We start from the raw sequence: 218,152 nt of genomic DNA on the forward strand, positions 1-218,152 counted from the left end.
AGCCAGGCAGATTCTCAAGACTTTCTGGCCTAACGAGTATATCCTGACTTCTTCAGAAATTTTATCCTTGCCCGGAGAGTTCGAACGTACTTCCACCGCTGTTATCCATGCCTATGTACAGCCCCTTATCCATCGGTATCTGGAAGGAATAGAAAAGGAGCTCGAAACCCACCTCTCCTCGCTTCCTCCCCAACAAAACTCCGACCAGACCCCGGCTCAACTCAAAACCGTCGAATCTCAGAGGTCTTTTCAAGGACAGATGGTTTTGATGAACTCCTATGGAGGGGTGATGTCTCTTTCAGAAGCCAGAAGGTTCCCGGCCAGTACCATCCTTTCAGGTCCGGCGGGAGGGGTCATCGCCGCCTGTCATTTGGCCCGACAAACCGGCTATCGGAATCTCCTGTCTTGCGACATGGGTGGAACGAGTTGTGATGTTTCGGTCATCGTGGAAGGAATTCCTACCTTAATTGATGGGAAAGACCTGGATTTCGGACTTCCCTTACGGCTTCCCATGTTGGATATCACAACGATCGGAGCGGGGGGTGGAAGTATTGCCTGGATAGATCAGAACGGCTATCTAAGAGTTGGACCCCAAAGCGCCGGAGCTAAACCGGGTCCGGCTTGCTACGGGCGTCGAGGAGTCAAACCGACAGTAACAGATGCCAATTTGATCCTGGGCAGAATGAATCCCCAATCCCCCATTTTAAAATCCGGCGGTGTCCTTCTTAATCTTCAGTTGGCAAAGGAGGCTGTGAAGAATCAGGTGGCAGCAAGTTTGGGGATGAGTGTGGAAGAAGCAGCTTTTGCTATTCTTGAAGTTGTCAATCAAAATATGGCAGGTCTTTTGAGAACCTTAACTATTTCCCGAGGCTATAGTCCCAGGGATTTTACCCTGGTTGCTTTTGGAGGTGCCGGACCCCTCCATGCGGCCTTTCTGGCCCAGGAAGTAGGAATTCCCAGGGTTATTATCCCCCCTTACTCGGGAGCCTTCTCGGCCTACGGATGTATGATGGCAGAAGATAAATACATCTTTGAGCAAGCCCTCCACGGTCCGCTTAATGCGAAAACCCTGGAGAAATTATCCTCCCTCTTCTTCACCCACCAGAATCTGGCCAGAGAAAAACTGAAACGTGAGGATATCTCTTCGGATCATGGGGATATCCTCTGTGAGGTCGAGATGGGTTACCAGGGTCAATCCCATGGAATTTGGATTTCTCATTGGGATCCCCACATGCAGGAGGAAGAATTACGGCGTCGCTTCGAAGAAATATACCGAAAATACGTTGGGGAATGGACTCCTGAATTTCCCATAGAAATTAAACGATTCCGAACCATCCTTACCTGTCCCCGCCTGGAAAAGAATGGAGAGATAAAGCCCTGGGGGAATGAAACCCTGGCAGAAACAATCCCTTACCTCTGTATTTCTTCACCCTCCAATTCTCCCACCCCAGGTACTCGCCCGGTTTACTTTCATGACCATTTTATCGATACCCCTGTCTATGAACGTTCTTGCTTACCATCTGGAACTATCCTTCAGGGTCCTGTTCTGATCGAACAGGAAGATTCTACCACTGTGGTTCCTCCTCAAGTAAGGGTAGAGATAGATTCCTATGGGAATCTCCTCCTCACCCTGGAGGGAAGTCGCGGGATACTGTAAAAATTGGTAAAAACAAAAAGGAAAAAAGAATTTGTTGACAGAACTATTCGGTTTGGATATCTTTAGGTATCTTTGTGACCAGGATTTGGCGAAACCGCTAAAAATTTGATGGAAGGTGGAAGGGTCGCTGCAAAGGGGGAAAAACTACCTGAAAGGATAAAGGACCGGGTTACCAGGTGGCTTAAGGGGTAGAGTTATGCCAGTTTCTCCATAGGATGTGAAGGGGGAAAGAAGCAACGGAAGAGGAGGGCATATGAGACAGGGCTCATCGGGAGCCAAGGAAATGGCACAGCGGCTCCTTACTTACGAAGCCGGGGGGCTTCAAGGCTCTGAAGATCTGGCAAAGGCTGCAGATCATGCCTGTCAGAAGTTATATCACCAGATGGTTAGACTCGTTGGCTTGGCAGGGTTTCAAGCACTTCTCATGCGTTCCTTAAACTTGGCAAAGACGGAATTTCCCTTCTTACGGCGAGTTGAAAGTGAACCCCAAGCAGGGGAATGTTTAAAAGGGATACTTGAAGCGGTACAGGACCGGGATCCTGTTCTGGTGGGTGAGGGCCTGGTGGCCGTGTTAGCTAATTTTATTGGATTATTGATCACGTTTATCGGTAAGGATCTGGCCCTACGCTTGATACGTAAGACATGGCCGGAAGTTACCCTGGATGATGTGAGTTCCGGCTTATAGGGGTGGTAAGGCATGACTGAAAGGCAAAAGGTGATTATACGTACGTTACCCACAGGGGTACCGGGACTTGACCAGGTATTAGGGGGAGGTCTTCCAGAGTACTCCTTCAATCTCATTGCCGGCGGGCCGGGAACGGGAAAAACGACTCTCGCTCATCAGATTATGTTTGCCAATACCTCTCCAGATCGACCCGCCCTTTACTTCACGGTACTGGGTGAGCCACCTATTAAAATGTTGCGTTATCAGCAACAGTTTAACTTCTTCGACTTAAATAAAGTAGATTCCAGTATCCACTTTATTAATTTAAGTCAGGAAGTATTGGATAAAGATCTGAGTAAGGTGCTGGAAAGTATCGTACGGGAGGTTGAAAAGATCGGTCCCAGTATTGTTGTGGTGGACTCCTTTCGTACAGTGGTCCAGGCCGTAAAGGGGGTCAGGACCGGTGAGACCGAATTACAAAACTTCATTCAGCGCCTGGCTTTATATCTTACTACTTGGCAAGCTACGACGTTTCTGGTAGGAGAGTATCCAGATGAAGAAATCCGCCAAAGTCCCGTATTCACCGTAGCCGACGGTATTCTTTGGCTCTTTCAAAGTGTAGAGTGTAACTCCACAATCCGTAAACTTCAGGTAATAAAAATGCGGGGGCAGGCCCCTTTGTTAGGCATGCATACCTTCCGCATTACCCAGAATGGCTTAAAAGTCTTTCCACGCATGGTGAAGCCGATTAAGGAAGAAAAAAGACCCATCCCATCGGAACGGATTTCCACAGGGGTACCGGGGTTGGATGAGATGATGAACGGAGGAATTCCACTAGGAGATTCTGTCATCCTGGCAGGACCTTCAGGTTCGGGTAAAACGGTGCTGGCCACTCAGTTTATCCATGAAGGACTCCGGCAAGGAGAGCCAGGCGTCGTTGTTCTCTTTGAAGAACGCCCTCAGAGGTATCTGGAACGGGCTAAAGCGTTTGGCTTTGACCTGGCCGAGATGATTCGTCAAGATCGCCTGAGAATTCTGTATTTGCGTCAAATAGACCTTTTACCGGATGAAGCCCTTCAAAAGATCCAAAAAGCGGTCGAGCAAATAGCCGCCAGGCGCGTCGTCATAAACTCCCTATCCGGCTTCGAGGTAGCCCTGGCACCTACTTTCCGTAAGGAGTTCCAGGAATCCTTATACCGGATGGTAGAGGCCCTCACCGAGGATGGGGTTACCGTGCTGATGACCCTTGAAAGGGATGGCATTTATAATGAGTTACGGCTCAATCCCTATGTAATCTCTTTTTTAACCGACGATATAATCTTACAGCGTTATATTGAAATGGACGGTCAACTTAAAAAGGTTATCACGGTTGTGAAGATGCGAAACAGTCCCCATAGTAAAGACCTTAGGGTCTATGAAATCACCTCCCAGGGCCTGGTAGTAGGCGAGATCCTCAAAGGGTACCAGGGGATTATTTCCGGTATCTCTCAACCCCAGGAAATCTTAAAGCAGTTTCCTTATCCGGGTCTGATAGATCAGGAAATGAGGGTATTACAGACGCTCCTGAAGCTAGGGGAAACCTCGGCTACTATGTTGGCTCAACGGACTGCCTTGGACCCTCCAGATCTGGCCCGCGCCCTGGATAGACTTCTAACGCTTCGATATGCTGTGAAGGTAGAAGAAGGAGATCGAATTCTCTATCGTCCCCTTGTGTAAAAAATAAGCTACGGCTTGGTAAGCAGCAAACAGATTATGGAGAAGAATAAACATACTGCCGAAAAGGGAAGCTATTTACCCAATGTGGAAAGTTCGACCTTGGAGGGATCTTTTAGCTTGACCGAAAAGATAGCTTCCTGCCGTCTTATACTGGAGGATTCCCCCCTGGCCATAATTATTGTTCAAGGGGAAACCCATAGGGTTAGTTATGTCAATTTAGCCTTCTGTCGTTTATCTGGTAAAAACAAGGAAGATTTAGTAGGACGTCCCCTGGCTGAAGCCTTCCCGGAATCTTTGTCCCGGGATTCCTTAACCCTTCTCGATCAGGTTTATCATACCGGCGAAGCGGCCTTTCTTATAAACCGAGCCCATATCCATCCCCAGCGAGGAACTATTTACTGGACTTACACCGTCTGGCCTATCCGAAATGCTCAAGGGGATCCTGAAGGACTTATCATACAGATCAATGATACAACCGAACAGGTTCTGGCCCATGAGCACGCGGAGCAGATTACTTCAGAGATTCGTGAGATTAACGAACGGCTACTGATAACCAGTGTGCGGGAACAAACTGCACGGACTGAACTGGAGTTGGCACAAAAACGCCTTACCTTTCTTACGGAAGCAAGTACTCAACTTGTGACCTCCCTGGATTATGAAAATAGCCTGGAGAAGTTGGCCCATCTGCCCGTTCCTTACCTCTGTGATTTTTGCCTTATCGATATAATCACAGAGGACCAGGTCCTTCACCGATCAGCCATAGCCCATGTAAATCCATCGAAACTCCCTTTGCTCCAGGAACTTCAGAAATCCTATGTTCCCCATCTAGGTAAAGAACATCCCATTGTAAATGTCCTGCGAACCGGCCGATCTGAAATTTATCCGGAGATAACCGATGAGCTCCTTGCAACGAAATATGCCTTAGACGCGAAACATCTGAGTATACTTCAAAAATTAGAGATCAAGTCCTCTATGCATATACCTTTAAGGGCTCGTGGGCGGACCCTGGGGGTTATAACCTTCGTATCAGCAGACTCTGGTCGTCATTACGATCTTACGGATTTGGCCTTGGCCGAGGATTTTACCCAAAGAGCTGCCATCATTATTGATAATGCCCGGTTGCTTCATGAAGTCCAAGAGGTTAATCGGCGTAAGGATGAATTTCTGGCTATGCTGGCCCATGAACTGCGTAATCCCCTGGCCCCTATCCTTAATTCCCTTGAGATCATACGTTTACGCCAGATCGACGATCCGATCCTCAAGCGATCCCTGGACATATTAGAGCGGCAAGCCCAATATATAGTCCGTCTTCTGGATGATTTATCGGATGTTTCACGAATCACGCAGGGTAAAATTCAGTTAAACAAAGAGCCTCTGGATCTGGCAACCATTGTAGTTGGTGCCGTAGAGACCAGCCGCCCTCTTATCGAAGCCCGCAAACATGAGCTGCTTATTTCTCTGCCCAAAGAGCCCTTAAAGCTAGAAGCCGATCCGGTTCGATTGAGGCAAATTTTGATCAATCTCTTGAACAACGCAGCCAAATACACCCCTCCGGGAGGTCGTATCTGGCTAATGGGTACCCGGGAGGAGAACGAAGTAGTAATCCGCATACGGGACACAGGAATGGGTATTCCCCCAGAGATGTTATCCCGCATCTTCGACCTATTTATTCAAGTCGATCAATCTCTAGATCGTACCCAAGGAGGCCTTGGAATCGGACTCACGCTGGTACGGAGTTTAGTCGAAATGCATGGCGGGAAAGTATCGGCCCATAGTCCGGGTCCGGGTCAGGGAAGCGAATTCGTGATACGCCTGCCGGCTCTACACCATCCTGAATCCCAAACTCAAAATCTAGAGCCTGTAAATTCCGAGTCGGAAACAATAAGATCGAAACGTATCCTCGTCGTCGACGACAATATGGATGCCTCAAAATCTTTAGGCGAACTATTGGAGCTATGGGGATATGAAGTTCAGATTGTACACGATGGCTTGATGGCCCTCCAGGTAGGATTGGCCTATCAACCGGAAATCGTAATATTAGATATCGGTCTTCCCGGAAAGGACGGTTATGAGGTGGCCCGACAACTCCGGCAGCAGATTAACTTACCTGATCTGGTATTGATTGCTTTAACCGGATACGGTCAGGAGGAAGATAAACGTCAATCCCGAGAAGCCGGATTTGATTACCATTTTACCAAACCCGTGGATTTAGCCGCCTTGCATAAGTTGCTTACCGGTCTGTCTAAGCCCAAATCCTAAAAAGACCCCCTTGGATCTATCGAGGAGGCAGGTGAGCTTTCTGAATCTAGCGGTTGCCGATACTTTGAAGGAAACAGCAGGAGCCCATAGCCGGTTAGGGGAATTAGGAACAGAAGGGTAAAGAAGCAATACATGGCGTTTCTTAGAATTTTTTAGCCATCCACCGGTCGTCCTCGGGGAATTTTAGCCCTTAACTTGGTACCCTTGGACCGGCTGGTATTCCTAAGGAGTAGACTTTAGGCTTTCTTAGCGGGATAGCTGCTTTTTCATTTCTTGGGAAAGGTATTTAAAAATTTCATAAAGCTGTTCTTGTAACAGCTCCATACGTTCGATCATTCCTAAGATAACTTCTACTCCCGGCAGATTAACCTCCAGGTCCCGGGTAAGCTGGATAATAGTGCTTAATCGGCGGAGATCTCTCTCCGAGAAAAGTATTTCGCCCTCTTCATTTCGTTGAGGGGAAATAAGCCCTTCAGATTCATAAAGGAGAAGCAAGTCAGGCTCAATCTGGCAGACCTCCACGACCCTGGCTAAAGTAACATAAGTCGGTTTAGCATCCATGATCCAAAGTTCTCCTTTTTACCTTACCAGGTTCAGTCTAGGATTGTAAGGATTTCGTCTCTCAAATTCCTTTAACAGATCCAGGGAGTAAGAATCTAAAGAAGGCGGAAGAACAATTTTAACCTTAATATATTGATCTCCCGCCCCTCCCCCTTTCAAGTGCGGAACCCCCTTGCCCCGAAGTCTGAAAACCTGACCACTTTGGGTTCCAGCCGGTATGGTTAAAAGGGTTTTCCCATCTAACGTGGGGACTTCGATTTTAGCCCCCAGGGCTGCTTCGGTTACCGTTATAGGCACTTCGCAGTAGAGATCATCTCCTTTTCTTTCAAAGAACGGATGGGGTCGAACCTGGGTAATAATGTATAAATCCCCGCTGGGTCCTCCATTTCGTCCTGAATTTCCTTTACCGGCCACGCGAACTCTGGACCCGGTATCTACGCCGGGAGGAATTTTAACATCGATACTTTCTTCCTTATGAACGGTTCCAACCCCTTTACATCGAGTACAGGCATAGGTGTTGACCTTTCCGCTTCCACCACATCGGGGGCAGGGTTGAAAAAAGTTCAGAGGCCCCTGGCCGATGCGTACACGCCCGCTTCCACCGCACTCCAGGCAAATTTCCATTCCTCTACCTCTCTGGATTCCTGTTCCATTGCACTCTTCACAGGGTGCTTCCCGAGAAAGGTGAATTCGGGTTGTGGTACCTCGTACAGCTTGCTCAAAACTCAGCTCCAGCGTGTATTCCAGATCTTCACCCGGTACCGGGGTTGGAGAGTAGGTTGTACTCCTACGTCCTCCGCCAAACAGATCCCCGAAAAGATCACTGAGATCGGAAAAATCCCTCACCCGAGAACCTCGGGTTCCCCCTATACCCAGGTCCTCAAAAATAGAAGAAAAATCCGGGGGTCGCCATTGGTATCCTCCGGTACCAAATCCTCTGGAAAAGGCTTCGAACCCTAATTGATCATACTGCTTCCGCTTTTCTGGATCACTGAGGACTTGATAGGCTTCTGAAATCTCTTTGAACTTCTCTTCAGCCTTTTTATCTCCAGGGTTCACATCTGGATGGTACTTGCGGGCTAATTTTCTATAGGCTTTCTTAATTTCTTCTTCTGAAGCTGTCTTTGATACACCTAATATTTTATAATAATCTTTCTCAGCCATAACTCATTATCCTCTCCTATGTATATAGAATAGGGCTTTTTTCAAAAATTGCATAGCCCCTGTACGGAAAACCGGGATTTTAAGATTAAAAAGGTAGACGGAGTTAAAACGGGGTATTCCTAAGGGGTGTAGAAATTCTTCAATTTAGATTCGCTCTTTTTTCTTAGGAGGCTCCAGGAGATTCAGGATGGTTTTTTCACATAAATTCGTTTGCCGATCCAACCGCTCAAGATGTTTTCGAATAGCCTCATCGGTATCTTCTAATTTTTTCGTCAGGTAAGTTATAAAAGTTCTGATCAGGGAAAGGTAATTTTGTAATTCGTATCGGATATGTTTGGTAACCTCTTCAGAAAGGAAGGATAGTCCTTCTAATTGAGTGGAAGGAGTCTGATTTAAAACTTTAAGTTCGTCTTTAAGCTTCTTTATTTCCCGTTGACAATCTTGATACTCCAAAGCTCTTTGAATCATTAAGAGTAATTGATTGATATCTCCTAAGGGTTTGAACAGCCAGCTATAGATACCTGCATGCCCCAGCTCTTGTAAGTTCCCGCTAAAAGTAAAATCCCCGGTTATCAAAATACCCAAGATATTTGGATCTAACTCTCGGGCTCTCTTTATAACCTCCAGTCCATTGACTCGGGGCATCTTCAAATCAACGACCAAAAGATCAAACTTCTGGCCATTTAACAATTGAAGCGCCTGTTCGCCACTCAACGCCGTTGCAACTTCATAACCCCCACTGATCAGGAATTCTTTTAAAAACTCCAGAATATCTGCTTCATCCTCTACAGCCAGAATCCGAGCTTTTCCCATAAAAACCCTCTCTCATCCTATAAACGCTTATTCTATAGACCCCCACTTTAAACCTTCCTTTTAAACAGGTCTTATAATAAAATATTAATTAATTTCGCTAAAAAATCAACAAAATTAACTTGAATTATACTTTTATTTCGTTTAGGTCGGATCAGAGATCTTTTTATGGTAAAAAATGTTACTTTATGACTTTAAACTTTGGTTCCTCAAGGTCAGCCTAAGACTTCAGGATTTTGATTTCTATTGGTTGACAGGGAGCTATTTTCTCCCTATCTTTATGTTGTAACAGAATCCCAAAGAACCTTCTCAACGGGGAGGAAGCTAAATGGTACAAACCATCTATGAAGGCAAGGCTAAGATCGTTAAGGATCAGGAAGGCCCCCAAGAAGTTTCTATCTTCTTCAAGGATGATGCAACGGCTTTTGATGGTTTAAAGAAGGATAAAATTCCTCAAAAGGGTTTTTACAATGCTCGAATAACCTGTCTCATCTTCCGGTATCTAGAAAAAAAAGGAATCAAAACCCATTTTATTCGGGAACTGGATGAACGAACCTTTCTGGCGAAAAAACTTCAGATGATCCCCATCGAAGTCATCGTTCGAAACCGGGCTACCGGAAGTTTAGTCAAACGAATCGGTCTGAAAGAAGGAGAGATTTTGAGCCCTCCGGTTGTGGAATTTTATTATAAAAATGACCCTCTACACGACCCTTTAATCAATGAGGATCATGCACGAGTTCTTAAACTGGCCAGTTCAGAAGAACTCTCCCAACTCCGTAAACAAGCTTTAGAGGTTAATAACCTGTTGGTTCCGGTATGTGACCAGGCTGACCTGATCCTGGTGGACTTCAAGCTGGAATTTGGTCGATATCGGGGTGAAATTCTCCTGGGGGATGAGATATCTCCGGATACCTGTAGATTTTGGGATAAGTATACCGGAAAAAAATTAGATAAGGATCGATTCCGGCAAGACTTAGGAGAAGTCATCGAGGCCTATGAAGAGGTTTATCACCGGCTTTCTAAAGTGATAAATCAGGAATCAGTCCTTCAGAGTCGGCCTTCAGAATAACTGATAACTTTTGAATTCTGACTCCGGCTTCTGGTTCCTGTTTTCCATGCTGACGGCTAAAATTTATATCACCCTTAAAAAAGGGGTTTTAGACCCTCAAGGAATAACCATTCAGGAGGCTTTACAGAACTTAGGTTATCAAAATGTTCGAGAGACCCGGGTTGGTAAACTTATCGAAATCCAATTAAATTCGGTTTCCAGGGAAGAGGCAGAGCAGCAAGTCCATAAAATGTGTCAGGAACTGCTGGCTAATCCGGTCATCGAGCAATATGAATTTACCTTATCATGAAATTCGGTGTCGTTGTTTTTCCGGGATCCAATTGTGATCAGGATACCTACCAGGCCCTCCAACAGGTTACAGGCCAGCAGGTGGAGTACATCTGGCACAAGGAGACAAAGCTGGGAAATTACGACGGGATTATTCTCCCCGGAGGATTCAGTTATGGAGATTATCTAAGGGCCGGGGCTATTGCACGGTTTTCCAAAATCATGCCCAGTATCATCAACTTTGCCCGAAGTGGAGGACTGGTCCTGGGAATTTGTAATGGATTTCAGATTCTCCTGGAAAGTGGCTTATTACCGGGAACGATGATGAAAAACCGCACATTGCAATTTATCTGTAAGGATGTCTATGTAAAAATCGAGCAGAACACCACGCCTTTCACCCTGGACTATGAGAAAAACCAGGTGATAACCCTTCCCATTGCCCATTCCGAAGGAAACTATTACACCGATCCAAAGACGTTAGAAGAATTGGAAATCAACGGTCAGATCATTTTTCGGTATGTTTCCCCCGAAGGGAAAGTTGAAGAGGAGTGGAATCCCAACGGTTCTCTCCATAATATTGCCGGAATTGCCAATAAAGAAGGAAATGTCGTAGGTCTTATGCCTCATCCCGAACGGAATGTAGACTCTTTGATTGGGGACGGTATGGGTGCCCGGGTTTTTTCTTCTATGGTTAACTGGCATCACCGTAAAGGTTAAGGGACTATGGTCAACGATATCCCTGCTTTTCTACTTATGAATGTTTTGCAGGTTTACCTGCCGAATATCAAAAGGAATCTGGAAGCTGAGGGGACCTGGGATGAATTTAAGGCAGGTTTAGGGGATTTTAGCGAGACTTTTTATGAAGGAATGACCGAAGAAGAGATTGAGCAGGCGTCCCGGAATATTCTAGCCATTTGCTCCCTATATTCTTATCTGCGGGATCTCTTGCTTCAAGCCAATAATATGAGATTGGAGGCCAGGCCCAGGACTGAAGAGGAGCTGGCCCGATTGGTAGCCAGATATAAAGCCCTTACCAGGGATCCCGAAACGCTTTTCGGAAAAAATTACCATGAACCTTAACGAGATAAAGGTGACCCCGGAAGTCATCCAGGCCCAGGGTCTTTCTCCAGAAGAATACGAAAAGATAAAAACTCTTTTGGGAAGGGAACCGAATATAACGGAGCTCGGGATTTTTTCGGTCATGTGGTCGGAACATTGTAGCTATAAATCCTCTCGTTTCTGGTTAAAGAGTCTTCCTACCCAGGGGAGTCGCGTGCTCATAGGTCCCGGGGAAAATGCCGGGGTTATCGATATTGGAGATGGACTGGCCGTTGTCATGAAAATCGAAAGCCATAACCACCCTTCTTTCGTGGAACCTTATCAAGGGGCCGCTACCGGGGTTGGGGGTATTTTACGGGATATTTTTACCATGGGAGCCCGACCCATTGCGGTTTTAAATTCCCTGCGGTTTGGGGATTTGAAAAATCCAAAGACCCGATACCTTCTGGGAGGAGTGGTAGCAGGAATTGCTGGCTATGGAAATCCGTTTGGCGTCCCAACGGTCGGGGGAGAGGTTTATTTTGAACCCTGCTATAACGGAAATCCTCTGGTCAACGTGATGGCCGTGGGTCTCCTGCGACAGGATCGTGTGCAAAGGGGTCGAGCTGAAGGTATTGGAAATCCGGTCATTATTGTAGGCTCCCCTACCGGTCGTGATGGGATCCACGGGGCCGCCTTTGCCTCCAGAGAGTTGAGCGAAAAGTCCATGGAAGACCGACCTTCCGTTCAAATCGGAGATCCTTTTACAGAAAAAAAATTGCTGGAAGCTTGTCTGGAACTTTATGAGAGCGGTTATCTGGTCGGAATCCAGGACATGGGTGCTGCCGGTTTGACATGCTCTACCTCGGAAATGGCTGCACGGGCCGGTACGGGAATGAAAATCTATCTGGATCAGGTCCCCTTACGGGAATCCGGAATGACCCCCTATGAAATCATGCTCTCCGAGTCCCAGGAGCGCATGTTGATGGTAGTTAAAAAAGGCTATGAAAATAAAGCCCGGGAGATTTTTGAAAAGTGGGACTTAAAATTTGCCGTTATTGGAGAGGTTACCGGAGCCGAAGCACCCCATCAACAGGCCTTACTCCAGATTTATCTGAAAGGGCAGGTGGTAGCAGAAATTCCGATAAGCAGCCTGACCGATGAAGCACCCCTTTACCGAAGGCCTTTCGTGAAGCCTGATTATTTGAAAGAAACCGCCAACCTGGATCTGGAGAAGATTCCTCTACCTGCAAACCCTGAAGAAGTCTTCCTGACTCTCCTGGGTTCCGACAATATTCGAAGTAAGCGCCCGATCTATCAACAATACGATCACACCATCCTTGCCAATACGATTCTACGCCCGGAAGAAGGAGATGCAGCCGTTCTTCGGATCCGAAAAGTTGAAACTACGAAGACGGCGGAAGGGATAGAAGAACGCGAGAACGGAAAACTGAAAAGGGAAAAGGCCATTGCTTTGACGACAGACGGTAATGGGCGGTATTGCTATCTAAATCCGAGGCGAGGTGCACAGATTGCCGTAGCAGAGGCTGCCCGTAATGTGGTCTGTGTAGGAGCCGAACCCATTGCCATCACCGACGGATTGAACTTTGGTAGCCCGGAGCAACCCGAAGTCATGTGGCAGTTTGTGGAAACCATCGAAGGCCTCAAAACGGCCTGTACGGCTTTAGGTATTCCTATTATAGGAGGAAATGTCAGTTTCTATAACGAAACAAACGGAAAGGCCATTTATCCTACTCCTATCATCGGAATGTTGGGACTGATTGAAGAGGTTGGTTATATTACCGGACAAAGTTTTAAAGATCCGGGGGACCTGATCGTCCTTCTCGGGGAAAATAAAGGTGAGATCGGTGGCAGTGAGTATTTAAAGATTATCCATCAACGTGTCCTGGGGGAAGGACCTTCTCTAGATCTACAAAGAGAAAAAGCGCTTCAACAAGCCTGTCTGAAGGCGATTCGCTCAGGTCTTATCAAGTCGGCTCACGATACCTCCCAGGGTGGATTGGCTATTTGCCTGGCAGAGTCCTGTTTGACCGGACGGGGTAAAGAAAAGAATCCTCATTTACCAGGTATCTCCATCGAGCTTACCGATCCCCTGAGATGGGACTTTTTGCTGTTTGGAGAAGACCAGGCCCGGATTGTTGTGAGTTTAAGCCCCTTGAATCTGGAAAAACTTCAAGAAATTGCTTATAGCTTTCAGGTCCCTATAACCGTATTGGGTAAGGTGACAGACAGTGGAATCTTTCAGATCAATGATTGGATTCGTTTACCTGTATCTAAACTCAGAGAAGTCTGGACCGGAAAGCGGGGATTAGCAGACAGTAAGTAGTGGGCGGCTTTTTTCCCCCCACCCAGAACTTACTGCCAGCAAAGCTAAGCATGTGTGGAATCTTTGGTATCTATGGATCACCTGAAACGACCGATGTTGCTCATTTAACCTATTACGGACTCTATGCATTACAACATCGAGGGCAGGAAAGCGCCGGAATCGTTGTTCATGGTAGCCGGAATGAAACTCACTTCCATAAAGGGATGGGTCTGGTTTCTAAAGTCTTCAATGAACGAGATCTGGAAGGATTGAAGGGGAAGGTGGCCATTGGGCATGTTCGCTATTCAACCTGTGGGGATAGCAATAAAAGAAATATTCAACCCATTATTGTACAGTTCTCAAGGGGAAGACTGGCTATTGCCCATAATGGAAATCTGGTCAATGCCCAGGAATTGTTTAAAAGGTTAGAAGAAGAAGGCTCTATTTTTCAAACCACAACGGATACGGAAATTTTTGCCCATCTTATTGCCAAATCAAGACAGGAAAGCTTTGAAGGGCGGGTTCAAGAGGCTTTAGCTCAGGTTAAAGGAGCCTATTCTCTGGTTTTATTGTATAATGGGGTGCTCTATGGGATTCGGGACCCAAATGGATTTCGGCCTCTCATTTTGGGTAATCTGGAAGGCTCTTATATTTTAGCTTCGGAGACCTGTGCCTTAGATTTATTAGGGGCTGAGTTTATCCGGGAAATCGAGCCCGGAGAAATGATTAAAATCAGCTCTAAAGGATTGGAATCCTCCAGGTTTTCGGCCAAAAAAGAAAGTGTTTGCATCTTTGAATTGGTTTATTTTGCAAGACCCGACAGCCATATCTTTAACCAAAGTGTTTATCAGGCCCGAATTCGAATGGGAGCCCAGTTGGCTAGAGAATCGAAAACGGAAGCCGATGTAGTTATTCCTGTGCCGGATTCAGGAGTTGCAGCAGCCATTGGTTTTGCCCGTGAATCTGGAATACCTTATGAAATGGGACTAACCCGGAATCATTATGTGGGGAGGACCTTTATTCAACCCTCTCCGGAGATTCGAGATTTAAGGTTAAAGATTAAATTGAACCCCATTGAAGAAGCTTTGCAAGGCAAACGGGTTATTGTAGTGGATGATTCTATCGTCCGGGGGACTACCTGCAAGCAGTTGATCAAATTAATCCGAAAAGCAGGGGCCAAAGAAGTTCATCTCAAAATCAGCTCCCCTCCCATCCGATATCCTTGTTTCTTCGGCATAGATACTCCAGATCGAAACCAGCTCATCGCGGCGACCCATTCTTTAGAGGAAATAAAAGATTTCCTGGGGGTAGATAGTCTTCAATATCTTTCCCTGCAGGGACTCCGGGCTGCTGTAAAAGGAAATAAGCATTCCTATTGCGATGCCTGTTTTACAGGACAATATCCTGTAGCCATTAGCAATGCGCAGTGGGCAATTAACGAGTAGGGAGTGCTTAGTTGCTCAAGGCGCATGGCCCCTGGTTCAGTGATTACTTACCGAACTGCCGGTGTGGACGTTGAAAAAGGGAATCGTTTTGTCCAGGAGATCAAAGAGTTGGTGCAATCTACCTTTAGCCCTGGCGTGCTAACGGAGTTAGGGGGATTTTCGGGATTATTTTCACTGGATCTCTCCGGAATTGGCGAACCTGTTTTGGTGGCGACGACGGACGGTGTCGGTACAAAACTTAAGATTGCCCAGATGGTTAACTATCATGAAACAATCGGCATAGACCTGGTAGCCATGTGTGCTAACGATTTGATTACCTGCGGAGCCAGGCCCCTCTTCTTTCTGGATTATTTTGCCACCGGTCGATTAGAGCTGGAACAGGGGAAAGCTATCATTGCCGGAATTGTAGAAGGCTGTCGACAGGCCCATATGGCTCTTATTGCTGGAGAGACCGCCGAAATGCCGGGGGTTTATGAGGCTGGAGAGTATGATCTGGCGGGTTTTGCGGTAGGGATAGTTGATCGAAGTAAAATCATAGACCCCAGCCGGATCCAACCGGGAGATAAGATCCTGGGAATTCCCGCCAGTGGTATTCACAGTAACGGCTACTCCTTGGTCCGAAAAGTACTCCTGGAAATGAACGCCATTGACCTGACCCAATACTCCACCGAACTTTCCAATACTTTTGCCTGCGAACTTCTCAAGCCCACCCGCATCTATGTGGACCTTGTTCAGGAACTCCTGGGAAGATATTCCATTAAAGGAATCAGCCATATCACCGGAGGGGGTTTTCCGGAGAAATTGGGTCGGATTCTTCCGAAAGGATGTCAGGCCCTCATCGATAGCCATTCCTGGTCTGTTCTTCCCATCTTCCGGTTGATTCAGACCCTGGGTCAAATTTCAACCGAAGAAATGTTTCGAACGTTTAACATGGGTATCGGAATGGCTCTCGTTACCGATGTCCAAACAGCAAATTCAATTGTCGAGCAATTTAAAGAAATCAGGCCAATCGGGAAGATCCTGGAGGGTGAAAAGAAGGTGGAGATTCTGTACTGATATCCCTTTGCCTTCCAGAGGGTAATTTGTCATGGTGAGGAGCCCTATGAGCCAAAACCCAGAGCGAAGCCGGGAACTCGCCATAACCGGCTATTCGTTTAATTGCAAACAAATGGGAATATAAAATGTTCTTTGTCCGTTGTTTGTTGCCCGCTGTTTTTGACTTTTAGTACAAACTCCGGGTAAGGGACAACGGACAATGGACAAAGGATGAAACGGGTCGCCGTTTTTGCTTCGGGACGTGGAACCAATTTGCAGGCCCTTATTGAGGCTACAAAAAAAGGGGAAATTCCTGCAAAAATCGTTTTGGTGATTACGGACCGGGAAGATGCCCAGGCCCTGAGACGAGCCGCGCAGAACTTTATTAAGGCCTTTTACCTGTCTCCAGAAGGTCTAACCCGTGAAGAGTATGATAGCCTTCTCTTAAGATTTCTACAGGATAACCAAATCGATCTTATTGCCCTGGCAGGATTTATGCGAATTCTATCTCCGGTGTTGATTCGAGCTTATCCCAATAAAATTCTCAACATCCATCCTTCTCTTTTACCGGCTTTTCCCGGACTTCATGCCCAAAGACAGGCCCTGGAATATGGCGTCAAGGTTACAGGCTGTACGGTTCACCTGGTCGATGAAGAGGTAGATCATGGTCCCATTGTCATTCAGCGAACTGTTCCTGTCTACGATACCGATACAGAAGAAACTCTGTCTGCCAGAATCTTAGAACAGGAGCATATCGCTTATCCAGAAGCCTTGAAACTTTTGGCCGAAGACCGGTTGATCGTTCAAGGTAGAAGGGTCTTTATTCGTGACGCGGGAACAACTTAAGACGCAGGAACGCTGGGACCAGGAGACGCGGGAACCTGGAGGACACGGGGAAATATCTCCATGTCCCCTTGTCTCCGTATCTCCGCGTTTACCGACATGAAAGTATTGGTTATCGGAGGGGGTGGGCGAGAACATGCGATTGTGTGGAAGCTTGCCCAAAGCCCTAAAGTTACCAAGTTATATGCAGCGCCTGGAAATGCAGGCATCTCTCATCTGGCAGAATGTCTTCCGATCAAGGCTGAAGACATCCCTCAACTGGTAGATTTCGCCAGGAAAGCCCGGATAGATTTAACCTTTTGTGGTCCGGAACAGCCTCTGGTGCTGGGTCTGGTGGATGAATTCAGGCGGGCCGGATTAACCGTTGTGGGACCGGATCGGGCAGGTGCCCGATTAGAGGCCAGCAAGGCTTATGCCAAGCAATTTATGACCCGCTTTGGGATACCTACTGCGCCCTATGAAATCTTTGATAATCCCCAAGCTGCAAAAGCCTATTTGCGACATAGGGCCTATCCTGTGGTTATCAAAGCAGATGGATTGGCAGCAGGTAAAGGCGTTGTTATCGCGCAAAATCTTGAGGAGGGGCTTCGGACGATCGATCAGATAATGATAGCCAAAATATTCGGGAGCGCAGGGGACAAGGTCGTTATTGAAGAATATCTTTCAGGTCAGGAACTCTCCTTCTTCTGCTTTACAGATGGAACCACCGTCTATCCACTGGCCTCCGCCCGGGATTACAAAAGAAGCCACGATGGTGATAAGGGACTCAATACCGGTGGAATGGGCTCTTATTCTCCGAACCGATTCCTTACCCCGGAGAGGGAAAATGAGATTATGGAACGCATAGCTCTTCCGGTTATTCGGGGACTCCAGACGAATTCGATTACGTATCAGGGTATCCTTTATATAGGTCTTATGCTGACCCCGCAAGGTCCTCGGGTTTTGGAGTTTAATGTTCGGTTTGGAGATCCGGAGACCCAGGTTATCTTACCAAGGCTCAAAACAGACCTGGTGGAGGTTCTTCTTGCCATTGCCGAACACCGACTCCATAAGGTTAAACTGGAGTGGAGGGAGGATTCAACAATCTGTGTGGTTTTAGCTTCAGGCGGCTATCCCCAGAGCTACGAGGTCGGTAAACCTATTTTTGGTCTGGAAGAATTAAAGGCTGAAGATGGCTGGATTTTCCACGCGGGTACAGCTTATAAAAGGAATCCGGACGATCCGACCGGTCCTCCCCGCTTAGTTACCAGCGGAGGTCGGGTCTTAGGAGTAACAGCCCGAGGAAAAACCCTTGAAGAGGCAAGGGCTAAGGTATACAAAACCGTCACGAGGATTCACTTCGACGGCATGCATTATCGCAAAGATATTGGGGAAGTATGGAGTCTTGAGTGAAAGGGTCCTACAGGCATCCCGAATCATTCATTACTCGGTACGTACGTTAAAGGTGGAAAAACCGCTGGTTGCCATTATCATGGGGAGTAAGTCCGATTGGGAAACGATGCGTGCAGCGGATGAAGTCCTGACCCAATTTGGAGTTCCCCACGAATGTCGCATTGTTTCTGCGCACCGAACGCCGACCTGGCTGGCAGAGTTTGCGACCAATGCTGAGTCACGGGGCATTGAAGTGATTATTGCAGGAGCCGGAGGGGCCGCCCATTTGCCCGGTATGACTGCGGCGCAAACCCTTATTCCTGTACTGGGAGTCCCCGTGGAAAGTCGAGCCTTAAAGGGTCTGGATTCGCTTCTTTCTATTGTCCAGATGCCTGCAGGTATTCCCGTGGGTACCCTGGCTATTGGTCAGGCAGGTGCCACCAACGCAGCCCTGCTGGCTATCGCCATCCTCTCCAACCACCGCCCCGAATTACGGGAGAAGCTCCGTCAATTTCGAGCCGAGCAAACCCGGCGGGTGATGAATGAAACATTGCCCTGACGTAACCCCTTTGGACTCTTTTTGTAACTTCTCCGTGTCCCCTGGGGTTAAAAAGTAAATCCCAAGGTTCACCGAGAAGATACAAAGTTCGCAAGGATTTTGGAGATGCATCTACCTATTCTTCCCGGTTCAGTGATCGGTGTACTGGGTAGCGGTCAGCTGGGACGTATGCTGGCGATTGCTGCGCGACGTATGGGTTATCGGATTCACACTTTTTCTCCTGAAAAGGATACCCCTACCGGTCAGATTGCTGACGTTGAGATGGTAGCCTCCTATGAGGATCTGGATGCAGTACGTACCTTTGCCCGTGGGGTAGATGTGGTAACCTTCGAATTTGAAAACGTTTCTGCAGCGGCGGCAGAAGCTGCTGCCGAATATGTACCTGTGCGACCCAGTGGATTTGTTTTACATACGACCCAGCATCGCTTACGCGAGAAAACGTTCTTAGCCAAAGCCGGATTTCCGGTTACACCCTTCCGATCGGTTCGTTCCCTGGAAGACTTGCTTATAGGCGTGCAGGATCTGGGTTTCCCCGCAGTCCTGAAAACAGCAGGTTTTGGTTATGATGGTAAAGGCCAATCCAAACTCACCTCACCGGATGAAGTCGAATCTGCCTTTCAGGCCCTGGGTGGACAGGAGGCTATTCTTGAAGCGTTTATAGATTTCAGGTGCGAGGTTTCTGTGGTTGCTGCCCGTGGGGTCGATGGAGCCTTTAGTCACTATGGGCTCATCCAAAACACTCACCGAAACCATATCCTGGATATTTCCGTTGCGCCGGCCCCCTTACCGCCTGAAATTGCCCGTGAAGCCGTGGAAATCGCCCGTCAAGTGCTTGAGCAACTGGATGTGATCGGCGTACTCTGTATCGAATTTTTCCTTACCCAGAACGATCAGCTTTTAATTAACGAGTTGGCCCCTCGTCCCCACAACTCAGGTCACTTTACCTTAGATGCCTGCATAACCAGCCAGTTTGAGCAGCAATTGCGTGCCGTTTGTGGTCTACCCCTTGGCTCAACCCGGCAGCTATGCCCTGCTGCAATGGCCAACTTATTGGGTGATCTCTGGCAAAATGGTGAACCTCATTGGGCTGCCGCCTGCGCCTTCCCCGAGGTAAAACTTCATCTGTATGGAAAACGCGTTCCTCGCCCAGGCCGTAAAATGGGGCATCTCACGGCCCTTGCTCCGAGTACCGAAGAAGCCTTGCAGCTTGTTCGTTCGGCACGGGCTGCCCTACACCTCCCGCCTTAACACCCTCAGGTGAGCTTCCACAGATTCGGCTAAAGCCTGAAGGTTATAACCTCCTTCCAGCACGGACACAATACGACTGTCACACTTTTCCTGGGCAATTTGCGAAACGATCTCGCTCAGAGAGCGAAATCCCTCTGTGGTCACCCGGGTATGGGAGAGAGGATCATCCCGGTGGGCATCAAATCCGGCAGAAATGAGGATAAGATCCGGAGCATAGGCCAGAGCCTGCTTCCTCAGAATAGAGTTAAAAACCGATATATATTCCTGATCTCCGGTTCCTGCCGGTACAGGGATGTTTAAGGTAAATCCCTTTCCTTTTCCGGCTCCCCTCTCTTCGCTTCCACCGGTTCCCGGATACCAGGGATATTGATGAATACTGAAGTAAAAGACGGTGGGATCTTCATAAAAGATATCTTGGGTTCCATTGCCATGGTGTACATCCCAATCTATAATTAAGATCTTTTCCAGGTTATAGGTATGTTGGGCATAACGGGCTGCAATGGCTACATTATTGAAAAGGCAAAAACCCATGGCTTTATTCGGCTCTGCATGATGACCCGGAGGGCGTACCGCACAAAAAGCTGTGTGTACCCGACCTTGAAGAACCTGGTCGACCGCCGTTAAAGCTCCCCCTACGGCTTGAAGGGCTACTTCATAAGACTCTGGAGATACCCGAGTATCGGGGTCCAGGTATGTGGCCCCCCCCTCAATATCTCTTTGAAGTTGATCCATATAACTCTCAGGATGAACCCATGTAATCTCCTGTCGGGTAGGTAAACGAATAGGGACCTGAATCAGTTCTTCCATTAAACCTGTTCGGTTTAGATGTTCTACAATAGCCGTAAGCCGCTCTTTTCTCTCAGGATGGGACTTTCCCGTATTATGTTTCAAATAGACATCGGAATAAATAAAAGCCGTTTTTTTCTCCATTTTAAGTATTCATCCACGGAAGGCTATGAAAAGGGTAGAAGTATGGGGGTGTGAGGGTGTGGGAGTATAGGAGAATATACTTCCATACTTCCATACTCCCACACCCCCACACCCTCACACCCCCATACTTCAATGACTTAACGGCCCTTCAGAGTTCTTGAGAGGTAATATTTTTTACCCTTATCATTAAGCAGTTTTTAGAGTTTTTGCGTAATAATCACAGTAGGCTTTTAGGTCACAAATTTCACACCTGGGTTTTTGGGCTTTACAAATTCGACGTCCGTGATCGATCAGCCAGTGATGGGCCATGACCCACTTTTCCTTAGGCAGATTCTTCATGAGATCTTCTTCGGTTTCCAGAGGATCACGACCTTTGGCCAAGCCCAGACGATTGGCTACCCGAAAGACGTGGGTATCCACCGGGATGGTGTCGGCTCCCATGGAGAAAGCCAAGACCACATTGGCACACTTTCGTCCAACACCCGGTAGTTGCATCAGGGTTTCTCGGTCTTGAGGTACTTTTCCCTGAAATTTTTCAACCAGTATTTGACAGGTAGCCAGGATATGCCGGGCTTTGGTTCGATAATAATTACAACTTCGAATTTCTTTTTCTAGTGCTTCCGGGGTTAATCGAAGGAAATCTTGGGGATTGGGATATTTTTTAAAAAGATTTTGTGTAATTCGATTAACCAAAGTATCCGTACATTGGGCAGAGAGAATACAGGCGATCAGAAGCTGAAACGGGGTTTCAAAGTTTAGTTTAGGGGTTGGAACCGCATGGAGCTTCTCTAAAATTTCTAAAATTTTGGTAACTTTCTCTTGGGTCAGGGGTCTGTGGTCTACTGTCCCTTGTCTACGGTCTTCTATTTTTACAACAGGCAACGGACAAAGACCTATTCCCAGGTGGACAATTCTTGAGTCATATCTTCTATAAGATAAAGTACGGTCGGTTTATAATTTAGAAAAGTCCAGATAAGGATAAAGAAGAAAATAAAACCTATTGCGAGTCCTCCCATCCACCCAGAGCTATCATAGAGGTAAAATAAAAGCCGGGTTAAAAGGTGCAGGCTCAAAAATAAAGTACCCAGATAGAGGAAGGTTCGAATCCGCCAAATCAGACCGAGTAAGATCCCTCCAATACAGAGGGTCATTAAAAAATCTATTCGCCAACTCTCTCCGATCAGGAGCGCTTCCAGGTAGGAGAGGGTCAAAATAAACAGGGTACCTGAAAATCGAATATAATGGAAAGTTTTAGGAGATAAGGAATTTTTATTTAACCGGGCGATTCCTATCATTGTTGCCACAATGGGTACGAGATATAGCTGAGGGCTATAGGTAAAAGTTAAGTTTGCCCATGCCAACAGGGTAAATAAACCCCAATTGCCCAGGAACAGGCTCAGGTAGGTAAGATAAGAGGTGGTTTGGAGGTAGCTCACCCAGAAGTAAAAACCGGCAATAGCCAACAGGGATAGGATTTTATAACCGCTTACCGATGAGAAGGGAAGCAGTACCAGAGACATGAGAGGTAGCCATAGAGCCGTATAATGGACTAAGCGGACCAGCATATGAACCTGGTATTTTTTAGTTAATTGTCCCAGTTCCATCAGGACAAAACTGGCTAAAACCAGCCATAAAGTAACGCGCCCCTTTGCAAAGTAGTCAGGTCTGGCCAGGCTCATGAAGAGGATGAGGTAGGCCAGACCTATTTCCGATAAGTAAAGAAATTTCTCCTGCCGTTCGGTTACGGCTAAACTCGCGTAAAGCAGGGTCAGTCCTGCCAGAGCTAAAAGATTTAAAACAAAGCTCAGGGGTTGGGGAGAGGGAACATATTTTAAAAATAGTGCCGACATGAAAGCCACAAAGATAGGAAGAACCTTCCAGGCCATGAAGAAATGAGGAATGGCAAAACTCTTCAAATAGGTTCGACCCGGAATTTCTCCCCGGGCTTCATAATATTTACCCCAGGCAGTCCAGATCCAGCAGAGAAAGACGGTTGAAAGGCTGAGATAACCGGTTATGAGGTAGGGATTTCCTTGGGGCGTCCATACATTCGTTAACCAGAAAATAAGATAAAGGACTCCGACATCCACCGCGAAATTAGCCCCATAAAGCCATTTATTGGCTCCAAAGATATGGGCATAGCGAGTATAAATGAGGGCAGTAATCCAGAGGGTAGCGATCGTTGCCGGAGATACCTGACCCAGGGTGAGAATCAGACTTACCAGGGTATAGGCAAAAATCAGGGGATAGAAAATATCGATGGTTGTTTGCCTGGCCTGAGGAGAAAGGGACAGGCTGATCTTTTCAAATATTCTTCTGTTCGAGGGTTGGGTTATTCCATAAATAACCTCTAACCAGGCCCAGGTGAGCAGAATTGAACTTAAAGAGAGATACTCAAAGTTGATTTCCTGGAGAGAAGCAGTCCCAAAGGAAAAATTTAAGGCAAAGGTAATCAGAAAGAGAAGGAATAGATAAACGGCTTCTCCCTGGAGATAAAACCCCAGTCCACAGAAAAGGGTGGCAAAAAGAAGGGTATAGGAATCTGAAAAGATATTGGTCAGATTCGAAAAGTACAGCACCAGGGAAGCAAGGAATAGTACAATGGCCAGGTTAAATAGCGGTTGATGATAGCCCTTTTCTGGGAGGGATAAAATCTGGCAAAGGGTTCTCTGGCTTACCTGGACGGTATGGGCTATCAGGAAAAGGACTAAAGCCAGGAGAATAAAGGCAGAATCCCAGGAACTAAAGGGAAGTGGAGCAATCCAGCTTAAATGGATACTACCAAAAAAGAGAATAAAGGCCGGATAAAGCCAGTACTTAGAGGGGTATAGAAGGATCAAGAAAAGATAAAAGGCTCCCAATTCCATCAGAACTCCCGGATTCTTCCAGGCCAGGATAAGAGATAACCCAGAGAGGAACAGGGCGCTATGGATCAATGAATGTGAGTATAAACGGGCCTCTTCTTGCCAGGCAGAGGACCTTTCTCCGGAAAGATCTAAATCCGCTTTTAACTGAAGACTTTTTTCATAAAAATAGGCCCCTATGAAATAGAGAAGGCTTAACAGGCCTCCCAGGAGACCGTAGGTTTCGGGTGTTGGATTATTGGAAAGGGAGACCCCATAAAAGATCCCTCCGGCAAAAATACCGGAAGCTAAATAAACCAGAAAGTTGTTGGGATAAATTTGAGTTGTCCAGAGATAGAAAATACCCAATAATAGAAGTGCCGCAACATGAAAAAAAGAAGGGATAGGGGTTGTTAAAATGAGTCCCAAAGTTACCAGGGAGGCTGCTAAAGGAACATCCAGGATAGGGATTAACAATTCTTTTGAAACCTGTTTGAATTCCAGCCATTTTATTACCATAATCTGGGTGAGGAAAAGCAGGGTAAGACTTAAGGGGAGGAGAAATTCTTTTTGCAAATAACTTATCCAAATTCCAAGGGAGAGGGTTAAGAGGATATTGGTGAGATAGATGAAGACCTTACGTTTATATAAATAACCACACAGGCCGTAGAGAACGCTATAGGTCAAAAAAATAATCAGAGACCAGATTATGGAGTAAGAAGGAGCCTGGGAGGGAAAGAAAAGGGTTTGAAGGGACAAGGGGGTTACCAAGGAAGCAGCACTTTCATAATAGAGAACCCCCAGGGTCGTCAAAAGAATAATCATGGATAGGGCGAACGCAAGGTGATAAAGAGGCCTGGAGAATTTACCGTTTTCTAAATGGGAATATTGGTGTGCCAGATAGGTTTCAATAACCGTCAATGGAATAAAAGCGAAACAGGTCATCGGTAGGGAAAAAGGAACCATCTGAAAGAGGGCAATGGCATACAAAGCGCTGAAACACAGGGTACTCAGGTAAACAAACAGGGAACTTTTGTAGACATAAGCCGATAAAATATATAAAAGGATCGCCAGGGTTAAAGTCACAATCATAACCCCCGGTTGGAGACCCTTTAAGGAGAGCAAAAGGGCCAGAAAGGTTAAGGCATAACCGGCCAAGGTTAAAGGATGCGTCCATAGGTAAGGAACTCCTTTAGACTTAAGAATGTTTACGCTGAGAGAATATCCTGTATAAACACCGGTTGCCCCCAGGAGCATCAAAAGAGGAGCATAGTAAGAAAGAGGAAAGTGTAAGGAAATAAAAAAAACACTAAAAACCCCGATAATAATCAAAAAAGTCACGGTCATCTGCTCTTGGGTTAGAGCAGTCCCTGAAGAAGTCGGAGGGATTTTCTCCGGAATCGGGGTTGGAGAAGGTTTCTCCAGAGAGCCGGAAGGGGTAAATCTTTTACCCCCAGAAGTATCAGAAATCAGGGGGGCTGCTTCCTGGGTCCTGAAGGAAGAGGTCGATGCAGATTTCCCATTTTTTTTCTCCGGAAGGGAGGAAGAAGTTAAATCCAGCGAAGATAAGGAGATTTCTTCCTCAGTTCCTTCATCCACTTCAAATTCAAAAGTTCTTTCAGTTTCCGGTAAGGGAGGGGAAACGGGGGTTTCCTGGATCATGTCCCCGGCAATCTCCTGGGTATCTTCTTCGACGATTCTTTTGGTCTTCTCGAAGGATTTTTTTATGACTTTTTCTGCAAATTCTCTCAAGATATCTTCCTTTGGAATAGGAGGAACCTCTTCAGAAGCCTGGAGAAGGATAAGAAGTTCTTGTTTTTTAGCCAGGTAGCGCTCTTTAAGGGGTAAAATAACGGACTCTTCCATAACACCTTCTTCCAACCAGGTGTCGCATTGGGAGAGAAAATAATCCACTTTGACCAACTCTTCGTAGAGCGAAGAATAGGAAGGAGCACTACAATTGGGACAGTAGAGATAAGGTTCTTGAATTCTTGAATTGCAATTTTTACATTCCATGGATATTTACCTCCTTAAAAGGAGCTCAACCATGGGTTAGATAAAACTTAGAGATTCTAACCTGAGTAACCATCTAATATCCGTTCCGTTTTGAGATCCTCCCAGGGCTATTTAAGATTGAGACAAACCATCTACCCTGCATGACCCATACCAAATGGAACCGGAGTCTAACTCTATACGTAGAGCGGGAAGGTATCTATTTACGTTAATTGATTCTAACTTTTATACCGGTTATCCTGAGGTTGTCAACATTATTTTTCCAGGGATGCCTGTAAATCTATATTAGTCTGGTTAAAAACTTCTTGACATTCTCCAGGGTATCCACTAGGGTATCTCATATTTTACTTTTGGGTCCAAGGGGATAAATTTATAAAGGATAGAGATTGACGTTTATTTCGAGGGGTAAATAACCTTGATTTTAAAGGAGACACTGTTTATAAATTTAATTTGAGGATTATACCTATGGCGGAAGAAACTCACAGTGAAGGAAAACCAAAAAAGACCAGAATCCGTTCAACGAAACGGGAAACACGGGAATCTGAACCCGGTAAAGGAAGACCGGTTCCTTCAGATAAAATATCCGAGCACCTTAGATTGGCCAGGAAGGGTATGGAGATCTTGTCTGGTATCTCCTATCGAGAGACCCGAGAGAAAGAGAAGTCAGATTTGCGTCCCCATGCTTCTGGACCGACTTCCATTCAAAAACCCGGAGAAGTGGAGAAAATAGAGGCTGATCTTCCTACCCGTGAGGGACGTACTAAGACCGATTCTCCTGGGTTACGTCCACCGGGCTCCAGAAAGGGTATGGTTCAAGCACCGGGAGAAATCGAAAGAGAAGTTGGTTTACCTTCCCTGCGGGAAGTTCGTATCAAGGAGCAAGTAACTCGCCCGGGTCAGGTACGTCCTTTACCTTCTTTACCTTTTGGGATTCGAAAACCCGGAGAAATTATCAGAGGGAAAGACCTCCCCTTAAAGCGGCCCATACGTGTGAAAGAGATTGAAAAGATACGACCTCTACCCACCGGGGAAGAATTAATCCGAAAACCAGGTGAGATCCCAAAATCCTCCTGGGCAACATCGTCGGCTATTTCTGAACCGACAGTCGAAAGGATCGAGCCGGGTTATATCTTAAAAAACTCGCAGGGTGAAAAAAAAGGTCAGATTAAATTTTTAGCCTGGACGGCTTTGTTTCTAGGAATTCTTAATTTGATCCTTGTGATGGGAATTTATGGTCTAAGAACCTTCGTACCTGAGCCTGCCTTCAACCGGTTGGAGGCCACCCAAACGGAATTGATTAAAGAGGTGGGAGATATGAAATATAAATCTTCTTTAAGGAATGTAGCCGACACTCTTTTTAAAGCCCGGGTTCTTATAGAAGTTAACAAGGATTATAAGGAAGCCGCTAAGGAGTTGGAAAAGGTCAAGATGGGATTAAATTCCCTGGAAGCAGATTTACCTGAGCAGAAAAGAAGAGAAGTTAAAGAACTCCAAAGACAGGTGGAAGCGGCCCTTATCGAAGTACAGAAGGGACCAACCCCCCTCCAGGAGAAATTAACCGATATTTCTACTCGACTCAATGCCCTTTAGATTAAAGTCCAAAGTCCGGAGTCTAAAGTTAGAGGAAGACCCCTTTTAAAAACCCAAGGTGTCTTTTAGCTAACTTTTGAACCTTTGGATTTTGGGTTTTATTTAGGTTCAATTTTTGAAAGTCACGGTCGTTACCCCTTATTACTTTCCTTCCCTTCGGGGAAATGCTATAGCCGTTCAGCGCCTGGTATCCGGTTTACAACAAAGGAACGTGGAAACCCAGGTGATATCCCTGGAACCTCAAAGGGAGGAAACTCTGATCTGTGGAGAGGTTCAAAGGTTTAAGCCGGATCTTATTCATGGGATCCATGCCTACCGTAGCGGGAAGATAGCGGTAACTCTCAGCCAAAAGTTATGAATTCCCCTGGTTATCTCTGTAAGAGGTACCGATATTAACCATCACCTTTTCGATCCAGATAAGCGGCCCGTTGTAGTAGAATCCTTTCTGGTGGCAACCCGAATTATTGTCTTTGCCCGGTTTATGAAAAATAGACTCTGTGAAGAGTTTCCGGAACTTAAGGACAAAATAGCTATTATTCCCCACACTGTTAAACTGGAGAGGCGAATTCATGATTTTTCCGATAAATTAAAGCTTACCGGGGAAGAGTTTATTTTTTTAGTTCCTGCCGGTATTCGACCGGTCAAAAATGTTACTTTTTGTTTAAGGCCTTTGGCCAGACTGCGGGAAAAATACCCTTGTCTCCGATTGGTTTATGCAGGACCTATTTTAGATGAAGAGTATGGAACTCAATTTTTGGAGGCCATTAAAGGCCTGGACTGGGTGATTTATTTGGGGGCAGTTCCCCATGAAAATATGTATAGTCTCTTGAATCTGGCAGACGTGGTCATTAATTCCTCGATCTCCGAGGGTATGCCCAATGCAATTCTGGAGGCTATGAGCCTTGGAAAAGCCGTCTTGGTTTCAAAGATCCCAGGGAACGAAGCCCTTGTTACAGACGGCCGGGAGGGTTTTACCTTTAGTTCAGAATCTGAATTTTATTCTAAAGCAGAAAGACTTATCCGGGAGGAGGATTTAAGAAAAAAATTGGGAGCCCGAGCGAAGAAAAAGGTCATTTTAAACTTCTCAAATCGTCGGGAAATTGAAGACCATCTTCAAGTTTATAAGCAGGCCATGGAAGCTTACTTCCCAAAAAACAGAAGATCTGAGACCTGTTGCAGCCGTCTCTAGAGGTCTAACCTTCTGATTTTTTGACAATAAATTTCAGAATATCCATAGGAGTAATAATCCCAACGACTTTCTGCTCCCTATCCGTTACCACCACCCGACGGATATTCTCCTCTACCATCAGCTTGATGACTTGATCAATGGAATCTTCTTCAACTACAGAGGAGACAATGGGAACCATAATATTTTCGACATAACCCGGGTACAAGGTTGGGGACTCCCGATATTCTTCCGGTAACAGGTGAGTCTCCAGGATATCTGTCTTAGACACCACCCCGATTAACTTCCCCGTTTCATCTACCACCGGGGTCCCGCTGATATTTTTCTCGATAAAGAGTCTGGAAAGTTCCTCCGTTGAGGTTTTTAAGTTGACGCAAACGACCGGTTTGGTCATTACATCTTTCGCTTTTATATCTTTGAGTTTCATGTCTTCAACCTCCCGATATTAAAAATTTTGATAGACAAAGTGAGAGAAACCTTTTAGAGTTTTCCCTAGAAATTAAGATTTTATATTACGTGATGACCGAATAATAATCAAGGAGATTTTTATGAAACCGGCTCATTTTCAAAGCATGAAATATCCCATGCCCGAGAAGAAGATCACCAATTTCCAAACCATTGTTATTCAATTCGAGAATGCTGCAGAACGCTTAAAATTAGAGCCTTATATGCGGAAGATTTTGAGAACACCTTTCCGGGAAATAGCGGTGCAACTTCCTGTTGTTATGGATGATGGCAGAATAGAGGTCTTTACCGGCTATAGGGTACAACACAATGGAGCCCGAGGACCTTATAAGGGAGGTCTTCGATATCATCCCGATGTCGATCTGGACGAGGTTAGAGGATTGGCCATTTTAATGACCTGGAAAACAGCCCTGATGAACCTCCCCTTCGGTGGCGGAAAAGGAGGCGTTCAGTGCGATCCCCATAAGATGTCTCCACGGGAACTGGAGCAACTAACCCGAAAATTTACGGCCAGAATTGGTTTAGTACTGGGTCCTTATCGGGATATTCTGGCCCCTGATTTAAATACCGATGAACAGGTTATGGCCTGGATATTCGATGAGTATAGCTCCCGGCATGGGTATACGCCTTCTATTGTTACAGGTAAGCCCATTTCCCTGGGTGGTTCAATCGGAAGAAAGGAAGCTACCGGAAGAGGAATCGTTTATATCATCCAGGAAGTCCTGAAGGATCTGGAAATAGATATCAAAACGACTACGGCAGTTATTCAAGGATTTGGTAATGTGGGATCCTATACCGCTCAGTTCCTGTATGAAGCGGGGGTAAAAATCCTGGCAGTTTCCGGCAGGGATGGGGGGATTTATAATCCGTCCGGGTTAAATATTCCCGATTTGATCAGGTATGTTCAAAATCACAGATCTGTAGCCACCTATCCTTATGGAGATCCGATTACCAATAAAGAACTTCTAAAATTGGAGTGTGATCTGCTCATTCCTGCGGCGGTAGGAGGGGTTATTACTAAAGAAGATAACGTTCTGGATCTTAAAGCTAAGATCGTGGTAGAAGCTGCCAATTGTCCCACCACACCCATCGCCGATAAAATTCTTCAAGAACGGGAGATTCCGGTTATTCCAGATATCCTGGCCAATGCCGGAGGAGTTGTGGTCTCGTATTTTGAATGGGTGCAAAATCTTCAGCAGTTCAGGTGGGATCTGGATCACATCAATCGGGAACTGCAGGCCCATCTTATTAAGGCTTATCGAGAAGTCCGTAGCCTGGCCGAGCAGGAAAAGGTAACTCTAAGAACGGCGGCCCATATGATCGCCATGGGTCGGGTTGCGGAAGCAGAGAGAATCAGAGGCCATTGAAATTCTTAAATTCTTTGAATACCGCCAAAAACATCGAGTTAAACAAAGTAACGATTCCATACGTATCTTTGAGGATCTTTATATCTCGCCGTACCCCGGCAATTAGACTCTAACCGGACAGGCTCTTAGCTATCTACAGGTACCCCTGCAGACGATACATCAGGAATCCTACCACTTCATGCAGGATAAGATCTATATTATGTAGACCACCTGCCGAAGGTATAAAACTGAAGGGAGTAACAATGGGACTGGCCATAAAATCTGTCGGATAAGCATCGGGATATATCCCTTGTTTATGAAAAACCCCCAAAGAGCGACGCATGTGATAGGAAGAAGTCACTAATAAAACGTTCTGATAGTTATACTCCCGAATGAGCCTGGCCGAGTTAACGGCATTTTCATAGGTGTTGCGGGATGTTCTGTCGGTAATAATCTGATCGGGAGATAATCCAAGCTCTATGGCGAACCCTTTCAGCATTTCGGCTTCACTGGTCCTTCGATCGAACAAACTTCCATTCCCTCCCGAGATGAGAAGCTTATCGCCTATCCCCTGTTTCATTAAAGAAATCCCGGTCAGGATCCGGTCGACCCCCTCCCCAAACTCGATGTGACCTCTCCCGCTCAACTCGAGATTGACCATTCCCGTAAGTACAACAATTACGTCATAGTGGGGTTTTAATCGGTCAGGAGAAGGGCGTGGCATTTCCAACCAGCTTAATACATGATTGGAGGTATAGGGGATACTCAAGACGTAGAGAACAATGAGTAGAGCTAACAACCAGCGCCGGGTATGTTTTCGATTATAGAATATAAAAATGGCCCCTAGAGATAAGAAGAGAAGCGGCAGGGTATAGACAAGAAACTGCAAAATTTTAGATAGGATGAAGAACATATATACCTTTCAGAGTGGATGGAAAATTGTTGGTGCCGGAGGGGGGGATCGAACCCCCATGGGCGTAAAGCCCGCGGGATTTTGAGTCCCGTGCGTCTACCAGTTCCACCACTCCGGCTTCAGATCTGGGGATGTACAATTTCCTAATTTAGGAATTCTTTTAGGCTTTGTCAAGGGAAAATCGGTGTTTAACCCTCTCTGATTGCCCTGCTCTTGGGGTAGATTCAAGAAATGGGATTTTGAGATCGCTGGATTTTTGAGGGTTTATCCTACAAACCCCTTGACATTCCCGGTTAGCTCCATTTATATTATAAGAGTCTGAAGAGCCCAAAAATCTTTCCGATTTCCCATAATGGGGGCGTAGCTCAGTTTGGGAGAGCACGAGGCTGGCAGTCTCGGGGTCAGGGGTTCGATCCCCCTCGCCTCCATATTCCTTACCTTCGATTTGGAATAGCCTGCCTAAAGACCGGTTTTAATAACTTCCATAAACTGCAAAACCCTTTCTTTTTCTACCGGATTTGAGAGGACCTCTCCTTTGTGGAAAAAAGTGCCCACAATGGCCCCATCCGCGTACTGTAAAAAGGGAAGGATATTTTCTGGTTTTGCCCCACTTCCCACCAGAACCGGAACATCCGGAACAGCTCTTTTGACTTTTATCAACTCCGATAAGCTGGGTTCTACACCGGTGACCACTCCGGAGACAATCAGGGCATCGGCCAGTTCCCGGTAAGCCGTTTCTTGTGCCAGGATTTCAATCGAAGGATCTCCCAGGGGAAAGGCATGTTTGACCAGGATATCTGCGAAAATCTTTACCGGAGCTCCCAGAAATTTTCGATAGGCTAAAATTCTCTCCGGCTGTCCAATAGCAATTCCATGGGAAGTGATCATAACCCCACTGTAGATATTGACACGAATAAACCGGGCGCCTACGGTATGGGCAATGGCTAGAGCCGCCCTGGCATCATTTCGTAACACATTAATTCCCAGGGGAATACGGATCCTACGGGAAATTTCGTGGGCGATAAGGGTCATCGCAGAAATAGTATGAGGTTCTACTGGAGAAAGTTTGAAAGGAAGGTCTCCAATGTTTTCCACTATAATACCATGGACCCCACCTTCTGCCAGTTCCATGGCATCTTTCACGGCTCGATCCAGGATCTCAGACAGGGGAAAATGACCTCGAACACTCCCTGGAAGGGGAAGGAGATGGACCATCCCGATAATCGGCTTGGGTACACCGAAAATTTCCGTTAACGTCATCTGAATAGATCTCCCTCTCTTGTTAAAGAATGACCCCGTGGAATGGTCGCCGACCCGGTGCACCGTAGGTTCACAGCAAAGGAATATTACCTCTCATAAACTTGAGGATTTACTACACACGCTAAATCTGGACGACCTCCTTGAAGAACCGTTACGACATTTTGGGCTGCCATTCTTCCAGAAGCCTGCGTGCTCTCAATGGAGTAACCTGCTATGTGGGACGTTAGCACAACATTCTCCAGCTCGCGTAAAGGGCTTTCTTTTAGAGGTTCTTGCTCGAAAACATCTAACCCGGCTCCGGCTATTTTCTTTTCCTGTAAGGCTTTTATCAAAGCTTTCTCATCGATCAATCCCCCACGGGCTGTATTGATGAGAAAAGCGGTTGGCTTCATCAGACTTAGGGCTTTCTCATCAATCAAATGGGAAGTTTCTGCCGATAGAGGGGCGTTAATGGAAACAAAATCTGATTCCCGGAGAAGTTCTTCCAGGGATACATATTGCACTCCATACTCCCGGGCAAAGGTTTCGTCTCGATAAATATCATAGGCTAAGATTTTCATTTCAAATCCGCGGGCCCGTTTGGCAACCCCTTTACCGATCCGACCTAATCCGATAATTCCCAAAGTCTTATTCCAGAGATCGGTACCCATAAATACTTGCCACTTTTTCTCTCGAACCGCTTTATCTGCAAGATGAATTTTTCTGGCGATGGTGAGCATGAGTCCGAAGGTGAAATCGGCCACACTATGGTTTAAAGCTCCAGGGGTTATGGTTACCACAATTCCTCGCTCGGTGGCAGCCTGAAGATCTACACTTTCAAATCCTACCCCGCGACGCGCTATGATTTTTAGCCGATCCACCGATTCCAGAACCTTTCTCGTTAACTTAATTCCTCCGGCAATGATGGCATCAACCCCTTGAAGCATTCGGATAGCCTCTTCTTCTGTAATGACCCGATCATCTTTCTCGCCGCCATACCCACTTTCTACGATCTCACATCCATGGGTTTTCAAATATTCGAGAGGGACAGGATCCTCATTGAAATAGCGTGGTGTAATGAGAACCTTATAAGCCATGAGTTTTTCTCCTTTCTGCAACAATTTTTTCGATTCCTTGAAGGAAAACTTCTATTTCCGCTTCCTGAGTAAAAAAAGCAATGGAGATCCGAACTCCATCTGGTTTCTTCACCAGCCGGCTCAAGATTTTCCATCGTGACCAGAGTAAGGTGAGAAGTTCTTCACCTGGAAGAATATCTAAACTAAAGGTAATAAGGCCTGTGGATAAAGTCGGATCTAAAGGACTATAAAGGCGGACTTCTGGAATTTGAAGCAGCCGATCTTTTGTATAGCTTACCAGGTGAGCCACCCGGGAAGCTATTTCTTGTAAATCCCAGGCGGATAAGAACTCGATTCCCTTCTCCAGGGCCATATACAAAGGTACAGCCCGGGTACCGTATTCATAACGTTCTGCTGAAGTTTTTAAGGTATAGGTGTAGGTTTCCCAGTCAAAAGTACTGCAGGAACCCCAGCCGATCTGGGAAATCTGGAGTTGAGATAAATAAGCAGGATGTATATAAAGCATTCCAACTCCCAGAGGTCCCAACAACCACTTATGCCCACAGGCTGCATAAAAATCACATCCTATCTCCTTAACATTTACAGGAAATTGACCCACAGCCTGGGCTCCATCCAGAAGAACAGGGATCCCTTTTTTATGGGCTATCCGGCAAATTTCCTCTACAGGTAAACGGAGCCCGGTGCTACAGGTTACATGGCTCAAAGCCAGAAGCCGGGTTCGCGAAGTCAGTAAATCCGCCAATTTAGAGAGGATTTGCGAATGGGAGTTGGTCAAGGTAAGAACTTTGACCTGAAGGCCCCGGGTCCTGGCCAGGTGTAACCAGGGTAGAAGCCCGCTCTCATGCTCCTGATCTGTTATGATAACCTCATCTCCAGGCTTCCAATCGAATCCACCGGCTACGAGATTAATTCCTTCGGAGACATTCCGGGTAAAAGCCACTTCCTGAGGGTCTGCTCCTATCAAGCGGGCTACCCTTTCACGAGCCTTTAGATATCCTTTCGTCAGTTCATCTTTTACAGCAGGATGAAAAGGGCCTTTGGAAAGTATAAATCGGTAAATTCGAGTTAATTCCTCAACCACCACCCGGGGCATAGGCCCAAAGGTTCCGGTATTCAAATATAGGGATTCTTGCAGAGCGGGAATTTCTTCTCGGACCTGATCGAATTTCATAGCCTGTAAATTCAAGTTTTAGATTTCTCTCTATTTGAAACTTATCTGGAGGGAGCTGCCGGACTACCCATACCCGGTGCCGGGGCAGGTCCCGTTGTAGTACCTGCTGGAGTTCCCGGTGCAGCCCCTGCCGTAGTCCCAGGTGCTGGAGTTCCCGGGGTGCCGCCTTGCGAAGTCCCTGGACCCTGAGCCGGCGTCGAACCGGTGGGGGTTGTTACAGAACGCCCCAGGTCATAGTAGCCTACCCCCAGGGTGGTACTTTCACCCGGAGCCTGGCTGGTTACCAGAGTACCGCTTATACGTCGGGCTTCTTCTTCCGTTGTGGTATACTGGGCCGAACGGGAAAGATCTACCTGGGAATAATCCAGAATCCTTGCAGAGCCATTCCGGAAAACCGCCACGATAACACATTCATTAACAATATAGCGTTGAATGGGAAGCACCCGACCGTTCGTCAAGGCCAAATACGTTGCCCAAACCGTCCGGCTCTGAAAACTCGGATTTGGAACAAATCCGGGCCGATTACAGGGAGAAGTGGCTGCCTGGGCAGATGACGTTTTTTCTTTACCTTTGGACCCGGGTCCGCCTGATTTTTCAGTTGCCGAAACGGTTTGTTTTCCTGTTCCAGCTTTTTTCCCAGATGGTTTTTTACCCGCTTCTTCTGAAGGCTGAGAGGACTGAGGTTTCTCAAGACCTGGACTACCCGGAGCCTGCATACCGGTTTCTTCTGCTGCAGGGATCGTTTGTACAGAAAATCCCTCGCATAAGCCGAGTATTAAAATAATAACTAAGAGTTTTTTAATCATGGAAGTCTCCTTTCTCTCCACGCTTTAAAAGAGTTATATCCCTTTCTACTTTAATTAACTCTATTCGAATTAAACGCTTTGTCAATTAATATTTAGAGAGAAAAAAGAAAAGCTTTGAATTTTTTATTGACAGATTTCTATGAAATGTGATTTCCTTAGTTAATCTCGGTATATGCTCTCTCGGAGAGGGAAGGAGGTGATAGTTACAACATTTAATGAGTTGGGTTTATCGTTTTAAGCTGAAGTGTATAACTTCGATTCCTTCGAGGAGGTGCAAGCATGTTAATTATAACCAGTAAAAAAACTTTAGATGACAATCTTCCCCCGGAACCCCCTATTCCGACCCAGGTCTTAACAAATCAGGAATATATTCCGCTTCCCAAGACCGAGAAGCAGCGGCAGGTAGATTATCTGCTCAATGAATATGCAGATAAATATGGAAAGAAGCGAGGGCTTTCCAGACGAGCCTTTTTCAAAACTGCCAGTGGATTTGCTGCGGCCCTCCTGGCCATGAACAAAGTCTACGGGATGAAATTCTTTGATGTCGAGGAAGTAGAAGCCGCCGATGAAGCCGCCGCCCTTGCCAAGAAGAAACCGGGTAATCAATTCATCTTTGATGTTCAGACCCACTATCTGGATGCTCCTACCCTGAAAGCTAACTACTCGAAGGCTTTGAGCGCCAAGATGATTGTGGATCTGCTGGATGGATTCCGTAAGTCTACCGTGAAGGGAAGCGGACTTATGGATTTGAACCGGTCTACCTACATCAAAGAAATCTTCCTGGATAGTGAGACGGCCATGTGCATCATGAGCGGCGTTCCTTATGTACCGGGCTCACCGGGGACCCTCCTTCCCATTGAGGAAATGGTTGGAACCCGAGATGAGGTCAATGCCAAAGCCGGTACTCGAAGGATGCTCAGCCATGGACTCCCGGTTCCGACCCGAGGAAAAGCCAACCTGGATGAAATGGAAAGACAGGTTAAAGAGTTCAAAATAGATGGATGGAAACTCTATCCAGGAGATGGGGGTGAAGGGACCGGCTATCGGGGTTGGTACATGGACGATGAGAAGATAGCTTATCCGGTTTGGGAAAAAGCTAAACAACAAGGAATCAAAAATATTTCCGTCCATAAGGGATTGGCAGCCCTCTGGTTCTCCGTACCCCATTGCAAGGTAGATGATGTCCATAAAGCCGCCGAAGATTTCCCGGATCTGAATTTTATCATCTATCATTCTGGATTCCCCTGGGTCTCCGATCTGGCTTACAATCAAGGGTTTAAACCCCATGTGACCAATGTTTATCCAGAACTGGGAAGCACCTTTGCATCGACGGTCGTGGGAGCTCCTATGACTGCCGCCCATGTTATGGGACAGCTCATCACCCATTACGGTCCTGACCGTATTATCTGGGGAACCGATAGTATCTGGTGGGGCAGTCCTCAATGGCAGATCGATGCCTTCAGGAAATTCCGTATTCCCGATGAACTGATCGCCGGATATGGATATAAACAGATTACCGATGAAGACAAGACTAAAATCCTGGGTCTGAATGCTGCCAGACTCTACGGGATCAATGTGGAAGAAACCATGAAAAAACTCTCTATGGATGGGATCTCCCGAATGAAAAAGATCATGAACGCTTAACCTCCCATCGAAAAAGCCCCCGACCTCTCCAGGTCCGGGGGCTTTTTTGTTTAAAAGGGATTTTTTCCTTTGCCAAATTAACAAACTTATGTTAAAGAGGTGAGGTCTTGTACCAGCCTATAGGCCGGTATGGGAATCTTTGGGCAGGTAATGAAGAACGTAGTTTAAAAGAATAAACTTATTTTACAAACTTCCCACTCAGTAATTCTACGTTCTAAAGGCAGTAACTTCTATTAAAAAAGGATAGAGTATGACGTATATTGTTAAATTAAATAAGAAATTCCAACTGACCCTTCCACCCGAAATTCGAGAAGCCCTCAAACTTCAACCCGATGATATCTTTATCCTTTGGTTGGAAGGTAAAACCTTGATACTCAAACGCAAAGATAGACCGACCTCCGTGGAGTGGATTCGGAAAAAGTCTGGATATGAGTTATCAGACCAAAACCCTCCAACGGAAGAAACAGAAGAAACCGATAACCTTGCTAATCTCAGGGAAACTCCTGAGGAGGTATGACGGAATACCTGTGAAAATGCGTATTACCCCTTTTATTTTTTAATGGTTACATCAAACATAACCAATCCTTTAACCTTGCTAATCTCAGGGAAACTCCTGAGGAGGTATGACAGAATACCTGTGAAAATGCGTATTACCCCTTTTATTTTTTAATGGTTACATCAAACATAACCAATCCTTCATCGGGTCGGGCTTTCCAATTGAGTCGATTGTTGACCCCATAGATATCCTCCTGTTCATAGAGAAAAACCCAGGCGGCATCTTCCACGATGAGTTCAGCAGCTTTATGATACAACTCTCGCCGTTTGTTTTCATCCATGGTTATCCGGGCTTCTTCAATAAGCTTATCAAATTCCGGATTGCTGTAGTTAGATAGGAGTTCTCCGGTGTGAAAGAGGGGAAAGTAGGTATTATCGGCATCGTAGGTACTATTTCCCCAGCCCAGTAGATAAACAGGACCCGGTTTATGGGTATACATCATGTTAACATAATTACCCCATTCATGGGTTTTTACCTGAGTACGAATCCCTACCTTTTGCCATTGCCCGGCGATGGCTTCTGCAATTTGCTTATCATTCAAGTAACGTCCGTCGGGAGAGTTTAAGATAAGGTCGAATCCGTTGGGGTACCCAGCCTCTGCCAGTAGTTTCTTAGCCTTATCGGGATCAAAGGGGTAGGGCTGGATGTCGGGGTTGTATCCAAAATGGTCTTTGGTCAAAGGAGTTGCTACCCGGAAACCATGTCCTTCCAGAACGTTTTTTATCAGGCTATTGACATCGACCGCATAGTTGAGAGCCTGCCGGACCCGTTTATCGGCTACAGGTCCTCCATGGAGGGTATCGATTCCCACAAAAATGACCCGAACGCTGGGGGCTGTGGAAATAAAAGCCTGTCCACTTCCTTCGATTTGAGGGACCAGGTTGGGAGGAACATTGGTGATAATATCCACATCTCCGGTTAGAAGGGCTGCTACCCGTGTGGTTGCTTCCGGTATAGGTCGAAAGATGACCGTTTTAACGGAAGGAGCTCCACGAAAGTAGGAAGGATTTGCTTCCATGACCAGTTGATCGTCTTTAGTCCATTTCACGAACCTGAAAGCTCCGGTTCCTACCGGATGGGTGGCAATATAGGTATCTCCTTTTTCTTTAACATATTTAGGCGGAACAATGGAACCATACAGGCATAGAAAAGCAGGAAGGGGGGCAAAGGGCTCTTTAGTTACAATATGAACGGTATACTCATCGATGATCTCCACATGGTCCAGGAACTTAAGACTGGACAGTTGCTTCATTTTGTTCTCCGGGTTGGCAATGCGCTCCAGGCTGAATTTGACGGCTTCAGCATTAAAATCCTCTCCGTTGTGAAATTTAATCCCCCGTCGAAGTTTGAATTCCCAGATTTTATCGTCGATCAGCCTGTAAGATTCTGCCAGTAATGGCTCAATCTTGAGATCCGGGGTTCTCCGAAGTAAGGTATCGAACATATTCAAAAGAACATTAAAGGCCGGAGTCTCCTGATGATTGTGGGGGTCCAAGGTAGAGGGATCTACGCCCTGGGCCACCACCACCTGACCTTGAGGTTCTGCAGAAGCCGGGGAGAAGTTTAAAGCCAGGATAAAAAGGATTCCCAACAGGAAAGGGGATTTTTTCATAGTTATGTTTTCCCCAAGGGACCACGAAGAACCCTCGACGGGGATAAGACTTCCTGGCCCTTCAGGGATAGATAAACGGTTTAGATTTCCAATCTTGGATCCAGCGTATCCCGGATCCAGTCTCCTAATAAATTAATTCCCAGTACGGTCAACATGATGGCCAGCCCTGGAAAAGTCGCCAGCCACCAGGCATTATAGAGATACTGACGCCCGTCGTTGAGCATTCCCCCCCAGGTCGGTGTAGGGGGTTGAACCCCTAACCCCAGGAAACTCAAAGCAGACTCCAGGATAATCATGCGGGCAACTTCTAAGGTAGCAATAACAATTCCCGGACTGATTACATTGGGAAGAATGTGACGAAAGAGGATTCTAAGGTTTTGGCCTCCCAAAGCATGGATTGCTTCAATGAATTCCAGCTCTCGAACCGACAATACTTCAGCTCGAATCACCCGGGCATAAACGACCCAGCCGGTAATTCCGAGGACGATGATAATATTTCTTAAACTGGGACCCAGGACTGCTACGACGGCAATAGACAGGAGGATAAAAGGAAAAGCCAATTGGATATCGGCCAGGCGCATAAAAATATCATCCAACCAACTCCCATAATAACCGGCGATCAAGCCGATGAGAATCCCGATGGTTCCTGAGATAAGAACTGCTGAAAGCCCTACAATGAGGGAAATTCGGGCGCCATAGATCAATCGACTGAGAATGTCCCGTCCTAAATGATCCGTACCGAGAAGATGCTCTCGACTTCCTTTAGGATCCCAGACAGGGGGTTTAAGGCGGTTATTGATATCTTGAGCGATAGGATCGTGGGGAGCCAGATAGGGGGCCAAAAGAGCTGAAGCTACCACGATGAAGAGGATAAAAAGTCCCGCCAGGGCGGCTTTACTTTTAAATAGACTTCGAGCAATCTTTCTGAATTCGATCCCTTTTTCCAATTGAGCCAGGCTTGATTCGCCGTGAGCTTTGTCTACTGCTTCGAGTGCCTCCATTTATAGTATGGGAGTGTGGGAGTATGAAAGTATGGAGGTATGGAGGTCTAGAGGTATGGGAGTATGGGAGAATCTACACCCATACTCCCACACTTCCACACTCCCATACACCCATACACTTCTTTACTCCCACTCAACTTACTCATATCGAACCCGCGGATCCAGGTAAGTATACAAAATATCCACCACAAAATTAATTAGAACAAAAATACAGGCCAGGGTAAAGACGGCTGCCTGAACGACGGGAAAATCTCGATTATAGATGGCTTGAACCGTCAACCGACCCACACCGGGCCAGGCAAAAATCGTCTCGGTGATGATGGCCCCGCCCAGTAAGGTTCCCATTTCAAGTCCAATAACGGTAACAATGGGTATAGCGGCATTTTTAAGGGCATGACGGAGAATCACCGACCAGGGCGGGACCCCCTTGGCCCGGGCCGTCCGGATGTATTCCTGTCCCAAAATTTCTAACATCTCAGATCGGGTTAGGCGGGCCGTACGGGCCATGGTAAACATACCCAAAGTCAAGGCAGGTAAAATGAGATGATCAATTCCTCCCATACCGAAAGAGGGAAGCAATCGTAATTTTACACCGAAAATGAGGATCAACATAATGCCCAACCAGAAAACCGGCATAGACTGCCCTAAAAGGGCTATGACCATACCCACATGATCCAGCAAAGAATTCCGTTTCACAGCAGAAAGAATCCCTATAGGGACTGCTATGGAAACCGAGATAAGCATGGCTGCCAAGGTAAGCTGAACGGTTGCAGGCATGCGATCCCATACCAGCTGAAGCGCAGGTTGATTGTGACGGAAGGAAAGCCCAAAATCGCCATGAAGGGCTCCTTTAAGGAAACGTCCATACTGCACAATTAAAGGATCATCAAATCCCATCTCGTGGCGGAATCTCGCTCTATCTTCAGCCGTAGCTTCCTGAGGTAGCAAAAGGGCCGTGGGATCACCGGTTAAATGCAGGATGGCAAAGGTTACAATGGAGACTCCAAGTAAAACTAAGAGGGTCTGAAAAAATCGTCGGATTAGATGCTTCTTCACCTGAGTTATGGGTTATGAAAAAGTGTCCTGCCGTTGTGAGGAAGTCCCTGGATGAAACCCAGCACTTATCCCCGGCTTGTTAAGGGAATAACTTCCATGATGAAACGACAGGGGGAGCCTGTAGGGAATTGGGAATATCCCTTTACGACCAGGACTTCTCACAATGGCAACCTTTCTTCACCGATTACCTTGATTTTATACATGTATTCTCCGGCATGCAAGAAAAATAACTGGAGTTTTTTTATTGACTTAGGGTTCTTCATTAAATAATATAAAAAAAAGAGCTTCACAGGTGAGGAAATTTTCCATGGAACTTAAGCAAATTAATCCCTATGTTTTTTACCTGCCGGGTCCCGCTAATATTGGCGTGGTTATTCATCGGAATAAAGCGGTTCTTATCGATACAGGGGTGGATGAAGGAGGGGCTCGAAAAGTTTTAAAAGACCTGGAAAGTAAACATATCCAGATCCATGCCATTATCAATACCCATGCCCACGCAGATCATTTCGGAGGTAATCACTATATTATCAGAAGAACCGGCGCCCTCGTCTATGCCCCGGATATTGAAGAAGCTTTTATCCGAAATCCTATTCTGGAACCCTTTTATCTGTACGGAGCGGCTCCCATCGATAGGTTAAAAAGCAAGTTCCTGATGGCCCAGGGAAGCAAAGTCGATTATATCGTCCAAAATAGGATGGAGATTATTGGACTGGAATTTCAGTTTATACCTATTCCAGGCCATTCCATTAATCAGATGGGAATAGGGGTTCAGGAGGTATTTTTCTGTGCCGACGCCATTTTTCCTCCTGAAATCATTGAGAAGTATAAAATTCTCTACTGCTATGATGTGAAGCAACAAAAAGAGACCCTGACCGGGATGAAAACCCTTTCCTTCAAGTACTATTTACCCATCCATGGGGAACTCAGTACCGATATTTCTGGCTCTATCGATTTGAATTTGAAGAGTATTGAAAGGTTAGAAAATCTGATCCTGGAAGTTCTGGATGTCCCTAAAGGAACAGAGGAGCTCATCAAGGCGGTAGCAGATCGTTACCATCTGGACTTAAATTTTGAGCAATATTTTCTAACAGGAAATACCCTGAAGAGTTACCTATCTTCCCTGAAAACAGAGGGAAAAGTGGATTGTAAAGTGGAAAGGAACATCTTGAAATGGTATAAAACGTAGCACTTATTAAACGCATTAAAGAAAAGATTTAACGAACTCCGGACCAGAATAGTCTGCTTTTTAATCTCCCTCCAGGGATAGGTATTAGAGAGCTATCTGATATTTTAAAAATTTATTTTCTAAACCGTTTGAGCAAATCTCTGGCACCTGTGGCCAGGATCCCCGCATCGTTTCCGATGGCGATCATTTGATATCCTTGTTGAATATAGGATTCTACTTCATCCAAACTGATGGCATAAAGACCGGCTGCAATGCCTGCTTTTTTACTGGCTTCCAGAACCCTATCAATGGCCTGAAGAACTTTGGGATGGGTGACTTGGGTGATGAGACCCATGGAAGCGGCGAGATCTTGGGGACCTATAAAGTAGCAATCGATTCCCTCCACTTTAAAGATTTCGTCTATATTATTTACGGCCTCTATATGTTCGATTTGGATAATGACCATAATCTCGTCGTTGGCGGTTTTCACGTAGTCGTTCATTTCGAGGTAATAGTGGGACGGTCGCATTGGACCGATTCCTCGGATGCCTTGAGGAGGATATTTACACGCCTTTACGGCCAGTTCGGCACTCCGTCGGTCGTTGATCATGGGGATTAAAACACCCTGAGCCCCCATATCCAGGACCCGTTTAATAAGGACCGGATCATTCCAGGCGACTCGAACAATGGGGGTAGCATCGGATCCGTTCATAGCCTGAAGGTGATGGAGACAGGTTCTCAGATCAAGAGAACCATGCTCGGCATCAATAACCAACCAGTCGAATCCCACATAAGCCATAATTTCGGCTATCTCCGGGCATCCCATGCCGATAAACGCGCCCAATGTAGCCTCTCCGGCTTGAAGTTTCTGCTTTGTTTTATTTTTCCTAGTTTTGGGGTTTTTGGCCGGGTTAGATTCCTTAGGGGGCAACTTAGATCTTGTCCTGTTTTTCATAAGATCCTATCCTTTCTTTCGTGGGGCGATCCCATACACGATTTTGATTTTTAAAATTTACTTGCTATTGCAGGTATTCTAAATTACAGTTTTACTGGCTAAGGTTATAGTCAATCAGGTATGTCTTTGCTGGGGTTTAGAATTTTAACAGGTTATCTCAGGAAAGGTATTTACCATCTGGTAAGTTGTCAACGGTTTTTTATAGGTTTTTAAAGTTTCTTCATCTTGAGAAATAGATCTTTTAAGATCCCCCTTGACAATTTTTAAGAATCTTCCCAGATTAACCCTTGATGCCAGAGTATATTCCTAAAAAACGAAGGATTTACTTATTAAATGGGCTTCCACCCGAAGTCGTGGCCGTAGCCTTTGCTAAAACCAGTCGATCCCCTGAATCTTTTGATGTGATCGCAAAAGAATTAACTGAAGAGAAATCCTCTCAATTCCATGAAAAATGGGTGGTAGGTTATGGTCATCAGAGCGTAGCCGAGCATGCAGTTCTCAGTATTGCCATTGAGAATGTGTCTCGATATGCGGTGGAAACCATCGAAAGTAATCGTCTGGCAGCTTATACGGAAAAATCTTCCCGCTATCAGATTTTTACTTTGAACGATTTTTATATTCCGGAGGAAATCGAGCACTCTCCGTATAAGGATTTATATACCGAAACCTGTATTTATTTACTGGAGACCTATCAGCGGATCCAGCGCAAGCTGGAAGAATATGTAAAAAGCCGAGGTCTTGTACCCAGGAAAGAGGGAGAAAGCGATCGGGGCTATGAGGCAAGGGTTCGTGCCTTTGCTTTGGATCGATCCAGATTTTTGATGCCCATCGCCGCCCTGGCCAATGTAGGGATGACCATCAACGCCAGGAGCCTGGAACATGCCATTACGAAAATGCTTTCCAGTCCTCTCAGTGAAGTGAGGAAAATCGGGGAGACTTTAAAAGAAGAATGCCGTAAGGTGGTTCCCACTTTGCTCAAGTATGTAAGTCCGAGTCCCTATCTTATGGAAACCCAGGCAGCCCTTGGTAAGTTGGTGGAAAGTTTAGATAAAGATGGGAAGAGGGAGGTAGGAGAGTGGGAAGGTAGGGAAGTTTTATTTTCGGCCTCCTCATCTCCCTACCCTTCCCGACCCTCCTACTCATCCGATTCTGTAACGCTTCTGGACTATGATCCCGAGGCCGAAGATAAACTGGTGATTGCTTTACTTTATAAGTTTTCCCATCTGTCCTATCAGGAGTTGCAGAGGGTGGTTAAAAAAATGACTGCAGCCGAAAAAGAGCGGGTGATTGATGAAGCTTTGCGACGGTTAAAGGATTTTGATACCCCTCTTCGAGAATTGGAGTATATTGGCTATACCTTTGACTGTCTCATGGATTATGGGGCATATTTCGATTTAAAACGGCATCGAATGTGTACGCAAACCCCCCAGGAGCCGACGATTGCCCATGGATTTGTTTTACCCCCCCTGGTCGAGGAGGCCGGATTAAAAGAGGATTTTCTGGAAAGTATCCGAAAGGCAGAGACCGCTTATGAACGGATTTCTTCATTGTTTCCCCAGGAAGCCAGGTATTTAATCCTGAATGCCCATAAACGGCGAATGCTCTGGCATATGAATCTAAGGGAGGTCTACCACGTGGTTCGGCTCCGCAGTAAACCTCAAGGTCATTTTACTTACCGAAAAGTGGCTCAGGAAATTTACAAATTGGTAAGCCACGTTCACCCGATCATAGCCCGATATTTGCAGGTTAATCTGGAGGATCTCAGTGTGCGCCCCCCTTAAAATATCCTAAAATATAGGGAAACAAAAATGCTTGACAAGTTAGAGAGTGTTTGCTAACGTTAGGTACGACAAGAATTTATAACTCTTTTTAAATAGCGATCTTAGAAGCAGAGGTTTATCATTAAATTTTCTTAAAAAGGAGGACTAATTGTGGCACTCTTTGGAAGGCCAAAATCAGAGCCTGAACCTGAGCATACAAATCCAGAAGTAACTGCTGTGAACCATAAAGAGAAGGAGTCCAGTAAAATTCCTAAACGACCTGCTTCACCGGCCCAAATGGGACCCTCACGAAAAGAAGGGATGACGGTGATCGGAAAAAGTATTACCATTAAAGGGGAGCTTTCCGGTGAGGAAGATATTAAGGTAGAAGGTAGGGTCGAGGGTCGTATCATTGTAAAACGAAATGTATTGGTCGGCCAAACCGGGGTGATTGAAGCTGATATCGAAGCTGAAAATATCAGCATCGCGGGAACGGTCATGGGAAATATTAAAGCCGGAAATAAGGTGGAAATTGTCTCTACCGGCAGGATGAACGGAGATATCAAGGCACCTCGGGTTATTGTAGCAGAAGGGGCTCACTTTAAGGGTAATGTGGACATGGATACAAGTTCCAGAACCCCGGGAACTATGGGAAATAGCAGTTTGAAAGTGAAGGATTCGGAGATTTTATCTCAAATTACACGAGATATTCCCTCGAGTTTTGAAGAAATCCCTGAGGATGAGCTGGTAGAATAGGGGTATGCATCCAAGTGCCTCTATGGTTCAGTTTTGTTTTTAGGTTGGGAGATAGCGATATGTACCCGGAGGATTTAAAATATACCAAGGAGCATGAGTGGGTTCGAGTCGTGGGAAACAAAGCCATTGTAGGTATCACAGAGTTCGCCCAGGATCAATTGGGCGATGTGGTTTTTATAGAATTACCGGAAGTTGGGGAGAAGGTTAAGCAGTTTGAGTCTTTTGGCACCATTGAATCGGTCAAAGCGGTTTCGGATCTTTATGCCCCTTTAAGTGGAGAAGTCGTAAAAGTCAATGATGCCCTGGAGGACGAACCAGAGCGGGTCAACAAGGATCCCTATGGTGAGGGCTGGATGCTTGAAATAGAAATCAAAAACCCTGCTGAGTTAAATAACCTCATTTCCGCCAAGGAATATGAGGCTTACATCAAAGACCAGGCTAAGTGATTGATAAAAGTAGCGGCACGGCGCGCCGTGCCCTTACAAGATAAGAGCTTTTTATTCCTTTGAATATAGAGGCTGCGCGATGTTGGAGGCTCATTTTAGATAGCGGAGATATAGATGGCTATCTCCATATGGCCATCGATGAGGCTATTTTGTGGTCTTGTCAGGAGGGTCAGGCCCCTCCTACTTTACGATTTTATACGTGGGATCACCCGACGCTTTCCGTTGGCTACTCTCAGAAGGTTTCTAAGGAATTCGATATTACAACATGTCAGAAGTTAAAATATCCTGTTGTCCGCCGAATTACAGGCGGAAGGGCTGTTTTACATGATCAAGAAGTTACCTACAGCGTTGTGATCTCCCAGGTAGATCCGCTTTTTTCAAGAGGCGTTCTACAAGCCTATCGTAACCTGGCAACCGGTCTACTTAGAGGATGTAGAATACTCGGTATAAATGCTCAAATGACTCCAAAACCCCGAGAGAAACCCCTTCAATCCCATAGATCACCCGTATGCTTTTCTTCTGCTTCCTGGTACGAAATCCTGGTAGAAGGAAAAAAGCTTATCGGAAGTGCCCAAAAACGATTCCAGAATGCCTTGCTACAGCAAGGATCCATCTTGATGGGATTTAATCCACAACGCTGGGTGGATATTTTACGTGTTAAATCTACAACCCTTCTCGAGCAGCTTGTTTGCCATACTACTTCGATAAAGGACCATATCCCGGAGGGTGTTTCTCGGGAAAGGGTTATCTCGGCCATGATAAGAGGTTTTGAACAGGTCCATGGGATAACTTTTCAGGAAACAGGCTTGACCGTATTAGAATGGGAACGGGCTCATTATCTTTATCGTACAAAATATTCTCAGGATACCTGGAATTATCGATTTTAATCCTATTATCATTTCATGGGAACACTGAAATGACTTCAGTGCGCCAATTTGGAGGAGAGGGAGTAAAGAATGTCGGCTAAAAGGTTTGGGTTTTTGGAAGCAGCCATGCAGAGGTTAACCAAAGGTAGAGGCAAGGCTGCTCCAGACAAGGAAACGGACAAATATGAAGCAGCTTTAAAGGAAAATCCTAATAATACCGAAGCATTGAATGCTTTGGGAGATATTTATGCCAAGCAGGGACTCAATGATAAAGCCAAGGAATATTATGTAAGGGCCGGCAGATTATTTGCCGAAGATGGATTTACTTTGAAAGCCATTGCCGTCTATAAAAAAGCTCAACGTACCAAGCCTGATTCGGCGGATACTTATATAGAACTGGCCAATTTGTATGTCCAAAAAGGACTCATCGGAGATGCTAAATTAAACTATATGACGGCCGGAGAGCTCCTGCGTCAGGCAGGCGCTATGAAAGAGTCCTTGGATGTATTTCGAAAAGCCGTTGATTTAGATCCTGAAAATATCACCCTCCATTTAAAGTTGGCAGAACAATACGAAAAGAGTCGCTTTGTCGAAGAAGCCAGCGGACTTTATTTGGATATCGCCCATAAGTATATCCATCAAGGAATGATCAGTGAAGGGGCCGAACTCTATAAAAAAGTCATCAGCATACAACCGGAAAATGTAGATCTCCAATTTGAACTGGTTTATCTGTACCTTAATCAGAATCTTTTGGAGGAAGGTATCGGCCTGTTGGAGAAAATCCAGGAACAATACAGCCACTCTATCCCAATCCTTGAAAAGATTGCAGAAGCTTACAGTCGGATAAGAAAACTGGATAAGGCAGCCCGTATTTACCAACGCCTCGTGGAACTGGATCCCTCGAATAAGGTGTATCGGAGTAGGCTGGGTTTGCCGACCCCATTCGATCAGTCCCCACAGGAAGAGATTACCGATCTGACCCAGATTGCAGACCTAGAACCTGGGTCTTTAAACTTTGGTGAAGAACCCCCCTTATTACAATTCGAACCTGTAGAACCGGCTTCCCAAACAAGGGGAACCCCAGATCAAACCCTTGAATGGAACCCTCCTACAGTAAAAAAAGAATCTGATGATCTCTCCGGAGTAGATCTTCCAGAAGGTGTCTCTTTAGTTTCTGCTGCCCCTGAACCCCCAACGTCAACCCCTCCTCCCGGGGAAACAAATTCTGGCTATTTTGACCTGGCAGCCCGATTGGACACTTCCCTTAAAATCAGCCAGGAATATGAAGTACAGATGACCCAGAATCCTTCCGACTCCAAGATTCAGATCAAGGTAGATGCTGTTAATCGGGTCGGAGGTGACAATGTGGGGGATATTATCAAAGAATTTAAAAAAAGTGTCCTGGACGAGGTGGGTGAGGAAGACTATGAGACCCACTATGAATTAGGTATTGCCTACAAAGAAATGAACCTGCTGGATGATGCCATCGAAGAATTCAAATTGGCTGCTTTATCTCCGGCTAAATATATGGAATGTTCCAGTATGATAGGTCTGTGTCTGGCCGAAAAGGGGGAATATGACCAGGCTATTGCCCATCTGAAAGAGGCTTTGGAAAAAAGTGGGTTCGATCCAGAGCAATATCTTAATATTCGCTATGAACTGGCCCGAATCTATGAAGAAGCAGGTCAACCGGATCAGGCCCTCAAGCTTTATAAGGAAATCTATCAGGTTAATCCCCAGTTTATGGATGTGGCCCAACGCCTGACCCAACTGGCTTCCTAAACCTTACAACTTTTGTAAATTAATCCCTGCCTTTTATATACGTTTATTAATTTTTCCCTTGACATTTTTCCCCGCCTGCTATATTTACAGGGTTTGTATGACCGGCAGAGAACATTATATTGCGGGGATTGCCACCAGTATTCTGGTCGGTATGGCTTCTTATATGTCCCACGGCAATAAATCCATCGCCTATCTTATTTCTGCAGCCGGAATTATTTCGACAACCTTTCTGGATCCAGATCTGGATATGGCGGAAAACGCCCTTATTAATCGAAAATATACCCCAAGTGTCGTAAAACGTTGGGGATTTTTCAAATTTATCTGGTTGCCCTACGGTTATGTGTTTCGACATCGGTCTGTATTTACCCATTTTCCGTTCCTTAGTGATCTCATCCGTCTCTTGTATTTATTTGTGGTCGTTTTTCTCCCCATTGACCTGACTTTATTTAATCTTTCCTTAACTTCCAAACTCAAAACCCTCCATCTCAAACCTAACGAGATCCTGGCCGTCTGGCTGGGTATGGGGAGTTCTACGGCCGTACATTACCTCACCGATCTAGTCACAACCGAGTTTTTCACAGATGAAAGACCCCCTAAACAACTCCCCCATTATCCTCGATATCCAGAAAAACCTATCCCTTATTACCGCCATCAGGATAAAGATCCTAAACATCCCTCGTAGGAAAAACCCGGTTTTGGTTTAATTTCAATAATTTCTTTATCTGGAGAGTCTTCATTTTCATTTTCCCCCTATTTATAGATTCGAAAGAATTAACTTGACACTTTATTAAAGATAAATATACTTAACCGCAGGTTTTTTACTTTTCTGGCTGGTCTCAAATCAGATTTTTCCTTCAGGTCTTCAGATGGTAAAAAATTTACCTTAAATAGATTTTATGCCAGATAGAGGGGAAAGATCTTAAGTGTTCCTGCAGGGAATTGAAAGGCTATCAAAACGATGTAGGCGGTAAAAGAAGATTTTGTTGTTTGTTATGAAAGATCAAAAAGTTTATAGGTTCCTAAAGCGTTGGGTGAGCTGTAGAGTTGGTGGGGTCATCGTTTTTTTTAATATTTTATCCTACCCGGCCTTTGCCGTTACTATACTTCCCATGAGTTTGGTCGAGATGATTGACCGGGCGGATAAGATTTTTGTGGGTATCTGCCTGTCTGTTCAACCAGATTCCATTATTCTGGAACAGACCCCCTTACCGGTTACTACCTATACCTTTGAAGTCATAGAACCCCTCAAGGGGACTTTGCCCAAGAAAATAACCTTCAGCCAAGTAGGAGTAAATGCCAGCTCAGACCTGGCGATTTCGCAATCCATTCCGGGGAAACCGGTTCGTATCCCTTTTCATATTCCTGGTATGCCGACATATCATCCGGGAGAAGAGGTTTTACTTTTCCTGAGTGGAGAGAGTAGAATCGGGTTAACTTCTCCGGTAGGCCTTCTCCAGGGTGCTTTTTTTGCCAGGAAGGATAAAATCTCCGGCAAAAAGTTCCTTGTAAACGGGATTCAAAACGCAGGGCTTATGCCGGGCCATGAGGGTCCCTGGCCCTTTGAGGACCTTTTAGCCCAGATTCGAGCCAACCTGAAAAAATAGAGGCCTGAAAGTCCCATGTCCGAAATCCAAAATTCCATCCCAACCAAATCCGGTGTATTGGTTTTAGTGATGGGTTTATGGGTTCTACCTATCCCCTTAGCCTATGCCGGCGGACCCATGATTTTTAACACTGCCGGTGTACCCTATAGGTGGAACACGCAGAATTCGATTCCCTACCGAACGGATTTAGGGAATTTGGGCTCTTTAAGTAATGCCACCGCAACAAATCTGGTTGATATGGTTTTTCAAAGGTGGGCGGCGGTCTCTACAGCTACTTTATCTTTTACTCGGGTCGGTAACATCTTTCATCCTTCTACCCAACAACCCACCGATGTTAACAGATCGAATTTCCCTATTTTTTTATCTTCAAACAGTCCCCTGGGGGAGAATATTGTGGTTTTTGATGCAGATGGAAAAATTTTTGACACGCTCTTTGGGGTTAACTCGGGTATATTAGGATTTGCAGGACCCACCTGGCTTGAAGGAGATAATATTGTTGAGGGACAGGTTTTTCTCAACGGGGCCTATCTGGACGGAAATTCATCCAACGGAGAAGTGTCTCAGGTGGAGTTTGAGGCGGTTATTTTCCATGAGTTAGGGCACTTCAACAATCTGGACCATGCCCAAATCAATGGATTCAAGTACAAGGCAGGCTTGGCGCCGGCCCCTTCGGTTGAGACTATGTTCCCTGTTCTTTTAACCGTTGAGCAGAGATTTCCTGCTAAAGATGATGAAGTCGCCTTATCGTCACTTTACCCGACCTCCTCCTTTACTTCAACCACAGGAACTATTACCGGGACCATTTTTAATCTGACTCCCGGGGGAAAGATGGCGTTTACCGGAGCGAACGTTATCGCCAGAAACGTTGCTGATCCCTGGAATGATGCAGTTTCCCAAGTTTCTGGAGCCACAAAAATTCCTGCCGGGGTTTATACCCTGAGCGGACTAACACCGGGAGCCAGCTATACTGTTGAAATTCAACCGATTGATCCATCTTTTACCCAGGGTTCCAGTGTAGGTCCTTTAGATCCTCCGGTTCCGTTACCGGGTCCTTCAGAATTTTATAATGGCTCCAACGAATCCAGCACCGACCCTCCGGATAATCCCAAGGATTATACAACCATACAGGTTTCAGCCGGAGTTGTTGTAAGTGGAGTGGATATTTTGATTAATACGGGAATCCCACAACCCGGTCTTACCCCTACGCCGGTTCCCACGGCGACTTCAAAACCACCCTCTGGAGCAACACCGACCCCAACGGTAACGCCAACTCCGGTGGGCACGTCGGAACCTCCTATACCGGAACCCACTCCAACCCCGGTCCCAACTCCCATAACTCCTCCTGCAAATCCAACCTCAACTCCCATAGCCTGGGGAAGTCCTGGGGATATTCCCTTACCGGGGGATTACGACGGAGATCATAAAGCAGATGTAGCCGTGTGGCAACCCATTACGGGCATTTGGTACCTTCTTATGAGTGGAAATAACAGTCCTTTTACTCAGTTCTGGGGTTTAAGAGGTGATAAGCCTGTACCGGGGGATTATGATGGAGATAAGCGGACAGATCTGGCAGTTTGGCGGCCTTCCACAGGAACCTGGTATATCCAGAACTTCCAGGGTGGGGTTCGGATGGAGGTGTTGGGAAGATCTTCCGATATTCCGGTTCCTGGAGATTACGATGGAGATGGAATAGACGATATAGTTCTTTTCAGACCTTCCTTGGGGGGATGGGGTATAAAACCTTCCGGTGGAGGGGGTCTCCTCCAGGTACAGTGGGGGTTACCTGGAGATATTCCGGTTCCGGCAGACTATGATGGGGATGGAAAGATCGATATTGCCGTCTGGCGGCCCAGTAATGGAACCTGGTATATTCTCCTCTCCAGAGGAGGTTCCGAAATCATTGCCTGGGGTCTAAAGGGAGATATACCGGTTCCGGCAGATTATGATGGGGATGGGATGACAGATCTAGGGGTCTGGCGACCCGGTGATGGAAGCTGGTACCTTCTCTTCTCAAAGGGGGGCTATCGTATAACCCCCTGGGGACAGAACCAGGATATTCCGGTTCCGGCAGACTATGATGGGGATGGAAAAGCAGACCTGGCTTATTGGCGGCCTTCCACGGGAAGCTGGTTTATTCTCCCATCTTCCACAGGAGGTCCTTAAGATAAGGGCTATTTCTGGATAGAAATACCACCTAACTAAACGGCAGGAGCAGCCCCTGAAAGGCCTCCTTTTCAAATAGAAAAGATTTTACTTCCTTTGAAGTTTCTCGGCCAGGGTGACCAAAATAAACGATATTACCAGTACCAGGGTACTAATAGCGTTTACCACGGGCGAAACCCCTAATTTGACCATGGAATAAATTTGAACCGGCAATGGGGTTGCGCCAACTCCCGCCGTAAAAAAAGAGATTACAAAGTCGTCGAAGGATAAAGTAAAGGCCAAAAGGGCCGCAGCCACAAGACCCGGCGAAAGTAAAGGAAGGGTAACCTTAAAAAAGGTCGTTACTTCATCGGCCCCTAAATCCATGGCGGCCTCTTCCAAAGTTCGATCTAAACCTTGAAGACGCGCTCGAACAACCACCATGACAAAGGAGATGTTGAATGCTACATGGGCGATGATGATGGAGGCCATCCCTAATTGAAATTTGATCAAAACAAAAAACAGGGTCAGGGAAATGCCCATAACAATATCCGGAATAATAATTGGGAGATAGAGCACACCCTCCAGAATTCTCTTTCCTTTAAAGGAATACCGGTACATCGCCCAGGCCGTAAGGGTTCCGATTACAAGGGAAATGGCCGTAGAAACCAGCGCCACAATAAGGCTCACCTTAAGAGCCTCTAGAATCTTTGTGTCCTCAAAGAGCTTGATATACCAGTCTAGCGTAAATCCTTTCCAGACCACATTGAACCTGGAGTTATTAAAAGAAAAAACTATGAGAATCAGAATGGGGGTATAGAGAAAAAGGTATCCCAACCCGGTAACCCAATCCAGCCAGGAGCTATTGGAATGTGGAGACGCGGGAGCCCGGAGACGCGGGAGCCCGGAGACGCGGGGACGCGGGGCGGTGGGGAGGTGGAGATACTGGGAAGGCGGATTATTCATATTCCTTTGTCACTCTTAAGTAGATAAACACGGAAATAAGGACCAGAATCATCAGAACCAGGGAGATTGCCGAGCCGAAAGGCCAATCCCGTGCGGGACCGAATTGATTCTGGATAAGACTTCCCATCATCATGGTTTTGGCTCCACCTAATAAGTCGGGGGTCACAAAGGCTGCTACAGAAGGTATAAAAACCAGAATAGACCCGGCGATAACTCCCGGAAGGGTCAACGGAAGGGTTACCTTTAAAAATCGCCAAAACGGAGTCGCCCCCAGGTCTTCCGCAGCTTCCAAAAGGGTTTTATCCAGTTTTTCAATAGAAGCATACAGCGGAAGGACCATAAAGGGGAGAAAGCCATAGACCATCCCCACTAAAACAGCTCCTTCAGTATAGAGCAATTTTAAAGGTTCCCGGACGATATGAAACTTCAGCAGCAACTGATTGATGAGACCAGTATCTCGAAGCAGTAGCATCCAGGCATAGGTCCGAATCAGGAAACTGGTCCAGAAAGGTAAAATGATGAGAACCAAAAGGGTATTTTTCCATTTCTTACCGGCAAAGGCGATTCGATAGGCGATAGGGTAACCGGTTACCAAACATATCCCAGTTGTCATCAGAGCCAGTTTGAAGGATCTGATCAGGATGGTCAGATAAAGGGGATCCAGAAACCTGCGATAATTCTCCAGGGTAAACTGGTATAGAATTCCTCCATAGGGACCTTTTTGGAGGAAACTGTAAAGAAAGATAATAAGCAGGGGAACCAGAAAAAAAACACCCAGCCAAAACAAGGAAGGACCCAGTAAGCTCAACAGGCTCAAGGAAGGATGATGGTTGAAAAAGACGAGGAGTTGGTGTCTGAATCTTTTCATTTCATTAAAATACAATATCTTGCGGTGTGGAGACCTGATATCCAGGACGCGGGATCAAAAGAGCCCTCTCTGTATCCCCGTATCCTCTACTTAGTCTTTCAAAATGATACTATCTTCCGGTTTCCACGAGATCCAGACCTTATCCCCTACTGTCCAGGGCCCGCTTTGACTTTCTCGATCTCCTTTTTGCAACAACACCGTAACTTTTTGAGTATAAGAAAGCGATACAATGAAATGGGTAGCATTTCCTGTATAAATCTTTCGTTCGATAAAACCGGGGAATTGGTTTTCACCATTTTTAGAAGACATTTCCGACCTCAGCCACATTCTTTCCGGTCGGACCGAAAAATGAACTTTCTCCCCGATTTTCAACTGATCCTCTTTGGGTAGCTTCACAATAAGTCCATCTTCTGTTTCCACTTCCAGTCTTTGCCCGGTATTACCAGTGATTTTCCCTTTGAAGAAATTTGATATTCCGATAAAATCGGCCACAAATCGGGTTTTAGGATATTCATAGATCTCTTCAGGAGATCCCAGTTGCTCAAGTCGTCCTTGATTCAGGACGGCGATCCGATCCGACATGGTTAGGGCTTCTTCTTGATCATGGGTCACATAAATAAAAGTAATTCCAACCTGGTGTTGAAGGTTTTTTAACTCTAGCTGCATTTCTTTTCTCAATTTGAGATCCAAGGCCCCTAGAGGTTCATCGAGGAGTAACACCTGTGGCTTAAGCACAATGGCACGTGCCAGTGCCACTCGCTGCTGTTGCCCACCACTTAATTGTTTCGGATACCTATGATCAAGACCTGTTAATTGCACCAGCTCCAAGGCTTCTGCCACCCGTTGACGGATTTCTGTACGGGGTAATTTTTTGCGTTCCAGACCGAAGGCGATATTCTCGGCTACGGTCAGATGAGGAAATAAAGCATAATTCTGAAATACGGTATTGACATTCCTTTCATACGGCCGCTTATGATTCACAATCTGGTTATTGATGAGGATCTCGCCTTCGGTAGGGATTTCAAAGCCGGCAATGAGGCGTAGGGTGGTGGTTTTACCGCATCCACTAGGTCCTAAAAGGGAAAAAAACTCACCTTTATGGACCTGTAAAGAGAGGTTATCCACAGCGGTTGTGCGGTCAAACCGCTTGGTGACATTCCTTAATTCGACATCTATAACCATCCTTTTTTATCTGGCTTGTTCCATTTAGGACCCATAAAACAGGTATCCTTTATAAAGTTGGAATTTACTGGGTAAACCCATGAAGGTAAGCCGAATTTTACACATATAATTGGTTTTAAAACTTTACAAGTCAAGGATAAATTTTACCAGGATATTATTTTACCCAATTCATAGATCTTCAAATATCATTTGACGCAACCGGAGCTTTTTACTAATTTAATTAGAGTACAGGACTTGTTTACTAACCAAAACCTTAACGGAAAGGAGGATCTGTTCTTGCAAGCATTCGATTATGCTTCCGCGCGGACAGTGGACGAAGCAGTTTCTTTACTTGCTCAACACGGAGAGAGGGCGCGTATTCTCGCGGGTGGAACCGACATTATCGTTCAGGTTCGAGAAGGGCGTCGTTCCGTAGATCTTTTGCTTGATATTAAGAAGATACCAGAGGTTAATCAATTATCCTATGATCCGATTAATGGTTTGCGCATTGGTGCGGCGGTTCCCTGCTATAAGATTTATGAGCAAGCAGAGATCGCCACGGCATATCCCGGGTTAATCGATGCCGTGTCGTTGATCGGGGGCATACAAATCCAGGGGAGGGCTACTTTAGGGGGAAATTTATGTAACGCCTCTCCGGCGGCGGATACAATTCCGGCACTTATTGTACTCCAGGCCACCTGTCTTATTGCAGGGCCCCAGGGAACCCGAGAGGTTCCCGTCGAACGGTTTTGTACCGGCCCCGGAAGGACGATCCTTCAAAGGGGTGAATTTCTCCTTTCCTTTCATCTTCCTCCTCCACAGAAGCATTCCGGTGCCCGCTATCTCCGTTTCATTCCAAGAAATGAAATGGATATCGCCGTGGTCGGTGTAGGGGCATCGGCGGTATTGAATGAGGCTCATACCCGATTTGTTTCAGCCCGCATAGCTTTGGGAGCCGTTGCCCCCACGCCACTTTTGGCAGTTGAGGCGGGGGAGATTCTGGCCGGGAAAGAGATTTCAGAAGAAAACATCCAGCGGGCTGCTGAAGCAGCTCAAGCCATAGCCCGTCCCATCAGTGATATGCGAGGAACCGCAGCGTATAGACGACATCTGGTCGGTGTATTAACTCGTCGTGCACTCCAGGGAGCTATTCAACGAGCAAAGAAGGAGGCGTGAAATAATTGTTCAGAAGTCAGAATCCCAGCTTAGAATTCAGGATGCCCTCTGACTTCTGAGTCGTTACGATATCGGGAATGTCTAAAAAAGTGCAAGTACAGGCGCGAATTAATGGGGAAGAAGTAGAATTTCTCTGTGAACCTCGTCAGAGCCTGTTAGAAGTACTCCGAGATGAACTGGGTCTTACGGGAAGCAAAGAAGGCTGTAATAACGGGAATTGTGGGGCCTGCAATGTCATCATGGATGGTGTGCTGGTGAATTCCTGCCTGGTCTTGGGAGTAGAAATCCAGGGAAAAGAAATCACCACCATCGAAGGGCTGGCCGGACCCGAGAAGTTGCACCCCCTACAGCAGAAATTTCTGGAATATGCGGCTCTACAATGTGGAATTTGTACGCCGGGCTTCATTGTTGCGTCCAAAGCGCTCCTGGATAAAAATCCACACCCTACCGAACAAGAAGTAAGGTATTGGTTAGCGGGGAATCTGTGTCGATGTACCGGTTACGATAAAATTGTCCGGGCCGTTTTAGCTGCCGCTGAAGTCGACCATGAAGGAAGAAGATGAGGGGTTCTAAGGATCGTAGGTTTCCTATGCATCAAGTTAAGGATGAGACCTGGGGCCTACATACCCTCTGACCTCCTTCCCAACATGGGAGTGGAGAATCGGTCGTCGCTAGACCCCTGGGTTCTCCCCTTCCCTTGAAGGAAAGGAGAGGGGGAGAGGGTTAGGTTTGAAAAAATACCCTTGAAAGAAGGGGGGTGTTCAGGCCGAAAATAAGGCTTTTCCCTTTCTTAGCTGGATGCGTGTACCGTATAGCTTACCCGTTTCCGGTTGAAGAAACTATGCAGGGGAACATGAAAGACCCTTTCGCATTTCATCGATAAAGTAAGTAAGAATGAAGAAGCCTGTAAGTCCATTTGCCTCGGGAAATGGTGTGAAATTTAGGTCTGCTGAAAATTTTTATTACGTTATACCAGTCAAACCCAGAAGGCAGTTCTAAAGTACATCCGAGTCTAGGAGGTATAAGAGCATCCATTTGGATTTATCTGGGTAACATAAGAGGGATGATTTTATGGGAAGGGAAAAAGTCACGGAAGCCATCAAAAGATGCAAAGTGTTTATCCTTATGCTCTCAAAAGTGTCGATTAAATCCCCGCATGTGATTAATGGAGTAGCCCAGGCCATAGAATTCGGTAAACCTATTCTACCGGTTTATTTAGAACCCGTCGAGATCCCAGAACCCTTACAGACTTATCTGATAGGTACACAGCCTATCAAACTTTATCAAGGAAATGAGAAGGAGAATTTTCAGGCCATGCTAGAGGCCCTGGCTCGGTTAGGAGTAAACATGGGAGATCTGGAAAAACCCGAAGAGGGGACGGCCTTGCTGGTGGGTTAACGTGGAAAACAGAGAAAAACCTTACCCTTAAAAGGAGTGACGGGAGCCGAAGGCCGGAGCGAAGCAAAGGGGACCAGATACCCTCTAGACTTGAAGGGATGGCTTCACAAAGCCCCCGGAGGTATCGGAGGGTTCAGAACGACAACCTGATGGATCAAGGTTAACTTTTAGGGACCAGATTGTATGATCGTAATTACCTGTAGGAAAACCCAAAACCTTTGGTAAGACTGAATCCTGGTAAAAGGTTATTCTGTTAAAGAGGAGGAAACAGGTCATGTCTAAATTAGAAAATCCTATCCAAGAGGAACTATCCAAGGAAAAACCGAAATATAAGGTTATAGGTACGCGTCCTATTCGTCACGATGGGACCGATAAGGTTACAGGAAGGGCCATTTATGGGGCCGATGTAAAAATATCCGGGTTATTGCATGGTAAAATTCTAAGGAGCCCGCACGCCCATGCTCGTATTCGATCCATTGATGTAAGTCGGGCCCTGGCATTACCCGGGGTTAAAGCCGTAGTAACAGCACAAGATCTGCCTCCGGTTGCCGATAAGATCGAGGAACTTGGAGAAGGAGCCGTTAATATAAAATATTTGCAGGAAAATATCCTGGCCCGGGAGAAAGTCCTCTATAAAGGTCATGCTGTGGCCGGAGTTGCAGCCATCAATCCGCATATTGCCGAAGAAGCTTTAGCTCTGATTGAGGTAGATTATGAGGTACTCCCTCCGGTGTTGGAGGTTCGGCAGGCTATGAAAGAAGATGCTCCCTTATTACATCCAGACCTGAAAACCAAGTCCCTGGGTGAGAAAACCGATAAAGTCAGCAATATTGCCCAGCATGTCCAATATAAGTTAGGAGATCCCGAGAAGGGATTCCAGGAAGCAGATCTTGTGATAGAAAGGGAGTTTACCACCTCTACCGTACACCAGGGATATATTGAGCCGCATAACGCCACAGCCCTGTGGAACGCCGATGGCAATCTGACCGTTTGGTGCAGTACCCAGGGGGCCTTCATGGCGCAAAAGCAACTTTCCGATGTTCTACAAATACCGGTTTCCAAGATCAAGGTAATTCCGGCGGAGATTGGCGGTGGATTTGGGGGCAAGATCCCGATTTATCTGGAACCCGTTGCCGCTCTACTTTCTCGAAAGACCGGTCGTCCGGTCAAGATAGTCATGAGTCGGACTGAAGTATTTGAAGGGACGGGCCCCACCCCGGCTTCCTATATTAAGGTCAAGATGGGAGTCAAGCGGAATGGACGCATTGTAGCCGCTCAGGCCTACCTGGCTTATGAAGCCGGAGCTTACCCTGGATCTCCTATAAATCCTGGCTGTATGTGTATTTTCGCTCCGTATAACATCCCCAACGTGTTGATCGATGGATACGATGTGGTTGTAAACAAGCCAAAAACCGCGGCTTATAGAGCTCCGGGGGCTACCAACGCTGCATTTGCCAGCGAGACGGTGATTGATGAGATTTGTGAGCAACTGGGGATGGATCCCCTGCAATTTCGTCTGTTAAATGGGGCGAAAGAGGGGGATCGTAAAGCCGACGGTTTACCTTATCCCCGAATCGGGTATCTGGAAACAGTGGAAGCTGCCATGAAGCACGAGCATTATCAAACTCCCCTGAAAGGACCGAACCGGGGAAGGGGCGTGGCTTCGGGTTATTGGTTTAATGTGGGTCTTCAGTCCAGTGCCATTATCAGTGTTAATGCCGATGGTACCGTAAGTCTGGTAGAAGGATCTACAGATATCGGAGGTACCCGTGCTTCTGTTGCCATGCAGGCCGCTGAGGTGTTGGGGATTGCAGCCGAAGATGTTCGCCCCGTGGTGGGAGATACAGATTCCGTAGGCTATACCGATGTAACCGGGGGAAGTCGGGTCACTTTTGCGACGGGATGGGCAGCCTATGAAGCTGCACAGGATGTTAAGCGACAGATGATAGAACGGGCCGCGAAAATTTGGGGGGTTTCCCCGGAAGAAGTCACCTTTGTTGAGGGGGTCTTTCAGTTGAGTAAAGATCCCGAGAAACGCATGACCTTTAAGGAACTGGCCGCCCAATTATCCAAAACCGGTGGACCGGTTGTAGGTCGAGCTACCGTGGCCCCTCGTGGGGTAGGAGGAGCCTTTGCCACCCACATCGTAGATGTTGAAGTAGATCCGGAAACCGGAAAAGTCCAGATTCTCCGTTATACGGCTGTCCAGGATGCCGGAAAGGCGATCCATCCCAGTTACGTGGAAGGGCAGATGCAGGGCGGTGTAGCCCAGGGAATTGGCTGGGCCCTTAATGAGGAGTACTTCTATACCCCGGATGGACGGATGGCCAATGCCAGTTTCCTCGATTATCGTATGCCAACCTGTTTGGATCTTCCCATGATTGATACAGTGATTGTGGAAGTTCCTAATCCTGGGCACCCCTTTGGGGTCCGAGGCGTCGGTGAAGTACCTATTGTTCCTCCGGCTGCCGCCATAGCTAACGCCATTTATCGGGCCGTGGGAGTCCGAATGCGGCATCTCCCCATGTCCCCTGGTCGGGTCCTGGAAGAAATCTTGAAGAAAAATCAGAAATCGTAGGAGTCAGAAGCCGGGGTCAGAAGTCTGAATATTCTGAACCCCGGTTTCTGACCTCTACGGTTAATCTGCCTTTCATAAGGTAATCTATCCTGGCGAGGAACCCTTGGACAGAACCTGTGAAGTATTCAGAGGCTCGCCAGGATAGATTACTCGTTTGATTACAAATTCGTAGAAAGAAATGGCTACAGTATGGATTCCCTCGCTCATGCGGTCGCTCACCCATGGAGTGGAAAAAGTGACCGTATCCGGCTCTACCTTGGGAGAAGTACTGGACAATCTGGATAAGGCTTATCCCGGTCTGAAAAATCGCCTTTGGGAAGAAGGCCGGATTACTCCTCATGTTACAGTGGTCATAGATGGAGAAATGGGTATTCAGGGATTGTGGTATCCCGTACAGGAACACAGTGAGATTCACTTTCTTCCGGTTATCAGTGGGGGGGTTGACCTGGATTAAGGATTCTTAAGTTTATTCGATGGCTTCGTCAACCTTCAAGCAAAGTCCCGGAAGTACTTCCGACGTAATCCTGTCTCCGGTTCCCTATAATCCCAACCGTTCCCATCCATTGAATGAGAGTTTCAAGATTTCTAGAGTCCTGGCCTCGGAAGATACCAGCCAACATTCTCGAACATCTATCCAGGCATAATCCTTGAGCTTTTTTTCAGCATCCGCTCGGATGTTAGAGGGTGGGAGGATTTTGTATCTCTGTTTTATTTCCGGCATTTCAAGATATTCTTCGTAGGTTATGTCTTTTGTTTTAAGAGACCTGAGAAATTCTTTACCTTCTTTAAACATTTTCTTCAAAGGCTAAAAAATAATGCCGCATCTGGGAAGTTTTACTTACATCCAGTTCCAGAGAGTCCTTTTGAAAAAACACCCCATACTCCCGCATGGCTTGTTCTCGGGTGATATAGCCCCCTTTGACGTCCCGTATGATCAACCGGATGGATCGAACAAAAGGACTTCCATAACCGCCGCCTCCTGGAGTTTCCAGATGGATTATATCTCCGGCTTGTAGGGGTATATCCTCTTCAGAGATAAGATAAATCACAGAAGGTGTGGCAAATTTGCTCAAAACGGGAGGGACTTTACCTTCAGAGGCTTCTAACCCGTATATATAGTGGGTTCCTCGAATCTGGAGGACGTACCGACTGCCGGACCCACTCCAACCATTGGCTGCCCCGAAGGGGCGACTGACTCCTCTACCTCCCAGAATGGAAAAGAAGGCCTGACCTCGCCGTAGGGTAAACGTGCAAACTACTCCAAAACCCCCTCGAAATCGCCCGGCTCCGGCAGAACCTTCCCGGATTTTATATTCTTGAAACAGAAAGGGATATCGGGTCTCCAGAACTTCCAGAGAGGGGAGACGGTGAAGGCCTACCAGGGGTGAGCCGTTGGTCAACCCGTCGGCCTGGTTACTGCCGCCATATCCGCCATGCAGGGATCCCGTGAATTTGTAGCTTCCGTGGACGGGGTCTTGACCATACAAAGAAAAACTGGTCCCAGTGGAGAAAGATCCGGCTATGGCCCGACCCGGAGCAGCTTGATGAAAAACTCCAAAAATGACATCTATAATTCGCTGGGATATTTCCAGGACCGAAGCAGATACCGGCTTTGGAAAAGGAGCATTGAGAAAGGTCTCCTTTGGAACGATAAACTGGAAAGGCTTAAAACTTCCGGCACTCAGCGGGATGTCCGGATAAATATGTTTTAGGGCGAGATAGCAAGAAGACAGAGTCGTAGGTAGCGTGCTGTTGAAAGGTCCATCGGATGGAGGGTCACTTTCGGAGAAATCCAGGCAGGCCCCTACGTCTGTTACCTGGAACTTCAAGGAGATTTTCAGAGGTTTACCGTCGGGTTGATCTCTATCCAGATAATCCGAGAATGTGTAAACCCCCTTGGGAATATCCTGGAGATATCGCCGCATCTCTAACTCGCTCCGGCGTTGGAGTTCCAGGATACTTTCCTGAACGGCCTTCAAACCATACCGATCTAAAAGTCGGGTTAAGCGTTGAGTTCCCATCTGAAGTGCCTGGATTTGAGCCTGGAGATCTCCCAAAAGGATTTTGGGAAATCGACTATTCCCCAGAAGAATTTTCAAAATATTGGAGTCGGGTTGATCTTCTGAACCAAATTTTACCAATGGGAATCGAACTCCTTCCTGATAAATATCCTGGACTCGGGGAGAGAACCCGGTGGGGCTTCGACTCCCCATATCCAGGTGCTGACCTATGTTGGCCAAAAAGGCAAAACGATGCCCTTGATAAAAATAAGGTTTGATCAGGGCGATGTGATTTAGGCTGAGGCTACCACTGTAGGGATCGTTGCAGAGGTAGATATCCCCTTCGGCTATGGAAGTTTCTTGCTCTAAAAGTTGCTGGATTGTGGTTTCAAGTGCTCCGGTATAAAGCGGATATCCCCGGCTCCCCTGAACCAGTAAATCCCCAGAACTTCCCGCATAGAGTCCAGAGGCACGATTTTGGCTTTCGGAAATAGCCGGAGAAAAAGCAAATCGCTCAAACCACGTGTCCATTTCCTCGGCAATTTGCTCTAAACCCCCTTTAATAATCACTAAAGTTAAAGGATTAAGGCCCATGTGTGAACGTATAAAAAGTAAATTGTAAAATATAAATTCCCTTCTTTACATTTTACAAAATATATATTATATATGATGAAAGGTGGGGTACCTTATCTCTGCATAACAAGATTTTCTGTAAGCCATTATTGCGAAGAACGAGAGCGACGAAGTAATCTTTCAGGTTCTGGAAAGATCTCCTGGATTGTTTCGCTCCTGTCGTTGCTCGCAATGATCTACAGAAGAAAATGTTATGCCGGGTTAAAAGGGCTACCTCCCTAGAATTAAAAAAAGCTAGCATACCTTTCAAAAAGGTAGTATATTAGTAAATTAGGCTACACTAGTTAGCAAGGAGGGTTAGGTCATTTCAGGTAATATTTATTCCTTTGCCGATTTATTTCAACCTAAAAATGGGTTGACGGCAAGGAATTAAATTCTATGAAAGGATTATCGTGGCTAATATATACATTAAAGTAAACGGGAGTTTCCCTAAAGCATTACAGGAATTTAAAAGACGATCCGGATTCATTCTCCGGGAATACAAAGAGAGTCAGTATTTTGTACCGGCTTCGGTAAAAAGACAGCTCAAGCGGAAACGGAAGCTGAAAAAAAGTAGAGAGTATTCTCGCTAAATTCCTTTTCCGCCCCCTCTATAGAGGGGGTTATTTTTTCTCTCCTGGGTAAATCTTTTCCTGTTTGAGTCCTCTGGGTTTCTTGTAAATTTCTTTCCTTATAGGTTCCCTGATAATTTGATTGACTTTATTTCTCGGGCGGGATATCCTGTTATTTTGTTAATAAACTTAAGGGTTTTAGTCGATTTTAACGAAATTTGTTTTAAACGGGGGAACATCATGCCGGCTTTAACAAAAGAACAGCTTAATGAGTTTTTAATGAAGGGAAACCTGATTGCAAAATTAGCGACCCTTAAAGAGGACGGTGCGCCGTACGTAAACCCTGTTTGGTATGAGTATGATGGGCAGTATATCTATATTATCGGGAGGGCTCGGGCTCAATTCGTCCATAATATTCGGAAAGATCCCCGGGTTGCAGTTTGTATAGATACCCCTACCCCGCCCCATACCCGTGTTCTCATAGAGGGAAAAGCGGAGATCATCGACAAGGACTGGGTCGAAATGGGATACCGGATGGCCCGACGTTACCGGGGGGAGGTGGAAGGTCCCAAGTATATTGAAAAAACCCTTAACAGACCTCGGGCCATGATTCGAATCACTCCTGAAAAAATCACCTCCTGGACCGGTCCAGAATGGCATCGGCGTTATTTTGATCCTGAATAAAAATGAGGAAGGAGGCCTTTTATGCGTTTTAATCTCTTTCCAACGTTTTACAGGCTGAGCGTTTTAACCCTGCTTGTGTTTCTTCTGTCCGGGTGTGTATCTACAAAGGGTAAACCCATTCCAAAGGATTCGGTCGTAAAAATCCAGAAAGGGATTACAACCAAAACGGATATTCTTGAACAATTTGGGGCTCCTGACGAGATTTTATATTCTCCCCGAGGGGAAGAAATATTTATCTACAGGTATTCAGAAAAGCTCGACTTGCATGCAGGTCAGGCGGTAGGAGTTATTCTCCGGAGGGATGTTCCCGGTTTAGGAACCCTGGTAGACCTGGGAACCCGTCGAGTTTCTGAAAAAGAGGATCGACTCATGGTTTTTTTAGATGATAAGGGCATTGTTCAAAATATCGGATTTACCCATGAGACGGGTAAAGGGAAATAATGAATTTAGGAGTTCCATAGTCCCGCAGGAATTCCTGTTCCGGCTTTAAAATCGGTCTTGACTCAGATACTTCACCGCTGCATAGGCTACGGTTTTAACTCCGGTAACCAGGGCTTCCTCGTCGAAATCAAAGTAGGGAGAATGAAGGGGATGGATATGTCCTTTTTCAGGGTTGTGAACTCCGATTTTGATAAAAGTTCCCGGAATGGTCTGACAAAAGGCCCCAAAGTCTTCTCCCGTCATATGCGGATGGGGAAGACGTAATACCTGATCATCTCCCAAGATTTCACGGGAAGCTTCTTCGACCAGTTGGGTCAGAGCCGGTTCGTTAAGGGTAGGGGCTACGCCAAGGAGATAGGTAAACTCATATGTGGCTCCCAGCGCCTCTGTTACGCCTTTCACAATCCTTTCGATTCTTTCTCTGACATAGGTCCGGGTTTCCGGTAAAAGGGTTCGAACGGTTCCCCGGAGTTCCACTTCATTGGCAATAATATTGTGTCGGGTACCTCCGTGAACAAGCCCAATGCTAACCACGACCGGATCCAGGGGATCGGTCATGCGACTGGCGATAAGTTGAATCATATTGATAATCTGGGAAGCAATGACAATGGGATCAATGGTCATATGGGGCAGGGCGGCATGACCTCCCTTACCGATAATCTTGAGAGAAAAGGAGTCTGAGGCAGCCATGGAAGGGCCGTAATTCAATCCAATCTGGCCTAATCGGATAGGGGCCGGCCACATATGGACTCCCAGGATGGCCGAAACTTTTGGGTTTGTCAAAACCCCGTCTTGAATCATCCCTGCAGCTCCTTTCCCACCGGCTTCCTCGGCAGGTTGAAAGATAAATTTAACGTTTCCAGGAATCTCATTCCGCAGGCTATGAAGAACCCGGGCAGCTCCCAGGATAATGGTAGAATGGCCATCATGTCCACAGGCGTGCATGACGCCCTTATGCTTAGAGGTATAGGAAGTTTGGTTCCTTTCTTCGACCGGAAGGGCATCCATATCTCCCCGAAGTCCAATGACTTTATCTTCTGAATTTCCTTTGAGTAAAGCCACTACCCCTGTTTTACCCACTCCTGTCTGAACTTCCAGTCCCATATCTCTTAAAGCCCGGGCAATTTTTTCCGATGTGCGGACTTCTTCAAAAGATAACTCCGGGTATTGATGCAAATCCCGACGAAACTCCGTCAAAAAACTTTTAATCTCCTCAGCCTTCTTGCTGATTTTTTCTTTCATGGGTCTATTTAACCACGAAGAACCCCAAACGCTTCCACAAGTATTGAACCACAGAAAACAGGAAGTAAAGCATTCTTGAGGTTTTCGTGACTTAGGGTTTGTTTGTTCTCTTAAACTTCTTCAGAGCCTCCACCATACGCTGCATTCCTGTTTCTATGTTTTCATAGGAATTGGCATAGGAAATTCGGATATAACCTTCTCCGTAAGTACCAAAGAAAGTTCCGGCAGTTAAGGCCACATGGGCCTCATATAAGAGGTATTTAGCCAGGTCTGCCGATGGAACGCCGTAGCTTTTAATCGAAGGAAACACGTAAAAAGCTCCCTGGGGGCGAACACAGGTTATTTCTGGAATCTGACTGAGATACTCCAGGACCATCAGCCGTCTCCGATCAAACTCCTTGACCATGGCATACATAGGTTCCTGGGGGCCTCGTAGTGCCTGGACGGCACCCTTCTGGGCGAAGGAGGTAGCACAGACGGTACAATATTGATGAACCCGGATCATGGCTCCGATCAATTCCTTGGGGGCAGCGACATAACCTAACCGCCAGCCGGTCATGGAATAAGCTTTAGAAAAACCGTTGATGGTGATGGTTCGTTCTTTCATACCGGGAAAACTCCCGATACTATAGTGCCTGGTTCCTTCATAGACCAGTTTCTCATAAATTTCATCGGATAATACCAGGAGGTCTTTTTGCCGGGCAAAATCGGCAAGCTGCTCCAACTCTTCTTTGCTCAAAACGACCCCTGTAGGATTGTGGGGACTGGTGATCAGCATGGCCTTGGTTCTGGGGGTTACAAGAGCCTCCATATCCTCTATCCGCGGTTTAAATCCATGCTCTTCGGTCAGGGGAATGGAAATCGGATTTGCTCCAACCAGCCTGATACAATGCTGATAACTGGTCCAGGCCGGATCTGGGATAAGAATCTCATCTCCAGGATCCAGGGTAGCCCATAAAGCCATGAGAATTCCCTCGATGGTCCCGACTGTAACGATTATCTCGGTATTCGGATCTACCTCCAGGCCGTTGTCTACCCGAAGTTTTTCCGCAATGGCCTCCCGTAATTCGGGAATTCCATAATTGGAGGTATAATGAACCCAGCCCTGATCCAGGGCATCCTTGGCGGCCTGCTTAATGTGAACCGGGGTATCAAAATCCGGTCTTCCTATTTCCATGTGAATAACCTGCTTCCCCTGCTTCTCTAATTTAGCTACTTCTTCGCCCACCGAACGGATAGCTTGAAAGGGAATATGATCCATCCGCCTGGCTATACGGGATCTTGTAATCATTTTGATCTATCTCCTTGAATAAGGTAGAAGTATGGGAGTATGGGGGTATGGGAGTAAATTTTCCCGCACTTCGACACTTCCACACTTCTTACTTCCGCACTTCCACACTCCCATACTCCCACACTTCCATACTTCTACACTTCCCCCTTTGAGTAAGTAAATATTTTTTCTCTGTTCCCTCAGTCAAAGAGTCCAAACGTTTAGAACGGGAATCCTGCCGAGAAGTAAACCTGCCGTCTTCCCTCATCTCCAATCCCGAAATCCAGATAAATCGGACCAATTATGGTATCCAGTGCAAAACCGAAACTTCCTCCGTAACGGAGCCTGAGATTATTCTCTAAATCGTCCAGGGAGTCCCAAACATTTCCGGTGTTAAAAACCAGAGTTGCATAAGCACCTCTTCCCAGCCCCAGAGGGAGATCGAGTAATTTATAACGGTAGCCAAGTCTCAGAATAGCGATTTGATCCCCCCGAAGTTCTTCCCGCTCATACCCCATAAAGGAATCAGGTCCGCCAAAAAGATAATCCTCATAGGTGGGAAGATCGGTACCGAAGGAGGTCCCTAATTGGACTCCTACCGAGAAATGGTTTTTAGGGAAAGGAGAAAAAAACTTGGAATAATTAAAAGAAAGCCGATGGAAATTCGGGTCACCACCCAAGGATTTATTTGCAAAGTCGTAGATAAGATGGAAGATACTTCCAGAATTCGGGAAAGGGAATTGATCCAGTGTATCTGCCTGGGAACTTAGAGAAATCATCGCTACATTCTCTCGGAATTCCGGAAGGTCTGGACCTCCTACATCTACGGTAAAGTCTTCTCGCTTCCATTGATATCGAGAAGTAATCTCTCCCAGGTTTTTGAAGATGTTTCCGGCTACAAATTCAAACCCTTTAGCCCGATCTGTAAATTGACCCAGACGCCTTTGATTTTCAAAAATAAGCTGAAAATCATCTTTATAAAAGATTCGAGGATTGATAAAAAATCCAGAGTTAAACAGCCCATATCGGAAATACGAACTCTGAAAATTGAAAATGCTCCCAAATTGGACTTCTGTAGATAATTTAGAACTAGTTCCACCAAATCGGTTAAAGCTTAGATCTGCAATTCCTACTCCCTTATATTTATCGTCGTAACGAAATCCGAATCGCAGCAGGTTCGGTTCTCTTTCATTGATCTTGAGTTCTAAAATTTTTCCCCCACTTTTTCCTTCCTCCACATTCACCTTAACCGATTCAAAAAAACCGAACCCAAAGATTCTCCTGATTTTCTCCTGTAATTCCGTAAGCGATAACGTCTCTCCTTTTTGGATCTCCAGGGTTTTCATTAATTGCAACTCTTTGATTTTGACATCGCCTTCGATTCTTACCTCTTCAATTTTGATTTCGCTTCTAGGTCCGGTTTTTATTCTGGTGGATTGGGTAGGTGGGGGCTGATTAGACTGGTACTTTTTTAAGGAGTCTGCCAGGTCCCGCAGCCGTTGGATTTCCTTTCTGGCGGCTTCTTCGCCTTTTTCAATTAACAGACGAGCTTTGGTGAAATCAGACGCAGAATAATCCTTCAGATCTGGGGTGATCACAATATCTGCAAGGGCTAATTGTTGTTCTGTCGAATGGGCTATTTGCAAAGAAATGGCTTGATCGATAATTGCAAAGAAAGATTGGAGATCTTCTTTTTTTCTCAGGGGTGTCGAGACATTCACGGCAATGACCTTATCTGCGCCCATATTTTTAACCACATCCACCGGAACGTTTTTGACAAGTCCGCCGTCTACCAGGAGTTTATCTCCCCATTCTACCGGGGTAAAAACCAGGGGAACCGCAATACTCGCCCGCATCGCTTCTGGCAGCGATAGCTGACTCCCGTCCAGAAGAACTTCAGCACCGGTGACAATATCGGTGGCAACGGCCCGGTAGGGGATTTTAAGGTCGTCGAAATTTGTAATACCCGCAGCGGGGATAGTCAAAAGGGCCAGGAGGTTAGAGAGCTTCTGTCCAGCAGATAAACCACTGGGGATCTGGAGCTTATATCCTTTAAATCCGATCTCCAGAAGGTATTTGGAGACCTCTTTTTTCTGCTCGAAAAAAAGGGTTTTTCGGGGCGGGTTATCACGGAAGGCATCTTGCCAATTCATGGTCACCGCCAGGCGGGCAAGTTCTTCCGGTGAGTATCCCAGGGCGTATAGACCTCCCATGACACTCCCCATACTGGTTCCTGCAATTCGATCTATGGGAATTCCTACTTCCTCTAATACTTTTAAAACCCCGATATGGGCAAAACCCCGGGCCCCTCCCCCACTTAGGGCAAGACCTATTTTAGGCCGAGGAGAACTTAACTCCCCGGGTCCCTTTTCATTCTTGAAAGGAGACCCGGTTTCCTTTTCCTGGGTTAAGGAAGGTTTGGGCGAGGAGTTATCTATCTGGCCTTTAGCCGAAAGGCAAAAGGTAAAGGGTAAAAGGTAAAAGGTAAAAATAGCAAAGCAGCGAAATAGACAATTATTCAAGTCTGAAATGGATTTTTGTAATCAAAAGGTAATATCAAACTGTTTAAACTCTCCGGTATATTTCTCATTTTGCACATTAATCCGCTCCACCACAGATCCCGGAGGGCCTTTTTGGCACCATTTTATAAATTGAGCAATAGCCTCTTCTTCCCCTTCAGCTACAGCTTCTACACGTCCATCTCGAAGGTTTCTAACCCAGCCGGTTAAACCTAAACTCCGGGCTTTGTGGAGGGCACTGGCCCGATAACCAACACCCTGAACGTATCCTTCAATATAAAGATGTACCCGAGCTTTGGACATAGTATAGATGTCTGAGAATAGGAGGAAATAAAGGTAGGAAAGCAGAGAGGTTCTCACGCTTTATTTTCATACTTCCATGCCTTCCTGCTCTTATTATATCCCGATGTACCTGGCATAAAGTCCTTTTGCGACGAGCGGGTCTTTGACCCCTTTGATAATGCTTCGGCCATCAGGAAATAGGGTCATTTCGAATCCGTTAACTTTAAATTTGAGGATGTAAGCATTATAGCTGACCTCACCCAGAGATTGAAGTTTTTGAGCCAGACTTTCAAACTGAATCTGTACAGGGGTTTTATGGCTAATTTGTACCGCATCACGACCGCAGAGAACCGTCATATAGGAACCTTCTTTTCCTTCCAGGAATTCAAAGTTACCTTGCTTACAGGTGGGACAGTTGGCGGCTTCCCTTGAATGAGAAATGTCGACCTTTGTAAAACTCCCCTCCCAGATATCAACCATGACGATTTCTTTCCGTAAGGCTTTCCAGTTTTGGGTTAGAATTTTTAACCCTTCCGTAACCTGAATCGAAGCAATGACATTTACAATCGGTGCAATAACTCCGGCTGTATCACACGTCGGGGTAGCTCCTGCCGGGGGAGCTGTTTCCAGCACACAACGCAGACAAGGAGTCTCATAGGGAATAATCGTCATGGAAAGACCATAACTACTTACACAAGCTCCATAAATCCAGGGAATTTTATGCTTTACACAGGCATCGTTGATCAGGTAGCGGGTTTCGAAGTTATCGGTCCCATCCATAACCAGGTCCGCACCTTCCAGGATACTTTCGATATTTGTGGGGTTAACGTCGGTTACCAGAGACTCGATTTGGATATGGGAGTTGATTTTCTCCAGTTTTCTTTGAGCAGCCACAGCTTTAGGAAGATTTTCTCGAACATCTTCTTCATCAAACAGAATTTGACGTTGGAGATTATTCTCTTCCACAAAATCCCGATCTACAATTTTTAGCCTTCCCACTCCGGCCCTGGCCAGGGAACTGGCTATAACCGTTCCTAAAGCACCGCAGCCGATGACGACCGCATAACTCTTCAGGAGCTTTCGCTGACCTTCTTCTCCGATTCCCGGGAAGAAGATCTGGCGAGAGTATCTTTCTAAATTTTTATCCATAAATTTGTTAACTTTATTTACAATTTCTTAGGTTCTTCCTTTTTGGCACGCTTTTTAAGCTTTCTTTTAATGAGATCTTGTTTAAGACGGCTGAGCCGATCTATAAACAAAATACCGTTCAAATGATCGATTTCATGTTGGATGACCCGGGCCAGGAAAGTATCGGTGGTAAAGCTAACCGGCTTTCCATTTTCATCTAAGGCTTCTACGGAGATTTTTTTAGCCCGGACGACTTCACCGGATATTTCGGGAATGCTTAAACATCCCTCCTCATCGGAAGTCGAACCCTCTGAGTGGGTTATAACCGGGTTAATGAGCTTCATCAACTTTGCCCCTTCATCCTTTGGGCTGGCATCCACCACAATAACCCGAAGCGAGACTCCGACTTGAGGAGCGGCTAAACCAACTCCCGGCGCCGCATACATGGTTTCAACCATATCATCCAACAGACGCCGAATAGAATCATCGATTTGTTCAACAGGTTTGGCTTTTTGTTTCAAAATAGGATCTGGATATTCTTTAATCTCTAAGATGGCCATTTTTATTGATTCAGATCTGATCAGGTAAAACGAAGTGTTATAGGGGTTTTATTTTAAAACGGAATAGCACTTCGCTTTACGTACCTGAACTTTCAAAACCAACTCCGGTTACGGTTACTTTACCGTATTTTCCTTTTTCTTCCTGAATTTGAAACTGAACCGGAAGAAATTTTTGGATGACCGCGACATTGGTAAAAAGATGTTGGGTTAGACGAGAAGTTGTAAATGCTGAGGTACCTTCTGCCAGAGCCATAAATAAAAGAACCTGATCGGCCAGGTGTTCATCTAGACATCCTTGCGTCTCATAATAATTTTTAAAAGCTTCATAAACTTCATCTACCATCTTCTCGGCAGGTTTTCCCAAAGCCCCCAGTGAAGAAAAACCTGCACACCCTCCCTCAAACTCGGCCAATAAAAAAACTGCACATCCTTTACCCAAACTGGGAACATGTTGCATTTCGATTTCAGGTTCTAAATCCAGGGTTTGAAACTTTTCTTGAAATCGCTTCTTTTGCCTTTCCAAGATGGAAGAGGGAAGATTGGATAAAATTAGAGATCCTCGAAGCCGTTTCAGGTTCCCTCTTGAGAGGCGTTGAAAACTTTTTAACTTTTTTACCGGCTTAATCTCCCCGGTAACCACCCCGCCGCCAATAGGGTACCAACCCCATCGGTTAATCTGGAAGGTGGCCTGACTACCCATCTGGGCCAGAGTCGGCAAAAATACTTCCTGAAAATAGTCAAAGGGAGGACTCCATTCGACGTGGGTTCCTCCTTTCAGAATTAGTTTAGCCCCTATAGGAGAAAAAAGCAAGGGTGGATAGATTGTCTGGAGGAGAAGCGTTATGGAACCTGCACTGGAAGTCTCCTCAGCCACATCAAAGGTATAGCTCCCCCCTTGAATCTCTCCTGGAATAAATTGGAGTCTCTGGGACTTTAACTCGGCTCCGGTTACAGAGGCCTTTGTAAAAGCTGCGGTAGCTTTTACTCCCGCTAGGTGTTGGGCTTTTAATCCCGGTGGCTTTCGATTGGCCCGGATATTTATGATCTCAAAGGGTTTTTTCAATAGGGCCGACAAAGCCAGGGAGGTTCGTAAGATCTGTCCACCCCCTTCACCCTGGGAACCATCGATCTGGATCATGGGTTAGGAAGTATGGGGAGAGGATATGGGAGCTTGCAAGGACTTTTCATACTTTCCTATTCTCCTATCCTTCCCCTACTTCTTAAACTTGATATTTCCGAAAGAGCTGGCCCCACTCGGTTTTCATAAAATGGTTAATTCGTCTTTTACCGATAGTCGGATACCAGAGAAAATCATGATAAATATTAGAGGCTATAGGGGCCCAAACCCAAAGAGGGGAGTGCAGGGCAATCTTTTTAAGGAACCGGAGTCCTCCCCTTCGAAGCATTTGATCCCCCCAGATAACCAGACTGCGACGGGTTTGAAAACCGAAATTAACCTGGGAGATATCTTCTCCTATCACCTGAATTTCCCGAGGATCTCCCACTCCTAAGCCTCGCTCATGGCACATTTGAATATAAGGGATGGACAAAGGATTAAATCCCATCATTTTTGCAGCCACTGCATCGATGGCCACCGAGTCACTACCAGCCAGGATATAATTTTTAATTTTTGGGATCATGGTTCGGGGCCCTGCACCATCTCCACAAACGGTTCCGTCCATAACGGTAAAAATTCCAGGATGGAGTTCCTGCTGCATGATCAGAAGATCTACCATGACTTCGTGGATGAACTCATGGGCGTAATGGCGGACTTCCTTCAAAAGCCCTCCAAACGCATTTTTGATAGATCCTGTAGTTATGGTATGCCCATGGGTTTTCAGGGTAGGTAGATGAAGAATACTTTTTCCAGGAAACATTTTGGGAATCAGAATACCCTCCGGAAAAATCTGGGGAAGCCTGAGGAGTTTACTTTTAAACGGGTAAATAACCCATTCTACTTCCGGCAAGGGAATAAACGGAAGTCCATATCGGCTTAAAATAGGCAACCATAGATTATTTTGCGCTCCCTGTCGAGGATTCGTAACTACCGTTTTGTTTTCTACCGGATGGAGTTTTTCTCGCTCATATCCGTCCTGTAAAAGGGTTTTAATGACCCCTTCAACTTGCCAGGGCTCCGAAGAGCAGGCCGGGAAGTATTTCGTCCAGGATAAATTCAATTTGATAAGAAGATCCTTATTTTTTGGTAAAGCTTTTTCATATTCGGCCAGTCGCATGAGCCGACCGTAATCCTCTAAAACGGTTTCAGGTCTGGTTTTAAGTACCACTACTTTACTCATAGTTCTGGATCAGGCGTCAGGAATCAGAAGCCGGGTTAAAAACATCCCTTATCTGGTTTATTTACCCCCTGGGTGATGATTTTTCAATTTCCCTCTGATTTCGGGCTTCTACTCTCTGCTTCCTGTTCATAAAATCTTTTTGATGGATCGAACGGCCTGGTGAATTCGTTTTTCATTTTCAACCAGGGCAAATCTTACATATTCATCTCCGTACTGGCCGAATCCAATCCCTGGAGAGACGGCCACTTTTGCTTCTTTGATCAGAAATTTTGCAAATTCCAGGGATCCTAAATGGATAAATTTAGGTGGAATTTTAGCCCAAACAAACATGGTCCCTTTGGGTTTTTCGATCGCCCAACCCGCCTTGTTCAATCCCTCTACCAGTACATCTCTGCGGTTTTTGTAAGTACGCACGATTTCTTCAACACAATCTTGAGGCCCGTTAAGGGCAATAATACTGGCAATTTGAATGGGTTGAAATACTCCATAATCCAGGTAGCTTTTAATACGTTTCAAAACTTGAATAATCTCCGAATTACCCACAGCAAAGCCAACCCGCCATCCCGCCATGCTATAGCTTTTAGAAAGAGAGAAAAATTCAACCCCTACCTCCTTCGCTCCCCGGACCTCCATCAGACTCGGAGCTCTATACCCGTCAAAGACAAGATCTGCATAGGCGAAATCATGGATCACAATAATATCATGGGCTTTGGCAAATTCTACTAACTCCTCAAAGAAAGGCCGCTCAACCGTGACGGTGGTCGGGTTATGGGGGAAACTCACGATAATAAGCTTCGGAAGGGGCCATGTCTGCTTGGTGGCCTCTAAAAGATTCTCCATAAAATCACTCCCCGAGGTCAAAGGGATACTCCTTAAATCTCCACCTGCAATGATAACGCTATAGGCGTGAATGGGATAGGTGGGCGTGGGGGCAAAAGCAACGTCTCCACGTCCCATCAAGGCAAGAACCAAATGGGAAAGTCCTTCCTTAACCCCAATGGTTGTAACGACCTCCGTATCGGGATCAAGTTCGACTTGATACCGTCGAGCATACCAGTCCGCAATGGCTTTTCTTAAATTGGGAATTCCGGCTGAAGCAGAATACCTATGATTTTTAGGATTGTAGGCTGCCTCACAAAGTTTGTCTACAATATGTTTAGGGGTCGGTAAATCGGGATTACCCATTCCCAGGTCTACAATATCCTCACCCTGCCGTCTGGCTTCCATTTTTAACTCATTTACAATGCTAAAAACATAGGGGGGTAATCGTTTAATACGAGCAAATTTTTCCATAAAGCCTCCTCTCAACGAACTGCTCATCGCTTACACGTAGGGTACATATATCATGATACTAAATAGCAGATCCCTTCTATTCTGTCAAGAAAGTCCTTCTCAGACAAGATCGAATGGATTTAGCAAACGAGTTTTTGAATGGTTAAACTTTTACGGATTTGAATTATCTATTTTATAAGGTTAATTCTGTGTAATTCCCTGTCCTCATCCCCCAACTCCCTCTCCCACGCTGGGGAAAGGGGGGCGAAGATATACGTACCAGAATAAGAAGGTTACCCAGCGGGGCAACCTAGGGGTAGCCCCTGGCTTACGCCAGGAGAAATGGGATAAAACCATCCTCTAAGCCCCGTTAGGGGCAACTTGTTTAACAGGACGCAATTAGGGAGCTTAAAAAATTCTGAATTTATGAATCCCCAACTTACATCGGGGGCTACCAACCGTTCGCCCCTAACAAGTCTTTTCAGCTTAACCCGGCATGTATAGGGGCTTGAGGTGAGGGCAAATGACCCTTTCAAATTTAAGTACCTAGTGTGCTCTGGTTAAGGGGTAAAAGGGATGTAGGTGCGGTTTCTATCCTCTGATTTTGAATGATATATTTTCAACCAGATTTGGTATCTTTGCAGGATCTCTTCGGATGAAGGGTTGTTACCTGTAAGTGATCAAACCATGAAGATAAAAACGTCTAAAACCTGGACGACGGAAGACTGGTAAAAGCTCACTCTGGTTGATGGATCAGTCCTATTCTTTGTGAATGCGGAATGATGGGGATAAAGACGGTCTTGGCATCAAGGTTGCTAAAAGGTTTGAACGCTTAAAACAGGGGCTTCTAGCTCTGAAATAACTAAGTAATCCAGTTTAATATAAATCAGTTCCGGTCCATTGTTTGCTTAGTTTTGACAAATAACTCTACGCCATTCATAAGCCCTTAGAAGGGTAAATAATAATAAAGAGATACCTACATTCCGCCCATGGGAAGGATAGAGTAAAAGTCTTTATTAAATAAACAATGCACGAAATTCTTATGAAGAATTGATATGACGGAAAATTAAAATATGTCCAGTGATAAAATTGCCCTGATCGATGAGCTCAAAAGATATGTAACCGGTTTAGAAGAGATAAACAAGGATTTGAAGTCTCTGGTGACCTCTATGATCCCCGGAGCTCTTCTGGTTGACAACCGGGAAACCATTAAAATCATGAACCCTTCGGCCAAAAAGATATTGGGATTACCGGTAGATACTGAATTTGTGGAGGGTTCTTTTTTAAAGAATACTCTAGGATTTAGTCCCATAGGATTACTTATAGAAAGTAAAAAGGAGATTGTCAAAAAGGAGATACAGATCTCTGAAAGAATCTATCAGACTGTTATATCTGCTGTTCGGGATGAATCTCAAGCTCTGTTGGGAGCTGCAGTTGTTATTTTAGATATAACCGAAGAGAAAAAGCTTCAGGAACGAGAAGCGGATTTCCTGGCTATGATTGTTCACGATCTTAAATCTCCGATGACGGTTATTAAAGGAGGTACCGAGGCCATTTTGGGTGAGGTAACAGGAAGTATTACCGAGGAACAAAAGGCAGTACTTTTCGATATCCAAGGTGCAAGCGAATGGGCCATTGAGTTGATCAACAATTTCCTTGAACTATCTCAATTGGAATTTCGACAGATGAAGTTAGAATTACGAGGGGTCAATATCTGTGAGCTTATTTTGAAAGCCCTCATGGAAATTCATCTTCTTGCCCAGAGAAAGAATCTTGTACTAACCCACCATCTAGAAGAAAATCTGCCTCCCGTTCTTGGAGAAGCGGAAAAGTTAGAACGGGTTCTTGTTAATCTTCTCAACAATGCGGTTAAGTTTACACCGGAACAGGGTCAGATTGAAGTAAGGGCCCGGTTAATTGAATGGCCCGCAGAACAGGAGGAACTTAAAAAAAGGAGAATGATCCAGGTAGACATCCGTGATACAGGTCCGGGGGTTGCTGTAGAAGACCGGGAGCTCATCTTTGAGAAATATCAACAGGCTAAAATAGGAAGATCCCCGGAGTATAAGGGAACTGGATTGGGTTTGGCCATTTGTAAAATGATCATAGAGGCCCATAACGGCAAAATTTGGGTCCATGGCGAGCCGGGAAGAGGAAGCACTTTTAGTTTTACAGTACCCGTGGCAGAACAGAACCCCTCTGATCCATAAAAATTTAATTCTTATCTCCTCACTTTACATTTGTTCACCTTACCGTTTATATTAATTATAAAGACCCATTCACCGTGAGAATTTTCCTGAAGGGAAAGGCCGATTCTAGGGGATTGATCTCTAACCGTCCTCTTCCTACACGGGAATGGTATAACAACAATAAACGATGAATTTCCTTAGCTCATTGTTCCTGGTTGAGGGTCCTATGCAAGTTTATCTGGATCATAATGCAACCACTCCCGTAGATCCTCAGGTTTTGGAGGCCATGCTTCCGTATTATCGAGGTAAGTATGGCAATGCTTCCACCCTTTATGCCTTGGGAAGAGAGGCCAGAGTTGCCGTAGATGATGCCCGGGAGCGGGTCGCGGAGTTAATCCATGCCCAGCCTGCTGAGATTTATTTTACCAGTGGTGGAACCGAATCGGATAATACCGCTTTAAAAGGTGTTGCTTTTGCCAATCGGGAACGAGGAAATCATATTATTACTTCCCAGATTGAGCATTCTGCAGTTTTGGATACCTGCCGTTATCTGGAGAAACAGGGGTTTGAGGTGACTTACCTACCCGTAGATCGATTTGGAAAAGTTCATCCCCAACAGGTGTTAGAGGCCCTCACGGACCGGACTATTCTGATTTCCATCATGCATGCCAACAACGAGATCGGAACCATCCAACCCATCGAGGAAATTGGGACCATAGCTTGGGAACGAGGGATTTATTTTCACACCGACACGGTTCAAACGTTTGGAAAACTACCCATCGATGTAAAACGGATGAAAATCGATTTGCTATCGATTTCGGCTCATAAGATTTATGGACCTAAAGGGATTGGGGCTTTGTATATTCGGAAAGGGGTGAATATAGATCCACTTTTGCATGGAGGTGAACAGGAACGCAAGCGGCGGGCAGGAACCGAAAATGTTCCGGCCATTGTAGGATTCGGGAAGGCGGTAGAGCTGGCAAAAAAACACATGGAGGCAGAGGCTCAGCATCTCACAAAGCTGAGGAATCAACTTTTTGAAGGACTTCAATCCCGAATTGATGGAATTACCCTCAATGGGCATCCTGTAGACCGTTTACCGGGTACCTTGAATATCTCGGTAAAGTACGTTAAAGGAGAGGCCCTTTTACTTCAACTGGATAAACAGGGAATTTATGTCTCTACGGGTTCTGCATGTGCCTCGGGATCTATAGAACCCTCCCATGTTTTGTTGGCCCTGGGTATGTCCGAACAAGAAGCCAGGAATTCTATCCGATTTAGCTTAGGACGAGAAAACACAGAAGAAGATATTGCCTATGTATTAAATGTCTTCCCGGAGGTCGTACGAAAACTTCGAGGAATCTCTGTACTGGCCTAGGGTAGTGTTAGGAGGAAGTTTGGATAAATGAAACCGCCACTCGGAAGCCGTTACCGGCATGCCGTACGTCTGGTTGGTAGCGGTCCCGGCATGCGGAACGGCAATACCAGGCGTAACTATTCCAGGAGCCTCCCCGTAATACCCGGTAGGCGTTATTTCCCTCTGATTCCCAAATCTGCTTATCTGACGGTGCGTTCTGATAGTTTTCATGCCAGGGGTCTGCACACCATTCCCAGACGTTACCATGCATATCATAGAGTCCGAAGGCGTTTGCTATCCCAAAACTTCCCACAGGGGTGGTCTCCTTACGGTATTCCCCGAGGGGTCCTTCTCCATAAGGCTCCTGACCGTTATAGTTGGCCAGATCCGTTGTAAGGGTATAACCCACATGGAACGGCGTCATGGTTCCGGCCCTACAGGTGTATTCCCACTCGGCTTCGCTGGGTAAGCGATAGGCTCGCCCCGTTTTAAGGGATAATCGGGCACAAAACTCCTGGCAATCATACCATGATACCTGTTCCACAGGTCGATCTGCACCCCGGAATCTGGACGGTTCAGGATCCAGGGACCGGTTAACGGGGGGTAGGGCGGCTATGGCTTGCCATTGTGCCTGGGTAACTGTAAACTTTCCTATAAAAAATGGCGTCACCCTCACCAGATGTTGGGGACCTTCTTCACCCAATCGCCCCGGCTCTTTATTCGGTGACCCCATCCAAAATGTTCCCTCCGGAATGGCAACCATTTCCAGGGTTATTCCATTCCCCAAATCCTCCAGGAAAAAGTACCCCTGACCCCTACGATAGCCTTTAGCCTTTCCCCTCGGGTCTACGGTCAGGGTATCAAACTCGAAGGGATAAAGTTGAGGAAAACCGGATTCAGAAGGAGGAGTAGATAAAAGTGTGGGAGTATGGGTGTGTGGGGATATGGGCGTGTGGGTGTGAAGGCGTAAGGAAGGTTTCTCTTCTCCTCCCCTACCCTTATACCTTCCTACTCCCATACCGGTTTTTCCACGTTTTTTAGTCTCAACCGGAGGTTCTACCCAGGTTCGAGGATCTCGACGGCTTTCTTCAAAGGATCTGCCGGCTTCGATACTTTTCAAAATATCCTGAAACTCGAAGTAAATCTCACCGGTGTCATAATTTAGTTTTAGTTCGATATTCTCCGGATCTTCGGCGGCTAACTCTCGGAGTAGTTTCAGGGCTTTTTGGGAGTTATAGCCCAGGGTGGTGACCAGATCGAAAGGTTTTATCCTTCCGCCATTTCGAAGGGCAATCCTTCGTACAGTATCTTGTAGGAGTTTTTTCATGAACTTAGCCTTCCGTAGGCAAACTCTCCTCAAGAGGCCAATCCCGATGAGCAAAGGTATCATAGCCAGTCCGATGTAGGCAATAATCCCCGACACCTGTAGGCCCCAATGGGCCCAGATACTTAAAAAAATAAAGGTGTTTAAAGAGCCCAGGATAAGGGCGGCAGTACCCACAGTAAAATCAAAATTAATGCCAAATCTTTCCGATATTTTTTCTGGATTCTTCATTCTATCTAATCGATATTTAGTCCTGTTTACTCGTACTTCCCCCACGTGTGCCCCGGATGGCCTCTATGAGAGCTCCCCCAATAGCTCCGACCACCGAGAGTTGAAACGCTCCACCCATAGCTCCCTGGATAGCTCCGATAATGGCCGAAAGGATGGACAGGAAAATTGCAAAAGGGAGGGTCCAGGTTATTCCATAGCGGGCTCCGGTCACTGCGCCACCGATGGCCCCGGTCATCGCCCCTCCTAGGAGGCCAACAATAGCCCCAAAGATAGCCAGGTGGAAGGCTCCGAGGAAAATAGCTTTACCGGTTGTTCCCAGAATCATCACCGTATTCAATACCTGGTTAATTACCTGGGAGCTTCTGGCTACTTCCTCCCTTCCCCCCGGGGACGGGGGGAATTCCCCCGCGAGCGGGGGAAGAGGGGGTTGAGCAGGTTGAGGATTCATTCCCAATGCCAGGGCCCACGATTCTACTGCCCAGTAAGCTGCATCCTTGGATAATGCAAGATTATCCTGGAGTCGCTTTGTGAGCCGGGTTAAAAGAATCTCAGCAGGTATATCCTCCTGCGATGTGAGGAGATCAGCTATAGCTCCTTCCCTGAGGGCACTGATCAGTACAAAAATCTCGCGTTTGTACTCTCCACAAGAGTCCCGGAGCAAAGCCTCGCAACGCGCCGGATCTTCACATATCGAGCGCCCGTACTGGATAAGGATTTCTCGTAATTTTTGACGAGGTAAGTTATCCATGGGTTTATTTAATTGATTTTGCACCGTCGGATAATCGGATGACTTCCCTGGACGATTTTTACTTCTAGGTGAGCATTATTAAATAACTCACACTCCTCCACGATTCCCTGTCCTTTGTTAAGGATCCAAAGTCCCCCTGACTTTCCATGATGAATCTTGCATTGTCGGATAACAGGGGCACTATTTTCCTGGATTCCTATTCCTACCCTGGCATTGCCGGAAATTTCACACAACTCCACCCTTCCCCGACTGTTCCCGGTAATCCAGATGCCTCCAGAGCCACCATCGTGGATTTTACATCGCCGGATAACCGGATCACTTCTCAGACCGATTCCTATTCCCACCCCGGCATTACCGAAAATATCACAGGATTCGATCATGCCCCAACTGTTTTTAATAATCCAGATACCATCTGATTTTCCATGGTAAACCTGGCACCGTCGGATAAGGGGGGAACTTCCTTGCTGAACCAGGATAGCCACCCCGGCATTACCAAATATCTTACAATCTTCGATGATTCCCTCTGCCTTTTCACCGATCAAGATACCCAAGAGCTTCCCGTTATAAATCTGGCATTTACGAATATCGGGATTACTTCCCCGCTTGATTTCGATCCCGGTCCTTGTATTACCGAATATCTTACAATCTTCCAGCGTTCCAGATCCGTTTTCAATAAAAGAGATACCTGTAGATTTTCCGTCCCGGATCTGACATCGTCGAATGAGAGGATGACTCCCACGGGCAATGATTATTCCTGTAGATCCATTACCGAAGATATCTGAATCCTCGATGATACCTGTACTCCTTTCATGGATATAAATCCCGACCTCTTCTCCGTGATGGATTTGGCATTGTCGGACGACGGGATTACCTCCTTGTGTGATGAGTATTCCTGCTTTGACGTTATTGAAAATTCGGCAGGACTCTACAATTCCCCGTCCATTTTCGGAGATGGCAATACCCACATGCCTCCCATGTCGGATTTGACACCGTCGGAGGGTCGGATTACTATCCTGCCGGATAGCCACTCCAACCTGGATATTACTGAAGATATCACAATCTTCCAGGGTCCCTTGACCCTTTTCGTAGATATGGACACCCCCTTGTTTACCATCATGGATTTGACATCGGCGTAAGATCGGATTGGCAGTAGGTCCATGGATGGCCACACAGAACAGCGAATCCGAAGTGATATCACAATCTTCTAACACTAACTGGCCCTGCGGGATATCCACTGCAGCGTATTTCTTATCCGGTAAGGTAGTACGACCTCGCAAGGTTAGACCCCGTACCAGGGCATAATCCGTTTCCATGCGAATACAATTTCCATCTGTGTTTTCAACAATAATCTCTGTAACCGGCCCATCGCCGATAACTTGTAAGGATTTATCGATTATAAGGCTTTCTTTATACAGGCCCGGTCGCACAAGGATACGAGCTCCGGGTTGTGCCCTTTTAAGGGCTTCACCTAAGGTCTTACTGTGTCCGAGACCTTGGGGGGAAACAATAAACGTCGGTACCGAAGGAATTTCAGCAGGCAAAAAAGAGGTGGAAGTTTTCTCTCTTTCTTTTACCTCTCGCTTTGTTCCCTCTTCTTTTTTAAGTACCCCCAGTGCCAAGGCCCAGGATTCTACTCCCCACCTTGCAGCCTCTTCGGGAAGATTAAGGTGTTTTTGCAATCGTCTGGTAAGCTCTTCCATCCGTGCTTCCAGTAACAATCCGTCCTGTAAGGTGAGTAGATCGATCGGCACCCGGGCCTGGAGAGCGCGGATCAAGATAAAAATCTCCCGTTTATGTTGATTCCCAAGGTCTCGTAGCAGGGTAATCCAGGATCGGGGATTATGGCATACAGAAGGACCGTATTGGGCAATAATTTCACGGAGTTTTTGACGGGGTGCGTCGTTCAAGCATGATGAAGGCCACCTCCGTCTCGCCTCCCAACCTCCCCTTCAACTTTTTTCCCTTTTAGAGATAAAAGGATTTGAGTAAATTACCTTTTCCCGTCGACGGGGGCTTTTAGGAATAGGTTTTTTCTCACCCAACCCCCTCACTTCCCTAGGCGCCAGGTTAGGGTGCCCGCACCGGTCCCTCCCCCCCTGCCCGCGGGGGAATCCCCCCGTTCACGGGGGGAGAGGGGAGAGAGGGAACTTCGCTTCAAAGTTCCTTCCCCTGCCGGACGGAGGAAGGTCAGGAAGGGAGCCCTCATAGGGGTATCTTTTTATTCCCCTAATCCCCTGACCCCCTTCCCGATGCGGGAAGGGAAGTCGGAGGGTCAGGTTCAAACAACCTGACCCTGAAGGGTCAACGGGGAGGGGACCGAGGGGTAAAGGGAGTGAGGCGAGTCGATCGGCCCTGGTATTATTCTTTATTCTTGCTCCAAATCAGCCACCGGCTGAACATTACACACTTCAACTCCCACCAAATCCAATGGTTACTTTTCCATTTTCCACAATAACAGGGACATCTCGCCGCCCCTTCGAGTACTCTAGCATGCGCTTCAAATCGTCTTTGCTTCTATAAACATTGATGTATTCAAATGGAATACCTCTCCTGGCATAATCCTGCCGGGCATCTGAAGTATAGGGTCACGTGTCTTTACCAAAGATTAAAACTTTTTCGGACATACCCCAGGGAGTCCAAAGTCCAGAGTTTAGAGTCCTATTAACCCAGGACTTTAAACTTCGGGCCTTGAACTTATTTTATTTCAAATCGTTGAACGGCTTCTTCATTGAGATCAATTCCAAGCCCGGGCTTCTGAGGTACTTCCAGGAAGCCCTGGACCGGTTGAAGGGGCTCGATTAAGAGATCATCAAAATTTACAATATCTGACTCTCTTAAGAAATATTCTACGGTTAAACTATTTGAAGTAGCCGCAACCAGATGAACGTGGATATCCCAAAAATAATGAGGAGCTACAGGAATATCCCAGCCACCGGCCATATGGGCTACCTTCATCCATTCTGTGATTCCTCCGACAACCGTTACATCCGGCTGTAAGATGTCGGCGGCTTTTCTCTCGATGAGATCCCGGAACCCCCATCGGGTTCCTTCAATCTCTCCGGTTGCTATAGGAGTTTCCAGGGCAGCTTTAATCTCGGCACTTGCCTGGATATTATCCGGCATTACCGGTTCTTCAATCCATTGAATGTTATACGCTTCAAATAGACGACCGGCTTTAATGGCCGTTTTAGCATCGGGATAGGCATTGTTGGCATCTAACATTAGAGAGATATCCTCGCCAATGGCTTCACGAACACGCCGAACCCGCTCTACCTCTTCCTTTAAGGATAGTCGTCCCACCTTTATCTTTACGGCCTTAAATCCCTTCTCCACATAACCGGCTATTTCATCGGCCAGGTCCAGGGGTGTTTTTCCCTCCCGATAATATCCTCCACTGGCATAGGCCGGAACTTTATCCCGATATCCTCCCAACAACTTATAAATCGGTTTCTGAACCGCTTTCCCCATGATATCCCAAAGGGCGATATCGATACAGCTAATTCCCCGGATTATGGCCCCCCGACGTCCTGGAAGAAGGGTATTATAAAACATCTTATGCCAGATGCGTTCCACATCAAAAGGATCTTCACCGATGACCAGATCCTTTAAAATCGACAAAACCCCTTCTTTTACCAGGCGTCCACCGAAGGAATAACCTATGCCGGTAATTCCTTCATCGGTGATAACCCTGACGATGGTATACTCCCGCGCTGTAATAACCTTCGTAGAAAAGGCAGTAGGTTGTCTCAACGGGATTCTAACAACCTGGCATTGAATGTCTCTAATTTTAATAGTTGTCCCTCCTATGGAGTTTGTCCAAGTATAATTTCGTAGAGAATGATCTTTAAAAAAATACTCCACCTTTTCCTTGACGAGATGAGGAAGCGGTGGTAGCCGTAAAAGTAAATATGCCGATCACTTTAGTAGAAATGAGGAATATTGTCAAGTATTTCCCTGGAGTTCTGGCTAATGATCATATTAATTTTACAGCCTGGAAAGGGGAAATTCATGGGTTGTTGGGCGAAAATGGTGCGGGCAAAACCACTTTGATGAATATCCTTTACGGCCTTTATCAACCTGATCAGGGAGAGATTTACTTTGAGGGAAAAAGGGTGGTTATCCAGGCCCCTCAGGATGCTATTCGGTTGGGGATTGGGATGGTTCATCAGCATTTTATGTTAATCCCACGTCTGACGGTCGCCGAGAATATTGTTTTGGGACTCAAGTCTCCCCGAGAACCTTTTTTAGCCATCCGAGAAGCAGAAGATCGTATTCAGCAGCTTTCTGAAGAATACGGCCTCAAAGTAAATCCCCGGGCACGGATTTGGGAACTCTCAGTAGGGGAAGAACAGAGGGTTGAAATCCTGAAAGCTTTATATCGAAACACTAAACTCCTTATCTTAGATGAACCCACCGCGGTCTTGACTCCTCAGGAAGTAGATCGATTATTTGAGGCTTTGAGTTATATCCGGAAAAAGGGATGTACCATCATTTTCATCAGCCATAAGCTCAAAGAGGTTAAAGAAATTACAGACCGGGTCACGGTTCTTCGTAATGGAAAAGTTGTTGCAACTTTTGCAACGACAGAAGTTACCGAGGGCCAATTAGCTAAACTGATGGTGGGTCGCGATATTCTGCTGCAGGTATTTAACCCTCCGGTAGAAAAGGGAAAGCGTGTCCTTGAAGTTCAGGATCTTTCTGTATACAATGATAAGGGCCTGGAGGCCGTAAAAAAAGTTTCTTTTTCTATTCATGAAGGGGAAATATTGGGTCTTGCCGGAGTTTCTGGAAATGGTCAGAACGAATTGGTTGAAGCCCTGGTCGGGTTACGAAAAGTCGAAAAAGGAAAGGTCTGGATCTATGAAAAGGATATAACCCATCTCTCACCCCGGAAAATCCTGGAACAAGGGGTAGGATATATTCCCGAAGATCGCTTAAAGGTGGGAATTGCAGTAAGTTTATCCGTGGCTGAGAATCTGATTCTCCGACAATACCGTCACCCGGAATTTTCCAGGGGAGGCTTTTTCCGTTCCGAAAAAATTAACTCCTATGCTAAAAGTTTGGTCGATCGGTTTAATATTAAAACACCTTCTCTGGATACTCCTGCCGGTAAGCTTTCCGGTGGAAATTTACAAAAACTCATTCTGGCCCGAGAGATTTCTCAAGAACCTCGCCTCCTCATTGCCGTTCAACCTACCCGCGGATTAGACGTGGGAGCTACCGAATATATCCAGACCCGACTTTTGGAACAAAAACAAAGGGGAACGGCCATTTTGCTGGTTTCAGAAGATTTAGAAGAAATATTTGCCTTAAGTGATCGGATCGCAGTGATATACGAAGGCCAGATTGCCGGTATTGTTCCAACCCGGGAAGCAGACCGGGAGCAAATTGGGTTGATGATGGCCGGAGGATAGCCGGTTATCTGTTGTTCTTTGTTCGCTATTGATACCCGATGGCAAAATTTCACGGGTGTTCCTCAGGTAGGGACAACCCCATAGGCAGTAAGCTAATGTTTTCTAAAATTTTGAATTCCTTTATTACGATACTGTTAGCTTTGTTGGTTGGGATGATTCCGCTTATCCTTACAGGAAACAATCCTGTGAAGGCTTACATAGCCCTTTTCCAGGGCGCTTTTGGGAGTCTGTATGGGTTGACCGAGACCCTGGTAAAGGCTATTCCCTTGATTCTGACCGGACTGGCCGTTTCTTTCCCACTTCGCGCAGGATTTTGGAATATCGGAGCAGAAGGTCAATTGTATTTGGGAGCTATGGCTGCTACGGGGGTTGCTTTAACCTTTGGGCACCTGGCCTCCTTTATTTTACTTCCTTTGGTTATCCTGTCCGGGTTTTTAGCCGGAGCTTTGTGGGGTTTAGTTCCAGCTTTTTTGAAAGTCCGATTACAGGTCAATGAGATCCTTCTGACCCTGATGATGAACTATGTTGCCGTTAACGGATCTAATTATTTGGTATATGGACCCTTAAAAGACCCGCAGGGAGCCAATTTTCCAATTACTGCTACCTTTTCAGAAGCCGCCTGGCTTCCTCGTCTTCCGGGTACCCGTTTGCATGCCGGAATTATCCTGGCTTTTACCATGGCCGGAGTCCTTTATCTTATCCTGGGTAAGACCCGTTTGGGCTATGAGATTAAAGTAGTAGGAGCCAATCCCCAGGTCGCTTTATATGGAGGTATTTCCTTGATGACCATTACTTTGATCGTGATGATGATAGGAGGCGGATTGGCAGGATTGGCAGGGGTCGGGGAGGTTGCAGGCCTTCAACATCGTCTCCGAAAAGATATCTCACCCGGATATGGCTATACCGCGATTCCTATTGCACTGCTTGGAAAAGGACATCCTATAGGAGTTACCATTGCTGCCCTCCTCTTTGGGGCTTTATTTGTGGGAGGTTCTCATATGCAACAAACAACCAAAGTACCTGTGGCCTTGATCTCTATTATTCAAGCTTTGGTCGTCTTGTTTGTGGTGGCAGGAGAGGCCTTAAGAAGTTCTTCCTTTGGAGTCCGTAACCCGTTACAAAAGATAACAAATCCATAACCCAAATTCCACAGACCTATGTCGGATATTTTAACAATAACTTTTCTCATTTCGGTCTTGACGGCAGCCGTGCGTGCGGGAACCCCTTTATTTTTTGCCGCCTTAGGGGAGATCCTCGCAGAGCGATCGGGGGTTTTAAATTTGGGCCTCGAAGGGTTGATGATCCTGGGGGCTTTATCTGGATTTATGGTAGGAAGTGCGACGGGAAATCCCTGGTTAGGATTGCTTGCTGCCATGCTAAGTGCCGGACTTCTCAGTCTCCTCCACGCTTTCCTGTGTATTCATCTTAGAGGCAATCAAGTCGTCAGTGGCATTATGCTGGTTCTTCTAGGAATGGGTCTATCCAGTTTTGTAGGAGAAAACCTGGTCGGTAAGACGACCCGGGGGTTTCAGCCCCTTCCTATTCCTATTCTGAGTCGACTACCTATTCTGGGTCCGGTTTTATTTCAACATAGTATTCTGGTTTATCTGGCCATCTTGCTGGCCTTTCTTTCCTGGTTTTTTCTGTTTAAAACCCGTTGGGGCCTGGAGGTCATTGCCGTAGGCGAAAGTCCCGAGGCTGCAGACACGGTAGGTGTTCCCGTACAGGCTATTCGATATGCCTGTGTCCTGATAGGAGGTATGTTGGCCGGAATTGGCGGTGCCTTTCTTTCCCTGGCCTATACCCGCATGTGGGTCGATCAGATGACTGCCGGTCGAGGCTGGATTGCCGTAGCTCTCGTAATCTTCTCGGCCTGGCTCCCTCAAAGGGCTTTGCTGGGAGCTTACTTTTTTGGTGGTATAGAAGGACTTCAACTCCGGCTTCAGGCGGCAGGAATAGGTATTTCTTATCATATCTTGCAGATGATGCCTTATCTGGCCACTATCTTTGTCCTTGTCTTCTCAGCCCGACAAGAATTCCGACAAAAGATAGGCGCCCCAGCAGCTTTAATGAAACCCTATGTGCGTGGAGAACGAGCCTAACCTTAAAATCAGTATCCATGAAGGACCCTAAGACTATAAAGAACCCTATAGAATAACTGTACCGTCCTTTAAAAACTGGTTGTATCTTATAAAATACAAGGGGATTTTGCTTTGTAATGGGAGGAGAGTTTAGAGGATATTCTTTTAGTCCTTTGGGACCTTTCGTAGGAAGATCGAGGAGAGAACTATGAATAAAAGATCCTGGTTTACAGGCGTTGTAATCGTTTTGCTTTTTTCCGTTCTTTCAACCTTTGGGCTCAAAGTACAGGCTCAAGACAAACTTAAAGTAGCATTTATTTATGTAAGCCCGGTCGGGGATTTTGGATGGAGTTACGCCCACGATCAGGGACGGAAGTATCTGGAGAAGACCTTGAACTATGTGGAGACTGCCTATACAGAGTCTGTAGCTCCACCCGATGTGGAACGGGTCATCCGGGATTATGCCCAGAAGGGCTACAAAGTTATCTTCACCACCAGCTTTGAGTTCATGGATCCCACATTGGAAGTTGCCAGGGACTTTCCGGATACTATTTTTGAGCACTGCTCCGGATACAAGACCGCGAAAAATGTAGGCACTTACTTCGGTCGTATCCACGAAGCTGCCTATTTAAGTGGGCTCGTTGCGGGGAAAATGACCAGGAAAAACAGATTGGGTTTTGTGGCTGCCCATCCTATTCCTGAAGTTATCCGTAATATTAATTCCTTCACAAAAGGAGTTCGTGAAGTCAATCCCCAGGCAACCGTTAAGGTGGTCTGGACTGGTTCGTGGTATGATCCTCCTAAAGAAAAGGAAGCAGCCCTGAGTCTTATTGAGGCCGGAGCCGATGTGATTGCTCAACATCAGGACTCTCCGGCGGCTTTAGAAGCTGCCAAAGAAAAACAAGTCTATTCGGTGGGTTATAACAACGATATGAGTCAATTCAATCCCGAGGGTTTTTTAACAGCGCCCGTCTGGAATTGGGGTCCTTTTTATGTAGAGGTTGTAAAATCTGTAAAGGAGGGGACCTGGAAAAGTGAGTCCTACTGGAAAGGTTTTGAAGCCGGTATCATCGATATTGCTCCTTATGGAAAGGCGGTCCCTCAAGAGATACGGGATTTTGTGGACAAAAGAAAACAGGAAATCAAGGAAGGGAAATTTAAGGTATGGCCGGATAAAAGCGATGAAGAACTTCTCAAAATGAATTACTTTATCGAGGGGGTAGAAGGACAAATTCCAAAATAAACCAGGCAAAAAGAATTAACCTTTCGGGGTTTTTTAAGGAGGTAAGTATGGAATCAGTACCCAGAAAAGTCGAAAAGCTCATTGAGCCGCAACCTGTCATTGAAGGAGCAGGTGTTAAGCTGAGGAGAAGTATTGCAATCCCAACCTTGGACCACCTGGATCCCTTTCTATTACTGGATCATTTTGCGTCCGGTAATCCCGATGATTACAAGGCCGGATTCCCCATGCATCCCCATCGGGGAATTGAAACCGTCACCTATGTGCTTTCGGGGGTTGTTCACCATCGAGATACCCTGGGTAATTCTGGAAGTATCAGTGCCGGGGATGTTCAGTGGATGACGGCGGGAGGTGGTATTATGCATGAGGAAATGCCCCAGGTACGTCCTGAAGGAATTGCAGGATTCCAGCTCTGGGTCAATCTCCCGGCAAAACTTAAAATGACCCGGCCTCGCTATCAAGATATCCGATCCCATGAAATTCCAGAATTCAAACGGAAAGACGGTACCATCATTCGGGTGATTGCAGGGGTTATAGATGATATTCAGGGTCCGGTGACCGGTATTGCAGTAGATCCCCTCTACCTGGATGTCTTTGTTCCTCCCCACACTTCTTTCACACAATCGATTAATCGGGGGCATACGACTTTTGCCTATGTTTTTGAAGGTAAGGCGAAATTTGAAGAAAACGGAGCGATGGTCTCTTATCCCCAATTAGTGGTTTGGAGCGATGGGGATAATGTCCGAGTTACCACGGATGAGAGTCCTGTTCGCTTTTTGCTGGTTTCCGGTAAGCCTTTGCATGAACCGATCGCGCGCTATGGTCCCTTTGTCATGAATACCCGGGAACAAATCGAGCAGGCACTCCTGGATCTCCGGCGGGGAACCTTTGTTTATTCAGAATCCAGGTAAAGGATTCCAAGAAATATCCTTTACAGGGATGGGCTTAGAAAAAGTAACAGTAAATAGGCCTCCCCTTCGATCCCTCCCTGTTCCAGGGAAGGTTGAAGGGGAAAGGTTCTTCCTTTGCAACAGTAAAGGAAGAACTCGGGAAAGGACCTGCTTCTCAGTACTCCTTAAAAACCTATCCTTGTAAAAATTCAGGGAGTCAGGTAAAAGCCTGTCCCAACAAGAGGAAGTACCTGACACTTATGGCCGGCAAGGAGGACAAAAAATCAAAGATCCCGGTGCTGGAACAAACCTCGGCCGGGGGAATTGCTTTCCGCTATGGCACTTCCGGACCCGAGATCGTGATCATCTCAGTAGGACCTCAGGAACGCTGGCAACTTCCCAAAGGTCTTGTTGATCCTGGCGAATCTCCAGAGATAACGGCTATGCGTGAGGTACGAGAGGAAACCGGAATTGAAACTGAGTTAATCTCTCCTATTGATACCATCGAATACTGGTATATGGGGAGCCAGGATAATCGGCCTGTACGATTCCATAAGTTCGTACACTTCTTCTTACTACGTTATAAAGCCGGTAATGTAAATGAACATGATCGAGAAGTAAACGAGGCGCGATGGGTTTCCCTGGAGGAGGCAAAAACCTTGCTGACTTTTAAGAGTGAGCGGGAAATCGTAGAGAAAGCTGAAGCCATGATCAAGGCGTTGAACCCAGATAGTAAAATTTCTTCTTGAAGTGAATCAAAACTAACTTTACAGGGTGTTATCATAGCTTTTGCCCTCACCCCCCGGCCCCCCTCTCCCCCTTCCTCACCCTTCCCATAGACGGGGAGGGAAGGGGTGGGGGGCGGAGAGGGGAGCGAGAAGATCTCCGGGTCAACTTCCCAAATACCCCCCTCTCCCGAAGCTTTGGGAGAAGGGAGTTTGGGGAGCTGGCCTGGAGATTGGCCGGTACCCCTCGCCCACGCTGTGGGAGCGGGGGAGGGGGTCAGGGGCATACCCGCCAGGTTAAGGTACCCCCGCCCCGTCCCTCCCCCGTTTCACAGGGGAAGGAACTTCACTTCAAAGTTCCTTCCCCTGTGAAACGGGGGAAAGTGAGTAGGTCAAACGTCTCGTTTGACATTAAGGAGACCCTCCTCAGGGATTTCACTCTTAACCTGGTGCCTATGGGGGTTAGGGGTGAGAGGAGAGAGCCCCGTGGAATTAGCTTTACAAGGTATTCTTATCTCAAAACTTTGGAGAACTTATTTATGAAGATGAATCCACCACAAAATCCAGGAGATCCACAGGGTAAAGAAGTTATAACCCTGGGAGGAGGCTGCTTTTGGTGTATTGAAGCAATCTTTGACGAACTGAAAGGAGTGGAAAAAGTGGAGTCGGGTTACTCAGGGGGCTGGGTGGTCAATCCGACCTATCGTCAGGTTTGTACAGGGACCACCGGTCATGCTGAGGTTGTACAGATTACCTTCGATCCTAAAATTATTTCCTTGAGAGAGCTTCTGGAGATTTTCTTTACCGTACACGACCCCACCACTCCCAATCGTCAAGGACCGGATATCGGTCCACAATACCGCTCGGTGATTTTCTATCATAATGAAGCCCAAAAGGCTATCGCTGAACAGGTTATTAAGGATCTTGAAGCTGCAAAGTTATGGAGTGCACCCATTGTAACGGAGATTTCACCTTTTAAGGCGTTTTACAAGGCAGAGGATTATCATCAAGAGTACTTTAAACTGAATAGTGAGCAACCTTACTGTCGCTATGTGATTGCACCAAAGGTTACGAAATTTCGGGAACATTACCGGGATAAGCTGAAAACAGCATAGTCCGGCATCCCATGAGACGGTTAAACAACCCCTGCCGGGACTCTAAATAAACTGCTTACTTTTGTTGATATAGGCTTCTTGCTTAAAACTAGATGAGGAGGTTTGCCTGTGTTTCAATTAAATACTGGAAAGACCTTGCCAGAGGAGCCTACCTGGAAATGGTCTGACGAGAAGATATTTGAAGTGGTCAATAAGGTTCGTGCCGGGCGGGATTTAACTCCTAAACGTTGGCCTCACAAAGCTCGCGTAGCTGTGGGGTTGTCCTTTGATGTAGATAATGAAACCCTCTCTCTGAGAGATGGGCAGATATCACCTGCCTTAATGGCTCAGGGTGAGTATGGTTCGAGGGCTGGTTTACCGAGGATACTTCGATTACTGGATCAATTCCAGATTCCGGCCACGTTCTTTACACCGGCCGTGACCGCAAAACTTCATCCCCGATCGATCCAGGATATTTTAAGCAGTGGACGGCATGAAATAGGGATCCATGGTTGGATCCACGAGCGTAACAGTCAACTGGATGAAGTAGAAGAGTACGAACTGATGCGACGTAGCCTGGAAACACTTACAGAAATAACAGGTAAAAAACCTGTGGGACTGCGCACCCCATCCTGGGATTTCAGTCTGTCAACTTTGAAATTTATCTGTGAATTCGAGTTGCTTTATGATAGTAGTCTCATGGCTGATGATCGTCCCTATGAAATACTTTTGGAAGGTAGGCCTACAGGCGTCGTCGAATTGCCCGTTGAGTGGATCCTGGATGATTATCCCTATTTTGGCATGGATAGAAACCTGGCTATTCGTCCCTATACCCCCCCTGAGGATGTTTTTAATATCTGGCGGACCGAATTTGATAAGGCCTATGAAGAAGGTACAATATTTATTCTCACAATGCATCCCCATATCATAGGTCATCGATCCCGCATCATTCTACTTGAGCGGTTGATCCGTTATATCTGGTCGCGTCAGCAAGTGTGGTTTGCTACCCATGAGGAAATTGCACAATTTGTACGACCAGCGAAGGAAATTGCCTAGAGGAAGAATGGAGGAGATATGAACGAATTTTCGCTAGAAAGTAAATATTTGCAAGAAGAGGGGAGAATCATTCTATCCGGAGTTCAGGCTCTGGTGCGTTTACCGTTGGATCAGCATCGTGCAGACAAAAGGGCTGGATTGCGCACGGCAACTCTGATCTCAGGTTATCGAGGTTCACCACTTGGGGGCTTAGATACCCTGCTTCAGCGGAATCGAAAGCTCTTAAACGAACACGATGTAGTCTTTATACCCGGGGTAAATGAGGATCTGGGTGCAACGGCCATATTTGGTAGCCAACTGGCGAACCTCTTGCCCAATCCCAGGTATGATGGGGTATTGGGTATGTGGTATGGTAAAGCCCCGGGGGTGGATCGTTCTGGAGATGCCTTCAAACATGCCAATTTTGCCGGAGTCGGTCGTTATGGAGGTGTGTTGGCCCTGGCCGGAGATGATCCCATTTGCAAATCCTCAACCCTTCCTTCTCACTCGGAAGTTGCTTTGTATGACGCACAGATGCCCATTCTGTATCCGGGTAATGTTCAAGAAATCATCGAAATGGGCCGGTATGGATTTGAACTCTCCCGTTACAGCGGGGCCTGGGTTGGTTTCAAAGTGGTTACAAATATAGCCGATGCGTTCAGCACTGCCGAAGTTTATCCCATTGAGAACATCGTCCGACCGGAGTTCATCTTCAATGGCCGACCCTGGCAACATACTCAAAATCCTGCCCTCCTGGCTCCCTACTCTTTGCAACTTGAGCGTGAAATTTACGAAGGGCGTCTCGAAGCCGCCAGGCTCTTTGCTGCCGCCAATAAACTTAACCGTATAACTATTTCCGGTGCCCGGGATTGGATCGGGATCGTATCTGCGGGGAAAGTTTATTACGATGTACGGGAAGCCCTCTACCAACTTGGATTGAATGATGAGCAATTACGCCGATATGGGATTAGATTACTCAAAATTGGGCTACTCTATCCCTTAGAACCGGAAATCATTAAAACCTTTGCCCGAGGTCTGGAAGAGATTTTTGTCATTGAAGAGAAACGTGCTTTTATCGAATTATTTATCCGGGATGTGTTATATAATCAATCAGAACGGCCCCTGGTTGTTGGTAAACGCGACGAGCAGGGTCGTTTTCTCGTACGGGGAGATAGTGAACTCGATGCAGATCAGATTACAGAACTGTTGGTCAGACAGTTGACAAAAAAAGTACCACCGGCGTTATTTGAGAAGCGGCTTGCAGCCTTGTCCCATCACTCCCTTGCCTTATCAGTTCAGGATCAGCCCTTGCTCCCGCGTACTCCCTATTTCTGTTCCGGTTGTCCCCATAATCGCTCCACCGTTATCCCCGAAGGCTCCATCGCGGGCGGAGGTATTGGCTGTCATAGTATGTCCTTGTTAATGGACCGTCGTACCTGGGGTATTACCCACATGGGAGGTGAAGGGGTCCAGTGGGTTGGTGCAGCCCCGTTTTCTAATACGCCTCATCTGTTTCAGCATCTAGGGGATGGTACACTATTCCATTCGGGCTATCTGGCAATTCGGCAAGCAGTAGCCGCCGGAACCAACATTACTTACAAAATTCTTTATAATTCGGCTGTTGCCATGACCGGAGGTCAGGCCGTGGATGGGGCAATGCCGGTACCCGAATTAACCCGGGCCCTGGAGGCTGAAGGAGTACGAAAGATTATCGTCTGTGCCTATGATCCAAATAAATATCCCCCAGATGCAAAATGGGCTTCGAATGTGGAGATATGGCATCGAGATCGTCTGGACGAAGCCCAGCGCGTGTTACGCAAGGAGAAAGGGGTAACTGCTTTGATTTATGATCAACCTTGTGCAGCAGAATTACGCCGTAAGCGTAAACGGGGATTGGTTGAAGATCCCCCCCTGCATGTCTTCATCAATGAAGCCGTCTGTGAAGGGTGCGGCGACTGTGGAGTGAAGTCAAACTGTCTCAGTGTACTCCCGGTGGAAACTGAATTGGGACGTAAAACCCAAATTCATCAATCGTCCTGTAATAAAGATTATACCTGTCTCCAGGGAGACTGTCCTGCCTTCCTCACCGTAATTCCTGAGCAAAATGATAAAGTGGAGAAACGGCTGGAGATTAACGTGGAGGACTGCGACCTACCAGAACCCCACCGTTTGTTACCCAAAGAAGCCAATATTTATATGACAGGTATCGGTGGTACAGGCGTCGTCACGGTCAATGAAATTTTAGCAACGGCAGCCTTCCTGGAAGGTAAATATGTCTATAGCCTTGATCAAACAGGACTGAGCCAGAAAGGCGGTCCGGTCCTTTCCCATCTGAAAATCCTGGACCAGCCCCGTGAGATTTCCAATAAGATTGGATGGGGTACAGCCGATGTTTATATTGTGTTTGATATCTTGGGAGGTGTGACCGATGAAAATTTACGCCATACCCATAAAGAGAAAACCATAGCTGTGGTATCCAGTAGCCAAATAGCAACTGGAGCCATGATAAGATCAACGGCTGTCCGTTTTCCTGAAGAAGACTCTTTAAGGCAACGTATCGAAACCCATACCCAGGCCCAAAAGAATGTATATCTCGATGCAGTGGCCTTGGCTGAAAATCTGTTCGGTAATCATCTGCTTGCCAACATGATTACCATTGGTGCGGCTTATCAGGCTGGATTACTTCCACTGACTGCCCAGGCCATTGAACGGGCCATTACGCTCAATGGAGTAGCGGTAGAAGCGAACCGGCAGGCTTTCCGAGTCGGGCGAATGGTTGTAATTAACCCCCATTGGAAACCTGTACAAACCTTAAACCGTATGGGTTCTCAACCCCTAAAATCAGAAATTACACCGGAAGCGCAGGCCCTCATTGATTCTGTCGAGGCACAGGGTGAATTACGTCGTCTACTCGAAATTCGCGTCCCCGAACTGATAGCCTACCAAAACCTGTCTTATGCTCGAGAATATGTGGAGTTTGTTAAACGGGTGAAAAAAGCCGAAGCCCGTATAACCCAGGATACCCGCTTGAGTGAAAGTGTGGCCCGATACCTGTTTAAATTGATGGCTTATAAGGATGAGTATGAAGTAGCCCGTTTGCAGATACGTCCCGAATTTCAATCGATGTTGGCCCGACAGTTTGGCAAAAATGCCAAAATCACCTATCACCTCCATCCCCCCTTCCTTCGGGCCCTGGGCCTTAAAAGGAAAATCGGTTTGGGTAAATGGTTTAATATCGGCTATTGGTTATTGACAAAGCTCAAAGGCCTACGGGGTACTCCCTTGGATATTTTCGGTTATACTCACCTACGCAAGGTAGAGCGAGAATTAATTACAGAGTACCGTGCCCTTATCGAACAGGAATTGATCGGGTTATCGATAGATACCTATGAAAGGGCTGTGACCCTGGCTAACCTGCCGGATATGATTCGTGGTTATGAGGAAATCAAACTGGCTAACGTAGCCAGATTCCGTGCAGAGGTGCAGAGGGTACGGAGTCAATATTCCAAACAGATACCGGTGTAAGGATTCACTCTCTTTCTGATACTTGCCAGAAACTGCCTTTTATCCGTTTCTACATTGGAACATCACCTAAACGGTAAGGGCAGCTCTTGTTGCTCTTACCGTTTATGCAGGATTTCAAGGTAGGAAATGACAGGGGATTTTACTTTAACCTTCCAGATAGTGGAATTTGTCTTTATCCATTGAAGCATTCAAAGTATTATCCCTTGAGAGCACCTCCCGTAAGTCCCTTGACCAGTTGTTTTTCGATCAACATAAACAAAATAACAATGGGGATCAAAGCCAGCAGAGAGGCGGCCATTAAATATTGCCACTGTACCGTCCATCGTCCAATGAAATTATAGAGGCCAATGGTTAGGGGTCTCTTCTCCAGGGAAGTAATAAATGTTAGGGCGAACATGAACTCATTCCAGGAAGCAATAAACGTGTAAATAACCGTGGTGACAACCCCGGGCATGGCAATAGGTAGCATAATTTTCGTAATGGTCTTCCAGCGGGTACATCCATCTATTAAGGCTGCTTCCTCCAGCTCTAGGGGAATCGTACTGAAATAGCCGTTGAGCATCCAGATGGAAAACGCCAGGGTAAATACGGCGTTGACCAGGATCAAAGAAAGACGTGTATCCAATAATCCCAAGCCGGCAATGACTTTAAACAGAGAGATAATGACAATAATGGGAGAAAACATCTGAACTACCAAAAACAGGTAAAGTAAAAATCGCCGCCCGAAGAAACGAAGACGGGATATTGCATACGCAGCTGGGACCGATAGGACGGTATTTAAAAGGGTTGAACCAGAAGCAATAAGAAAACTATTGAGGAAATAATGAAGCAGGGGATATTTATCCCAAATCTCTTTAAAATTTTGCAGCCGTATATGTCGGGGGATCCAATAGGGGGGGGAAGTGTAGACTTCATCGACACTCTTAAGGGCCGTCGAGACCATAACAAAAAAAGGGAAGAGCAAGATAAGTAAAATCCCAGTGACAAAAACATACAACAAAACTCTACGTAGCCCTTTACCCTTCATAGGGAAGATTTTCTAGTCCTCTTTAAAATAAAAATAGGCATAAATTAAGCTAACGGTTAGAAGAATTCCAAAAGTTATCACGGCCATAGCGGCTGCAGTACCGAATTTCAGGAATTCGAAGGCATGTTTATAAATATACGTGATAAGAATATCCGTAGAACCGGCAGGTCCTCCTTTGGTCAGGATATAGATAACGTTAAAATCGTTAAAAGTCCAGAGAACTGATAACAGGGTTGCAATCAACATGATCCGCTTGAGTAAGGGAAGGGTAATATAATAGAATTTTTGCCAGGGATTCACCCCATCAACCTCGGCGGATTCGTAAAGTTCTTGGGGAATGGCCTGGAGACCGGCCAAGTGAACCAGAACCATAAAAGGAATTCCGATCCAGATATCTACGTAGAGATTGGCAAAGAAAGCCGAACGTGGATAAGCCAGCCAGATGGGGGGATCCCCCCAGAGACCGGTAGCCCGCAGGGTATAGTTCAGAAGCCCGAAATCATTATTATAAATCCATTGCCAGAGCATGGCACTGATGGGAACAGAAGATGCCCAGGGTATGATAACCAAAGTCCGGGCCCATTTTCTCCCTTTAAAATCAATATTCAGTAATAGGGCAATTCCCAATCCTGCCAGAGTTTTAGCCGCTACTGCTAAAGCCGTCCAGATAACCGATCTAAGGGTTACCTGCCAGAATTCTGCCGTTCTAAACAGGGTCTCAAAATTGCCAGTTCCTATATACTCAACCAGATTACCCGAACGATTAGTTCTGAAAAAAGCCATGGCAAAGACATAAGCAATAGGGTAGAACATGAACGCGATCAGGAAAGCCGTAGCAGGAAACAGGAAAAAATAGGCAAGTTTAGACTCTGTCCTCCAGAAGGAGGTTTTTTTAAAAAAAGTTTTCTTTTTGAAAGGACGCCTTCTTCTAATACCTTATACCTTTTTTATTCAAATTTAACTTGTTCCCAGGCTTCTACCTTAGGTCTGTATCCGCTCAGCAGGTAGACTCCCTTTCAGGGGTAGTTTTTCCCGCCTAATTCCCTTCCCACGTTGGGAAGGGGGAACTCGAGGATAGCCCGGGTCCCCTCTCTCCCTTCACCCCATAGGCATCAAGCTAAGGATTAGACCTGGGGTCTAGTACCCCTAACCCTCCATACGGGTCAGGTTAAGCTGAAAAGCCCCGTTAGGGACGACCAGTTGGTAGCCCCCGACACAAGTCGGGGAATTCAGAAATTCAGAATTTTTTCTCCGTAGCAACATCTTGTTAAACAGGTTCCCCTCCTGGGGCTAACCTTCTTAGCTTGGTGCCTTATGGGGTTAAGGGGGTGTTCAGACAGAGAAAAGTGACACCTACTAACTTGTTACAGTTATCTTCTGTCCTCATGGGATTGACTTAAGGAATCAGTTCCGTAAATCGGCAATTACCACAGCAGGTAGAGCGCAGGAATAAGATATTACAAAAGGTTATCCAGTGCGTTATTATCTTTTCTTCTGGGCCCGAAGACTATCTATCTTTGCTGCAGCTTCATCAAGAGCTTCCTTGGGTTGCTTTTGGCCTAGAAAAGTTGCCTCAATGGCCTCCCAGATAATGTCATTGCATTCCGGCCACTCGGGTATAAGAGGCCAGCCCTTGGCAGTGGGAGTTGACTGGATCATGGTTTTATAAACCGGGGTCTGGAAATATTCATTGTTTGCCAGGGATTTTGTAACCGGAGGAAAGCCGACGAGTTTATCAAATTCCAATCGCCATTTATCCTGATAGAAAAATTCCAGGAATTTAGCCGCTGCCGCTTTATTTTTTGAAGACTTGAACATCACAATGGAATCGGTAACCAGGAGGGTACTCTGAGGTTTTCCTTTGAAATGAGGCATAGGAGCCACATCCCATTTAAAATCAACGTTCTTTTGCTTTAAAAGAGCCGCCGTAAAGCCTCCACTCAACATGATGCCTAATTTACCCGAAAGAAAGAGATTTTGGACTTCATCCCGTTTATAGGCATTGACGCCGGGCTGGGTAACTTTGTATTTATTGACCAGATCGTTCATGAAAGTCAATGCCCCAACTCCCGCTTCATTGTTTACAATACACTTTCCATAGGTTCCATCGGGATTTATTTCAAAGAAGTAGCCGCCATTCCCAAAAAGATAATAGGCGAATTCTGTCAGTTCTACATACTTCTGGCCTATCATGCCGATGGCATATAAATCGGGAGGGTGATGGATTTTCTGGGCAATCTCCAATATTTCTTCAAAGGTTTCTGGAGCCTTAGGGATTAGGTCTGAGCGGTAGTACATGATACGGGTACCGATGGCGACCGGAAGAGCATAAAGAACGTTACCAATTTTGGCTTCCATGGCCGCAGGCTCAATATTATTGATCAACTCCTTGCTGAGATGTTGCTCGATAGGCTCAACCACTCCCATGTCCATCAGCTCCAAAAGCCATCGCGTTCCAATAACCGAAAGATCCGGAGCTTGATTTCCGGCCACAAAGGTAATCAATCGATCATGAAATTCATTCCAGGGAGTCGAGATAATTTTGAGATCAATATCCGGGTTCGCTTCTTCAAAGGCTTTTTCCAAATTTTGAGCATACTCGGGAGTAAGTCCATCATATTCTGCCCACATGATGCTGACCGTTTCTTTCGCCTCTGTACCGGAGATAAAGAATAAAATTGCTGCGGATACCAGGGCCAGGATAAAATAAATCTCTTTCTTCATAGCCAACTACCTCCTTTAAGTTAAGCAGGATTGAATCCATGCGGGGGAATTTTGTTGTTACTTTCCGACTACGGTCATATTCGATTTAGCCTGATTTGTCAAGTTGGAATTAATCCCTACTCCAGAATACCCTTCGCCGAATCTTTATCTCCGTGGGTAATTTCATAAAACTCGTAGACCAGAATACCGGAATTGGTTACCTTTAATCCGACATAACCCCGGGTTACCATTTCCTGAAGGATTTTTTCGGCCTCTTCCAACGTCAGAGAAGTTCCGGCAGCAACCTCCGTAACGGTGAGTCTTCCTTTTTTACGCTGGGCTAGGCGAATAATTTCCCCTTCTTTCTCTTCTTTTAAAGCCCTTTCTTGAGCCTCTCGAGCCCGCTTCTGATTCTGATAATTACTCCTCAGCAGGGCAATCCCGACAATTATGGGAAGAACTCCAAAAAAAATCACGGCGATTAAATCACCCTTTGTTAGACCTTTTTCCTCAAGGTTAATAAAAAATCCAATAAGCATGAGTCCCCCCATAACAAAGCAGAGAACACTGGCAATCATTTTTATCATCATAACTTGCTCTCCCTTGACAGGTTAACTCTTCTTTTTATTGTCGACTCTCGTGAAAAATCGATCCAAATCTACCAGGTAGCGCTCGTGTTCCCCTTCGGCTATTTTTTCTTTTTCATCAAAGGCTTCCACGTGGAAAACCAGTCTCCGTCCATCGACTTCTTTTAACTCAGCTTCTGCACGAACTTTCATTCCCAGGGGGGTTGGGGCTAAATGTTTGATATTTACAATGGTCCCTACAGTTCCAGACCCTGGGGGAAGATGAGGTTCAATGGCTTTACCGCAAGCATACTCCAGAAGCCCCACTAATGCAGGAGTTCCATAAAGGTGAAAACCCTTATTTCCGAAATAATCCGCACTATCTGTTTCTCCAACCACTTTCTCAACAGAACCCTTCAAACCTTTTTCAATGGCCATAGACTCTCCTTTTCTGTAAGATGAAATTTTAACGTTTTTTTTACCCATTTATTTTTATGCTAATAAAATTTCATGTGGCGTCAAGTAAAATTGAGGGTGTCTGTATCCGTTTGGCAGATCAAAGAACGGGAGGTGTTTGGCCTTACGTATTAGATGGCTACAGATACAAATTGGTGGCCTGGCATTGACACAGCTTGCCCGGGAGGTTATAATCCCAGAAGGAGGTTTGCAAATTGCGTGATTCGACTTCAGGAGGTTACAAAGATTTATAATCGTGGCTCTCAACAGGTGGTGGCCCTTCAGCAGGTAACGCTCGAAATGGGTAAGGGGGAGTTTGTAGCTTTCATGGGTCCAAGCGGATGTGGGAAAAGTACCCTTCTGAATCTGGTAGGTGGGTTGGATGTACCCACGTCGGGTGAAGTTTTCATTGATAATCTATCTCTGGGAAAACTGTCCGATCGTCAGTTGTCTCTCCTACGCCGGGAAAAGATCGGGATTGTTTTTCAGTTTTTTAACCTGCTTCCCACCTTAAATGTCCAGGAAAACACCGAACTCCCCCTTTTGCTCCAGGGAGTTTCTCCAAAAGAAGCCAGTCGGAGGGCAGAAGTTCTGCTTAGCCGGGTCGGTTTATCCCATCGTATGACCCATGCCATCCATGAACTCTCCGGGGGTGAAATGCAGCGGGTAGCCATTGCCAGGGCTTTAATTCATAATCCTGAGATTATTTTGGCCGACGAACCGACCGGGAATTTAGATTCCAAAACCGGCTCAGATATCCTTAAATTGTTAAAGTCCTTTTCCGAGGAGTCGGAGTATACGGTGCTTCTTGCAACCCATAGTTTAGAAGCTACGCGATATGCGGACCGGGTTATTAACTTGAGGGATGGGAGGGTTCTAAATTCTCCTTCGTTATCCAGCTTCGAGCCTTTTTGAAGTCATAGGAAGGATTTCTCTTATAACTTGAGGGATTAAAAGGTCTTCCAATAGATTAAGGATACCCCCTCAGATTTGGGTATAATTCCTTGACAAGGAGATAGTTTTTCTCTTACTTAAAGAGAATTGGACTCTCATCAAGTACCCGGTGACGTGAAGCGTCTCCAGGTCGAACGAATAAATATCCTCAAACCTGGAGTCGTGACTTTGCACCTACCAAAAGGAGGGATTCATGGAGTTAAGAGATAAAGTGGCGATTGTAACAGGAGCCAGTCAAGGCATTGGGCGGGCCATTTCCATTGCCCTGGCAAAGGAAGGCGCCTCGGTAGTTTTGGCTTCCCGCAATGAAGCCAAATTGGAAGAAACAGCTCAGATCATTAAATCTAACGGAGGAACCAGCTTGAAAATCCGAACCGATGTGTCCAAGGAAGCAGAGGTTAAGAACATGGTCCAGAAAACTCTGGAAACCTTCGGAACCATTGATATTCTGGTTAATAACTCCGGGATAGCTGGGCCGACCGCCAGATGTGAAGATGTGACTTTAGAAGAGTGGGAAGAAACCATGGCAGTCAATCTTCGTGGCCCCTTCCTTTGTTGTAAATATGTCATCCCCACTCTGAAAGCCAAGAAAAGCGGACGGATCATCCATATCGGCTCTATTAGTAGCAAGCGCCCGCTTCAAAATCGTACCCCTTATACCACTTCCAAAATGGGTTTGATCGGATTTAATCGAACCCTGGCAGTAGAACTCGGCCCGTTTAACATTACCGTCAATCTGATTTGTCCCGGGGCTACGGCGGGGGAGCGTTTAGATAATGTGATGACAACCATGGGAAAAGCCCTGGGAAAGTCCTATGAAGAAATGGCCGCCACTTTTAAAGCTTTATCTCCTTTAAATCGGTTTGTGAATGCAGAAGATATTGCCAGTATGGTTGTCTATCTGGCCTCCGATAAAGCAAAAAATATAACCGGCCAGGATATTAACGTATGTGCCGGGATCATTATGTATTGAAAAGACCTGGGACAATGGGCGGCGGATGACTGGTCATTCCCTGCCGCCCACTTCCCACAGCTCACCATCTCCCCGTGTTGATTTCTGCTATTTTGCTCGCAGCCGGTGAATCCCGAAGAATGGGAGAGTTAAAGCAACTTCTTCCTTTTAGGGAAAAGACCGTGATCGAACAGAGTATTGACAATCTCCTAAACTCTCAAGTGGATAAAATTTTGGTCGTCTTGGGTTATGAATGGAAGCGAATTTTGGAAAAAATTCAGCATTTACCCGTGACCATTGTCGTGAATGAAAATTACCGCCGGGGGATGCTCTCTTCCATCCAGTGTGGCCTTCAGGTTTTATCGGAGTCGAACCAGGCTATCCTGGTCATGCTGGGGGATCAACCCCATATTCCTTCCTCTGTGATTGACCAACTCATCGAAGCTTATCGGCAGGGAACCCACGGAATTATTATCCCCAAATACGAAGGGAGGCGGGGCCATCCTGTTCTCCTGGATGGGAAATATCGGGAGGAAATTTTAAAGACCGATCCTGCTAATCCTCTTGGACTTAACCACATAGTTCGATCTCATCCCGAAGATATACTGGAAATTTCTGTAACGGTTCCGGCTATTATCCAGGATATGGATACCCCCGAGGATTATATCAGGATAAAAGATGAGAGATGAAAGTGTGTGGGAGTGTGGGGATATGGGAGTGTGGGAGTATGGGAGTTTATTTTTTATACGCTATACTCCCATACCCCCACACTCCCATACCTTCCTACTTCCCCTTTTTCATGGTCCTTTGTTCCAGAACTTTTCTTCATCATAAAAAAAGGTAATCCATTCGGGAGGGAGTTCTTCAACGTAAAAATCCGGAGTAATCCGAGAGTGGGTTTTTTTATATAAAACCGCGGTTTTTAATTGAATTCCAGGATATTCCTTCTGAAGATATTCCATACCATAGATTAAAGTTTCTCCGCCATCTACCAGATCATCGACCAAAATTCCCTGTCCCTGGATTTTATCCAGGCTGGCCAAATGTTTGCTAAAAATCGGTTTTTGGAGAATGGGAGCCTGACCTTTGGATTCGTCGGGGTACCGCTTGCTGATCATCAAAGCGATGGGGGCTTTTAAAGCTTTAGAGATAAAAAAACTGGGCGGCAGACCTCCACGGGCAATTCCTATGACGAAATCAAAGGATTCTCCACTTTCCACGATCATCTTACAAAGCCGAAAGATATCATCATGATATTTTTTGAAGTCTACGAAGATCATTTTTTAATGGATGGTGGTTGATGGGCCTTGTCCGATCCTTTTACTCCCCCCTATCCCCCCGTCCTCTCTTTTAAGGGCAGGGTTTGTAATTTAACCCTTTCGACTTCCCTTCCCCGGTAGGGAAGGGGAAAGTTGAGACATAGGCAATCTTCCTACCTCTTGCAAAGGTTCATAGCTTTCAAATGGGAGTCTGAAGCTTTCAATCCTTATCCTGGCATGTATACCCCGATTCTCTCTTCTTACCTCGGGAAGGGGTCAGGTCAAAAACTTACCCCGGAACGCATTATACTCTGCCTGCCGTCCTTAAATTTCGTGTGGGAGGCTTTCTCTCCGTCCGGCATCGGTTATGAGGATAAAGGTTATGTTTTCTTGCAGTTCTGGAATGGTTTTTGCCCCGCAATAACTCATCCCGGAACGCAGGCCTCCTTCTAATTGGAAAAGAATATCCACCACACTCCCTTGATAGGGAATTTCTGTTTCGACCCCTTCGGGAACGATACTGATTAAATTTTCAGTTCGTAAAGAACCTTCTCGAATTGATCTATCGGAAGCGGCGGTCAGGGAAGCCATTCCGCGATAAAGCTTGTAGCGACGGCCTTTTCGGATAATACTTTGACCCGGACTTTCATCGGTTCCCGCAAACAATCTCCCGATCATAACCGAACTGGCCCCGGCGGCTAAAGCCTTTACAATATCTCCCGAATCCTTAATTCCCCCATCGGCAATGATGGGAACATTCCGTTCTCGAGCGACTTCAGCACACTCCCAAATAGCAGAGAGTTGGGGGACTCCTGCTCCGGCCACCTGCCGGGTATCACAGGCAGCTCCAGGCCCAACTCCTACTTTCACAGCATCGGCTCCTGCCTCAATAAGGTCTCGTGTCCCTTCCTTTGTAGCTACATTGCCTGCAATGATATCCACTTTATCTTGAACCGTTTTTTTGAGGGTTTGAACCGCTTCGATGCACAAATCGAGATGTCCATGGGCAATGTCGATAACCAAAACATCCACTCCGGCCTCGACCAGAGCCTGGGCCCTTTCTTTATAATCTCCCGTGGCCCCAACGGCTGCTCCCGCTAATAACCTTCCCTGTTTATCCTTCATAGCCGAGGGATACTGACTCGTTTTGAGAATATCCTTGGCTGTGATAAGCCCTTTCAAGAAACCCTCGGAATCTACCAGGGGCAGTTTTTCAACCTTGTGTTTTCGAAAGATCTCCTTGGCCTCTTGAAGGGTAATGTTAGGAGATGCGGTAATCAGCTTCTCCTTCGGGGTCATGAGTTCTGAAATGGGCTCCTCCAGATTTTCCTCAAATCGAATATCCCGGAAAGTCAGAATACCCACCAGTTTCCCTTGCTTATCCACAACCATAACACTGGTAATTCCATACTCTTTCATGACCGCTTTGGCTTCCTTCAAGGTATGGTGCTGCTCCAGGGCACAAGGATTGTTGACGATGAAACTCTCTGCCCTCTTGACCCGCCGAACCTGCTCAGCCTCCTCTTCAATACTCATAAAACGATGGATGATCCCCATGGCCCCCAACCGGGCCATGGTAATCGCCATGGTCGCTTCGGTTACCGTATCCATGTTCGCTGCTACAATGGGGATGTTTAATTTGATGTGACGAGAAAGATAGCTGGATACATTGACATCCTTTCGGGAAATGATGGAAGATCTCTTGGGTTCTATTAAAACATCATCAAAGGTATATCCCTTTTTTAGTTTTATTCTCGGATTCATACTAAAAACTCCTTTAAGTATTACCTACAAGGTAATTCCTTAACTTTACCTTGCCTACCCGGAAGGTTCATGGGAAGTTAAATCTTGCCGGTCGTTGAGAGATATGGGATCCAGCGACACTTTACGGTTATAGAGTATTTTTTTGAATCCCAGTATGAAATTCCCGAAAAAGGTGAAAATGCCAAAAGGAATTAAACTTAGGAGTAGGGCATACCACAATGGGCTGAGGATAAAGTCATGTACATAATATACCTTCGGGTGTAATGCTACAGACTGTATGTAGACTCTTCGCTTCATCTCATATTCTCTAGGCCACTTTTTATCAAAGAATAAGTAGTCATAAGCTTTCCTTAAAGGAATCTCGGGTTTTGGAACAAGATAAGAAGTTTTCAGATAACCCTTTAGAAGAGAAACCATCAGGAAAAGCATACAGAGCATTACAAACATTCGCCTGGATTGAGTTACCCGAAGGTAAAGGAAATAAATACCTACAGGAACAATAATCAGAATTATTAAGGGCAGAAAAATAGGGCCGAAATATCCAAAGTCGGGAGGTGTTTCCTTTATAGGCATAAAATATCTCCTTTCCTTTATTTACCCCTAGATGGGGTACCCCGTCAATGGCTTTTTATGGATGATCACTCTCTCCCCGGAAAATCCTTCAAACCTTCTGCTACAGAAGCATAATCGACCTTATTCGAAGCGGGATCAATGATGGTTTTAAAACTTCCCCTGTAAATAATTCTTTGATCGGGTAGGGTGAGCAATCGGAACCTGGTTTCTAATTTTAACTCAGAGGGAGTCGAAGAGATAAGGGAACTTTTTAAAACCAAAAGACTGTCGGCTCCCTGATTACCGGCCGTGGTCAAAGCCAGGCTTTCAGTCGGGGGATGAGAAGGGGGAGGCCACAGAAGGGTCCGATACCCTTTCTCTTCCATGAGAAATTGAGAGATCCTCTCTTCCAGACTAAAATTTATAAATCTCAAAATTTCTTTGGGATAACCTTTGTGCCGCTCTAAACTTCCATAGATGCCAATGGTTCGTAACCTATATTTACTGATATCCGATCTTAAAGGAGTTGCTGTACAGCCGACTAAAAGTACAAGAAACATCATGAAGATCTTTCTTCGCCACATTTTGTTCTCCTATTTCTCTTGACATCCCTACCAAACTGAGATACCTAAAGTAGAATAACTCATAGGTTCGTTTTAAACAACCCTTTCTGAACGGTTTAAACCTATGCGACAGATGGTTCCCGAAGTCAAAGAAAACCCGGAGAATTCATCCATAAAAACCTATCCCGGTGCCTTAACTTTCCTGAAGAAGCACGTTTTCTCTTCCAAAGGATTAAGGGATAAGTTTTCTACGAAGTTAAAAAAAAATAGTTTACCTCTGGCTTTTCTCTCCCCAGCCGTTATTTTTGTTCTCCTGATCACCTTTCTTCCGATCCTGCACGCGATAAGTATAAGTTTCTATGAAACGTCTTACCTTCAAAAAACGGAGTTTATAGGTTTTCATCACTATTGGAATTACCTTCAGGAACCCGCAGGTCGTCAAAATATTCTGAACTCCCTGATTTATGTGTTTGGTTCTCTGATATTGGCCGTGCCTTTTGGAGTTCTACTGGCCACGCTTCTCCACCGTAATCTGCGATTTAGAACCCTTTTCCGGACTCTCATCGTTCTCCCCTGGGTTGTAGCCCAACTTATCAGTGCACTTCTCTGGAGTTGGTTGATTAACCCAAACTATGGGCCTGTTAATTACTTTATTCAACTTTGGTTTGGTTTTCCCGTGGATTTTCTCAGCCAACCCCTAACGGCCATGCCTACCCTGATCCTCGTTAATGTCTGGCGGTCTTTTCCTTATCCCATGTTATTAACTCTGGCCGCACTCCAAACCATTCCAGAGGAACTCCTGGAAGCTGCAAAGGTAGACGGGGCCTCGGCCTGGACCCGATTCTGGCGAATTACCCTCCCCCTCATCCAGAATACGCTTTTAATTGCAATTATTATGCTGAGCCTGTACTACTTCAATATGGTTACCCTTCCCCTGGTTTTAACCGGTGGAGGACCCCTGGGGGCCACGGAGGTTATCTCCCTTCGAGTATATCGAGAGGCTTTTAATTTTTATCATATCGGCTACGGCTCCGCCATAGCTATTTATATTTTATTATTCAATATACTTTTTAGTCTTCTATATATAAAGATTTTGAGGACTGAAGCTGTGGGTTAAAGAAAGTACTGAGTACTGGGTGGTGAGTTTTAACTCACCATTCAGTCGTGTATAGGGATGTCTCGGCGACCCGGTAAATTTTCAAAATATCTTGAATCGATGGTTGTTTATGGGATTCTTATAGGTACCTCTCTGTTTGCTATTTTTCCCATTGTGTGGGCCATTTTAACTTCTCTTAAACAAGAAGCTACTATTTTTCTCTATCCTCCTCAGTGGCTGCCCCATCCGATAACCCTTGAAAATTACCTCCACATCCTTTATAACTCCAATATGCCCCGCTACTTCTTGAACAGCCTGTGGGTAGTTTTCATGACCATTCTCTTGAGTCTGACCCTCTCTTCCCATGGGGGATACGCGGCTGCACGTTTTTCCTTTAAGGGAAAAAATACCCTGTTGTTTATTATTCTCCTGACAGTTATGATTCCGGGCATTGTGGTCTTAATTCCTCTTTATATGCTGGCCACTCAGGTAGGATTGCTGGATACTTACTGGGTTTTGATTCTGGTTTATACGGCCTGGCAAATTCCGGCGGTTTTATGGCTGATGCGAGGGTTCTTTGAAACTATTCCCAGGGAATTGGAAGAAGCTGCCCTCATAGATGGATGTTCCAGGCCCGGAGCATTTTATCGAATCATCTGGCCTCTAACCCGACCCGGATTGGCCGCAGCAGCAGTTATTGTCTTTGTAAATGTCTGGAATGAGTTTATTCTGGCTGCTACTTTAACAACCTCTGATGATAAACGTCTGATTCCTGTAGGACTTTATTACTACATCGGAGCCTATGGCATTGAATGGGGTAAATTAATGGCAGCCGTCTGTATAGCTTTGCTTCCCATTATCCTTTTGTTTATATTCCTCCAGCGCAGTTTCATTAAAGGACTATCATCGGGATCTGTAAAGGGTTAGTTGTCCGTTGTTTGTTAGAAGTTGCGTGGAGTTGACAGATTCAAAGGGAGGATAGAAATCAACAAGCAAAGGACAGCGGACAGGAATATGAAAATAGATCAGGTAGAAGTAATTCCCATTCGGATACCCAACCGGGTTCCTATGAAGCTTTCCACCATGCTTTTAGAATTTCAAGATAATGTGATTGTCCGGCTAAGGGCGGGGGATTTAACTGGAATTGGTGAGACTGAGCCGATTTACGGGTTTCAGGGATGCGGAGAATCCCAGGTAACCATAGTTCCTTTGATTCGAGAGCGATTTACACCACTCCTTTTAGGACGAAGTCCCTTTGACATCGAACGGATGGTTCGAGACCTGGAGAAGGCTGTTTGGGGTAATCCCTATGCTAAAGCGGCCGTAATCAATGCGCTGTATGATCTCATGGCAAAAGCCTTGGGGCTTCCTCTCTATCAACTCCTGGGTGGCTGCTATCGTGAGAAGATACCGGTGGTATGGACCATTGGGATTAAAGATAAAAAGGAGATGGTAGAAGAGGCCCTCTGGGCTGTGGATCGAGGTTTTAAGTTGTTAAAATTAAAGATAGGGGCTTTAGCGCCCGAGATGGATTTACAAAACATCGCAGCGATTCGAGAGGCTGTAGGACCCGACATCGGGATTCGTGTCGATGCCAACGGTGCCCTCAGTTTTACCCAGGCTTTGAAACTCCTCACCGGGTTAATTCCCTTTAATTTGGAGCTGGTGGAACAGCCTCTGGCTATATGGGATCTGGATGGGATGGCTCGACTTATTGAGCTTTTAGGTATTCCGATTATGCCCGATGAAAGCCTCCACTCCCTTCAATCTGCTCTGGACCTGATTATGAAAAGGGCCGCTTCCATCTTTGGAATGAAACTGGCCAAACACGGGGGGATTTATTATGCTCAGAGAATTGCCGCCCTGGCTCAGGCTGCCAACCTCCCCATTTATCCGGGAAATCAGCCGAGTACCAGTATAGGATCGGCTACCGCTGCCCATTTCTATGCAGCGACATGGAATGCTACTTTAGGAGGAGATTTTCATATAGGTCCTGCCGGGTGGCTTGCCGATGATATCGTCAAAAATCCCCTGGTCGTTCGGGATGGCCATGCCTTTGTCCCCCAGGGGATTGGAATTGGAATGGAACTGGATGAAGAGAAATTAGCTAAATATACCAGGAAGATCTAGTAGTTCTTTGTCTATTGTCCGTTGTTCCTTGTAGTAGGTCAAACGTCTCGTTTGATGCTGAAGGAAGTTATTTATGGAATTGAAGGCCCGCCTTCCACGGCGTTGGAATAAGGGCGAACAGGGACAATTCTAAATGCCGTCCCGCGAACAACGGGCAACAGATACACTCAGATGAAAAGCGAACACCGCTTATTATCGCGTCGTACCTTTCTCCAGAAAGCCGGACAGATAGGGGCTGCTACGGGACTCCTGGCTACCGGTGGATTTCCCACCCTGCGGAGAGCCCGGGCTCAGGATAAAAAATCCGTAACCCTTCGGTACTGGACTTTCTTAAATCCAAAGGATCCGAATCCCCGCTCTCAAGCTCAGAATCAGATCCTTGAGAGTTTCGAAGCAAAATATCCCCATATCAAGGTTTCGGTAGAAATTGTTCCCTGGCAAACCACCGGACTCCAGTTGATTCAGGCGGCCCAGGCTGGTAAAACACCCGATGTAATCAGCATGTTTAACCTTTATCTGGCCCAGCAAGTGGCCGCTAAAACGATTCTTCCTTTAGATGAATATCTTCAAGGATGGAGTCCGGAACAGCAACAAGATTTTATTTATCCCCTGGAGCAGGTTAGCTTCGAGGGACGCAGGATGGCTTTTTTCCGGGATCTGAGGGTTCGACTTCTCTGGTACCGAAAGGATTGGCTGGGAGAAGCCGGATTTGGGACTCCTCGAAGCTGGGAGGAATTGGCCCGGGCAGCTCAAGCCGTTACCACAGGTCGTCGGACCGGCTTTACCATGGCCATGGAGAGATCCAGGGACAAGGGGGTTCAGCTCGGTCAGTTTATGATCAGTAATCTCTGGGCCCAGGGAATTAATATTCTGGATGATCAGGGGAAGGCTAATTTTAATAACGAAGCAGGAGCTCGGATTTTTCAATTCCTTTACGATTTAGTTCATACTTACAAAGCCATGCCCCTCAGTGTCATCTCTGTGGATTCCGATACCAGCTTGCAGATGATCAAATCCGGCGCAACGGCCATGATTACGGAAGGAAGCCATCGGGTTTCCACGGCCCGGGCCGGTCAGGGGGTCGGCATGAACCTGGCTACCACGCCCATTCCTTCCCCTGAGCCGGATAAACCTTGTCCGGCATTGACCACCGGACAGGTCCTCATGATGGGTAAAGATTGTAAGAATCGGGAGGAGGCCTGGTTATTCATCGAACATTCTATCAGTCCAGAACAACAAGCCCTGATCGGTAAAGTAGCTCAGGAGATGCCGACCCGTAAATCCTCCTATCAAGACCCCTGGTTTAAAACCCCTGAAGCCGCAGAAATGCTAGCCTGGGTGGAGTATGTTCAAAAAACTTCTCGACCCTTCATTTTTCCGGAAAAAGTAGAGATTCTTTTTGATACCATAGCCGGAGCCGCCCAGGAAGTCATCACCCGACGTAAACCGATCCCCCAGGCCCTGGAAGAGGCCGCAGCAAGATGGAATAAGGAAAAAGGAGGAGGATCTTAAAAAGATCCCGGTCGGCTGTTTTTAGTCCAGAGGATCTTGATTTTTCCTCATCCCCTTGCTTAGCCTCCCAGACTATCCAACGTTTCTTGTAAACTCTTCCGAATACAAGTAATCGTCGGGGTATCCCGTACGGTGTATCGGCTCCCTTCGGTTTCCCGCAGTTCCATGACCAAATCAAGGAAATCCTCCGGTTTGTCGGTTTCAAAGGCAACTACAAATTCTTGATCGTCGAGGCCGAAAGAGTAAGTGGTATTCAACTTTACAGAGGTATAACGGCTCCCAATCTCAATGTGTTCGTCCATAATTCCCTGTCGGGCCGGTTTGGTCATCAGATACCACTCCCGCTTCTTTACGAAGGGATAGACAAACAAGAATTTGGACTGGGCCGGGATGATTTGTAACCGACTTTCTCCATGCTCCGGGCTAATCTTATCCACATAGATCGAACGTTTGGTCATGGCCAGAAAGGAATAGGGAGTATCTAAATACTTCCCAAGGCCTGTGGATAGCAAACTGGTGCTCATCTCTTGAAAAGACTCCAGGGAATAAGAAATCCGCCATAGCAAAAAGTCGGTTTCAGGTCGAATCCCCACCGTGGTATAACTGTAGGTCATAACCTTCGAAGGGGAGTCCTTCGAAGCAAATTCTTCGACTACGGAGATGAATTCCTTTTTACCGAGCTCTCGTTCCGACTGAGAAAGTCGTCTCCAGATTGGATCCACTTTATAAAAAGCAAAATTAACAAATTGCCGTTTCACTTCAGGCATACTTAAATAACAATGAATAACAATGAACAATGAACAATAAACAATGAACAATTGTTCATGGTTAATTGTTAATTGACTTTGAAAGCTTCTGGAGATATTTTACTTACAGCTTTTACTCCCTTGTTGTACATCAGTTTACAGAACTATAAAGGATATTTCAATCTTTTTTTACTTCTTAAGACTCGGCGGTATCATGATTATTACATCATCTCTGGGTGGAGGTAAGCAAGGAGATCCCTCTCTGTACGTGGATCTGGTGGATAAAAAGATGGGGCTGCTGTTCGATTGTGGATTTAATAATTTTACCGTAGCTCAGATCAAAAAAATTGCTTTTATTTTTGTATCCCATACCCATGTGGATCACTTCATCGGGTTTGATATCATCTTGAGGATGAGTCTGGATGAGCCTAAATCCCTTGTCGTATACGGACCTCCCGGGATCCTTCAGAATGTCCGGGGGAAGTTAAACGGGTATACCTGGAATATCTGCCACGATTTAAAGTTAAAGATCACTGTGGTAGAAATCCGGAATGGGAAGCGAATATCCGCTTCCTATTATAGCCATCGGGGATTTCAAGAAGAAGATATTTCCGAGGGGGAAGCCTCTTCCGTTTTAGTAGAGACCGAAGATTTTAAAGTGGAGTATACTGCCCTGGATCATATGATTCCTTCGTTTGGATATGCCTTTACCGAGAAAGATTCCTATAATGTGAACAAGGAACGCCTGGCCAGTCTAGGCTTTTCACCGGGTCCATGGCTCAAAGAATTAAAAGAGCGGGCCCGAAATCCTCTGAGACTGGATGAGATGATCCGGGTTCAGGGAAAGTGGTACCCGGTCCAGATTCTGAAGGAGCAGCTCTTAGAATTTAAAAAGGGACGAAAAATCGCTTATGTAACGGATACGATTTTTGATGAAATCACTCGAAAGAAGATTACCCAGTTGGTTAGAGAAGCCGATTTGTTTTATTGTGAGTCTTGCTTTTTAGAAAAGGATCGAGACAAAGCCAAAATCTCTCATCACCTTACGGCCCGGGAAGCCGGAATCCTGGCCCGGGAAGCTCAGGTCAAAAAATTGATTCTCTTCCACATATCCCGACGATATCAGGAAATTGAGTCCTCGTTGGAAGAGGCCCGAAAAGAATTTGCAGCTACGGAATAAGAAGCAGGAGGTGGTGAGGAGCAAAAGGAGGTGTTTCGTTGAAAGCCATTGTCATCCATGAGCATGGAGGTCTTGATAAGCTCAAATATGAAGAGGTAGATAAACCCAAAATATCTCCCAAAGAGGTTTTAATTCAGGTAAAGGCTTCTTCTCTGAATCACCTGGATATTTTTGTTCGCAACGGAATTCCTGGGATTAAAATCCCTCTTCCCCATATTCTGGGATCCGATTGCTCCGGCATAGTGGCCGAAGTAGGTTCAGAAGTTCGGCGGGTCAAGGTGGGGGATAGGGTAACTGTTAATCCGGGACGATGGTGCGGGCGTTGTGAGTTTTGTGTTGCAGGAGAACAAAGCCTCTGCCCGTATTTTCAGATCATGGGAGAACATGTGGATGGGGCCTGGGCCGAGTTTGTTAAGGTTCCAGAAGAAAGTGTATACCCCATCCCGGAGGGCTTATCCTTCGAGGAAGCTGCCGCTTTCCCACTGGTGTTTTTAACGGCCTGGCGAATGCTGATTACCCGAGCTGCTTTGAAACCTGGAGAAACGGTGTTAATTATTGGAATTGGGGGTGGGGTAGCGATGGCCGCTATGCAAATCGCCAAATATGCCGGAGCTAAGGTGATCGTAACTTCGGGTAGCCAGGAAAAGTTGCAAAAAGCCCTGAGTCTGGGAGCTGATGTAGGGATCAATCATCGGGAGCAGGATTTTGCAGCCGAAATTGCCAAACTGACCGGGAAAAGGGGTGTGGATGTTGTTGTGGATAGTGTAGGTGCCGATACCTGGCAGAAGTGTATCTTGAGCCTGGCAAAGGGAGGACGGTTGGTAACCTGCGGGGCAACTTCCGGACCCAACCCCAAAGAGGATCTCCTTCGGATTTTCTGGAAACAACTCTCCATACTCGGTTCGACCATGGGAAATCAACGGGAGTTTAATGAACTCTTGCGTGCCTTTGATACCGGTCGACTCAAACCCATCATCGATCAGGTCTATCCCCTTGCAGAAGCTGCAAAAGCGCTCCAAAGGTTGGAAGAGCAGGCTCAGTTTGGAAAGATTGTGTTAACGGTATCATAACACGGCAGGAGACGAAAGCCAGAAGCACTCTCCCATTTTTTATGGAGTTTCTTTGCCCTCACCCCCAACCCCCTCTCCCGAGGCTTTGGGAGAGGGGGGTAAGGGCAAAAGTGCCAGAATAAGAAGGTTAGCCCCAGCGAGGCAACCTGTGGATAGCCCCGTCAGGGGCTTTTTAGCTTATCCTTGCACCTTTGCCCCCGAACCCCTCCCTCTTCTCCCTCCCCGTCCATGGGGAGGGAAGGGGTGGGGGTGAGGGCAGAACAATTATTCAAATTTAACTTTGGCATGTCACACCACAAATGACGAGGTATTTATGGCCCGTAGGACTTAGAATAAGTATTCTAGTTTCTCCGGTCTCCTTATTCTCATCACAATGGTCTTATTTCTCCGAGAAACAGATATTCACCAGCTTTTAACCATGGAAGACACACTGCCTATTGTGGAAGAGGTATTCCGACAACAGGGTCTCGGTACCGCTATCAATCGACCTCGATTTCGAGTTCGCCTCCCTGAGGGGGTTCTTCACATTATGCCGGCAGCTACACCGGTTTTTAAATCCCTGGGGTTTAAAGCTTATACCACCTTTCGGGGAGGAGCCAGGTTTTTATTTTTCCTCTACCACTCCGATACGGGAGAGCTGTTGGCCATCATGGAAGCTAATCGCCTGGGTCAGATGCGAACCGGTGCTGCGACCGGGATTGCCACAAAATATATGGCCCGTCCAGAAGCTCGTACGGTAGGTATATTCGGGGCAGGATGGCAGGCCCAGACACAACTCCTGGCAGTTTGCGCCGTCCGAAAGATTCAAACGGTTAAAGTTTACAGTCGTACTCCTGAGACCCGTCGTACCTTCTCTCAGGAAATGGCTTCCCGGCTTAAAGTCAACGTACAACCGGTAGATTCTCCAGAAGAAGTCGTCCGGGGATCTGATATTATCATCACCATCACATCAGCGCGAGAACCGGTTTTTAAGGGAGAATGGCTGGAGCCGGGCGTTCATCTTAATGTGGCAGGCTCTAATTCGGCCATCCGACGTGAAGTAGATGATGAGACCATCCGGCGAAGCGATTTCATCGTGGTCGATTCTAAGGAAGATGGTATGATAGAATCTGGAGATCTGATTATCCCCATAGAAAAGGGAATTCTCCACTGGGGCCAGGTTCGCGAATTGGGAGACATCGTGGCCGGATATATGCCGGGTCGTCGGACTCCTGAAGAAATCACCCTATTCAAATCCAATGGCCTGGCCATTGAAGATGTTGCCGTTGCAGTCAAGCTCTATGAGCTGGCAAAGGCCAAAGGTGTTGGAATGGAATTGCCTATCTAATCCATTGTCCGTTGTCTATTGTTTCCTCTAGCCAGCAGCAGACAATGACCCACAGATCCATGACGAAACTGGCCAGTATCGACGTTGGGACCAATTCGGTCCTTCTGCTTATTGCTGAGGTGGATCCGCAGGGGAAAATAACCCCTTTGCACGATGAAGCCCGCATTACCCGCCTGGGAGAAGGATTTGGAAAGGATAAAATTCTCAAACCTGAAGCTATGGAGCGGACTTTTGAAGTCTTAAAGAAATATGTGGATCTCGCCAGAAGTTATAAAGTCTCGGAGATTAGAGCTGTCGGTACCAGCGCCTTGCGCGATGCAGAAAACAGAGAAGTTTTTCTGAACCGGGTAAAAAGTGAACTGGATTTATCCATTGAAGTTATCTCCGGGGAGAGGGAAGCCTGGCTGACTTACAGGGCCTGTGTGCTGGCCTTTCCAAAGTTGACCGGAAAAACCCTCATGCTGGACATAGGAGGGGGCAGTACCGAGTTTATCTTCGGAGATCGGGAGCACCTGGAGCAGATGGTTAGTTTAAATATCGGGAGTGTCCGGGCTACGGAAATGTTCCTCCACAGCGATCCCATCGGGGAAAGGGAATTTCAGAATCTCTACAGTTATTTACAGGATAAAATCCGGCCCGTCCTTAATCCCCACAAAAAAAACCTTTCTTGCCTGATAGGTGTTGCTGGAACCGTCACCACCCTGGCCGCTATGGATCTTGAAATGGTTCACTATGACCCCTCCCTCATCCACGGCTTCCGTTTGACCCGAGGACGATTGAATCAACTCCTGGATAAGATGAAAAAAATGACCCTGGTAGAAAGAAAAAAACTCCCCGGTTTGGATCCCGGGCGGGCCGATGTTATTGTAGCCGGAGGGTTAATTCTCAAAGTCGTTTTGGAGGAAACCGGGTTGGAAGAAGTTATCGTAAGCGATTGGGGAATCCGGCATGGTTTATTAGAGAGCAAAATTTGAAATTTTTCATTTGAAATTGGATTTAATGGGGTATAAATTAGTAATACCTAACTAATTAGTCAGGATTTGCCTTCGATCTATGTAATCTAATCAGAATGGGTTTTTGACTAGATTACATGGAATCCTTAAATTAGGAGGGATAACAAATGTCTTTGCAGTTAGGAGCCCCCGTTCCAGATTTTGAAGCGATCAGTACCCATGGTCCCATCAAATTGTCCAATTATAAAGGACAGTGGGTTCTTCTCTTTTCACATCCTGCCGATTTCACACCGGTCTGCACCACGGAATTTATTGAATTCGCCAAGAGATATGATGAATTCAAAAAACGTGGGGTCGTGCTGATCGGTAATAGCGTAGATAGCATCTATTCCCATATTGCCTGGACCCGAAATATCGAAGAAAAAATGGGTGTAAAAATTCCATTCCCTGTTATCGCGGATCTGGATCAAAAAGTAGCGAAGCTCTACGGTATGGTCCATGAACCCACCAGTGTTACGGCGACGGTCCGATGTGTATTCTTCATTGATCCCAATCAGATTTTACGGGCGATGATTTATTATCCCTTAACAACCGGACGTAACATGGACGAGATTTTACGGGTCATTGACTCCTTGCAGGCGGTAGATAAGTACGGGGTTGCTACTCCTGCAAATTGGCAACCGGGTGATCCTGTCATTGTTCCGGCTCCTCAAACTACTGAGCTGGCCGAAAAGCGATTGCAAGACCAAAGCGTTGAAGCCAAAGACTGGTACTTTAGCTTGAAGAGAATTTAATGGAACACAGAGAGGCAGAAACACCGAAACCTGGTGTTTCGGGATATAGACACCTTGGGACGCGGAGACACGGAGACATTTCTCTGCATCTTCCAGTCTCCGCATCCCCCAGATCCCTTTGAGAATTCCTTAAATTTTTTGATCAAATTTACCAGCATAACCCGTCATTTCTACATATCCTTTCCCGGTTACTTTCTGATTTCCATAAGAACCTGTTACGTTGACACTCCCTTCCCAGTAAATAACTCCTGTTTTTCCCGGGCGAAGTTCCTGGTTCTCAAAAGCGGGAACTAGTTCCAGTGCTATTCTGTATCCTGGAATGCGAACTCGCCATTGGATGGGATAATTGCCTCCACTGAAAGGGCTTTGCCAGAATTTAAGAACTTCGATCTGAATCTCTTCTAACTTTAGGTGTTGCCAGGTTCCGTCTGAAAAAACTAAAGTACCGCTGGAATAAGGGTCCGGATTTCCATTCCTTTGACGCAGATGATAGAACATGAGTTCCGTTTGATTATCCAACTGAATACTGAACCAATCCCATCCTATCTGGTAATCCTGGAGCTGATTACTCCCAAATTCATGGTCCATCCAGCTAATTCCGGTTACTTTCATCGGTTGATGCTCTACAAAGAGGGTTCCTTCTGTTTTTAATCGGGTGAAGGAAATATAATGGGAAGCATGTCCGACCCCTTCTGCTTTCTGGCTGATACCATTTTCTCCATGAATGACGGGACCTTTAAGAGGTGTTAAAATTAAATCGATGGCAAACTTATCCTGGGAGGCCTGGAGATGATGGCTACCGTTTTCCTCTTCTCTGACCTTCCAGTCTTCATTCCAGACCAGGTATTTTCCCTCCTCGGCCCCGGCCTTTCCCAGAGCTGCTCGATTCAGTTTCTCTGTAAAGAAAAATTGCCGACGTGAGATATCCGAGATGGCAAAATGGGCAAAGTAAAGATGTTTCGCAGCCCATCGGGAAGGACTTTCCTGCATCTGCGCATTCTCTGACCCGACCCTAAAAAAAGTAACCTGATAACCGTATTCATCCCCTTTTTCGGTGGTCAGGTGCCCGGTATAATACCACCACTCGGTTTTAAAATCGTTGTGGGATCCATAGTCTTTGGGAAAAGAGTAAACATAGCCGGGTAAAGCCTGTTTAAATAAGTAGGAAGGAGGAGTCTCGCTCGCCTCAATAAAAACGGGAAGCATTAAAAAACAAAAGATAAAAGCCAGAAAACCAGACCGGTTCTTTGCCCGCTTCTGTTCCCCATGACCCTCCGGCTCCTCTCCTACGCTGTAAAACAGGGAAGAAGATAAAAGGTTATAATCTCTTCGTTTCCTTTCCCTTAAAGCCCCAGGAGAGGAGTCAAGGGCAGGAATCGATATAACTTCAATCCTGGATTCTTGTTGCTTATTCATAACGCATTGTTTCTACAACCCTTAGTTGAACTGCCTGCTTAGCTGGAAAATATCCGGCCAGGATCGAGGTGATCAAAACGATCAACAGCGACTTTGGAATGAGTATAAACGGAAAGAAAAACTGAATGGTCCAACCGAAGGATTGTTTGTTAATGACATAAATGAGGATAAAAGACAGGAAAATACCTGTAATCAAACCCAGGAGTTGACTGATGATTCCCATAAGCCCGGCTTCATAAAGAATTATCTTCATGATTTGGGTTCCGGTAGCTCCCACAGATCGGAGGATTCCGATTTCCCGCCTGCGCTCTAAAATCGAAGCTAAAAGGGCGTTAGCAATTCCTAAAACGGCCACAATAATTGCGATTAGCTCTAATCCCGAAGTAATGGCAAAGGTCTGATCGAAAATATCCAGGACGGTCTCCCGCAGGGTTCGATTGGTTATTACCGTGATATTATGGGTTTTTCCGAAGCGATTCAGGATAGCTTCCCGGACTTTTTGAAGGTCGGTATCGGGTTTGAGATAAACAATCAGGCTGTTCACAAAGGGATCCTTCCAGTATTTCTTGAAGAGCTGTCGGTCCAGAACAATCATGCCGTGTTCGGTGGAATAACTGTAGAAAACCCCGGCTATGGGAACTTGAAGTTCTCCCGAAGGGCTATTCAAGGTTAACGTATCGCCCACATTCAGGCCGTACTTGACAGAGAAACTTTCAGAAACCAGGGCTTCTCCCTTTTCAAGGGCCTGTTCTAAAATTTTGTGCTTCTCACCCTTTAAGAATAACATGTTTCCATACTCTTTAAAAACCCGGAAATCCCCGGCCCCCAGAGTAACCGGTCCCAGGGTCTGGAGTTCATTATCCGTTCCAGATTCTGAGTTTAGGAAAGAGGTTTGAGATTGGCTATCCTTTGCTTGTTTTAGATAATTGATTTTCAAAGTTCGGAAGGAATCCACCGCTGCAACCCCTTCCACTTCCTTGAGTTCTTCGACCATTTCTTCCGGAACTCTGGCTTCAGCTCCCTGGGTAAATCGGGTGATGGGAGCCACGATCAGATCTCCGGTTATCGTTTCATTGACCCAGATCTCGACCGTTTTTCGAAAGCTGCTGACCATGATGGTTACCCCGACTACCATGGCCAGTGCAGTCATAAGTGCAGCGACGGCCAGGGTGGTACGACCTAAGGTTTGAACCAGATAGTTACCGGCCAGCTTCCCCTCTGTTTTGAGGAGTCGGCTTATCAGAGGATTCGTTAGCCAATTAAAGAAAACGATGAAAGCCGGGGTAAGAAAAGCAACTCCTAATATTAAGAGAAGTGCAGAGGCATACCCGTAGATAGGAACCTGGCCGATGACCCCGGTGGAGTCATTCAGAGGGAATTTCTGGATGGCTGCCAGATAAGCCAGGCCAAGTAAAACTCCTCCTGACAGGGAGATCTTCAGATAATTTTGGGGTTGTTTTAAAGGATAAGCCCCTTCTTGAAAAGCTTCCCGGGGAGATATCCGAGAAGCTTCAAAAACAGGGATCAGGGCCGATAGAACTGATACTAAAATTCCCAGCAGAAATCCTTCTACAATAAGTTCAGGGGTCCAGATTATCGAATCGGTCTGAACCGGTACATAAAGGGAAGAAACCGTGAGGGTCATGGCTTTTAAAGCTCCTCGGGCCAGTAAAAGAGCTAAAAACAATCCCAGTACGGAACCCAGAAAACCGATGAGACTCGCTTCCAGCAAAAAGAAAAGCCGGATCTGACCCCGGGTCACTCCCAATGCCCGCAAGGTCCCGATCTCTTTTCTTCGTCGAACAACCGAGATGGCCAGGGTGTTATAAATCAGAAACATTCCCACCAGGAGGGCAATGGCACTCAGAACCGTTAAATTGATCTGAAAGGAATGAAGCAATTTCTGAACTTGCAGGTTTCGAGACTGGGGTCGTTCCACTCTGAGGTGGGGAGGTAACATAGCCTTCAACCGGGCGATAACCTTCGGGATCTGGGCATCGTCGACAATTAAATCGATTCGATCTAACTTCCCAACTTTGTTAAAAGCAACTTGAGCGGCAGCAATATCCATAATGGCTATGTTCCCACTCTGAGCTTTAGCCGTACCTTCCTGTTCCAACAGTCTTTTTACTTTAAACGTTAACACCTTCTCGTTCGCCGCCAGTTTAATGGAAGAACCCACCGAAAATCCGTGTTCTTCGGCAAATTTCCGGGTTAGTATAATGGCCTGGGGATCCCATAAAAGTTCCAGGAAATCTCGGGTGGGATCGGTGGTCTGGGTCTGCCTGGAAAATTTATACTCTCGAACGGTAGAATCTCCCAACACATCGACTCCTAAAACCAGCAAAACCTCTCCCTGGGATCCGGCCAGTAAAGTCGTGGTTTGAACAACCGGGCTCATCTGCCGGATTCCTTCTACCTCTCGAACTATCGGCAATATCATTTCGTCGAACCCTGCCTCCCCGGCAGAAATCTGTAAAGTTGCTCTGCCTGAAATAGCTTCCAGAGAAGTTTTGAAGGATTCTAAGATACTTACATTGGCCAACCGGATGGCCAGAAAAACAGCTACTCCCAAAGCAACTCCGATCACCGTGAGGAGCATTTTGATTTTTTCTTGGAAAATGGGACGAAAAACTAAATGCTTGCAGAGCCTTAATCCTTGAGAGATCATACTTCATAATAGGGTAGCACGAAGTTCAAACGCGTGCAACCGATTTGTTGTTCGTGGAGACCCGGCACGCCGTGTCCCTACCGGGCTCATTGACACTCTTTCCTTTCACGATTATATTGGTTTCCAATGAGTAGCTTAAACGTCCTCGTTTGAGGGTGGAGGTAACAGAAAATGGATACGTTAACCCATGGATTGGCCGGTGCGCTCATTGCTAAAACCGGATTTAGTCAACGAATAGGAAAAGTGGCAACCACGGTTCTGGTAGTCAGTGCAGTTTTCCCGGATAGCGATGTTATCGTGGATCTGGTGGGAAATGAGTTTCTCTATTTAAGATATCATCGGAGTTTAACCCACTCTTTTTTAGGCGCTCTCTTCTTTTCAGCCTTATTGGCAGGTATTTTTTATCGATTTAGTACCTATAAAAAATACTGGAATCTCTATTTCCTCTCCTTGCTGGGTATCCTCAGCCACATCTTTTTAGACTTACCAACTTCATTCGGAACCATGATCTTTTTTCCCTTCAGTGATCGGCGGGTTGCCTGGGATATGATTTTTATTATCGACCTGATCTTTACGGGAATTATTGTAACCCCTCAGCTCATCGTCTGGATTTATCTAAATCCCTCTTCCCGAGGTGGGAAGTCCTCCCCACCTCTCTTCTCTCCTTTCTCCAACCCCTTCCGTCGTGCAGGGTTTGTCTGTTTTATGTTTTACCTTCTGGCTTTCTCCGTGACCCTTTTCCTTTCCCGACTGGTTCACAAGGAAGTTCCCTGGAAGGTTCTCCTTGGGATAATCCTTCTTTTTACCGCCCTCATCCTGGTTCCTGGAATAAAGGGATGGATTTATCGACTGGACAGAACCGTCCCCTGTCGAATTGGATTAATCGTTCTCCTTTTCTACATGGGACTTTGTTGGATGAATCATTGGATAGCCTTGAAAAAGGTGGAGGATTACATCCAGAAACAAGGGCTTCAGGTTGTCAGCTATGCGGCCTTTCCACAACCCCTTTCGCCCTTTAACTGGTCCGGTGTTATCAAAACCCGAGAAGCTTCTTATCAGAATTGGTTCAATATTTTAACGCCTCAAATGCCTGAATTTTCAGTTTTTCAAGATCCCCCAAAAAATGAGTACCTTACCATGGCCGAGAATCTTCCCGTTGTCCAATTATTCCTGTGGTTTGCCAGGTTTCCTGTGATTACGTATCAAACTTTAGGTTCTACCCACATCATAGAATACTTCGATTTAAGGTTCAACTCCAGGCTTCGACGTACCCCCTTTGTCCTTGAAATTATTATCGGACCCAATGGCGAGGTAATCCGGCAAGGGTTTGCAAATTAGGGGGAAATCTCCTGGATAAACTCCCTTAACTTCCTGGCCACCTCCGGAAAGAGGGCCGTTCCGTCTACAACCGTTTCAGCCAACTGTTTGGTATAGGTTTTAATTCGGGTTTGGATGTCGGAGGGATATTGTTTGAGATCCAGGTTCCCCAGCAGGGCTGTGGAAATTTTATTAATCTCATATTTTCTCGATTTTTGAGCCTCTTCCATGCGTAGAGTAAGTATGGGGGTGTGGGAGTGTGGGGGTACGGGGGTATGGAGGTATGGGGGTATGGGAGTTGGGAGTATATTCTTCCTCCCGCACTCCCATACTTCCACCCTTCCACCCTTCCATACCCTCCACCCTTCCACACCCCCCCACCCTTCCACCCTCCCACCCCCCCATACTCCCATACTCAGCTTTCTACTTTCTTTTGTAACTCGGCCAATTTATTCAAGGCTTCCAGAGGGGTTAGGGTATTCACATTCAAGCTTTTCAACTCCTCGATCACCGGGTGAGGTTGTGAAGGAGGTTCCGGCGAAGAGATGGGGGTAAAAAGGGTTAGTTGGAGGTTATTTTTAAGGATCTTCTGAGATTTTTTTACTTTTCCAACGGTTGAAACTCCTCTATGGTCCAGTCCGTCGGCTTCTAAATGGGATAGGATTTCCTTAGCTCGCTGAAGGACTTCTGAGGGTAGGCCGGCCAGTCGAGCCACCTGAATACCGTAACTGCGATCGGTTCCTCCCTTTATGATTTTTCGAAGAAAAATGATTTCATCATTTTGTTCTTTGACGGCCACGTTATAGTTTTGGACACCGGGTAAGGTTGAGGCGAGTTCGGTCAATTCATGGTAATGGGTTGCAAAAAGGGTTTTGGCTCCTATTTTATTTGCGATATATTCAGCCACTGCCCAGGCAATGCTAAGGCCATCATAGGTGCTGGTTCCTCGTCCGATTTCATCCAGGATAATCAGGCTCTTTCGAGTGGCGTTATTCAGAATGTTGGCCGTTTCATTCATTTCCACCATGAAAGTACTTTCCCCTCCGGTCAGATTATCGGAAGCCCCTACCCGGGTAAAGATACGATCTACAAGGCCAATGGTGGCTTTTTTAGCCGGAACAAAACTGCCGATTTGAGCCATTAGAACAATTAAAGCCACCTGACGGAGGAAGGTCGATTTTCCGGCCATGTTCGGCCCGGTAATGATCAGGAGGGTATTTCCTTCAGTGTCTAGATAGACATCATTGGGGATAAAGGCCTCCTCTCTACGGAGTTGCTCCACGACCGGGTGTCGCCCTTCAATAATTTCGATCTTATCCCCGTCGTTCACCTGGGGTCGGGTATAGTTATAACGAGCGGCCACTTCGGCCAGGGAGGAGAGGACATCTAACTGGGCTAAGGCCCGAGCAGTACTTAAAATCCGCTCGGATTCTTTGGAAACCGATTCCCGGACCTGCTGGAAGAGTTGATATTCCAGTTCTACGATCCGCTCTTCAGCTCCCAGAACTTTGGCCTCATATTCTTTCAAAGCAGGGGTGATAAATCGCACGCAATTCACCAGGGTTTGTTTGGTAATGTAATCCTCTGGAACCATGGAAAGGTTGGGGTTGGTTACTTCGATAAAGTAGCCAAAGACCTTATTGTAGCGAACTTTCAAGGAGTTGATCCGGGTCCGTTGCCGTTCGGTTTGTTCCAGATGGGCAATCCAATCCTTTCCTTCCCGACATATTTTTCGGAGTTCATCCAGCTCCTGGTTATAGCCTTCTTTGATGAGACCCCCTTCCCTCAAGGTGATAGGCGGTTCATTGACAATAGCCCGATCGATGAGCTCGCCGATATCCGAAAGTTCATCGCAGGCCTGGATCAAATCTTGAATTAAGGATGACCGACCTGTGACTGCCGATTGCAGGAGGTTCTTAATGGCCGGGATTTTCCAAATGGAAAGTTTAAGGGCGACCAAATCCCGGGCGTTGGCGGCCATAAGGGTCAACCGCCCGATAAGGCGCTCTAGGTCATAGACTCCGTCGAGAAGTTCTCGCAAATCCCCACGTAGAATTAAATTGTCCTTAAATTCTGCTACGGCCTCCAGCCGCTGCTCAATAGCTTTAAGGTCTAGTAAAGGGTGCTTCAACCAGGCTTGCAGGGTTCGCCCCCCCATGGCCGTCATTGTGCAATCCAAAAGTCCCAACAAAGAGCCTTGCCGGGAGTGGTCCAGAATAGTTCGGGTCAACTCCAGGTTCCGCTGGGAAGCCGCATCTAGGACCATGTAATCTTCCACATTAAAGACCCGAAGGCTTCGAATGTGATCCAAGGAAGTTTTTTGCGTTTCCTGGATATAGCTCAATAAAGCTCCAGCTGCAGAGATACCCCGAAATAAGCCCTGGCAACCAAATCCCGATAGAGAAGCGGTTTTGAAGTGTTCTCGAAGCATACGCTCGGCATTTTCATACAGGAATGCTTGGGGGGGATAATGGGTAATACAGAATTTAGAGGTCGGATGCCAGAAGCCATGGGTCAGAGTTTCTTGTTTCTTATTTTTTACTTCTTGTTTCTTGGAATGGCCGAATAACTCGGTCAGAAGCAAGGATTCTTCCCCTATTTCAGGGACCAGGATCTCTTTAGGTTCTACCCGTTCCAGTTCATCCTTCAACTTTTGGACCTTCTGGGACCCTCGAAATTCTGAAATGCGAAATTCTCCGGTGGATATATCCAGCAGAGCCATGCCGATGACCTGATCCTTTTGGGCAAGGGCAACAATAAAGTTATTCTCCTTGGCTTCCAACATTCGGGTGTCCAGAACTGTTCCCGGGGTAACTACCCGAATTACATCCCGTTTAACGAGCCCCTTAGCAAATTTAGGATCTTCAAGCTGTTCACAAATAGCTACCCGAAAACCATTTCTGACCAGTTTGGCCAGATAAGAATCCACAGCATGGTGGGGAACCCCACACATGGGAACTCCTTTTTCTTCCTTATGCGTCCGCCGAGAGGTCAGGGTAATCTGAAGAACCCTGGAAGCTACTTCAGCATCCTGATCAAACATTTCATAGAAGTCCCCCATCCGAAAAAGAACGATGGTATCCGGGTAATCCTTCTTAATCTGCCAGTATTGTTGCATTAAGGGAGTTAACTCGTACATCTTACAAGTACTGGATGTTGAGTACTGAGTGCCAAGTAAGACAGAACAACTCAGTTCTTATTTAACTCAGTACTATACTTTCCACTCATCTCGCTGATTCTGGGCGAGAATCTCCGTCAGTTCCATGGAGCGCTTCTCCATTTCCAAGACCAGGCGATCTACTTTCTCAGCAAAATAGTTATGGAAAACCAGGGTTGGAATGGCAACGGTCAACCCTGCAGCGGTAGCGATAAGGGCTTCCGAAATACCTGCAGCCAATTTTTCCGGTTGTCCCACGCCTACCACAGAGATCACACTGAATGCTTTAATCATTCCGCTTACCGTTCCCAGTAATCCCAACAATGGGGCTATCCCTGCAATGGTATTCAAAACCCCCAAATACTTTTCCAACTTGGCCGCTTCATGTCGCCCGGCATCTTCAATAGCTTCTTTAATCTCATCCCGACCAAAATAGTATTTCATAATTCCGGCTTCCAGAACTTTAGCGATGGGCTTATCGCTCTTGGAACAGATAGCCAGAACTTCATTAATATGACCTTCCAGGAGGAGGGCTTTAATACGATTAAAAAATATCCGGGGAACCACCCGTTCGGTTCTCAAGCTCAGGAACCGTTCGATGATGATTGCCACGGATAGCACTGAACAAAACAGGATGGGAATCATGATATACCCACCCTTAATCAGTAAGTCAAACATGTACTCCCCTATTTAAAGCATCTGAAGTCCGATTCAAACCCCAGATTTACATGAAATAGAATTTTTTACCTTTTCTGGTTAAAAATGGGATCCAGGCTCTCCTTACAAGGAGCCTTTGGACTGAGCTCAGAATAAACAGGCAACAAAGCCTTCTCCCTACACCAGCAGAGGACTTCACTCCCCTCGCCACGCGCTATGGCTTCCCTCACGTATTATTCTCAACTTGAGAAAGTATGAAATTAACTCTTTCTTGGATAAGGTGTGTAATTTTGCTTTTATCTTTCATCATTATAAGATTATAAGAAGTCAGCTAATTCGGTGTCAAGCGGTAAAACCGGGGAGAAGAGGATTTAGAGCTTATGGAAGAAAAAAATCTTGTCAAAACCTGCTAAAGAGCTCCACTCAACTTAAGCATAATAATACCCAGGATAATTCCGCTGATGACCGTATAGACGAGAATGGAGGTAATAAAGGTTACTTTAGTGGAGATGGCATCATATAAAATACTTCCCAAGGCGATAACCGAAGCCGTAAAAAAAGCCATTCCTGCCCAGGTAAATAAAGAACTTCGGAAGGGGAGATTATTGGGATTAAAAACTCCGCCCACGTAAGTGAGCCAGAGACCAATGGCAATAACCAGGAATTTAAAGATAATGGACGTGAGTAAACTTCGGGTCGTAGGAGCATTTTGGGTAATGGCGCGGCTGATTAAGGAAAATAAAATGAGGACCGATCCGATAAAAAAAGCAATTCCTCCAAACCACAGGATCTTTAGGACGGGATTGGTCCGCATGGGGTCAAAGGCACCGCTTTCCCAAAAGAGAAGTTGACTGAGCAGAACCCCGGCTATCATGACAAAAATGAAAAGCTTAAGATCCTGAATTTCTACTCTACCCAGCAGGGATCTAAAAAGGACTGCATAGAGGGCCAGAATACTAAACAGCAGAGACAGGGTTCCAAACCATTCCAGGAATAGCGGCAAGTTTATCATGTTTTTCTCCTAAATAAGAGTTCTTTACCGACTTAGTGCCATAAGGAAAAACGTTTGTCAAGTAAATTCAAGATTTCCTATCGAGTCCTTGAGGTCTAAAAATCATCAGAATCATCAGTAAGAGACCAAAGAAAAGCATGCGATACAGGCGAAATTCCCGGAGGATTTCAGGGAGGATAACCAGGATTCCGGCGCCGATAAGGATTCCGACTAGATTTCCCATTCCACCCAAAATGACCATGCAAAGGATGTTGACCGATTCATAGAACAGGAAATTTTCTGGAAACACGGATCGTTGCCAGGAGGCCAGAATACTCCCGCCCATTCCGGCGAAGGATGCTCCTATGGCAAAAGCCTGGAGTTTGGCAACGGTTATGTTAATTCCCATGGCCTGTGCCGCGATCTCATCTTCCCGAATGGCCCCCCAGGCCCAGCCGATCCGAGAGTGGTTCAGTCGGTGGGAGACCAGCAATGTCAGCAAAAGGAATCCCAGAATGAGGTAATAATATTCCAGGTTATGGGTAAATACATAGGGGCCTATTTTAGGCGGATCGATGCTTAAAATGCCGTTAACCCCATTGGTGATGTTGACAGGCCTATCCAGATTAATAAGCAGGATGTAGGTAATTTCTCCAAATCCAAGGGTTACAATCGCCAGGTAGTCGCCTCGAAGTCGCAGGGTAGGGGCTCCCAAAAGAATTCCGAAGATAGCCGTTACCAGAACCGTCACCGGTAGGGCTACCCAAAAAGGTAAGTGAATATCAAAGTGAGGGGAAGCCAGAAAGGCATAAACATAAGAGCCGATACCGTAAAAAGCCACATACCCCAGGTCCAATAGTCCGGCAAATCCTACGACAATATTGAGTCCCAAGGCCAACATGGCATAAAGCCCAACCCGAGCCAGAACTCCTATCCAATAATCATTGGGTAGGAACAAGGGTAGAATAAGAGCCAGAACCAGGGCTATCCCAACTTTGAGATAAGGATTCCAGGAGGTTTTCATGGTCTTCTATTCTTCTCCTAAATAGGCCTTTCGAACGGCTTCGCTTTTTAACAAATTTTCGGCCGTATCGTGGAGAATCATCTCCCCATTTTGCAAAACATATCCCCGATGGGCAATGGAAAGGGCCATATTTGCATTCTGTTCTACTAAAAGGATAGTAATACCTTGCCGATTAATTTCTTGGATCGTCTCAAAGACTTTTTCTACAAAAAGAGGGGATAGTCCCATAGAAGGTTCGTCCATCAAAATCAATCGAGGTCTTGCCATCAGAGCTCGACCCATGGCCAGCATCTGTTGTTCTCCGCCGCTGAGGGTTCCTCCCAATTGATTTTCCCGTTCCTTGAGTCGGGGAAACAGCTTATAAACCTTTTCCAGGTCTTCTAAGATACTTTGAGGAGGCTCCTTCCGGCGTACAAAGGCCCCTAACTCCAGGTTCTCCCGGACCGTCATCCGAGAGAAGATACGACGGGCTTCTGGAACCCGGGCAATTCCCATACTTACAATCTTCTCGGTGGGAAGCCCATCGATCCGCTTACCTTCGAACTCAATGGTTCCCTGAACCGGTTTGACAATGCCCAAGATTGTTTTCATGGTGGTGGTTTTGCCAGAAGCATTTCCACCCAACAGAGAAACAATCTCACCGGGATAAATATGCAGATTGATCCTTTTCAGGACCTGGATAGGTCCATAATAGGTTACCACATTGGTGAGATTAAGCATCTTTTCCAAGTCCTGCTCTCCTCCCTAAATAAGCTTCAATGACTTTTTCATTTCGCCGTACTTCTTCAAAAACGCCTTCTGCTATTTTTACTCCGTGATCCAGGGCTATGACATGTTCGCAAATCCCCTTGACAATGGTCATATCGTGCTCGATGAGCAAAATGGTTATGCCATGGTCTCGGATTTTCTTAATATCCGCCATTAGCTCCCGACTTTCTTGAGGATTCATGCCGGCTGCAGGCTCATCGAGGAGAAGCAGAGTGGGATGGGTTGCCAAAGCCCGGGCGATTTCTAACCGACGGCGATTCGCATAAGAGAGCGTCCAGGCCAAATCGTTTCTCTTATCTATCAGGCGCGTTCCGAAAATTTCTAAGAGCTGGGTCGCTTTCTCTTTGACCTCTTTTTGTTCCCTTTGGGTAGCAGGGGTTCGAAGAATACTTCCCCAAATCCCGCTTCGGGTACGGCAATGGAATCCTACCAGTACATTTTCCAGAACGGTCATCTTGTTAAAAAGCCTCTGGTTCTGGAAGGTTCTGGCAATCCCCAAAGCGGTAATTTGATGGGGCTTTAAGTGTGCCAGATCATAGCGGTTTTCTTTAAAAAAAATGTGCCCCTCTGTAACCGGAAGGAGTCCTGTAATAAGGTTGAACAGGGTGGTCTTTCCGGACCCATTGGGACCAATAAGACCTACAATTTCCCCCTCTTTCAGGGTAAAGTTTAAGGCATTGATCGCCCGTAATCCCCCAAAATCTTTGGTCAAGTTTTGTACTTCAAGCAGTGCCAATTCTCAGCAAGTTCACCGCAAAAACCCAGGAGACCTGAGAAGGAGCATTAAAAGCGGAGACCCAGGGGCTCGGAAATTATCCCTGCCTCCCCAGGTCTTTTATATTCTGCTGCAGTTCATAAATGCTGTCTCATTGCAAGAAACGCTAGCAAAGTATTAATCTCCGCGTCCTGTTTTCTTCGGGTCTTTGCAGTAAAAATGGCCGTTTAAATTTTTTTCCACTCGGCCAGGGTTTCTCCTAAAAGGCCGGTTGGTTTAAAGATCAAAGTCAGGATCAAAACCACAAAGGTTACCACATCCCGGTAAGCTGGATTTAAAAAAGTGACTCCCAGGCTTTCAATAATTCCCAGGGTCAGTCCTCCTATCATGGCTCCTTGAATATTTCCGATTCCTCCCAGGACGGCTGCCGTAAAGGCTTTAAGTCCGGCTGAGTAACCCATAAAGAAATCGATCTGGGTATAGTAAATGCCGATGAGAACGCCGGCTGCACCTCCTAAAGCGGAGCCGATTAAGAACGTCAAGGAGATAATCCGATTGATAGGGATCCCCATAGAGCTTGCCATTTCCCGGTCTTCCGCTACAGCTCGCATAGCACGTCCCAGTGTGGTTCTATGAACCAGGTAATAAAGCCCCATCATGATTCCCAACGAGACCAGGGTGATAACGATAACAATGGCAGATATATTCACCCCTCCCACCTGAATTCTCCAGGAGGGTGGGAAGAGGAGCCGGCTACTGTAAACCTTCATGCGGGCTCCCTGGGTAAGCATAACGGCATTTTGTAGGAAGATAGAAGCTCCAATGGCACTGATTAGAGGGGCAAGTCGGGAAGCTCCCCGTTTATAAAGGGGACGATAAGCTAAAAACTCCAGAGTTACTCCAACAAACGCAGATCCCAGCATGGCGATTCCTAACAACAAGGGGAGAACCCAAATAGGATGGAGAAAGGATAGCTTTAGGGACAAAAGCCAGGTGAGAACCCCCCAACCCAGGTAAGCCCCGATCATAAAAACCTCCCCATGGGCAAAATTGATCATGAACAGGATCCCATAAACCATGGTATATCCCAGGGCGATCAATCCATACACGCTCCCCAGGGCGAATCCAAAGACCAGTTGTTGGGGAAGAATTTGAAGAGTCTGTTCAAAATTCATTATTTCACCACAATGGTCTTCACCTGCTCAAAGGCATTATTTTTGACCTGGTAAAAGTAAATAACTCCTCCGGCCACATCCCCTTTTTCATCAAAGGAGATGGGAACCCCCAGAATTCCTCTATAATCCTTTGTGGCACGGACTGCATCCCGGATAGCTGCACGATCGGCCTTACCGACCTTTTGAATAGCCGTCAGGATAATATTTGCGGCTTCATAAGCCAGAGGACCATAAGAACTTAAAGGTCCGTATTGGGCTTCAAATTTTTTAACAAATTCGGCGGCTTCAGGAACTTTTCTCATATCCGGAGCCAGAAAACTTACGTAATTTCCCTCTGCAGCTCCTCCGGAAGCCTGAATATAATCCACAGGCTCAAATTGACCATCGGGCCCAATCATACGAACATCCAGGCCCACCTCCGGCAGTTGCTTAGCCATCAGGGAAGCCTCTGGTGACCATAGGCTGGCATAAATGACCTGTACATCTTTCGGAACGGTTCCCAGTATGGAACGGAGGTCTTTATCTCCGGCCTTAATAACAAAACGAAAGGTTTGGGCTCCCAACTCTTTAGCTTTTTTCTCGAATTCATCGGCGGCTCCCCGAGGCCCAGTCGTTCCATCGTCAAAGATAGCAATTTTTTTGGCTTTTAGCTCTTCCACTGCAAAGATAGCCCCTGCAGGACCCTGGGCATCATCCCGTGCACAAACGCGGTTGACAACCTTCAGGCCTCGATCCGTCACCTTAGGATTGGTACATCCGGGGGAGATCATAACCAGATTGGCAGCCTCAAATTTTTCCGATGCAGGAATACAGGTTACACTGGTTATTCCATAAACTACTCCCATGACCGCCGGATCCGCTATGATTTTTTCAGCTGCGGTAACTCCCATTTGGGGATTTCCCTGATCATCGGCTTCCAGAACCTCAATCCTGGCTCCCAGTACACCCCCCCGTTCATTCCATTCCTCAGCAGCCAGCTTAACTGCGTTGGCCACCTCTTGCCCCTGTTTAGCCAGAGGACCTGTCAGGGGAATTCCCACCGCAATCTTAATGACCTCTGTAGCATAAGAAGTTTCTAAAACCAGCGTCATCTGAACAAGAAAGCTTAAAGCTAAAGCAAGAATCCTTAAAATTCTCGGAGAATTCTGAGTTTTTTTCATGGCTCTTAAAACCATACAGCGTAATGTATAAAACATAGCCTTTAAAACCTCCTATTTATGACGCTTTGTTTACTTGGTTTTGCTTGACTTTTAGACGACCCCCCCCGGTTCCTCTCCCACGCTGCGGGCGAGGGGAGTTGAGGAGTTGGTCTGGAGATTTACCGGCTCTCCTCCTACCCTGGGGGAGGGGCCGGGGGAGGGAAAAGAACCCTGCCCCTTTAGCTTTACAAAACCACCCGATCGGTAGTATTTCCCGAAGAAATAATTTGTCCTTGTAAGAGGCCCCTTCAGCAGACTCAGGATAAACTCCACAAAGAAACAATCCCAGGAAAAATCGCTTCGCCGGGTTTATTCCGATATATCCAGGAACTCACCAGGGCCTCCCACCTGTTTACTTACAAGTCGATATAAAACCTGTTTTTTATACCTGACCGAAGGAAGGTTAGATACGTCTTATACATTACGTGGTACGTTTTACTTCTTACCTTTAAGGATATGCGTCAAGTAGTTAAATCTTTTCATATCGGGTTTTAAGAGGGATTGTCAACACTTTTTTCTGAATATCTTTATTCCTTGACAGGGGACGGTAGAAACGATATAGTGTCTTTAATGAATGGGTTAATGGGCTTTTATGAACACCAACTCTATCTTTAGAAGGGATCACATGGATACGATTAAACGTTTATTTAAAAGTAAGGGGACTTTCTGGATTTTGATTGTCCTTTTAAATTCATGTAGTTCAACGGCTAAGTCAACACCTCCTTCATTGGAATCTCAAGCGGAGGTGGTTAGCATAGGGCATGATAAAGTCAAAGAGAATTCAGAGAAAAAACTTGAAAATGTAAAGGCGATCGATGCTCAAGCTTATTATCACTATCAACTCGGGGTCTTAGCCCTCGCCTCAGGGGATATTGAGCAGGCGATTACTCACTACTCCGATGCCCTTAAGTTAGATGATAAATCCCCCTTTTTATACGTAGAGCTTGGAAAAGCTTTGGCTCGTAAAGGAGACTTCTATAGGGCTAAAGAAGTCTGCGAGAAGGCTTTGGTTTTAGATGCTTCCTATCTCCCCGCTCGAACATTACTAGCGGCTGTGTATTCCGGGCTTAATGAAAAGGAACAGGCTATCCAGGAATATCAAAAAGTCATCGAACTCAATCCGAAAGACGCACAACCTTATATTGCTTTAGCAGGTTTATATAAAGAAAAGAAGGACTATACCAAGGCTTTAGAGGTTTTAAATCGGTTAACCGATCAGCCTGAAAATGCTCAAGTCGGGTTCTATCAGATGGGGCAAATCTATCTCGAAATGAAGGATCTGGACCGGGCTATCCAGAGCTTCGAGAAGGCCATCGAAGTCGATTCTGATTTTATTCAGGCCTATGCGACTTTGGCAGCTCTCTATGAGACACAAAAACAATATAAAAAGGCGGCAGAAACCTACGAGAGGGCCTTACATGCCATCGGGGAAGAGCCCCGTATAATGGATCGGCTCATGAGACTTTATACCCAATTGAAGGATTATACCAAAGCTTTACAATATGCCGAGAAACTTAAAAGTGTGGATCCCGATAATGATGAAATCGATATCGATATCGGCGTTATTTACTACGAATCCAAGCAGTATGAAAAAGCTGAGAGTCTTTTCAAGGATTATCTGGCCCTCCATCCGGAGAATATTGAGGTTCGAGCTTATCTTGCAGCCACCTTGGAGGAGAATCAAAAGTACAATGAAGCGCTGGGGGAATGGGAAAAGGTTCTGGAACAGGATCCTAAATCTTTTGATACCCGGATTCGAATCGGAATGCTCCTTTCTCAACAGGGTAAACAGGATCAGGCGATAAAAATGTTTGAGAAAACCCTGGAACTATTTCCGGACAAGACCCGGGCTTATATTTTATTGGGAATTGCTTATAGCCAGGCCAAACGCTATGAAGATGCTTTAAAGGTTCTTCAAAATGGCCTCCAGCAGAATGAAAAGGATCCTGCTTTACTGGCCACCTTACAATTTCATACCGGGGCCGTGTTGGAGCGCCTGGGCCGATTTGATGAAGCCCTTGAGATGTTCAAAAAGGTTATGGATCTGGATCCTACCTACAGTAATGCCTTCAATTACTATGGTTATATGCTGGCCGAAAAGGGGATCCGCCTCGATGAAGCCCTTACGGCAATTCAAAAAGCTTTGGAGCTGGAGCCGGACAATGGGGCCTACATCGATAGCTTGGGCTGGGTGTATTATCAAAAAGGGATGATTGATGAGGCGATTCGGGAACTGGAGCGTGCCGCAAACTTAATTAAGGATGATCCAACCGTTCAAGAACATCTGGGAGATGCCTATTCTAAAAAAGGCTGGTTCCAGAAAGCTATCGATGCCTATGAAAAGTCCTTAAAGTTAAAACCGGAAAACGAGAAGCAAGTCCAGAAAAAGTTAGATGAAATCCGACTCAGACTAAAATCAGAAGCAAATCAGAAGTGAGAAACAGGACGCAAAGAGCATCTATAAAAGGGGCACAAGGAGTAAAGGCCAGAGAGCTGAAGTTGTGGAAGTCTATTTATTTTCATCTCTCTTCCTCGATTCCTTGTTACCTGCTTCTTGTTTCTTGGTTTTTGCTTCTCATTGAGGGTTGCGCAAAAAAACTACCTCCCCCTCTTACCCCGCTTTCTACACCGGCTAAATTATCTACCGGGGAGTTATACCAGTTGATGGAACAACGTATGGCCGGTTTTCAAAACTTCCGAGGTATTGCCAAGATCCGGCTGGTCAGCGAGAACAAAAAGTATCGATTTACGGAGGTCATCGTTCTTGAGAAACCGAACTTGTTCAGGTTGGAGACCCTGGGATTTTTAAATCAACCTGCTTTATTTGTTGTTTCCAACGGTAAGTCCCTATCCCTTTATTCTAAAAGAGATAATCAGTATTATTCGGGTACGGCTTCTCAGGCAAATCTGTTTAAGTTGACCGGCCTTAATCTGGCTGTTGAAGATGTGGTTCGCGTTTTATCGGGCAATCCTCCTCGATTGGAAAAGATCAGCTCAAAACAATCCCGTTATTTTCCAGATCAAAAGGTATACCAGTTGGAGTTGATCTCGACCCGGTCTCAAATCCGGCAGTTGATTTCTTTAGATGCGACCACCAACACCTTCTCCCAGATGGAATCTTATCGACTTCCCGACGGGGTCCTGCTTCTTAAAGTTATGTGGGAAGATTATCGAAGTGCAGACGGCTATCCCGTTCCGGGAAAGGTAATTATCGATAAACCTTTAGATAAAACCCGTATCGAGCTGACGTATCAGAGTTTTGAGGTGAACCAGAGTTTAGATGGCGATCTTTTTTATTTGAAACCTCCTGAAAATGTCACCGTTCGTCTGTTAGATAGTCCTGCAGAAGAACCCTTAGAGCATCTGGCCCCTTTTAAAGAATTTGAACGCCCGGATGGGTCGGACTAATAAGGCTTCCCCGGAGGCTGAAGATAATTTAAGATGAAGAAGCAGAAATCAGGCGAACCACAAGAATAATCCCTATCAGGGCATAAAGAAAAAATAAGAATAAAGCATACGGCGCGAAGACCAGAAGGACTATCAGCATCCCACAGAGAAGATCATGTTGCCAGGTTAATCTGGGATAATCCCAGAATAAAACCCTTTTAATACCCTGGAAGACTCTTTCCAGGGGAGTGGAGGGTGTATACGTTTCATCCAGGGATAGAATAGGTTCGGGACTTACGCCTGCAGGAACTTTAGCTAATTGTCTTCGGGTTTCGAAGATACGATGGATCACCGTGAGGTTTGTGAAGAAAGCCAGAATCCAGACAACCATGTAGAGGTGGTTGGTTAGAGAGCCGATAATAATGGTGACGGTTCGCTCCGGTCTTTCCATGAAACCTACCTTACAACTGGGAATGATGCACTCAGCTCGGGCCCGTACATAGCTGGTCATAATAGTTCCTATCAAGGCGATGACCGAAAGGGTTATATAGAACTTGCTTTTCTCTAAGGCGTAGTAGATGATGATACCGATAAAGATGGCTATATCCGAATATCGATCGATAACCGAATCAAAGAAAGCTCCAAAACTGGTAACCCTTCCGGACATTCTCGCTACGGCCCCATCCAGGACATCAAAAGCTCCGGCAATAATCAAGATAACTCCGGCCAATATAGGGCGTCGATAACCAAAGGCTATGGTGGCAATCACATTAATCCCTAATCCGATGAGCGTGAGCGTATTGGGGGTAAATCCAGCCTTGATTAAGAGTCGAGCCAGGCTATCTCGCCATCTGGCAAAAAGTCCACCTACTTTCTTTCCGACTATATTTTTATCTATCCTCATTACTGCGCTATGATATAAATTCAATTCAAGGGTTGTCAACAATAAAATCTTAGAGCTTTATACTTGACATTGTCCGTTTAAATGCTAACATTTAATAACCGGTTTTTTCATTTTACCCGGTTGTAGTAAACCGGTTGTAGTAAATGGCCATGATTTTGAAATTTTTCAAAGACCTGCTTAAGCTTATTTTCTTTGTTGTTTTCCTGGTTGGATTGAGTTTCCTGAGTGGTTTTATTGTCATGAAACTTTATCTGGCCGGAGGTGAAGTCGAAGTACCCGACTTAACCGGAAAAGAAGTTGAGGAAGCCAAACAGCTTTTATACAAGAAAGGTCTCAACCTTAAGCTGGTGGATGAGAAGAATGATACCAGCATACCTAAAAATCATGTTCTTTCTCAGGACCCTGCACCGAATTCCCGAATAAAACAAAACCGAACGGTTCGTGTGGTTCTAAGTCTGGGACCCGAGGAAGTAACCGTTCCCACCGTGGTAGGAAAGCCTCTGCGAAATGCCCAAATCCTTCTTAGACAGAATGGGCTTTTAGCGGGAAGAACGGTTTACATTCATTCAGATCAGGTTCCTATGGATAGTGTTATTGCTCAAAATCCTCCGGGCGAGTCTAAATATAGTAAGAAGGGGAAAGTAGATCTTTTACTGAGCCGGGGACCTTCTGAAAAGTCCTACATCATGCCGGATTTAATTGGAAAGAAGCTTGACTTTGCCAAAAAAGTTTTAGAAGAAATCGGGCTTGTGGTAGGACGGGTTGAGCGGGAAGCCTATGAAGGGGTTGAGTTCGATGTGGTTATCAGTCAAACCCCCAAACCGGGTACGATTATTAAAAAAGAGAACCTGGTCAATCTGGTGGTAAGTGAAGGGTCTTCTGGACTGGGAGCAGAGTCCAGATTTATTCCAACCAATCCGGTTACTCAGGTTTCCCTTGAGTATGTAGTTCCAGAAGGTCCTCCTACTCAGGAAGTTCGGGTGATTGTCAACAATGATGAGGGAGTTTCTGAAATTTTTAGACAATTCCTTCCTCCTGGGATGCGCATTCAGGTGGCTGTGCCGGTTATTGGGGAGACTTTAGTAGGAATTTATATCGATGGCATGTTGGTCCAACAACGACGATTTTAAAATTGGAGATGAGAGACCAGAGGTCTGTAAAACGGGCCTGGGGTCTTTAGTCTCAAGCCACCCGTTTCATGATTAAAGTTGCTCCTTCCATATTATCGGCGGACTTTGCCAGGTTAGCCGAAGAAGTTAAGATCGTCGAGGCCGGGGGGGCAGATCTCATTCATGTGGATGTAATGGATGGTCATTTTGTTCCTAATCTGACCATAGGACCGATTGTGGTGGAAGCCTTACGAAAAAGGACTTCCCTTCCCCTGGATGTGCACCTGATGATTGAAAATCCAGATGCCTATATTCCGGATTTTATCAAGAGTGGTGCGGATTCTATTACTGTTCATGTCGAAGCCTGTACCCATCTCCACCGAACGGTTCACCTTATTAAAGAAAAAGGGGTCAAAGTAGGGGTTGCCTTAAATCCTGCTACTCCTCTGACAAGCCTGCAGGAGATTGTCCAGGAGATCGATATGGCCCTTTTAATGTCTGTCAATCCCGGATTTGGTGGGCAAAAATTTATTCCTTCGGTACTTTCTAAGATTCAGCGATTCCGGCGAATCTTGCAGGATATGAATATTCTCCGGTTGGAAATTGAGGTGGACGGAGGAATTAAAGTCGACAATGCGGCTCAAATAGCCCTGGCAGGTGCAGATATTTTAGTGGCTGGATCGGCTGTCTTTGGATCTTCGGATCCAGCCGGTGTGATACGAAAAATAAAGGAAGCCTGTGCTATTCAGGTTTAATCAGGAGTCAGAATCCAGGAGTCAGAAACTAACTTCCTGACTCCTGACTCCCGACTTCTATCATTAAAAAATAGAATGGATTTAAAAGAAAAGATTCTCCAACGAAAAGCTGTTGCCGGCGTGATCGGACTGGGCTATGTAGGCCTCCCCTTAGCCTTAGAGTTCTGTAGGGCTGGTTTTCAGGTCATTGGGTTTGATGTAAATATCAACAGGGTTAATGCCATTAACCGGGGCGACTCTTACATTCAGGATATTTCTCCAGAAGCGGTCCAGGCGGCATTGCAGCAAAAGCGGTTACTGGCCTCCACAGATTTTTCTCTTCTGAAAGAAATCGATGCCGTCAGTATCTGTGTGCCGACCCCTTTGAGGAAGACAAAAGATCCGGATATTTCCTATATCGTAGCTGCTGTGGAGCAGATTACCCGGTATTTACATAAAGGGCAACTGATCGTTTTGGAAAGTACTACCTATCCGGGAACGACCGATGAGGTGATCTTACCCGAATTAAGCAAAACGGGCCTTAAAGTTGGAGAAGACTTTTATCTGGCTTTCTCCCCGGAGAGAGTGGATCCCGGAAATACCCGGTTTACCACACGAAATATTCCCAAGGTCATCGGTGGAATTACCCCCCAATGTACCGAAATGGCCATGACGCTCTATGAGCAGATCATTGAAAAGGTGATTCCTGTTTCTTCGACCAAAACGGCCGAAATGGTTAAACTTCTGGAGAATACCTTTCGCAGCGTTAATATTGCCCTGGTTAATGAAATTGCACTGATGTGTGATAAGTTGGGTATCGATGTGTGGGAAGTCATCAATGCTGCAGCCACTAAGCCTTTTGGCTTTATGCCTTTTTATCCGGGACCGGGTTTAGGAGGTCATTGTATTCCGCTGGATCCTTTTTACCTGGCATGGAAACTTAAAACCCTTAATTATACGGCACGATTTATTGAACTGGCCGGAGAGATCAATGCCTTCATGCCCAATTATGTGATTAGTAAAGTTGCCGGAGTTCTCAATGATAAGGAGAGAAGTGTCAAGAACTCAAAAATTCTCATTATCGGGGTAGCCTATAAAAAGGATGTTAACGATATTCGAGAGTCTCCCGCCTTAGATATTATCCGTCTTCTAGAAAAGCAGGGAGCCAGGGTGTACTACCATGATCCTTATATTCCTGAAATTACAGAGGAAGGAATCGTTTTAAAATCGGTAAACTTAACAGAATCTCTTCTGGCCGAAATGGATTGCACCGTCATCGTAACCGATCATAGTGCTTATGATTACCAATGGCTGGTAGATCACTCTAACGTTGTGATTGATACCCGGAATGCTACGAAAAATGTTCGAGATTCTGGCAGGGTGATTCGGAAATTATAAAAACCCAAGGTTAAAGTCTCGGGTTTTGTTAACCTGAGACTTTAACCTTTGGATTCGGAACTGATTTTATCCAGTAGCTGAAGAACCCGATGGGTCTCTTCCAGGGCTTCATCGAAAACAAATTTGATATCCGGAATATATTTTAAATCTAATCTTTTACCTAATTCGCCCCGAATATAGCCACTAGCCCTCTCTAACCCCCCTAAAATTTCCCTTTTCTTTTCCTCAGCTATCGTAACCCCTTGGATCTGGGTAATCGAGGGAATTGTTACATAAAACTTGGCATATCGAAGGTCTTCTGTCAGGTCTACCCGGGTAATGATCACTAGCTTGACTCGAGGATCTTTTATTTCTCGTTGTAAGATAAGGCTAACCTCCTGATGGAGGAGATCCCGAACCCGGTCTGCTCGTTTATACCTGCGCATATTACAATTCTCCATGGTTTAAGCTGGTTAATTCGATTCCATAATCCAGAATACTGACTATTCCCGAGCCTTCTATATGATTTATGACTTTGTTCAATTCCTGATTCACGTAATTTTTATCGTTGCTGACCATAGCAATCCCAATGGTAGAACGCTGCCAGGTTTCCAGATGCCCTATTTCCGCAATGGAAACATTGAATCGATTTTTAATTCGGCTTTTGATGCTGTTAAGTACCTGTCGCTTTCCTTTTAAGGAGTGATTGCTTGGAAGATAAAGTTCTACTCTGCAAATTCCGATAATCATTATGAATTATCAATTATCAATTAAAAAATATTAATTGATAATTGTTAATTTATAATTTAGAGGCCACTTCTTCATAAGAAAAGGCTTCAATGATATCTCCTCTTTTGATATCATTGTAATTTTCCAAGCTGATCCCACATTCAAACCCGCTGGGTACTTCTTTAACATCTTCCTTAAATCGTTTCAAGGAAGCAATTCGACCCTGATGAACCACGACCCCGTTTCGAATGAGACGAATTTCGGCGTTTCGGACCATTTTACCCGAAAGGACTCGACACCCGGCGACCATCCCTACTTTAGATATGGAAAAGACTTCTTGAATTTCGGCCTGTCCCAGAATCACTTCTTTATAGGTAGGTTTGAGGAGTCCTTCCATAGCCTTTTTCACATCCGATATGGCATCGTAAATAACACTATACAGGCGAATATCTACTTTCTCTCTTTCTGCCGATATTCTTGCTTTGACTTCGGGTCGAACATTAAATCCCAGGATAATGGCATTGGAGGCTGAAGCTAACATTACATCTGTTTCAGTAATGGCTCCCACTGCGCCATGGATAACCTTTAGCCGGACCCGTGGGGTACTTAATTTCTCCAGAGATTCCTTGATAGCTTCTACAGAACCCTGGGTATCTGCTTTGACCACTAACCTTAATTCTTGAACATCTCCTTCTTGAATCTTTCGGTATAGATCTTCCAGAGAAACTTTAGCCGATTTTGAGAGTTCTTCCTCCCGTTGTTTTTCTTGACGGCTTAAGGCAATTTGACGTGCTTTACGTTCATCGCTGACAACGATAAAGGAATCTCCTGCAGAAGGTACACCGGTCAGGCCAAGAACCTCTACCGGGGTAGAAGGACCCGCTTCTTTGACTTTGTGACCCATGTCATCGATCATGGCCCGCACCTTTCCATAGTAGAGCCCGCATACAAAAGGATCTCCAATTCGCAAGGTTCCATTTTGCACCAGGACGGTTGCAACCGGGCCACGTCCTTTATCTAATCGAGCTTCTAGAATAGTTCCTTTGGCAGGCCTATCCGGATTGGCTTTGAGCTCCATGATTTCAGCCTGAAGCAAGATCATCTCCAGCAGAAGATCCAGGTTAATACGCTGTTTGGCGGATATTTCCACGAAAATGGTATTTCCTCCCCAGGCCTCGGGCAACAAATCATATTTAGTCAATTCATTTTTAACGCGCTGAGGGTCGGCATTGGGTTTATCGATCTTATTGATGGCCACAATAATGGGAACTCCCGCTGCTTTTGCATGATCAATGGCTTCTATGGTTTGAGGCATCACGCCATCATCTGCAGCTACCACCAGGACCACAATATCGGTAACTCGGGCTCCTCGGGCCCGCATCGCCGTAAACGCCTCGTGACCAGGTGTATCCAGGAAAACAATCTCCCCTTTATCCAATCGAACTTTGTAAGCTCCAATATGCTGGGTAATCCCGCCAGCTTCTGTAGCGGCAATCCTGGATTTTCTAATGGCATCTAACAAAGAGGTTTTACCATGATCTACATGGCCCATAATGGTTACAACCGGAGGCCTTGGTTTCAGTAAACTTTCATCCTCCTGCTCACCGGGGAACAATTTCTCCCCTTCTAAATCGATGGATTTTACGTTGAAACCAAATTTATCTGCAACCGAAACAGCCGCATCGATATCTAAGATCTGATTAATATTGGCCATGATTCCCATCTTAATCAGGGACTTAATAACTTGAGGAGGTGGAACTCCCATTTTTTCTGCTAATTCTTTCACCGTGATAGCTTCTGTCATTTCAATGGTAGGTCTTGCAGGAGGCGTTGGTTTATCGGGTTTTTTCGTTTCTGGTTTTACGTCCGGCTTTACCTCGGGTTTTATTTCCGGCTTTTTTTCCTTTACAGCCTCTGCCTTCACATCTTTCTTTCCCTGGACCTTTTTCTCCTGGACCTTGAGAGTCTCTGGTTCTTGAGTTGGAGTGGGCTTTACAGCTACTTCCATTCCCTTTTTAGTCTCAGCCGAGGAGCTAAATATATCCATGATTAGATCCGCCGTATCACTATCTACCGAACTCATGTGGCTGGTGACCTCGATCCCTTCCCCCTGGACTAGCTTTACAAGATCCTTGCTGGCGATTCCAAGCCTTCTAGCAAGATCATAAAGTCTCACGTTTTTTCCCATAATGCATCTTCCCTCCTATCCCTACAAACTAAGGCTGAGAATCCGGAGGTTCAGGGGGCTTTATGAGCTCCTGAGCGCTGTGTAGGATCCTCTCTGCTATTTCTCTTTCATTACCTAAAACTTCTGATAACTTTTCAAGCGAACTTCGGGCAATTTCTTTGGCAGACAAAAACCCTGCTTCGGTTAGTTGCCTGGCAATCTTTGGGTTCATCCCGGGAATTTGTAAAAACTCTTCTGGAATTTCCGCTTCATTTTCAGCTTTTTCCAATTTATCCTTTTTCCCTGATTCCGGTTTGATCACGACCCGCCACCCGGTCAACTGAGTAATCAACTTTATATTCTGCCATTTTCTTCCAATAGCCAATGAAAATTGATCATCGGGTACGATAACCTCTACACAATGTTCCTCTTTATTGACCGAAGCATGCACCGCTTTAGCCGGGCTTAAAGCCCGGGTAACCAGGATGGCCGGATCTTCATCCCATTCAATAATGTCGATCTTTTCTCCACGGAGCTCCCTTACAATCGATTGAACACGTGAACCTCGCAATCCTACGCAAGCTCCAATAGGATCCACATTTTTATCTAAAGATATCACTCCAATTTTAGCTCGAACTCCTGGCTCCCTTGCAACCCCTTTAATTTGAACAATCCCTTCTGAGATTTCGGGAACCTCGATTTCAAAAAGTTTGGTTAAAAACTCCGGACAGGCCCTGGATAAAACAACCTGAGGACCTTTACTTCCCATCTTCACCTCTTGAATATAAGCCCGAAGCTTCTCCCCCCGACGATAAAATTCTTTAGGTAACTGTTCTTTTTTAGGTAAAATGGCTTCTGCATTTCCCAGGTCTACAATAATTAAGTTTTTTTCAACCTGATAAACGGTCCCTAAGACAACTTCCCCTTCACGGGCTTTATATAAGTTATAAATTTTTTGCTTCTCAGCCTCTTTAACTTTTTGAATAATAATTTGCTTGGCCCTTTGGGCAGAAATACGCCCAAAGACCGTCATATCTGCCGGTAATTTAATGTCTTCTCCTTCTTGAACTTCCGGTGAGATTTTCCTGGCTTCCTCCAAAGAGATTTCTACTTTTGGATTGGTAACCTCTTTAACAACCTTCTTAATACTGAAGAGCTGGATTTGGCCACTTTTCTCGTCATATTCTGCCTTGAAATTATACCCGGAATTATACTTTTTTCTGGCTGCCGATTCAATGGCGGCTTCGACAGCTTCTATTAAAATATGGATAGGGAGCCCCTTTTCTCTCCCTACCTGTTCTAACGCTTGTACTAATTCGCGGCTCATGGTCTCCCTCCAGTCCTTCTCTTTAGGAAAGTCGATCTCCTCCCACCTAAAATTCAACTTCTAATCTAGACTTCGAGATATTCTCATAAGGTATTTCGATCTCTTGGTTTGATTTGGTCCTAATCCGTACCTTGTCATCCTGCATACCCTGCAAGTATCCAGAGAAGACCTTCTGTCCATTAATGGAAGAGAAGGTTTTTATTTTCACTAATTTGCCTTGAAATCGAAGATAATCCTCTTTTGTCTTCAAGGGCCTATCTAATCCAGGAGAAGAGACTTCTAGTGTATAAGATCGGTCGATAATATCTTCAATATCCAGCAGAACCTCAACCTCCCGGCTGACTTTTTCACAATCCAAGAGGGTAACTCCACCCGGTTTATCAATAAAAATCCGAAGATACCAGATTTTACCTTCTTTTTTAAATTCAATATCCACCAGCTCCATCCCCTCAGATTCCACAACCGGAGTCACTAAAGTTCTTACGGAGTTAATTATCTCGTTCTTCATACCTTACAAACCTCAAACTCTTTTTAGAGAGACAATAAAAAAGTGGGCTTTTTGCCCACTTTTAAGTGAAAAACTTTTTTATAATAAAAATTACTATATCTGATTTGCAATTGCAAGGAGAAAATATAAATTTTTCACTTCGCTTCTCTAATCTTTAGAAGAGATTAAGAATGCGGGAGTGTGGAGGTATGGAGGTATGGAAGTGTGGAAGTATAAAAAATAGACTCCCATACTCCCCTACCTCCCTACTTATCCCGGGTTAATACCAGGTAGGTAAGATCTGATAAGATTTGCTTGGCGGTGCAGTCTTCAAATTCCTCCAGATAATCCCTGGCCATACTTGCGTATTGTTTAGCTTCCTGTAAACTCAATTCAATGGCGTTATACTTATGAATAAGATCCAGGACGGTTTTAAAATCCTCTTCTTTGAGTTCTCCAGAGTTTTGAATCACGTGTTCTAAAAGAACCCTTTCTTTAGGGGTGGCCTTCTCTAACAAAATAAGAAGGGGAAGGGTGACTTTCCCTTCCTTTAAGTCTGTTCCTGGAGTCTTACCAAACTTCTCGATAGGGGCAATAAAATCTAAGGTGTCATCGGTAATCTGGAAGGCAAGTCCCAGGTGGAGGCCGTAATTTCTTAAAGCCAGTTCTTTTTGTTGGGTAGCCTTCCCCAAAATGGCTCCCAACTGACAACAGGCTGAAAAAAGATACGCTGTCTTTAATTTGATAATTTCTAAATAATCAGCCCGTTGCATTCGGATATCTCGACTCCGAATCGATTCCATCACTTCTCCCTCGGTCATCCGCATGGTCAAATCCGCAATCACCCGCATAATGTTCATATCTCCGTCATGGACCGCAAGGAGCATGGACTTGGAGTAAAGGAAATCTCCTACAAGAATCGGAAGCGTATTGCCCCATACCGAATTGGCCGAAAGCTTTCCTCTTCTTAATTCCGCCCGGTCAATCACATCGTCATGGAGTAGCGTGGCGGTATGGATGAATTCTACCACGCTCCCTAAAATATATTTTCTTTTACCCCGGTAGTTGGAAAGCTCTGCACTTAGCAATACTAAAGCCGGACGTAAGCGTTTACCGCCACTTTTACAAATATGCCGGCCAATTTCCGTAATTAACTCCACATCCGATTGAAGTTGCCGTTCAATCTCAGCTTCTACTTCCTGGAGATCCTTCTGAAGATCTTTAAATAGCTGGTCAAGGGTCATCTATCACCTCGGTGATCTTTGCAGGAAACCTATTAAGTGTCTGAAAGATAAAGGGATTTCTTCTAAAGATTTAAGTTAAATATATGTGAAATTTACCCTCCGTCAATAGGGTTTCCCGTCCTTTACAGAATTTTTTTAAAAATCCTTGACAACTCACCGAAGAGATGACTATTTATTATTAGTAATAGTAACTACTCCTAATAAGGAATAAGGAAAAAGTTAAGAATGAAAATGAAAAATAAACGAACTCGGCTAACGCGCCAGCGCAAAATTATACTGGAAACCCTTCAACAAACAAGGTCTCATCCAACTGCTGACTGGATCTACCAAAAAGTTCGGGAACAACTTCCTCATATCAGTTTAGGGACGGTTTATCGTAACCTGAACGTTTTGAAAAAGGAAGGTAAAATTCTAGAGCTCAAATACGGAAAGGATGTCAGTCGCTTTGACGCTTTAACCACAGATCATTACCACTTTACCTGTGAAAAGTGTCATAGGATTTACGATCTGGATGTGGCCTTGAACAAGGATCTGGAGCAGATGGTTGCCCAGAAGACCGGTTTCAGTATTACCTATCATCGGGCCGAGTTCTATGGAATTTGTTCAGATTGCCAAAAGTCTGATGCATCCAACTAACTTATAAGGATGACTCGATCTGGTACCTTCAGAGAGGGATCTGTCTCTAACTCCTTACTTCGGAGGCAGGTTTGCTCTAGAGTAAGGTTACCAGGTAGGAGTATCTTAATTTAAAGAAGAAGGAGGGAGAATTTCATGAATAAATCACTCAAAGGAACCAAAAGTTTAGAGAATTTAAAGGAAGCTTTTGCCGGGGAGTCCCAGGCCAATCGGAGATACTTATATTTTGCTCGAAGGGCTGATATCGAGGGATATCCTGATATCGGTGGACTTTTCCGAGATACTTCGGAGGCTGAGACGGGCCATGCCTTTGGTCATTTAGATTTCTTAAAAGAGGTCGGTGATCCGGTCACAGGAGTTCCTATTGGAACTACCGAGCAAAATCTCCGATCGGCTATAGAAGGGGAAACCTACGAATATACCCAGATGTATCCGGGATTTGCCAAGGTTGCCCGTGAAGAAGGTTTCCAGGAGCTTGCCGAATGGTTTGAAACCCTGGCCAAAGCAGAAAAATCCCATGCCGGAAGATTCTCCAAAGGGCTTGAGAAGATAACCGGTAAGGAACCTGCGGCAGCCATCTAACCACAGAAGAGAAGTATAAGAGAGTAGGAGTGTGGGGGTTCGGGGGTATGGGAGTAGGGGAGAAATTCTATATTCCCATACCCCCTACATTTTACACCTATGGGGTTTGATTTTAGCTCAAGGGAATTCTGGAATGAATCGGCTTTGGAAAAAGAAATTCGCCGGGTATTCGATATCTGCCATGGCTGCCGGCGTTGTTATAATCTTTGCCCATCTTTTTCCGATCTCTTTAATCGCATCGATGAGGAACGGGTGGATGGAGATGTAGATAAATTGGATAAGGAGGATTTCAAACAAGTTACAGACCTTTGCTACCAGTGTAAACTCTGCTACAACCACTGCCCCTATACGCCCCCACATCGATGGGATATCGATTTTCCCAGACTTATGCTCCGGTCTAAAGCCGTTCATGGAAGGTATCAGGGAATTACCTTCCAGGATAAAATTCTAGGGAGAACCGATCTGATAGGTCGAATAGGAAGTACCTTTGCTCCGGTGGTTAACTGGGTCAACCGAAATAAGATTCTGCGACGCCTCATGGAGAGATTTCTCGGTATTGCAGCAGAAAGAAATCTCCCCCCTTATCATCGAGATACCTTTGTGGCGTGGTTCCAGGATCGACCTGTTCGTTTGCGGCAACCCGGCGTTGGTACAAAGGGTAAGATCGCTTTATTTTACACCTGCCCGGTTAATTACAATTACCCGGAGGTCGGAAGAGCCAGTGTGGAAGTTTTGGAAAAAAATGGGGTTGCAGTTAGCTGCCCGGAACAGAAGTGCTGTGGCATGCCTTATTTAGATGGGGGAGATATCGATTCGGCCCTTCAGAATGCAAGATTTAATGTCAATTCCCTCCATCAAGCAGTTCGAGATGGCTATATCATCCTTTCTCCAGGACCTACCTGTACCTATATGCTTAAACAGGAGTATCCTGTTTTAGTTGGAACCCCAGAAGCCAGGGAGGTTGCCCAAAACACCTATGATATTTGTGAATATCTGATGAAATTGAAAGAGCAGGGGAAGTTAAATACCCGCTTTACCCAGGCTGTCGGAAAAATAGCCTACCATCTCCCCTGTCATCTAAAAGCTCAAAATATCGGATTTAAGTCCAGAGATCTGATGAAGTTGATTCCGGGAACAACCGTTGAGCTGCTGGATCATTGTTCTGCTGTGGATGGAACCTGGGGATTAAAGAAGGAATATTTTAAACTTTCTCTCAAAGTAGCTAATCCTCTTTTAAAAGGCATCCAACAACTCCAACCCGATGCCGTAGTTACCGACTGCCCTCTGGCAGGGCTTCAAATTCAATACGGAACCGGCATTAAACCACTTCATCCGATTGAAGTATTGAAGAAGGCGTATGGAATTTAAGTCAAAGGTAGGAAGCCGGAGACAAGAGGTAAGGAGTGAGATTTCTTATTTCTTGCTTCTTGCCACCGGCTTCTTAAGTTTCGGTGAAAAAGATAGAGTTCGGAGACATTAAAAACATTCTGGAATACGAAAAAATTCGAGATGCGTTCCGTAATCATCTGATAGTACTTAAAAAGAATCGGCGAATTCAGGTGGGGGATCTTATCTCCTTTCTGTTTGAAAACCGGGAAACCGTCCTGTTTCAAATTCAGGAAATGATGCGTGCTGAGCGAATCGTAGAAGACGCTAAAATCCAGGAGGAAATCGATGTCTACAATGCCTTGATTCCTGATAAAGGAGAACTCAGTGCGACCATGTTCATTGAAATAGATGAGAAGAATAAAATTAAAGAAGAGTTGGATCGGATGATGGGGATCGATCAAGAAGGGACTGTCTATTTTAAAATTGGTGAGCAAGAAAATGTACCTGGATTTTTCGAAGCCGGACACAGCAAAGAGGATAAAATCAGTGCCGTTCATTATGTTCGGTTCCGATTTACTCCGGAGCAAATAGAAAAGTTTAAAAACGAGCAGGAAGAAGTTTTTCTGGTCATAGATCATCCGAACTACCGGCAAAGGAAAGAGGTTCCCTTGGAAGTTCGAAGAGAGTTGATAAAAGATTTACTTGAAGAGGAGTGAGCACGTTGGGGAGTGGGCGGTTAGATATTTTCATTGCCCACCAACCGCCGGCTCTGACTCACTTTTATTCACAAACCAGGCAATCGAACGTCTTAATCCTTCCTCTAAGGTGACGGTCGGGGAGAAGCCTAAAATCTGTCGTGCCTGGGAGATATCGGCCAGAGAATGGCGAATGTCCCCAGGTCGTGAAGATTCATAAACAGGCTGGATATTCTTCCCTAAGAGGGTATTCAAGGTTTTGATTAATTCATTCACAGTAATCCGCTTTCCATAGGCAATATTAAAGATCTTACCAGGAGCCTCCGGCGCCTTTATGGCCAGGATATTGGCCTGAACCACGTTCTCTACATAGGTAAAATCCCGGGACTGCTCACCGTCTCCATACACTAAAGGGGGTTTGTTGACCAATAGGGCGTTGATAAATCTGGGAATGGCAGCAGCATACTGGGAAGTGGGATCCTGTTTTGGACCAAAGACATTAAAATACCTTAAACAAACGGTCTCCAATCCATGGATTTTATAGTAAACTTTGCAATAGTATTCACCAGCCAATTTGGTAACGGCGTAGGGAGAAAGTGGATTGGGAACGGCATCCTCCCGTTTGGGAAGTAGGGGACTGTCTCCATAGACCGAAGAGGAGGAACTGAAGATAACCCGCTTGACCCTCATTTGTCTGGCTGCTTCCAATACGTGGAGTGTTCCCTGGATATTAACCTCATTGGAGGTAATGGGATCCTGGATGGATCGAGGAACTGAAGGAAGCGCACCCAAATGAAAAATAAAATCAACCGCTTCCGCAGCTTTTCGAACCGTTTCAAAATCTCTCAAATCTCCCTCTATAAATTGAATATGGGAAAGGATGGAAGAAATATTCTGCCGTTTACCGGTCATAAAATTATCTAAAACGCGTACCCGATAATTAATTTTTAAAAGAGCTTCTACCAGGTGGGAGCCTATAAACCCTGCTCCCCCCGTTACCAGACAGGTAATCACTGAGAATTCCTCCCTATTCTTTCGGATATTTATACTTAATTAGGGTTAATTCATTGCCCCGGTCATTATAGACTACTTCGTCCATGCTTAACCTCATAAACAAGATCCCACGCCCACTCATTTTAAGAAAATTTTTGGGATCAGTGGGATCCGGTACTTCTTGAACTTTAAATCCTTCTCCTTCATCTTTTATAACAATTTTAATCTTTTCGGTATCAATATCCACCTGAATTTTAACTTTTTTACTTTCATCCCCTTTATTTCCATGTTTAATCGCATTGGTAACCGCTTCATCAATGGTTACCGGTATTTTATCCCTTAGTTCCCTTTCATTATATCCCATGAGCCTGGCTTCCTGAATGATGTTATGGGAAATACCCTTAATAAACCTGATCTGACTGGGTATCTCCATATAAAGCGTTCGCGTCATAAAAGGAATCAGCTCTTCACTCTCGAAGGATAACTCTTTAAGCCGAGAAGCCCGCCAGACTACATCGAGGATTTCTCTGGAGTCGGGAGGTTTTCGGAGGAAGTTAGTTGCCCCAAGATTAAGCGCCCGAATCGCCGTTTCTATGGTAGTTTCACTGGTAATCACAATAATAATAATATCCCGATTAATCTCTTTGACCTTTTGGAGAAGCTCCAGGCCATCCATTTCCGGCATAACCACATCGGTGATCACGATATTAAAGGCGTTATTAAGCCGCTGACTTTCTTCTATGGCTTCTAAGGCTTCTTTGCCGTTGGAAGCCGTTTCAATCAAATAGCCCTCCTTTTTAAGCAGATCCCGCAGGTAAAACCGCATGGTTTTACTATCTTCAACCACAAGTATTCTGGGTGTTGCCATAGAACCGAGATTATCTCCCTTTCTCCTTTTGGCTAATGGCCTGAAAAGATGGTTATAAGAATCTTTTACGATCCACAATGAATTCTCCCCAGATTAGTCTAAACTGGTAAATAAAGTCAAGTCTTTTTTGATAGCTTCCTGTTTCCCGCGAAATTTTGAACTTGACGACTAAGGTAAAAACAGATCTAATTTTTATAGTTAGAATGATCCGGTTAAGGAAAAATAAAAAGGGTCCAGGTTCATTTATTCAGCTGACTGAATACATTACCCAGGCCGACGTGTTTCTGACCCGGGAGGAAGCTCTCTTTTTAAAAGAGAACTATAAAGATTATTTATCTATTTCTCCGTCCTTCCACAAAGAAGGATGCTATGATTTAACTCCCCGACATTATGTGGGCCATCTGGTCTTACCTACCGGACGAACTTTAGTGATAGTTCCCAAATTTAGCTTATTGAACCTGTTTTATCTCCTGACTTACGCCTATGATCTGGTGGATTTCAGATCGGATTGGGTTGGATACGAGGAATCCTCGGATCTTTTGGAGGTTTTGGTAAAAATTTTTGTTGAAAGCACCGGGGATCTTATCCGAAAGGGTCTCTATAAAGCCTACCTGGCACAGGAAGAAAATCAAAAATTTATTCGAGGAAAGATTTTATTTCCGGCTCAGCTCAAAGAAAATCAATGGCGAAAAGATCGAATCTATTGCCAGTATGCAGAAGCTACCCCGGATGTTTTAGAAAATCAAATTTTAAAGTTTACCACAGCGCTTTTGTTCCTGCCTGCTTATCACCATACCGATCTTGTTGAAAAGCTTAAGGCCAACTACAAGCATCTGAATGGAGTTTCTTGGGTTCCTGTTTGGGCGGAGGATGTATCTCGAATTGCTTACAATCGACTCAATCAACATTATAAATCTGTCCTCTCCCTGTGCGAGTTGTTTTTACAACATATCTCCATCCGGAATTATACAGGGGACATTCCCTTTTTTTCTTTTCTTCTGGATATGAATCGAGTTTTTGAACGGTTTGTTGCCGGAGCGCTGAGAGAGAAGTTGGCGGATTATCCTTCTTTAAGCTTAAGCTACCAAGAATCCAGATGGTTAGATCGGGGGGCCACGCGGAGTTTCTCACCCGACCTTATTCTGTATGAAAAAGATGACCCAATTTTGGTTTTAGATATGAAATATAAGCGTAACAACGACCCTACGCAACGGTCTGGTAATTCTATGGAATTACCCCGGGACCCTTTCCTCTCTTTTCAAAAAGACCCGGATAGCGAAGATATCTATCAAATTCTTGTTTACTGTCAGAGTTTAGGGGTAAAAACCGGGGTTCTCCTTTATCCCGAACCCATAGACCAAGAATTGGAAACCTGGTATGGTGTTACGGTTCAAACTTGGGGCGTAGGCCTTCAAGGGAATCCCCTCGAAGTGGAGGAACATATTAAAAATCTTACCAGGAGGATTTTAGAGATTGTTCGCAGGAACAAAAAGGTCATTTCGGGTTCGCAGGTTTTTTGAGAAAATTTTTGTTTGCAAGCTGGACATCCAGGATATAAATTGAGGGGTTGAAATAGGAAATAGAAGATATTTGATTTTAAAAAAGTTAGGACAAAAAAGGAGTCTATCTTTATCCCTTTAAAGAGGATAGACTCCTATTTTTTTGAGGTAGCTGGAGATGTATGGTGCTGATTAAACGCCCGAGAAATGTAAGCTCTTCCCGGGCTGCTGCGATGCTGTATGGAGACTGGGGAACCAGTAAGGCCTACGTAACAGGAATTGCCTTTGCCCTGGCCGGTTACTCTTCTTTCTATCTTATTCTGGCCATGGCCCTTCTGACTACCCTCGTAGGGATTAATTACATCTGGATCTGTAAATACTATCCCGATGGAGGTGGGGTTTATTCTTCGGTTAGAAATCGTTCACGTACTTTAGCAGTTATTGGCGCCCTTCTTCTAACGGCGGATTATACCGTAACCGCTTCTCTGAGTAGCCTGGATGCTTTTCATTATTTAGAGTTCCCGCACCCGCATTGGTGGGCTATAGGTTCCCTGGCTTTACTTGGGGTTGTGAATATTTTTGGACCACGTCATAGTGGTGGAATGGCCATATTCCTAGCGGTTCCTACTGTTCTGGTAGTTGCCGTTCTCTTGGGAGCTTCTTTATCCCATTTATCGGAAGTCCAATTAACTCCTTTGAGTGGAGGATTCCTGAATAACTGGCTTAATTTTGTGGGAATTGTTCTGGCACTCTCGGGAGTGGAAGCCATTGCCAACATGACCGGGGTGATGAAATTAGATCCGGGCAGTACCGAAGACAACCCTTCCGTCCATAAGACAGCCAGAAATGCTATTCTTCCTGTACTGATAGAGGTCACCGTATTTACCACAGCTTTAGGACTTATTATGCATGCCGTTCCCAATCTATCGGATCACACGGAAGACATGATTCGTTTTCTAGGGGAGTATTATATCGGAGAGGGTTTTGCCAATGTGGTCAGTATTGTTTTTGGATTGCTTCTTCTGTCAGCCTGCAATACGGCTATTGTGGGAATGATCGCTGTTTTCTACATGATGTCTAGAGATGGAGAAATGCCTCAAGCTTTCAGCCGCCTCAATAAATATGGAGTTCCCTGGATTCCTCTTCTGCTGGCCACTATAATTCCCATTTTAGTTCTTCTCTTTGAAAGTGATTTAACCCACCTGGCGGCTTTATATGCCATTGGCGTTGTGGGAGCCATTACCATCAATCTGGGAGCTACCGCCACGAATTTTCAACTCGGGTTGTCTCCCCTGGAACGGGGGGTCATGCTGGGAACTTTTGGTTTGATGGCCTTCATTGAAGCTACCATTGCCTATGAAAAGCGAAATGCCCTAATTTTTGCGGTAATTATGTTGACCACCGGGCTGGTCATCCGATATGGCGCCAAGACTTACGAGCGAAAACGGCAGATGGCTGTTTCAGAAAGGATTCCCACACCTACGCCTCATCTGGTTTCTACAAGGCCGGTAACTTCCATCCTGGTAGCGGTTCGAGGCGTTACGGATACCTTGCGCTTTGCAATCGAAGAGGCTAAATTGCGTCAGGCTACCTTGTATGTGCTTTTTATCAGGGAAATAGCCATCAGCTTATTGCCCAGTGTTGCCAAGCTTCCAGAGGATAAAGAAGCCCAGGAAGTTTTCTCAACGGCTAAAGCCCTCAGTAATGGACTCAAAGTCATTCCGGTCTATGCAGTCAGCAATTCCCCTGCAGAGGTTATCCTCGATGAAGCCGCTACCCTGGGTGTTGATTACTTAATCCTCGGCAGTTCTACACGGAATGCCTTAGTCAAGCTCCTTAAGGGAAACGTCATTGAAGAGGTCGCCAGACAACTTCCTGAAGAAATTAAGTTGGTTATTTACGGCTAATTGTAAATCCTTAAACCCTAGATCCTGAACCTTGAACCGAGGACAACGGACAGATGTCCGTGGTTCGTGGTCCAGAGAGGATATATGCCTAAGTTTTCTGAGCGAATGAACTTACTGGGAACAGAGTCGGCTTTTGAGGTTTTGGCCAAAGCAAAAGCTCTGGAGCGCCAGGGCCGGGATATCTTACACTTTGAGATAGGAGAGCCGGATTTTGATACCCCTGAACATATTAAGGAAGCAGCCATCAAAGCTTTAAGGGAGGGTTATACCCATTACTGCCCGGCTCCTGGAATCCCTATACTTCGAGAGGCCATCGCAGAACATATCTCCAACACCCGTAAGATTCCCGTTAGTCCAGAAGAAGTCGTGGTCACCCCTGGAGCAAAGCCGATCATGTTCTATGGCATTATGGCCTGTGTAGATCCGGGGGATGAAGTTATTTATCCCAATCCCGGATTTCCCATCTATGAATCGGTGATTAACTTCGTAGGCGCCAAACCTATTCCGGTTCCACTCCTGGAAGAGAAGGGATTTAGCTTTGATATGGAGGTCTTTGAGAAAAGTATTACGCCCAAAACCCGTATGATTATCCTGAACTCTCCCCAAAATCCCACCGGTGGAATTCTTTTGGAATCGGATTTGAAACGAATTGCAGAAATTGCCAGGGAAAAAAATATCTGGATTTTATCCGATGAAATTTACGATCAGATTTTATATACCGGTCGGTTTGTGAGTATTACCAGCCTGGCGGACGTAAAAGACCAGACCATCTTACTAAATGGATTTTCTAAGACCTATGCCATGACAGGGTGGCGACTGGGATACGGGGTCATGCCGAAAAAGCTGGCAGAGCTTGTGACCCGATTGATTATCAATTGTAATTCCTGTACGGCCACTTTTGCTCAAATGGCGGCTTTTGAAGCCTTGAAGGGTCCTCAAGACTCGGTTGCCAGGATGGTAGCCGAATTCAAACAAAGGCGGGATCTCATCGTATCCGGGCTGAATCAGATTCCGGGCATAAGCTGTCAGGTTCCCCAAGGGGCTTTTTATGTATTTCCCAATGTGAAGAGTTTTCAAAAACCTGCCAGTCAACTGGCCGATTATCTTTTAGAGGAAGCCGGTATTGCCGTTTTATCCGGTACCGCCTTCGGAAAGTATGGGGAAGGTTATCTACGTTTTTCCTATGCCAATTCCCAGGAGAATATTAAAAAGATGTTAAAACGTTTGGAAGAAGCCCTGGCTCGTTTCAAATAAAAAAGGTTATTTGGTGTTTGGATAGTAAACCTCCGGACGGTATACCTTTGTGGAAAGGTTCATCCACCCAAGGTCCCGAAGGAATTAAGGAATAAAGGGGCTCAACCCCTCCAGGAGATCCCTGGGATCTTAACCCAAGGTCCCGAAGGGAACGGGGTTTTTTCCTGCTTAAAGGTCCCTCGTGGCCTCCGGTGGATCCATTAAAATCTATGCAAGAAAAAGGAAGAGTCGCTCTCATTACAGGTGGAGGAACGGGTATTGGCCGTGCTTCAAGTTTGGCCCTGGCCCGCCAGGGGATTCAGGTAGCCATCAATTATTCTAAATCCGCTCGAGAAGCCCAAGAAACCGCTCAAGAAGCCGAGAAGATGGGTGTTTCAGCCATGACGATTCAGGCAGATGTTTCCAAGGATGCAGAAGTTCGAGCCATGGTCAAAAAGGTTATGGATACCTGGGGACGTATCGATATGTTGATTAACTGTGCCGGATGGTCCCAGCGAACCCCCTTTAATGACCTGGAAGCCCATACCGAGGAGCTTTGGGACAGGAATCTGGCTATTAACCTCAAAGGTGTCTTCTTTTGCTCGCGGGCGGTAGCCGATATCATGAAGCGTCAGGGACAAGGTGCTATTGTCATTATAGCCTCGGTAGCCGGAATTACAGGAGTTGGAAGTTCCATTGCCTATGCTGCTTCAAAGGCCGGGGTTATTTGCCTGACCAAATCTCTGGCTAAAATCTTAGCCCCCGAGGTTCGGGTCAATGCCATTGCCCCAGGGCTTGTAGAAACTCGATGGATTGAGGGCTGGGCCGATGCAGATGAAATACGCGATCAGACCCTTAAGACGACTCCTTTAAAAAGGATTTCAACCCCTGAAGATATCGCAGAAGCCGTCTGTTTTCTGGCAACTGACGCCCGAATGATTACCGGCCAGGTTCTGGTAATCGATGGGGGAAAAATTATGTAAGCTTTCTTGGTTTGCTCTGTTCTGCCCGGATGGATTTCAGATTCTGGTAATCCAGGACAGAAAGACTCTGTAAGGGTTGATGTTCCGGGTCTGTTGTTTAGAGCCCAGGCCTTGCTAATGTATCCCCGGCCAACAACGGACCCGGAACTACCGAGGGCTTTTCAAATTTATCTTACCATCTCATCAGGTTCTCTTCCGATCTGGTAAATTTTTTCGCTTGACTCGGTAATCTCTGCGGTAGCCGTATCGACTTCTACCTTGATCTCCTTGCCACCCTCTCCGGAGGTTCTCACATCAAATTCATAAACGGCCCTGCCATCCGGCTTCATTTCATACTCGGTTTGCAGAATCTTACCGGGGTAGGTAGTGAGTACCACTTTCTTAGCCTCGGCATCGGTTACCTTTATCCTGGCCTTGAAAAGCGGGTCTCTTAAATTAACTTCTCGATCTTCTCCCACAATCTCACCGGTATTTGCATGGCAGGTATACTCCCATTCTGTGGTATCGTTATCTCTAATCTCGATTTCATAAGCCGGACCGTCTTTTTTAACCGTAAATTCCAACTTTTCAATGTCTCCAGCCCGCTTGGTCAGGGCTGCTCTCAGACAGGTTTCCATACTTACTTTGGTTTCCGGCATTTTGAAATCTTTATTCATGGCCACAACAGGACCTGTAGATAAAACCATAACCCCCCCAAGCAGCATTTTTTTAAGGATTCTCATCGGATTAACCTCCCTTCTTTGAACGCGGAGCGCAAACTCAAAGGGTTCTTTAGAACCCTTTCCGAATCCGCGCTATTAAAAAACTTATTGATTTCCATAGATTCGTTTGTACTCTTCATAATACCATAACACCCGTTGAACGTATTTCTTGGTCTCCCGATAAGGAATACCGGCAATGAACATCTCAGGGTCTTCTCCAGACTGTTGCCGCAACCAGGCCTCTACCCGATCCTCTCCAGCGTTGTAACTGGCAATGACCGGAACAATATTCCCTTTAAACCGGATTAAGAGTTCTTCCAGGTAAGAAACCCCCAAAGCAATGTTCAATTCGGCATTCAGGAGCATCTCCTCAGAAAACTGGGTAATCCCCATGTTTTGAGCCAGCCGGTTGGCGGTGCTGTAAATAAGCTGCATCAATCCAGTCGCAGCCGCAGGGGAGCGTACATCAGGATTAAATTCGCTTTCCGCCATCATAATGGAGTAAACCAGAAAAGGATCGATCTGAGGGGTGGTATATCGCCTGACTAATTCTTCATATCCAAGTGGATAAGCCATTTTCCAGAAGTTACCGGGTACTGAGGAATCTCCTCGACGCAGCCAGTCTGAAAAATATTGTCGGGAGAATTGAACCAATTTACGGTAATTCCGGGCTTCGTAATACAGTTCAAGCAATCGGTAAATTTCAGAAGATATCCTCATCTTATTTTCGCTCTGTAAAGCCTTTTCCAATTCCCGGGCAGCTTCCTCATAAAGGGCCAGTTTCGTAAGCTCTTGGGCTTTGAGAAGTTGTTGACGATAGGTGGTTGAGGAGAGCTGATTGGCGGTCGGTTTTAGTTTGAGTTGCCCGGGAGAGTCTGGATTTTGAACCTTGAGATTTTGAAGCCCCGGGTGTTCTTTGAAAAGAGAGGTCAGATGGTCTAAACTTCGGATACCGTAGTAAGACCTGGGATGGGTAAGATGGGCTCTCTGGAAAAACTCTACGGCTTTTCTCCAATCTCTCAACTTTTCAGAAGCCCTCCCGGCCCAATATAAGGCTTCTTCGTAGTAATAAGAATGCGGGTATTTACGTATAAGTTCTATCAGAATATTCCGGGACTTTTGATACTCTCCAGATCGGTAGTAGATCCAGGCACTTCGCCAGAGGGCATCCTCCTGGCGAGGGCCTCGCGGGGATCTTTTTAAAAAAATTTCATAGGTACTCAGGGCCTTCTTGAAATTCTGTTGGTTTTCTTCATAGAAGGTCCCGAGCAAATAAAGGGTATCTAAGGTCCATTTATCGTGGGGATAGGTCGTATTCAGTTTCTGATAGATTGTTAAAAATTTATCTCCATTCTCCATCCGAAGATAGATTCTGGCCATGAGATTTAGTACTCGAGGGATTTCTTTATTCTGAGTATAACGGGTCAGGAAGTTTTCGAAGATTTTGAGGGCTTCCTCGTTTTCCCGGAGGTTATAGGCTATTTTCCCTGACAGGAGAAGGGCTTTTTCCAAAAAAGGGCTTTCAGGAAATTTTTTAATCAGCCGGTTGAGGGTCTCTTGAGCCTGGGAAAATAAATTTAAGTTGTAGAGGCGTTCCCCCTCCTGGTAGAGTTCCTGATCATTCCATTCAGGTTCTAAAGTTGGATACTGGGCATAGATTTCTTTTTCCCGCTTATAGGCCTGGGCTGCCCAGAATGAGTAAGGATAGCTTCTCTGCAGGTTTCGGTAGGTTTCCAGGGTAATCTTAAAGCTATGCTGCTCTTCCAAAAGACGGGCCGAGTCCCAAAGGGCTTTGGGAGCCAGGGGGTGATCTGAAAATTTTTTAGAAAATTGGATATAGGCCGCGACAGCTTCCGGGTATTTTTTTAGAAGTTCTAAAACCTTTGCAATCTGAAACCGGGCCTCCGCCTGGAGAAGACTGGAGGGGTAGCGATCGATCAGAGTTTGATAAGCCTGGAGGGCTTCAGGATAAAGTTCTTGTTTTCGATAACTTTCTGCCAGGTAATATTGGCCGTAATCGTTCAGGATAAAGGAAGGAATCCGGGTGATTAAAAGATTCCAGACTTCAGAAGCTTTTAAGAACCTGCCCTGCTGGAAATAGAGATACCCGGCCAGGAAGAGAAACCGGGCTTTCCAGATCGGATCTTGCAGGTGGGAAAGAGGGGTGTTTTCTGGAGAGGTCGTAGGAGATGCCTCTACGCTGTTCAAGGTGTCCTGGAGTCGAAATAGATACGGTTCCAGTTCCTGGAGAGCCTCTTGAAAGTTGCCCTTTTTATATTTGGCTATCAAACTCTGCAGGAAAGGTTCTGGTTCGGGGAATGTGGCTTCTCCGGAGTAGGGATTCCCGGACGGATCTGTTGGGGCTGATAGGGCCGGTTCCAACCTGAATAGATTAAATAAGATAAGCAGGAAAAAAATAAGATAGTATCGATGATATTTTTTCATAGAGCCTGCAATGATTTAAGGCTGGTATTATCCAGATAAGGGGACTTGAATTTTAATCTAACTTAGAAATAGGTATTTAAGTTGTCAATAAAAATCGACTTAGCTTGAGGTCGATGAGCCATTAATTTCTCCTTGACGGAGATCTTAACCCTATGTTAAAGATCATAGAATGAGAATTTAAGCATAGTTTGGAACTTTCTCGGTCAGGTTAAAATACCTAAGGTAAAGCTGCCTGTCTTAGAGAATTAAAAAGAGTCGTTATAAGGAAGGAAAACCCATAAACCTACCGTCTTCAAGATAAATTATTTTCCAATTTATCCTAAGGACAGAGCAGGGGGTAGAAAATAAACTAAGAATCTGTTACTGGTTTTTGGTTTCTAATGACCAGTTGCCAGTTATCCGTTTACCAGGACCATGAAAATATTTATAACCGGTGCCGGGGGCATGCTAGGCACAGATTTAATGCGGGAATTAGGAAAAACTTATGAGGTTTCAGGAGCGAATGCCATAGAATGTGATGTGACGGATTATTACAGAGTCAGTGAGATTATATCTGCTCAGAAGCCCGATGTGATTATCCATACGGCGGCTTACACAGATGTAGATGGAGCTGAAATCCATCACGAAAGGGCTTTTAAAGTTAACCAGGAAGGAACCCGAAATGTAGCTTTGGCCGCCAGAGAAGTAGGAGCAAAAATGTTCCATATCAGTACCGATTATGTCTTTGGGGGAGCTAAGAAAATGCCCTATGTAGAAGATGATCCACCTAATCCATTGGGTATTTATGCTAAATCTAAGCTACAAGGGGAACTTGAGGTTCAAAAACACCTTCAGAATTATTTAATTATCCGAACTGCCTGGCTATATGGGAAACATGGTGATAACTTTGTTAGATCTATCCTAAGACTGGCTCAAACCACCGATACCCTTCGGGTTGTAAATGATCAGATTGGATCACCCACTTATACTAAAGATCTCTGTTGGGGAATTGAAAAGTTACTGGAAAAGGATATTACAGGAATTATCCATTTAACCAACAGCGGCTCTTGTAGCTGGTACGAGTTTGCCCTGGCCATTCTCAAATATGCCAACATCTCCAACGCCCAGGTGCTTCCTATCAGTACCAGCCAGTTAAGACGTCCGGCGCCGCGTCCCTATTATTCCGTTTTAAGTAATGCAAAGTTTAAAATGATAACCGGTTATGAAATGCGACCCTGGGAAGCAGGATTGAAAGAGTATCTGAGCTCTTAAATGGAATTGTCCGTTGTTTTTTGTTTGTTATCGGTTGTTCGTTGTTTTTGGATGGGAATCACGATTTTAACTATCTGGCTCAGTTCAAAAGATGAACGTTTTAACTGAATGCTCCAGGAAGGCAAAGGACAACGGTTGATGAACAACGAACAACGGGCAAAGCAAATTGAAAGTTCTTATTACAGGTATTACAGGTTTTGTAGGTGGTTATCTTACGGAACTCCTTGCCAGAGAGTCCTATCAAATTTACGGAACTTATCTGGATCCCTTTAATCTTAAAAACTTATCCCCCTCCCAACAAAAGGCTACCTTTTATCCATGTGATTTAACCCAGCCGGAGGCTATTGAGGCGGTCGTTAAGGCAGTTCAACCTGACGTAGTTTACCATCTGGCCGGCATGAGCCATGTCCAAAAATCCTGGTCTATTCGAGAGACTACCTTAAAGGTCAACCTTTTTGGTGCCTTAAATCTTCTTGAATCCCTCCGGAAATTTGCCCCTTCTGCCAAAACTCTTATGGTAAGTTCCAGTGAAGTGTATGGAAATGTCCCTTTGGATCTTCAACCTATTTCTGAAAACGCCCCGCTTCGGCCCTTGACTCCCTATGCTGCCAGTAAAGCTTCCCTGGAATTGCTTTGCCATCCTTATATTTACGGGGATAAGCTTCACATCGTTATTGTCAGACCTTTTAATCATACGGGTCCACGCCAGGATCCCTCCTTTGTCTGTTCAGATTTTGCCAGACAAATTGCCGAAATTGAAAAGGGTTTACGAGAACCCAGGATTTATGTTGGCAACTTAGATGCCCGGCGAGATTTCTCCGATGTTCGTGACGTGGTAAGGGGTTATCAGATGATTATGAAAAAGGGGCAGACCGGTGAGATCTATAATATCGCTTCCGGCAAAGCTTATGCTATCGGAGAACTTCTGGATATCTTACTCAGTTTAAGTCCGGCTAAAATCCAAATAAGTCCGGATCCCGACCGGGTAAGACCTTCAGATATCCACCTGCTCCTGGGAGATAACACAAAAGTTCGTCGTCAAATTGGCTGGGAACCCGAAATTCCCATCCAGGATACGCTACGGGATATTTTAAGCTATTGGAGAGAAAGGATTTAAAGGGCCTGTGGAAGTATGGGGGTGTAGGAGTGGGGAAGTAGGGGAGTGTGGGAGTTCTATTTCTTATACTTCTACTTTCATACCCCCATACCTCCATACTTTCATACCCCCATACTTCCCCACTCCCACACTCTCTTACATAGATCCTTTAAAAAATGCGCCTGGTTCAAAGATTTTATACATTACAGTGTGTCAGGTGTGATACATTTTGGGATGAGCATCAGACCACTACAGTGTGTCTGAGATGTCGGAATGCTCTGGATGTCAAATATGATTATGACTATATCCGAGACCGGCTTAACCTCTATTCTCTTAAAAATTCTCCGTTAAGTGCCCTCAAATATATGGATTTTTATCCCATTGAGAACCGTCGCCGGGTGGTTTCTTTGGATGAAGGTGCTACCCCCCTTCATCGGTCTCAGAATTTATCTAAAGCTCTGGGGTTGAAAAATCTCTATGTGAAAGACGAGGGGGCCAATCCCACAGGAGTATTTAAAGATCGAGGCTCAATGGTAGAGTTTACCAAGGCCCTGGAATTAGGAGCTCAGGCTGTTTGTGTGGCTTCCACAGGAAATATGGCGGCTTCTTGTTCTGCTTATGCGGCTATTGCAGGTCTTCCTTGTTATGTCTTGGTTCCTGAGGGAACAGCCATTGGTAAGTTATCTCAGACCCTGGCCTATGGCGCTCGGGTGTTACAGGTTCGGGGGACGTATGGAGATGCCGTGAGATTGACCGAGAAGATGGCCGAAGATCATAAATTTTATCTGGCAGGGGATTATGCCTTTCGGGCCGAAGGACAAAAATCAATCAGCTATGAAATTATCGAACAACTCTACTGGAAAGCCCCTGACTTTGTCATCGTTCCCATAGGCTGCGGGACTAATCTGGCTGCTATTTGGAAGGGGTTCGTAGAATTTAAAAAATTAGGATTCATCGATACCCTGCCGAAGTTGATCGGGGTACAACCCGAGGGGTGTTCTACCATTTGTGAGGCCTTTAAGCGAAACATAGATCGGGCAGTTCTCATAGAAAAACCTAAAACCATTGCCTCGGCCGTAGGCATTGGAGTTCCCCAGGACGATATCAAAGCCTTGAGGGCCCTGAGAGAATCCAAAGGATACTGCTTAACGGTTACAGATTCTGAAATTTTAGCCTCTCAACAGGAGCTGGCCAAAACGGAATCCATCTTCGTAGAACCTTCTGCAGCTATTCCTATCGCAGTTCTTCCAACCCTCCTGAAGGAGAAAATTATTCATGAGGAAGACGTGGTCGTCTGTATTGCCACGGGAAATGGCTTAAAAGACCCCCATGCAGTTCTGAAGATCCTTCCTTCTCCTCCCTCTATAGAGGCTTTGAGCAGCGAAGTAGATAAATTTCTAAAGAACCGTTTGTATGAAATTCAGGGAATTAAACTTAAAGATCAAGGAGAGATCCTCTTTCAACAGGTTCCCGAGAAAGACAAGCTCTTGGATCTGGTGGAACAGGAGTTCAAGGTAAACTTGAGAAATCCCTATGGAGACCATCTTTATATCCTGGCTCGGGAATTTGAAGAAAAGGGAAAAGCAGTGACACGAACGGATCTACAGAACCTGGTGGAAACGGTTCTAAAGAGTACCAGCCCGCATAAATTTCTCAAGGTTTTGGATTATCAGGTTGTTGCGACAAAACATGCCCGTCCCAGGGCCACTGTAACCCTGGAATTTGAAGGGAAGCGGACCATTTCAGAGAGCGAAGGGGTGGGTCCTGTGGATGCTGCTATCCAGGCTCTTCGGAAGGCGGTTCAGGAAACCCATGACTTTGAATGCCACCTGGTGGATTATCAGGTTCATATCGATACCTCAGGGACAGATTCTGCCGTTGAAGTGACCATGACCTTGAAAGATAAAGAAAACAACCAGGTGGTAGCGGTGGGGACTTCTCCGGATATCATCGTAGCCTCTATCGAAGCCTTCGAGGAAGGTTACAATGTACTTTACGGAAAGAATCAGACCCCGCTGGAGACTTAAATTGTTTCAAATCAGTACCTTATGGCTCATCTACGCCTGGTACAAATCCTGCTCTATTCAATAAGGTGTACCATAATATGACATTATCGAATAAGGGAATTGGGAAAATTCTCGAATTTAGTTTTCAAAAACTCGGGGTTATCCAACGCCCGTTCATCCAGAGGAGTTGATGCCTATGATGTACCTGATTGCCTTAAGTTTAGTGGTAGGGTTTTGTATGGGCCTGGCTTTTTTTGCCCTCTTGAGTATCTCCGAAGGAAGCGATGAGGAAGAGAGTTCCTCTAAGGAGGAGGGTTATTACCAAAACTTAATCTGTAGGTAAAGAAGGAATAGAGAGTAAAAGATTGTGAAGTGTGCGGGAGCAGGGTATCTGCGTCTTCGTCATAGCAAACCCTGAGTTCGTAAAGTCTTCAAAGTCACCGGATGTAAGATTTTATTTCCTGCGCATAAACCCAGGATATGACCTGGATTTTTGTCAGTATAAAGAATAGGAAGTCCTGCTAAGTCTGTTAAAACCCCTCCGGCTTCCCGGATCAGAAGATCTCCGGCAGCAATATCCCACTCACAGGTGGGCCCCCGTTTAAGATAAATATCTACCTCTCCACTGGCTATCAGGGCCGCTTTTAACGAAAGACTGGCCTTTAAAAGGATCGGTTTTGTTTCAAGAACCTGGAGAATCTTTTGATAGATCTTCTTCCGGAACTGTTCGGGAGTCAGTAATTGTCTGGCCTCTTTTAAGGTTTGTTTAGAACTAACCTGGATGCGCTGATCATTCAGGAAAGCCCCGTCTCCTCGTGTGGCATAATAAAGCTGTTCAAGGGCCGGAGCATAGATAACGCCGGCCAGGACTTCCCCATGATACGTATAAGCGATGGAGATGGAAAAGTACTTTCCGCCGGAGATAAATTCCTCGGTTCCATCTATGGGATCTATAATCCAGGTCTCCGGAGAGTCCTTGCCAAGGAAAATTCCTTCTGTCGGGGGGAGTTCTTCACTTCGGATTTGATGATTAAAATATCGTCGGATGGTTGAGATAATAACTTCCTGTGCAGCTAGATCAGCTTGAGTGACCGGAGAGTTATCTTCTTTAAATCGGATCCTCAGATCGGGACGATTGCGAATTTCGGTGATGATTTTACCGGCAATTAGGGCTGCTTCTCGCGCTACGTTCAGAAATGGATTCATGCTAATAAGTAAACGGTCGTAAATAATTATTATTTACCATCATTTCCATGGAAATCGAGATGGGATACAAACCAGAGTTTTAAACTTAAGTTAAACTTTTCCGTTGGTGACAGCCTGTCGAACCCCGAACGGCAGGGATAACGACCGACCCATTTTAATCAAAAATCACCCTTACAAAGGTTTAGAATCGATTACTTAATATAATTACCCGGGGAAGTTTTGTAAAGGAAGGGAGATTTCAATCAAAAAGCTGGGGTTGATAAGGATCCTGTAGAGAGATCAGATTGGATACAGAAAGACCGATCCGGCGAATCTTCTTTCCTTTCAGGTCTATTTTGTTCAGTAACGGCAAGGCGATTTTCAACAATTCTTCTTTTTGTTGTAGCTTTCCAAAAACGGTTCGGCTTCGGGTCATCTGCCGCTGGTTATCTAAGCGTACCTTCACGGTTACCGTCCTGGCCCAGTAACCTTCTTTTTTGAGATGATCCTCAATATCCTCGGCTAAAGAAGTCAAAATCTGGTGGATGGAATCCATGGGAATCCGGTTCCCCAGAGTCGTTTCTCGGCTGATCTGCATGTGGCTGCGGGCTGGCATCACCGGACGCAAATCAATTCCATTGGCAAAGTCATAGAATTGCAGCCCGAGTTTTCCAAAACGTTCTTTAAGCTGGGTTCGGTCAAAAGCGGCAAGTTGTCCAATGGTGAAGATTTTCAAGCTATTCAGTTTCTTTTGAGTAACCGGTCCAACTCCCAGGATACTTTCTACCGGCAGATCTCGCAAAAATTCTTGAACCTGATGGGGTCTGACTACGGTCAGTCCATCCGGTTTATGCATTCCCGAGGCCAGCTTGGCAATGAATTTATTGGGTCCGACCCCGGCCGTAGCGGTGAGGTTCAGTCGAGATTTAATCTCCTGTTTGATGGCTATGGCAATATCCACGGCATCTTGGGAATTTGCCGTAACATCCAGGTAGGATTCGTCAATGGAAACCGGTTCAATCAGAGCGGTATACTGGGAGAGGATTTCCATAACCTGTCGAGAAACCTGGCGGTAGTATTCCAGCCGTACAGGCAGAAAGATTCCTTGGGGACAGAGCCTGGTGGCCTGGGCTAAGGGCATGGCAGAGTGCACACCGAATTTTCGGGCCTCATAGGAGGCTGTGGCGACCGCTCCGTGGCGATGGGGGGCATCCAATCCCATGACTACGATGACCGGTTGTCCCTTTAGGGCGGGATTGTCTCTTTGCTCGATGGAGGCGTAGAAAGCATCCATGTCCAAATGGATAATCTTCCGCAGCATGGAAGATAAAGATGCAGAGATGTGGAAATGCGGAGGTTCTTTCTTTCCCTGTTCGGGATCCTCCGCATCCCCTGAATTCCCGCATCTTTATAGCCTCGTGTTTCCTTTTTAAGGAATCAACAACAACTTACCCGAGGTTTTACGCCCTTCCAGAGCCTGATGGGCTTTATCTGCTTCCGCAAGGGGATAAGTATGGTCAATCCGAAGCTTTAACTCTCCGGAAGTAATCCATCGAAAAAGATCGCCAGCCCGCTGCAGAAGCTCTGCTCGATTGGCTGCATAATGGGAGAGAGTAGGTCGGGTTAGAAAATAAGACCCCTTTGCAAGGATGCGGAGATCCACCGGGGGAACCGGACCGCTGGATTGACCGAAGAGGGCGAGATAACCTCGAGGTTTCAAACAGTTAAGACTCTTGTCAAAGGTAGTTTTCCCAACCGAATCATAGACTACTTCAACCCCTTGCCCGTTGGTCAATTTCTTAATCTCTTCTTCAAAATCAGATTGAGTGTAAAGAATGATGGCGTCGGCACCTGCTTCCTTTGCCAGAGAAGCCTTTTCCTCTGTGGAGACAGTACCGAATACTTTAGCCCCCCGGCGTTTAGCCATCTGAATAAGAAGTAAGCCAACCCCTCCGGCAGCCGCATGGATCAGCACGGTGTCTCCTGTCTTGAGAGGATACGTGCTATGGGTCAGGTAATGAGCGGTCATTCCTTGAAGCATAGCCGCAGCGGCAGATTGGGTACTTAAATTATCCGGCAAGGGAACCAGCTTCCAGGCAGGTACAATGGCATACTCTGCATAAGAACCCTGCTGCATCGCATAGGCGACCCGATCTCCTACCTTTATTTCTGAAACCCCAGGTCCTACCTCATCGACTACACCGGCCCCTTCCATACCCGGAGTGAAGGGAAGCTGACCGGGATAGAGACCGGTTCGATGATAGATATCGATATAATTAACCCCTGCGGCTTCGATTTTAACCCGCGCTTCTCCGGGGCCCGGTTTGGGAGTGGGAACTTCCTCATACTTGAGAGCTTCCGGACCTCCATAACTATGGACTCGAATGGCTTTCATAACACTCAGGTAACTTAAAACCGTGCAAGACTGCTCGACCCAGTCTTACCCTGCATAGTTCCAGTTACCTCCTTCCTTTAGCGTTAAGAACTTCTTCCCTACCGAACCAAAAAAAGAGAATTTTTAACGGAATTTATTTTATCCCTTTATGGGATATTTTATCTTGAATGATTCAGACCATAACCCGAACAGATGAAAGTTTTACCTTTTAACCCTACTCATACTTCCTCAAGTTGCATCCTTGTAGGCGCTCTGTCAAGGGATATGTACAGAATATCCAGGGCTTCTGGGGTAAGGAACTCTTTAACCCTTCATGCCCGATTCGTAGGATTTTTCAAAAGCCCAGAGAGATGTTCAACGACGGCTTCATAGACTTCCTCAACGGTAATGGCCTGCATACCTCCGGAGAATCCTCGGCGGGGTTTGTAGATGAGTCGATGATAGGAGCCTGGATACGGATAGGGGCCGTATAAGGTCGGTGACCCGGAACCAAAGAGCGCCACACAAGGAATTCCAACGGCGGCTGCAATATGCATAGGGCCGGAATCGGTACCGATGAATATACAGGCCCGACGGAAGAGTTCTATGAGATCCAGAAGGGTCTTGGTAGGCAAAGACAGTAAAGCTTTTCCATCGGAAGCTGCTACAATCCTTTCGGCCAGCCTTCGTTCACCGGGTCCGTAGCAGACCACACAGCGAAGTCCCTTCTCTATGGCAAGTCTTCGTGCAACCTCTGCAAAGTATTCCGGTATCCAGCGCTTATCCTTCCGGGCCTCACTACTTCCCGGATGAAGCACGGCGAAGGTTGTCAGTCCACAGTCCTGAAGGAATGCTTCGACACGCTTCCGACTCTCCGGTGATTCAGGAAATGGAAATCGCAAGCAATCCGGGCGGGCTCCAAGAAATTCGGCTACGGCCAGGAACTTCTCGACCAGATGCAAAGGCCATCTCGGAGGGGTCACCTGCAGGTGTGAAAACCAGTAATTCCCTTCGCGACAATAGCCACGGGCGAATCCCACCCGTATGCGGGCACCGCTTAAAATCGAAAGAAAGGCTCCTTTCAGATTGGCCTGTAAATCCAAAACTATATCGTAGCGCTCGGACCGCATTTCTCGGGTCAACGCAAAGATCTCACGGAGGGTTGCCGGCCATCGCCAGGGTCTGAAAATCGTAGCTGCCCAACGCTTACGCGGAAAAAAATGCACACGATCTACAAAAGGATGCGAGGCAATAAGATCGTAGGGGCGTTCATCGACGATATAGCCAATCCTTGCCTGGGGGAAGGAAGATCGGATGGCATCCAATGTCGGAAGTGTCAGAACGACATCCCCCACAGCACTCGAGCGAACAATCAGGATACGATTGAAACGCAAGGAACAGGTTTCCTTCATGGTTATGTTGTGGTAGGTCTGGAACCCGGCGTGGTAATCACACCTGAGGGACCGTACTGAAGAATATAAAATGGAGAAAGTTCCGGATACCGACAGTTACCAAGTGGAATAATAAAAGTACTCACAAAGGCAAATTGCCCCGAGATACAGGCATGACTTACCATATCTGTAAAGGCCATCCAGGCCGTATACGGTTTGAATCTGAATTCCTGATGCCCTTCCAGGCTCTGCTGGAAAACTGAAGAGTCTTTCATGAAATTATGGAAACGACGCATAGTTCGGTCATAGGGTGAGCTATCCATGAACTGAACGGGTGGCATAAACTTAGAAAGCTCCCGTAAAACACCGGTGTAGAGACGCTGCAAGGGTCCTTCGGTTAATAATTTGGGCGGAGCAACTCCGGCGGTTTCTCCCCAACGCGTATATATCTCCGGAAAAGTACCTTTCGTAATCCAAACCCGATCCCTGCCGGGATTTATATTCACAAAGAAACGTAAAATACGATCTCCATGGGTAGCCCCATAAGCACCGGCATCAATGTGGACCAGTTCATTGGATGCGTGGGCCGGCAAGTTACGGCCTTGTTCCTCTATGGGACGAAAACTGCAGGTCGCCACCACCCATCCCTGGATGAGATGGGAAATCACCCGGTGGAGGAATTCCTGAACATGATGGCTATGTTCCTTAAGAATTCGTGTGATACGGGCAGTCTCTTGGGTCGTACCCCGAAATCCGTATACACGATCGGACTCCCGGTGATAGCTGATATTCTTAAGCTTCAGGCGCCAGGGTAGCTCTTCGAGCAAAAACCTCATATCGTCATGTTTCGGTAGCGGCACTGGGCAGGGATCAAACACAACAATGTGACCCTGCTCAAGTTCGTCGGAGATCGCATGGGGAGCCAGCATCTCCAGTTGTTGGGTGGTATAAGTTGTTAACATACCTCAATCTTATTAAAAGGCATTACCTTGTAAATTTTAACTGTTTTGCCCTCACCCTAACCCCTTTCAGGGCAGGTTTTTGAACCTACCCCCCTTCGACTCCCCTTCCAGGGAAGAGGAAAGTAGGAATCCAGACAATCCCCAAGTACCCCCTTCCCGAATCGGGAAGGGGGTTAGGTTAGAAGAAACCTGTCTTTGTAAACCTCCCAACCCCTTCTCCCGACGCTTCAGGAGAGGAGATACCGGGGAAGTTGACCTGGAGATCCGCCGGTTCCTCTCTTCCACAGCATGGGAGAGGAGCCAGGGATGAGGGAAGAAAACTACGCAGAATTAACTTTACAAAGTAGTCTACGCTGATATAGAAATAAGACCTCTTTCATTCAAGGAAAAATCATCTTAACCACCAAAGTACCCGATTCACTAGCGGGATCCATCAACTCGTGTATTCAGAATTCTATCTATTAAACAGGGACGTTTGACCTACTGTTTACCCATAACCGTCCTCTGACTTTGACATTCTTTAACCTTTTCAAGAATTTTAGGTAGGTCTCCTCGCAGAGTCAAGGAGATTTACAGGAATCTTTAGATAAAGCTTTTCTGTAAAAATTCCCCATCTCTCATGCCTGTTCATAACCCTTAGATCGACTTTATATTGAAATTTGACCTGAGCGTAGGGGTCTGTTACAACGGGCCCCTAACATCCAGGGATAATTTCAAAATGAATTTAATATGACTTCCCTGGTCATTCACTTTGAAGGAAAGAAATCCATTAAAATTTAAATTTATTCCATTTTCATATTGCTAATAATTCCTTCTCTCTATAAAATGGATTTAGATTTTGAAAGAACCTATACTTCAGATGAAATTTTAGAGTGCCTGGATCACTTTACCAGACAGGCAGGAATGGGGTTAGAGGAAGAAAAAATTTCCGGAGATCTACGGATAGATTTCACAAAAAGGAGTAACCTCAGGTATCTTTACAGATCAAAATGGAACGCCATCACAAAACTTCCTTATTGACTGTTCGTAATCTGACCGTTAAATTTGATGGGATTGTGGCACTGGATGATGTTTCCTTTGATGTGGAAGAAGGACAGATTGTCGGCTTGATTGGGCCGAACGGGGCCGGTAAGACTACGCTCTTTAATTGCTTAAGCCGTCTCTATACGCCACATCGAGGGGAAATTCTCTTTGAGGGCCGATCGATTTTATCTCTGACTCCTCATCGTATTGCCCGGCTCGGTATTGGCCGTACCTTCCAAAATCTGGCGTTGTTCCACACCATGACGGTTCTCCAGAACATCCTGGTAGGTATGCATAGTCGAACCCGGAGTGGTTTTCTGAGTAACGCCTTGAGGCTACCTGGGGTAGCCCGTGAGGAGCGTAGGATACAGGAGGTAGCCCGGGAATTGCTCTTTTTTCTGGATCTTGATGCTGTTGCCAATCATCCGGCTATCGGTCTTCCCTATGGGACTCTGAAACGAGTGGAATTGGCCCGTGCTTTAGCCGGCAGGCCTAGACTTCTGCTGCTGGATGAACCGGCTGGAGGCCTGAACCATGAAGAGGTAGTGGCATTGGCTGGTCTTATTCGTAACATCCGAGACAACCGGCGAATAACCCTATTGCTGGTCGAGCATCACATGAATCTGGTTATGGGAATTTCGGACAAAGTTGTGGTATTAGATTTTGGGCGTAAAATCGCTGAAGGTCCACCTGGAGAGGTACAGAGGAATCCCGAAGTAATTCGGGCCTACCTGGGGAGTTAGTCCGGTGTTAATCCTCTCTGAAATCCGGGTTTTGAAGGATTGAATATCGAAAATGGCAACCTTGTTAGAGGTCGAAAATCTTGAATCCTTTTATGGACAAACCAAAGTCCTCCGAGGCATAAGCTTTCGGGTAGAAAAAGGGGGCATAACCGCTATTCTTGGGGCTAATGGGGCCGGTAAAACAACGACCCTGAGAGCTGTTTGCGGTATGGTGCAGACTTCTGGAAAGATCCTCCTGGATGGCCATCGAATAGATAAAAAGGCTACGGAGGATATAGTTCGACTGGGTGTTGGTCATGTACCGGAAGGAAGGGGAACCTTCGGGAATCTGACGGTAGAAGAAAACCTTCGGCTCGGTGGGTATACCCGTAAGGAAAAGTGGCTCATGATGGAAGACTTGAACAGGATGTACGAGTATTTTCCTGTACTGGGAAAGCGGCGCAGACAGTTGGCGGGCACCCTTAGTGGAGGCGAACAGCAAATGCTGGCCATAGCCAGAGCTTTAATGTTGCGCCCCAGGTTATTGCTCCTCGATGAACCTTCCCTGGGATTGGCTCCCCGCATAGTCCAGGAAATCTTCCGTATTGTGCGAAAGATTAACCAGGAGGAAGGGGTCAGTGTGCTGCTGGTGGAGCAGAATGCCTCCATTGCCCTGGATCTGGCAGATCAGGCATTTCTATTGGAAACAGGTAGGGTTGTCCTGTCAGGGCCCTCTGCCATTTTCCGGGAAGATGACTCCATTCGACGATCTTATCTGGGTTACTGACCTGGTGTTTTTCAAATCATTCTTGCAACCTTAACCGGGTCGTTCTGAGCTTTGACTCTTATCGTTCCTTGCAATGACAAATTCCATATTACAACCTTAATCTGAAAGAGTACGGGTGGGCAATGGGTAGGAAGATCTGTAGAATCAAGTTATCTGTCAGTGTCCATTCAATGCAATAAATACACTGTTACCTTAATTTTGAAATTTTGACCACCTAAGGCTGCTTTCACTCCCCAACTCCCCTCTCCGCCCCCACCCCTTCCTTCCCCGTGGACGGGGAGGGTGAGGGAGGGGGAGAAGGACTGGGGGGAGGGTGAGGGCGCTTAAAAAGCAGGCAAAACGAAGTAAGCAGTGTAAAATTCTATTCTTACAAGCCTTGATAACTTACTGCCCGGTGCCTGCAACCCACGGTTTATGGATACTTTTCTCCAACAAATTGTATCCGGTCTGGCAACCGGAGGTATTTATGCGAGCCTCGCCTTAGCCCTGGTCATGATTTATCAGGCCACAGACGTTGTCAATTTTGCCCAGGGTGAGATGGCCATGTTTAGTACTTACCTGGCATGGTCCCTTCTTAATGCCGGAGTACCCTACTGGATAGCATTCTTTTCCACCCTTGCCATTGCCTTTATAGGAGGTCTTTTGATTGAACGGACGATTATCCGACCTATGGAGAATGCTCCGGTTCTTTCCATTGTAATCGTTTGTATTGGACTTTTGGTCATCTTTAACAGTTTAGCCGGATGGATCTATTCCTATGTTATTCAGTCCTTTCCAAGTCCCTTCCCAAGAAAACCCTTAAAAATCGGGAATATCGTCTTCGGTTTGCACGATTTAGGCATCATCGGGATTACCCTTATCCTCTTGATTTTTCTTTACCTGTTTTTCAAATATACCTCCCTCGGCCTTGCCATGCGAGCAGCCGCCCAAAATCCGGTATCCAGCCGACTGGTTGGAATTCGTGTAAGCTGGATGCTGGCATTGGGTTGGGGATTGGCTGCTATGATCGGGGCCGTGGCTGGTATGATGATAGCTCCCATTGTCTTTCTAGAACCCAACATGATGGGAGGTATCATGATCTATGCCTTTGCTGCTGCAACCCTGGGTGGATTTAACAGTCCCCTGGGGGCCGTAATAGGCGGGATTTTAGTCGGTATTACCGAAAATCTGGCGGGTACCTATATTCCGTTTATCGGTACAGATCTCAAACTCACGGTTGCCCTGATGGTAATCCTTATGGTCTTGCTGGTAAAACCTACGGGATTGTTCGGTAAGGCAAGGATCGGTAAGATATGGGAAATGAAAAGAACCACTCAGATACCGGAATTTGCCGGGGTGGGGGCACCCTCGATCCCTTCCTATTGGAAAATGATCGGCCTGCTTGGGGTGTTAACCGTTGCCGTTTTATTGCCCTTCGTTGTGAGCAGTTATCGCCTGTTTCAGTTTACAATGGCCTATGTCTATGCCATTGCTCTCCTAGGGCTTAATATGCTTACCGGTTATAACGGTCAGATCTCTCTGGGGCACGGAGCCTTCTATGCCCTTGGAGCTTATACTACGGCTATACTCATTGAACGTGGGGAGATGGCGTACGGTTGGACGATCCCCATAGCAAGTTTTATTTGTTTGATAACGGGTTTTCTGTTCGGAATTCCGGCCCTCCGGCTGGAAGGCTTATATTTGTCCCTGGCTACCTTTGCCCTGGCCCTTTCCATTCCTCAGATCTTAAAATACTTTGAATCCTGGACGGGCGGTGTACAGGGGATCATTCTCTCCAAGCCCGAAGTGCCTTTTGGCCTGTCGCTCAACCCGGATCAGTGGCTCTACTTTCTGGTTTTAGGGATTCTGGTCATATCCTTTGGAATCGGCTGGAATTTGCTTCGTGGACGTGTCGGTCGCGCCATCATCGCCATACGAGATCATCCCATAGCAGCTGAAACCCTGGGAATTCCTAATGCCCTTTACAAATCCCTAACCTTTGGTGTGAGCGCCATGTATACCGGTACTGCCGGAGCACTGGGAGCCCTTGTCGTCCAGTTCGTGGCTCCGGATAGCTTCAATGAATTTTTGTCGATTTCCTTTCTGGTGGGGATCGTCATAGGAGGTCTTTCTTCAATTTCCGGAGCCCTTTTCGGAGCCTTCTTCATTCAATTCGTACCAACCTATGCCCAAAACATTTCAAAAGCAGCTCCGTGGGCCATTTACGGGATCTTTTTGATTGTATTTATGTATGTGATGCCGACAGGTATTGCAGGTTTTTTGCAGAAAGTCTGGGGCCGGCTTGGCCGGTTTAGGAGGAAGTAAGCAGCCTTATATCTATCCTGAACTCCGTGTAACTTATGCCCGGGTGGAGCCCAAAAGATCCCAACCGACCACGATCCATACATATTATAGAACAAGAGGTCCCTATCCTTGCCTTGCAAGGATTACCGGCCCGGATATCCTTCTATTCATGACGGTATATCCTTTTTGGAAGATTGGGAAGAAGGATTTTTGCCTTCCAGATCCCTCATCCTTCCGGTCGATGGAATCCAAATCCAGGATTTCAATTCCCTTTGTCTATTTATAGAAATTTTTAAAGAATCCGGTTTTTTTAGGTGGAGCCACGGGTTCGTTACTGATGCGGGCAAACTCCCGAAGCAACTCTTCTTGTTTCTCGGTTAAATGGGTAGGTACGCTGACAACCACCCGGACATACTCATCTCCTCGTCCATTCCCTCTCAAGTGAGGAATACCTTTACCTTCCAGGGTAAAGACCTTCCCGGTTGGTGTTCCGGGTGGGATTTTAAGTTTTGTGGTTCCCTCCAGGGTAGGAACCTCGATTTCTGCACCCAGAGCTGCCTGGGTGAAGGCTATGGGGACTTCACAGTAGATATCGTTACCGTCCCTTTTGAAAATTTCATGGGGTTCTACCGAGATGAAAATATATAAATCTCCAGGTGGTCCCCCCCGGAGGCCCCCTTCCCCTTCTCCTTGGAGTCGTAGTTGAGCTCCGGTATCCACGCCTGCCGGAATTTTTAGACTGAGCTTTTTCTTCTTCTGAACTTTCCCCGACCCTTTACACTCTTTACAGGGCTCTTCGATGGTACTTCCAACTCCTCCACAGCGGCTACAGGTAAGGCTAACGGTGAAGAATCCTTGAGATCGACTTATAGTACCGGTCCCACGACAGGCCGGACAGGTAATTCGTCCCGTACCGGGTGCAGCACCCGTCGCCCCACACGTCTCACAGGATTCAGCTTTTTCTATCTGAATTTCCTTTTCTGTTCCGAGGGCAGCCTCCATAAAGGAAATACTTAAATCGTACCTTAAATCAGATCCCCGCTGAGGACCTGCCCGTCTCTGTCTGGAACTTCGACCTCCAAATCCTACATTGAAGAAATCCTCAAAGATATCCCCAAAGCTGGAAAAAATATCTTCAAATCCACCAAATCCACCAACACCGGCCCCTCTTAGACCTTCATGGCCGTATTGATCATATAAACGTCGTTTTTCAGGATCACTTAAAACCTGATACGCTTCCGCTGCTTCTTTAAACTTTTCTTCGGCTTCTTTGCTACCTGGATTCTTATCCGGGTGGTACTTTAAAGCTGCTTGCCTGTAGGCTTTCTTTATTTCAGCTTCTGTAGCATTTCGAGATACACCCAGAACCTTATAATAGTCACGCTTTTCCATAAAAACCTCTCTTCATTTTGATTTCTAAGCAGAAGGGTTTGTACCAGAGTGGGATGTGTTTTATTCTCTGGGGACATCGATCCATTTGACATTTATAAGATAAATTCCAGGGGGGTATTCGTCAAGATATTCCCCTTTTTAAGGACGGTAACGTTGATCCGGGTGGTTAAGGGGATGTCAGGGCTTGATGAAGTTCTCGGAAGCTTTCTTTGAGGTTCGGATAAAGGGCCTTATAAACTTCAAAAAAGCGGGTATATAGGGGATACAACTCAGGGTTAGGAAGGTAAGTTTGAAACGGAGAAGCAGCCGCCAGTTTAACAGCCTCCCGGTAATCTCTATAGATACCTGCAGCTAAGCCACCAAGCAGGGCCGCCCCCAGAACGGCAGTTTCTTTAATATTCAGGGTATGAACTACTTTGTTCATGGCGTCGGCCTTAATTTGGTTCCAGAGATCGCTTTTAGCGCCGCCCCCAACGGTATGGAAGGCATTAACAGAAAATCCCAATTCTTTCTCCACAATCTCCACATTCTGACGGAGGCCATAGGCAGTTCCTTCCAGGATTGCCCGGATAAAGTCCCCTCGGGTAGTGCTGAGAGAAAATCCGAAAAACAGGCCCCGGGCCAGGGGGTCCCAGATAGGGCATCGTTCCCCTGCCAGATAAGGGAGGAAAAGAACCCCACCGGCTCCGGGTGGGGATTTTTTGGCTTCCAAATCCATGAGCTCATAGGCACTTATTCCCAGCTTTTCACCGACTTCTTTTTCATACCGGCAGAACTGTTCCCGAAACCATTGATAGGCTGCCCCCGGTGCGACCATGGCTCCCATGAGCAACCAGCGATCCGGGACGACGTGACAGCGGTTCATGAGGCGAATATCAAATTTAGGCTGATCCGAACATACCGAGATCACATCCGAAGTGCCGGTTGTTTCAAAAACCTGGCCCGACTCTGTAATCCCAGAGCCAAAAGCCGAACAGGCTGTATCGGCTCCACCTATAGCTACTGGAATGCCTGCAGGTAATCCGGTTACCCGGGAGGCCTTGGAAGAGACTTTTCCGATAACTGTGGGAGAGGATAGGGCCGGAGGTAGCTTATCCTGATTAAGTTCCAGTTCTTCAATCAGATCAAAACACCAATCTCTACATCCACCTGTATCGAAAATCCCGGTAAACGAGGCATTGGTCCAGTCTATACCAAACTTTTCTGTCAGACGGAAGGCCAGAAAAGTATTGCCATGCCCTAATACCCGGGCCTTCTGATAAGTATGGGGTTCATTTTCTTTTATCCAGAGCATGCTGGTGACCGAGAAGGTTCCAGGGGCTATACGGTTTCCTACCCTTCGAAAGATTTGTTCTAAACCGCATCTTTTGATGATCTGCTCGCTTTGTGCCACGCTACGACGATCCAGGTAAAGGATAGCAGGCCGAAGAGGATTCCCCTCTTTATCCAGGGCAACCAGGGAGGGGCACATGTTACTGATTCCAATCCCCACAATCTCCCTCTTTTTAATCTGGGCTTGCTGACAGGCCAGATCCAGTCCTTTTAAAAACGCCTGCCACCATATCTCCGGGTCTTCTTCTGCCCAGGAAGGATGAGGATGCTGAATGTCATAGCCTATCTGACCCAGACCGCGGATTTTACCTCGCTCATCCACCAGGGCTACTTTGGCACTTTGAGCCCCCAGGTCTATACCTAACAGGTAGGAGTTTTTCATTTTGAAGCCACCCCGGCACGGAAAACATTAAGATTCTATTTTTACTTCTCCATGAATCCAGTGCCTCCGGTAGCTTTAGGTTCCCTTATCCCTTCAAAATTTCCAGAGCTTCCTGGACACTTTTATTTTCATGAATAATCGCCTTTAAAGCCTTAATAATCCCTATGACATTCTGATGATCCCAGATATTTCGTCCGTAAGCAACCCCCAGTGCGCCGGCATCCATGACCCCTTTGGTCATTTGAAGCAGTTGCTCATCGCTATCCATCTTCGGACCTCCTGCAGCCACTACCTTTCCAGGAGCTACCTCTACCACTTTTCGGAAAGTTTCGGGATCTCCAGAATACCAGGTCTTGATTACATCTACACCTAACTCCTCTCCCGCGCGAACACAATAGCTGAGGTTAGGAACCGAATAACGTTCCTCATCCTTAATGAGTTCCCCTTTGGGATACATATGAGCCATGAGAACTAATCCGGCCAGTGAAGCATCCCGGGAGAGGGCTCCTAAATTTCTTAACATCTCCGCCTGTCGCTCACCCCCCAGAATAACTCCCATGGAAATTGCATCGGCTCCTAATCGAATAGCCTCATCCACCTGGGTTACCCAGGTATCATAGGTGGGATGATACGGCGAAAAGCTGGAAGCTTTTATAAGCAGAGGAATTTCTCCGGCATAGGGATAAAAAAATCGTTCGGCAATGCCTTTATGCATGAGAAGGGCATCGGGACCTCCCTGAATGATCTTCTCCATGGTATCCTCCATCTTAACCAATCCCGGAAACAGACCCCGGGTAATGGGATGGTCCACGGTTACAATGAAAAGCTTCCCGGATTTCGGGTTTAAGATTCTTTTGAGTCGGACTTTTTTACCTAAAGATAACATAATTTATAGGATGGAGGTATGGAGGTATATTCTCCCTCCTACACCTCTATACTCCCATACCCCCATACCTCCATACCTCCATACGCCCATACTCCCATACCCCCACACTCATCAGGGTATTACAACCACTTTAATTCCTTTACTTTCTACAACGGTTTTAAGGGCCTTATCGATTTCTTCCAGGGGGAATCGATGGGTAATGAGCTTATCGAGTTTAATCTGTCCGGAGATGACCAGTTTCATAGCCTCGTTAAAATGCCAGGGGGCTGCAGAAGCGGTACCTGTTACATTAAGTTCATTGTAGTGAATCAAATTGGCCTCGATGGTCGATTCTCCTTTACCACTAAATCCGGCAAAGAGATTGATATTTCCCTGCTTGCGGGTTATTTTAAAGGCCTCATTAATCAAGGAGGGGACACCAATGGCCAAGAGAGTCACATCTGCCCCAATACCCTGGGTCTCTTGCATGACCACTTCTTGGAGACTGGTCGTTTTAGGATTTACACAAATATCGGCTCCCAGTTCCTTGGCAAGAGCTAAACGTTCTTCGACAGGCTCACTGACTATCACTCTGGTTGCACCCGCTTGTTTAGCGAGTTGGAGGTGCATCAATCCAATAGGACCCGCCCCCATGATGACGACTGTATCTCCCAACTTGATCTGAGAACGGCGATTTCCATTATAACAGCAGGCCAGCGGTTCAATCAACGCAGAGACTTCGAAGGGAATATCTTCCGGTACTTTAAATATATTACCCTGACGGATGGCTATGCCTGGGATTCGCAAGTACTCCTGGAGCCCCCCATCATATTCATAACCGATGGCCGTTCGATTCATACAGATATTATCCATGCCTCTTTGGCAGGCATAACAGACCCCACAAGGAATTACAGGACAGATGCTGACATGATCGCCTTCTTTAAAATCTCGAACCTGACTTCCCAGGGCTTCCACAATTCCAGAAATCTCATGGCCGATTACCGAAGGATAGTGAACCCCTTTGGTTTTGGTACCGTAGTAGATCCGGGTATCGGTTCCACAGATCCCACAAGCTTTAACCCGTACCAACATTTCATCAGAGTTAATAGAGGGGATTTCTATTTCTTCTACCTTTATGTCATTGGGTTTGTGGAGTACCGCAGCTTTCATATAAGAATGATGTCTCGCAAAGCTCACAAAGCCGCCAAGTTTTTGATTTTTCGCAATGTGGCCGACGTATTTTATCTAAACGGAAGCTATCTACTATAGGGATCTTCAACTCGAACTGACGATTTCTGCGGTATTGCGATTTTCTTTGCACCTTTGCGCCTCTGCGAAGGATCCCACAGGTCGAATATCAAAATAAATATGGCGGGAATGTGTGGGAATCGAACCCACCGCGGACTTGATTAGAGCCCGCCACTGGATTTGAAGTCCAGGAGGCCCACCAGGGACCTAGCCATTCCCGCAGAGTTAATCATTTTACTACAATATAGACTTTGATCTTTATAGCTTGTCAATAGGTTTTTATTCTTCCCATGACCCGGGGTAAAAGCCTGGGAGCCAGATAAGAAGGGTAGCTCCAGTGGGGCGATCTGTTTACCAGAACGCTGCTACGGAGCTTAAAAAATTCTGGATTTCTGAAACCCTCGACGGAAGTTGAAGGTTACAGGTCGTTGGCTCCTGATTGGACTTTTACCCTTATCCTGGCGTGTATGGGGAAGGGGAGTAGGGTGGCGAGCCGCCCGCGTTCCCAGGCAATGGGGTCAAGCTTTTCTACCTTTTCCCGGCTTTCCATTAACACATACATCCACTGGCGGTAGCAAAACGGGTTACGGTCATGGCTACCTGGGCCGGGGTAACCTTTGCAGGGACACCCAGAGGTTCTTCTATATTCAGTTGTACAGATCGACCTTCCTTAAACACATAGGTAGGACGTCGTAACACATCCAGGTTGCTGAGGGGATCTCCATCTACGACGATCATATCGGCCATTTTACCGATTTCGATGGTTCCTGTAACTTCATCCAATCGCAGGGCTTCAGCGCTGGTCTTGGTGGCTGCTATAATCGCTTCCATGGGAGTCAGTCCGGCCTGCTGCATTTGCTCGAGTTCCGTGACCGTTTCACCCGGTATATTGAAGGGGGTTCCGGCATCTGTCCCGCAAATGATTTTTACTCCCATCCTTTTTGCCATCTTAAAGCTCTCTATATGGTCCCGATACATGCTTTTGATTTTCTCTACCACATAGGGGGCCATCTTCCCGCCCTCTGCATGTTTTAGAATGAAATAAGGTGCTGCCAGTGTGGCATCCAGATAGACTCCGCGGTCTACCATCATTTGACAGGCCTCTTCATCCAACCAAACCCCGTGTTCAATTGTACGAACTCCGGCTCGGATGGCATTCTTAATTCCTTGGGTAGACTGAGCGTGGCTGGCGGTCAGTTTCCCGGCTTTAATGGCTTCTTCAAATCCTGCTGCCAACTCTTCAACTGTAAGGGAGGGGGAACGTGGATTGACGTTTGGGGTCAACACCCCTCCCGAAGCCATCATCTTGATATTATCTGCACCCATTTTAAGGTTAAGTCGGGCATATTTACGGGCTTCATCGGGTCCATCGATTTCTTGTCCGATGAACCAGCCATGTCCACCGGTCATGGTCAGGAGTTTACCCGAGGAAAGCATCCGCGGACCCGGAATGATCCCTTCGTTGATGGCTTGCTTAATGGCGGCGTCTGCAAAATCCATAGCCCCAACATCCCGAATCGTGGTGATCCCCCGACGTAACATCCTCCAGGCATTCACAGCCCCTAAAATAGTCATATAAAACACCGACTTCGTCTGATAGGCTGCAAAGGGATCGGGTCCTGCATCGCTCATAAGATGTACGTGACAATCAAATAAACCCGGCAAGACGGTCTGTCCGTTCAAATCAAGTGCATCCCGGGCCGACATTTTGGCTTCATTGCCGGTCCAAAGTTGCTCGATTCGACCCTGGTCATTGATGGTTAAGGCAGCATGCTCATAAAACCGCCCGGTTCCATCGATTAGACGAAAATTTACCAGTTTCATTTTTACCTCCCTGTGAGAAACTCAAACCGGTTTATTCAAAAGAACTCTCTTCTGGCTACCCGTTCATCAAACTACATACCGATTCCTCTTATCTGTCAAGGTTAAAATTTCGAGGGAATAAGGTAGTGATTTACTCTTGACAGAACGGTTTTTTTAACCTACAGTCAAAGTAATTACGAAAGAATTTCGCCTCACACCTTTATCGCTTAATACAAAAGGAATCTGGCAGGTTCTCTACAGTAAATAAATTAAAAAACTTTACAAATAGAAGGAGATTTTGTGCTAACTTTAAATATTTCTGATTGGATTATCCAGGGTGTAGCCTTTTTAATGGCTCTTACCTTTCATGAGTGCGCCCACGCCTGGGCAGCTAAAAAATTAGGGGACTCTACGGCTGAAGCAGAAGGGAGATTAACCTTGAACCCGATTCCTCATATTGATCCGGTGGGAACCGTTATTCTTCCTTTGCTGGCCATTATAACCCATTCACCTTTTTTTATCGGGTGGGCCAGACCGGTTCCCATTAATGCCCGTAATTTTCGGAATCCAAGGAGAGGCCTGGTATGGTCGGCGGCAGCAGGCCCCGGAATGAATCTGGCCCTGGCTATTCTCAGTGTACTGGGGCTTAAACTTTTCCTCTTTTTAGGACTTTATACCCAGGCCATTGGAACGCTTTTCGTTTCAATTATGCTCGTAAATGTGGGACTGGCCGTCTTTAATATGTTACCTATTCCACCCCTGGATGGGGGTACGGTTCTTACGGGCCTTTTACCCAGGAAGCAGGCCTATGCTTTGAGTTCCCTGGAACCTTATGGATTTTTTATTATCTTAGGTCTTAGTTATTTTGGACTCTTGAGGTTTGTTTTGTATTATCCAACAACGATCATTTTACGTTTTCTGGATAGTTTAATTTAAACGAACTGATCTCAAAGCTGCTGGGGAGGAGAACGGATCTATGTCAAAGGGTAGAATTTTAAGTGGGATGCGACCGACCGGGAAATTGCATCTGGGAAATTTATTGGGAGCGCTGGAAAACTGGAAAGCCCTTCAGAGTGAAGGGTATGAATGTTTTTACTTTGTGGCGGATTGGCATGCACTGACCACAGACTATATGGATACCCGCCATATCCGATCTAATATTGTGGATATGGTTACGGATTGGTTGGCTTCTGGATTAGATCCTGAAAAGAGTGTTTTGTTCATTCAATCGCTGGTACCGGAGCATACCGAACTTCATTTGATGTTGTCTATGATTACCCCGGTCTCCTGGTTAGAGCGGAATCCAACCTATAAGGAACAAATGCAAGAGCTCTCTAACAAGGATATCTCCACATACGGTTTTCTGGGATATCCGGTCCTCCAGGCAGCAGACATTCTCATTTATAAGGCTAATTATGTCCCCGTAGGTATTGATCAGGCACCCCATGTGGAACTGACTCGGGAAATTGCCCGTCGATTTAATTATTTCTATGGGGAAGTCTTTCCCATCCCGGACCTTAAACTGACGGATTTTCCCAAAGTGTTGGGGACCGATGGTCGAAAAATGAGTAAGAGCTATCAGAACGCTATTTACCTGGCAGATTCTCCGGAAGAGGTACGTAAAAAAGTCAGTATTATGGTTACAGATCCCCAACGGGTTAGAAGAACCGACCCTGGAAATCCAGAAGTCTGTCCGGTATTTTCTTTGCATAAGATATTTACATCTGTGGAAACCCAGAAAATCCTTGATAGGGATTGTCGAACGGCTCAAATTGGGTGCGTGGATTGTAAAAAAATCCTGGCAGGAAATTTAATAACGACCCTTTCTCCGGTATACGAAAAACGTCAAACCCTTTCACAAAAACCTGATGTGGTTATGGATATTTTAACCAAAGGATCTGAAAAAGCACGTCAGATGGCGAGAAAAACCTTGGAGGAAGCCAAAGCTGCCATGAAGATGTTATAGAGGAGTTGAGGGTTAAGGCGTAAATATGTATTTATAAGATGAGGGGATAAAGATTTATTTAGTAGTATGATAACATTTAGCTACCTTATTCGTCTATCTTTATAAATATAAATAGGTAGCTAGGTGTTCCCTGGTCTTTTTTTAACTTACTTTTTTAAGAGGTGATTTTATCATGGTGGATAGCATAATATCCCTAATCAGAGAGAAACAGGATCTGCGTCGGTTTAAGGAGCAGAATTGGGAGGGAAGTTATGCAGAGTATTTAGAGATTGTGCGGCGAAATCCAAAAGTGGCCAGATCTGCGTTCCAGAGGATTTACGACATGATCCTTTCTTATGGGGTTGAGGAGTACACGGAACATAAAGAGAAGCTGATACGATATAAATTCTTCAGTGATCCTCAGTTTGCTGGAGAAGACGCCATTTATGGCCTCGATCGCACCCTCATGAAGTTAGTCAACGTCTTTAAATCCGCTTCTCGGAGATATGGTACAGAAAAACGGGTTATTCTCCTTCATGGTCCTGTGGGAAGTTCAAAAAGCACCATTGCCCGTCTTTTAAAACGGGGTCTGGAGGAGTACTCTAAGACCGATGAGGGTGCTTTGTATTCTTTTGGTTGGAAGCAGACGGAGAAAACCGGGTTAGAGACCTCGGATGGTAAGCCTTCTGTTGTTAAATGTCCCATGCATGAGGAGCCGCTCCATTTAATACCCCCGAACTTCCGATCCATTGTCTTGGAGGAGATTAATCGAACCCTTCCGGAAGAGGAGAAGATCGTCATAGAGGGTAATTTATGTCCTTTTTGTAGATATATGTATAAGGAGTCCTTGAAGAAATACGGTGGAGACTGGACGCGGGTCATGGAGGATGTGGTGGTTTATCGTCTTATCCTTTCAGAGGAGGATCGCATTGGAATCGGGACTTTCCAGCCCAAGGATGAAAAAAATCAAGACTCTACAGAACTCACCGGGGATATTAACTATCGTAAAATCGCCGAGTATGGTTCTGATTCAGACCCTCGGGCCTTTAATTTTGATGGGGAATTTAACATTGCCAACCGGGGAATCGTTGAGTTCATTGAAGTCCTTAAATTGGATGTGGCTTTTCTATACGATCTGCTAGGAGCTTCTCAAGAACATAAAATTAAACCGAAAAAGTTTGCCCAAACGGATATCGATGAGGTAATCATCGGTCACACCAACGAACCGGAGTATAAAAAACTTCAAAATAACGAATTTATGGAGGCCTTGAGGGATCGGACGGTTAAAATCGACGTTCCTTATATTACCAAGTTGAGTGATGAGATTAAAATCTATGAGAAATATTACAATCCCTCAAAGATTAAAGGGAAACATATTGCCCCTCATACCATCGAGATGGCCGCTATGTGGGCAGTACTGACCAGATTGGAAGAGCCTAAAAAAGCCCAGTTGAGCCTCATGCAAAAACTGAAGCTTTACAATGGAAAAACTCTTCCCGGCTTTACTGAAGATAACATTAAAGAGCTGCAAAAAGAAGCTCCCCGGGAAGGTATGGAGGGGATCTCTCCCCGGTACATTCAGGATAAAATTTCCAATGCGCTGGTCAGCGATGAAGGAGCCGGTTGTGTGAATCCCTTTATGGTCATGAACGAACTGGAAAATGGACTGGAACATCATGCACTCATTACGAGCCCGGAACTCCGGAAACGATATAAAGAACTGCTGGCTCTGGTAAGAGAGGAGTATGAAGACATCACGAAAAATGAAGTCCAGCGGGCCATCTCAGCCGACGAAGAAGCACTCACCAGACTTTGTGCCAACTATATCGATAACATCAAGGCGTATACCCAACGGGAAAAGGTTAAGAATAAATATACCGGTCAGTACGAGCCTCCCGATGAACGGCTCATGCGCTCCATTGAGGAGAAGATTGATATTCCGGAAAGCCGTAAGGATGATTTCCGGCGGGAGATCATGAATTATATTGGAGCTCTGGCTGTGGATGGAAAAAAATTTGATTATAAAACCAATGAGCGCCTGCAAAAAGCTCTGGAACTTAAGCTCTTTGAAGATCAAAAGGATTCCATCAAACTGACCAGCCTGGTCTCCAGTGTCGTCGATAAGGAAACCCAAGAAAAAATCGATGTGGTTAAAAATCGACTGATCAAAAATTACGGCTACTGTGAGATCTGTGCTACCGATGTTCTGAACTACGTGGCCAGTATTTTTGCCCGGGGCGATACCAAGCGATGAGATAAACCCAGAGGATCCAAAGTGCTTTATGTTTTAAGGGTTCTGAAGGGTCCAGTCCTTAGGCCCTTCAGGCCCTTAAAAACTTTAGGCCCTTAAAAGATCCTTCAGTCTGTTTTAAGTTATGTCTAGCAAAATTGAAAGAGACCACGCACGATTTAATCAGATTATTCGAGGTAAGATCAAGAAGGAACTACGCCGATATATGACGCGTGGAGAACTGATCGGGAAGAAGGGAAAAGATCTGGTTAGTATTCCGATTCCTCAAGTGGAGATTCCCCATTTTGAATTTGAAACCCGAAAACTCGGGGGGGTAGGTCAAGGAGAGGGTGAGCCTGGAACCCCTATTGGTCGAGGAGATGCCGAACCCGGGCAAGGTGCCGGAGAAACTCCCGGGGATCACATTCTGGAAGTTGATCTTTCCCTGGAGGAATTGGCTAAAATCTTGGGTGAAGAGCTGGAACTGCCCCGGATAGAGCCCCGAGGTAAGAAGAACATTGTTAACGAAAAAGAAAGATATACCGGCATCCGTCAGGTTGGACCTGAAAGTCTTCGTCACTTCAAAAGAACCTATAAGGCGGCTCTCAGACGTCAACTGGCCACAGGAACGTATGATCCCAATCACCCCCTTGTGATTCCCATTCAAGAAGATAAACGCTACCGTTCCTGGAAATTGACCAAGGAACCAGAAAGCAATGCCATTATTTTTTATATTATGGATGTATCGGGTTCTATGGGTGATGAACAGAAGGAAATTGTTCGTATAGAATCCTTCTGGATCGATACCTGGTTACGTTCTCAGTATAAAGGGATTGAATCCCGTTACATTATCCATGATGCGGTAGCCAGAGAAGTCGATAGCCACACCTTTTATCATACCCGGGAAAGTGGAGGAACCATCATCTCCTCTGCCTATGAGTTATGTAACCGACTCATCGAGGCACATTATAATCCCTCCGAATGGAATATATATATTTTCCATTTTTCCGATGGGGATAACTGGTATGGGGATACCGATAAGTGTCTTTCGATTCTTGAAAATCACCTGCTCCCCAAAGTTAATCTCTTCTGTTACGGACAGGTCCGAAGTTTTTATGGAAGCGGTCAATTTAAAGGTGAGATCGATGAGTACTTTGGAGATACGGAGAATGTAGTAACTTCGGAAATTAACAGTAAGGAAGGGATTTACGATTCCATTAAGGAATTTCTCGGAAAAGGGAAATAGAAGCGACACAGAGACACGGTGACAGGGGGAGGCGGCCTTTTTCCCCTCATCGTTGTATCTCCGTGTTGCTCTCTCTTAGCAGTACCGGTTTTATGAGTCTTACCCCTGAGTTAGAAGCTATCCGTAAAGAGGTCGAGGGCTACGCCCGGGAGTACGGTTTGGATTTCTTTGAGGTAATCTTTGAGATCCTGGATTTTGACAAGCTCAATGAAGTAGCCAGTTATATGGGCTTTCCAACCCGATATCCCCACTGGCGGTTCGGTATGGAGTATGAACAACTCCAGAAAAGCTATACCTATGGCCTTCAGAAGATCTACGAAATGGTCATTAACAATGATCCTTCCTATGCCTATTTGCTCAAGTGCAATAACGATGTGGATCAAAAACTGGTTATGGCCCACGTATACGGTCATGTAGACTTTTTTAAAAATAATATCTGGTTTTCACAAACCAATCGAAAAATGATGGATGGCATGGCCAATCATGGAGCCCGAATTCGTCGCTATATTGATAAGTATGGGGAGGAAAAAGTCGAGCGTTTCCTGGATTGCTGCCTGTCTCTGGAGAATTTGATAGATCCCCATTCCCCCTTTATTAAACGCCAGGATGAAAAGCCCCGGTTTAATTTTCAAGAAGAAGAAGAGGAGAAGACCGTCAAAAAACTCAAAGTTGAAAGACCTTACATGGATAGCTACATCAATCCGTCAGATTTTTTGGAAAGTCAGAAAAAGAAGTTAGAACAGGAAGCCGAAAAAAAACAAAAATTCCCGGAGAATCCCGAGCGGGATGTTCTCTTGTTCCTCATTAACCATGCCCCTCTGGAAAACTGGCAACTTGACATTTTGTCCATTATTCGAGATGAAGCCTATTATTTCGCTCCCCAAGCCCAGACAAAGATAATGAACGAAGGATGGGCCTCCTACTGGCATTCTAAAATTATGACCCAGAAATGCCTGAAGGATTCTGAAGTGATTGATTATGCCGATCATCACTCTGGAACCCTCAGTACCCGACCTGGGCGGATTAATCCTTATAAGCTCGGTATAGAATTGTTTCGGGATATCGAAGATCGGTGGAATAAGGGAAAATTCGGTAAGGAATATGAGGAATGTGATGATCTGGAGAAAAAGAAAAATTGGGATAAAAAGTTGGGTCTGGGGCTGCAAAAAATCTTCGAGGTTCGGAAAATTTATAACGATGTGATGTTTATCGATGCCTTTTTAACGGAGGAGTTTTGCCGGGAACAGAAACTTTTTACTTATAGATATAATGAACAGACCCAGATGTATGAAATTGCCGATCGAGATTTCAAAAAAATAAAGGCTTCCTTACTCTTCAGTCTGACCAATTTCGGTCAGCCTTTTATTTATATTACCGATGCCAATTATGGGAATCGAGGTGAACTTTACCTCCAACATCGCTACGAAGGGGTTGAACTTCGGATTGACTATGCCAAGGATACCCTTCAAAACCTTTATACCCTGTGGAAACGCCCCGTTCATCTGGAGACTGTGGTCAATGACAAAGGAATTCTCTTTACGTTTGATGGGAAAAGTCATGAGGAGAGACGAATTTAATTAACGGGGAATCAATGAATGGGGAGTGGGGAATGAGAAAGACAAAACTTCAAACTCTCATCTGGATTGCAACGGCCTGTATAGCCTTATTCCTTTCAACCGGTGCGTATATTGCGTATCGTAGCATGGAAGGAGAAATTGCGAATCAATTTAATAAACAACAGGAGATGCTGGCCAAGCAGGCGGCTTCCGGAATCGAAGCCCATTTTCAAGAAATTCTCTTTACCCTAAAATTGGGGACTTCCTTGGAAAATGAAGGAATGGGGGTTAATTCGATTAACCTCAAAACCCTCTATGATCGACTCAACGGAAAAGTGATTAGCCTGGTTCGGGTAGATGAGTCCGGAATCCCAAAGCAAGCCTATCCTGAGGAAATCCTTGAACAGGTTAAAAACCGAAATTACCACGGAGTAGATTATTTTCGGGTCTGCTGGATTACCGGCCAACCCTACATATCTAAATGGTTAACAGATAAAACCCAGCCAAGGAAGATCATCGTAGCCGTTCCGGTTTTTAATCGGGAAGTACGGGATGGTCTTTCGGCTTTCAAAGGGATTCTCCTGGCCGATGTAGATCCCAATATTATTATCGATACCTATATTAAACCCATAAAATCCGGTAAGTCGGGATTTGCCTGGCTCATCGATAGTAATGGAACTCTTTTATATCATCCCTTTCATCCGGATAGTAAGGATTCGGCAGATCATTCTTATAGTGAGAACGAGGATAGTTGTAGGGAATGTCATCAGTCCTTTGACCTTGAGACCAAGATGGTGACCGGGGAAGCCGGTCACACCCGGCTAAAGACTCATACCGGTCAGGAATATTTAATTGCCTATTCCCCGGTTCATATCGATGGGGCGATGTGGGCTGCTATCGGGGTCAATGTTCCTTACTCGGATGTAACCAATTCGGTTCGAAGAAGCTTCATCTGTATTTTCATCCTGGTCATTATGACCGTAGCCATTATTATCATCGGAGCCGCAGCCATCATCCGGCTTAACAATAAACGAATCAAGGCCGAGGAAGTCCTTGCATCGGAAAGATTGGTTACCATTGGAAAAATGGCGGCTCAAGTGGCCCATGAGATTCGTAACCCCCTCAGTTCTATTAGCTTAAACGCCGAACTCCTGGAAGAGGAAATTAATAGTTATGAAGGGGTATCGACGGAAGAGGCCAGATCGCTTTTAACGGCAATTATGTCTGAAGTCGATCGATTAGCCTCTATTACAGAGGATTATCTCAAATTTGCCCGGTTACCCAGGCCGGTCTGGGAAAAGGAAAATATCAACCATATTCTCCTGGACTTACTCAACTTTTCCAAGGAAGAAATTGCAAAACATGGGATTCAGGTTATGACCCAATTTGATCCTTCGATTCCGGAGATCAAGTTAGATGAAAAACAACTGCGGGAGGCTTTTCTGAATATTTTGAAGAATGCCTTCGAAGCCATGCCCCAGGGCGGTGAGCTTCAGATTACCACAGCCAGGACGGGTGAGCAAATCGAAGTGATCATCTCGGATACCGGAATCGGCATAGAGGAAAAAAATCTGGAGAAGATCTTTACTCCCTTTTTCACAACCAAAGAGGACGGTACCGGACTTGGCCTGGCTTTAACTCAGCAAATTATCCACGAACACGGAGGTACTATCCAGTGTAGAAGTCAGGTGGGCAAAGGAACAACTTTTGTCCTACAATTTCCTGTGGTGGGTCAACGCGTGAAAATGGATAAGTAACTAGAATGGATTTTTGTAACCCTACCTCACCCCCCTTCCCCCTTTCCTGAAGCTTCAGGAAAGGGGGAAGGGGGGTGAGGTAGGAAGATCTCTTACGCCTTATTCTTCTTTATTTGAAATTTTGGGAAAGGGGTTAGAAAGAAGGAATTGATTTTTACTTTATCTTTTTTATTCTTTGTTTTTATTCTTTGTTAATTATGGATACCAGCTCAGAATCTACTATTCTTATCGTAGATGATCATAAGGAAACTCAAGAATCCCTCATAAAGATTCTTCAAAAAGAGGGTTACACCGTACTTGCTGCGGAAAGCGGTGAAATGGCTTTGGATATTATCCGAAAACGCCCGGTCCACGTCGTCGTGACCGATTTAAGGATGCCCGGGATGAGTGGAATCGATCTACTCCGGGCCTGTAAGGCCATAGCCCCTGAAATAGAGATTGTTTTGATTTCAGGTTATGGGACTATAGAGACGGCTGTAGAGGCTATGAAAGAAGGGGCCTATGATTTTGTGGCTAAGCCTTTCAAAAAGATCATGCTGACCAAAACCATCAAGAAGGCTCTTGAAAAACAGTCATTAGCGGCTGAAAATCGTTATCTTAAAGAGCAGATCAAAGACTTGAAGAGTTTGGGTTCAAGAAAACAAGTTATTGGTACCAGTCTGGCCATGCGTCGGGTTCTGGAGATTGTTTCCCAAGTGGCCTCCAGTTCAGCAACGGTACTCATCCAGGGTGAGAGTGGGACAGGTAAAGAAGTTATTGCCAATGCCCTTCACTATTACAGTTCTCGAGCCGATAAACCCTTTGTGAAGGTAAGCTGTGCCGCCTTACCTGAAACTCTATTAGAAGCCGAGCTCTTCGGACACGAGCGGGGTGCCTTTACAGGAGCAATAGCCCGTAGGGAAGGAAGATTCGAAGTCGCCAATGGAGGAACCCTATTCCTGGATGAAATTGGCGAGATGAGTATGGCGACCCAGGTTAAACTCCTTCGGGTTCTCCAGGAAGGTGAGTTTGAAAGGCTTGGCTCTTCCAAGACTATCAAAGTAGATGTCCGTCTTGTTGCGGCGACGAATGTGGATTTGCTGGAAGCTATCAAACAGAAAAAGTTTCGAGAGGATCTCTATTACCGGTTAAATGTAATTACGCTTACCCTTCCTCCTCTTCGGGACCGAAAAGAAGATATTCCCTTACTGGCCGAGCATTTCTTAAATATCTATCGGGAGAAAAATCATAAATCTATCAAAGGAATCTCCAAAGAAGCCATGGATATTCTGTTAGCCTATTCCTGGCCTGGGAATGTTCGCGAGCTGGAGAATACCATAGAACGTGCCGTGGTTCTGGCAAGAACTGATCTAATCACCCTGGAGGAGCTCCCTGAAAATCTTAAACGGTCTGTCGTCTCCCTGGGGGCCGATCCCATTACTCCGGAAGAACTCTCTGAAACCCTTAAAGGAGAAAACTTGAACAAGAATTATTTGATCGTTCCTCTGGGAACTCCCTTGGAAGAGATAGAACTTCAGGTAATTCATGAAACTCTGCGGCGGGTCAAGGGGGATAAGAACCTGGCGGCCAAACTTTTAGGAATTGCCTCCAGAACCATTTATCGAAAGTTAGGTGAGTTGGAAAAGATGGACTCGCCTTCGGAGCATAAAGAAGAGATCATCCTGGATCAGACCTGAAACTCAAGATCCTTTAGATCGCTAGACAATATAAAGGGAAGGTAACTCTTTAAGCTTTCTCAGGCAATGGGGATCCCCACCCTAACCCTCCCTATGGACAGGGTGGTCAATTCGTTACCTGACTTTTGACAAAGTGTCAAGTCAGGTCGGAGAAGATGGAAAAAAAGCAAGATTGTAAAAAGACTTTAGAATCAGAAAAGACCGCATTTCATCCAGGCTTAAGAGGTTTTTCTCCTCTCTTAAGCGGGTAAGTTCAAGGAATGGCTTGTATCTTGCACTTTAAAAAATCGTTCTCACTATATTACCGGTAAAACAAGACCTCTCCCAAATAGCATCAAAGGAAAGGTTTCACTGTCAGCTTAACCTAAAGATTTCAAATTTATGCTCCAACATTCAACACCTTGCATCTTAGTGGTAGATGATGATAAAGAAATTCGCTGCGCACTAACCCGAATCTTCTCGAAGGAAGGCTACCAGGTAGCTGCAGCAGCCAGTGGAGAAGAAGCCCTTGCGCTTTTTCAAAAAAATAAATTTAACCTGGTCATTACGGATTTACGCATGCCCGGCATAGGGGGTTTAGAACTCCTGAAGAAAATCAAAACAGACAAGCCTGAAACGGTGGTAATCATCCTGACCGCTTTTTGCGATGAGATTACCTATACCGATATGAAAGCCCTCGGAGTCTATACCTACCTCTGTAAGCCCATCAAAAAAAATGAAATGCTGACGGCAGTCAAAAAGGCCCTCTTACCTACCCCGGGTTACAATCAACCCTATTCCATCGTGTTTCCTCAACCGTCCCCTAGTCCCTAGTTTTTAGTTTTTTTCCTTTAAGTTAAAAATTCCCTTGATTAAATTTTCTATTCTCAATACATATACCTCAAATTCCGTTTCCAGATTTTGTTATGGATGAGAAGGTTATTCTGCTAAAGCAGGCGAGACGCCTGCGTTCCTAAGCTGCGTTAGATTTTGTTATCGATTGGATGGTCATTACCGTATGAAGGAGGTAAAGCTGTTATGCCAACACCCCTATCACTGGATGAGCGCATCGCTTCTCTGGTTCCAGAGGTTGGTGAAGAATTTCGGGTGGAACTCAGGCATGCCTTACAAACGTTACGGGCGTCAGAGAATCCCATTGGGGTTTTATTGGGTATGCCCCATTTGATTTGGCGATTAATCGAGGAGATTCTAAAATGCGCAGGGTATAGACGACCCAGCAATAGTCTTTATGACTGTATCCTTATGGCCGCTCACGGGGATCCCGAAAAAAAGATTAAGGGATTGAATATCCTGCCCGATGAGATGGCTTCCCATTTCCATAGGCTCTATAAGCTTTCTAACCGGGCCGACCATGTTACTGAACAAGCCACCCTGACGGTTGCCGATGCCGAAAATGCTTTGCATCTTTTCCTGCGTGTGCTGGAATGGTTTTATTGTGAAAGCGAGCCGGGTCCCCATTTACCTACCATTTACGGGGAAATAACCGATGGGAGTTATAAAGCTCCCGAAAAGTTACAGGAAATATCCCAAAAAAGGGCCCGATTGGAAAAACTCTTGAAGGAAAGGTATACAAAACCCGTTGCAGTCATGTTTATTACCCTGGAAGGTACTGGAAAGTCTTTTGGAGGATCGAGTGATCTCATGGATTTTAAAAGGCTCCAACCATATCGCGCGCTGCTTCTTCCTATCACGGAAGGGCAGGGTAGGGTTATCCAAACCACCGGGGATACTCTGATAGCTTGTTTCAATAATCCTGAAAAAGCTGTTAAAACAGCTATCGAAATGCAAAAGATTCTTCGGGAAACCGCCGGTCAGGGGGAAGAAACTTATCTGTGTATTGGAATTAACTATGGGATCGGTATGGTAGAGCAGAAAGAAGACGGCACCCTGGAGGTATCTGAAGCGGCTGTGAACCCGGCAGCCTGGGTCAAAGAAGAGGGAAAAAAGATTAGTCAGGTTTTTATCTCTCAATCTGTTTATAAAGCTATCCAAAATTCTAAAGAGATTACCCGCCTCTCTAAGGAGAGAGAAAAAACCGAGAAGAAAATAAAACCTTCCCCTATTTATCCGGTTGTTCTGAGAGCTATCCTGGGGATCACCCTTATAGGACTTGTTCTGATTGTAGGGTTCTTCAGCTATAAGCACCGGCTTTCCCCACGACTCCCGTCCCATGAACCTGCAATAAGACTGCCTTACGATCAAGTTTCTCAGGAACCCGGATCTTATAAGCCGGAGAGTATCGAAGCTATCGTTAAAACTCCTCTCAATGCCGGAAATGAGAATTTCAACCTGGATTATGAAGGATCTGCTGAAGTCGATAGCTGGACCTCTCAACCTGTCACCCTATCTTTCCTACCTCTGGAAATTAAGGATCCTATTTCTATAGGAAATGAGGAAGTAGAATTTTTTAATACCCGGTTGGCCGATTTTCTTCAAAGGACCGGAAGGGTCGTCGTTGTAGAACAGAGAAAGGTAGAGGATTTATTACGCGAATTAATGCCAGAACCTTTGAGGTTGATCGATCAGGCCCTGGCCCTTCAAGTGGGAAAACGATTGAATACCCGGTTGGTTTCTGCAGGTACCTTTACCCGGCACGCTAACCTCGGTACCCTTCAGTTGTATATCCTGGAAACGGAAACGGCCATCATCAAGGGAACTTTTTCACAGAAGCTGGGACTGGATGCCCCATCCGAGGAACCTTTAAAAAGGTTGGCTCAAAAGATACTGGAAAAAATCCAAAGGGCTTATCCTTTGAGAGGCCGGATCGTGTGGGTTAACAACGAAAACCACCTTCTCATCAATATCGGCGCCAGACAAGGCATAACCTCTGGAATGATTTTAAAAATTATCCGGGATGGGGATCCCTTTACTTCGGGTGATCAAATTATAGGGTACGAGAAGGAAGAGGTCGGTCTCCTGGAAATTACCTCGGTGAAGGAAAATTTTTCCCATGGGAAAGTTTTGAAAAAAATCCGGGATATTGAAAAGGGGATGAAGGTTGAAGAGATTCCCGGATAGGCAGGATATGGACAAGGCAGAAGCCCGTTTTGCACCTTATCCTTCATAAAGAGTCCACTTTCTTTCTTCCGAACCCCAGACCGGCTATCGGGGAAACGGAATGGCTTTAATCAGGTAACCAGGGTATGTCAGGAAATAGGGTATTTTTTCACGACTTTAACCTTGACAGAAGCGAGAAGAAATACCTAATTATTAACAGCCATGGGCGAGATTCATATCCGTGAATTAAAAACCATTGACGAGATGACCCCCTTAGTTGAACTCCAGAAAACTATCTGGGGATATACCGATCCTTATACAGCCCGACTCCTCCTGGTAGTATCCAAGACCGGAGGTCAGGTTTTAGGGGCTTATGTGGACGAAAAGCTGGTCGGATTTGCTTTCATGTTCTATGCCTATCGGAATGGAGAAAATTATCTTCATTCCCAGATGGTTGGGGTTCTACCTGAGTATCGAAATGCCAATGTGGGCTATGCTTTAAAACTGGCCCAGCGGGATTATGCGTTAAGGTTGGGCTTAAACCGCATTGAGTGGACTTTTGATCCCCTTCAAAGTAAGAATGCCTACTTTAATGTACATAAGCTGGGGGCAATTATTCGGAGATATGAACCTAACTATTACGGAAACCTTGGAGGTGTGTTCAACGATAACCTGGATTCGGATCGAGTTTATGCAGAGTGGTATATAAACTCTGATCGGGTAAAGATTCGCCTCAAGGGAGAAAACGAACTCCAGGTTCCTACAGATATACGGGTTATCGAGTCCAAAACGGTTAATCAAGTCGTTTTTAATTCCCAGGGTCTGGTACAAAACCAAAGTTATACGCTTCGTCCTCCAGATGTGAATTTCTTTGTAGAAATTCCGGAAGATTTTGAGCTTATTAAGCAAGATCTTGACCTTGCCCGAGAGTGGCGCAGGCAGCTACGGGAAATGTTAATGCACTTTCTGGGAGAAGGATATTCCATTGTAGAAGTCGTCAGCCTGCGGGTCGATAATAAAAGACGGAATTTCTATTACTTAACCCATGAAAATTGAACGGATTGATTTACTTCATGTTCAGTTAAAATTAAAGGAGCCTTTCGAGACCAGTTCCAGCCGGAAAGATCATCTGGATCATATCCTGGTAAAAATCTATTCGGGTGAGCTGATCGGTTATGGAGAATGTGCCTGTCCTACCGAGCCTTTTTATTGTTATGAAACCACCCAGACCTGTTTGCATATCCTAAAGGATTTTATTATCCCCCGGGTATTGGGTCAGGATATCGTTTCTGTGGAAGATCTTATCCATAGGTACTGGAATATCAAAGGCCATAATTTCGCCAAATCCGGTCTTGAAATGGCCTGGTGGGATCTGTTGGCCCGTTGGGAGAATAAACCCTTATATAAACTTTTGGGGGGCGTTCGAACCGCCATTGAATCCGGAGTAAGCCTGGGAATTGAAAAGTCTGTTGAGGATTTACTTCCCAAGATAGAACGTTTTCTTAAGGAAGGCTATCGGCGGATCAAGCTTAAAATCAAACCCGGCAAGGATTTGGCCGTTGTAGAGGCGGTCCGGCACCATTTCGGAGATATTCCACTTATGCTGGACGCCAATTCGGCTTATACCCTTCAGGATTTACCCCTCTTCAAAGAATTAGATAAGTATCACCTGATGATGATCGAACAACCTCTCGCCCACGATGATATTTATGATCATAGCAAATTACAAAGGGAGATTAAAACTCCTATTTGTTTAGACGAGAGTATTCATTCGGTGGAGGATGCCCGGAAAGCCATAGAACTGGGAAGTTGCCGGATTATCAATATCAAACCGGGCCGTGTCGGGGGACTTTATGAAGCCCGAAAAATTCATGATTTGTGCTACCGGCAGGGTATTCCGGTCTGGTGTGGAGGTATGCATGAGTACGGAATAGGTCGGGCCCACAACATCGCCCTCAGCACTCTTCCGAATTTTACCTTACCGGGAGATGTATCTGCCAGTTCTAAGTACTATCAGGAAGATATTGTAGCCCCTCCTATTGAGCTGGACAACGGTAAGATTAAGGTCATAGAAGCTCCTGGAATCGGTTATCGTCCCGTGGAACAGCAGATTAAAAAATATACGGTAGCTTCCTATTGCTTTGAAGCGTAGTAAAAAAATTTAAGGTAGGTGTTTAAAAATGATCACCCGTTTAATCATTTTTATCCTTGTTCTTTGGATAATCCATAAGATCATAAAACAGGCTCGTACGCTCTTTTTTCAAATAAAAAAGAGGGAAGCCAATGAACTGATCCTGGGCGGGGAGATGGTTCAAGATCCAAGCTGCCGGGTGTATATTCCTAAAAATACCGCCATCCAACAAAAAATCGGGCAGCATCGGTATTATTTTTGTAGCCAGGAATGTGCCAGAAAATTTTATGAATCTCTCAAAGCCTGATAGATGAGAAGGATGGATAAAAAGCTTAATCTTTATAAGCAGGAGATCATCCGAATAGGGCAAAGGCTTTATCAAAAAGGGTTGATTGTTGCTACCGAAGGGAATATCAGCATTAAAGTCGATGAAAATACCCTCTTAGCGACCTCTCAAGGTATTCATAAGGGATCTATGACACCGGGTCAAATTGTGAAAACGGATTTAAAAGGTGTGAAGCTGGAAGGAAAGGGAGAACCCTCTTCGGAATTAAAGATGCATTTAGCTGTTTACCATACCCGCCCCGATGTAAAGGCAGTCATTCATGCTCATCCTCCTGTGGGTACAGGGTTTGCCGTTGCAGGCCTTGCCTTAGATCGATTTATCTTGCCGGAAGTTGTGGTTACCCTGGGTACAGTTCCTTTGCTCAAGTATGCCACCCCGACTACCGAGGAATTGGCAGAATTGGTTTCGGATTCTATTGCTCAACATGATGCACTTTTGTTGGCTAATCATGGGGCTCTGACGGTAGGTAAGGATTTAATAACGGCTTATTACAAGATGGAAACCTTAGAGCAATTTGCAAGAATAAGCCTGGTGGCCAGACTCCTGGGTAGAGAAAACGTTCTTCCTCCTGAAGCGGTTGAAAAATTGATGGAACTACGTGCGCAATATCTGAGAAAATCTTCCCCATGAACAAGCAGATGGATCTTGACTAAAAATTTATTCGTGATATATGGAAAGATCGAACCTACGGAAGCAGAGTTTGTGGAGTTTGTTTGGAAACTTTTTAACCATCGGATAAAATACCGCACAAAGAGGTGGAAATGAATCAAAAGACCTTAAAAAAATCGGTTGAGTGCTCCGGAATCGGCCTTCATTCCGGTCGGCCTGTTACGATGCGTATCCACCCGGCTCCTATAGATAGTGGAATTGTATTTAGACGAACGGATCTTCCCGACCGAAAAGCAGTGAGCGCCCTCCATACCAATCTGATTAGCGCGCAGTATGCAACTTCCTTGGGAAATGGAGAGGTCGTTATCAAAACCGTTGAACACCTTTTATCTTGTTTGATGGGATTAGAAATCGATAATGCCCTCATTGAATTGGATTCCGAAGAAGTACCCGTTTTTGATGGAAGTGCTAATTATTACGTTCAATTGCTGCAAAGTGCAGGTATCCGAATTCAAGAGGCCAGACGAAAGTTTATTAAAGTATATCGTCCCATTGAACTTTATGATAAGGATAGGGCTATTTCTATTAAGCCCTATCCCCGGTTACGTATCACCTATACCATAGACTTTCCCCACCCCCTTTTAAAAAATCAAACCAAGACCATCGACATTTCCTCCGAAAGTTTTATTACCGAGATAGCCCCGGCCCGGACTTTTTGTCTTTATGAAGAAATAGAGAATTTACGCCAACAGGGGTTGGCAAAAGGAGGTTCTTTAGAAAATGCCATTGTAATTGGCCGGGATGGGGTTTATAATGGGAGTCTTAGATTTGAGGATGAATGTGTTCGACATAAAATCTTAGATCTCCTGGGAGATTTAGCTTTATTGGGAACCCGGATTCTGGGACATATTACCGTTTACAAGGGGGGTCACTTACTGCATTCCAAACTGGTTCGAGAAATTCTTCTTCAACAAAACTCCTGGTATTATACCTCTGGTAATGGAAAAGGAAGCCTGGATGAAAGGAAGATCGTCTAAAAGTAGTACTTTGTGAAGTTTCTGCCCTCACCCCCCCCCCAGCCCCCATACGCGTCAGGATAAGGAGTGAGATCCATGAGGAGGGCCCCCTTAATGTCAAATGAGACGTTGTATGGGCGCAAGGCCTTGCGCCCCTACCTTAGTTTGCAGGGAAAGGAACTTTGAAGCGAAATTCCCTCCCCTGGGAAACGGGGGAGGGAAAGGGTGGGGGCACCTTAACCTGGCGCCTAGGCCCCCGGCCCCTTTCCCACAAAGGGAGGGGAGTGGAAAAGTGAAAGCGGCATTATGAGGTCAAGATGAGGTAAACAGTGTATTAAAACTCTGCGTCAGGTTGAAGAAATAAGATATTTCTCTTGCTGACGTTCCAGGGAATTCTCTTCTTCCTGATCAAAAAACAGATATCGTCGCCACTCTTTCTTCTCTTCTCCGAGCCGTCTTATAATCTGCAAATAAGTAACCACACTGGGAAGTCTCGGTTTTCTTAAAAGTTTCATGCCAGCTTCTTCAGGAGTATCGTCTCCTTTTCGATTATTGCATGACCGACAGGCAGTTACTACATTATCCCATCCATCCCATCCACCTCGAGAAAGGGGGATTACATGATCCAGGGTAAGATCCATAATTTTGAATTTTTGATAACAATACTGGCAAATATAATTATCCCGGATCAATACATTTTTTCGCGAAAACTTAACCCGATGATAGGGAATCTTTACGTACCGTAAAAGCCTGATTACAGCCGGTACAGGGATAGATATGGTAGGAGAGCGTAAAACCATATCGGTCTCTTCCTCGACAATGGCTACTCCCTTAAATATCAGGGTAATCGCTCTCTTTAAATTACAAACGTGAATCACTTCATAACTCGCGTTCAGTACCAAGACGGCATAATTCACAGACAAGGCATCACCCCTTTGAATAATCTGAAAAGTAAGTAAATAAACTTATTACGTAATCTTTCCTATAAGCTACCATGGATAAGGGGGTTATGTCAATAAAATTTTAACGGCTAGTCTCCGTATCAATTTAGTAAGTGGAAAAAGAAGCACCCCCCTGGCCCCCCCTCCAGGGGGAACTGACAGGGGGGTGCTGCTGCTGAAGTTCCCCCTGGAGGGGGGTTAGGGAGATGTTCAGATAGAAAAAGTGACACCTACTAAAGGGTTACCGTTACTAACGGTTATTGGTTTATCTCTTGTGCCAAGGATAATTTTTTACCCCTGTTTCGCCCCCGGGCTTGAGCCCGGGAACGAGAAACTCAAAGGGAATGAAAATCCAAACAGTACCTGTTCCCGTAGGGAATACCCTGGGAGGGGAGGGTAAATCTTCAATCTTTGTGGGCTAAGAAGGTCTCCAGAATCATAAGCCCCAGCAGGGCGGATAACAGAAATGGCCAGACTTGATTTCGTGAGTTATCGACAAGGTTTTCACCTTTCAGAAAGGAGGATTTGGGAATAAGTTTAATTGGAACCGAATCGAGTCGTTTGGAGATCTCTTCCTGCGATATAGGACTCAGGTCTGACTCCGAGGGGTCTAGATTTACAGAGAAGAGAAAAGAATCTTTTTTGTTCGATTGGCCCGGTAATATCACCCGATAAATTCCTGGGATATAGGTGGATTTATAGGCCAGGAGAGGTTGGGCTTCATCCATCTGGAGATCAACAGATTGGGCTCTTCCTTCCGCATCTTCAACCATGACCTGGGAGGGAGGATTTGCCAGGTCCAGCTTAACCTCCTTAACCTGTCCGACTCTTAAAGGTTCTTCTCTTCTTACCTCCTCCAGACCAGTACTCAGATAGTATATAGCCTGATGAAGAAGGGGTAAAAAGGCTGGCTTGCTGGGAAGGTTGGTCCAATCCCGATCTAGGGTCGAGGCAAAAAACAGAACACTCCCTTTTTCCAATTTGTGCTCGGCTATGAAAGGATCTCCTGAAGTAAAGGACGCAATCACCTGGGAGCTAGGTTGTAGGGTTGTCAAATCCCCTTTCACATACTTTCTAAATTCGGCAGATCCTAAACTGCCGCGCCTTTCCTCTTCAAAAACCTTAAAAATAGGATGATGTAAATTGGTTGTATTTACCTTAACCGGTGTCGATCCTGTATCTACCACGCTCTGTAACTTATAGGGAAGCAGATTAAACTTTAATAAAAACAGCCGGTTGTAAACGTCTGGTTTGACTTTTTCTCCTGAGGAAATGATCAGATGCCCCCCCTGGCGAATATAACGAAGGGTTTCTTGAAGCTTATTCTCAGAAAGTGTGCCGACATTACAAAACATGAGAACATCAATATCTTTTAGCTCATAGTTCTCAAATTCCGTCGTGGCTACGATAATCGGCGAAATAATAAACTGCTCAAAGGCTACCTTCGGGTTCAAAGCATATCTCAAGTAGAAGGTTTCATCCTTATAGAAAACACTGTTCGGATCTCCGTTGACGACCAGGACTCTAATCTTTTCACGGACGTGGGTGGAGAAATAAAATTTATTGTCTACCATGAGGTTATCATCGCTGATTTCGACGAAGCCTTTGTACCACCCCGGCTTGGAGAATTGATAGCGAAACTCGCCTTCCACTTCTTCCATGGGTTTGATATCGAGGAACTTCTGGGCAACTTTTTTCCCTTCAATGTACAACCGGGCGGTCAAACTCTTAACCGGGTTAGAAGAAAAGTTCTTTACCTTAACTTTCAAGGAAACCGGTAGATCCACTCCGATAAAATTTTGATTGAGTTGTACATCCTGAATGGCCACATTATCCCGTTCTTCATTTTCGGCCAGGTTAATTACATAGACTCGGACCTGAGGATTAAAAAACTTAATATTGGCCACATTTACAGATTCCCATCCGTTTCGGGCTAAATCGGTGATGATATAAAGGTTCTTATCCAAAAAGTTTGAATCCTTCAGAAAGGTGTACGCTTTATCCAGGGCACCGGAAAAATCCGCAGCCAAATAGGAGGGTTCTGCTTTATCAATTTCTCCTAGAAGTTTCTGGTGGTCAAAGAGAAGAGGAATCGAGGTGGTTACTTTTTCGTTATCACTAAAAACTAAGCCGAGGCTATCCTGTCCCCGGGATTTTTTAACGATCCGGCGTGCAATCTCTTTGGCCTGTTCAAATCGAGTGCTTTCAGGTTCTTGATATCGGGTGCTGTAGGAGTTATCTAACAAAATAACTGCGCTGTTAGGTCGCTGGGTATCCTGACCGATAGAAGCATTTAAAAGAGGACGGGAAAAGGTGAGTACCAGCAAGATTACCATAAGGGTGCGTAATATCAACAGCAAAATTTCCCGGAGTTTCAACCTCCGGGCAACCTCCCGGTTGGAAAGCAATACAAATTCCACAGCTGGAAACCGCATGGGTTTCGCTTTTCGCCGGTGGATCATATGAATAATAATGGGTACAGAGGCTAAAGTCAGCCCGAATAAATAAAAAGGGTTTAGAAATGAGAACATAACAAAGTACCGGTGACTTTGTGCTAAGTGGCCAGTACTCAGTACTTAGCACAAAGTCACCGGTACTATTTATTTCTGCGTAGCAGATAGGTTGCAAGGGTTACATCCAGAGGTGTAGAAGTATTAAACAGGGCATAGTCAATTCGATTCTTTCGGCAGTTATCCCTAAGCTCATCGATAAAGGCGCGGATACGGGATAAATACTCATTTCGAATCACCTTACTGTCTGCCATGACTTTCAGATCTGACTCCATATCTTCAAACAAGATGAAATCGCTGAAAGGAAATTCCAGTTCTGCCGTATCCAGGATATGCAATACAACCACCTCGTGCTTTCTGTACCTGAAGTGCTTTAAGCTATCCAGAACCTGTTTGGGATCATCAAACAAATCCGAGATGACAATGATAAGCCCGCGTCGTTTAATATTCTTTGCTAAATCCGTTAAGGCCTTACTGATATTTGTCTTCTTTGAGGGCTTTAGATTCTCCAGTTTGTCATGGATTACCTTGATGTGGGAAAGGGTCGAGCGAGGGGGAACAAAATCGGCAATATCTTCATTAAAGGTCATAAACCCCACAGCATCTCCCTGTTTAACCATTAAATAAGCCAGAGAAGCTGCCACATAGCTCCCGTACTCTAACTTTGTCATTTTACCGTCTGAGCTATACCCCATGGAATTACTGCTATCCAATAGCAGATAACATCTTAAATTGGATTCTTCTTCAAACTGTTTAACATAATATTTATCCGACTTACCATAGAGTTTCCAATCGATATGCCGAATCTCGTCTCCTTCTACATATTCTCGATGTTCAGAGAACTCCACACTAAATCCATGGTAAGGACTTTTATGAAGTCCTGCGATAGTCCCCTCTACAATATACCTGGCTTTGAGGGAAATACTGGATAACTTGGCAATGACCGTGGGATCCAGGAAAGTTCGATGGGATGATACAACCACTTCTTTGTTTAATCCAGAGTCCAAAGTTTAAAGCCTTCCCATGGAAAACTCTGAACTTTGGACTTCCTGGTACTTAGGCTTTTAAGAAATAGTCTCCGGTGTTTCCTCTATGAGTTTTTGGATAATATCCAGGGAAGAGACCCCTTCCGCTTCTGCTTTAAAATTGGTTACGATCCGATGGCGTAAGACTGAAGGGGCAATAGCCCGGATATCTTCGGTAGATACGGCGTAACGCCCTCGTAGAATGGCCCGGGCTTTTCCACCCAGGATGAGATATTGGGAAGCGCGTGGACCGGCACCCCAGTCTACCCAGTTTTTGATAAAATCGAAAGCCGTGGGTTCGGTAGGCCGTGAGTTTCTGACCAGCCGAACGGCATAGGAAATTACATAATCCGAGCAAGGTACTCGACGAACCATCCGTTGAAGAGCCAAGATTTCCGCGGCATTGAGGACCACCTCTACCTGGGGATCCAGATCTGACGTGGTCCGCTTTACAATTTGCATTTCCTCTTCCATCTGGGGGTAGTTGACGTAGATATTCAACATAAACCGATCCAGCTCAGCCTCGGGAAGCGGATAAGTTCCTTCCTGTTCAATAGGGTTCTGGGTTGCCAGAACGAAAAAGGGAAGGCTAAGTGGATAGGTTGTGCCACCTGCCGAGACTTTGTATTCTTGCATGGCCTGAAGCAAAGCCGCCTGGGTTTTAGGTGGCGTCCGATTGATCTCATCGGCCAGAAGAATATTACAAAAAATCGGGCCTTTGATAAACTTGAAAGTTCGCTGTTTGGTGACCGGATCTTCCTCCAGAATGTCCGTTCCGGTAATATCAGAAGGCATCAAATCTGGAGTAAATTGAACCCGTTTAAACTCTAAATCCAAGACCCTGGCCAGGGTATTAACCAGTAAAGTCTTGGCCAGCCCGGGAACCCCCACAAAAAGACAGTGCCCTTGAGAAAAAAGGGCTATCAACAACTCGTCTAAAACTTTCTCCTGCCCAACAATCACCTTACTGACCTCGGTCAGGATTTTCTCCCGACTTCGGGCGATATGCTCTACAATTTCCAGATCACTTTTATCGACAAAGGCTTCTGCCAAAGCTAACTCCCCTCGTTGGTAAAAGGCTATCCCACAAGTCGTAGGCATATCCTACCACTCGTGAAACGTAACCTCCTTAAGCTTGAGAAAAATAAAAATCTTTATCTTTTCTTATGTTCCTTAAAAAGGGTTGCTTTGTCAAGGGAATTATGGGAAGGTCTGTTGTGAAAGGTGAGAGGATGAGTGAATCCGGCCAAAGTCTTCCTTGACATAAAGCTGGATCCAGACGAAATTTAGGAAAAGAACTCCTGAATCCTAGGTTTACCTGGGGGACAGTCGCGTAGATTTAAAACTTCACCAAAAGCGAGGATTGGAAATGGAAGATTCTCCACTTCCAATTTTCGGTTTCTAAGCCATTGTTTTTAAACCTTCCACAGCTCGAGAATTAGCCCTGGCCATTTTATACCAGGTTGAGGTAAAAAAAGCCTATGCAGATCTTGCCCTGGATGCAGAATTGAAGCGGAGTTCCCTGAGTCCAGAGGATAAGGCCTTAGTTACGGAACTCGTGTATGGTGTATTAAGGTGGCAGAAAACCCTGGATTGGCAATTGGAGCAGGTATGTACAAAGCCCTTAAAAAAAACAACACCCTGGATTCGAAATATTTTAAGGCTTGGAGCTTATCAGCTTTTATTTCTGACCAGGGTCCCCGGCTTTGCTGCCCTTAACGAATCGGTGAAACTGGCGAAAAAGGTGGGATACCCGGGATCCCACAACCTTGTCAATGCAATTCTTCGGGCCTTAGACAGAAACCGGAAGCGGCTGACCTTCCCGGAGTTGGAAAAAGACCCGGTGAAACACATCGCGGTAAAATACTCCCATCCAGAATGGCTGGTGAAGCGATGGGTTAATCGGTATGGTAGGGATAGAACCATTCGGTGGTGCCAGGCCAACAACCAGCCTCCAGACCTGGCTATTCGTATGAATCCTTTGAAAACGGACCCGGTGACCTTGCGGGAAGAGCTGGAGAAAGAAGTCAAGACAGTCATTCCGCTTCCCTTTGATCTACCTGGATTTATCTTAAAGGACCATCCACCCATTGCAACCCTCTCGGCCTATGTCCAGGGGTGGTTTACCGTACAGGATCCGGGTTCCATGCTGATTACTCGAATCCTCGATCCCCAACCCCATGAAACAATTCTGGATGCCTGTGCCGGCTTGGGCACCAAAACGACCCAGATGGCAGAACAGATGAAAAATACCGGAACGATCCTGGCGGTAGATCTCAATGCCAGTAAAATCAAATTACTTGAGGAAAACTGCCGGAGACTCGGGATTACTTCGGTCACTTCCCGAATCGGAGATATCACCCAACTCAAAGATTTAAGTAAACGGTCCTTCCATCGTATTTTGGTGGATGCTCCCTGCTCAGGATGCGGAGTCTTTCGACGCCATCCCGAATCCAAGTGGCGGGTGACAGAAGAACAAATCCGGCGCTTACAGGGTCTTCAACTGACCTTACTAAATGCCGTAGCTCCCCTTTTAGCGCCACAAGGAATCCTGGCTTACAGTACCTGTACCACAGAACCTGAAGAAAATGAAGAGGTTGTTGAAAAATTTCTCCAGACCCATTCAGAGTTCCAAACAGAGCCGGTAGAAGAATATCTTCCCGGGACCTTAGGTCCTCTGGTTACAGAAGAAGCTTATCTCAAAACCTATTTGTACCCGGAGATATTCAACGGATTTTTTTGTGCCCGACTTTGTAAAAGATAGTGTGGAGGTGTGGGAGTGCTGTCCGTGGAAATTTTCCTGGCCTACCTGCTGGACCTTATCCTGGGTGACCCTCGCTGGCTCCCACATCCAGTTCGAGGCATAGGTTATGCCATTACCCAAACTGAGCGATTTCTGCGACGCCTTAAAATAGCGGAGCGGCTGGCTGGAGTTATCCTGACCGTCTTTATCGTAGGCGGTATTTTCCTTATTTCAACAGGATTAGTAAATCTGGCCCATTTTCTTCATCCAACCCTGGGTACTGGTCTTTCCATCGTCTTGATTTTTACCACCCTATCCGTTAAAAGCCTATATCAAGAAAGTATGAAGGTTTATTGGGCCCTTCAAAAAGGTGATCTCTTAAAAGCCAGAAAAGATCTGGCTATGATTGTAGGTCGGGATACCGAAAACTTAGATTTTGTTGAAATTGTTCGGGCGGGAGTTGAAACCGTTGCCGAAAATACCGTCGATGGCGTTATCTCTCCTCTGTTTTTTGCCTTTCTGGGAGGAGCTCCCCTCGCTCTGACCTATAAGGCAATTAATACCCTGGACTCGATGGTAGGGTATCGAAATGAAAAATACCTCCGGTTCGGATGGGCTTCGGCCCGGCTGGATGATATAGCTAATTTCATACCGGCTCGAATTGCGGGAATACTGATGCCTTTGGCCGCTTTTCTTTGCGGGGAAAGGGGATTTGAAGCTTTAAAAATCGTTTTGCGGGATGGACAAAAACATCCAAGCCCGAACAGTGGAATTTCAGAGGCAGCCGTTGCCGGAGCCTTAGGGGTTCAACTTGGTGGATTAAACTTTTATCAAGGAAAACCCTCTCTTAAACCGACCTTGGGAGATTCAACCCGATCTTTAACCCTTGAAGATATCTATCGTGCCAATCGAATCATGCTGGTAACTTCTGGGTTGACTTTAACCCTTGGACTTTTGTGTCGGTGGTAATTAATTCACAACGACCTGTTTCTGATCCAGCAGCTTTTTCCCCTTTTCATCATAAATTTCCAGTAAGAAGGTTCCCGGTATGGAAGGAGTTCTCACGGTAAAGGAAAGCCCGGGATCTGCAGAACTCAGGAGGAATTTCTGGGGTAAATGGACCTCCTGGGAATATTCAGCCAGGGAAGGAGTATACCGAATCCACCTGATTTTAGCACGGGAATTAAACTCCGGATACGGGGAAAGACGAAGATCTCCAGCCGGAATAGATACATCCAACCGGGCCTGTACCTCACTTAGATGCGGAACCTGGTCGGGAAAAATAAGTTTAACCGGATCGGCCGTTGTCTCAAGATTGAAAGGCTCGTTCCTGGGGTTAATGACTTCGAAAACATACGTGTCCGAAGAAGGAAATTGCTTAACAGGTTGAAGGAAACCGGAGAAAGCCTTAAGTTGAAGGGGCACATCAGAGAGATGTTTCTCGGTAATGAACCGCCGGTTGTGAAGGATTACGTAGCGTACCCCCAAAGCTCGAATCTTTTCAAGGGAGTTTTCTGAAGGAAACGTTTCCATCTGCTGAAAAAACCAGGTGGTGAAGGGAGGTATAAAGCTTGAATAACCTCCAACACTTTTCTTTCCATGGGTTGTGATGGCATAGTAGGCAGTGAGAATATCAACAGGGGTCCGAGGTAACTCTAAAATAGTAAAATCTCCGGGTTGATTCTTAAGCCAGGTATAAACCTCGGGAGTTTGGTTTAAAGTATTGGCCGGAACAATCCACATGGCATCGGTACAATGCTCCAGGAATAAAAAGGATGCCAGAAATATACCCACAATTCCGCGAATATATTTTGAAGAAATTAAGTTCAACACTTTGACCAGCCCAAATCCGGCTAATACGCCGAGGAAGAAAGTGACCATGATATTGAATCGACTTACTACCCGGACCCCTTTAAACCCGGGTATTAGACCAGTGAGAAGAAGGTAAGGTCCATAAGGAATCTCCTTTTCGTGAAAACTCAGGGTGGGGCCAAAGCTGAACAAAAAAGCCAGGATCAAACAGATCAGAAAGAGACGGGGAAGGAAGGGAAAATGAGAGAGAAGGGGAGGAAGAGAAGGAACTTCCCCCCCTGGATCCTTCTCGAGTTCTATACCCTTTTTTGTCCCTCTGTTGGTTTCATAAAGAGTATACAACCCCCAACCGATTCCGAAAATTAATAAAGGGAAGATCATAACTTCATGACCAAGGGCAAAGAGTAAGAAAAGCCCGATCAGAATAAGGATACCCAGACTTTGAAGGAGGAGTTTTCTCCGGGAAATAGACCCCTTAGAAGATCCAAGAAACCCCAGGAATAGCGCGGTTATTCCGGGAAAAAGCCAGAAAGGAGACGTCGTTCCAACTCCGGGTGGATAAAGTACCTTTCCGTATAAGGGGTTGTGAGGTAGAACCCGGGCATAATCCCGAATATTGGCGGAAAAATAATGCGTCTCCCCTAAACTTCTCTGGAATCCCATCTGATTTTTGACCACGAGATAAGGATAGAAGAAAAAGCCGAATAAGGGTAGAACGATGATGAGAAACAAAGCGATTTGGATCCAAAACCCCGGAGTTTGAAATAATTTTTGTCTGATTCCAAAGATCAGCAGGAAAATCCCCACAAAAACTGTAAGAAATAAACCGTAGTATGCACTGGATAAAACCTGAAGCAGATAAAAAAAAGTAAAAAGGAGCCAGTTTTTATAAGTTCGGTCTTCAAAAAATTTAAGAAGATACAGGAAAGTAAAAGGAATCCACTGGGCCGTCATGTAAGGTAATTGGGCAAAGTTGCTCAGCATGTAGGTAGAATAGGCCAGTTCGATCCCGCCTAAAATTCCCGCAAGTCGGCTTCCGGTTAAGTATCGGATTAAAAGGAAATTTCCAAAAGCACAGAGGGTCAGAGAGAGAAGGATCAGGATATTATAAGCCAGTATTAAATTTCCTGTGGTATATATCACCGGGGTAACCAGGAGAGAGGGAATGAAAAAATGTTCGGAATATGCCAGGGTCAGACGATGGGGGTAAAAATAAGGAGGGTTCCAGTAATCTTTAAATCCATGGGAAAGACTCTGATAGTTCCACCCTATTACAGAAAGAATATGGACCGGATCTCCCAAATCCACCCCGGGGAGATGGGTCTTAAGACGGAATATCAAAGGAAAGGTCGCCCGGAAGGTTAAGAGTAAAAACAAGAACAGAACCAGTAAATTGATAAACATGGAAGCCTGGGAAAAGGGGAGCCGGCAAATCTCCGGATCAACTTCCCAACTCCCCCCTCCCCTTGTGGGAGAGGGGCCGGGGGTGAGGGCCACCTAAAAGTCAAGCAAAACTAAGTAAACCGTGTATGAATGAGATAATAAAAATTCCCCTGACAAAGTATATTAAAAATAGCATACTTAAAATTAAAATACGTTGTCAAGTTCTGTTTTTGGGGGGTAACTGTAACAAAGTAGGTGGAAAAAGGAACACCCCCCAATCCCCCCTCGAGGGGGGATTGCTTATCTTTACCCACATTTTTCGATTTGGGAGGATGGGCTCAAAACGGTTAGTAGGTCAACCATCCCGGTTGACCCACCTTGCAAAAAGAGGAATCTTTCCCTCACGAAGGAGATTCAATGCATTTCGCTACTCAACCAGCAAGATAGCTAAACCAGTTATTAATCCCCTGAAATGAAAAAATGTGGGTAATGGTTAGGGAGGGGGGACTAGGGGGTGTTCAGACAGAAAAAGTGACACCTACTAAATTGTTACAGTTACTTCTGGGGAGATGGTTCTCATTGATTTAGGCTTTTAAGGGGAATCTAGATGACTTATGGGAAAAAATCTAGTCAAGAAAACAGACGAAACTATCGATCCAACCAGAGACCAGAAAATTGGTTTCAAAGCGGCTTTATTGACCCTTTTCCTTTGTCTGCTGTGGGGTGGCAATGGGGTAGCAACAAAAATCAGTCTTCAAGGAATCCCACCCCTGGCTTTGGCAGGATTTCGTTTCGGTTTGGGATTTATATGTATTGCCTTATGGGCTTTATGGACCCATACCCCCTTACGGGTTCGATCTGGGGAACTCTATCCCCTGACCCTTGTTGGTCTTCTTTTTATCTTACAAATCAGCTTTTTAAATCTGGGTCTTGAGAGAACTCTGGTTATTTACTCGACCACTATTTTTAGTATTTATCCTTTGATGATAGCTTTGCTGGCGCACTGTTTTATTCCCGGAGATCAACTGGTTATTCGAAATTTCCTGGGGTTTGTCATCGCTTTTTTGGGGATTATAGTTCTGTTCGTAGGAAAATTCCATCCGGAGAGCAGGAATTTATGGCTCGGAAATCTTTTTACCTTATTCAGCTCACTCTGTTTGAGTATCCTGTTTGTTTATACGAAAAAGATTATGCGAGGGATTAATCCTGTAAAGCTCCTTTTTTGGCAGATGGTCTATGGGGTTCCCGGTTTTTTCCTGTTAAGTTTCTTCCTGGAAAAGAGGTTAGATCCTTCTCTACTGACCTCCAAAGTCATTGGAGCGCTCTTATATCAGGGGGTCATAGTGGCAGGATTCTGTTTTATAGGTCGAAATCTTTTATTAAAACGTTATCCGGCCAGCAAACTCTCTGCTTTTTTCTTTACCAACCCTCTTTTTGGAATTATTTTAAGTGTTTTAATTTTGCATGAACCCATCACCCGGCAGCTTCTGGTGGGAGGTAGTTTAATAGCCTGTGGGATTTATCTGGCAAACTCCAGGTAAAGGGAGAATAAAATTAAGATCCAGCGTAGAATCAAAGATATGCAGGGAAAATTTAGAAAAATCCTATTTATGGGAACCCCTGAATTTGCGGTTCCCAGTTTAGAACGACTTATCGAGCAGGGCTTCAAGCCTATAGCCGTGGTAACGCAACCTGATCGGCCTAGAGGCCGTGGTCAGAAGGTGCTTCCTTCTCCTGTAAAAGTAAAGGCTGAGGCCCATAGGATTAAGGTTTTACAGCCGGAAAAAATCCGGTCCCCGGAGGTACAGCAGGTTCTGGCAGAATTAGCCCCGGATCTTATTGTAGTTGTAGCTTATGGACAAATCTTGCCGGAATCAATTTTGAAAATTCCGCCTTATGGCTGTATCAACGTTCATGCCTCTTTACTGCCCAGGTATCGCGGAGCTGCTCCGATCCAATGGGCTATCATAAATGGGGAGACGGAGACCGGGGTTACGACCATGCTCATGGATAAAGGGATGGATACAGGACCTATTCTTTTACAAGAACGTGTTCCTATTGAACCGGAAGATACGGCCGGAAGCTTGCAGGATAAACTGGCCCTTCGAGGTGCCGATTTGCTCCTTCGAACTCTCCGGGCTCTGGAAGAGGGCACCCTTCATCCTCAACCCCAGGATCCCTCCCAGGCTACCTATGCTCCTTTATTGAAGAAGGAGGATGGATTATTGGACTGGAGGGATTCTGCCCAGCGGATCCATTGTAAAGTTCGAGGGTTAAATCCATGGCCCGGAGCCTATACCTATTTTAATGGAAAAATCTTGAAAATTTGGAAGACCCTTCTGGTTCCCCATTATGTAGATGAAACAGCTTCTCCGCCGGGGACTATTCTGGAAATCCGAAAGGGAGAAGGACCCTTGATAAAAACCGGTGAGGGGTGTATTATACTAACAGAATTACAGCCTGAGAATCGTCGTATCATGACCGGCGAGGAGTTTTGTCGGGGATATCGGATTACTCCAGGAATTATATTGGGAGGTAAGATATGAGTAATGTATTTAAAACCGCTTTACTGATGGCGGGGTTGGCGATCTTGTTGATGTTTATCGGTGGCCTTGTAGGGGGAAGGCAGGGAGTTATCGTAGCCTTTATCTTTTCCCTGGCAATGAATTTCTTCTCCTATTGGTTCAGCGATAAGATAGTTCTGAGTCTTTATGGGGCGCGGGAAGTAGGCCCACAGGAAGCTCCAGAACTTTATGATATTGTCCGTAACCTTGCAATCAAAGCAGGCCTTCCCATGCCTCGAGTTTATATTATTCCATCAGATACACCCAATGCCTTTGCTACCGGGCGAAATCCTGACCATGCCGTTGTTGCGGCCACAGAAGGAATTTTAAGGATCCTGAATCGACAAGAGTTAGAAGGTGTTTTGGGTCATGAATTGGCCCATGTGAAGAATCGAGATATCCTTACCAGCACCATTGCGGCTACCATGGCCTCGGCTATTTTCTTCTTGGCCGACATGGCTCGATGGGGTTTTATGTTCGGTGGATTTTCCCGGGATGATGAGGACCGGGGGGCCGGAGGTGCCATAGCTTCTCTTTTAATGATTATCCTGGCTCCCATCGCCGCCATGCTTATTCAAATGGCCATCTCCCGCTCACGGGAATATGGAGCCGATGAAGATGGAGCCATGATCAGCGGTCGACCTTTAGCCCTTGCCAGTGCGCTCAGGAATATTGAAACGGCTGTGTATCGGCGTCCTATGCTTGAAGCGTCTCCAACAACGGCCCATTTATTCATTATTAACCCTCTCAAAAGTTTGAAGGGGGACGGGCTTTTCTCTCTCTTCAGTACCCATCCGCCAACTGAAAAGCGTATTGAAAGGTTAGAACAGATAGCCCGACAGATGGGGCAAATAGGCTAAGAGAGTAATCAATAAAGAGGATGGAGCGGTGGATTACCGCTTATTTGTACGGCTACTTCACATGACCATGTCCCAGTCAGTAGAGCGTGTCAAAGCCTATTTTAAGGATCGTGGAATTCCAATAGAAGTTGTTGAATTTAAGGAAGAAACACGTACGGCTCAAATGGCAGCCGATGCCATTGGTACTGAGGTTAAAAATATTGTAAAGTCCCTCATCTTTGAAGCCGATGGACAACCCATCCTGGTCCTCTGTTCCGGAGATAAGAAGGTAGATACTGCCAAACTAGCCCGTTTGCAAGGAGTAAAGAAAATCAATAAGGCCGATGCCGATTTTGTTTTGGAAAAAACCGGGTTCGTAATCGGAGGTGTTCCCCCGGTAGCCCATAAAGAAAAATTAACGGTTTACATAGACCAGAATTTGATGTCCTGTGATCGTCTCTATGCAGCCGCTGGAACTCCCAGGACCCTCTTTGCCATAGATCCTCAGTTACTCCGGCAGGTAACCGGAGGTCTTGTCTGCAATGTGACCGTTTAGTGCACACGAAATGCCTTGTAAATCCAAAAAAATTTGTTTCCCGTCGACCTTCTTAGTTCTCTTCACCATTTTTTTTAGCCTCTCCAGGTTGCCGGATAATTCTGCTCAAGAAGAAATACTTTTCAGTGATGATTTCGAGAAAGGAAATGCAGCCGAATGGCAAATCATTAGTGGAACCTGGGAAGTTAAAGACGGTCGTTTTCATCAGACTTCCACCGAAGGAAACTGGCTGGATGCCATTGTAGGAAAGGAGAGTTGGCTAGATTATCAGTTCGAAGCCAAAGGACGGGCTTTAAAAAAAGGAAATATCGGTATTATTTTTCGGTGTAATGCTGACCGGAGCAAGTTTTATTATTTTGGCTTTGCCGGTGCCGGAAAACAGTTGGCCATTATCCGGTATGAAAACGGAGACTGGACCCGACAGGTGGAGGTCAGCCAGGAGATAGAGGTAAACCGAGACTACCTGTTTAAAGTGATCCTTACAGGAAATCAGGTGAGGGCCTTTCTCGATGGGGAAGAGATTTTTAATTATTTTGATATAAATTACCGGGCCGGGAAGGTAGGCCTCCACACCCGGGCCATTCCGGCGTCCTTCGATGAGGTTAAAGTCTTCAGGATTTCTACCTCCCTTATTCAATCAGGTATGGATGCCTACGAAGTAACCAATGCGGAATTTAAAAGATTTATAGAAGCCGGCGGTTATGAAAATCCAGATTACTGGTCTCCGATAGGCTGGAGGAGTATTCAAGAAAATCCCAGAAAATATCCGGCCCTTTGGGAACAGGGTGATTATAACCGACCGGAGGATCCTGTGGTCGGAGTAACCTGGTATGAAAGTGAGGCCTATTGCCAATGGGCGGGTAAGCGCCTGCCTACCGACAAGGAATGGTTTTCTGCCTGCGAACAGGGAGAGATTCAGAAAAGTAGGAATATCTGGGAATGGACCGCCACCCGGGAACTGGGTATGGGAATTCTTCGAGGCTTTGACGACCAGGCCCCACAACGGGCAGATTCCCACTTTACTTTACAGTGTGGAGCCAGAACCTACGGGATCGCTTCAGATGCCTCCTGGGGATTCCGATGTATCCGTAAATAGAAAGCATGAAATATAAAATCTGTGGAGAAGGTAAATACTTAAAGAAAAACACGCATCAACAAGCTCATCAGACCCGGCTTCACCTGCTGATGCGTTTTGCCGGAGCAGGAATACCCGGATAAAATTATCAGACAGGTCCCCGGCTTCCCGTAAAAAGTTGGATAAGTCCAACGATAATCGCCAACAAAAGCAGAATATGAACAAAAGCGCCGGCTACCTTAAAAACCAATCCCAGTATCCAAAAAATAAGCAATATAAGGGCAATCGTCCAAAGCATAAGAAACCTCCTTTCAATAATTTGATTTAAAAGTGCCTGCTCCCCTCATTCCCCTGTTAAAACATCGCCTAAACTGTAGGAGTAGCCCTTTGCGGCTGCCCTGTTAAAGGCGATCACCCCGAGGTCGCCTTGCAGTTATGCGACATTTCTATTCAAATGGGGTATGAGGCTTCTGATTTGATAAATAAGCAAACTTTAAGCCACTATAGGAAAAAACATAAAGAGATAGGAAATATCTCGATAATTCCCTAAAGGGTAAATTTTTAAGTTTGGTAAAAAGGGTCAAAATTTACCTCTTTCAAGGGTTTATTTCACAGGAGAGAGGAAAATTGCAATACCTTTATTTAACGACCCGGGGGCGGCGGACCGGCCTGCCCAGGGAAATTGAGATCTGGTTTACCGAGTTAAATGGGCGCTATTATATTATTGCCGAACGTAGAGAGAATGCCCAATGGGTGAAAAATATTCGGCAAGATGCCCGGGTAGTATTTCGGGTGGGAGAGCAGACTTACAAGGGTCATGCCCGCATAGTGGAAGCCGACCAGGAACCAAACCTCTGTGCCCGGGTCCGAAGGCTCTCAGAGGCAAAATATGGATGGGGAGATGGGCTTATCGTGGAGTTGACTCCGGAATCGGAGTAAAACATCTCCCTTCTAGGGAGCGCAGAGGTCTCGCCTGCCCAAGGCTACCCTATTTCAGATAGGGGAATAAACTGGCCAGAGAGGAGAAGAGGATCTTCTAGGTTCTAGATTGTTGAGCCGGCAGTATTATAGTAAAAGTACTTCCTTTTCCCGGTACACTGCGAGCCGTAATCTCCCCCTTGTGCCGCTTGACAATCTTCTGACAAATCGCCAACCCCATCCCCGTCCCCTCAAACTCATGACGACCCTGTAAACGTTGAAACGGCTTG

General features: G+C 45.8%; 187 protein-coding genes and 3 tRNA genes (1 of these 190 only partly in view). 104 read left to right on the forward strand and 86 right to left on the reverse strand.

What is annotated here, in order from left to right; translation table 11 throughout:
- The 4 genes from VNM22_22110 to VNM22_22125 form a co-directional block, all read left to right on the forward strand.
- Window positions 1–1,657: the 3' portion of a hydantoinase/oxoprolinase family protein gene (locus VNM22_22110; GenBank protein ID HWP49866.1), read on the forward strand. 515 nt of this gene lie to the left of the window's left edge; 1,657 of the gene's 2,172 nt are visible here — the last part of the coding sequence; its start codon lies beyond the left edge, outside the window; its stop codon occupies window positions 1,655–1,657.
- Window positions 1,658–1,910: 253 nt separating this feature from the next.
- Window positions 1,911–2,342 carry a hypothetical protein gene (locus VNM22_22115; protein HWP49867.1) on the forward strand — a complete coding sequence of 144 codons (432 nt, stop codon included), beginning with the start codon at window positions 1,911–1,913 and terminating at the stop codon, window positions 2,340–2,342.
- A 12-nt stretch (window positions 2,343–2,354) separates the two neighbouring features.
- On the forward strand, window positions 2,355–4,037 hold the full coding sequence (locus tag VNM22_22120) for an ATPase domain-containing protein (protein ID HWP49868.1): 1,683 nt from the start codon (window positions 2,355–2,357) through the stop codon (window positions 4,035–4,037).
- A 36-nt stretch (window positions 4,038–4,073) separates the two neighbouring features.
- Window positions 4,074–6,296, forward strand: a complete 2,223-nt coding sequence (locus VNM22_22125) for an ATP-binding protein (protein HWP49869.1) — start codon at window positions 4,074–4,076, stop codon at window positions 6,294–6,296.
- Window positions 6,297–6,542: 246 nt separating this feature from the next.
- On the opposite strand, the gene VNM22_22130 is transcribed toward VNM22_22125, so the two are convergent.
- The 3 genes from VNM22_22130 to VNM22_22140 form a co-directional block, all read right to left on the reverse strand.
- On the reverse strand, window positions 6,543–6,857 hold the full coding sequence (locus tag VNM22_22130) for a chaperone modulator CbpM (GenBank protein ID HWP49870.1): 315 nt from the start codon (window positions 6,855–6,857) through the stop codon (window positions 6,543–6,545).
- 18 nt (window positions 6,858–6,875) lie between these two features.
- Window positions 6,876–8,021: a molecular chaperone DnaJ gene (dnaJ, locus tag VNM22_22135; protein ID HWP49871.1), complete on the reverse strand. Its 1,146-nt coding sequence runs from the start codon at window positions 8,019–8,021 to the stop codon at window positions 6,876–6,878.
- Window positions 8,022–8,165: 144 nt separating this feature from the next.
- A complete protein-coding gene (locus tag VNM22_22140) occupies window positions 8,166–8,834 on the reverse strand; it encodes a response regulator (GenBank protein HWP49872.1) in 669 nt (222 codons plus the stop codon).
- 325 nt (window positions 8,835–9,159) lie between these two features.
- Here VNM22_22140 and purC point away from each other — a divergent pair, with 325 nt between their 5' ends.
- The 11 genes from purC (at window position 9,160) to VNM22_22195 (ending at window position 20,032) form a co-directional block, all read left to right on the forward strand.
- Entirely contained in the window at window positions 9,160–9,900 is a 741-nt protein-coding gene (purC, locus tag VNM22_22145; protein ID HWP49873.1) for a phosphoribosylaminoimidazolesuccinocarboxamide synthase, read from the forward strand.
- A gap of 10 nt (window positions 9,901–9,910) precedes the next feature.
- Window positions 9,911–10,189: a phosphoribosylformylglycinamidine synthase subunit PurS gene (purS, locus tag VNM22_22150; GenBank protein ID HWP49874.1), complete on the forward strand. Its 279-nt coding sequence runs from the start codon at window positions 9,911–9,913 to the stop codon at window positions 10,187–10,189.
- Window positions 10,186–10,884: a phosphoribosylformylglycinamidine synthase subunit PurQ gene (gene purQ, locus VNM22_22155; GenBank protein ID HWP49875.1), complete on the forward strand. Its 699-nt coding sequence runs from the start codon at window positions 10,186–10,188 to the stop codon at window positions 10,882–10,884. Before purS ends, purQ begins: the two co-directional genes overlap by 4 nt.
- A 6-nt stretch (window positions 10,885–10,890) precedes the next feature.
- Window positions 10,891–11,247: a hypothetical protein gene (locus VNM22_22160; GenBank protein HWP49876.1), complete on the forward strand. Its 357-nt coding sequence runs from the start codon at window positions 10,891–10,893 to the stop codon at window positions 11,245–11,247.
- Complete coding sequence (purL, locus tag VNM22_22165) at window positions 11,237–13,552, forward strand: phosphoribosylformylglycinamidine synthase subunit PurL (protein ID HWP49877.1); 2,316 nt, start codon at window positions 11,237–11,239, stop codon at window positions 13,550–13,552. The genes VNM22_22160 and purL overlap by 11 nt, the downstream gene beginning before the upstream one ends.
- 50 nt (window positions 13,553–13,602) lie before the next feature.
- On the forward strand, window positions 13,603–14,976 hold the full coding sequence (gene purF, locus VNM22_22170; protein ID HWP49878.1) for an amidophosphoribosyltransferase: 1,374 nt from the start codon (window positions 13,603–13,605) through the stop codon (window positions 14,974–14,976).
- 24 nt (window positions 14,977–15,000) lie between these two features.
- Window positions 15,001–16,032, forward strand: a complete 1,032-nt coding sequence (gene purM / locus VNM22_22175) for a phosphoribosylformylglycinamidine cyclo-ligase (protein HWP49879.1) — start codon at window positions 15,001–15,003, stop codon at window positions 16,030–16,032.
- A gap of 210 nt (window positions 16,033–16,242) precedes the next feature.
- Complete coding sequence (gene purN, locus VNM22_22180) at window positions 16,243–16,857, forward strand: phosphoribosylglycinamide formyltransferase (protein HWP49880.1); 615 nt, start codon at window positions 16,243–16,245, stop codon at window positions 16,855–16,857.
- A 60-nt stretch (window positions 16,858–16,917) separates the two neighbouring features.
- Window positions 16,918–18,246: a phosphoribosylamine--glycine ligase gene (gene purD, locus VNM22_22185; protein ID HWP49881.1), complete on the forward strand. Its 1,329-nt coding sequence runs from the start codon at window positions 16,918–16,920 to the stop codon at window positions 18,244–18,246.
- Window positions 18,239–18,784 carry a 5-(carboxyamino)imidazole ribonucleotide mutase gene (gene purE, locus VNM22_22190; protein ID HWP49882.1) on the forward strand — a complete coding sequence of 182 codons (546 nt, stop codon included), beginning with the start codon at window positions 18,239–18,241 and terminating at the stop codon, window positions 18,782–18,784. Before purD ends, purE begins: the two co-directional genes overlap by 8 nt.
- Window positions 18,785–18,889: 105 nt before the next feature.
- Window positions 18,890–20,032, forward strand: coding sequence for a 5-(carboxyamino)imidazole ribonucleotide synthase (locus tag VNM22_22195; protein HWP49883.1), 1,143 nt, complete (start codon window positions 18,890–18,892; stop codon window positions 20,030–20,032).
- On the opposite strand, the gene VNM22_22200 is transcribed toward VNM22_22195, so the two are convergent.
- The 3 genes from VNM22_22200 to VNM22_22210 all read right to left on the reverse strand — a co-directional run bounded on the left by VNM22_22200 (window position 20,015) and on the right by VNM22_22210 (window position 25,821).
- Complete coding sequence (locus VNM22_22200) at window positions 20,015–20,962, reverse strand: histone deacetylase (GenBank protein HWP49884.1); 948 nt, start codon at window positions 20,960–20,962, stop codon at window positions 20,015–20,017. The genes VNM22_22195 and VNM22_22200 overlap by 18 nt on opposite strands.
- A 186-nt stretch (window positions 20,963–21,148) precedes the next feature.
- On the reverse strand, window positions 21,149–21,844 hold the full coding sequence (gene nth / locus VNM22_22205) for an endonuclease III (protein ID HWP49885.1): 696 nt from the start codon (window positions 21,842–21,844) through the stop codon (window positions 21,149–21,151).
- Between the two features lie 11 nt (window positions 21,845–21,855).
- On the reverse strand, window positions 21,856–25,821 hold the full coding sequence (locus VNM22_22210) for a hypothetical protein (protein HWP49886.1): 3,966 nt from the start codon (window positions 25,819–25,821) through the stop codon (window positions 21,856–21,858).
- A gap of 462 nt (window positions 25,822–26,283) precedes the next feature.
- Between VNM22_22210 and VNM22_22215 the strand changes: the two genes are divergently transcribed.
- The 3 genes from VNM22_22215 (at window position 26,284) to VNM22_22225 (ending at window position 28,597) form a co-directional block, all read left to right on the forward strand.
- Entirely contained in the window at window positions 26,284–27,408 is a 1,125-nt protein-coding gene (locus VNM22_22215) for a hypothetical protein (GenBank protein ID HWP49887.1), read from the forward strand.
- 115 nt (window positions 27,409–27,523) lie between these two features.
- Window positions 27,524–27,766: a hypothetical protein gene (locus VNM22_22220; GenBank protein ID HWP49888.1), complete on the forward strand. Its 243-nt coding sequence runs from the start codon at window positions 27,524–27,526 to the stop codon at window positions 27,764–27,766.
- A gap of 90 nt (window positions 27,767–27,856) precedes the next feature.
- Window positions 27,857–28,597 (forward strand): glycosyltransferase, encoded by a 741-nt coding sequence (locus tag VNM22_22225; GenBank protein ID HWP49889.1) that lies wholly within the window; start codon window positions 27,857–27,859, stop codon window positions 28,595–28,597.
- 4 nt (window positions 28,598–28,601) lie between these two features.
- On the opposite strand, the gene VNM22_22230 is transcribed toward VNM22_22225, so the two are convergent.
- Window positions 28,602–29,021: a CBS domain-containing protein gene (locus VNM22_22230; protein HWP49890.1), complete on the reverse strand. Its 420-nt coding sequence runs from the start codon at window positions 29,019–29,021 to the stop codon at window positions 28,602–28,604.
- Window positions 29,022–29,142: 121 nt separating this feature from the next.
- On the opposite strand from VNM22_22230, the gene VNM22_22235 reads away from it, so the two are divergent.
- Window positions 29,143–30,426 (forward strand): Glu/Leu/Phe/Val dehydrogenase dimerization domain-containing protein, encoded by a 1,284-nt coding sequence (locus tag VNM22_22235; GenBank protein HWP49891.1) that lies wholly within the window; start codon window positions 29,143–29,145, stop codon window positions 30,424–30,426.
- 133 nt (window positions 30,427–30,559) lie between these two features.
- On the opposite strand, the gene VNM22_22240 is transcribed toward VNM22_22235, so the two are convergent.
- On the reverse strand, window positions 30,560–31,318 hold the full coding sequence (locus tag VNM22_22240; protein HWP49892.1) for a YdcF family protein: 759 nt from the start codon (window positions 31,316–31,318) through the stop codon (window positions 30,560–30,562).
- Between the two features lie 30 nt (window positions 31,319–31,348).
- Window positions 31,349–31,436: transfer RNA gene (locus tag VNM22_22245), tRNA-Leu, on the reverse strand.
- Window positions 31,437–31,672: 236 nt separating this feature from the next.
- On the opposite strand from VNM22_22245, the gene VNM22_22250 reads away from it, so the two are divergent.
- A tRNA-Ala gene (locus VNM22_22250) sits at window positions 31,673–31,746 on the forward strand.
- 31 nt (window positions 31,747–31,777) lie between these two features.
- On the opposite strand, the gene VNM22_22255 is transcribed toward VNM22_22250, so the two are convergent.
- The 4 genes from VNM22_22255 to VNM22_22270 all read right to left on the reverse strand — a co-directional run bounded on the left by VNM22_22255 (window position 31,778) and on the right by VNM22_22270 (window position 35,631).
- Window positions 31,778–32,578 (reverse strand): BtpA/SgcQ family protein, encoded by an 801-nt coding sequence (locus VNM22_22255; protein HWP49893.1) that lies wholly within the window; start codon window positions 32,576–32,578, stop codon window positions 31,778–31,780.
- A gap of 86 nt (window positions 32,579–32,664) precedes the next feature.
- On the reverse strand, window positions 32,665–33,654 hold the full coding sequence (locus tag VNM22_22260) for a phosphoglycerate dehydrogenase (GenBank protein ID HWP49894.1): 990 nt from the start codon (window positions 33,652–33,654) through the stop codon (window positions 32,665–32,667).
- A complete protein-coding gene (locus VNM22_22265; GenBank protein HWP49895.1) occupies window positions 33,644–34,825 on the reverse strand; it encodes an aminotransferase class V-fold PLP-dependent enzyme in 1,182 nt (393 codons plus the stop codon). The genes VNM22_22260 and VNM22_22265 overlap by 11 nt, the downstream gene beginning before the upstream one ends.
- Before the next feature lie 41 nt (window positions 34,826–34,866).
- A complete protein-coding gene (locus VNM22_22270) occupies window positions 34,867–35,631 on the reverse strand; it encodes a hypothetical protein (GenBank protein HWP49896.1) in 765 nt (254 codons plus the stop codon).
- A 279-nt stretch (window positions 35,632–35,910) separates the two neighbouring features.
- Here VNM22_22270 and VNM22_22275 point away from each other — a divergent pair, with 279 nt between their 5' ends.
- Window positions 35,911–37,275 carry an amidohydrolase family protein gene (locus VNM22_22275; protein HWP49897.1) on the forward strand — a complete coding sequence of 455 codons (1,365 nt, stop codon included), beginning with the start codon at window positions 35,911–35,913 and terminating at the stop codon, window positions 37,273–37,275.
- A gap of 250 nt (window positions 37,276–37,525) precedes the next feature.
- On the forward strand, window positions 37,526–37,792 hold the full coding sequence (locus tag VNM22_22280) for an AbrB/MazE/SpoVT family DNA-binding domain-containing protein (GenBank protein HWP49898.1): 267 nt from the start codon (window positions 37,526–37,528) through the stop codon (window positions 37,790–37,792).
- Between the two features lie 142 nt (window positions 37,793–37,934).
- On the opposite strand, the gene VNM22_22285 is transcribed toward VNM22_22280, so the two are convergent.
- From VNM22_22285 to nikB, 3 genes are all read right to left on the reverse strand, one after another.
- The gene (locus tag VNM22_22285) at window positions 37,935–39,443 is read right to left on the reverse strand and encodes an ABC transporter substrate-binding protein (protein ID HWP49899.1); all 1,509 of its coding nucleotides are present in this window, start codon (window positions 39,441–39,443) and stop codon (window positions 37,935–37,937) included.
- Between the two features lie 80 nt (window positions 39,444–39,523).
- The gene (gene nikC, locus VNM22_22290; protein ID HWP49900.1) at window positions 39,524–40,444 is read right to left on the reverse strand and encodes a nickel transporter permease; all 921 of its coding nucleotides are present in this window, start codon (window positions 40,442–40,444) and stop codon (window positions 39,524–39,526) included.
- Window positions 40,445–40,582: 138 nt separating this feature from the next.
- Window positions 40,583–41,500 carry a nickel ABC transporter permease gene (gene nikB, locus VNM22_22295; GenBank protein HWP49901.1) on the reverse strand — a complete coding sequence of 306 codons (918 nt, stop codon included), beginning with the start codon at window positions 41,498–41,500 and terminating at the stop codon, window positions 40,583–40,585.
- Window positions 41,501–41,807: 307 nt separating this feature from the next.
- Here nikB and VNM22_22300 point away from each other — a divergent pair, with 307 nt between their 5' ends.
- The gene (locus VNM22_22300) at window positions 41,808–42,686 is read left to right on the forward strand and encodes an MBL fold metallo-hydrolase (protein ID HWP49902.1); all 879 of its coding nucleotides are present in this window, start codon (window positions 41,808–41,810) and stop codon (window positions 42,684–42,686) included.
- Window positions 42,687–42,798: 112 nt separating this feature from the next.
- Here the strand turns inward: VNM22_22300 and VNM22_22305 are convergent, their stop codons facing one another.
- On the reverse strand, window positions 42,799–43,620 hold the full coding sequence (locus VNM22_22305) for an HpcH/HpaI aldolase/citrate lyase family protein (GenBank protein ID HWP49903.1): 822 nt from the start codon (window positions 43,618–43,620) through the stop codon (window positions 42,799–42,801).
- Window positions 43,621–43,910: 290 nt separating this feature from the next.
- On the opposite strand from VNM22_22305, the gene VNM22_22310 reads away from it, so the two are divergent.
- The 8 genes from VNM22_22310 to VNM22_22345 all read left to right on the forward strand — a co-directional run bounded on the left by VNM22_22310 (window position 43,911) and on the right by VNM22_22345 (window position 52,997).
- Window positions 43,911–45,401 (forward strand): FAD-dependent thymidylate synthase, encoded by a 1,491-nt coding sequence (locus VNM22_22310; GenBank protein ID HWP49904.1) that lies wholly within the window; start codon window positions 43,911–43,913, stop codon window positions 45,399–45,401.
- 150 nt (window positions 45,402–45,551) lie between these two features.
- Complete coding sequence (locus tag VNM22_22315; protein HWP49905.1) at window positions 45,552–46,136, forward strand: polymer-forming cytoskeletal protein; 585 nt, start codon at window positions 45,552–45,554, stop codon at window positions 46,134–46,136.
- 59 nt (window positions 46,137–46,195) lie between these two features.
- A complete protein-coding gene (gcvH, locus tag VNM22_22320; protein ID HWP49906.1) occupies window positions 46,196–46,582 on the forward strand; it encodes a glycine cleavage system protein GcvH in 387 nt (128 codons plus the stop codon).
- Between the two features lie 59 nt (window positions 46,583–46,641).
- The gene (locus VNM22_22325; GenBank protein HWP49907.1) at window positions 46,642–47,469 is read left to right on the forward strand and encodes a biotin/lipoate A/B protein ligase family protein; all 828 of its coding nucleotides are present in this window, start codon (window positions 46,642–46,644) and stop codon (window positions 47,467–47,469) included.
- Window positions 47,470–47,538: 69 nt separating this feature from the next.
- Window positions 47,539–49,230, forward strand: a complete 1,692-nt coding sequence (locus tag VNM22_22330; protein ID HWP49908.1) for a tetratricopeptide repeat protein — start codon at window positions 47,539–47,541, stop codon at window positions 49,228–49,230.
- A 97-nt stretch (window positions 49,231–49,327) separates the two neighbouring features.
- Window positions 49,328–49,912 carry a DUF2227 family putative metal-binding protein gene (locus VNM22_22335; protein HWP49909.1) on the forward strand — a complete coding sequence of 195 codons (585 nt, stop codon included), beginning with the start codon at window positions 49,328–49,330 and terminating at the stop codon, window positions 49,910–49,912.
- 310 nt (window positions 49,913–50,222) lie between these two features.
- The gene (locus VNM22_22340; GenBank protein ID HWP49910.1) at window positions 50,223–50,834 is read left to right on the forward strand and encodes a hypothetical protein; all 612 of its coding nucleotides are present in this window, start codon (window positions 50,223–50,225) and stop codon (window positions 50,832–50,834) included.
- Between the two features lie 15 nt (window positions 50,835–50,849).
- Window positions 50,850–52,997 carry an FG-GAP-like repeat-containing protein gene (locus VNM22_22345; protein HWP49911.1) on the forward strand — a complete coding sequence of 716 codons (2,148 nt, stop codon included), beginning with the start codon at window positions 50,850–50,852 and terminating at the stop codon, window positions 52,995–52,997.
- A gap of 87 nt (window positions 52,998–53,084) precedes the next feature.
- Here VNM22_22345 and VNM22_22350 read toward each other — a convergent pair whose 3' ends face one another.
- The 3 genes from VNM22_22350 to VNM22_22360 all read right to left on the reverse strand — a co-directional run bounded on the left by VNM22_22350 (window position 53,085) and on the right by VNM22_22360 (window position 55,992).
- Window positions 53,085–53,942, reverse strand: a complete 858-nt coding sequence (locus tag VNM22_22350) for an ABC transporter permease (GenBank protein ID HWP49912.1) — start codon at window positions 53,940–53,942, stop codon at window positions 53,085–53,087.
- Window positions 53,935–54,810 (reverse strand): ABC transporter permease, encoded by an 876-nt coding sequence (locus VNM22_22355; GenBank protein HWP49913.1) that lies wholly within the window; start codon window positions 54,808–54,810, stop codon window positions 53,935–53,937. Before VNM22_22355 ends, VNM22_22350 begins: the two co-directional genes overlap by 8 nt.
- A 90-nt stretch (window positions 54,811–54,900) precedes the next feature.
- Window positions 54,901–55,992, reverse strand: coding sequence for an ABC transporter ATP-binding protein (locus tag VNM22_22360; GenBank protein ID HWP49914.1), 1,092 nt, complete (start codon window positions 55,990–55,992; stop codon window positions 54,901–54,903).
- 276 nt (window positions 55,993–56,268) lie between these two features.
- On the opposite strand from VNM22_22360, the gene VNM22_22365 reads away from it, so the two are divergent.
- The 5 genes from VNM22_22365 (at window position 56,269) to VNM22_22385 (ending at window position 61,577) form a co-directional block, all read left to right on the forward strand.
- The gene (locus VNM22_22365) at window positions 56,269–57,147 is read left to right on the forward strand and encodes a xanthine dehydrogenase family protein subunit M (protein ID HWP49915.1); all 879 of its coding nucleotides are present in this window, start codon (window positions 56,269–56,271) and stop codon (window positions 57,145–57,147) included.
- A gap of 77 nt (window positions 57,148–57,224) precedes the next feature.
- Entirely contained in the window at window positions 57,225–57,710 is a 486-nt protein-coding gene (locus VNM22_22370) for a (2Fe-2S)-binding protein (GenBank protein HWP49916.1), read from the forward strand.
- Window positions 57,711–58,218: 508 nt separating this feature from the next.
- Window positions 58,219–58,545: a toll/interleukin-1 receptor domain-containing protein gene (locus tag VNM22_22375; protein ID HWP49917.1), complete on the forward strand. Its 327-nt coding sequence runs from the start codon at window positions 58,219–58,221 to the stop codon at window positions 58,543–58,545.
- Window positions 58,546–58,819: 274 nt separating this feature from the next.
- Window positions 58,820–61,123, forward strand: coding sequence for a xanthine dehydrogenase family protein molybdopterin-binding subunit (locus tag VNM22_22380; protein ID HWP49918.1), 2,304 nt, complete (start codon window positions 58,820–58,822; stop codon window positions 61,121–61,123).
- Between the two features lie 178 nt (window positions 61,124–61,301).
- Complete coding sequence (locus tag VNM22_22385; GenBank protein HWP49919.1) at window positions 61,302–61,577, forward strand: MoaD/ThiS family protein; 276 nt, start codon at window positions 61,302–61,304, stop codon at window positions 61,575–61,577.
- An 84-nt stretch (window positions 61,578–61,661) separates the two neighbouring features.
- On the opposite strand, the gene VNM22_22390 is transcribed toward VNM22_22385, so the two are convergent.
- Both VNM22_22390 and VNM22_22395 read right to left on the reverse strand, forming a co-directional pair.
- A complete protein-coding gene (locus VNM22_22390; protein HWP49920.1) occupies window positions 61,662–61,916 on the reverse strand; it encodes a hypothetical protein in 255 nt (84 codons plus the stop codon).
- Window positions 61,909–63,717 (reverse strand): hydantoinase B/oxoprolinase family protein, encoded by a 1,809-nt coding sequence (locus VNM22_22395; protein ID HWP49921.1) that lies wholly within the window; start codon window positions 63,715–63,717, stop codon window positions 61,909–61,911. Before VNM22_22395 ends, VNM22_22390 begins: the two co-directional genes overlap by 8 nt.
- Before the next feature lie 830 nt (window positions 63,718–64,547).
- Between VNM22_22395 and VNM22_22400 the strand changes: the two genes are divergently transcribed.
- Both VNM22_22400 and VNM22_22405 read left to right on the forward strand, forming a co-directional pair.
- Complete coding sequence (locus VNM22_22400) at window positions 64,548–64,991, forward strand: PPOX class F420-dependent oxidoreductase (GenBank protein ID HWP49922.1); 444 nt, start codon at window positions 64,548–64,550, stop codon at window positions 64,989–64,991.
- Between the two features lie 21 nt (window positions 64,992–65,012).
- Entirely contained in the window at window positions 65,013–65,432 is a 420-nt protein-coding gene (locus VNM22_22405; protein HWP49923.1) for a hypothetical protein, read from the forward strand.
- A gap of 45 nt (window positions 65,433–65,477) precedes the next feature.
- Here the strand turns inward: VNM22_22405 and VNM22_22410 are convergent, their stop codons facing one another.
- The 9 genes from VNM22_22410 to VNM22_22450 form a co-directional block, all read right to left on the reverse strand.
- Window positions 65,478–66,674, reverse strand: a complete 1,197-nt coding sequence (locus tag VNM22_22410) for an amidohydrolase (protein ID HWP49924.1) — start codon at window positions 66,672–66,674, stop codon at window positions 65,478–65,480.
- Window positions 66,675–66,765: 91 nt separating this feature from the next.
- The gene (locus VNM22_22415) at window positions 66,766–67,965 is read right to left on the reverse strand and encodes a pyridoxal phosphate-dependent aminotransferase (protein ID HWP49925.1); all 1,200 of its coding nucleotides are present in this window, start codon (window positions 67,963–67,965) and stop codon (window positions 66,766–66,768) included.
- A 200-nt stretch (window positions 67,966–68,165) separates the two neighbouring features.
- Window positions 68,166–70,466 carry a patatin-like phospholipase family protein gene (locus VNM22_22420; protein HWP49926.1) on the reverse strand — a complete coding sequence of 767 codons (2,301 nt, stop codon included), beginning with the start codon at window positions 70,464–70,466 and terminating at the stop codon, window positions 68,166–68,168.
- 21 nt (window positions 70,467–70,487) lie between these two features.
- On the reverse strand, window positions 70,488–70,766 hold the full coding sequence (locus tag VNM22_22425) for an acylphosphatase (GenBank protein HWP49927.1): 279 nt from the start codon (window positions 70,764–70,766) through the stop codon (window positions 70,488–70,490).
- Window positions 70,767–70,859: 93 nt separating this feature from the next.
- Complete coding sequence (locus VNM22_22430; protein ID HWP49928.1) at window positions 70,860–71,894, reverse strand: ThiF family adenylyltransferase; 1,035 nt, start codon at window positions 71,892–71,894, stop codon at window positions 70,860–70,862.
- Window positions 71,895–71,911: 17 nt separating this feature from the next.
- A complete protein-coding gene (gene def, locus VNM22_22435) occupies window positions 71,912–72,433 on the reverse strand; it encodes a peptide deformylase (GenBank protein HWP49929.1) in 522 nt (173 codons plus the stop codon).
- Window positions 72,434–72,509: 76 nt separating this feature from the next.
- Window positions 72,510–73,571, reverse strand: coding sequence for an RNA 3'-terminal phosphate cyclase (gene rtcA / locus VNM22_22440; protein HWP49930.1), 1,062 nt, complete (start codon window positions 73,569–73,571; stop codon window positions 72,510–72,512).
- Window positions 73,572–73,653: 82 nt separating this feature from the next.
- Window positions 73,654–74,730, reverse strand: a complete 1,077-nt coding sequence (locus VNM22_22445) for a DUF362 domain-containing protein (GenBank protein ID HWP49931.1) — start codon at window positions 74,728–74,730, stop codon at window positions 73,654–73,656.
- A 126-nt stretch (window positions 74,731–74,856) separates the two neighbouring features.
- Complete coding sequence (locus VNM22_22450; GenBank protein ID HWP49932.1) at window positions 74,857–76,023, reverse strand: aminotransferase class I/II-fold pyridoxal phosphate-dependent enzyme; 1,167 nt, start codon at window positions 76,021–76,023, stop codon at window positions 74,857–74,859.
- A gap of 1,052 nt (window positions 76,024–77,075) precedes the next feature.
- Here VNM22_22450 and VNM22_22455 point away from each other — a divergent pair.
- Window positions 77,076–78,212 carry a HAMP domain-containing sensor histidine kinase gene (locus tag VNM22_22455; protein HWP49933.1) on the forward strand — a complete coding sequence of 379 codons (1,137 nt, stop codon included), beginning with the start codon at window positions 77,076–77,078 and terminating at the stop codon, window positions 78,210–78,212.
- Window positions 78,213–78,417: 205 nt separating this feature from the next.
- Window positions 78,418–79,569 (forward strand): cysteine desulfurase NifS, encoded by a 1,152-nt coding sequence (gene nifS / locus VNM22_22460; GenBank protein ID HWP49934.1) that lies wholly within the window; start codon window positions 78,418–78,420, stop codon window positions 79,567–79,569.
- A 7-nt stretch (window positions 79,570–79,576) separates the two neighbouring features.
- Here nifS and VNM22_22465 read toward each other — a convergent pair whose 3' ends face one another.
- From VNM22_22465 to VNM22_22485, 5 genes are all read right to left on the reverse strand, one after another.
- On the reverse strand, window positions 79,577–81,103 hold the full coding sequence (locus VNM22_22465) for an SUMF1/EgtB/PvdO family nonheme iron enzyme (GenBank protein ID HWP49935.1): 1,527 nt from the start codon (window positions 81,101–81,103) through the stop codon (window positions 79,577–79,579).
- Window positions 81,104–81,119: 16 nt separating this feature from the next.
- A complete protein-coding gene (locus tag VNM22_22470; GenBank protein HWP49936.1) occupies window positions 81,120–81,875 on the reverse strand; it encodes a hypothetical protein in 756 nt (251 codons plus the stop codon).
- Window positions 81,860–83,758, reverse strand: a complete 1,899-nt coding sequence (locus VNM22_22475; GenBank protein ID HWP49937.1) for a right-handed parallel beta-helix repeat-containing protein — start codon at window positions 83,756–83,758, stop codon at window positions 81,860–81,862. Before VNM22_22475 ends, VNM22_22470 begins: the two co-directional genes overlap by 16 nt.
- 501 nt (window positions 83,759–84,259) lie before the next feature.
- A complete protein-coding gene (locus VNM22_22480) occupies window positions 84,260–84,475 on the reverse strand; it encodes a UXX-star (seleno)protein family 1 (GenBank protein ID HWP49938.1) in 216 nt (71 codons plus the stop codon).
- Between the two features lie 70 nt (window positions 84,476–84,545).
- Window positions 84,546–85,601, reverse strand: a complete 1,056-nt coding sequence (locus VNM22_22485) for a mandelate racemase/muconate lactonizing enzyme family protein (GenBank protein ID HWP49939.1) — start codon at window positions 85,599–85,601, stop codon at window positions 84,546–84,548.
- Between the two features lie 158 nt (window positions 85,602–85,759).
- On the opposite strand from VNM22_22485, the gene VNM22_22490 reads away from it, so the two are divergent.
- From VNM22_22490 to VNM22_22530, 9 genes are all read left to right on the forward strand, one after another.
- Window positions 85,760–87,265: an ABC transporter ATP-binding protein gene (locus tag VNM22_22490; GenBank protein ID HWP49940.1), complete on the forward strand. Its 1,506-nt coding sequence runs from the start codon at window positions 85,760–85,762 to the stop codon at window positions 87,263–87,265.
- Between the two features lie 95 nt (window positions 87,266–87,360).
- Entirely contained in the window at window positions 87,361–88,404 is a 1,044-nt protein-coding gene (locus tag VNM22_22495) for an ABC transporter permease (GenBank protein ID HWP49941.1), read from the forward strand.
- An 18-nt stretch (window positions 88,405–88,422) separates the two neighbouring features.
- Complete coding sequence (locus VNM22_22500) at window positions 88,423–89,367, forward strand: ABC transporter permease (GenBank protein ID HWP49942.1); 945 nt, start codon at window positions 88,423–88,425, stop codon at window positions 89,365–89,367.
- Between the two features lie 187 nt (window positions 89,368–89,554).
- The gene (locus VNM22_22505; GenBank protein HWP49943.1) at window positions 89,555–90,589 is read left to right on the forward strand and encodes a BMP family ABC transporter substrate-binding protein; all 1,035 of its coding nucleotides are present in this window, start codon (window positions 89,555–89,557) and stop codon (window positions 90,587–90,589) included.
- Window positions 90,590–90,636: 47 nt separating this feature from the next.
- The gene (locus VNM22_22510; GenBank protein ID HWP49944.1) at window positions 90,637–91,497 is read left to right on the forward strand and encodes a pirin family protein; all 861 of its coding nucleotides are present in this window, start codon (window positions 90,637–90,639) and stop codon (window positions 91,495–91,497) included.
- Window positions 91,498–91,736: 239 nt separating this feature from the next.
- Entirely contained in the window at window positions 91,737–92,225 is a 489-nt protein-coding gene (locus VNM22_22515) for an NUDIX hydrolase (protein HWP49945.1), read from the forward strand.
- Between the two features lie 515 nt (window positions 92,226–92,740).
- On the forward strand, window positions 92,741–93,316 hold the full coding sequence (msrA, locus tag VNM22_22520) for a peptide-methionine (S)-S-oxide reductase MsrA (protein ID HWP49946.1): 576 nt from the start codon (window positions 92,741–92,743) through the stop codon (window positions 93,314–93,316).
- Window positions 93,317–93,424: 108 nt separating this feature from the next.
- On the forward strand, window positions 93,425–94,351 hold the full coding sequence (locus tag VNM22_22525; GenBank protein ID HWP49947.1) for a polysaccharide deacetylase: 927 nt from the start codon (window positions 93,425–93,427) through the stop codon (window positions 94,349–94,351).
- An 18-nt stretch (window positions 94,352–94,369) separates the two neighbouring features.
- Complete coding sequence (locus tag VNM22_22530) at window positions 94,370–97,855, forward strand: indolepyruvate ferredoxin oxidoreductase family protein (protein HWP49948.1); 3,486 nt, start codon at window positions 94,370–94,372, stop codon at window positions 97,853–97,855.
- Between the two features lie 196 nt (window positions 97,856–98,051).
- On the opposite strand, the gene VNM22_22535 is transcribed toward VNM22_22530, so the two are convergent.
- The 5 genes from VNM22_22535 to VNM22_22555 form a co-directional block, all read right to left on the reverse strand.
- On the reverse strand, window positions 98,052–98,882 hold the full coding sequence (locus VNM22_22535; GenBank protein ID HWP49949.1) for a carbohydrate ABC transporter permease: 831 nt from the start codon (window positions 98,880–98,882) through the stop codon (window positions 98,052–98,054).
- A gap of 12 nt (window positions 98,883–98,894) precedes the next feature.
- A complete protein-coding gene (locus VNM22_22540) occupies window positions 98,895–99,695 on the reverse strand; it encodes a sugar ABC transporter permease (GenBank protein ID HWP49950.1) in 801 nt (266 codons plus the stop codon).
- A gap of 669 nt (window positions 99,696–100,364) precedes the next feature.
- Window positions 100,365–101,606: a sugar ABC transporter substrate-binding protein gene (locus VNM22_22545; GenBank protein ID HWP49951.1), complete on the reverse strand. Its 1,242-nt coding sequence runs from the start codon at window positions 101,604–101,606 to the stop codon at window positions 100,365–100,367.
- 116 nt (window positions 101,607–101,722) lie between these two features.
- On the reverse strand, window positions 101,723–102,175 hold the full coding sequence (locus tag VNM22_22550; GenBank protein ID HWP49952.1) for a hypothetical protein: 453 nt from the start codon (window positions 102,173–102,175) through the stop codon (window positions 101,723–101,725).
- A 21-nt stretch (window positions 102,176–102,196) separates the two neighbouring features.
- Complete coding sequence (locus VNM22_22555) at window positions 102,197–102,589, reverse strand: thioesterase family protein (protein HWP49953.1); 393 nt, start codon at window positions 102,587–102,589, stop codon at window positions 102,197–102,199.
- Between the two features lie 237 nt (window positions 102,590–102,826).
- Here VNM22_22555 and VNM22_22560 point away from each other — a divergent pair, with 237 nt between their 5' ends.
- From VNM22_22560 to VNM22_22570, 3 genes are all read left to right on the forward strand, one after another.
- On the forward strand, window positions 102,827–103,522 hold the full coding sequence (locus VNM22_22560; protein ID HWP49954.1) for an ABC transporter ATP-binding protein: 696 nt from the start codon (window positions 102,827–102,829) through the stop codon (window positions 103,520–103,522).
- A gap of 232 nt (window positions 103,523–103,754) precedes the next feature.
- Complete coding sequence (locus VNM22_22565; GenBank protein HWP49955.1) at window positions 103,755–104,534, forward strand: SDR family NAD(P)-dependent oxidoreductase; 780 nt, start codon at window positions 103,755–103,757, stop codon at window positions 104,532–104,534.
- Window positions 104,535–104,608: 74 nt separating this feature from the next.
- Window positions 104,609–105,202, forward strand: a complete 594-nt coding sequence (locus tag VNM22_22570; GenBank protein ID HWP49956.1) for a nucleotidyltransferase family protein — start codon at window positions 104,609–104,611, stop codon at window positions 105,200–105,202.
- A gap of 108 nt (window positions 105,203–105,310) precedes the next feature.
- Here the strand turns inward: VNM22_22570 and VNM22_22575 are convergent, their stop codons facing one another.
- The 4 genes from VNM22_22575 to VNM22_22590 all read right to left on the reverse strand — a co-directional run bounded on the left by VNM22_22575 (window position 105,311) and on the right by VNM22_22590 (window position 108,672).
- On the reverse strand, window positions 105,311–105,793 hold the full coding sequence (locus VNM22_22575; GenBank protein HWP49957.1) for a phosphoribosyltransferase family protein: 483 nt from the start codon (window positions 105,791–105,793) through the stop codon (window positions 105,311–105,313).
- 303 nt (window positions 105,794–106,096) lie between these two features.
- Entirely contained in the window at window positions 106,097–107,536 is a 1,440-nt protein-coding gene (guaB, locus tag VNM22_22580) for an IMP dehydrogenase (GenBank protein ID HWP49958.1), read from the reverse strand.
- A gap of 54 nt (window positions 107,537–107,590) precedes the next feature.
- A complete protein-coding gene (locus VNM22_22585) occupies window positions 107,591–108,109 on the reverse strand; it encodes a hypothetical protein (protein HWP49959.1) in 519 nt (172 codons plus the stop codon).
- A 65-nt stretch (window positions 108,110–108,174) separates the two neighbouring features.
- Window positions 108,175–108,672 carry a hypothetical protein gene (locus VNM22_22590; GenBank protein ID HWP49960.1) on the reverse strand — a complete coding sequence of 166 codons (498 nt, stop codon included), beginning with the start codon at window positions 108,670–108,672 and terminating at the stop codon, window positions 108,175–108,177.
- A 103-nt stretch (window positions 108,673–108,775) separates the two neighbouring features.
- On the opposite strand from VNM22_22590, the gene VNM22_22595 reads away from it, so the two are divergent.
- From VNM22_22595 to VNM22_22610, 4 genes are all read left to right on the forward strand, one after another.
- Window positions 108,776–109,768, forward strand: a complete 993-nt coding sequence (locus tag VNM22_22595) for a sugar ABC transporter permease (protein HWP49961.1) — start codon at window positions 108,776–108,778, stop codon at window positions 109,766–109,768.
- A 57-nt stretch (window positions 109,769–109,825) separates the two neighbouring features.
- On the forward strand, window positions 109,826–110,674 hold the full coding sequence (locus VNM22_22600) for a carbohydrate ABC transporter permease (GenBank protein HWP49962.1): 849 nt from the start codon (window positions 109,826–109,828) through the stop codon (window positions 110,672–110,674).
- A gap of 87 nt (window positions 110,675–110,761) precedes the next feature.
- Complete coding sequence (locus VNM22_22605) at window positions 110,762–111,877, forward strand: enolase C-terminal domain-like protein (GenBank protein ID HWP49963.1); 1,116 nt, start codon at window positions 110,762–110,764, stop codon at window positions 111,875–111,877.
- Between the two features lie 171 nt (window positions 111,878–112,048).
- Window positions 112,049–113,389 (forward strand): extracellular solute-binding protein, encoded by a 1,341-nt coding sequence (locus tag VNM22_22610; GenBank protein HWP49964.1) that lies wholly within the window; start codon window positions 112,049–112,051, stop codon window positions 113,387–113,389.
- A 59-nt stretch (window positions 113,390–113,448) separates the two neighbouring features.
- Here VNM22_22610 and VNM22_22615 read toward each other — a convergent pair whose 3' ends face one another.
- Window positions 113,449–114,156, reverse strand: coding sequence for a chlorite dismutase family protein (locus tag VNM22_22615; GenBank protein HWP49965.1), 708 nt, complete (start codon window positions 114,154–114,156; stop codon window positions 113,449–113,451).
- A 193-nt stretch (window positions 114,157–114,349) separates the two neighbouring features.
- Between VNM22_22615 and VNM22_22620 the strand changes: the two genes are divergently transcribed.
- The 5 genes from VNM22_22620 to VNM22_22640 all read left to right on the forward strand — a co-directional run bounded on the left by VNM22_22620 (window position 114,350) and on the right by VNM22_22640 (window position 119,459).
- The gene (locus VNM22_22620; protein ID HWP49966.1) at window positions 114,350–115,315 is read left to right on the forward strand and encodes an MBL fold metallo-hydrolase; all 966 of its coding nucleotides are present in this window, start codon (window positions 114,350–114,352) and stop codon (window positions 115,313–115,315) included.
- Window positions 115,316–115,353: 38 nt separating this feature from the next.
- Complete coding sequence (locus VNM22_22625; GenBank protein HWP49967.1) at window positions 115,354–116,385, forward strand: zinc-binding dehydrogenase; 1,032 nt, start codon at window positions 115,354–115,356, stop codon at window positions 116,383–116,385.
- A 373-nt stretch (window positions 116,386–116,758) separates the two neighbouring features.
- Complete coding sequence (locus VNM22_22630; protein ID HWP49968.1) at window positions 116,759–117,712, forward strand: ornithine cyclodeaminase family protein; 954 nt, start codon at window positions 116,759–116,761, stop codon at window positions 117,710–117,712.
- A 44-nt stretch (window positions 117,713–117,756) separates the two neighbouring features.
- Complete coding sequence (locus VNM22_22635) at window positions 117,757–118,686, forward strand: Ppx/GppA phosphatase family protein (protein ID HWP49969.1); 930 nt, start codon at window positions 117,757–117,759, stop codon at window positions 118,684–118,686.
- A gap of 146 nt (window positions 118,687–118,832) precedes the next feature.
- Window positions 118,833–119,459, forward strand: coding sequence for a peroxiredoxin (locus VNM22_22640; protein ID HWP49970.1), 627 nt, complete (start codon window positions 118,833–118,835; stop codon window positions 119,457–119,459).
- 129 nt (window positions 119,460–119,588) lie between these two features.
- Here VNM22_22640 and VNM22_22645 read toward each other — a convergent pair whose 3' ends face one another.
- The gene (locus VNM22_22645) at window positions 119,589–120,875 is read right to left on the reverse strand and encodes a lipocalin-like domain-containing protein (protein ID HWP49971.1); all 1,287 of its coding nucleotides are present in this window, start codon (window positions 120,873–120,875) and stop codon (window positions 119,589–119,591) included.
- The gene (locus VNM22_22650) at window positions 120,868–123,546 is read right to left on the reverse strand and encodes an FtsX-like permease family protein (protein HWP49972.1); all 2,679 of its coding nucleotides are present in this window, start codon (window positions 123,544–123,546) and stop codon (window positions 120,868–120,870) included. Before VNM22_22650 ends, VNM22_22645 begins: the two co-directional genes overlap by 8 nt.
- Window positions 123,547–123,717: 171 nt before the next feature.
- On the opposite strand from VNM22_22650, the gene VNM22_22655 reads away from it, so the two are divergent.
- Window positions 123,718–124,884, forward strand: coding sequence for a metal-dependent hydrolase (locus VNM22_22655; GenBank protein ID HWP49973.1), 1,167 nt, complete (start codon window positions 123,718–123,720; stop codon window positions 124,882–124,884).
- Here the strand turns inward: VNM22_22655 and VNM22_22660 are convergent.
- From VNM22_22660 to VNM22_22700, 9 genes are all read right to left on the reverse strand, one after another.
- Window positions 124,881–125,234, reverse strand: a complete 354-nt coding sequence (locus tag VNM22_22660) for a hypothetical protein (GenBank protein ID HWP49974.1) — start codon at window positions 125,232–125,234, stop codon at window positions 124,881–124,883. The two genes, VNM22_22655 and VNM22_22660, sit on opposite strands and share 4 nt — an antisense overlap.
- A 44-nt stretch (window positions 125,235–125,278) precedes the next feature.
- Complete coding sequence (gene mutS, locus VNM22_22665) at window positions 125,279–128,002, reverse strand: DNA mismatch repair protein MutS (protein HWP49975.1); 2,724 nt, start codon at window positions 128,000–128,002, stop codon at window positions 125,279–125,281.
- A 72-nt stretch (window positions 128,003–128,074) separates the two neighbouring features.
- Window positions 128,075–128,698 carry a MotA/TolQ/ExbB proton channel family protein gene (locus tag VNM22_22670; protein ID HWP49976.1) on the reverse strand — a complete coding sequence of 208 codons (624 nt, stop codon included), beginning with the start codon at window positions 128,696–128,698 and terminating at the stop codon, window positions 128,075–128,077.
- Between the two features lie 388 nt (window positions 128,699–129,086).
- Entirely contained in the window at window positions 129,087–129,689 is a 603-nt protein-coding gene (locus VNM22_22675) for a hypothetical protein (GenBank protein HWP49977.1), read from the reverse strand.
- Between the two features lie 67 nt (window positions 129,690–129,756).
- On the reverse strand, window positions 129,757–130,692 hold the full coding sequence (locus tag VNM22_22680; GenBank protein ID HWP49978.1) for a hypothetical protein: 936 nt from the start codon (window positions 130,690–130,692) through the stop codon (window positions 129,757–129,759).
- Window positions 130,693–130,698: 6 nt separating this feature from the next.
- Window positions 130,699–131,412: an ABC transporter ATP-binding protein gene (locus VNM22_22685; GenBank protein HWP49979.1), complete on the reverse strand. Its 714-nt coding sequence runs from the start codon at window positions 131,410–131,412 to the stop codon at window positions 130,699–130,701.
- Window positions 131,405–132,196, reverse strand: a complete 792-nt coding sequence (locus tag VNM22_22690) for an ABC transporter ATP-binding protein (GenBank protein HWP49980.1) — start codon at window positions 132,194–132,196, stop codon at window positions 131,405–131,407. Before VNM22_22690 ends, VNM22_22685 begins: the two co-directional genes overlap by 8 nt.
- Before the next feature lie 206 nt (window positions 132,197–132,402).
- Complete coding sequence (locus VNM22_22695; protein ID HWP49981.1) at window positions 132,403–133,350, reverse strand: branched-chain amino acid ABC transporter permease; 948 nt, start codon at window positions 133,348–133,350, stop codon at window positions 132,403–132,405.
- On the reverse strand, window positions 133,350–134,546 hold the full coding sequence (locus tag VNM22_22700; GenBank protein HWP49982.1) for a branched-chain amino acid ABC transporter substrate-binding protein: 1,197 nt from the start codon (window positions 134,544–134,546) through the stop codon (window positions 133,350–133,352). The genes VNM22_22695 and VNM22_22700 overlap by 1 nt, the downstream gene beginning before the upstream one ends.
- A gap of 628 nt (window positions 134,547–135,174) precedes the next feature.
- Here VNM22_22700 and VNM22_22705 point away from each other — a divergent pair.
- Complete coding sequence (locus VNM22_22705; protein ID HWP49983.1) at window positions 135,175–136,986, forward strand: tetratricopeptide repeat protein; 1,812 nt, start codon at window positions 135,175–135,177, stop codon at window positions 136,984–136,986.
- Between the two features lie 227 nt (window positions 136,987–137,213).
- Window positions 137,214–137,957 carry a DUF4292 domain-containing protein gene (locus tag VNM22_22710; protein HWP49984.1) on the forward strand — a complete coding sequence of 248 codons (744 nt, stop codon included), beginning with the start codon at window positions 137,214–137,216 and terminating at the stop codon, window positions 137,955–137,957.
- A gap of 28 nt (window positions 137,958–137,985) precedes the next feature.
- On the opposite strand, the gene VNM22_22715 is transcribed toward VNM22_22710, so the two are convergent.
- On the reverse strand, window positions 137,986–138,840 hold the full coding sequence (locus tag VNM22_22715) for a CDP-alcohol phosphatidyltransferase family protein (GenBank protein HWP49985.1): 855 nt from the start codon (window positions 138,838–138,840) through the stop codon (window positions 137,986–137,988).
- 143 nt (window positions 138,841–138,983) lie between these two features.
- Between VNM22_22715 and VNM22_22720 the strand changes: the two genes are divergently transcribed.
- The 3 genes from VNM22_22720 to VNM22_22730 all read left to right on the forward strand — a co-directional run bounded on the left by VNM22_22720 (window position 138,984) and on the right by VNM22_22730 (window position 142,081).
- Entirely contained in the window at window positions 138,984–139,970 is a 987-nt protein-coding gene (locus tag VNM22_22720; protein ID HWP49986.1) for a PASTA domain-containing protein, read from the forward strand.
- A gap of 68 nt (window positions 139,971–140,038) precedes the next feature.
- On the forward strand, window positions 140,039–140,704 hold the full coding sequence (gene rpe, locus VNM22_22725) for a ribulose-phosphate 3-epimerase (protein ID HWP49987.1): 666 nt from the start codon (window positions 140,039–140,041) through the stop codon (window positions 140,702–140,704).
- Window positions 140,705–140,779: 75 nt separating this feature from the next.
- The gene (locus tag VNM22_22730) at window positions 140,780–142,081 is read left to right on the forward strand and encodes a nucleotide sugar dehydrogenase (protein ID HWP49988.1); all 1,302 of its coding nucleotides are present in this window, start codon (window positions 140,780–140,782) and stop codon (window positions 142,079–142,081) included.
- A gap of 41 nt (window positions 142,082–142,122) precedes the next feature.
- On the opposite strand, the gene rbfA is transcribed toward VNM22_22730, so the two are convergent.
- The 6 genes from rbfA to VNM22_22760 all read right to left on the reverse strand — a co-directional run bounded on the left by rbfA (window position 142,123) and on the right by VNM22_22760 (window position 148,014).
- Window positions 142,123–142,506 (reverse strand): 30S ribosome-binding factor RbfA, encoded by a 384-nt coding sequence (gene rbfA, locus VNM22_22735; GenBank protein ID HWP49989.1) that lies wholly within the window; start codon window positions 142,504–142,506, stop codon window positions 142,123–142,125.
- Window position 142,507: 1 nt separating this feature from the next.
- Entirely contained in the window at window positions 142,508–142,810 is a 303-nt protein-coding gene (locus VNM22_22740) for a DUF503 domain-containing protein (protein HWP49990.1), read from the reverse strand.
- Between the two features lie 49 nt (window positions 142,811–142,859).
- Window positions 142,860–144,977, reverse strand: coding sequence for a translation initiation factor IF-2 (gene infB / locus VNM22_22745; GenBank protein ID HWP49991.1), 2,118 nt, complete (start codon window positions 144,975–144,977; stop codon window positions 142,860–142,862).
- 28 nt (window positions 144,978–145,005) lie between these two features.
- A complete protein-coding gene (gene nusA / locus VNM22_22750; GenBank protein HWP49992.1) occupies window positions 145,006–146,283 on the reverse strand; it encodes a transcription termination factor NusA in 1,278 nt (425 codons plus the stop codon).
- A gap of 46 nt (window positions 146,284–146,329) precedes the next feature.
- The gene (rimP, locus tag VNM22_22755) at window positions 146,330–146,791 is read right to left on the reverse strand and encodes a ribosome maturation factor RimP (protein HWP49993.1); all 462 of its coding nucleotides are present in this window, start codon (window positions 146,789–146,791) and stop codon (window positions 146,330–146,332) included.
- A 245-nt stretch (window positions 146,792–147,036) separates the two neighbouring features.
- Complete coding sequence (locus VNM22_22760; protein ID HWP49994.1) at window positions 147,037–148,014, reverse strand: polyprenyl synthetase family protein; 978 nt, start codon at window positions 148,012–148,014, stop codon at window positions 147,037–147,039.
- Between the two features lie 225 nt (window positions 148,015–148,239).
- On the opposite strand from VNM22_22760, the gene VNM22_22765 reads away from it, so the two are divergent.
- The 4 genes from VNM22_22765 to VNM22_22780 all read left to right on the forward strand — a co-directional run bounded on the left by VNM22_22765 (window position 148,240) and on the right by VNM22_22780 (window position 151,277).
- Entirely contained in the window at window positions 148,240–148,650 is a 411-nt protein-coding gene (locus VNM22_22765) for a transcriptional repressor (protein HWP49995.1), read from the forward strand.
- 135 nt (window positions 148,651–148,785) lie between these two features.
- Window positions 148,786–149,232, forward strand: coding sequence for a rubrerythrin family protein (locus VNM22_22770; protein HWP49996.1), 447 nt, complete (start codon window positions 148,786–148,788; stop codon window positions 149,230–149,232).
- A gap of 144 nt (window positions 149,233–149,376) precedes the next feature.
- Window positions 149,377–150,600 (forward strand): anaerobic glycerol-3-phosphate dehydrogenase subunit C, encoded by a 1,224-nt coding sequence (locus VNM22_22775; protein HWP49997.1) that lies wholly within the window; start codon window positions 149,377–149,379, stop codon window positions 150,598–150,600.
- An 83-nt stretch (window positions 150,601–150,683) separates the two neighbouring features.
- Window positions 150,684–151,277: a DUF3501 family protein gene (locus tag VNM22_22780; GenBank protein HWP49998.1), complete on the forward strand. Its 594-nt coding sequence runs from the start codon at window positions 150,684–150,686 to the stop codon at window positions 151,275–151,277.
- Window positions 151,278–151,307: 30 nt separating this feature from the next.
- On the opposite strand, the gene VNM22_22785 is transcribed toward VNM22_22780, so the two are convergent.
- Window positions 151,308–152,270 carry an SDR family oxidoreductase gene (locus tag VNM22_22785; GenBank protein ID HWP49999.1) on the reverse strand — a complete coding sequence of 321 codons (963 nt, stop codon included), beginning with the start codon at window positions 152,268–152,270 and terminating at the stop codon, window positions 151,308–151,310.
- A gap of 13 nt (window positions 152,271–152,283) precedes the next feature.
- Entirely contained in the window at window positions 152,284–153,117 is an 834-nt protein-coding gene (locus VNM22_22790; GenBank protein HWP50000.1) for a response regulator, read from the reverse strand.
- Between the two features lie 203 nt (window positions 153,118–153,320).
- On the opposite strand from VNM22_22790, the gene VNM22_22795 reads away from it, so the two are divergent.
- The 4 genes from VNM22_22795 to VNM22_22810 all read left to right on the forward strand — a co-directional run bounded on the left by VNM22_22795 (window position 153,321) and on the right by VNM22_22810 (window position 158,739).
- A complete protein-coding gene (locus VNM22_22795; GenBank protein ID HWP50001.1) occupies window positions 153,321–154,637 on the forward strand; it encodes a hypothetical protein in 1,317 nt (438 codons plus the stop codon).
- 161 nt (window positions 154,638–154,798) lie between these two features.
- Window positions 154,799–156,523 (forward strand): amino acid permease, encoded by a 1,725-nt coding sequence (locus tag VNM22_22800; protein HWP50002.1) that lies wholly within the window; start codon window positions 154,799–154,801, stop codon window positions 156,521–156,523.
- A gap of 84 nt (window positions 156,524–156,607) precedes the next feature.
- The gene (locus VNM22_22805) at window positions 156,608–157,777 is read left to right on the forward strand and encodes a pyridoxal phosphate-dependent aminotransferase (GenBank protein ID HWP50003.1); all 1,170 of its coding nucleotides are present in this window, start codon (window positions 156,608–156,610) and stop codon (window positions 157,775–157,777) included.
- Window positions 157,778–157,986: 209 nt separating this feature from the next.
- Window positions 157,987–158,739: a glucose 1-dehydrogenase gene (locus VNM22_22810; protein ID HWP50004.1), complete on the forward strand. Its 753-nt coding sequence runs from the start codon at window positions 157,987–157,989 to the stop codon at window positions 158,737–158,739.
- A gap of 167 nt (window positions 158,740–158,906) precedes the next feature.
- Here VNM22_22810 and VNM22_22815 read toward each other — a convergent pair whose 3' ends face one another.
- The gene (locus VNM22_22815) at window positions 158,907–159,461 is read right to left on the reverse strand and encodes a PepSY domain-containing protein (protein ID HWP50005.1); all 555 of its coding nucleotides are present in this window, start codon (window positions 159,459–159,461) and stop codon (window positions 158,907–158,909) included.
- Between the two features lie 84 nt (window positions 159,462–159,545).
- Window positions 159,546–161,885, reverse strand: coding sequence for a tetratricopeptide repeat protein (locus VNM22_22820; protein ID HWP50006.1), 2,340 nt, complete (start codon window positions 161,883–161,885; stop codon window positions 159,546–159,548).
- Between the two features lie 414 nt (window positions 161,886–162,299).
- On the opposite strand from VNM22_22820, the gene rfbD reads away from it, so the two are divergent.
- The 4 genes from rfbD to VNM22_22840 all read left to right on the forward strand — a co-directional run bounded on the left by rfbD (window position 162,300) and on the right by VNM22_22840 (window position 166,581).
- A complete protein-coding gene (rfbD, locus tag VNM22_22825; protein HWP50007.1) occupies window positions 162,300–163,136 on the forward strand; it encodes a dTDP-4-dehydrorhamnose reductase in 837 nt (278 codons plus the stop codon).
- Between the two features lie 166 nt (window positions 163,137–163,302).
- Window positions 163,303–164,253, forward strand: coding sequence for a GDP-mannose 4,6-dehydratase (locus VNM22_22830; GenBank protein HWP50008.1), 951 nt, complete (start codon window positions 163,303–163,305; stop codon window positions 164,251–164,253).
- Window positions 164,254–164,408: 155 nt separating this feature from the next.
- Window positions 164,409–166,259, forward strand: a complete 1,851-nt coding sequence (locus VNM22_22835; protein HWP50009.1) for a threonine synthase — start codon at window positions 164,409–164,411, stop codon at window positions 166,257–166,259.
- Window positions 166,260–166,434: 175 nt separating this feature from the next.
- Entirely contained in the window at window positions 166,435–166,581 is a 147-nt protein-coding gene (locus tag VNM22_22840) for a hypothetical protein (protein HWP50010.1), read from the forward strand.
- A 59-nt stretch (window positions 166,582–166,640) separates the two neighbouring features.
- On the opposite strand, the gene VNM22_22845 is transcribed toward VNM22_22840, so the two are convergent.
- The 5 genes from VNM22_22845 to VNM22_22865 form a co-directional block, all read right to left on the reverse strand.
- Entirely contained in the window at window positions 166,641–167,444 is an 804-nt protein-coding gene (locus tag VNM22_22845) for a 3'(2'),5'-bisphosphate nucleotidase CysQ (protein HWP50011.1), read from the reverse strand.
- Between the two features lie 238 nt (window positions 167,445–167,682).
- Entirely contained in the window at window positions 167,683–168,744 is a 1,062-nt protein-coding gene (dinB, locus tag VNM22_22850) for a DNA polymerase IV (GenBank protein HWP50012.1), read from the reverse strand.
- Window positions 168,745–168,852: 108 nt separating this feature from the next.
- Complete coding sequence (locus VNM22_22855; GenBank protein ID HWP50013.1) at window positions 168,853–169,818, reverse strand: quinone oxidoreductase; 966 nt, start codon at window positions 169,816–169,818, stop codon at window positions 168,853–168,855.
- Window positions 169,819–170,129: 311 nt separating this feature from the next.
- Window positions 170,130–171,191 (reverse strand): glycosyltransferase family 9 protein, encoded by a 1,062-nt coding sequence (locus tag VNM22_22860; protein ID HWP50014.1) that lies wholly within the window; start codon window positions 171,189–171,191, stop codon window positions 170,130–170,132.
- 20 nt (window positions 171,192–171,211) lie between these two features.
- Window positions 171,212–172,150, reverse strand: coding sequence for a Kdo hydroxylase family protein (locus VNM22_22865; GenBank protein HWP50015.1), 939 nt, complete (start codon window positions 172,148–172,150; stop codon window positions 171,212–171,214).
- Window positions 172,151–173,139: 989 nt separating this feature from the next.
- On the opposite strand from VNM22_22865, the gene VNM22_22870 reads away from it, so the two are divergent.
- From VNM22_22870 to VNM22_22880, 3 genes are all read left to right on the forward strand, one after another.
- Window positions 173,140–173,916 carry an ABC transporter ATP-binding protein gene (locus VNM22_22870; GenBank protein HWP50016.1) on the forward strand — a complete coding sequence of 259 codons (777 nt, stop codon included), beginning with the start codon at window positions 173,140–173,142 and terminating at the stop codon, window positions 173,914–173,916.
- 52 nt (window positions 173,917–173,968) lie between these two features.
- A complete protein-coding gene (locus VNM22_22875) occupies window positions 173,969–174,682 on the forward strand; it encodes an ABC transporter ATP-binding protein (GenBank protein HWP50017.1) in 714 nt (237 codons plus the stop codon).
- A 414-nt stretch (window positions 174,683–175,096) separates the two neighbouring features.
- Window positions 175,097–176,986 (forward strand): ABC transporter permease, encoded by a 1,890-nt coding sequence (locus tag VNM22_22880; GenBank protein HWP50018.1) that lies wholly within the window; start codon window positions 175,097–175,099, stop codon window positions 176,984–176,986.
- A gap of 255 nt (window positions 176,987–177,241) precedes the next feature.
- On the opposite strand, the gene dnaJ (VNM22_22885) is transcribed toward VNM22_22880, so the two are convergent.
- From dnaJ (VNM22_22885) to VNM22_22910, 6 genes are all read right to left on the reverse strand, one after another.
- Window positions 177,242–178,357 carry a molecular chaperone DnaJ gene (dnaJ, locus tag VNM22_22885; protein HWP50019.1) on the reverse strand — a complete coding sequence of 372 codons (1,116 nt, stop codon included), beginning with the start codon at window positions 178,355–178,357 and terminating at the stop codon, window positions 177,242–177,244.
- Between the two features lie 166 nt (window positions 178,358–178,523).
- Entirely contained in the window at window positions 178,524–180,071 is a 1,548-nt protein-coding gene (locus VNM22_22890) for an FGGY family carbohydrate kinase (GenBank protein HWP50020.1), read from the reverse strand.
- 85 nt (window positions 180,072–180,156) lie between these two features.
- Entirely contained in the window at window positions 180,157–180,957 is an 801-nt protein-coding gene (locus tag VNM22_22895) for a 2-amino-3,7-dideoxy-D-threo-hept-6-ulosonate synthase (GenBank protein ID HWP50021.1), read from the reverse strand.
- Window positions 180,958–181,068: 111 nt separating this feature from the next.
- Window positions 181,069–182,106 carry a zinc-dependent dehydrogenase gene (locus tag VNM22_22900; protein ID HWP50022.1) on the reverse strand — a complete coding sequence of 346 codons (1,038 nt, stop codon included), beginning with the start codon at window positions 182,104–182,106 and terminating at the stop codon, window positions 181,069–181,071.
- Between the two features lie 199 nt (window positions 182,107–182,305).
- Window positions 182,306–182,403: transfer RNA gene (locus VNM22_22905), tRNA-Sec, on the reverse strand.
- Window positions 182,404–182,733: 330 nt separating this feature from the next.
- Window positions 182,734–184,008 (reverse strand): amidohydrolase family protein, encoded by a 1,275-nt coding sequence (locus VNM22_22910; GenBank protein ID HWP50023.1) that lies wholly within the window; start codon window positions 184,006–184,008, stop codon window positions 182,734–182,736.
- 279 nt (window positions 184,009–184,287) lie between these two features.
- Between VNM22_22910 and VNM22_22915 the strand changes: the two genes are divergently transcribed.
- The 14 genes from VNM22_22915 to lpxC all read left to right on the forward strand — a co-directional run bounded on the left by VNM22_22915 (window position 184,288) and on the right by lpxC (window position 201,517).
- Window positions 184,288–184,923: a site-2 protease family protein gene (locus VNM22_22915; GenBank protein ID HWP50024.1), complete on the forward strand. Its 636-nt coding sequence runs from the start codon at window positions 184,288–184,290 to the stop codon at window positions 184,921–184,923.
- Between the two features lie 40 nt (window positions 184,924–184,963).
- Window positions 184,964–185,953: a tryptophan--tRNA ligase gene (gene trpS / locus VNM22_22920; GenBank protein HWP50025.1), complete on the forward strand. Its 990-nt coding sequence runs from the start codon at window positions 184,964–184,966 to the stop codon at window positions 185,951–185,953.
- A gap of 172 nt (window positions 185,954–186,125) precedes the next feature.
- Window positions 186,126–188,186 (forward strand): hypothetical protein, encoded by a 2,061-nt coding sequence (locus VNM22_22925; GenBank protein HWP50026.1) that lies wholly within the window; start codon window positions 186,126–186,128, stop codon window positions 188,184–188,186.
- Between the two features lie 121 nt (window positions 188,187–188,307).
- Window positions 188,308–189,408, forward strand: coding sequence for a DUF444 family protein (locus VNM22_22930; GenBank protein ID HWP50027.1), 1,101 nt, complete (start codon window positions 188,308–188,310; stop codon window positions 189,406–189,408).
- 92 nt (window positions 189,409–189,500) lie between these two features.
- Window positions 189,501–190,985, forward strand: a complete 1,485-nt coding sequence (locus VNM22_22935; GenBank protein ID HWP50028.1) for a SpoVR family protein — start codon at window positions 189,501–189,503, stop codon at window positions 190,983–190,985.
- A gap of 32 nt (window positions 190,986–191,017) precedes the next feature.
- On the forward strand, window positions 191,018–192,721 hold the full coding sequence (locus tag VNM22_22940; GenBank protein HWP50029.1) for an ATP-binding protein: 1,704 nt from the start codon (window positions 191,018–191,020) through the stop codon (window positions 192,719–192,721).
- A gap of 197 nt (window positions 192,722–192,918) precedes the next feature.
- Complete coding sequence (locus VNM22_22945; GenBank protein HWP50030.1) at window positions 192,919–194,397, forward strand: sigma-54 dependent transcriptional regulator; 1,479 nt, start codon at window positions 192,919–192,921, stop codon at window positions 194,395–194,397.
- Window positions 194,398–194,778: 381 nt separating this feature from the next.
- Window positions 194,779–195,210, forward strand: coding sequence for a response regulator (locus VNM22_22950; protein HWP50031.1), 432 nt, complete (start codon window positions 194,779–194,781; stop codon window positions 195,208–195,210).
- A gap of 204 nt (window positions 195,211–195,414) precedes the next feature.
- Entirely contained in the window at window positions 195,415–197,415 is a 2,001-nt protein-coding gene (locus VNM22_22955) for a hypothetical protein (GenBank protein HWP50032.1), read from the forward strand.
- A gap of 201 nt (window positions 197,416–197,616) precedes the next feature.
- Window positions 197,617–198,450: a GNAT family N-acetyltransferase gene (locus VNM22_22960; GenBank protein HWP50033.1), complete on the forward strand. Its 834-nt coding sequence runs from the start codon at window positions 197,617–197,619 to the stop codon at window positions 198,448–198,450.
- Entirely contained in the window at window positions 198,440–199,546 is a 1,107-nt protein-coding gene (gene menC, locus VNM22_22965; protein HWP50034.1) for an o-succinylbenzoate synthase, read from the forward strand. Before VNM22_22960 ends, menC begins: the two co-directional genes overlap by 11 nt.
- Before the next feature lie 28 nt (window positions 199,547–199,574).
- Window positions 199,575–199,832, forward strand: coding sequence for a hypothetical protein (locus VNM22_22970; GenBank protein ID HWP50035.1), 258 nt, complete (start codon window positions 199,575–199,577; stop codon window positions 199,830–199,832).
- Window positions 199,833–199,844: 12 nt separating this feature from the next.
- A complete protein-coding gene (locus VNM22_22975; GenBank protein HWP50036.1) occupies window positions 199,845–200,501 on the forward strand; it encodes a class II aldolase/adducin family protein in 657 nt (218 codons plus the stop codon).
- Window positions 200,502–200,632: 131 nt separating this feature from the next.
- Window positions 200,633–201,517 carry a UDP-3-O-acyl-N-acetylglucosamine deacetylase gene (lpxC, locus tag VNM22_22980; GenBank protein HWP50037.1) on the forward strand — a complete coding sequence of 295 codons (885 nt, stop codon included), beginning with the start codon at window positions 200,633–200,635 and terminating at the stop codon, window positions 201,515–201,517.
- Between the two features lie 326 nt (window positions 201,518–201,843).
- Here lpxC and VNM22_22985 read toward each other — a convergent pair whose 3' ends face one another.
- From VNM22_22985 to VNM22_23000, 4 genes are all read right to left on the reverse strand, one after another.
- Window positions 201,844–202,413: an HNH endonuclease gene (locus tag VNM22_22985; protein HWP50038.1), complete on the reverse strand. Its 570-nt coding sequence runs from the start codon at window positions 202,411–202,413 to the stop codon at window positions 201,844–201,846.
- A gap of 428 nt (window positions 202,414–202,841) precedes the next feature.
- Window positions 202,842–204,968 (reverse strand): BatA domain-containing protein, encoded by a 2,127-nt coding sequence (locus tag VNM22_22990; GenBank protein ID HWP50039.1) that lies wholly within the window; start codon window positions 204,966–204,968, stop codon window positions 202,842–202,844.
- Window positions 204,969–205,033: 65 nt separating this feature from the next.
- Window positions 205,034–205,954, reverse strand: a complete 921-nt coding sequence (locus VNM22_22995) for a DUF58 domain-containing protein (protein HWP50040.1) — start codon at window positions 205,952–205,954, stop codon at window positions 205,034–205,036.
- A gap of 57 nt (window positions 205,955–206,011) precedes the next feature.
- The gene (locus tag VNM22_23000; GenBank protein ID HWP50041.1) at window positions 206,012–207,073 is read right to left on the reverse strand and encodes a MoxR family ATPase; all 1,062 of its coding nucleotides are present in this window, start codon (window positions 207,071–207,073) and stop codon (window positions 206,012–206,014) included.
- Between the two features lie 307 nt (window positions 207,074–207,380).
- Between VNM22_23000 and rsmB the strand changes: the two genes are divergently transcribed.
- Together rsmB and cbiB are read left to right on the forward strand one after the other, a co-directional pair.
- Window positions 207,381–208,736: a 16S rRNA (cytosine(967)-C(5))-methyltransferase RsmB gene (gene rsmB / locus VNM22_23005; GenBank protein HWP50042.1), complete on the forward strand. Its 1,356-nt coding sequence runs from the start codon at window positions 207,381–207,383 to the stop codon at window positions 208,734–208,736.
- A gap of 9 nt (window positions 208,737–208,745) precedes the next feature.
- A complete protein-coding gene (cbiB, locus tag VNM22_23010; GenBank protein ID HWP50043.1) occupies window positions 208,746–209,684 on the forward strand; it encodes an adenosylcobinamide-phosphate synthase CbiB in 939 nt (312 codons plus the stop codon).
- Here cbiB and VNM22_23015 read toward each other — a convergent pair whose 3' ends face one another.
- The gene (locus VNM22_23015; GenBank protein ID HWP50044.1) at window positions 209,685–211,931 is read right to left on the reverse strand and encodes a hypothetical protein; all 2,247 of its coding nucleotides are present in this window, start codon (window positions 211,929–211,931) and stop codon (window positions 209,685–209,687) included.
- Window positions 211,932–212,524: 593 nt separating this feature from the next.
- On the opposite strand from VNM22_23015, the gene VNM22_23020 reads away from it, so the two are divergent.
- The 5 genes from VNM22_23020 (at window position 212,525) to VNM22_23040 (ending at window position 216,965) form a co-directional block, all read left to right on the forward strand.
- Window positions 212,525–213,451, forward strand: a complete 927-nt coding sequence (locus VNM22_23020) for a DMT family transporter (protein ID HWP50045.1) — start codon at window positions 212,525–212,527, stop codon at window positions 213,449–213,451.
- Window positions 213,452–213,520: 69 nt separating this feature from the next.
- A complete protein-coding gene (fmt, locus tag VNM22_23025) occupies window positions 213,521–214,456 on the forward strand; it encodes a methionyl-tRNA formyltransferase (GenBank protein ID HWP50046.1) in 936 nt (311 codons plus the stop codon).
- Window positions 214,453–215,334, forward strand: coding sequence for a zinc metalloprotease HtpX (htpX, locus tag VNM22_23030; protein ID HWP50047.1), 882 nt, complete (start codon window positions 214,453–214,455; stop codon window positions 215,332–215,334). The genes fmt and htpX overlap by 4 nt, the downstream gene beginning before the upstream one ends.
- A gap of 28 nt (window positions 215,335–215,362) precedes the next feature.
- The gene (locus VNM22_23035) at window positions 215,363–215,869 is read left to right on the forward strand and encodes a YbaK/EbsC family protein (protein HWP50048.1); all 507 of its coding nucleotides are present in this window, start codon (window positions 215,363–215,365) and stop codon (window positions 215,867–215,869) included.
- A 10-nt stretch (window positions 215,870–215,879) separates the two neighbouring features.
- On the forward strand, window positions 215,880–216,965 hold the full coding sequence (locus VNM22_23040; GenBank protein ID HWP50049.1) for an SUMF1/EgtB/PvdO family nonheme iron enzyme: 1,086 nt from the start codon (window positions 215,880–215,882) through the stop codon (window positions 216,963–216,965).
- 127 nt (window positions 216,966–217,092) lie between these two features.
- On the opposite strand, the gene VNM22_23045 is transcribed toward VNM22_23040, so the two are convergent.
- A complete protein-coding gene (locus VNM22_23045; GenBank protein ID HWP50050.1) occupies window positions 217,093–217,242 on the reverse strand; it encodes a lmo0937 family membrane protein in 150 nt (49 codons plus the stop codon).
- Window positions 217,243–217,571: 329 nt separating this feature from the next.
- Here VNM22_23045 and VNM22_23050 point away from each other — a divergent pair, with 329 nt between their 5' ends.
- Window positions 217,572–217,883, forward strand: coding sequence for a nitroreductase/quinone reductase family protein (locus VNM22_23050; GenBank protein ID HWP50051.1), 312 nt, complete (start codon window positions 217,572–217,574; stop codon window positions 217,881–217,883).
- Between the two features lie 97 nt (window positions 217,884–217,980).
- Here the strand turns inward: VNM22_23050 and VNM22_23055 are convergent.
- The coding region (locus VNM22_23055; GenBank protein HWP50052.1) for an ATP-binding protein at window positions 217,981–218,152 on the reverse strand (172 nt) is incomplete at its 5' end.

This window comes from Candidatus Limnocylindrales bacterium (assembly GCA_035559535.1).
In the GTDB taxonomy this organism is placed as follows: domain Bacteria; phylum Moduliflexota; class Moduliflexia; order Moduliflexales; family JAUQPW01; genus JAUQPW01.

Coding starts and splice junctions, on each gene's coding strand:
- VNM22_22115 (HWP49867.1), top strand. CDS start 1,911: ATGAGACAGGGCTCATCGGGAGCCAAGGAAATGGCACAGCGGCTCCTT.
- VNM22_22120 (HWP49868.1), top strand. CDS start 2,355: ATGACTGAAAGGCAAAAGGTGATTATACGTACGTTACCCACAGGGGTA.
- VNM22_22125 (HWP49869.1), top strand. CDS start 4,074: ATGGAGAAGAATAAACATACTGCCGAAAAGGGAAGCTATTTACCCAAT.
- VNM22_22130 (HWP49870.1), bottom strand. CDS start 6,857: ATGGATGCTAAACCGACTTATGTTACTTTAGCCAGGGTCGTGGAGGTC.
- dnaJ (HWP49871.1), bottom strand. CDS start 8,021: ATGGCTGAGAAAGATTATTATAAAATATTAGGTGTATCAAAGACAGCT.
- VNM22_22140 (HWP49872.1), bottom strand. CDS start 8,834: ATGGGAAAAGCTCGGATTCTGGCTGTAGAGGATGAAGCAGATATTCTG.
- purC (HWP49873.1), top strand. CDS start 9,160: ATGGTACAAACCATCTATGAAGGCAAGGCTAAGATCGTTAAGGATCAG.
- purQ (HWP49875.1), top strand. CDS start 10,186: ATGAAATTCGGTGTCGTTGTTTTTCCGGGATCCAATTGTGATCAGGAT.
- VNM22_22160 (HWP49876.1), top strand. CDS start 10,891: ATGGTCAACGATATCCCTGCTTTTCTACTTATGAATGTTTTGCAGGTT.
- purL (HWP49877.1), top strand. CDS start 11,237: ATGAACCTTAACGAGATAAAGGTGACCCCGGAAGTCATCCAGGCCCAG.
- purF (HWP49878.1), top strand. CDS start 13,603: ATGTGTGGAATCTTTGGTATCTATGGATCACCTGAAACGACCGATGTT.
- purM (HWP49879.1), top strand. CDS start 15,001: ATGGCCCCTGGTTCAGTGATTACTTACCGAACTGCCGGTGTGGACGTT.
- purN (HWP49880.1), top strand. CDS start 16,243: ATGAAACGGGTCGCCGTTTTTGCTTCGGGACGTGGAACCAATTTGCAG.
- purD (HWP49881.1), top strand. CDS start 16,918: ATGTCCCCTTGTCTCCGTATCTCCGCGTTTACCGACATGAAAGTATTG.
- VNM22_22195 (HWP49883.1), top strand. CDS start 18,890: ATGCATCTACCTATTCTTCCCGGTTCAGTGATCGGTGTACTGGGTAGC.
- VNM22_22200 (HWP49884.1), bottom strand. CDS start 20,962: ATGGAGAAAAAAACGGCTTTTATTTATTCCGATGTCTATTTGAAACAT.
- VNM22_22210 (HWP49886.1), bottom strand. CDS start 25,821: ATGGAATGTAAAAATTGCAATTCAAGAATTCAAGAACCTTATCTCTAC.
- VNM22_22215 (HWP49887.1), top strand. CDS start 26,284: ATGGCGGAAGAAACTCACAGTGAAGGAAAACCAAAAAAGACCAGAATC.
- VNM22_22230 (HWP49890.1), bottom strand. CDS start 29,021: ATGAAACTCAAAGATATAAAAGCGAAAGATGTAATGACCAAACCGGTC.
- VNM22_22235 (HWP49891.1), top strand. CDS start 29,143: ATGAAACCGGCTCATTTTCAAAGCATGAAATATCCCATGCCCGAGAAG.
- VNM22_22240 (HWP49892.1), bottom strand. CDS start 31,318: ATGTTCTTCATCCTATCTAAAATTTTGCAGTTTCTTGTCTATACCCTG.
- VNM22_22255 (HWP49893.1), bottom strand. CDS start 32,578: ATGACGTTAACGGAAATTTTCGGTGTACCCAAGCCGATTATCGGGATG.
- VNM22_22260 (HWP49894.1), bottom strand. CDS start 33,654: ATGGCTTATAAGGTTCTCATTACACCACGCTATTTCAATGAGGATCCT.
- VNM22_22265 (HWP49895.1), bottom strand. CDS start 34,825: ATGAAATTCGATCAGGTCCGAGAAGAAATTCCCGCTCTGCAAGAATCC.
- VNM22_22270 (HWP49896.1), bottom strand. CDS start 35,631: ATGATTAAAAAACTCTTAGTTATTATTTTAATACTCGGCTTATGCGAG.
- VNM22_22275 (HWP49897.1), top strand. CDS start 35,911: ATGTTAATTATAACCAGTAAAAAAACTTTAGATGACAATCTTCCCCCG.
- VNM22_22280 (HWP49898.1), top strand. CDS start 37,526: ATGACGTATATTGTTAAATTAAATAAGAAATTCCAACTGACCCTTCCA.
- VNM22_22285 (HWP49899.1), bottom strand. CDS start 39,443: ATGAAAAAATCCCCTTTCCTGTTGGGAATCCTTTTTATCCTGGCTTTA.
- nikC (HWP49900.1), bottom strand. CDS start 40,444: ATGGAGGCACTCGAAGCAGTAGACAAAGCTCACGGCGAATCAAGCCTG.
- VNM22_22300 (HWP49902.1), top strand. CDS start 41,808: ATGGAACTTAAGCAAATTAATCCCTATGTTTTTTACCTGCCGGGTCCC.
- VNM22_22305 (HWP49903.1), bottom strand. CDS start 43,620: ATGAAAAACAGGACAAGATCTAAGTTGCCCCCTAAGGAATCTAACCCG.
- VNM22_22310 (HWP49904.1), top strand. CDS start 43,911: ATGCCAGAGTATATTCCTAAAAAACGAAGGATTTACTTATTAAATGGG.
- gcvH (HWP49906.1), top strand. CDS start 46,196: ATGTACCCGGAGGATTTAAAATATACCAAGGAGCATGAGTGGGTTCGA.
- VNM22_22330 (HWP49908.1), top strand. CDS start 47,539: ATGTCGGCTAAAAGGTTTGGGTTTTTGGAAGCAGCCATGCAGAGGTTA.
- VNM22_22335 (HWP49909.1), top strand. CDS start 49,328: ATGACCGGCAGAGAACATTATATTGCGGGGATTGCCACCAGTATTCTG.
- VNM22_22340 (HWP49910.1), top strand. CDS start 50,223: ATGAAAGATCAAAAAGTTTATAGGTTCCTAAAGCGTTGGGTGAGCTGT.
- VNM22_22345 (HWP49911.1), top strand. CDS start 50,850: ATGTCCGAAATCCAAAATTCCATCCCAACCAAATCCGGTGTATTGGTT.
- VNM22_22350 (HWP49912.1), bottom strand. CDS start 53,942: ATGAATAATCCGCCTTCCCAGTATCTCCACCTCCCCACCGCCCCGCGT.
- VNM22_22355 (HWP49913.1), bottom strand. CDS start 54,810: ATGAAAAGATTCAGACACCAACTCCTCGTCTTTTTCAACCATCATCCT.
- VNM22_22360 (HWP49914.1), bottom strand. CDS start 55,992: ATGGTTATAGATGTCGAATTAAGGAATGTCACCAAGCGGTTTGACCGC.
- VNM22_22370 (HWP49916.1), top strand. CDS start 57,225: ATGTCTAAAAAAGTGCAAGTACAGGCGCGAATTAATGGGGAAGAAGTA.
- VNM22_22375 (HWP49917.1), top strand. CDS start 58,219: ATGGGAAGGGAAAAAGTCACGGAAGCCATCAAAAGATGCAAAGTGTTT.
- VNM22_22380 (HWP49918.1), top strand. CDS start 58,820: ATGTCTAAATTAGAAAATCCTATCCAAGAGGAACTATCCAAGGAAAAA.
- VNM22_22385 (HWP49919.1), top strand. CDS start 61,302: ATGGCTACAGTATGGATTCCCTCGCTCATGCGGTCGCTCACCCATGGA.
- VNM22_22390 (HWP49920.1), bottom strand. CDS start 61,916: ATGTTTAAAGAAGGTAAAGAATTTCTCAGGTCTCTTAAAACAAAAGAC.
- VNM22_22395 (HWP49921.1), bottom strand. CDS start 63,717: ATGGGCCTTAATCCTTTAACTTTAGTGATTATTAAAGGGGGTTTAGAG.
- VNM22_22400 (HWP49922.1), top strand. CDS start 64,548: ATGCCGGCTTTAACAAAAGAACAGCTTAATGAGTTTTTAATGAAGGGA.
- VNM22_22405 (HWP49923.1), top strand. CDS start 65,013: ATGCGTTTTAATCTCTTTCCAACGTTTTACAGGCTGAGCGTTTTAACC.
- VNM22_22410 (HWP49924.1), bottom strand. CDS start 66,674: ATGAAAGAAAAAATCAGCAAGAAGGCTGAGGAGATTAAAAGTTTTTTG.
- VNM22_22415 (HWP49925.1), bottom strand. CDS start 67,965: ATGATTACAAGATCCCGTATAGCCAGGCGGATGGATCATATTCCCTTT.
- VNM22_22425 (HWP49927.1), bottom strand. CDS start 70,766: ATGTCCAAAGCTCGGGTACATCTTTATATTGAAGGATACGTTCAGGGT.
- VNM22_22430 (HWP49928.1), bottom strand. CDS start 71,894: ATGGATAAAAATTTAGAAAGATACTCTCGCCAGATCTTCTTCCCGGGA.
- def (HWP49929.1), bottom strand. CDS start 72,433: ATGGCCATCTTAGAGATTAAAGAATATCCAGATCCTATTTTGAAACAA.
- rtcA (HWP49930.1), bottom strand. CDS start 73,571: ATGATCCAGATCGATGGTTCCCAGGGTGAAGGGGGTGGACAGATCTTA.
- VNM22_22445 (HWP49931.1), bottom strand. CDS start 74,730: ATGAGTAAAGTAGTGGTACTTAAAACCAGACCTGAAACCGTTTTAGAG.
- VNM22_22450 (HWP49932.1), bottom strand. CDS start 76,023: ATGGAAAAATTTGCTCGTATTAAACGATTACCCCCCTATGTTTTTAGC.
- VNM22_22455 (HWP49933.1), top strand. CDS start 77,076: ATGTCCAGTGATAAAATTGCCCTGATCGATGAGCTCAAAAGATATGTA.
- nifS (HWP49934.1), top strand. CDS start 78,418: ATGCAAGTTTATCTGGATCATAATGCAACCACTCCCGTAGATCCTCAG.
- VNM22_22465 (HWP49935.1), bottom strand. CDS start 81,103: ATGAAGAATCCAGAAAAAATATCGGAAAGATTTGGCATTAATTTTGAT.
- VNM22_22490 (HWP49940.1), top strand. CDS start 85,760: ATGCCGATCACTTTAGTAGAAATGAGGAATATTGTCAAGTATTTCCCT.
- VNM22_22495 (HWP49941.1), top strand. CDS start 87,361: ATGTTTTCTAAAATTTTGAATTCCTTTATTACGATACTGTTAGCTTTG.
- VNM22_22500 (HWP49942.1), top strand. CDS start 88,423: ATGTCGGATATTTTAACAATAACTTTTCTCATTTCGGTCTTGACGGCA.
- VNM22_22505 (HWP49943.1), top strand. CDS start 89,555: ATGAATAAAAGATCCTGGTTTACAGGCGTTGTAATCGTTTTGCTTTTT.
- VNM22_22510 (HWP49944.1), top strand. CDS start 90,637: ATGGAATCAGTACCCAGAAAAGTCGAAAAGCTCATTGAGCCGCAACCT.
- VNM22_22515 (HWP49945.1), top strand. CDS start 91,737: ATGGCCGGCAAGGAGGACAAAAAATCAAAGATCCCGGTGCTGGAACAA.
- msrA (HWP49946.1), top strand. CDS start 92,741: ATGAAGATGAATCCACCACAAAATCCAGGAGATCCACAGGGTAAAGAA.
- VNM22_22530 (HWP49948.1), top strand. CDS start 94,370: ATGAACGAATTTTCGCTAGAAAGTAAATATTTGCAAGAAGAGGGGAGA.
- VNM22_22535 (HWP49949.1), bottom strand. CDS start 98,882: ATGAAGGGTAAAGGGCTACGTAGAGTTTTGTTGTATGTTTTTGTCACT.
- VNM22_22540 (HWP49950.1), bottom strand. CDS start 99,695: ATGTTCTACCCTATTGCTTATGTCTTTGCCATGGCTTTTTTCAGAACT.
- VNM22_22545 (HWP49951.1), bottom strand. CDS start 101,606: ATGAAGAAAGAGATTTATTTTATCCTGGCCCTGGTATCCGCAGCAATT.
- VNM22_22550 (HWP49952.1), bottom strand. CDS start 102,175: ATGATGATAAAAATGATTGCCAGTGTTCTCTGCTTTGTTATGGGGGGA.
- VNM22_22555 (HWP49953.1), bottom strand. CDS start 102,589: ATGGCCATTGAAAAAGGTTTGAAGGGTTCTGTTGAGAAAGTGGTTGGA.
- VNM22_22565 (HWP49955.1), top strand. CDS start 103,755: ATGGAGTTAAGAGATAAAGTGGCGATTGTAACAGGAGCCAGTCAAGGC.
- VNM22_22575 (HWP49957.1), bottom strand. CDS start 105,793: ATGATCTTCGTAGACTTCAAAAAATATCATGATGATATCTTTCGGCTT.
- guaB (HWP49958.1), bottom strand. CDS start 107,536: ATGAATCCGAGAATAAAACTAAAAAAGGGATATACCTTTGATGATGTT.
- VNM22_22585 (HWP49959.1), bottom strand. CDS start 108,109: ATGCCTATAAAGGAAACACCTCCCGACTTTGGATATTTCGGCCCTATT.
- VNM22_22590 (HWP49960.1), bottom strand. CDS start 108,672: ATGTGGCGAAGAAAGATCTTCATGATGTTTCTTGTACTTTTAGTCGGC.
- VNM22_22595 (HWP49961.1), top strand. CDS start 108,776: ATGCGACAGATGGTTCCCGAAGTCAAAGAAAACCCGGAGAATTCATCC.
- VNM22_22600 (HWP49962.1), top strand. CDS start 109,826: ATGTCTCGGCGACCCGGTAAATTTTCAAAATATCTTGAATCGATGGTT.
- VNM22_22605 (HWP49963.1), top strand. CDS start 110,762: ATGAAAATAGATCAGGTAGAAGTAATTCCCATTCGGATACCCAACCGG.
- VNM22_22610 (HWP49964.1), top strand. CDS start 112,049: ATGAAAAGCGAACACCGCTTATTATCGCGTCGTACCTTTCTCCAGAAA.
- VNM22_22615 (HWP49965.1), bottom strand. CDS start 114,156: ATGCCTGAAGTGAAACGGCAATTTGTTAATTTTGCTTTTTATAAAGTG.
- VNM22_22620 (HWP49966.1), top strand. CDS start 114,350: ATGATTATTACATCATCTCTGGGTGGAGGTAAGCAAGGAGATCCCTCT.
- VNM22_22630 (HWP49968.1), top strand. CDS start 116,759: ATGGTCTTATTTCTCCGAGAAACAGATATTCACCAGCTTTTAACCATG.
- VNM22_22635 (HWP49969.1), top strand. CDS start 117,757: ATGACCCACAGATCCATGACGAAACTGGCCAGTATCGACGTTGGGACC.
- VNM22_22640 (HWP49970.1), top strand. CDS start 118,833: ATGTCTTTGCAGTTAGGAGCCCCCGTTCCAGATTTTGAAGCGATCAGT.
- VNM22_22645 (HWP49971.1), bottom strand. CDS start 120,875: ATGAATAAGCAACAAGAATCCAGGATTGAAGTTATATCGATTCCTGCC.
- VNM22_22650 (HWP49972.1), bottom strand. CDS start 123,546: ATGATCTCTCAAGGATTAAGGCTCTGCAAGCATTTAGTTTTTCGTCCC.
- VNM22_22655 (HWP49973.1), top strand. CDS start 123,718: ATGGATACGTTAACCCATGGATTGGCCGGTGCGCTCATTGCTAAAACC.
- mutS (HWP49975.1), bottom strand. CDS start 128,002: ATGTACGAGTTAACTCCCTTAATGCAACAATACTGGCAGATTAAGAAG.
- VNM22_22670 (HWP49976.1), bottom strand. CDS start 128,698: ATGTTTGACTTACTGATTAAGGGTGGGTATATCATGATTCCCATCCTG.
- VNM22_22675 (HWP49977.1), bottom strand. CDS start 129,689: ATGATAAACTTGCCGCTATTCCTGGAATGGTTTGGAACCCTGTCTCTG.
- VNM22_22680 (HWP49978.1), bottom strand. CDS start 130,692: ATGAAAACCTCCTGGAATCCTTATCTCAAAGTTGGGATAGCCCTGGTT.
- VNM22_22685 (HWP49979.1), bottom strand. CDS start 131,412: ATGCTTAATCTCACCAATGTGGTAACCTATTATGGACCTATCCAGGTC.
- VNM22_22695 (HWP49981.1), bottom strand. CDS start 133,350: ATGAATTTTGAACAGACTCTTCAAATTCTTCCCCAACAACTGGTCTTT.
- VNM22_22700 (HWP49982.1), bottom strand. CDS start 134,546: ATGTTTTATACATTACGCTGTATGGTTTTAAGAGCCATGAAAAAAACT.
- VNM22_22705 (HWP49983.1), top strand. CDS start 135,175: ATGGATACGATTAAACGTTTATTTAAAAGTAAGGGGACTTTCTGGATT.
- VNM22_22710 (HWP49984.1), top strand. CDS start 137,214: ATGGAACAACGTATGGCCGGTTTTCAAAACTTCCGAGGTATTGCCAAG.
- VNM22_22715 (HWP49985.1), bottom strand. CDS start 138,840: ATGAGGATAGATAAAAATATAGTCGGAAAGAAAGTAGGTGGACTTTTT.
- VNM22_22720 (HWP49986.1), top strand. CDS start 138,984: ATGGCCATGATTTTGAAATTTTTCAAAGACCTGCTTAAGCTTATTTTC.
- rpe (HWP49987.1), top strand. CDS start 140,039: ATGATTAAAGTTGCTCCTTCCATATTATCGGCGGACTTTGCCAGGTTA.
- VNM22_22730 (HWP49988.1), top strand. CDS start 140,780: ATGGATTTAAAAGAAAAGATTCTCCAACGAAAAGCTGTTGCCGGCGTG.
- rbfA (HWP49989.1), bottom strand. CDS start 142,506: ATGCGCAGGTATAAACGAGCAGACCGGGTTCGGGATCTCCTCCATCAG.
- VNM22_22740 (HWP49990.1), bottom strand. CDS start 142,810: ATGATTATCGGAATTTGCAGAGTAGAACTTTATCTTCCAAGCAATCAC.
- infB (HWP49991.1), bottom strand. CDS start 144,977: ATGGGAAAAAACGTGAGACTTTATGATCTTGCTAGAAGGCTTGGAATC.
- nusA (HWP49992.1), bottom strand. CDS start 146,283: ATGAGCCGCGAATTAGTACAAGCGTTAGAACAGGTAGGGAGAGAAAAG.
- rimP (HWP49993.1), bottom strand. CDS start 146,791: ATGAAGAACGAGATAATTAACTCCGTAAGAACTTTAGTGACTCCGGTT.
- VNM22_22760 (HWP49994.1), bottom strand. CDS start 148,014: ATGACCCTTGACCAGCTATTTAAAGATCTTCAGAAGGATCTCCAGGAA.
- VNM22_22765 (HWP49995.1), top strand. CDS start 148,240: ATGAAAATGAAAAATAAACGAACTCGGCTAACGCGCCAGCGCAAAATT.
- VNM22_22770 (HWP49996.1), top strand. CDS start 148,786: ATGAATAAATCACTCAAAGGAACCAAAAGTTTAGAGAATTTAAAGGAA.
- VNM22_22790 (HWP50000.1), bottom strand. CDS start 153,117: ATGGCAACACCCAGAATACTTGTGGTTGAAGATAGTAAAACCATGCGG.
- VNM22_22795 (HWP50001.1), top strand. CDS start 153,321: ATGATCCGGTTAAGGAAAAATAAAAAGGGTCCAGGTTCATTTATTCAG.
- VNM22_22800 (HWP50002.1), top strand. CDS start 154,799: ATGGTGCTGATTAAACGCCCGAGAAATGTAAGCTCTTCCCGGGCTGCT.
- VNM22_22805 (HWP50003.1), top strand. CDS start 156,608: ATGCCTAAGTTTTCTGAGCGAATGAACTTACTGGGAACAGAGTCGGCT.
- VNM22_22810 (HWP50004.1), top strand. CDS start 157,987: ATGCAAGAAAAAGGAAGAGTCGCTCTCATTACAGGTGGAGGAACGGGT.
- VNM22_22815 (HWP50005.1), bottom strand. CDS start 159,461: ATGAGAATCCTTAAAAAAATGCTGCTTGGGGGGGTTATGGTTTTATCT.
- VNM22_22820 (HWP50006.1), bottom strand. CDS start 161,885: ATGAAAAAATATCATCGATACTATCTTATTTTTTTCCTGCTTATCTTA.
- rfbD (HWP50007.1), top strand. CDS start 162,300: ATGAAAATATTTATAACCGGTGCCGGGGGCATGCTAGGCACAGATTTA.
- VNM22_22835 (HWP50009.1), top strand. CDS start 164,409: ATGCGCCTGGTTCAAAGATTTTATACATTACAGTGTGTCAGGTGTGAT.
- VNM22_22840 (HWP50010.1), top strand. CDS start 166,435: ATGATGTACCTGATTGCCTTAAGTTTAGTGGTAGGGTTTTGTATGGGC.
- VNM22_22845 (HWP50011.1), bottom strand. CDS start 167,444: ATGAATCCATTTCTGAACGTAGCGCGAGAAGCAGCCCTAATTGCCGGT.
- dinB (HWP50012.1), bottom strand. CDS start 168,744: ATGCTGCGGAAGATTATCCATTTGGACATGGATGCTTTCTACGCCTCC.
- VNM22_22855 (HWP50013.1), bottom strand. CDS start 169,818: ATGAAAGCCATTCGAGTCCATAGTTATGGAGGTCCGGAAGCTCTCAAG.
- VNM22_22865 (HWP50015.1), bottom strand. CDS start 172,150: ATGTTAACAACTTATACCACCCAACAACTGGAGATGCTGGCTCCCCAT.
- VNM22_22870 (HWP50016.1), top strand. CDS start 173,140: ATGGAACGCCATCACAAAACTTCCTTATTGACTGTTCGTAATCTGACC.
- VNM22_22875 (HWP50017.1), top strand. CDS start 173,969: ATGGCAACCTTGTTAGAGGTCGAAAATCTTGAATCCTTTTATGGACAA.
- VNM22_22880 (HWP50018.1), top strand. CDS start 175,097: ATGGATACTTTTCTCCAACAAATTGTATCCGGTCTGGCAACCGGAGGT.
- dnaJ (HWP50019.1), bottom strand. CDS start 178,357: ATGGAAAAGCGTGACTATTATAAGGTTCTGGGTGTATCTCGAAATGCT.
- VNM22_22890 (HWP50020.1), bottom strand. CDS start 180,071: ATGAAAAACTCCTACCTGTTAGGTATAGACCTGGGGGCTCAAAGTGCC.
- VNM22_22895 (HWP50021.1), bottom strand. CDS start 180,957: ATGTTATCTTTAGGTAAAAAAGTCCGACTCAAAAGAATCTTAAACCCG.
- VNM22_22900 (HWP50022.1), bottom strand. CDS start 182,106: ATGAAAGCTGCGGTACTCCACAAACCCAATGACATAAAGGTAGAAGAA.
- VNM22_22910 (HWP50023.1), bottom strand. CDS start 184,008: ATGAAACTGGTAAATTTTCGTCTAATCGATGGAACCGGGCGGTTTTAT.
- trpS (HWP50025.1), top strand. CDS start 184,964: ATGTCAAAGGGTAGAATTTTAAGTGGGATGCGACCGACCGGGAAATTG.
- VNM22_22925 (HWP50026.1), top strand. CDS start 186,126: ATGGTGGATAGCATAATATCCCTAATCAGAGAGAAACAGGATCTGCGT.
- VNM22_22930 (HWP50027.1), top strand. CDS start 188,308: ATGTCTAGCAAAATTGAAAGAGACCACGCACGATTTAATCAGATTATT.
- VNM22_22935 (HWP50028.1), top strand. CDS start 189,501: ATGAGTCTTACCCCTGAGTTAGAAGCTATCCGTAAAGAGGTCGAGGGC.
- VNM22_22940 (HWP50029.1), top strand. CDS start 191,018: ATGAGAAAGACAAAACTTCAAACTCTCATCTGGATTGCAACGGCCTGT.
- VNM22_22945 (HWP50030.1), top strand. CDS start 192,919: ATGGATACCAGCTCAGAATCTACTATTCTTATCGTAGATGATCATAAG.
- VNM22_22950 (HWP50031.1), top strand. CDS start 194,779: ATGCTCCAACATTCAACACCTTGCATCTTAGTGGTAGATGATGATAAA.
- VNM22_22955 (HWP50032.1), top strand. CDS start 195,415: ATGCCAACACCCCTATCACTGGATGAGCGCATCGCTTCTCTGGTTCCA.
- VNM22_22960 (HWP50033.1), top strand. CDS start 197,617: ATGGGCGAGATTCATATCCGTGAATTAAAAACCATTGACGAGATGACC.
- menC (HWP50034.1), top strand. CDS start 198,440: ATGAAAATTGAACGGATTGATTTACTTCATGTTCAGTTAAAATTAAAG.
- VNM22_22970 (HWP50035.1), top strand. CDS start 199,575: ATGATCACCCGTTTAATCATTTTTATCCTTGTTCTTTGGATAATCCAT.
- VNM22_22975 (HWP50036.1), top strand. CDS start 199,845: ATGGATAAAAAGCTTAATCTTTATAAGCAGGAGATCATCCGAATAGGG.
- lpxC (HWP50037.1), top strand. CDS start 200,633: ATGAATCAAAAGACCTTAAAAAAATCGGTTGAGTGCTCCGGAATCGGC.
- VNM22_22990 (HWP50039.1), bottom strand. CDS start 204,968: ATGTTCTCATTTCTAAACCCTTTTTATTTATTCGGGCTGACTTTAGCC.
- VNM22_23000 (HWP50041.1), bottom strand. CDS start 207,073: ATGCCTACGACTTGTGGGATAGCCTTTTACCAACGAGGGGAGTTAGCT.
- VNM22_23015 (HWP50044.1), bottom strand. CDS start 211,931: ATGTTTATCAATTTACTGGTTCTGTTCTTGTTTTTACTCTTAACCTTC.
- VNM22_23020 (HWP50045.1), top strand. CDS start 212,525: ATGGGAAAAAATCTAGTCAAGAAAACAGACGAAACTATCGATCCAACC.
- fmt (HWP50046.1), top strand. CDS start 213,521: ATGGGAACCCCTGAATTTGCGGTTCCCAGTTTAGAACGACTTATCGAG.
- htpX (HWP50047.1), top strand. CDS start 214,453: ATGAGTAATGTATTTAAAACCGCTTTACTGATGGCGGGGTTGGCGATC.
- VNM22_23040 (HWP50049.1), top strand. CDS start 215,880: ATGCCTTGTAAATCCAAAAAAATTTGTTTCCCGTCGACCTTCTTAGTT.
- VNM22_23045 (HWP50050.1), bottom strand. CDS start 217,242: ATGCTTTGGACGATTGCCCTTATATTGCTTATTTTTTGGATACTGGGA.